Raw genomic sequence first — 230686 nt, forward strand, 5'->3', positions numbered from 1 at the left:
AAAAAACAGGTTAAATGGAAAGAGCCCGGTGGAATACCGAGCTCTCGTACAAAAAACTTAATTTTGAATCTGTCCAACTTTTTGGGGTCACACCAATTCTTTCTTTTCTATTTCACCAACACCGTTTTCGTGTTTGCAGCAATTCCAGCCTCTAAAGAGGTCATTTCTGTTTTCAGAGCAGCAAATTTCTCTGTATCCAGGATTGAGTTTCTATTTTTAACAATGATATGTTGATTTGCAGTACCCGCCAATTTCAAATCTGAATTGTCTTTGGTCACCGTATACAAGCTATTGATGGTACCTTTTACACTTGCAGTAGCATTATCCTGTAAGAACACCTGCAATACTTCCAGGTTAAAGTTCCCTACGGTGGCTACTCTCGCACCTTGAGAAGCATCGATTCTTTGTAAGTCAGTCACAAAAACAGTTACATACAATGTTTCTGAGGCGGTAGAGTTGATAAATAAGGTATACCCTTTTTGTTTAAAAGAAGTCTTGTTTTGATCAAATTCACTGTCTACAGTAATGTCTTGTTTTGATTTTTGAACCAGCGTCAGTTTTACATTTCCGGTAACTACAATTTTGTTAAATGCGGTTAGCGGGGCCAACATTCCTGAAGGATTCTTATCTGCTGCAACAGCAAGGCTGGTAAATGCAGAAGTAGATAAAACAATGGCTGTTAATGTTAGTGCGAGTAATGATTTGAATGAGGTTTTCATAATATTTTGTTTTTAAATGATTTCTTAAGGTTTTGTAGATAAGACGTGTCCATTTCAGAAACGTTTCACTCATTTTCAGCGTTTTAGACCACAATGTTTGAATACCCGACCAAACGGTGTTTTTTTTCGACGAACGGGCAGAAAAAAAATCGGTTAATTCTGCTATTTTATTTGAAAGAAGTTCAATTTGCTGTATGTTTAAAGATTTTTAAATGCTTACCCTCCCTTTGTTTTAACCTTTAGCTAATGTTACGAGTAGATAGTTCTAAACCCTGCAAAATTGTATACTCTTTATGTAAGCATGAGTTTTTCGGCTATTTGATAGAACCCCATATCGTTCAATTGAACCCACAGGGTGATTTTTCATTGACCTACCAGCGGATATTTTCACATACTGCAACTGAATTCGCGAGGCATCTGACCGAAAAAGACCTGAAGCTTATTAAGATCCTCGATGAAACCGAACAGGATTTCATCATTAAGAAGTTCCATAAAAAGCCCATCCGCCCTGTAGAGTTCTTTAGTAAGTTTTTCAATGAGAAGTTTTACGAAAGTGTACGTCCGAAAATTGAGAAGAAACTTTCTGAGGTATTAGAGCTGATCAAAGTTGATGGAGCGCTTTACCTGATGGATAGCGATGGCTGGCCTGCGGAGCGCAAAATTGAAATTGCTGCAGAACCGGCGACTGTTTTATTTCACTTCAGGCGAAATGCCATGGAAACCCGATACTTTCCAACGATAAAATATCAGGGAATGCGAATAGACTTCATGTTTAAGGAAGCCCAGGTGGTGAGCAACCAGCCGGCATGGCTCCTGTTAAATGACATGCTCTATTTCTTTGAACAGGATATCGAAGGTAAAAAGTTAATGCCTTTCCTGAATAAGCGATACATCACCATTCCTAAAGCAACTGAAGGTGCTTATTTTGAAAAATTTGTCGCTCCACTGATCGAAAAATACCATGTATACGCAGAAGGTTTTGAGATTAAGACAGAAAAACATGACCCCAGCCCGGTGATCAAGGTAATTTATGTGGATTCGGGTGTTTCACAACTCCAATTGTATTTCAAATATGACACCCATGCTTTTGCTATGGGGACTGAAAAAAAGATTACGGTCCATTTAGAGAAGGAAGAGGACAATTACATCTTCACCCGAATCAAAAGAGATACCGCATGGGAGAAACAAAAGTTTAATGTATTAACCAGTCTTGGCTTAAAGAAGGTTAGTCCGATATTCCATAATCTGGAAATTCCGCCAGTGCGGGATGAAGATCAGTCTTATGCCATCATCAATTGGGTTAATGAGCATATTGAGCAATTAAAAGAGAATGGTTTTGAGATTGAGCAGCATCAGGGCACTAAAAAATTCCTTTTTGCCAGCAATAAAATAGATTTTGAAATCAAAGAAGACAACGATTGGTTTGACATCAACGCCATCGTTTATTTTGGGTCACACCCCATTCCTTTTATCGCCCTAAAACAACATATCCTCCATAAAAGGAGAGAATTTACCTTACCTGATGGTTCTATTGCCATTATTCCTGAAAAATGGTTTACCCAATACGGCAGTTTATTTAGCCTCTCCGATGGCGGGAAGGCTTTAAAGTTAAAGAAACACCATATCGGACTGATCAATGAGCTTGCAGAAGACGGCATTGCCAATGTAACTTTAAGTCGTAAGCTGGAAAGGCTCAATGATTTTGAGAACATTGCCGATACCCAAATGCCAGTACACTTCAAAGGAGACCTGCGCAGCTACCAGAAAGCAGGTTACAATTGGTTCAGCTTTCTCAGAGAGTACAACTTTGGCGGATGTCTGGCGGACGACATGGGTTTGGGTAAAACCATTCAAACCCTGGCCATGCTTCAGAAAATCAAGGAAGAGGATGAGCAAAACGCCACAAAAAGCACTTCCCTGATTGTAATGCCAACCTCCTTAATCTATAACTGGTTAAATGAGGCCAGGAAATTTACCCCAAAACTGAAGATCCATGCGCATACCGGAAGCTCAAGAAATAAAGACATCAGTCAGTTTGCGAAATACGACATCATCATTACCACTTATGGCATTACCAGAGTAGATATTGACCTGCTTAAAGATTACTATTTCAATTACATCATTCTGGATGAGAGCCAGAATATTAAAAACCCTTCTTCCAAATCATTTAAGGCAGTAAGGGTGCTTAAATCCAGACATAAGCTCGTATTGAGCGGTACGCCTGTAGAAAATTCAGTAAGCGATCTATGGACACAGCTCACCTTCTTAAATCCGGGACTACTGGGCACACAGGCCTTTTTTAACGAAGAATATGTACAGGCCATAGAGAAACGGAAAGATGAAGAAAAAGCGCGTAAGCTGCAGGCCATCATCAAGCCTTTTGTATTACGGAGAACCAAGGAGCAGGTGGCTTCAGAACTCCCTGCAAAAACAGAACAGGTCTTTTACTGCGACATGAGTGAAGATCAGGCCGCCTATTACGAAAAAACAAAATCGGCCTACAGGAATGACCTGTTGAGCAGTATGGATGATGGAACCTATGCAAAAAAACAAGTCCAGCTTTTACAGGGATTAACGGCATTGAGACAACTCGCCAATCATCCGGTGATGATCGATGAACATTATACTTCTGATTCCGGAAAGTTTGAAAACGTGATCCATACCCTCGATAATGTATTAAAAGGCGGGCATAAGGTGCTGATATTCTCTCAGTTTGTGAAACACCTGAACATCTTTAAGCAGTATTTTGAACAGGAGTCCATTCCTTTCTCTTACTTAGACGGGGCGACAAAGAACCGGGGCGAGATTGTAGCAGAATTTCAGGAAAATACCGAACTGAAAGTCTTCCTGATTTCCATTAAAGCAGGTGGTGTTGGGTTGAACCTGACTCAGGCCGACTATGTATTTATACTTGATCCATGGTGGAATCCTGCAGTAGAACAGCAAGCTATTGACCGGACCCATAGAATCGGACAGGAAAAGAAAGTTTTCATCTATAAATTCATTGCAAAAGATACTGTAGAAGAGAAAATACTGGCCTTACAGAACCGCAAGAAAAGACTGGCCAGCTCGTTGATTACAACAGAGGAAAGCTTCTTTAAGTCGCTCAGCAAGGAAGATATCCGGGAGATCCTGAATTAGGTGGTCAGCATGGTATAATATTCATCACGACTGATCATCACTGCGCCCAGGCTCATCAAATGATCATTGGGCAGCTGACAGTCGATCAACTTAAATTCATTGGTCTGGCAAAGCCAGATCAATGCTGTTTTCGAAGCATTGCTGACCAGGCTGAACATGCTTTCCCCGCAAAAGACTTCATCAACCTGAACACCATATAGTCCGCCACACAATACGCCATCCTTCCAGACTTCTACGCTCTTGGCGTAACCATATTCATGTAAGGCGATATAGGCTTCCTGCATTTCTGAAGTGATCCAGGTTCCGGGCTGATCTTTCCTGCCCACCATTGCACAATTTCGGATGACCTCCGGAAAGGCCTGATTACAGGTGACTTCAAAAACCTGGTCTTTTAAAACCTTTGCCATACTCTTGCTGATTTTTATCTGATCAGGATAGATCACACAGCGTTCATGAGGAGAATACCAACAAATAGGATCGTCTTCACTAAACCAGGGAAAGATGCCGTGATGGTAGGCCAAAAGCAACCTATTGATACTTAAATCACCCCCTACAGCCAATAATCCATCTTCCTCAGCCAATGCCGGATCAGGAAAACTGATCTCCTTTTCGTCTAGTCTAAAAACCATATGCAATAATAAAACAATACCTTTAATGTAACTAATCCTTCTTTAGGTCATCTTAATTAAAAATACAATATGAATTTAATAGGCAACATTATCTGGATCGTTTTTGGGGGTATATTCATCTTTTTCGAATATATAATCGGAGGTCTGATTTTATGCTTAACGATCATCGGCATCCCTTTTGGGCTGCAATGTTTTAAATTTGCCATTGTTGGCCTCGCGCCATTTGGTGTAAAAATTACAGATACTTCCTCCAATACCGGATGCCTTTCTACGATCATGAACATCATCTGGATTGTTTTCGGTGGGTTCTGGATTGCATTAACCCATTTTTTCCTTGGCCTTCTTTTCTGTATTACCATTATTGGAATCCCTTTTGGCAGACAGCATTTTAAGCTGATGAACCTGGCCTTTACGCCTTTCGGGAAATCGATCAGTTAAAAACCAATCAATCCGATCTTCTTTGAATGCGCAATAGCTTCCTTGCTATGGTTAAACAGGCAGGTTTTGATTCCTTTGGCCTCAATTTTAGCCAGGATTTCCAAGGTGGCCGCCGTCTTTGATTTACGGATATTTCTGATATAAACGGCTTCGATATTCTGAGGGTATTTTTCCGCAATTGTGGCATAGATGAAGGGATCTTTCTGAGAATTATCTCCGAAAAAGACAAATTTCTGATTCGGAAAGACATCCAGAATCCTCCTTACCCGCAGCAGTTTTCCTTCATGTCCGGTTTTACCCGTCTTCAGCAGACCAGTCCAGCTTTTAATCTGGTTGAGCAGGAATGCGCCTTCGGGCAAACCATTAAAACGGAAGGTTTCTACCAGGTAATCGTACAGATTCCATTCACTACTGGAAACATAGAAAAAAGGATTGGGCTGTTCCGTATCGGTATGCGATAAGGCAAGTAAGCCATAATGTTTTTTTGTATCGAGAAAAGTTTTCCTTGTTCTTGGATTCTTAATGAAGAGCTCTCTGAGCCTTCTTCCGATCCTTGCAGAATGAGAGATCATCACGGTATCGTCGATGTCTGAGATGAAGGCATACTGGGTAATGTGAGGCACATAGACCTTTCCTTCTGCCACTGCAAGTACGGCATTATCTTCTCCTAAAGCCTCAACCCTTACCCCGTGCCATCCGGCAGGAACATTTTCTATTGCTTCCCATTCAAATTTAAAAAAACCATCATATGCTGTTTTTTGATGAACAACCTGTCCCTTAAAGTTCAGCCGGACGCTAACATAGGGTGCCGGCCTGACACGAAACAACCTTAACAGATGGACGATGTTGACGAATAGATTGTCGCTATAAACCTGCCTGGTCTTTGCCTTAAAATCAAATACATGTCCGTAAAGCACCAGATTGTGCGTATGCCCATAACCATGATATACCTTAACACTGGTGGATTTATTCATTGTTCTTTAAAACAGAGTTAGGGGAAAGTTGTTTGTGATATTAAAGATTATACATGGGAAAGCGCAGTGAAAGCCCGAAATTACTATTTATAGTAAATCCGGGTTCTGGAAATAACGAAATAGATTTTGCCGAAGCAATACGTACTTATTTTGAATCAAAAAATACAGACTTTGAGATTTATGAGCTGTTTAAAGGCTGCAGCTTAGCTAAATTAAGGTCGGTCATCATACAAGCAAAGGCCGATCGGGTGGTGGCTGTAGGAGGAGACGGAACCTTAAAACTGGTAGCGGAATGCCTGGAAGGGACAGATACCCCTATTGGCATTATTCCTGCAGGATCTGCCAACGGGATGGCCAAAGAACTCGGCATCCCATTGGAAGTAGATGCAGCCCTGGAACTTGTGGTCAATGGCCAGCCAAAAAAGATCCATGCGGTAAAAGTAAATGGAGAGCTTTGCATCCACCTCGCCGACATTGGTTTTAACGCTTATATTGTCAAGAAGTTCGATGACCTCCCCCAACGGGGCATGTGGGGTTATACTAAAGCAGCCTGGAAAGCCCTTTGGAATCACAGTAAAATGGACGTAGAGATCAAAATCAAGGATAAAACCATTCGCACCCAGGCTGCAATGGTGGTGATCGCCAATGCAACGATGTATGGTACAGGTGTAAAGATTAATCCTGATGGGAACCTGACTGACGACCTTTTTGAGGTGATTCTGGTGAAAGAATACTCGGTAATGGAAATCTTAAAAATCAGATTTACAGATCTGCCTTTTAATCCGGAGAAAATTGAGACCTTTTCTACCCGGGATTTAAAGATCAAAACAAAGCGCAAGGTTCATTTCCAGGTAGACGGAGAATATATGGGAAAGGTAAACCGTGTAGAAGCCAGTATTCTTCCTGCCGCAATCACCGTAATTATTTAGCGACAGTATTGAGCGATCAGCTCATCTGCCAGGCTTGAGCCCATGTTCTTTACAAACAGGAAGTCTTCACAGGCACCTTGCAGGTCTTTCTGTTTCAGCTTGCGTTTACCATCATTGATTCGCTCTTTTAAATAGGCCTCATCGTAACCCAGTTCGGCTTTTAAGCGCAAGATTCTCGCCTCTTCTTCCGGTTTGTATTTAACGGAATCTTTGTTTTTATAGAAATTCAGGACGGCATTCGTCATCCCTTCACTGGATTTATAATTGGCAATGGCAAGCTGAATATCTTCCTTACTTTTAAGGTCGCAACCATAACCGGAGAGGTTAAAAACCATCGGTGCAATCAGGACCAGCGTAGAATCGTGCCCTGCAGGAACATTCCATTTGCCACTGCTCAGACGGATCAGCCTCAATGCCTCATCGTCCAGGTCCGTTCCGATCCCTTTACGGACCACAGAATAGTAAACCTCTCCTTTTTTATTGAGCTTAAATCCGATGTTTACGACCCCCTCAATGCAATTCTGCAGGGAGTATGGAGGATACACCTTATTAGACGCAACAAATGCCTCCAACCCTCCTTTTAACTGAGGCTGTGCCTGTACGGTAAATCCGGCGAGAAGAAATAGTGCTAAAAGAAATCTGCCCATGCACTAATTTACGCATTTTTAAATCAATGCGGATTTAAAAGTATGTTTTAATATTGGGGCAGGATCAGGGGAATTGCCCAGAAAGGCTGCTTTTTTCGAGTACTGACATACTCCGGGATAATCGCCTTTAAAGGCATAGATATTAAAAATCAGTTGAAAATGCAGGTGTGGCGGCCAGAAACCGTTCTCTTCCGGAATGCCAAAACGGGCGAAAGCTTTGCCCATTGGGATGTGCTGGCCTTCCTCCAGTCCGGTCAGGGAATCCAGGCTCAGGTGTCCATATAAAGCATGGAAAATCTGTCCGTTGAGGTTATATTTCAGGATAATAGTTGCCCCATAGTCCCCATACTGGTCATTGAATTTAAAACTATGAACTACCGCATCATGAAAATTGTACACCGGCGTTCCTGCAGGACCCCAGATGTCGATCCCGAGGTGTAAACGACGTGGTTCTTCGGCAGTATCAAAATGATGACTCCGGGCATAGATTGTCCGGTGTTCATCATAACCACCTATCCCATAGCGGGCATGATGAGCATTAAGCTCATCTGCTACCCAGGTGCTAAAAGTAGTGGTATCTTCCAGGATTTCCGGGGTGATGGCGGTGTTATTCGCGGTCAGATCAAAGGTATAGAGCTGATCCGATTCCGGATCAAAGTCTACCACTTTTCCAATTGCTACGCCTTCCAGATTTAACTGTGTTTCCCTTTGTCCTGCTACCTGCATTGTATAAAAAGATTATTCCGCTTCTTCGTCTGTCTCTTTGCGTTCCTTAGAAATTTTGTCGAACAACTTATCCATGTGTTCTACATATTCATTGGTATCATCAAGGAAGAAGGTTAAGGTAGGTACTACCCTTGCCTGATGGCGGATTCTTGCACCTAGTTTATACCTGATCTCACTGGAATGAGAATTTACTTCTGCCACAGATAAAGTGGTATTGTTGGTGTTTAAAAAGCTTAAATAAACCTTTGCTACTGCCAAATCCGGAGAAACACGGACTTTGGTAATGGTGACAAGGGTATTTGGTAAATATGCTGCTCCTTCACGTTGAAATATAGCTGCTAATTCCTCTTGCAGGACTCCGGCAAATTTCTGCTGACGTTTACTTTCCATAATTATTCCAATCTTAAATATTAATATAACAGCTTATCATAAGGATAGCGCTCGGTATGTAAAGCGACAACTTTATCGTACAATAATTGCTTAAATTCTTCTAAATTCTCTTTGTGTATCGCAGAGATGAATAAGGCAGGCGCATTCTCATTGGCCATCCAGCTGCGTTGAAACTCTTCAAGTGTAAGCGTGGTCTTTTCTTCATCTTCTGAATCTACTTCCGGGCTCACATATGCATCGATCTTATTGAACACCATTACGATAGGCTTATCTCTGGCGCCAAGCTCTTTCAACGTTTCATTGACCACATTGATCTGATCTTCAAAATTGGCATGTGAAACGTCTACAACATGGAGCAGGATATCTGCTTCACGTACTTCATCAAGGGTAGATTTAAAGCATTCTACCAGGTGGTGAGGTAGTTTTCTAATAAACCCTACGGTATCTGATAAAAGAAAAGGCAGATTTTCGATTACGACTTTGCGTACTGTCGTATCTAATGTTGCGAAAAGTTTATTCTCTGCAAACACTTCAGATTTCGACAGCATGTTCATGATCGTCGACTTACCTACGTTGGTATAGCCCACCAAAGCCACGCGGATCAGTTCCGCCCGGTTTTTACGTTGTGTCTCGTTCTGCTTATCGATCAGTTTCAGGCGGCTCTTCAGCAAAGAGATTTTTTCGAGAATCATCCTTCTGTCACTCTCAATCTGAGTTTCCCCCGGACCTCTCATCCCGATACCACCTTTTTGGCGCTCCAGGTGGGTCCATAAACGGGTTAACCGCGGCAGCAGGTATTGTAGCTGAGCCAGCTCCACCTGCGTTTTCGCCTGTGCAGTTTGTGCCCTTCCGGCGAAAATATCAAGGATCAGGTTGCTCCTGTCCAGGACTTTTACCTGAAGTTCGCGTTCCACATTTCTAAGTTGTGATGGTGACAATTCATCATCAAAAACAACCATATCTATCTCTTCCGACTTTACGTAAGCCGCTATTTCTTCTAATTTCCCTGTACCTACGAAGGTAGCACGGTCTGGTTTCAGCATTTTCTGCGTAAACGAACGGTCTACCACACCACCGGCAGTATCTACCAGGAATGCCAGTTCATCCAAAAACTCTTTGGTTTCTTCCTGGGTTTCTCCTGGTCTAATTACGCCAACCAGAACAGCACGTTCGGGTTTAAGCGCGGTATCATAATATTTCTGTTTTCCCATGTAAAGTACAAAGATACAAAAGTTATACCGAGATCAGCTGACTGACAAAGTCGGTCATGGATGCGCCCGGGTTTTCGGTTTTCATAAAGTTCTCCCCGATCAGGAAACCATCAAATCCTGCAGCACGCAGCTCATTAATGGTCTGAGGATTGCTGATGGCACTTTCGGAGATCTTCAGGAAGTCGTCCGGAATCTCATCTACCAGGTCAAAAGAGGTTTGAATGTTCACAGAGAAATCGGCAAGGTTGCGGTTGTTCACCCCAATGGCATCCAGTTCAGGAATAACACTTCTTTGCAATTCTTCGAGGTTATGAACCTCCAATAACACGTTTAAACCAAGACTTTTAGCAAACACTGCCAGGTCTTCGATCTCATCAGGAGTCAGGATTGCTGCGATGAGCAAGATGATATCTGCACCTAATGCTTTGGCTTCCAGGATCTGGTATTCATCGATCATGAAATCTTTTCTTAAGATCGGAATCTGATTGGCTGCTCTTGCGGCCAGCAGGTCATTGGTATGTCCGCCGAAAAAATCCACATCCGTTAGCACCGATAAAGCAGAAGCACCTGCAGCTGCATATGCCGTAGTTACCTCTTCGACAGTCACTTTGTCATTAATGATGCCTTTTGAAGGAGAACGTCGTTTAAATTCGGCGATGATCCCGGTACGCTGATCGTCCAGTAAAAAGTCTTCAAAGGAGTAAGGAACGCGGTTGAAATGTAATGCTGCTTCCAATTGTTTGATAGAAACATTCGCTTTAGCGAAGTCCACTTCTTCTCTTTTGCGCAGTACGATTTTATCTAAAATATTCATAATTAATGTTCTAACCAGTTTTTCATCATTTGTTTACCATGTTCCGTAAGGACGCTTTCCGGGTGAAACTGAACACCTCTGACATTGAACTCGTTGTGTCTGAGGGCCATAATTTCGTTGTCTTTATCAATTGCAGTTACGGTAAGGCATTCCGGTAATCCTTCATTGCTGACTACCCAGGAATGGTAACGTCCTACATTAATCGTTTCCGGGCAATCTTTAAACATCACTTCTTCTTTATCCAGAACTGTAATGGGTGTTGCAATTCCATGCATCGGGCGACCTAAATTTAGTAAAGTTCCACCAAATGCTTCTGCAATTGCCTGTTGCCCTAAACAAACACCAAAGATACTTTTAGTGGGCGCATATTTTTTGATCACTTCCAATAGTAATCCCGCTTCTTCCGGAATTCCGGGGCCCGGAGAAAGGATGATCTGATCGTATTGATCTACATCTGCTAAGTCGAACTTATCGTTACGCCATACTTCCACATCTCTACCCAGTTCATTGATTAAATGCACTAAATTATAGGTGAATGAATCGTAATTGTCGATTACCAGTACTTTCTTCTGCATGTTCGTATGATTTGTCATGTTATATTCCTGTAGCCATTTCTATTGCCCGGCGAAGGGCTGCAATTTTATTATTTACTTCATTCATCTCATTTTCCGGGATGGAATCTGCCACGATACCAGCACCTGCCCTGTAATGCAGTTGGTTGTTTTTACTCATAAAGGTCCGGATCATGATGGCATGGTTAAATTTATCATCGAAGCCCATGTAACCAATGGCTCCGGCATAGAAGTTACGTCCTAATCCTTCGTACTCATCGATCAGTTGCATCGCCCTGTATTTCGGTGCGCCACTCAATGTTCCGGCAGGATAGGTATCTGCTACCACCTTAAAAGCAGAAGTATTCTTTTGAAGATTTCCGCTTACTTTGGAAACCAGGTGGATGAGGTGTGAATAGTATTGTACTTCTTTGAAGGACTTTACTTCTACCCCACTGCAATGTCTGCTCAGGTCATTTCTTGCCAGGTCTACCAGCATGACATGTTCTGCACTTTCTTTAGGATCCTGCTCTAATTTTCTGGCCAGTTCTGCATCTTCTTCGTCGTTTCCGGTTCTTTTGAAGGTTCCGGCAATCGGGAAAATATTGGCCACATTATCTTTGATGGTGATCTGTGCTTCCGGCGAGGAGCCGAACAACTTGAAGCTTCCATAATCGAAATAGAACAGGTATGGAGAAGGGTTGATGGAACGCAGGCAACGGTATACATTAAATTCGTCCCCTAAGAAACCTTGTTTAAATGCTCTGGATGGAACAATCTGAAAAACATCACCCCGCAGGATATGCGTTTTCATCTTGTCGACAATATCCATAAAGCCCTGATCTGTCAGGTTTGAATGTTCTTCCCCCGTGGTTTTAAAACTATATTCCGGGAAGTTTTTATTCTGAACCAGGTATTCCATTTTGGTCAGATCCTCGTCTTCATCTTCGTTAAAGGTGTTTTTGAAGAGGGTTATTTCATTTTTGAAGTGATCAATGGCAATGATGTACCGGTAAATATGGTATTGCATCACCGGAATTTCTTCGTCCTTTGGGCATTCCGCTTTGAAAGTAATGTCTTCAAATTTAGGGACGGCATTCCAGGTAAAATATCCGAACAGACCGTTGGAGATATAGCGGGTATCTTCTACTACTCCCGGCTGAAACTGCTCCTTGAAGGCATCAATTTCTTCGGTCAGCACAAAATTCTCTTTTTCACTTTTCTTTCCATCAGGAAAATAGGAAGACAAGATGCCATTGTTGAGCATAATTCCTGCAACAGGCTCTGCACAGACGTAGCTGACAGAGTTTTCCCGGCTGTGGTAGTCGGAACTTTCCAATAAAATGGTATTTGGGAACACATCTCTTAACCTCAGATAGATGCTCACCGGAGTAGTGGTATCGGCAAGGCGCTTCTTGTAAGTGGTATTAATTATATAGTTCTTCATCTTAATTCTTGGTTTTCATTTGCATTGCTTCCCATTTTTTCAGGAGCAATCAGTATATATTCATTTCTTCGTTCATTGTCAGGCTTTCTTTCTCAGCAAGCTTTTGGTTCATTTTCAGGCGCCAGGCCAGGTATGCTTTCGATTTTTCATCTGTCTCTATTTAATTTTCGGTGTTCACTACTTACGTTCAAAGGTCCTCAAGTGCTTTTAAATCCGGTTTAGCGGCTATGAAGCAGTCTTTTATCAAGTTTTTGTAAGCCCTATGCTTACGGTGGTTTCATTTCCTCTTCAAAAAAATTATACAACAAAAAACCCGACGTGTGGTTACGTCGGGTTAAAGTGTGGTTTGGTTTAGGTTGATAAACTATAAGGTACACGAAGCTACGACGAAACTCTTTTCAGAATTACTGCGCCATTGCCAAGTATGTATATTGTTAATCATGAGCAACAAAAATATAAATAAATCTTACAACACCAAATTAAATTGTGAAATTTTATGATACTCCCCAGAACGTCCTTGCCGGATCAGCCTTGATCATTGCGATAATTGCAGCAACAATCATGATTAATCCAAGACCAAAATAAAGGGCAATAGTGCGGTGTTTGCCTGCTGGCTCAACAATTCGCTTCGATCTTGCGTTTCCAACAGTGATTAAAATGGCTGCAAAAATCATCATTGAAATGTGCTCCATTTTCCAGTATCTGATTCCCGCTTCGACTAAAGGGCTCATGAAATATAATATCAAGCCAAATAAAATTTGGACATGGGTAAAGATCAATGTAAAAACATTCAATTTCCTGTTTCCTTCTGTATATGGCTTTTTACCCAACCATCCTGTCAATGCCTGAACGATTGCCAATACCAATAAAATTAAAACCAGGTAACGCCATCCTGAATGCGCACTTCTCAAAATCTGATAGAAATTCATAACTATGTTTTTCTTTCAAACTTAACTAATAAATTACTTGATTATAAAAAAGAGAAAATAGTAATGTTTATTTAAAACCATTCTAAATGGAGCTGAGCACCTTGTTTTCAGTAAAAAACATGTTATAAAGCCCTGTAGTTGTTTTTTTATGATAGATTTAGGGAACTAATCTAAATTTTTATGAAGAAAATTCTACTCTCGCTTGCGTTGGTCTTTTCTGGTACTTTTTTATTTGCACAGCAAACCTATCCTGTAAACGGCTCTTACGACATCAGGCAGGGAATGTATGCGTTCACCAATGCAAATATTGTAGTTAATGCCAACCAGACCATCTCCAACGGAACCTTACTAATTAAAGGACAGACCATCCAATCTGTAGGCACAGGAACAGCCATACCGAAGGGTTATGTGGTGATCGACCTGAAAGGCAAATACATTTATCCCTCGCTCGTGGATGCTTTTACGGCTTACGGGGTAGCAGAAGGCAGTCGCCAGGGAACAGGCGGACCACGCCAGTCGATTTTTATCTCTACCAAAAAAGGGGCTTATGGCTGGAATGAAGCCATTCGTCCGGAAACGCATGTCAACACCATATTTGCCATCGATGCTAAAAAAGCAGATGAATTGCGTAAAGCAGGTTTTGGCAGTGTGAATGTGGTCAACAGGGATGGCATCTCCCGGGGCACCTCTTCGGCGGTGACTTTAAGTGACGAACGGGAAAATGGCATTATGCTAAAACCGGAAGCTTCCGCCAATTATTCCTTCAATAAAGGGACTTCACAAAATGACTACCCGACCTCATTGATGGGATCCATCGCGCTCCTGCGTCAGACCTATTATGATGCGCAATGGTATGGCAAACAGAAAGAAGAGTACAACATCTCCCTGGAAGAGTTTAACAAGCAACAAAATCTACCTCAGATCTTTGAGGCGGATGGCTGGCAAAATATCCTGCGCGCCGATAAAATTGGGAAAGAGTTTGGCAAACAGTATATCATCAAATCAAATGGAGATGAATACCAGAGAATTGAGGCCGTAAAAGGTACCGGGGCCAGTCTGATTATTCCCATCAACTTTATAAAAGCCTACGATGTGGCTGATCCTGCAGATGCAAGAGATGTGACGCTTGCACAAATGAAAGGCTGGGAAATGGCTCCTGCCAATCCGGGAGTGCTGGAAAAAGCAGGGATCCGATTTTCTTTAACGGCACACGGCCTCGATAAACCAGCTGATTTCTGGACCAATATCCGTTCGGCAATAGACAATGGATTGAGTCAGAAGCAAGCTTTACTGGCCGTTACAGAGGTTCCTGCAGCAATGATCGGGATTTCCGACAAGGTGGGTACGATTGAAAAAGGCAAACTCGCCAACTTCATCATTACTTCCGACAGCTTATTTAAAAAGAGCAACCTTGTGCTGGAGAACTGGGTACAGGGAAAACGCTTTATCACTTATCAGAAAGACGAAAAAGATACGGCATCAAAGGCTCCTGCTAAAAAGGAAGAACCAGTACAAAAACTGGCAACAGGCACGCTGATTTATCCATTTACAGCTTTCGGCAATGCCAGTCCTTTAAAACAAGAGACCGTATTGTTGAAAAACGCGACTGTTTGGACCAATGAAAAAGAGGGCATTTTGCAGAATGCAGATGTTTTACTGGAAAACGGAAAGATCAAATCGGTAGGTAAAAACCTAAGTGCAGGCAATGCAAAGGTGATTGACGCGACGGGAAAACACATCACTCCCGGTCTGATCGATGAACATTCCCATATTGCCGGAACAGGCGGCATTAATGAAGGTGCCCAATCTTCCTCCGCAGAAGTACGGATTGCAGACATTATCAATTCTGAAGATGTTAATATCTACCGTCAGCTTGCAGGTGGGGTCACCACTTCACAGATCCTTCACGGCTCTGCAAACCCTGTAGGCGGACAGGCGCAACTGATCAAACTCCGCTGGGGGAAACTTCCGGAAGAGCTAAAGTTTGCCGGTTCTGATGGTTTTATCAAGTTTGCACTTGGTGAAAACGTAAAGCAAAGTAATTTTGGTTCCGGAGCACGCTTTCCGGTGACAAGGATGGGAGTAGAACAATCTTTTGTAGATCAGTTTACCCGTGCAAAAGAATACAAAGCGGCAATGGCTGTTAAAGGAAGCACCGTACGCCGTGATCTGGAACTGGATGCGATTGTAGAAATTCTGGACAACAAACGTTTCATCACCTGTCACTCTTATGTGCAGTCCGAGATCAATATGCTGATGAATGTGGCCGATAGTCTTGGCTTTAAGATCAACACTTTCACCCATATTCTGGAAGGTTACAAAGTGGCGGATAAAATGAAAGCACGTGGCATCAATGCTTCTACCTTCTCTGATTGGTGGGCTTATAAAATGGAGGTTGCAGAAGCCATTCCTTACAATGGAAAGATTATGCACAATGTTGGGATCACGACTGCTTTCAATTCAGATGATGCAGAAATGGCCCGCAGGTTAAACCAGGAAGCAGGAAAAGCCGTGTTATACGGTGGCGTTCCTGAAGAAGATGCCTTGAAATTCGTGACTTTAAACCCGGCAAAAATGCTGCACATCGACAATAAAGTAGGCAGTATCAAAGCAGGTAAAGATGCGGATGTGGTGATCTGGTCGGCACACCCATTGTCTATTTATGCCAAGGCAGAGCAAACATTTGTAGATGGCATCTCTTACTGGGACATCAGTCGTGATGAACAGGTAAGAAAAGCGCAAAACACAGAACGCGAAAGGCTCATCAAAAAAATGCAGGACAGCAAAAGTAAAGGCGGTAAAACACAACGCCCGGTTGCAGAAAGCCCTCGCATGTACCATTGCGAAACAGTAGAAGATTATTCTATGGAACTAAACGAATCAGAAAGGACACATACTCATGAATAAATATTTTTTAACCTTGTTCCTTACCGCCGCAACAGCCGTTTCCGGTTTTGCACAGGCCAACATCTCTCCTGCCCCCGCACAAAGTAAGCTGACCTATGTATTGGGCGCTAAATTACACCTGGGCAATGGTACCGTTATTGAAAATGGATATCTGATCTTTGATAAAGGCAAGATCACGGGCATTGGAGATGCAACGGTAGTCCGCCTGGATATGTCAAAAGGCGAATTGATCCAGGCCAATGGCAAACATGTTTATCCTGGCTTTATTGCTCCTGTAACGAATTTAGGTCTGGCGGAGTTTGAATCGGTAAAAGCATCGCTCGATTTTTCTGAGATCGGCAACCTGAACCCTCATATCCGCTCCATCATCGCTTACAATACGGATTCTAAGGTTCCGGCAACGTTGAGGAGTAATGGTGTGCTGATGGCACAGGTTACCCCACAGGGCGGGACCGTTTCGGGAAGCTCCTCAGTGGTACAGCTAGATGCCTGGAACTGGGAAGATGCGGCGATCAAAAAAGATGACGCCATGCACATGAGCTGGCCGGTAACGCCAAAGATCAGGCCTGGCTTTGGAAACCGTCCTCCTACACTTACTCCTGAATTGCTAAAAGAAAGAACACAAAACTCCATCAATGAGCTGGACCAGCTTTTCTCTGAAGCCAAAGCCTATGCGGAAACCGCTAAACCAGCAGTGACAAACGCCCGCCTTGCAGCCATGAAAAACCTGTTTAATGGCGGTCAGAAGTTGTTCATCAATGTAGATGGCCAGAAGGACATTATTGCGGCTGTCAATTTTGCAAAGAAATACCAGATTACCCCGGTAATCGTGGGTGGAGATGAGGCTTATCTGGCGATTGATTTTCTAAAACAAAACAATGTTTCTGTGGTAGTAAAACAGCCTCATGCACTTCCCAATGTGACAGATGACGATGTGAATATGCCTTACAAGAATGCCGCAGTATTGGTAAATGCCGGATTGAATGTAGTGATCAGTATTGATGGCTACTGGCAGCAAAGAAACCTTCCTTTTATGGCAGGAACAGTTGCTGCATGGGGCCTTGATCCTGAAAAAGCATTACAAACCATTACCCTGAATACCGCTAAAGTTCTGGGCATAGACAAGACTACAGGCAGCTTAGAAACAGGGAAGGATGCAACTTTCTTTATCTCCTCCGGAGATGCTTTAGACATGAGGTCTAATCATGTTGAAAAGGCATTTATTCAGGGAAGAGACATCAATCTGGACAATCTGCACAAACAACTGGACAAGAAATTCAGTGATAAATACAATGCACAGAAGCAATAGTTAATCATTTTATCTTTTCTGCCCCATAGCGGGATGGAGCAAACAGGCTGTCTTTTTTAAGATGGCCTGTTTTGTTTTTGCTAAAGTTTTGTTTCGCTAAATGTCTGTTTTACTTTTGCTAAATGCCTGTCTCCGTATCATTTCTTAATACAAGCATAGTTTTCTACTAACATCCCGGCTTTACTTTCGTCTCGGAAAATTTACCTAAAAACTTATTTAATGATGAGACATCTACTGTGCACCGTCCTGTTATTTTTCTGCTGTTCTTTATTTAAAAACGAATTAGCAGCCCAAACAACACTAGCCTCCATCTCCGGAGTCATTACGGACAACCAAAACAAACCCATTCCCGGCGTATCCGTTAAAGTAAGGAATGAGTCAACCGGTTTTACCACCAGTACTACCACTAACAACCAGGGTAATTATACTTTTAAGGAGCTTCCATTAGGATCACCTTATACCATCACCGCTGCTTATGTAGGATTTGGACAACAACAAAGAACCGGTTATTCCCTTAACCAGGGTGATGCCGTTAAATTGAATATCCTGATGACAGATGCCGCGGAGAATCTCTCGGTAGTAGAGATTGTGGGTTCAGGAATGAAAAATAAAACAGAGACTCTTGGCGCTGCAACCACGATTTCCGCAAGAGATATCACCAGACTTCCGGTTAACGGACGTAATTTCAACTCTCTATCAGACCTTTCTCCTTTAGCGGGAAGAGGTGGAAATATATCCGGACAACTGGGCTCCTCCACCAATTTCACCATTGATGGGATGACTGCAAAGAACCCTACTTCCGCAGGCGCAACAACCAGCAGAAGCGGAGCACCTTATTCGATCTCTATAGAGGCAGTCCGTGAATTTAAAGTAGTGACCAATCAATATGATGTTACTCAGGGCCGTAGTGGTGGTGGAACCATCAGTGCGGTAACAAAATCAGGTACCAATACCGTAAGCGGAAGTGCCTTTACTTATGGCCGCGCAGACTGGTTGGTTAGCCCGAATGAGATCAGTGGTAAAAAGCGGACTTCCGATTTCTCTACTTACCAATACGGATTCTCATTAGGTGGCCCGATCATCAAAGACAAACTGCATTTTTTTGTGGCCTGGGATCACCAGAAAGATTCGCGTCCGCTTAATATCGTCAACATTCAAACAAGTGCAGATGAAGACAACTGGGGTATTACCCAACCTACCCTGGATAAATATGTGGACATTGCACGCCGTGTATATGGTGTTGCGAATACCCCACAGTTTGGTGCTTTCAATAAAAAAAGAGGCTCAGATGCAGGATTTGCACGTTTAGACTGGCAGATCAATGAGAAAAACCTACTAACCATCAGAGACAACTACACCAATGACAGAAATCCATTGGGTTTAATGGACAATGTTAAAGTTACGCTATTTGAATCCTATGGCAATGACAAGAATGTGGACAACAGTTTCCTGGCCACCTTGCGTACTTCGATCAATCCGCGTCTGACCAATGAGCTGAAAGCACAGCATCTTTACACGTACCAGCTGAGCAGTCCGGGAGATCAGCTTCCTTCGTCAAATATCCCAAGAGCTGTGGTAGATAAAGTGGTTTCCGGCCCGTTGACCACCAGCGTTCAACTAGGCGGACATCGTTTCGCTCAGGAAGGTTTTACAAACAATGTCTTCCAACTCGTAGATAACATTTACTACAATACAGACAAAATAAAATACACCTTTGGGGCAGACCTGATGTACACCCGTGCGCATTCCGTTTACGGTAGTGAACTAAATGGCCGTTTTTGGTTTACAGAGGCTAACGGCGCTTCTTCTTTAAAGAACTTCGAGGATAAAAAGCCTTACCGTTATACCAGAGAAGTTCCACTCGTTGCAGATCCAAGTGTTACCCAGGGAATCTTTAGTGCTGCACTATACGCACAGGCACAGGCAAAACTGGCTCCCGGGCTGGATATGATTGCCGGGATCCGGGGAGATTATACTTCTTATCCGACAGTCGCTTTTAACCAACTGGTTTTCGATGAGCTTGGCATGCGTACCGATCATTCTTTATCTACTTTTCAAATCCAGCCACGTGTACAGTTTAACTGGGATGTAAACGAAAATCATAAAGATTTCATTCGTCTGGGAGCCGGTATTTTTGGTTCAGACATCAACAACTACATGACGATTAACAATGCCGTATTTGACGGAAATCACCTTGCTTCAATCGACGTAACGGGTGCAAATGTGCCTACTCCAGATTTCCCTGCTTATCGCGCAAATCCTTCCAGTGCTCCGGGAATGGACCTGTTGGCCAATCCGGCAAACAAGCTGTTGACGATCAACACCAATGCTCCTGATGCACGCGTACCGGTGGTTTACAAAGCCAATATTTCCTATAGCCACTTTATCACAGAGCGGTTAAAAGTAGGCATCTCCGGATACATGACTTTAGGTCGTCATAATTACATGTATACAGACAGAAATATGGTGAAAGATCCTTATTTCCGATTGGCCAATGAGGGGAACCGTGGTGTTTATGTCCCGCCAATGGGTTCGGATGCAACTCCAAACTGGTTAAATGGAAGAATCAGCAATAAACTTGGCCGTGTACTGGAACTAAACAGTAAAGGAAGGGTAAATCAATTTGCGATGGTAATTGATGCTTCTTACCGCTATTTAAAAGACGGAGAGATCTCCTTCAGCTATACACTTAATGATGCCAGAGACAACACTTCTTACAACGGTAATGTCGCCAATACCGCAACGCTATCTTTACCGGTTGTAGACGATCCAAGAGACCTGAGCAGAATGTCTTATTCGGACAACCAATTCCGTCATAAGATCGTTTTTTACGGCTCTCTACCTACCTTTGCGGGAATTAGCGTAGGTGTTCGTTATTCAGGAATCGGTGGTACCCGTTACAGCTTATTATCGGGCATCAATACAAACGGGGATTTTGTTCCAACGAATGATCTGGCCTTTGTATTTGACAGGAATAATCCTGATGTCCCTCAAAATGTCCGTACAGGTCTGCAGACTATTCTTGACAACCCCGCAATCAGTCAGAGTACAAAAGATTATATCTTAAAGTATGAAGGGAAAGTAGCAGAAAGAAACGGTGGGATCAATAAATTCTATGGTATTTTTGATTTGAGGATCACGAAGAAATTCAGGATTCACAAGAACCACAGTATAGAATTATCGGGAGACCTTTTCAATGTGGCCAATTTACTGAATAAAAAATGGGGTGTAAATGAGAGCATGGGCGTACAGAGTTTATACACCTCAGGAGCTACGAAATTCGATGTGGTAAAGAACCAGTATCTATATAATCCAAACCTTAAAACAGGTGCTGTTATTGCCAGTGGCAGTCCTTATCAGGGACAAATCGGACTTCGTTATGGATTCTAGTTCATTTGTAAGTTCAAACTAGTAACCATTAAACTATAATTTGAAAGCCGTTAATCTATTGATTAGCGGCTTTTGTTTTAGGTTGCAGAAAGGTTGTAAAGATTTTGTTTTTTAATACAAGAGGCGCTAAAAAGAGAGTGACCTCATCCAAGGTCACTCTTTTTTAACTAACTTATTATTCATAAAAAAACTGGCTGTTGGGGAAGGAGTCGAACCTTCAAGGGGTAGTTAGCTATAGTTCAAAAAATCAATTTGTGGTCAACCCATAAACTACGTTTATCCATTTATCCCCGCCACCGAGACAAGGAGGTGTGTCTGCCAATTTCACCACCCAACATTATGTGAAAGTACTACGTCTGAGTTTTAAGCTTTAAGTTGTTTATTTCTAAATGCACCTTAACTTAGAGCTGAAAAACTTATCACTCAAAAACTCATTGCTGTAGGGGAAGGAGTCGAACCTTCAAGGAGTAGTTAGCCCTTACGGGTTTTCCATATTCTCCACCACCGAGACAAGGAGGTGCGTCTGCCAATTTCACCACCCTACAGAGTATAAGCAAATTTTAAAGAACTATTTTTTGTTACTTGCTTGATACAAATGTAACAACAACCCCAATACGTTACAAATATTTTAATCATATTATTTTATTTTTATCATATTTATAATTATATTTGAATATCGTTAACAAATATCAAAATCATGCTTAAAAAAGAAAGCCAAAATTTAGAAATTGATAACCTGGATATTGACATTTTAAAACAGTTGATGCAGGATGCTACGAAACCCTATACAGAAATCGCTAAAGATCTGATCGTTTCGGGCGGAACGATCCACGTAAGAATGAAAAAACTTCAGGAAATGGGCATTATTAAAGGTTCCCATTTGATCATTGATGCGCAAAAAGCAGGTTATGACATCTGCGCCTTCTTAGGGATCTACCTCGAAAAAGGAATTCAGTATAAAGATGCCGTAGCGCAACTGAGTAAGATTAAAGAAGTAGTAGAACTTCATTATACCACTGGTTCCTATAGTATGTTTGCCAAAATCATCTGTAGAGATACCAATCATTTAAGACATGTCCTAAATGAAGAGATCCAGGCTGTTGAAGGCATTCAGCGCACGGAAACCCTGATCTCACTCGAAGAAAGCATCAGAAGACAGATTGAATTGTGATTCAATCTGTTTTTCTATAAAAATTTGCTTTTCATTTAAATTTAATGATACCTTTGCAGTAATTCCTTATTATTCATCGTTTTAAAACAAAGGAATCATGACTGAACATTTCCACATATCGCCCCTTTCGCACGCTGCCTGATTCAGGCGGACGTCATCACATTTACTTCTTAGTATCGTGTAATCAGCTGTCTGGCTATTTGGGTCAGTATTGCAATTTCGTCTGCCACATTTTCAAGGTCCTGCTGCGAGCTCAATAAGGGTATATCCCCCATCGGAGGATGAATTGATTCAATTCAACTACTATTATATTTTTTTGAGTACAGTCCAATGGACAATTATGAACAATCGTTCGATGTCTTGCAGTACAGATTAAAATCTGCAAGAAGGAAGAAACGATTACAAAAAAAGGATTTCGATAAGCAATTAATTCAGATCATTAAAAAGGAAAGACTTCTTTGGCAAAAGAGACGCGATTTACCGATGATTCCGCTTGAAAACCCCTATCAGAAAGGATGGAAACGTCACTTTGTGGTCCGGGAGGACATCAAAAGATCGTCTTCAGCCGGCTTTTTCACTACACTTTTAGAAAAGATCAATACGGTGCAACACCATCCGGATAAATCCTTCAAGGTAAAGAAGAGAAGAAGAGGTTCCCGCAAAAGAAGCAAAGGGCCTGAGGTTAAAAGACAGTTTTTGCAGGAATTTTCGGAATGGCACTGGAACCATCACAGCTTAAAGCTGACGGAACTGGAGAAAGTGCATTTTCATTTATACGAAAAGACAAGCAAGGATGGAAAACAGAAATGTTTTGTTTACCGCTTTAATGAGCCCTGGCGCTATGTACTACAAGTAAAGCCACATATCATCACTGAAGTAAAAATGGTGGATGGCCTCCTGGAACAAGAAATTCAACTGCTGGATAATTACATCACAAACCATTATTTGCAGTGCAGAATGAACAAGTTAATCGGAAGAGGGTACTCATATGGCTGGGGGCAAGAAGTAAAACCCCGCTATCGATTTCCAACGCAAAACCGCACATTATCCGCCCTTTTGGAGGAATGCGCCAATGATAAACAACAACAATATTAAACGCGATGAGCATTTTAAAAACAAAAGAACTAAGTAAAATAGGTTATATAAATGATAAAGCAAGAAGTTTAGTGATCAATACGATCTCTAAAAACTTCAAGCATCATACTAAAAACCAGGTTATAGAATTATTAATAAATATTAAAAACACCCCTGAAAATTATGTAGAAGACGAGCATCTCGGCAAAATTGCCGAAACATTTATGGATAAGGTAAAGGAAGTTAATTTCCAATCTTATCAGCTGTTACAGGAAAGCGGAATGCTAAAGACTTATGGCAGCAAGGAGATCGAGCATGGTGCAAAGAAACAAATGGAACTGGCGATGTCTCTTCCTGTTGTTACCCAAGGTGCTTTAATGCCAGATGCACATAGCGGTTACGGGTTACCCATTGGAGGTGTCCTGGCTACGGATAACGCGGTTATTCCTTATGCGGTTGGCGTAGATATTGGCTGCAGAATGGCCCTGAGCATTATAGATGAAGGTGATAGTTTTTTTAAACGTTATAGTCACCAGATGAAAGTGGCTTTAAAAGAACTCACTCATTTTGGAATGGAGGGCTCATTAGACATCCAGCCACAGCACGACATCCTTGACAGCCCTGTTTTTAAAGAAACAGAACTGCTGAAGAAACTTCATGGCAAAGCGTTCAGACAATTAGGCACCTCTGGCAGCGGTAATCACTTTGTTGAATTCGGCGAAATAGAGCTCTATGAGCACAATACGCTAGGCTTGCCGGCAAAGAAGTACATGGCCTTACTTACGCATTCAGGAAGCCGCAGTTTAGGGGCTAATGTAGCCATGCATTATACCAAAATTGCCATGGATACCTGCAGGTTGCCAAAAGAAGCGAAGAGTCTGGCCTGGCTGGATATGAATACAGAGGCCGGTCAGGAATATTGGTTAAGTATGAACCTTGCAGGTGATTATGCCAGGGCTTGTCATGATGTGATTCACTCCAGTCTGTTGAAATCTTTAGGCCTACAGGCTTTGGCAAAAGTGGAAAACCATCATAATTTCGCCTGGAAAGACAAGTTAGCTGATGGAAAGGAGGTCATTGTACATCGAAAAGGTGCTACTCCTGCACATCAGGGAGAGCTGGGAATTATTCCAGGAAGCATGGCAACCGCAGCCTATCTCGTAATGGGTAAAGGGGTTGAAAACTCGTTACATTCTGCAGCGCATGGTGCCGGAAGGGCCATGAGCAGGCAAAAAGCGAAGAACAATACGACAGCCTCCGCTTTGAAGAAAATGCTGGCCACTGCCGGCGTGACCTTAATTGGCGGAAGCGTGGAGGAGAATCCATTGGCCTATAAAGACATCGACAGGGTAATGCATGCCCAGAAAGACCTGATAGCTGTACATGGAAAGTTCTTTCCTAAGATCGTTCGGATGAACAGAGATTAATAAATACTTTAGACCGTATGCATGAAGCTGTATACGGTCTTCTTTTTAAGCCAGCGTGCTAAAACTAGTTTGATTTTCGCTGTTTTTAATTCTTGCAAGCATGGTTTTTGAATCTTCAAACATATATTTTTCGTTGTATTTATCCAATCCATCCATTAGCGCCAGATATTCATTAATGGCCTCCCCATCCTGTTTATAGACCGGATCCTTAGTTTCGGTCAGATAAGCGTATAAACGGTGCTCATATTCATTAGTTTCAGGTTCGGATAATTTGTGCTCCTGATGTATACCCGCCATATATTGTCTAAAACGATCATCAGAGTTGACCGAAAATAGCTTCTGGAACTCTTCCCATGCTTCCTCCATCGCTTTATCCACTTCTTCCGTCTTCTCCTTCATAAAACCCTGAAAACGATCATAACGCCTGCCCAGCTCTTCCGCAGATTCGTTCATTTGATTTGAAAAATCTCTTACGGCCTGCTCCATCTCTCCCTGAAGCTTTTTAAGTTTTCTGGTTGACATTCTTTCAAACCGTGCGATCGCTGTTTTTAAATCTTCGATGGACTTTCTTAATTTGTCAATATATCTTCGGATATCGGCTTTCAACTCCATATAACTCTCTATCACCTGTTCCTTTCTTTTCTCAAACTCATCAATAGCCCGGTTAATTGCATCAACAGTATCTTCTGTCCGCTTTTTGAAACCCGCTTCTTTGTTGAGGTCTTCAATTTTATGGACGTTAGTGTTTACCCACTGAAGGACTGTGGCATCCATCCAGGTACCTAAACCGGGATGAACCATGGCTTCTTTCATTTTAGCAATAAAATCATTTGCAGTGACCGGATTATTGAACCTTAATTTTTTCATGTTGTCTTTCTGCATACTCAACGCTTCAATAGCCAACGCAGCAGCCAAACTATGTAGTGGATGTCCCGGATCGTCTTTAGCTAATTGTGAGTGAGAAGGATTTGAACTCAGAATCTTATAACTCTGAATATTCTGACCAACGACTATTCCCTTCTCCATTACCTCCAAACAACTTACAATCACTTTCTTTATGACATTCATCAATGCATTATAAAGACTGTCGATAATTTTTTGGACGAACAGAATAACGAGCCCTAATAAAGGGCTCTTCTTTTTGATCTCTATTAGTATCGTAATTGCAATGCTTCGAACTTCTATAAACGTTTTATAATACTCCAGAATTTCTGTCTTTGCTTTGCCTGTTTCCGCACCCTGCTTATCCATTTCCTTTTGATTAAGCTTAATATCTGTCAGCCATGCAATGATTAGCATATCCACTAATGTCAATGCAGCCTTGGCATAATCGTTAAGCCCGCTCTCCATCATTAAATTCTTAAGACTGATCTCCTTTTGCTCAAAGAGTTTTTTTGCCGCATCAGCTAAACTATGGACCGTATCAGCACTTGAAAAGAAACCTGAAACAACCGGTAAAGCACTAATGTAAGCCTCTCCATTCAGCGTAAGCCCCAGGTCTGTGGCGACTCTGATCCCAATTGTAGTAGTATTACGAAAATAAGCGTTGTAGATCCGTTTTTGAGTCGGATACTTTTTATTAAACTCAGGATCTGTGCTGGTGCTTTTAAAAACAAACATTCCCCGATAGCTTACCCTCAGGTGCTCTAGCCGTACTAACTCGCCTTTTCCTGCAAAAAAATCTGCTACATCAGGCCAAATATCCGATTCAGTAGATTTTTTAGCCGGAAAGTCGCTGATAAAATTGCCAAGATCCTGACGTTTTTCAACTTTTTCGACTTTATATCCTTTTTGCCTAAAATTAGCCGGTTCTACCCAGGGATATACCGATATGCCTAGCTTAATCAGGCTGATTTCAGCAAAGTTTGTATGCGCAAAATAATCTTCGAGCACATGGAAAGCATTACCAATGTTAATTAAGCCTCTATTTTTTTCATATTCACTAGTTCCGGATTTATACTTAGCAACTCCCTTATTCAATTCCTTTTCTATATAGGAAAGGGCGGTAGGAACACCGACTCCTTTCTTCGCATATTTACCTGCTCCCAGAGAATTTGATATCGGGCAAAAATCTGTTTCCTGATCTCCCTCGGTATTTCTTATAATTCCCTGCAATCCCATTTGCTCTCCCAAAGGCACATCAACAGCCTCAGGATTTTGTCCTGGACTGGGACAACAGAAAATATCGTTATTAATTTCGTCAAAGGCACGCGCATACAATGGATTGTCTATATGCTGTTCAGGGGCATACACACCCAATTCTTCTTTAGTAAAACCACCAAAATTCTTAACAAACACGACATAATCAGCCGCCAATTGCGCCGCCTTTAGCCCCATGCTAACTGCTATTTTTTCCAGTTTTTCTGTAATCGGATTTTTTGCAGGCTTAGCAGGATCGGTTAAGCCCTGCCCGGGCCCTCCCATTGGCTCAGGCATTTCTCCTATGAATTCCTGAACCGTGTGATGGGCAGCAAGCACCTCGATGATCAATGTCCAGCTTTCTCTATTTGGCTTTACCGGGTCTAGAAACTTAAGGCCTCTAAAGTTTTCTATTTTGCTCAGAATATCGGGAGGGTACATTGCAGTTGAAGGAGTGATACATTGACTCATGTCACGCATATAATTTCCGAGATATAAGAAACTAAGCTGTTTTGCTGTCAAAATGCCCTGCTGTTTTTTATCTTCAGGTGAGAAAACTTGTTTTTCCAGATCAAAATGTCCGTACTCTTTCATTTCGGCATTTACCTTTCCAGCCTTAAAATACTCCCTTTCGTTGCTCTTATAATCTTTTTCAAAACGCCCCATCACCTTACTAATCTCTTCATTCAAATCTGAGAGATCAAGCTTCAAAGTTTCACTATCTCCATTCACTGTGGCTATAGCATATTCAATATCCTTGTCTTCAAGAATATTAAAATTGGTAAAATAATAGGCAAAAACCTGACCTTCATCATGAATTGCGTCCCCCTTTTGACTGGAATACTCATTGCGAAGAATATCATCCAAAAAATGGCCATATTCTTCAAGAAGCCCCTGCAATAAATAGGAATTTGCTGTTTTATCTCCTTTTTTTGCCTTGATTACTGTTGATTTGTTGATCTCTATAACCCGATCTTTCCAAACATATGCGGCGATAAATCCACTGGCATTTACGAGCCTCAATTTAGGATTGAGCTTATCTTTCTTCTTTTCACTAAAGTCCTTATAAAGCTGCTCATATGCTTTCAAGGGAATATCCTTGTCAAAAAAGACTTCTAATAACATACTAAATGTTGATTGAGCAACTTCTTCAGCTAATTTTTCTACCTGCTTATAGGCATAATCACTCTCAATGCTAATATCCTCAACCTCAACGACTTCCTCTGGTCTTTTTTTACTACTGCTACTCGGTTCCAAAATGCAAGCAGTAACACAGCCTGCACTTTGAATCATTGCACCTCCAGCAGTTTTTGCCTGCACAAAAGTAAGTGGCTTGTTGTTGAGTCGAACACCTGGTACAAATTCAGCAGGAGCATCCATTCCCCCTTGATTTTTAAGTATTTGAGAACCCATGGTAGCTATTGGCTTACCATTCAGGGTCGCTAAATTACAGGGTACTTTTACAATCAAGCCATCTGTAGTTGGGTCTGTTAAAATCGCGACTATCTTAGACATAATTTAAGGTTTTATTTCCGCATGATCATCTGTGTATTCATATACAATACTTGTCATAAATGATGGTTTCCTTTCACCAGAAGGCTCTCTTTGATATTTAATCTCAATATTTGTTAAGTTTTCCTGCTTCAACCGCGGATCTGGTTGACAAGCTTCCATTCGGGGATTACCAACTGAAGAGTATACTTTCGCATAGGCCCAGCTCCTTCTGGCATTAAACACCGGCTTATGGTTTTCCTTCATTAATTCATTAATTTCATCCGGCATCATGTCATCGCTTATGATGACTCCATTTATCCGAACATATTTCGCTCCGGGTATTGAAGATCCGTAAGAATCCGGAGCATCTTTCTTTTGCTCATGCTCTTCTTTTGAATCCTCTCCCATCATAATCTGTATGCTAATGGGAACAGTTGTAGAACTCGCATTTGTAGCTTCCGCTTCCGTAGCGCTTACTCCCCCTTTAAATCTTTTCGTAAGCATTACAAACACAGGTACATCCTGATAGAACAATCCCCCCATATTATCATCTTTATAGTTTCCCCCTATTATTCGTTTTAAATTAGAAATCGAATCATGTAGCAGAATCTGTTTTCCATTATAATACAACTTGCAATAATCAATTTCGAAGCGATGTTTTTCCTTCGCCCAAAGCTTTTGAAGTTCAGCCTGGGCTGGTCTTTTAGTTACCCCTTCCTTTTTACCTTTTTCCTCTTTTTTACTTTGCCCATTGCAGGCTGTAAAGCAAAAAACGAGTAAGCAAAAAGAGAATATCTTGACATTTTTCATTTTCAGCAGATTCATTTTTTATTTTCTAAGGTTTAATTTCATCATTCTATATAAGATCAAAAAATCCCGATCAAATACGTTTATTTGCTTTTAATCGATCTCATAACCTACGCTCAAAGCTTAAGCCAGAAAAACAATATTTATTTTTAATTCTATCCTTCATGTTTTCTGATAAAACACGGCTCTTAATCATAATTCAAGGTTTTACTTCTCCATGGTCATCAGTATATTCATATACGATGCTTGTCATAAATGATGGTTTCCTTTCACCGTCAGGCTCCCTTTGGTATTTGATCTCAATACTCGTTAGGTTTTCCTGTTTCAAACGCGGATCTGGTTGGCAAGCTTCCATTCGGGGATTACCGCCAGAAGAGTATACTTTTGCATAAGCCCAACTTCTTCTTGCATTAAATACGGGCTTGTGGTTTTCCCTCATTAGCTCGTTTATCTCGTCAGGCATCATATCACTGCTAATAATAACTCCATTTATCCGAACATACTTCGCTCCAGGTATTGAAAATCCGTAAGAATCCGGAGTATCTTTTTTTTGTTCATACTCATCTTTCGTCACATCTCCCATCATAATCTGTATACTCGTAGGGACAGTCGTATAGCTTGCATTTGTAGCTTCCGCCTCTGCAATGCTCACGCCTCCTTTATATCTTCTAACAGCTAATACAAAAACTGGCACATCCTGGTAATACAACCGCCCTTTACGTTCCTTATAATTAAGCCCTATTATTCGTTTTAAATTAGAAATCGAATCATGCAACAGAATCTGTTTTCCATTATAGTACAACTTGCAATAATCAATCTCCAGGCGATGTTTTTCCTTCATCCAAAGCTTTTGGAGCTCAGCCTGGTCTGGCACCTTAGCTATCCCCTCTTTTTTACTTTGTCCACTGCAGGCCATAAAACAAAAAAACAAGACCGCACAAAAGATCATTTTAATGCCAACCTGCCATCCTTGCCTCGTTCTCATATTGATACGCGATTGAAATTCATTTCTGATCATTAAGGCAATTGCAGTTTATTCTGACTTCCCTCTATTTCTGTCAGCGGGCTTTTAACCACAGCAGTTGATCCGGCAGTAGCACTGAATTCTACGTCAGCAGAAACGGATACATTCTTAGCATAAGACTCATATGCATTAGTAGCCACCTCTCTAATGTTTTCAGCCCTAAGCTCGATGTCTGTTTTAGCCGTCTGCTTGAAAAACCCTTCCTTAGCGTGATAGGTAATATTTGTACCCGCGGTGGCTGTAATGGTTTCGGAGGCCTCCATAACAATATTTTTACTCCTTAGCGTTATCGTTTCCGGAGCGGTAATCAGGATACTGCTTTCTTTGGTATCCAGCAAAATTGTATTCCCTGAGGGATCTTTAACGGTAAGGCTTGTTCCTCCATCCTGGTCGTTAAACTCTATATGGTGACCTGATTTTGTGAAAATACTTTTCAGGTGGTTATCTACTTGTGGATTACTATCCGCATTATTTTGATGGTAAACGCTTCCTATGACAATTGGTCTGGCCACATTTCCTTCTTCAAAAGCCACCAATACCTGATCCCCTTTTTCAGGAATAAACACAAAACCACGGTTTTTACTTACGGCATCACTACTTCCTGCGTCAGGCGTGACCACACGTAACCATTCTGTCGTATCATTAGTCAGGCATTTCCACTTGAATTTCACCTTGATTCTGCCTTGTCCCTGTGGATCCGCATTGTCCTGCACATCTGCCAGCTGCATATCAGGGCTTGGCTTTACATAATGTTTTACAGGCAGGCGTTCTGTAGTAGAAACCACCCCTTCAAAATTGTTTTTATAACGTCCGGTACCGTCAATGGTATGTACTACACGTGTGATTAAGAACTTACCAAGGCTATCCGTAACGAAGTCCAGCACTTCCCGTATGCTCATGGTAATTTCGGCAATTTTACCAATCCCAACTTCCGGATTATCTCCAGCGGCCGAAATGCGCAATAAATTGCTGATGCTGGCTTTTTCTTCGTTCTCCACATGATCTTTCAGCTCTGAGTTACTGTCTACACGAATTAAGCTAGGCTGGTTAAAGGTTTTGCTATAGACTGTATTGGAAGCGTTCACTGCATGAATTAAATCATCAGACCCCTGATCTGCAGCGCCTTTACTTTCACTCTGCAACATCTCGTTTTTGCGGGGGTTATAGGCAAATCTGTTGTTCTTTATCGGAGCGACTTCCATTGCATACTGTAAAGTATGAAGGTTACGTCCATAAAAGAGGGATATTTCTTCCTGTTCATCAGGTTTTCCAAAATTGAGATTTTCTCCATCATAGAAAAACCATTCATGGTATTCGGCAGACAAGCGGTTCAGAAATTCAAAATCGCTCTCTCTGTATTGGATCACATAATCGATTGGAGATTTTCGGGCTGCATTAACTACAATCTTCAAATCATTTGCAGGAGTATCTTTGGTAGCGAGGGTCACTATCGCATTTAGGTTTTTTCCGAGATAAGACCCTAAATCAGGTCCCCTGTCTATCAGAATTCCCGGACTATATCCACTAACCACCAGAATCCCGTGATAACCATGGGTCTGGGCAAGTTCTACTTTAGTTACGATACCAGTAAAAGTTTGTAGTTTATCGATAGCATAACCGAAAGAGGCAGAAAGGCTTTTGCCGATAAATTCCCTGCTTTTTTCCAGGGTCACCATTCCTGGTGCACCATTCTCGTCGTGATTGAACTTTAACTCGAAGTAATGGTGTGTATTGAATTGCTGTTCCAAAGTAAAAGAGGCAAAATGAGAGATCTGTTTATCCTCAATATTGATCTCCGTAATCAGTTTGTTTTCCATTAGGCAAGAAGGTTAATATTTGGCTTAGTTATTTATGTTGAAGATCAGGCGTTATCGTTCAACAATTACCCTAAACGGAATATACCCTATATTTTACAAATGGTATAAATTTTACCACAAAATAATTAATAAGACATAAAAAATATTTATTAACTAATAAAAATAACCTAAACCATAATGAACAGAATTGGAGTAGTTATATCGTTGTGTTGTATTGCTTTGCGGATTCTTCCAGCCTTCTGCTGATTCTGGATGCCAGGTTTCTCGGCCCCAGGACTTTCATACATTCTCCAAACCCTAATATCTCCCGTTCCAGCTCAAAGTTTAAGACCACATCGATCCGAATGACGATCCCCTCATGATCCTCTTTCAGTAAGACCTGACTGTGGTGCAGCGGCTTGGTCAGAATATAAGGCGCATGTTGTTTATTTATCCTTAGAATTACTTTATGTGCCCGGTCCTTCTCAGATTTGGTCACCCCGAGTAAGTCCTCAAAATAGCGATCAAAATCAACCCCTTTATATTCTATAAAGGGTTCTTTAGTTAATTCCTGAAATTCCAGGATCCGGTCGAGCGCCAGTGTAATCAGAATCCTTCCCTTCTTTGGTTTTACAATCAGAAACCATCGGTTCCGATATTCCTTTAACAAATAAGGAAAGTAAATCATCTGCTGCGCCTTCAATGCCTTAAAGGATTTGTATTCGATCAGTAAGGGTACCTTATTCAGAATGGCACTGTACAGGGGAGTGATGAACTTTAGGCCACGTAGTTGCTTATTACTTTCGAACTGGATACAGTTTCTACTTTGGTTGGTAGATTTATACAGGTTGTTTTCCAGCTTGGCGATCATATCACTCATTTCATCAAAATAACTAAAGCCGTTAAATTGCTTCAGCACACCAACGATTTCCTTCATCTTTTCAATATCGTTGTTATTGATCGGAGCTTTTGTAATGCTGTAATTAGGATCACTATAGGCATAATACTTTCGGTCGGTAACGACGATAGGTGCCTTATAGCCCAGCTTATCGCTCCTCATAATTTGAATATCCGACTGAACTGTCCTTTTGCTTACTCCCGAACTGATTCCTTCATATTCGAACAGCACCGCAGCAACCTTTTCAATCAGGTCGTCAAGGCTCCATTTCCGGAACCTGTTTTTTAAACATTCATCAATGGTTTTGTAACGTATGAGGGCTAGTTTATTGATCGACATCTGAAATTTCCTTTTTATAAAAGTAAGAAAAGCAATTGACTACGCAATAGAGCTGCGCATCTTAAAGTATCTCAGGATTATTTTGGCGCTAAAACAAAATTATCACTTTGATTACCAGCAAGATAAAACAAATGCATATTATAAAAAACAACTGCGCAATTGTGCTGCGTTATGTCCCATGCACCTTTGTAATGTCGATCACAACGACAAGTTCTTTGAATCATATCAGTACGTAAGTACTTAAAAATATTCCCGAAAGGGAATGGCAGTACTATATCATTAACGTCCGCAGTTGCGGGTTTCTGTATGGCCCCAAAGTATGAAACGATTGTGTTTTCATATCCTGGCGAATTAGGATAATAGATTGTCAATATCATGTATGTGACGTGGGTTCGAATCCCACTCCCGGTTTTCCGGGATAACTCAGGGGTCAGAGTAATACAAATTGCAGGTTCGAATCCTGCTTCCGACCAAAATTGGAATAGCAAAACGGTAATGCAATGGACTTAGGATCCGTGATGAAGAAGAGGAACTTCACAAATCCTCGTCATTAAGCATTGGAGAAAAACATTCCGCTTTATTCCTGATCATAAGGAGATCGGGACTAAGGCAATCCAAAAGAGACTTTGAAAGTCCGTAACGGTAAAGAAGAATGTTGATTGCCAAATATGCCAGCCCTTGCGAACCGCATCTGAAAAGGACGGTTTGAATTGCGCAGCGCATCTTTAAAGATCAAAATATTCCTGCCAAACGGAACTTCCGTATCATTTGGATGAATGTTTTTCAAAAATGCTTGTTAAAAAAGAATAGAAAAAGCTACCGGAAGAATGGTCAAAGAGCGCACCATTCTTCCTCATGTCAGGAATAAATAAATATTAAACCAACCAAAATTTAAAATATATGAAAAGAGTAACCATTAACACCAACTCTGTGGGGTTGGTTTACAAAAACAGAGAATTTAAAAGAATATTAACAGCAGGAAACTACTGGTTAGGATTTGGAGAAACCATAGAAGTTTACGATCAGTCTAAAACTTTTATCGCTTCTACAGAGCTGGACGTCCTGTTACAAAATAAAGATTTCGCGAATCTGGTTCACCTGGTAGAAGTGAAGGACAACACCTTGGTTTTAGTATACCAAAACGGGAACTTCAAACAGGTGTTGACTGCAGGAAGATATGCCTTTTGGATCGGATTAAACAAGTATACGTTCCTGAATGCAGACCTGAATAAATATGAAATCACGGAAAGCATTGATAAAAGCACTTTATTGAAGTCTTTGATGCAGCCTTATGTCAGATCGTTCAGAATTGAGAGCTACGAAGCCGCTTTGATGATGGTTGACGGAAAGTTTGAACGCGTATTGGAAGTAGGGAACTACATCTGGTGGAACAACAGTACGCTGATCCAGGTGTTAAAAACTGACCTGAGACAACTGAACATGGAAATCGCCGGACAGGAGATTTTAACCAAGGACAAAGCACAGTTGAGAATCAACTTCACTGTTCAATACAAAGTAACAGATGCGATTAAAGCTTTGTTGGAAAACAAAGAATTTGAGAAACAACTGTACGTATTGATCCAGTTGGCTCTGAGGGAATTCATTGGAAGGTTAACCTTTGATGAGCTCATGGAAAGCAAGGAAAAGATTGCGCAGCATGTATTAATCAGCTCCGCAGCAAATGCAGCGCTTCTGGGTGTTGAATTAATCAACTGTGGCCTGAAGGACATTATATTACCAGGTGATATCAAAGAAATCATGAATCAGGTGCTGATTGCTGAAAAAAGAGCACAGGCCAACCTGATCACAAGAAGAGAGGAAACCGCCTCGACCAGAAGCTTGCTAAATACGGCAAAACTGATGGAAGATAACGCCATGTTATATAAATTGAAAGAAATGGAATATGTAGAGAAGATTGCAGAAAAGATCAATACGATCAGCTTATCCGGAAGCGGACAAATGATCGATCAATTGAAGCAAATCTTCGTTAAATAATTAGAAAAATGAAACCATCACAGGCATACCATTTACAAATAAGAATAAATGATACGCTTATGATGGCTTCATGACTACTAAAAAAGTTATACCAATGAAAACAACAATCGTAAATAAACTAAGTGCAATAGAGAAAGCGCACGATATAAAAATACTCTTCTCTTGCGAATCAGGCAGTCGGGGATGGCAGTTCCCTTCGATGGACAGTGACTTTGATGTACGGTTTATCTATGTAAAACCTGTTCATTACTACCTGTCGATAACGGAAAGAGCAGATCACCTGAGCTTCCCTATAAACGACGAGCTGGACATCTATGGATGGGACCTGCGAAAAGTTTTGCAGCTGTTAAAAAAATCCAACACCACTCCTTTTGAGTGGCTTCAATCTCCGGTTGTTTATGGAGAAGACGGAAATTTCAAAGCCCTGTTATGGGATTTATGCCATGGTTATTTCAGTCAGCGGACAAATGCACACCATTACCTGGGCATCGCCAAAGGCGCAATGGATACCGTCGTGAATGAGGATGAGATAAAAATAAAGAAACTGTTTTATGTACTTCGCCCTCTGCTTTCTGCAAAATGGTGTTTAGAAAAGAATCAAATCGCTCCAATGGAAATAGGCCCTTTAATGGGTCTGCTTCCAAAACATTTACAAACATTGGTCAGCGAGCTGATCGTATTTAAGGCTACCGGAAAAGAAGCAACGATGATAAAAATACCTGCGCCGTTAAAGAATTTTATAGATGAGGAATTTATAAATTGTACCGAAGCGGCTAAAGACCTGCCTAAAAATCAATTTGATATAGCAGGACTGGACCAGTTCTTTATAAAAACAATAAACGGATATGACGATACAAGAGATAAAGGATAAAGGCTTATTGCTTTTTGAATGTGTTAGCGGAAGCCGGTCTTATGGATTAGACACGGTAACATCTGATACTGACCTTAAAGGCGTTTATTACCTTCCAAAATCCGAATTTTATGGATTGACTTACACTCCGCAGATCAGCAATGAAAGCAATGATGAAGTGTATTACGAGTTGGGCAGGTATGTAGAATTGTTGATAAAAAACAACCCTAATATGCTGGAAATGCTGGCCTCTCCGGAAGAAATGGTCTTGTACAAACATCCGGTAATGGACAACCTGAATACATCGATGTTTTTATCGAAACTATGCAAGGATACTTTTGCCGGTTATGCCATCACTCAGATCCGGAAAGCGAAAGGATTGAAGAAGAAAATCGTCAATCCGCTGCCCAAAGAAAGGGCAACGGTGTTAGACTTCTGCTTTATATTGGAAGGTTATCAGGCTCTTGCCCTCCGGGATTGGTTAAAAGCGAAAGGATACCGACAGGAACAATGCGGGCTGATCAATATCCCGCATTCCAGAGGTTTATTTGCTTTATTTTATGATCAGAAAGGAAAGCTGGGCTATAAAGGAATCGCAACAAATGTGTTGGCAAATGAGCTTTCTTTATCTTCCGTTCCTAAAGGAGAAAAAGAAGTGGCCTACCTCCAGTTTAACCAGGACAGCTATTCCAGCTATTGCAAAGAATACCGGGAATACTGGGATTGGGTAGATAAAAGGAATGAGGAGCGCTACCTCAACAATCTGGAACACGGCAAGGATTACGATGCAAAAAACATGATGCACACCATCCGTTTGCTTCAGGTAGCCGAGGAGCTCCTACGCACAGCAGAGCTTAGGATAAAGCGGCCTAACAGAGCGGAATTGCTCTCGATAAAGTCGGGTCATTATGCTTATGATGACCTGCAAAAGATGGCTGAGGAACTGATCGTACAGATAGACCTGGCTTACAAAAAAAGTGATTTGCCGGAATCTCCGGATGAGGAGGCGCTCGAAAGAGTGCTCATCGCCATGAGAACGGAATTATACCATTAGAAATTGAACAATGAACAATATATTGAATGGAGATGACCTGATTAAAAGAGGTTATGCTCCCGGAAAAATACTCGGCCTTGCATTAAGCCTGATAGAAAATAGATTTGAAGAATTAAGCAAAGAAGAACTAATCGATCTATTGGTTGAAGTGAAAGCGAAACCAGAACATTTTATGGACCACGATGTCCTGGAAGAACTGGCCACAGCTATCATTGAAGCGGCTTCTGCACCGGCAGATGACACGATCAACCTGTCAGAACAAGCGGCAGCTTACACGATATACGGAGCTGATCAAATAGAAGAAGGCGCAAGAAAACAAATGAACATTGCGATGAGGCTACCGGTGAGTGTTGCCGGAGCATTAATGCCCGATGCACATCAAGGATATGGTTTGCCGATAGGAGGCGTTTTAGCGACGCGTAATGCAATTATACCTTACGGGGTGGGTGTTGACATTGGTTGCAGAATGGCGCTATCTGTATTCGATATTTCAGAAAGCCATTTCCATGCGCATGAAGCTCAATTCAAAAGAGAACTGATTGCACATACCAAATTTGGGGCAGGGCATGGTTTTCATGGACGATATAAAGCAGACCATAAGGTTCTCGATCGGGCAGAATTTAACCTTACACCAATGATCAAAAACCTGCACGACAAAGCTTATTCCCAATTGGGAACCTCTGGTGGTGGAAATCACTTTGTGGAATGGGGAATTATCGAGTTTGAGAAAGACGACGAGGCCTTAACCATCCCTAAAGGAAAATATCTCGCTTTGCTGACGCATTCAGGTTCACGCGGATTTGGGGCAACGGTAGCCGGATATTATACCAAACTGGCTAAGGAATTGTGTAAACTTCCACAAGAAGCAGCAAACCTGGCTTACCTGGATATGAATTCTGAAGCCGGACAAGAATATTGGCTGGCGATGAACCTTGCCGGAGATTATGCTTCCGCCTGTCATGAGGTGATCCATAAAAAACTGACTAAGGCCATTGGCGCAGAAGTCCTGGCTACGGTAGAAAACCACCATAACTTTGCCTGGAAAGAGGTCTGGAACGGAGAAGAAGTGATTGTTCACCGTAAAGGAGCGACTCCTGCAGGTAAGGGCGTGATGGGAATTATTCCGGGCTCTATGACTGCTCCTGGTTTCCTGGTCAGAGGAAAAGGTGAAACTGCCGCTATTAACTCTGCCTCTCATGGTGCAGGAAGATTAATGAGCCGGACAAAAGCCATTAAAAACATCTCCAAAGATCAAATGAGGGCAATTTTAAAAGAACATGAAGTCACCTTAATCGGAGCTGGGTTAGATGAGGCTCCAATGGCTTATAAAGACATCAACCTTGTGATGGACGCACAAAGAGAGCTCGTGGATGTGGTGGCCAGGTTCAGTCCGAAGATCGTCCGCATGGCCGATGATGGAAGCCGCGAGGATTAAACAAAAAAGGTTCGAAATGTGAGTTTCGAACCTTTTTTGTTTATCGTGCGTTATTTAAACTTATTTTTCAATGCTGCCAGCTTCAGTTGCAAATCCCCTTCTGGTTGCGCTTTTTCTTTTCGCTCCGGTTTATGTATAGGTTTCGGTTTAGCTGCTGATGGTTTGCTGAACGTCTTTGGCTTTTCTACTGGTTTTCCCGTGTTTTTTGTCTTAGGCCTCGCTTCTCCTGTTTTCATGGATAAGGAAATGCGCTTGCGTGCCACATCTACTTCCATTACGGTTACTTCCACCTTTTGGTGCACTTTTACCACATCGTTAGGGTTGGCGATAAAACGATCAGACATCTGACTGGTATGTACCAGACCATCCTGATGAACACCTATATCCACAAAAGCGCCGAAATTGGTAATGTTAGTTACAATTCCAGGAAGTTTCATGCCGATCTTCAAATCTGAAACTTCATTCACCCCATCCGTGAAGCTAAATGCTTCGAATTGCTCACGGGGGTCTCTTCCTGGTTTCGCCAGTTCACTCATGATGTCATTTAGTGTCGGTAAACCGATCTCTTCACTCACATATTGCTGTAATTTGATCTGTTTTCTCAACTCTGTATCTTTCACCAGCTGAGCAACTGTACAATTTAAATCTCTGGCCATTTTATTCACCAATGCATAACGCTCCGGGTGAACACCACTTGCATCCAGCACATGCTCTGCATTTCTGATCCTAAGGAATCCCGCAGCTTGTTCAAATGCTTTATCACCTAAACGGGGAACCTTTTTCAAGCTTTCTCTGTTTTTAAACGCCCCATTTTCGTTTCTATAGGTCACGATGTTTTGCGCCAATTGAGGTCCAAGACCGGAAACATACGCCAATACTTGCTTCGAAGCGGTATTTAACTCCACTCCTACTGCATTTACGCAGCTCATTACGGTATCATCCAGAGATTGTTGTAATTTACTTTGGTCTACATCGTGCTGGTATTGTCCGACGCCAATAGATTTAGGATCGATCTTCACCAGTTCTGCCAATGGATCCATTAACCTTCTGCCGATGGAAACTGCGCCACGAACCGTAATATCCTGAGTTGGAAACTCTTCTCTTGCCACATCTGAAGCAGAATAGATAGAGGCTCCGTTTTCATTTACCATCACCACTGTGATTTCCGGAAGTTGAAGTCCGCGGATAAACACTTCTGTTTCTCTTCCTGCGGTACCATTACCGATGGCAATGGCTTCTACTTCATGCTTTTTACAAAGCTCAATAATTTTATCTGCGGCGTTCTTCACATTTCCTTGTCCGGTATGTGGATAGATCGCTGTATTCTCTAGTAACTTACCTTGCCTGTCCAAACATACCACTTTACATCCGGTACGGAATCCAGGGTCAATAGCCAGGACATTTTTTTGCCCCATCGGTGCGGCCAGCAAGAGTTGTCTGGCATTTTCAGCAAATACACGGATGGCTTCTTCATCTGCTTTATCTTTAGATAAAGAGCGGATTTCGGTTTCCATTGCCGGCCCTAACAATCTTTTATAACAATCCTGTATCGCAAGTTTCACCTGTTTGCTGCCTGGGGAATTCCCTTTCACAAACTGCTCTTCCAAAATTGTGATCGCACCTTCTTCTTCCGGCATGGTCTCCAGTTTTAAGATAGATTCGTTTTCTCCTCTTCTCATCGCAAGAACACGGTGTGATGGCGCTGCTTTCAGGGGTTCTTCCCATTCAAAATAGTCTTTATACTTGATTCCTTCTTCCTCTTTACCTTTCAGGACTGAAGATTTGAAAGATGCTTTCTGCTGGAAATACTTTCGCATTGAGGTTCTCACTTCCACACTCTCGTTCACAATCTCCGCGATGATGTCCCTTGCCCCGGCTAAGGCTTCTTCTGTAGAGTTTACCCCCAGCTCCGCATTCAGAAAAGCTTCGGCTGCGGAATCAGGATCGCCTTTCCCTTGTTCCAGGATCAGCAACGCCAAAGGCTCCAGACCTTTTTTTCTGGCTTCAGAAGCTCTGGTTTTACGCTTAGGCTTATAAGGAAGATAAATATCTTCGATTGTCGCGATGTTTGTAGCCTCATTGATCTGAGCCTCCAGTTCAGGCGTCAACTTATCCAGTGCCGCTAAAGCTTTCAGGATTGCCTCTCTGCGTTTGTCCAGCTCACGAAGCTGTTGAAACCTGTCGCGGACTGCCGCCACCTGCACTTCATCCAGGCTACCCGTCATTTCTTTACGATAACGCGAGATAAAAGGAACTGTTGCTCCTTCATCTAACAATTCAATAGTCGCAATAACCTGCTTTTCAGCCACCGCAAGTTCGGCAGCAATTATTTTAGAATGGTGACTCATTTAAAGATCTTTTGGTATTCTAACGTACAATTGGGGCCAAAATTAATTCTAACAATTGACATCCTCAAATAAATAAAATGTTAATGAATTGTTGCGCCCTGGTTAGGATAAATAAAAAAAAATCCCGCTGGTTTTTTGCCAACGGGATCATATAACAGGATATATTAAATAGCTTATTTTGCTACGTACATTACTTCTTTAACTGCTTTAATCACTTTTTCAGCATTAGGTAAGCTAGCTGCAATCAGTGTTGGTGCATATGGAAGTGGAACATCAGCACAAGTGATGCGCAATACCGGAGCATCTAAATAGTCAAAAGCATTCTTTTGAACATTAAATGCAATCTCAGAAGAGATAGAAGCCAATGGCCATGCCTCTTCAACGATCACCAAACGGTTTGTTTTCTTCACAGACTCAATGATGGTTGGATAATCGATAGGACGTACGGTACGTAAATCGATTACTTCTACACTGATTCCTTCTTTAGTCAACTCTTCTACAGCCGGGTTTACCACACGGGTTAACATTTTACCGAAAGTAACGATGGTTACATCAGTACCTTCTTTAACCACGTTAGCTTTACCGATCGGCAGGTAATATTCTTCTTCAGGAACTTCTCCTTTATCGCCATACATTACTTCCGATTCCATGAAAATTACCGGATCCGGATCAAGGATAGCTTGTTTTAACAGACCTTTAGCTTCATAAGGAGTAGATGGAACCACTACCTTTAAGCCCGGGCAGTTTGCATACCAGTTCTCAAAGTTCTGAGAGTGCTGAGCACCTAGCTGACCTGCATTTCCGGTTGGGCCACGAAATACGATCGGAATAGGGAACTGTCCGCCACTCATTGATAACATTTTGGCTGCGCCGTTAATAATCTGATCAATAGCAACCAACGAGAAATTGAAAGTCATAAATTCTATGACCGGAATCAATCCATTCATTGCTGCGCCAATACCAATACCGGTAAAGCCCAATTCGGCAATTGGAGTATCAATTACGCGTTTGTCACCAAACTCGTCTAACATACCCTGACTTACCTTATAAGCACCATTGTATTGCGCTACTTCTTCACCCATCAGAAATACGTTCTCATTTTTACGCATTTCTTCACTTAGGGCTTCACGTAACGCTTCTCTAAATTGAATTTCTCTCATTGTATATTCAAATATTAACTGTCGGCAAATATAACTATTGTAACTTAATTATAAAGTAGTGTTTTAATTACACTTTGTTTTCTATGGATTCCCCGAAATGAATGATGTTTCCGTTGTTGTCTAAAATCGAGAACTGACGCATTCCCCAGGGCATTTCTGCAAGCTTTCCATTAGGGTGAATCACGCCCAGAGGCTCATATAGTTGATATAATTGCTCAACTTTATTTACATTGATATAACAACCGGTGTGCTTTGGAATGTCCGGATCTGTTGTTGGCCAGAAGTGCAAAGCGATGTCATCTTTACTGAAAATCAGGTATCCATCCCATTCGGAATGAAAAGTAAAGTCCAGTTTTCCGGTGTAAAAGGCGATGGTTTCCGCTGAATTTACCGAGGCTAGAATAGGGACTGCAGAAACTAACATAGGCATCATTTTAATTATTTTCCACAAAGGGTCAGGTAAGGGCAATACATGCAATTATCGGCTACCGTCGTATGGGTAAAGGGAACATCAGGATTGAACAATTCTTCCAGTTTTTGCTGGAGCAGGGTTTTAAAACTCCCCTTCATTTCGTCCAGCTGTTCTGCCTGTAAAAGTACTCTTTTCCGGTTTTCCTTCAAATAGAACAAGGTTCCCTCCTCGCGCATTTTACGAATGATATAGAGGTTGGGCTCTACTCCGGTAATGCCTTTTGCCTGCTCATAAACGTAGGTATAAAACAAGGTCTGCACCAATGCTTTGTTCTGCTTATTACTCTCACTATCAAAGAGCTCTTCAATGGAGGAGAAGCCAATTTCATCCCTTCCGGTTTTATAGTCGACAATTCTGGTTACCCCATTGCGCTGATCAACGCGATCGATGATTCCAAACAAGGTTAATGACCGCTCCTCTCCCTGCACCTTAATTGGGAAAGGAATCACATAATCCTCATCATTTTCCAGTTCCACTAAGGTAAAAGGAGCTTGATTTTCATCGTGATCCAGGATAACATTCGCATATTCTGCAACAATAGCCAGCATGACCTGCTGCATTCCGTTGTGTTCAAGAATCTTTTCTTCCTCCTTAAACATCACAAAAGCGAAAGCGCGTTTACACAATTCGTCGAGATTTTTTCTATTCTCTACGATCCGTTCTTTAGTGATGTATGGGCTTTCGGCCTGGAGTTTCTGATAAAAGCGTTCCAGCACAAGGTGGAGGGTAGAACCAATACTATTGGCTTCGAGATTTTCTGCCAGCTCTTCCGGCTCTTCTATTTTAGCGATGTATTTGTAGAAAAACTGCACCGGGCAGTTCAGGTAGGTCGTGAGTCTGGTGGCGGAGAGTTTAGCAGAAGGGCCTTCCTGTCCATCCAGATAGAGGTTTAATCTTCGGAGGACTTCGCCTTCCTTTTTAATGTCGACGTTTACCTTAGATTCAATGGCAACGGATTGCGACTGGTCAAAATATTTAAAGGTATAACCACTTTCAAATTCCAGCTGACGGAGGAAACGGCTCGGTTCTCCGGTATTGTTATCATCCCCCTGTCCGTTGTAAACCAGGCTAACTTTCTTTGAACGCTGCAATAAACGGTAAAACATATAAGCAGAAATGGCATCCTGATTTTCAATTACCGGTAAGCCGTAAGCCCTTCGGATGCTATCGGGAATAAAGCTTGGTGAAACATTTACCTGTGGCAGGATTCCTTCGTTTACCCCGAGCACATATACATGTTCGAAATCCAGACTCCTGCTTTCCAGTAATCCCATCACCTGTACACCCTGTAAAGGCTCTCCACTTAAAGGCACTGCAATGCCCTGCACTGCTTTTTGCATGAGCGAAAGCACAAAAGAAAGGGGTAGCTGGGCCGCGTAATCTTCCAATGTATCATGTAACCGGTTTAACTCTTTTAAGGTGGCAGCAAACAAATCGGCTTCGGTTTGTTTTAAAGTTTTATCCTCCAATTGGCGCTCCAGGATCAATCTGAAGACCTTTTGCAGGTTATTTATCGCTGCTAAGCCTTTATGTACTTTTGTAAAAAACAAAGTAGACAGTTCATCATTATGCAAGCCGAGTACGGGAACCTCTATCAATTGTTCTTTTAAAATTTCCTGCTGTACCAGATCTCTCTGTTCGGCAGACACCCCTGTTAATGGATGCGATAGAAAAGCTTCTACCTCTCTATAATATACCGTATCCTTTTTACCTTCGATCAGTTGTGCCTGAATACTCAGCCAAAGATCCGCCAGGCCAAAAATGGAGGTCGCCAGCAAGGGATATCCCATCGTAACGTTGAGGTCAATGTTAGAAATGCCTTCTGCATGCTGATACTGGGTAGGGATAGTCTGTAACACTGGCAATAATAAACTTTCGTCAGCAAGGATCAGTGCAATTTTCCCCGCATTGTCTGCCGCCTCGAGTAAAGGATAGTCCTGCAGCAATTCCTGTTGAAGGATTTTTGCCTGTGCCGTTTGTCCCTGTGTTTTATAGACATTAATTTCTTTCTGATGACTCCTGATCAGGTCTTTACTGGCACCCAATGCATTTGGAAGACCTAACTTTTGAATATTTTTTCTCAGGAATAATCCGGCTTCCTGGGTTTCATCCTGGAGGTAATAATTGTCGGCATCAAAGTAGAATAAGGCTTTTTCATCTTTATTCCATCGCTTAAAGATGACGGCCTCGGCATTACTAAGGGCATTGAAACCGGCAAAAACCAGTTTTCCTTCACTGAAGTCGTTAATAAAGGTTGGCCGATCCGCATTTCCTTCCGCCAGCTGACGATAGATATAAGCCATTGTCGTATATCCCTTTTCCCTCAAAGCATGATGAAAACTCCGGTATAACTTTGGCATGCGTCGCCACATGCGAATAAACTGTTCCTGATGGTTCTGCTGTTTCCCCGAGGAGAAAGAAGACCAGAACTGCTCCAAAAACTGTTGTTGTTCGGGTGTGAGGTGCTGAAATTCCTTTTCGATTACAGCAATGTCTTCCAGTTCCTGAAATAACTGATCTGCATTGACAAGGTCGTTGTCAATTTGCGAAAAATCACTCAGAATGATTCTGGCAATGGGATAAAACACATCCGGATTCAGCGCCTTTCCTCCCTCCTCTGCCAGCAATTTATTGTATTGCTGCAGCAAGGTGAAAAACTGGGTGAATCCATCGGCTACCTGCAAATGAGTAGAAAGGGCAAAAAACTCCTGGATTGTGAAAAATGAGGGGCTCCAAAAAGGCTTTCCAATGGAATCTGCGAGATGATTCTGTAGGTAAGGAACGGGGCGTTTATTGTTAAAAACCACTGCTGCATGGTGCAAATCTCCGCCAAGGCGCGTGACCAAATCTTCTGCTACTTCTTTTAAAAATGCACTCATCTTTACACTAATTTTAGTTCCGCACTATGCGCATAAAACAGATAGGTCTGTACTTTCTGATAGCCCATGGCGAGCAACAAATCCCGATAACCATACACCTGTTTGATGTGGGCATCGCTTTCTTTATGGGTAAACTTATAGTCGATCACCACGACCTCTTTCCCTGAGATCAGGACTTTATCGGGGCGGTACATTTTCCCACGGATGTCGATAATACTTTTTTCGTTAATGGTTTCGTTGCTTGTTCCGAGTAAGGCCTGCAAATCTTTGTGTTCCAAAACATTCACTGCCTGCTTTCTCAATGCGGGAAGTTCTTCGGCTTTAAAAACACCTTCATTCAGCATCGTATTCAGCACTTCATCCACTTCTGCAGCATTCGCCGAAAGAGCCAAGACCTCATGTAAGATACTTCCCTCTCTTCCTGCATTGGTACCGGTCAGCATTTCCAGCTCCCTCCGCTTCAATTTATTATTGAAGACCTCACTGAGTCGCCCTGATGTGGGATATTCCAGCAGGTTGATCAACTCTGGACGCTCTTCTTTGGAAGCCGATGAAACTGTTTTTTTAACAACCGGTTCGTCGACGATAAAGTTTCCGTCCTCATTTAACTGCTCTTGTAAAGTCATGGCCATCAAATCGCCAATGGTGCTGATGGTATCTGTTTTTTTCCCAAGACAGGTAATGTACAGGTATTCTTTTGTTCTTGTCGTGGCGACATATAACATGTTTAGCGCATCCATATTGTTGTACAACAATTCCTCATAATAGGGAATCGCTACGGCCGACTGTCCCAGTTCCTTATTATATTTCAAAGGGATACTCTGCAACTGGTGGTAAGGTGTATTTTCTGTGGGCACCCAAAAAATGCTGTTGGGCTTGCCATTAATTTCCCAATTACAGAACGGCACCATGACCACTTTAAAGGCAAGTCCTTTAGATTTATGGATGGTAATCACCTGCACGGCATCTGTATTTTCTGAAGAAGGCAGCGTTTTCCTGCGCCCTTCTTCTTCCCAATAAGTAAGAAAAGAGGTAATTCCTTTTTCTCCCTGCCGGGCAAAGTTTCCGGCCAAATCTCTTAATGCAAATAAATAAGGCATATGAGCAGCATGGCTTGCCCGACTTAATCCATAAGCACGGATCAGCTTTTCCAATAATTCAGGTAATGGCTGCTGCATCCAGCTTTTCCAGTTTTCACAAAGCTCCGGTGGTAAAATATCAGACAGCTCTTCCAGTCCTTTAATTTTCAGGTTAAACAATTGCTCTGGCTGTACTTTTTGCACTTTTAGCTGTGCATACAGGCTAATGCAATTGGCTTTATATAGGGCTGTATTATTTGGAAGCCCTGCCATCACCATCAGGGTATTGATCAGAATTTTTACCGCAGTATTGTTTTCTATCAGTAAAGCCTCTCCTGAAATCACATTGATGTTGTTCTCCATCAATGCGTCCACTACAGCGATTGCTTCTGAGTTTGAACGCACCAATACACAGGCATCACCTGCTTTATACCGTTGCTCTTTTATGATGAGGCGGGTTAGCGTTGCCACCATTCTTCTCAACGCTTCCGACTTAAAACCGGTTCTTCCAAGACTTGCACCATCTGCATCGGTTTTTAAAACCGAAAAGTCGATACTTCCTCCGGAAGCCGTTTTTGGGGTGAGCTTTTGAGCAACTTCAGCATATACATCGGTGATGATGTGACCAAGCCCCCTTTCCGCCCACCAATCGGCGAGTTTTTGATTGGCAGATTGCTCTTCTATGGTATCATTCAGCTTTCCCTGCATCAATATCGGCAGTGCCTTAAAGAGCATGTTGTTAAACAGAATGATATTTTCGGTGCTTCTATAGTTTTCTTCGAGATTTGCAGAGGTCACATAACTTTCGCCAATGTCTCTTTTCGCCTGCTGGTGAAGGATATTCCAATCGCCATTACGCCAGCGATAGATGGATTGTTTTACATCGCCTACGATCAAATGATCAATCAGTTTACCATTGGCTTCTGCCATGGCATTCTTTAACAGGGGTTTAAAGTTCCCCCATTGATTAGAAGAGGTGTCCTGAAATTCGTCAAACAGAAAATGGCGGTACCTGCTTCCTGTTTTTTCCCAGATAAAGGCTGGATTATCATCATCCTCACCGGTAATTCCTTTCAGGAGATTCTGAGCATCACTAATCAACAGGTTGCCACTTTCCTGCCTGTAAGTTTTCAGTAAGACGGCCATTTCCTGCATCAAACGCAGGTAATATAAGTTTTTATTAAAAGCCTGGGCCAGGATATACTCCGGCAAACCGGAAATATAACGTTGATGTAGTTGATCCAGTAATGGGTTAAGGCTGGAATATAAAGAATCGTCTGATCCTGCTTTAAACCACTCTTCCGGCTCATTGATCAGCTTTGCTATGTTTTCAATTTTTGAAAAATCACCATCTGCAATCTTTGAAATGGAAAGCAAAGGAGAGCGTGATTTTCCCTTCAGCTGATCAGTGCTGATATTGGCTGATTCAAACAGGCTCATGGCACGTAAGGCTTTCTCTTTGAGGTCGCTTTCAAATAAAGTAATCTGCTGCCGGGTAGATTTACTGTACGCTCCAAACATGACATTTAAGTCATTGTGCTCGATGAGCTCCTGAATTGCATTGTCGAAAGGCTGGTAACGCTCTTTAAATATTTCTCCGGCCAGGTCGATCAGCTCATTCCTGTAATTCCAGCTGATGTTATTGCTGATCCTGTCCATGGCCAGGTCAATGATCCACTGAAGCAGGTTCGGGTTGCTGTCCATCTGTTCATCGAGCTTATCGGCAAGTTCGTTTTTTACCTTTTCAAAGTTCATTTCCAGTGCATAACCGGAATCCAAACCCAGTTCAAAGGCAAAACCTCTGATTACCTTTTGCACAAATCCGTCGATGGTGCTGACAGAAAAACGGCTGTAATCGTGTAATATTTTTTTATAAATCCTTTCTGATTTTTCCTGTAAGCCGGTTTTGTTTAAGTCAGGATGTGCCTTTAGGACTAAAGTTCTGTAATCTTCGACCTCTTCCTGCCCTAATGCAAAGCCTTTAAGCACTTCCATAATCCTGGTTTTCATCTCTTCAGTCGCCTTATTGGTGAAGGTTACCGCCAGAATTTCCCTGTACTTGGTTTCTCCAGACAATAGTAAGGTCAAATAATGTGCTGTAAGACTGAATGTTTTACCGGATCCTGCGGAGGCTTGTAATATTTTTAGAGGCTGTTGCGGCATTAGGTAAAGCTAAAATATTCTGCTGAGGTTTTCACAAAATAGTAGACGACTTAATTAGTAGACTAATTTTATAATCTGATTACATAAAGATCTGAATAGTTTCTTACTTTTGGTTTTAGCGATGTGATCTTGAGTTGCAGGGATTATGGTTTAGCTTTTCAGACGATAAAAAATCAATCCTAAAATACCTGAAGGCAGAGCTAGTAAATGATAAAACAAATGACAATGAAAAGAATAGCTTTAATACTTTTTGCTTTTGTAGCCATTTCGACGAGTGGCTTTGCTCAGGCGGCAAAAGAAGCCGTAAAGATTTACAACCCTTCTGCGAATGCACAGGCAGATATCGATGCCGCTGTGTCTAAGGCCAAAAAAGAAGGTAAACATGTATTTATACAAGTAGGCGGAAACTGGTGTTCCTGGTGTATTGCTTTCCATAATCTGGTAGATAGCACTCCAGAGCTTAAAACTGTCCTTAATGACAATTACGAAACAGTATTGGTTAACTACAGTAAAGAGAATAAAAATGAAGCAGTATTGGCGAAATTAAACTACCCGGGACGCTTTGGTTTTCCGGTATTCCTGATCCTTGATGGAAACGGAAAATTATTACACACGCAAAACTCAGCTTATCTTGAAGAAGGCAAAGGGCATAGTGTTAAAAAAGTAACTGAATTCCTTAAAAACTGGAATGCTGCAGCGCTAAAGCCTGAAAATAATAAATAGATCTTTTGAAAAACGATCCTGCTGATGTGATCAATAGGGTTACATCAGCAGGATTTTTTTATTCTCCGTCGCCGTATTTAAAAGCGGCATTTATGGTTACCGGCAATTTCCCGCTAGGAACGAATTGGTTTTTAATCACCGAAGATGCTGCACGCTGCATAAAATCTTCCTTCTGATAGGCTACAATCAGCCCCTTGCTATTTTCAAGTCCTGATAAGGCGCTAATGTTGTAAGGGTTGGCAAACAAAGCGAACACCGCATTTTTATCAGACATATCTTTAATGAACATTTTTAAATCTGCACTTAGTACCATTCCATTTCCTGGACGGTTTCTCATATCATGAATCCCCACAATCACCTGGTCGAAACCAGAGATCTCTCTTAACACTTTCGCAATCGAGTTTGCATTGGCATCTTTATCCAGGGTATAAAAGATTGAATTCTTATAATAAGTGCCCAGGTCCTTCTGAAAAGTCGTTACGTTAGCTGTACCAATGCTGATGATAATCGTTCTTTTTTCTGCAGACAATGTTTTCAGGTATTGTTTCCCCCTTAAAACAGTCATAGAAGCATCTGCCAATTGTTGTAACAAGGTTAAACTCTCCGCTCTGTTCACTTCGGCGAGAACGTTCTGCTCATTTATAGTATCCTTTACATTTAGTCCGGCCCAATACTTTGCAGTAAGGATCTTCTTTACACTTTCGTCTATTCGGTCCATGCTGATCCTTCCTGATCTTACTGCTTTACGGACCAGCTTAATGGCACGGGCACTATTTTCCGAAAGCTCCAGAATGTCATTCCCCGCAATGATGCCCATCACATCAGCTTCGCCATCTTTAAAGTATTTTACCACGCCTTTCATTCCCATCGCATCGGAAATCACAAGGCCTTTAAAGCCCAGTTCTTCTTTTAAAATTCCGGTCACAATTGGTTTAGATAAGGTAGAAGGCATATTGGGCGTATTGTCCAATGCCGGAATGTTCATATGTGCAATCATGACCCCAGCAGCTCCTTCTTTAATGAGCTCCCTAAAGGGATAGATCTCAAGGCTGTCCAAACGTGCTTTGGTAAAGGGCAATTTTGGAAGGTCATAATGTGAATCTACATCGGTATCTCCATGTCCTGGAAAATGCTTTAAACTCACCAAAAGACCACCGTCCTGCATTCCTTTCATATAAGCTGAAGCTTTGGTGGTTACGTTATATTTATTCTCACCAAATGACCTGAAATTGATCACTGGATTTTTTGGATTGTTGTTGACATCTACATCCGGGGCAAGATTCATGTGCATCCCTATTCGTTTGTAGTCTTTCGCGACTTCCAATCCCATCTTATAGATCAGTTCTTTATCCTGAACAGCCCCCAATGCCATCTGGTAAGGATAGGAAACCGTACTATCCAAACGCATCCCCAAACCCCATTCTCCATCGGAGGTGATGAGTAAAGGAACACGTGCGAGCGATTGATATTGATTGGTTAACACTGCCTGTCTGCCGGGACCACCCTGAAAGAAGACCAATCCACCAATTTTTTCCTTTTTGATCACTCTTCCTATAGAGTCTTCATAGGCTTTACCCATATCAGTATGTGCCCTTACAAAAAACATTTGCGCAATCTTCTGACGCTTATTTAGCTTGTTAAATACAGAGTCCACCCATTGGTTGGGGCCCGCCAGAGTTTCCAAGTATGTTTTTTTCTGTGCCTGAACTGAAGACAGTCCACTGAATAAAAGAAGAAAAAGGGCTGTTGAATGGTTAAATTTCATTGAGGTGTAGTCGGTTAAATCTCAAAGTTAAACAAAAAGCATTCAGATAAAAGGAGGTCTGATGTAACAAAAGCGGGGAGAAATAAGGTTAAAAAAAGAATCCCGGCCCTATTTAAAGGTACCGGGATCTGCTTTCCATAGGTAAATGGAATTAAAAAGTATAGCCTAATGACAAGGCAAAGCCTTTATTTTTCAGTTTATCCTGATTGATGTCGTCATTAAATGTTTTCTGGAAGTCCATTGTATATCTTCCGTTCACGTTGATGTTAGGGGTAATGGCGTAACCTAATCCCACGACACCACCAGCGATGGATTTTTTATAGTCTTTTTTATTGGTAAAGCTATCTCCTGCCTGTTCGCCATTCACTTTAAATGATGACTCCTGAGAAAGTAAAAATGATGCCTGAGGGCCAACAAAAACAGTTAGTTCGGGAGTGGGTCTGTATCCGACCAAAATTGGTACGTCCAGATATCCAACTTTGGAATCAAATTCAGAGGTCGTATTTCCAAAAGTTTCTTTCACTTTACCCCCTTTTTGGGAATAGATCACCTCCGGCAGGAAAGCAAAACCACCGCCTAAAGGTAGATCAGCATAAACACCTGCCTGAAATCCAACTTTAGAATCGGTGGAATAACTTTGATCCCCAATGGAGATCTTTCCCATGTTCATTAAATTTGCACCGGCCTTAATACCAAATCTCATTTGATCGTTTGCAGCAGATTGTGATGTTTGTGCTTTTGACTGGAAGGCCAGACTACTCATAGTCAGACCCAATCCTATAATGAATAATTTTTTCATAATTGTCGATTTTAATAAGTTTAAAATTCGGGGTGGGTATTGTAATAACCATGCCAAAAAAGGCTGTCAACCATGTATTCCACAAAGCAAGATGAAAACAAATACACTGACATACAGACAATTAAAGTCAAAAAGCAAATTCAGCTACGAGGAAAAAAGAGGTATTTTAAATTGTCCCAAATCCAACACATAATGTGCTGCGGATCAGGAAACCGGAAACTTGAAGAAGCAAAATTCTGTCTACAAAAAAAGAGGGCACCTGTTAAAGTACCCTCTTCGATATATTTTCCTCTAGGGTTAGAATTTCACACCTACACCTACAGAGAATACCTGGTTTTTGTATTCAGGAGTTTGTTTCGTTCCGTCTTCATTGTTTTTCTGGAAATCAAGGGCATAACGGCCATGAATATCAAATTTATCATTGAGGTCATATCTAAATCCAATTACCCCACCAACAAGGCTTTTTTTAAATTTATCCGAATCTTCATTGAACTCATTTTCTATAACAGTACCAAAACGGTTATCAAATTTATTCTTGGTAGAAGTTAAAAATGAAACCTGAGGCCCTACAACCAGATTCAATCCACTACCCCCTAGATTAATAGTTGCCAGAATTGGAATATCAATGAAGTGAGTAGTTTGGGTATATTCTCCCAAAGAAGTCTGCGCTTTATACCCTTTGGTCGAATACAATAGTTCCGGAGTAAATGCAAGTCCTTTGATCAGGTTGATGTCTAAAGTAACACCGGCATTAAAACCAGGATTTACTTTAGTGCTATAATTGTTGTTTCCATCTCCCTTAATGATGTTAGGAAGGTTCAAACCTGCTTTAACCCCTAACCTGATGGGGCTTTGTGCATTGGCTGCACCAGCAACGAATAGGCCTATAGCCAAAATAATGATCTTTTTCATGTTGTGTTGTTTTATCTCAGGGTGTTAGAAAGAAATGTGCCAAGATTTATATTTTCACTACTGCATATCATCATAATCTGGCTATAGATTCATTTAAAGCGAATTAGCATTCGGATATTTCCTATATTTCTTATCGATGGCTTCAACGCGTCTCCTCTAACTATTGTATCGAATTTGATACAAACCAGATTAAGATCTAGGGGATGCGGTCGGAAAACGGGGGAAATTAATAATTGACATTTTCGATTCCCCTTCTTTTAGTTTCAATAACGATTGTTTATACTTACGTATAATTACGATTAGTGTTATAAATCATTAAATTTTTTCAGATGTCGGAATTTTCAGCCGAAGTAATCGGTACCATGGTCATGATTCTTTTAGGAAACGGTGTAGTTGCCAATGTCGTTTTAACAGGAACAAAAGGGAATAACGGAGGCTGGATTGTCGTCACAACGGCATGGGCATTGGCCGTATTTGTAGGCGTAGTCATTGCCGGGCCATATAGTGGAGCTCACCTTAACCCGGCTGTTTCCATCAGCATGGCCCTTATCGAAAAACTAAGCTGGACAAAAGTACCCGTTTACATTCTGGCACAGTTTATTGGTGCTTTTTTAGGTTCCTTTCTCGTTTGGCTCACCTACAAAGACCACTATAAGCTGACCGAAGATCAAGGTGCCAAACGTGCTACATTCTGCACAGCTCCGGCCATTAGAAACACCTGGTCTAATCTCGTTAGTGAAATCATAGGAACTTTCATATTGATCTTTGTGATCTTTCATTTTACCGATGCCTCTATGGGCATTAGCAAAACGCCAGTAGGTTTAGGCTCTCTCGGAGCGCTACCGGTAGCCTTGCTCGTTTGGGTCATTGGCTTGTCGCTCGGAGGTACGACAGGATATGCCATTAATCCGGCAAGGGATCTGGGCCCAAGAATTATGCACGCCATTTTACCCATTCATGGGAAAGGAGATAACGACTGGGGCTACGCATGGATTCCCGTTGTTGGCCCGTTGACCGGCGCATTGCTCGCATTTACGTTAAACTTGTTAATAAAAATATAGATATTCAAACGGCCCGTTCAGCATATGTTATGAACGGGCCGTTTGAAGTATAACACTTATATAAATTTCTTTTAAGGAGTTTTTGCTAAAGGAGTAGCGAGAAGTTCTTCCAGTTTTTTATCCAGATCTTCTCCTCTCAGGTTTCTACCAATAATCACACCGTTAGGATCGATCAGTACGTTTGAAGGAATGGCCCTGACCCCGTACAACTTCGCGGCTGAACTATTCCAGAAAGCAAGGTCAGAAACATGTGTCCAGCTCAAGTTGTCGTCTTTAATTCCTCTCAACCAAGCTTCTTTATCCTTATCGAGAGATACCGCAAAGATCTCAAATCCTTTATCATGATATTTTTGATATGCTTTTACCAGGTTTGGATTTTCCCTTCTGCAAGGTCCACACCAGGATGCCCAGAAATCAAGCAATAAATATTTTCCAAAATGATCCGATAGTTTAGTTGATTTTTCTTCCGGTGTTAATCCTTCAAAATCAGGAGCCTTATTTCCAATGCCAACACTGGTTAATACATTTACCAGGTCTTTCAGGACCGCAACATAGGGCGTATTAGACAATTTAGGATCCAACAACTGTAAATTCTGTCTGATCTCTTCTGGAGTCAATCTATAAGAGAAATCCCGGTAAAAAACATAAGCTGCAACTAAAGAGCTTGGGTTTTCTTTAATAAATGCGTCTATTTTAACCTCTTTTTGCTTTTTGTAGCTGGCAAATAAATCATTAGAAGCAGATCCGGTCACCACTGAATTTCTATAATAACCTTCCGGATCCAGGGAAACATCTACTTTTCCTTTTTCTAAAAAAACATACAGTGGACTCTCTTCCTTATCTATAGTTAAACCATACAACTCCGGTAATTTAAGTGTCTTTTTAAATTTGAAAGTCCCATCCTTCAGCTCTGCAGAATCCAATGTAAAAAACATCTTGTTATCGAATTTCTGCAGATAGACCTTCCCTGAGTTCTGTCCTTTAACAGTTCCTGAAATTTCTACATTACTTTTCTCCTGTGCGTGAACCGCTGCGCTGCTCAAGAGCAACGATAGCGCAGCTATAGTTAGTGTTTTCATCCTATATCAGTTGATTTAATCCAGGCTTTTTATTTCCACAAGCCTTAAGGTAAAACAAAGATAAACAAATAAACTACTAATTCCATAGACATTAATCCAAAAACCAACCCTTCTTTCATAACTCTTTCATTTTACATTGATTTTCAAATACTTACCATTAATTAAAGCTACCTTACGTCAGGTAAGGGCGATGATGCCCGAAATCATGATGACCACTCCATTGGAACAAATTTTTAATAAACTCATTGACAGCTTCATAGAAAACAAGGTTGGCATAGCAGAACATTTTTTAAGCGAAGATCTTGCTGCTCATTTGAAAAACAACTTAACGCAACTCTACAAAGAAAACCTTCTTTTGTCTGCCGGAACAGGAAATGATGCACTGGTAGTTCATGATAAACTATTTAGAAGTGACCGGATATACTGGCTTGACCGGAAGCATAATAATCAACATGAAAATGATTTTTTCGATTTGATGGACCGCTTTGTAAGCCACCTGAACAGCACCTGCTATACAGGCATCACCGGCTACGAGTTTCACTATACACTATATGAAAAAGGAAGCTTTTATAAAAAGCACCTCGACCAGTTTCGCAGCAATGGAAGCAGACAATATTCAATGGTCATGTATCTAAACACAGATTGGAAAATAAATGACGGTGGCGAGCTCTGTATCCATCACCTGAACAATCTTCAAAACATCAGTCCATTGAATGGAAAAAGTGTATTCTTCAAAAGCAGTGAGCTGGCTCATGAAGTTTTACTCACAAACAAACCGAGATTGAGTATCACAGGCTGGCTAAAGGTCATGTAATGAGGGGAGTAAAGGCGTTTTATCAATCTTGATTTTAAAGGAGAATAAATTAACCTAACTTTAATTGAAATTCGCTCAATTTATGTTAAAAAGAAAGCTCTCTTTAATTGAAGGTACGATGTACGCCAACGGCTTCGGAGTCGTTAACGTTGTGTCTGGCATCAGAATCAAAGGAAACATTCCCGAAAAAGCCTTATACGATGCACTCTCAAAAGTTCAGAAAAGACATCCTTTGCTTAGGGTGACCGTTGCAAAAGAAGACAATGGCACTCCTTTTTTTGTGGAACAAAAAAACATCTCTGAAATACCTGTACGCGTGGTTAGGCGACAGAGTAATGAGGATTGGGAAAAAGAATCGATCGCAGAATGCCTCAGTCCTTTTGTCTTAAAGGATCAACCACTCGCAAGGCTGGTTTGGATAAAATCAGACGAGATATCAGATTTGATTTTCGTTTGCCACCATTGCATTTGTGATGGCAAATCTGTTTTGAACATGATGGACGAAACACTCCGTTTATTAGCGCAGCCAAACTTGGATATTGGCACTTATAACTCTTTCGCTTCTGTTGAAGACTTTATTCCTGATGCCATTAAACACAATAAAGCCAATATTATAAAAGTTCAAGTCTTTGCTAAATTGGTAAAACTCAGCTTAAATATTTTGTGTTTAAAAAAAGAAATTAAAAGAGATCAGCCCTATTTCTTGCACTGGAAAATAAGCAGAGAAGAATCAGCCATCATCTTGAACAGTTGTAAGGCGACACAGATTTCCATTCATTCCGCGCTATCTGTTGCCTTTTTAAAAGCCCATCAACAGATCAAACAGCTTAAATCATACTCCAGACTTTACTGTGCCGTAGACATGCGGAAATTTCTTCCCGAAGTCAAAGAAGACATGTTTTTCGCCTTTCCCGCAATGATAGGCTTAAGCTTAAAAGCCCATAAAACCAACGACCTTTGGGCTCAGGCAAGGACGTTTAAGGAAAAACTTCAGCAGGAGATCAACAAGATAGACGTCAATAAAATCTTCATGTATAGCAACCGACTCCTGCAGACCCTTCCCAAAATGACCAAATATGCAAAAGCAGAAAGGGGAGCCCATGATTTTACATTCTCCAATATGGGAAAAGTCAGCATCAAAGAAAATTACGGTATCCTTGAAGTAGAAGCCTTACACTCTCCTTCCACCATGTTCCCTTTTGGTAATCCGAGCACGCTATTTACCACGACATTCAGAGGAGAAATAGGTTTTATATTTACCTCAGATGAAGCCTTCATACCAAAAGAAGATGCCATGACACTCAAACAAAATGCCATGCAATTGTTAATAAGTTCGACTAAAGCGACTCCTTGTTAAAAAAACATCATTCTCCCTGTCGTAAATTCCCCTTCATTTTGTCGTTTCTCCCTATCGCATTTTCAGAAAAGCCCCGCTAATTTTACATCATTCAATTAAACAGAACCATTCAATTAAAATTAAGCAAAATGAATACAACAAATCAGGTCAATATTACAATAGAAGCTATTGTAAACGCAGCAGTAGAAACGGTTTGGAACGCATGGACTTCTCCGGAACATATTGTAAAATGGAACAACGCTTCTGAAGACTGGCATACCCCGAGAGTAGAAAACGATCTACGTACAGGCGGGAAATTCCTATCAAGGATGGAAGCTAAAGATGGTAGCTTCGGCTTTGACTTTGCCGGAGTTTACGATGAGGTAAAAACCAACGAGCTTATTGCTTATACCCTTGGAGATGATAGAAAAGTTAGTATAACTTTTACCGGAAATGGCAACACTACAAAAATAACCGAAACCTTTGAAGCTGAAAGCACAAATCCGATAGAAATGCAAAAAGGTGGCTGGCAAGCAATCTTAGACAACTTCAAAAAATATGCAGAATCATTGGCAGGCTAACCAAAAGTCTTTTCATTCATTGATAAAAAACAAGGCGGGCGTCTAATACATTTTAGACCCCGCTTTGTGCTGTATTTGATAATCATAGCTAGTGAAACTGAGCAGTTTCCGTACTATCTTTCATGGCCATGGTAGAAGCGGTTCCTTGCTGAACGGTACTCTGAACGCAATCAAAATATCCGGTTCCCACGAAAGTCTGATGTTTTACGGCTTTAAAACCATGTTCCTGCAATGCAAACTCCCTTTGCTGCAATTTAGAGAAACCAGCCATACCACTTTGTTTGTACGATTGAGACAATTCAAACATAGAGGTATTCAATGCATGAAAACCAGCCAGCGTAATGAACTGAAACTTATAACCCAAAGCCGCCAAATCTTCCCGGAATGTTTCCATCTCTCGTTCTGTCAGGTGTTTACTCCAATTGAAGGAAGGAGAGCAATTGTAAGCAAGAAGCTTCCCTGGATAAGCCGCATGAATCGCTTCGGCAAACGCTTTTGCTATTGCCAGATCGGGCTGCGAAGTCTCCATCCAGATCATATCCGCATAAGGAGCGTAAGACAAACCACGTGAAATACACTGTTCCAATCCATTCTTTACAGTGTAAAATCCTTCATTAGTTCGCTCACCAGTAATAAATTCCTGATCTCTTACATCGATATCCGAAGTAATCAAATTCGCAGCTTCTGCATCTGTCCGTGCAATAATGATCGTGGAAACATTCATCACATCAGCTGCCAGCCTTGCTGCAATTAATTTATTAACAGCTTCTTGCGTGGGAACCAATACTTTTCCGCCCAAATGCCCGCATTTTTTCGCAGAAGACAGCTGATCTTCAAAATGAACACCTGATGCTCCGCCTTCGATCATTGCTTTCATCAACTCAAATGCATTTAAATTGCCCCCAAAACCAGCCTCAGCATCCGCTACAATGGGCGCCATCCAATCTTTCGAGTTATCTCCATTTACGGAATCAATTTGTTCACAACGCAATAAAGCATTGTTAATCCTTTTCACCACATCAGGTACAGAATTCACTGGATACAGAGATTGATCAGGATACATCGTTCCTGAGGAATTGGCATCAGCAGCGACCTGCCATCCACTTAGGTAAATCGCATCTAATCCTGCGGCTACTTCCTGCACAGCCTGGTTTCCAGTCAGGGCACCCAAAGCGGCAACATACGTCTGCGCTTTCAGTTTTTCCCATAATTTCTCTGCCCCGTTTTTGGCCAAAGTATATTCAATTTCTACTTTACTACGCAATTTCAAAACTTCTTCTGCGCTATAAGGCCGATTGATCCCTTCCCATCTCGGGTTGGTTTGCCATTCGGCAAATAATCGGGTTGCTCTATGATCTGTTCCCATTGTGGTTCGTTTTTAGGTTAACATTTACATTATTTTTTTATATGGTTATCGTTTTTTCATCAGTCACCAAAAGAGAAGCCATACTTTCCGGCTCCAGGGCTTCTTCACAGACTTTCTTCTCATCATTAGAAAGGATGAGTTCATAGCCTGGCAGGGTAAGAAAGTCAACCCATTTATTCTGAACAATCAATTTATTGAAAATACAGATCGCCTGAACGTATTGACCTTCCTGGTAAGCTTTGCTCCCTACCGTGCTCCTGATTTGTTCAATCTCATCATCTCGCATATCTTCATACAGACTATGGTTAATGATTCTGCCATCTTCTAAACTGGCTTTATTGTGTAACCATTGCCAAACCTGTGTGCGGCAAATCTCTGCTGTAGCAGCATCTTCCATCAGGTTATAAATGGCTGCAGCACCATTTCCACGAAGCCAGTTTTCGAGATACAAAATCCCTACATTGATGTTCTGTCTTAGTCCTTCTTCAGTGATTGTTCCCTCGGGTAATTGTAACAATTCATCCGCTGTACAAATAAAATCTTCCCGTTTTACATGTAGCTGATTTGGTGTTTGCATACCGGCATCAAATATTTCCTTAGCAATGGCAACCAATCCCGGATGTGCAACCCAGGTACCATCATGTCCATCGGTTACTTCGCGCAATTTGTCTGCTTTTACTTTTTCCATAGCAGCCTCATTAGCGGCCTCATTGTTTTTGATCGGTATTTGCGCCGCCATCCCGCCGATGGCATGTGCGCCCCGGTTATGACAGGTTTTTATTACCAGTTGGGTGTATGCCCGCATAAAAGGAACAGTCATATTTACCTGAGAACGGTCTGGAAAAACATATCCGGGAATATTTCTGAACTTTTTAATGAAGGAGAAAATATAGTCCCAGCGTCCACAATTCATACCAGCAGAATGGTCTTTCAATTCGAACAATATTTCATTCAGTTGAAATGGAGCAAGAATGGTCTCTACCAGTACTGTTGCCTTAATGCTTCCATAAGCCACGCCGCAATATTCCTGTGCGAAAACAAATACATCATTCCAAAGTCTGGCTTCTCTATGACTTTCTAATTTTGGCAAATAGAAGTATGGACCCGTTCCTTTTTGCAAGAGTGTTTTGGCATTATGAAAAAAGTAAAGTCCAAAATCAAGCAAGCTCCCACTGATGGGTTCTCCATTAATTTCAATATGTTTTTCCTCCAGGTGCCAGCCTCTGGGACGAACAAATAAAGTAGCTGTCTGCTCATTTAACTTATATTCCTTACCGTTATCCAGATTGATAAAACTAATAGAACGGTTAACGGCATCCCGCAGGTTAACCTGACCGCCAATGATATTCTCCCAGTTTGGGGAGTTGCTGTCTTCAAGATCCGCCATAAAAACATTAGCGCCAGAGTTCATCGCATTGATGATCATTTTCCGGTCAACGGGCCCGGTAATCTCCACCCGACGGTCCTGAATATCTTCGGGTACCGGGGCGATCTGCCATTCGCTGCTCCGGATCTCTGCCGTTTCCGGAAGAAAACGAGGTTTCCATCCGGCATCAATTTTTTGCTGCACTACTTCTCTCTCCTTTAGTAAGGCTTTGCGGTGCACATTAAAATGGAGGTGCAATGCCTTAATAAACTGCAGTGCATCATCCCCAAGTATTTCCTGGTAAGCTTCCTGGAACGGAGCTTTAATGGTCATGCCCTCCGGGGCAGGATTCCATTTGCTGGGGTGGTTCATAATTGATGTCATGGTTGTAAGTTTCATGCAAGATACGGATTATTCTCAATTAGCGAAATATTCGCTAATATTTTTTTTTTCGTTAAATAGGTTCTTTTTCCTATTTTAGCCATATGATAACCGATAATGATAGCGTACGCCTGATTTTAGGCCTGAAAGTAAAAGCTTTACGCCAGGAAAAAGGACTCTCTTACCAACAACTTGCAGAGAAAACAGGCATGTCTCTCTCCTATGTTCACGACATTGAGACTGGAAAAAAGTTCCCAAAGGCAGATAAAATACTCTCGCTGGCAAAAATCTTAGGCGTTGATTATGATTATCTCGTGTCGTTAAGGGCCAGCAAAAAACTCCAGCCGATTATCGACCTGATCAATTCTGACTTTATCAATGCAGTGCCCTGGGAGCATTTCGGACTAACCCCTGCTTCTCTTTTAGATCTTTTTTCCAATACGCCTGATAAAGTAACGGCTTTCATCAGCACCCTGCTTAAAATCTCCAGAAGCTATCAGCTATCAAAAGAAAACTTCTATAACGCCGCCCTTCGTTCCTACCAGGACCTTCATGACAATTATTTTGAAGATCTTGAAGATGCCGTAAGGAACTTCAGAGTCGAATATCAATGGGAAGAAGACCTCAAAATAGAAATCCCCCTACTGGAAGCCATTTTAAATAAAATGGACATCCAGGTAAACCGCAAGCGGATGAACACCATGGATGCTTTACAGGGATTGCGCTCATTTTACGCTAAAGCCAGCAAAACATTTTACATCAACAAAGGCATGAGCCCTGCTCAGGAGAAATTTCTACTGGCCCGGGAAATCGCATTTCAATACCTAAACATCACTGAGAGACCTTATGAAACCATTATTCAGCACAGCGATTCCTTTGACATGATGCTTAACAACTTCAAGGCTTCCTATTTTGGGGTAGCATTGCTGATGCAGGAAGAAAAATTCGTGGAGGATGTAAAACACATCATGATGCAAACAAAATGGGATGATAAAGCATGGATTAACCTATGGATACAATATGATGTCACCCCCGAAATGCTGGTACAGCGACTGACCAATATTTTGCCAAAACATTTCAGCATCGATCAGCTTTTCTTTTTGCGCATATCAGGCGAGATAAAAAAAGATGAATTTGAAATCACCAAAGAATTACACCTTTCTCAGCTACACAATCCTCATGCGAATGCCACTCATGAGCACTATTGTCGCCGATGGGTTTCTATCAATTCCCTGAAACATACAGCGAACCTGGTTGCAGCCAAAAAGTACAAACACCCCATTGTTGAAGCACAAATATCCCAATACTGGCAGACACATAACCGTTATCTATGTATTTCCATTTCAAAACCGACAGGAAAAGGGAATGAAATGATCAGTGTGACGCTCGGATTATTGATAGATCAGAAGCTCCTTCAGGCGATGTCATTTGTAAATGATGCCGCTATTCCCGTAAAGACAGTACACACCACCTGCGAACGCTGCGGAATTATGGATTGCCTGGAAAGAGCAGCCCCACCAACTGAAATCCTGAGAGAACAAAAACAGGAAAAGATCAATAATGCATTAAAACAACTTCAATAATAAAGAATGAACCTTTATAAAACCATCTTGTTCTTCTTTCTGACCCTCGCTATAACTCCAGTCGTAAATGCCCAAAACAAGGTAATATTTAAAGAAAATTTCAGAAAAAATGACCTCCGGAAAAATTGGCTGAGCTTAAATGGGGACTGGAATGTTAAAGATTCAGGCATCCAGGGAAACAAAGATGCAAACTGGGCTATCCTACTCTGCAACAAGCCTCTTTCTGAAAATTACATCCTTACGTTCTCTTCGTTGGCGGAACCAGGAACCTATTTATTTGAAGTCATGCTCAATCTGAATCAAAATAAATTCCTGGGCATTTTGCTAAATCAGTTTGAGAACAGGGTCTCCATTGAGGATCGTGGCCTATTTGCCAATCTAGATATGACAGGAAGTTTCATTCACAGTGTTGGCCATATTGGCACCATGCCTAAAGTAGAAAGACCTAAAGAACACACCTGGCAGGACTGGAAAATACAAAGAGCCGGAAATGAATTCTTTATATGGATCAACAACCAAGCAATTACTTCATTTAGAGATGCTACGGGCTTTGTGAAGCCAAAAGGGCAATTTGGTTTTGCGATAAACGGCAAGGCTTCTATTAGACACGTAAAACTGATAAAAACAAAAGGAGAAAGCTCAGTCCCTCCTAAAGATTTCAAAGGAAAACCACGGATCAAGCCCTTCTTTGTTTTTGAATAGCATTCATTTTTATCGGCATCTTTGTGCCATAAGTGAGGCTTCTCCATAACCATTCTATCGGTCCGTAAAGAAACCTGTTCATCCAAAAGTTACTAAAGAATACCTGAAAAACATACAACCCAATGGCCAAAAAGAAACCGGCAACGGGGCTGATTTTGCCATAGAGCCCCAATCCAAAGCTATAAAAAAGCAGGACACAAATCACAGATTGCAGGATGTAATTCGTAGCCGCCATGCGTCCTACTGCAGCAAATGGCGCTAGAATTCGCTGTCCTGATGCTTTTTGCAACAACAAAAGTACCGCACAAACATAAAAGATTCCCAGCGCTGAACCTCCGATATAACTGCCTAAAAATTGCATGATGTTATAGACTGCACTATCGTGTGGCATTCCAAGACAAACCAATCCTGCAAGCGCTACAGGTAAGCCAATAGTCAGACTAACTAAAAATATGGTCCTGATTTTCGCCAAATGCTCCGGAAGTTGATTGAAAATCTCCTGCTAGCCGGCATAAGTTCCAAATAAAAACATCGCCATACCAAATGAAATAACTATGAACAAGACCGATCAGTAGCAGGATGAGCAAACGCCTGATAAACAATCGAACCGGCCGTTGTTCTTTCTTTTCTGCGCGGGCGATAAAAATCATAAATCCTAGTCCGAACAGAAAGGAAAACATGGAAATAAATTTCCCTTCGCCTACAAAATTAATCAGCATGACCATCAGCTGATCGGTCCAGTCTGGCCAGGCATCCATCGGATCCGTATACAGTGCAGGAAAAGAAAATAGCCCCATATTCACTATTAAAATACCGAATAAGGCGATTCCGCGTATGATATCCAGTTCAGCAATTCTCTTTGTTATTTGCATGAACCAAATGTAAAAAGAGCCTGAAAGTGGCCAATTGACATTTGTCAAAAAAGTAAGATTAACCCCGAATACGGCTTAAAGTTTCCTTTGTGATGCCCAGATAAGAAGCAATATAACCCAACTGAACCCTCTGAATGATGTAAGGATATTTTTTAATCAGCAAGGCATAACGCTCCTTCGCATCATTAAACTGCAGGCTATACAACCTTTCTTCGAGCCAGATGGCATAGGCCTCAACACTTAGCAACCACATTTTTTCAACCTCCGGAAATTGCTGACGAAGCTGAAAAAGATCATTAAAGCTGATCAGCTCCATCACCGCATCTTCTAATATTTCAAAAGTTTCATAAGCAGGAACACCACGCGTTGCACTTTCCAGAGAAAAAACGGGATCTCCATCGAAGCAGAAAGAAGTGGTCACCTCTTTTCCGTCCCTGAGGTAATACCCCCTGGCAATGCCGCTGATCATGAAATAACAATAACGACAAGCCGTTCCGGGCTCTCTGAGGTGCTCCCCTTTTTTAAAAGCTTTCTTTCTTGCGAAGGCTGAATACGCTCTTCTCAGCGCTGAATTTTTTAAGGATTTTAGGAGTAAGTCCCTAATTTGTTCTTCCTGATCCATATTCAAAATAAGTGGATTGTGTGCCAATTTAAGAGATGAAAAACAAAAAAGGCTTTAAACATAATGTTTAAAGCCTTTTTGTCGCGTTTTGCTTAAATCTGCGGAGAGAGAGGGATTCGAACCCTCGATACCCTTTTGAGGTATACACACTTTCCAGGCGTGCTCCTTCAACCACTCGGACACCTCTCCTTTTTGCGGATTGCAAAAGTAGAAAAAAAATTGAATGCTACAGCATTTTAATCAATAACTGTAATTTTTAACATATTGGTCTTTCCTTTTCTTTCCATTGGAATGGCCGCCGTGTTGATAATTACATCACCTTTCTTGATCATTTTATGCTTTTTAAGCAGATTATTCACGTCCTGAATGGTTTCATCAGTACTTTCAAATTTATCGTAATAGAAGCCCTGAACACCCCATAGTAAACTCACTGTGTTTAACAGTGCAAGGTTACTGGTGAAAATATAAGTCAGCGCCTTAGGCCTGTGGCTGGAGATCTCAAAAGCAGTATAACCACTTAAAGTCATCGACACAATACCCACTGCATTCGTTTGTTTTGACAAGAAGCAGGCAGTATCACAAATCGCATCACTCAGGAAGCTCTCAGACTTAGGTTTAAGGAACTTTTCCGGGTGGAATGGATAATTGTTTACCTCGATGTTCTGGATGATTTTCTGCATCGTTTCTATCACAATCAGTGGGAATTCACCTACTGAAGTTTCACCACTTAGCATCACTGCATCTGCTCCGTCAAGCACTGAATTGGCCACGTCATTCACCTCAGCACGTGTTGGCCTAGGCGTAGTGATCATACTTTCCAGCATTTGGGTTGCAATAATTACCGGTTTAGAAGCCGCCCGACATTTCTGAACGATCATTTTTTGCAACAATGGAACTTCTTCCATCGGCATTTCAACTCCAAGGTCACCACGGGCAACCATAATTCCGTCTGATACCGCAATGATTTCATCAATATTAGCAATTGCCTCAGGTTTTTCGATTTTAGCGATTACACGGGCAGTTTTACCTCTTTGTCTGATGATATCTTTCAGTTCTACAATGTCTTCAGCGTTACGAACAAAAGAAAGTCCGATCCATTCTACATCGTTTTCAAGAACAAACTCTAAATTTTTACGGTCTTCAACAGTAAGTGAAGGGATGGAAACCTTAGTATTTGGAAGGTTTACCCCTTTTCTTGAAGTCAGAATACCACCATGAACAATCTCACAAACCACTTCGTCAACAAGGTTAGTTTCGATCACGCGCATCTGCAGTTTACCATCATCCAAAAGGATAATTTCGCCTGCTTTTACGTCCTTAGGAAAGGTGTCATAAGTGATGTAAATACGCTCTTCATTACCGATACATTCTTTGGTCGTGATGACCGTCCTATTTCCGTTAACTAAATGAATACCACCATCTTTCACCATTCCAATCCTAATCTTAGGACCTTGTAAATCAGCAAGAATACCTACGTTATAATTGTGTTTTTTATTAAGACTGCGGATGGTATCCAGGACCTCCTGGTGATCTGCCTGAGAACCGTGTGAAAAATTTAATCTGCACACGTCCAGTCCGGCGTTAAACATACTAAATAAAACTTCTGGTTTAGCTGAAGCAGGACCGAGCGTCGCTACGATTTTTGTTCTAGAATGAAATGGTTTCATTTTGGTTATTTAAAATTTATATGTACCAACAAAATGAAGGTTTTGATGTCAAAAACCAATGTTGGCCTGGTTATTAATATTTTTTTTCTGATGTTGTAAAATCAAATATAGTGTATTTAATACACCTTCAATATAAAATTTACATTACCAAATTCTCACGGGACCTCAATTTACGCGGATCTATCTGCGCAGCAACCTGAATATCAGCCAGTTTATTCAATCCTGCAAGAATAAAATTAAGGTCTTCTTTGTCAATATACTGATGAATAATCATAAAAAAATCGACCTTATTCATTTCAGGAATTAAAAATCCTTCGGCATTTCTGTTGTTGATGATATAATATTCAATTTCACCTTGTTCAACAAAAAAATAATACTTGGAAAAAGCCAGCGGGTTCTCATCAATATTGAAGTAAACCTCGTGATCATCAATCTTTTCGAAATCAAAATTCAAGCTGGTATTGACCTTGTGACAAAGCACATAATCCTTCAAAGAGGCCGTAATAGCGATTAAAACGAAGTCAAGATCTAAGGATAGTTTTAAATAAGTTTTGTTCAAAACACGCTTTTTTAGGGAAATACAAAATTATAAAACTAATTTTACATTGATGTTCAAAATAAAAACATTAAAATTGGAAGAGAAATAAAAACATTTGAAATGTGTAAATATTTATTTTTCTTTGCACTGAATTATTTAACCATTAAATTATAAACATTATGTCTGATATTGCTTCAAGAGTTAAGGCTATTATCGTTGAAAAATTAGGTGTGGATGAAAACGAAGTTACACCAGAGGCTTCTTTCACTAACGACTTGGGTGCGGATTCTTTAGATACAGTAGAACTTATTATGGAGTTCGAAAAAGAATTCAATGTAGCGATTCCTGATGATCAGGCTGAAACTATTGGTACTGTTGGTCAAGCAATTGCTTACTTAGAGAAAAACGTTAAGTAAAAATACGGTCTCCGTATAATCCGTATAAATGGAATTAAAAAGAGTAGTAGTTACAGGGTTGGGTGCGCTCACTCCAATTGGCAATACGATCCCGGAGTTCTGGGATGGTTTGCTGAATGGCGTGAGCGGCGCTGGCCCTATTACAGGTTTTGACACATCAAAGTTCAAGACGAAGTTTGCATGTGAGCTTAAAAACTTCAATCCTGAAGATTTTTTGGACAAAAAAGAAGCCCGCAAGTTAGATCCATTTGTTCAATACGCTTTAGTAGCAACAGATGAAGCTGTAAAGGATGGTAATTTTGATTTTTCTCAACTTGACACCAACCGTATAGGCGTTATCTGGGGTTCTGGTATTGGCGGTTTTAAAACATTTCAGGATGAAATGAAGAACTTCTTTTTAGGCGATGGTACTCCTCGTATAAATCCGTTCTTTATTCCTAAAGTAATCATTGACATCGTCCCTGGCCATATCTCCATAAAATATGGTTTACGTGGACCCAATTTCGCTACCGTTTCTGCTTGTGCTTCTTCCACCAATGCCATGATTGACGCTTACAACTATATTCGCTTGAATATGTGTGATGTCATCATTAGCGGAGGTTCTGAAGCCATCATCAACGAAGCGGGAATCGGAGGATTTAATGCCATGCATGCCCTTTCGACCAGAAATGATGATCCAAAAACTGCCTCCAGGCCGTTTGACAAAGACAGAGATGGATTTGTTGCCGGTGAGGGTGCAGGAACGATTATCCTGGAAGAACTGGAACATGCGAAAAAACGTGGTGCTAAGATTTATGCCGAGTTAGTAGGCGGCGGAATGAGTGCAGATGCCAACCATATTACCGCGCCCCATCCGCAAGGACTAGGTGCAAAAATGGTGATGACAAATGCCTTGAATGATGCAGGTTTAACTACCGGAGACATTGACTACATCAACGTCCACGGTACTTCTACCCCACTTGGAGACATCTCTGAGAGCAGGGCAATTGTCGATTTGTTCGGCGAAGATGCCTACAAATTAAACATCAGTTCGACAAAATCAATGACAGGCCATTTACTTGGTGCTGCAGGTGCTATTGAAGCGATTGCTGCAATTCTTGCCGTAAAAAACGACATAGTGCCACCAACAATAAATCACTTTACTGATGACCCTGAATTTGATCCTAAATTGAACTTCACGTTCAACAAGGCGCAAAAAAGAACCATTCGTGCTGCTCAAAGCAACACTTTTGGCTTCGGCGGTCATAATGCATCTGTGATATTCAAAAAGTACGAAGAATAAGAATTAGTTTCTGTATAAGGAGACTAATTTGGTTAGTCTCCTATAATTTTTGTAACAATTAATGCCATTATTCGACCTGTATAAGCTTTATTTTTCAACAGATAAGGTCTTTATAAAAAAGCTAAAAAACATTTTAGGCTTTGTTCCTGGAAATACTGTTTTATACAAAATGGCATTCAGGCACAGATCTGTGGCAAAAGTTCTGAAGAACGGAAGCAGAAGCAGCAATGAACGTCTTGAATTCCTCGGGGATGCCATTCTGGGCTCTGTAATTGCCGAATTATTGTTTAAGAGTTATCCCTATAAAGAAGAAGGTTTTCTAACGGAAATGCGTTCCAAAATTGTAAACAGGGTAAATTTAAACCAGCTGGCCCGAAAGATGGGCTTCGACCAGTTGATGGTTTTTGACCAGAAAGCGGTAAACATCCAAACCAAACATCATTCGATGCTTGGCGATGCGTTTGAAGCATTAATAGGGGCAGTATATCTGGACAAAGGGTATAATTTCACCAAAGATTTCCTCCTTAAAAGAATCATTAAGCCTTATATCGATATCCATACACTGGAACTTACTGAAACCAATTTCAAAAGTAAGCTGATCGAATGGTGTCAGCGCCAGGGGAAAGACATTTCCTTTGACATGGTGCAAAATAGTGAAGGCGAAAGCGCTAAGCTATTCACGATCAGTGCTGTTGTGGAAGGAGAAAGCTATGGATTAGGCCGCGATTACAATAAAAAGAACGCGGAGAAACTTGCAGCTGAAAAAGCCTGTGAAGCGTTGTCCATTTAAACTTCTTATTTTTTTCCCAACGTATCCGTGTATTTCTTATAGGAATCTTTAATGTATTTTATGGCGTCGTACTCCGCCCAATTTCTGGATTTTTCATAATCAGGCCGGTAATCCAACATAAACTTTTCGAGATCTTTACCTTTCAGGTCTACTGTATTCTGAATCAGATATTCATTAAAAAAGCCATCTACCTGCGATTGCTTGATCTCATTGTCATAGTATCGGCCAAACCTTCTTGCATTTCCAGGCGTACGACCAAATAACTCGTAAAAAGCCGTTAATGGCTGGAAGAAATAGGCCAGTACCGGAGGTTTTCCCTGATAAAAGGAACCGCTTCTTTTAAAATCTCTTTTGACATCATTCAGTTCCTGCTTTTTTGTTTGCCCCTTAATATTAACCTCTCTCAACGTCGTCCCCCTCGATAAATACACCGATACATCTGCCGTGGTGAAAACACCCACTTCTTCATCAGAAAACTCGCTTCTTACCACTAAAAGACTATCTCCTACGACTGCTCTGATCTGAAATAACCCCAAATCGCTGGTAGACACGGTAAATCCATTTCGCTTATTGGTGACCTGAGCAAACTGTATCCGGTTATTTGTTCCGCGTTCTTTTACAACCCCTCTAAGTAAAAACTCCTTTTGGGAGAAGGCAGCGGGCGTAAAAGAGAAGAAAAACACACCGAATGCCAATGTGATGAGATGATGAGGCTTCATTATATATAGATTTTTTGTAAACTTAACCAATGTTTCCCAATCAAATAAGTTAAAAAAAGTTAAAACGACCAGGGGAACTGTGTTTTTTACAACAAAGTAAAACTGAAAAAGTTACTCCTTTTTTCTAATTCCCGGCTAAATGTGGCATTAAAAAAACAAAGCCGGCCACGTTCTGTACATCATTAAGCAACATAGGTTTAATCATTTTAACAATAAATTATATCTTTGCACATGATAAAATCAATGACAGGCTTTGGTCTGGCCTCTACTGATCATGAAAACATCAAGTTTGCAGTAGAGATTAAGTCTTTAAACAGCAAGTTTTTAGAACTCAATCTAAAACTTCCAAGGGCTTTCTCCGAAAAGGAGCTGTTATTACGCAACGTATGCAGCAAAGAAATCGAACGCGGTAAAGTCAGCGTTTCTATAAATATTGACCGCGGTGAGGAAAACCTCAAAGGAGCAACCATCAATGCCGCCTTATTGAGTAAATACTATAAGCAACTTGAAGCGATTAATGTTGATTTAGGTGCCAACTCTACGAACCTTTTGCAAGCCGTATTAACTTTTCCTGAGGTTATCAGCTACCAGGAAGAAGAGATCAATGAAAATGATTGGGATATTTTATACAGCACTTTCAATAAAGCATTGGAAAACTTCAACCAGTTCAGACATACAGAAGGAAATGTTTTAAAAACAGATCTGGAACTGAGAATTAAAAACATACTTCAGTTTTTTGCTCAGATAGAAGTACTGGAGCCCCTGAGGATCCCTCAGATCAGGACAAGACTAAATCAGTTTCTGGAAGAAAATGTAGGGAAAATAAATGTAGATCAAAACCGACTAGAGCAGGAATTGATCTATTACATTGATAAATTAGACATTACCGAAGAAAAAACACGTCTGAAAAGTCATTGTGATTATTTCACAGAAACTTTAAAGAGCAAAGATGCCAACGGTAAAAAACTCGGTTTCATCTCTCAGGAGATTGGCAGAGAAATCAATACTATGGGTGCTAAAGCAAATGATGCACAGATACAACAATTGGTAGTAGGGATGAAAGAAGAGCTGGAAAAAATTAAGGAACAACTATTAAACGTTTTATAAGTACGCATGACACAAGGTAAACTCATTATATTTTCTGCCCCTTCAGGAGCAGGTAAAACCACCATCGTGAAACATCTGCTTAAGAAATTTCCGACATTAAGCTTCTCCATTTCAGCCACCACCCGTGAATCTAGAGGTGATGAAGAACATGAGAAAGACTATTATTTTATTTCAAAAGAAGACTTTCTTCACAAAGTAGCCCATCAGGAATTTGTGGAATTTGAAGAAGTATACAACGGCACCTTTTATGGAACCTTAAGGTCTGAGATTGAAAGGATCTGGAATACAGGCAAACATGTTATTTTTGATATTGATGTAGAAGGCGGTTTACGTCTGAAACGTAAATATGAAGACGATGCACTGGCTATATTCGTTCAGCCACCCTCTTTAGAGGTCCTGAAGGAACGTTTAACCGGAAGGGGAACTGACAGCAACGAAAAACTTCAGGAACGCTTTATAAAGGCAGAAAAAGAGTTAAACTATGCAGAGAAGTTTGACGTGATCCTTAAAAATTTCGAATTGGAAACTGCCTGCAAAGAAGCAGAACAACTGGTTGGAGATTTTATCAATAACAAGTAAAATGAAAACAGGGTTATTCTTTGGTTCGTTCAACCCCATCCATATCGGCCACCTGGTGATTGCCAACTATATGGCTGGCTTTACCGGGCTTAAAGAAGTATGGCTGGTGGTTTCACCGCATAACCCACTGAAGAATAAAAACGGACTGACCAATATGTACGACAGGTTGGAAATGGCAAAACTGGCCACAGAAACCTCCGATCATATCAAAGTAAGTGATATAGAATTTGGCCTGCCTCAGCCCTCTTATACCGTAGATACTTTAGCTTTTCTGCAGGAAAAGTACCCTGGAAAGGAATTTGTTCTGATCATGGGCGCCGACAACCTGTCTTCATTGAAAAAATGGAAGAATTATGAGATTCTGCTCAAAAACTACCAGATCTACGTTTACCCCAGGCCAGGTGTTGACCTGAGCGAATGGGAAAATCATCCGGCAATCACTATTACAGAAACACCACAAATGGACATTTCTTCCACCTTTATCCGCAAAGCGTTAAAGGAAGGAAGAAATGTTCAATATTTTGTGCCGGATAAAGTCCTGGCTTTTATGGACAATAAAAACATGTACCGCTAAGAAGGCCTGTAAAGCAGGAATATAGCTGGTTTTTTATGCAGGTCAATCCGCTCTTTTCTCCAAAGCGCTACAGATTGTGTCTTGATATATTCTTCTTCTGCGTTGATATTACAAGCCACACAAAGCATAGCTTGAGGAGAACAATTCTTTAATACGTCTTCCAGTAAATGATTGTTTCTGAAAGGTGTTTCTATAAATAACTGTGTTTGTTTTTTTGCCAAAGATTGTTGCTCCAGTTCTTTGATACGCTTTCCACGCTCCACCTTGTCGATAGGTAAATAACCATGGAAAGTAAAACTCTGCCCATTGAATCCTGACGCCATTAATGCCAGTAAAATCGAACTTGGTCCAACCAATGGAACCACTTTGATCCCTCTTCTATGTGCTTCTGCCACTATTTCCGCACCAGGATCTGCTACTCCCGGACATCCGGCTTCGCTCATTAATCCCACATCTTTACCCGCATTCAGCTCTTTAAAATACGGAGCCAATGAAGCATTACGCTGATGTTTACCATAATCATGGATCAGCAGTTCGCTCTGCGGCAACTTCAGCCCGGCTTCTTTCAAAAACTTTCTGGCTGTTTTTTCATTCTCAACGATATAGGTATCTATTGCATTGATGGTGTCGCCTAAAAAGGGTGTAAAAGATTTCTGAGCAGCATTTTCTGCCAGAGGAACGGGAATAAGGAATAAAGTGCCTTTTTGCATAAATTTTGTTTTGTTTACAAAAGAAGAAAATAATTTCCTGGAAAGAGCAACTCAACACATTTAATATTCCATCAGAACCAGAATAAAACACTTAAACCAAAAAGTTTTAAATTATTTTTTCGTAAATTACCTATTCGCCAACAGATTAAATATCGGCATATACCGCTCTTAAACCAATATAATTATGCAAGATCGCATAATCGTAATGTAATATTCCTAAAGCAGTTTAAACTTTTCTCATTCTTTGGAACTCAAATTGTTATATAAAAAGCGTTAGGTAAATTAAACACACACAAATGAAAAATTTAATCAAATTACCGGCAATTGTGCTGGGGCTCATGCTCCTGATGACCGGAACTGCGCAGCGCGTTATGGCACAAGACGACGACGTTTCGCTCCAATCTTTTTATGACGAGCTTTCCCCTTATGGCACCTGGATTCAGGATCCTCAATACGGATACGTATGGAGACCAGATGTAGAACAGGACGATTTCAGACCTTATTATAGCAACGGACGATGGGCAATGACAGAATACGGCAATACCTGGGTATCCAATTACGATTGGGGATGGGCTCCTTTCCACTATGGAAGATGGGTCTATAACCGCTACAGACAATGGATATGGATTCCTGATACCGTTTGGGGACCTGCATGGGTAAGCTGGAGAAGTGGTGGTGGCTATTATGGATGGGCGCCAATGGGACCAAGTATCAACATAAATATCAATTTCGGAATTCCGGACAACTGGTGGGTGTTTATTCCTCAACGTAATATCTATTATGATAGTTTCCCAAGGTATTATTCCCGTAGAAATGTGACCATTATTCACAATACAACGATCATCAATAATACCTACGAAAGAAACAGACGTACTTATTATACAGGACCAAGAGTTGACGATGTAAGACGTGCAACCAGAAGCGATGTTCAGATTTACAATGTAAACAGAACCAGCAGATCCGGTAGAACAGAGCTCAGAGGTAATGACCTGAACATTTATAATCCAAGAAGCTCCAGGGCCGACAGGGGAAGTGTACAGGGACCAAGAGATGCGGTTCGTGGTGACGCGAATCTGACCAGGCCCAACGGCTCTGTAGCAGTAGACCGTAGTTCAAGATCAGACCGTGGCACGACTACAGGAACAGGTAGAAATACCTTCGGAGATCGTGGTGAAAGACCAGACCGCGGAACAACCGATCGTAGAAATCCAGCGAATAACAACCGTGCGGAAAGGACAAATAACCGTTCTGAAGGGATAGTTAACCCATCAAGGGATAACAATCCGTCAAGAGAGAACAATACAGGAAACAGAACTGAAGGAAGGGCAAGCAGAGAAAACAACAGATTTGGAAATCCGGCCGACAGGAATACAGAGGTAATGCCGGTAAGACCTGACCGAAGCAGCTCCAGAGAAAGTCGCCAGGAAAGAACGCAACCAACACCTCAGGCACAGCCAAGTCCTCAACCGATGCCAGCGCAACCACAGCAAAGGCCTCAACGTGAAGAGAGAAGAGCAGAACCTCAGTATAGACAAGAGCGTCCTCAACCTCAGCCACAACCTCAAAGGATGGAAAGACAAGAGCGCTCACAGCCTCAGCCTCAGGCCCAGCCACAGAGAATGGAAAGGCAGGAACGACAGAGCGCACCTCCGGCCCGTTCTGAAGGCAGAGGTAGCGGAGAAAGCAGAGGCAACGGATCCGAAAACGGAAGATCTTCAAGAGCAGGAAGAGGTTAATTCCCAGCTCAGTTATAAAAAACCGGCCATCTGATGGCCGGTTTTTCTTTTTAGCCCTCTTTTATATATTATAATTATCTTTGCAGCCTCATCAAGCACAACAGGCTTAATTCTTTATGATTCACCCAGAAATAGAAAAACGAAAAACATTCGCTATTATCAGTCACCCCGATGCAGGTAAAACTACACTTACAGAAAAGTTTTTACTCTTTGGAGGAGCAATAAATACGGCCGGAGCGGTTAAACGTAACAAGGCCAGCCAAAGCAATACTTCCGATTTTATGGAAATTGAGAAGCAGCGTGGAATCTCCGTAGCTACTTCTGTAATGGGCTTTGAATACAACGGCAAACGCATCAACATATTGGATACTCCTGGCCACAAGGATTTTGCTGAAGATACCTACCGTACTTTATCTGCAGTAGACAGCGTAATTCTGGTGGTCGACTGTGTGAAGGGAGTCGAAGAGCAGACCGAAAAATTAATGGCAGTCTGCAGAATGCGAAATACCCCGGTAATTATCTTTATCAATAAGATGGACAGGGAAGGAAAAGATGCTTTTGACCTGCTTGACGAGATCGAAAGCAAACTGAGCATCAGCCTTTGTCCGCTTTCCTGGCCAATAGGCCAGGGACATACTTTTAAAGGAGTATACAGCATTTACAACAAACATCTCAACCTTTTTGAGGCCGATAAAACAAAAATCAGCGCCCCTGTAATTGAGGTCAGTGATCTGAATGACCCGAATCTGAGCAATTTCTTAAAGCCAAAAGAACTCGATGGACTAAAATCTGACCTGGAACTGGTAGACGGTGTATATGGACAGATTGATAAAAGCATGTATATCGAAGGATTACTTGCTCCTGTATTTTTTGGAAGTGCCATCAATAACTTCGGGATTAAAGAACTGTTAGATACCTTCGTCCAAATCGCACCAAGCCCAAAAAGCAGAGAAGCAGAACAGCGCGAAGTATTGGTAAATGAGAAGAATTTTACCGGATTTGTATTTAAAATCCATGCCAACTTAGATCCTAAACACCGCGACCGCATCGCCTTTTTGAGAATCTGCTCCGGTAAATTTGAGCGTAATAAATTCTATTTCCATACCCGTCAGAATAAAAAACTGAAATTCTCCAATCCAATGGATTTCATGGCCAACGAAAAAAGTATCGTTGAAGAAGCCTGGCCTGGAGATGTGGTCGGATTATATGATAGTGGAAACTTTAAAATCGGCGATACACTTACAGAAGGAGAACAGTTGCAATTTAAAGGCATTCCGAGCTTCTCTCCTGAAATATTTAAAGAAGTAGAGAACAGAGATCCACTTCGCACGAAACAGCTGGAAAAAGGCATACAACAGCTCACAGAAGAAGGTGTTGCTCAATTGTTCACGGCCCAACCAGGTAACCGTAAAATTATTGGTGCAGTAGGTGAACTTCAATTTGAAGTAATTGCATTCCGCCTGGAGCATGAATACGGTGCAAAAGCACATTTCCGTACCTTAAGCTATGGCAGGTCTAACTGGGTAACCTCAACAGATAAAAAGAAATTAGAAGAGTTCCTGAAACGAAAACAACAACATATTGGGGAAGATAAAGATGGTAATCCGGTGTTCCTTGCCGATAACGACTTCATGATCAATATGACCATGCGTGATTATCCGGACATTCAGTTCCACAAAACTTCTGAATTTAAATAAAAAAAGGCTGCCAGATGATTTTATCTGGCAGCCTTTTTCATTACCTAAGTTTCTTTATTTCAATTTGCTCAATGCTGCTTTTATTCTTGGAATCATTTTCTGAATATCGCTCAGAGAACATCCGCCAACCGATGCACGGAACCAGGCAACAGATTCGTCTGTTCCAAAAGCAGAGAATGGAACCAGGGCTGTTTGTGCTTCTTTAATCAAGTAAAAATTAACATCTGCACTGTTCTTCAACAAATCTCCCGAAGGCGTAGTCTTACCGATATAATCGATCTTAAGCGTCAGGTAAATCGCTCCCATAGGAACCACTGCGTCTACTGCAAAGCCTTCCGCTTTTAATGCCTGAAAACCATTGTACAGCGTATCCAAACTTTCCTGAACCTGCATTTTAAAGGCATTCAAAAACTGATCTACCAGTTCATTATTTCCAAAATATTTGGCGACAGCCACCTGTTCGGCTTTAGGTGCCCAGGCTCCGATATGTCCCAATAAAGATTTCATCTTACCTACAACCTTTTCAGGTCCGAATGCCCATCCTACACGTACTCCTGTAGCAGATAAACATTTAGAAATCCCATCAATATAGATCACATAATCTTTCAGTTCCGGACGTAAACTTACCGGGTTAATGTGCTCTTTTCCAAATGTCAGTAAAGAGTAGATCTGATCATACATGATGTATAATGGTTTCTCATCCACTCCCCTGCATTCATTCTCTTCGATCACCAAATCACAGATTTCTTCCAGTTGCTCCTGGCTGAACATTGTTCCTGTAGGGTTCAAAGGAGAACACAAGGCCAATAACGTTGCCCCTTTCAAATAAGGCTTTAGCTGTGCTCCCGTTGGCATAAAATTATTCTCCACAGTCGTTTCTACCGCAATTCCTTTAGCAGAAGAAAGGTGACAATAGTGGTTGTTATTCCATGATGGTGCAGGGTAGATCACCTTATCTCCGGGATCTACCAGGGCCAGATACGTTGCATAGATTAGCGGACGTGAACCACCAGCTACCAAAATATCCTGTGTGGTATAAGAAAGCGCGTATCTGCTTTTCAAAACTTCTACCACCGTCTCACGTAAAGCTAAAATACCGTCTGCAGGAGGGTAATTGGTATGGTTATGATGATAAGCATCAATAATTTCATCCCTCAATTCTGCCGGAATAGGAAAAATTGAAGGATCAAAATCACCGATGGTCAGATTGGCAATCTCTGCACCCTTTCGCTTCAGTTCATTTACTTCGTTTCCAATTTTAATGATTTCCGAGCCGATAAGCGTGTTTGCTAATACTGATACATTCATTTTTTTGATTTTTATTTATTAATGGATTAAGCCAGCAATTTTTCAATTGCATCGGTAGTTTTCTCAAATTTAAACTGCGAAAGAATTTCTTGCATCATCCCTTCAATCTCCGGATTACATAGATTTCCAATACTGCCCTCATGCGTATGATTCACCTTAGTTGAAGGAGAAAAAGTACCGTTCTCTATCGTTTCACCAACAATTTTATAGGCCTCTCTAAAAGGAATCCCCTTTAAAGCAAGCTCATTCACTACTTCAACGCTAAACAAGTAAGCATATTTCTTATCTGCAAGAATATCATCTTTGATCCTGATGTGCTGCAACATATAAGTTGTCATTTCCAGGCATTCATTCAACGATGTGATCGCAGGGAAAAGGTTTTCTTTCAGCAACTGCAAGTCACGATGATAGCCGGAAGGTAAGTTAGTGGTCATCATCGCAATTTCATTCGGCAAAGCCTGAATTTTGTTGCACCTGGAACGGATGAGTTCAAAAACATCAGGATTCTTTTTATGCGGCATGATGCTCGAGCCGGTTGTCAGTTCATCCGGAAAGCTGATAAATCCAAAGTTCTGATTGATAAACAGGCAAACATCCATCGCCATTTTGGCTAAAGAAGCAGCAACCGAAGACATCGCCTGTCCAAGGATACGCTCTGTTTTACCCCTGCCCATCTGTGCATAAACTACATTATAATTTAAGTTTTCAAAACCCAGTAATTGAGTAGTCATCGTTCTGTTTAAAGGGAAAGAAGAGCCATAGCCAGCTGCCGAACCCAAAGGATTCTTATTACAAATCTTATAGGCGGCGAGCATCAGTTCCATATCATCCACAAGGCTCTCTGCATAAGCACCGAACCACAGTCCAAAAGAAGAAGGCATCGCAATCTGAAGGTGCGTATACCCCGGAAGTAATTTATCTTTATGTGTATTGCTCAGCTCGATCAGTTGTGTAAAAAGAGCCGTTGTATTTCCAACCATTTCTTCAATGCAACTTCTGAAATAAAGTTTCAGATCTACCAGAACCTGGTCATTACGGGAGCGTCCGCTATGGATTTTTTTACCGGCATCACCAATGCGCTGTGTCAATAACCATTCTACCTGTGAGTGTACGTCTTCTACCGTATCCTCAATAGTAAATTTTCCGGCTTCAATATCCGCATAAATATTTTTGAGTTCTTTTTGAATCGAAACCAGTTCTTCAGCGGTTAACAATCCAATACTTTCCAGCATTTCTACATGGGCTAAAGAGCCTAAAACATCAAAAGCTGCCATTTGCAAATCCAGCTCCCTGTCTTTGCCTACGGTAAAAGTTTCTATATCTTTATTTACGTCTACGTTTTTTTGCCAAATCTTCATTTATCAATCTATTGTTTAGGCCCTTTAAGGGTTAGAGGTATTTTGCAAAAATACAATAATTACGATAGAATGAAGGATAAACCAGCAAGAGCTTAAACGCAATTATGTTGCATAATATTCTTGTTATATTCAAAATATATTCAACTAAATCAATATTTTAGCAAAAAATCCACAAACTTATATATGAATAGCATCAGATATTCGCTCTTGCTCTTGCTTTTACCGCTTGTAGTAAGCGTTCATGCCCAGCAAAAACCAGCATTGAGCTGGAACGATGTTTCCAAATGGAACTTCATCAGAGGCAACACCTATGCCCTCTCGCCCAACGGGCAATGGCTGTCCTGGGCAAAAGGTCCTACCGAAGGTGATCTTCAAACGGTGATCCGCAAAGTCTCCGACACCACAAACTTTAGTTATCCAATCGGAGCAAACCCAAGTACAGTCGTCTATGCTAAAGATTCTAAATATCTGGCATTTAAAGTCTCGGCTAAAGAATCGGAAGTAAAAGCGGCAAAAAAAACCATGAAACCACTCTATGATCAATTGGTGCTGCTCTCTTTACCCGGAAATCAGAAAGTCACTTTTGAAAAAGTAAAAACATTCAGTTTCTCCGGCGAATCCTCAGAATGGCTGGCGATACAGTTTACGGCTTCGGAAAGTACCTCTAAAGACAAAGATGCGGCAAAAGGAACCGATCTTTTGTTATACCAGTTGAGCACTAAAAAAAGCTATAACCTGGGAAATGTAGCAGAATATGCCTTCAATAAGGCAGGAAACATTCTTGCATATACCATCGATGCAAACGGACAGAATGGGAACGGAATTTTTATCAGAGATATGAAAACCGGCCTGATTACCTCCCTTGAAAACGACAAAGCGAATTATAAAAGCATCAACTGGAATGAAAACGGAGACGCTTTTGCCTTGCTAAAATCCAATAAAAACGAGCAGTATAAAGAAGATGTCTTTACCGTAATCGGGATCAATAAGATTGCCGGAGAACAAAGCAATAAAGTTTCCTACACTGGTATTGGCCTGAAAAATTTCCCGAAAAACATGGGAATCAGTGGAAACGGAACCCCTTACTGGTCTGAAGACCAGAGTAGCCTGTTCTTTGGAATCAATATCCAGGAAAAGAAAGCCGACAGCACCTCAAAAGACAAAGGAAAACCTCAGGTAAAAACGGATAGCCTCGCAAAAGGAAAACCAGAAGGAAAACAAAAAGCGAAAGCAGACGCAAAACCTGCAGCTAAAGCCGATATAGAAAAACCGGATATGATCATCTGGAACTGGCAGGACAAACGCCTTCAATCTGCACAGCAAACTCAGGAAATGAGAGACAAAAACTATACTTTCCTAAGTTCTTATCGCATCGCAGATCAAAAATTCAGTCAGCTGGCCGACAGCAATTTAAAAAATGTCGTTGTCGCCCCACAAAATCTATATGCCATTGGTTACGACAATTCCAGCTATGAATTGATGGGTAACCTTGACGGGCAGAACTATACTGACATTTACCTGATCAACTTAAAAACAGGAACGAAGAAACGTATTTTCGAGAAATTTTACACCACAGGAAGAGGCTCACTCAGCTTTGCTCCAAACGGCAAATGGGCAAGTTTCAACAAAGATGGTGCATTTTATAGCATCAACCTGGAAACCTTACAACAATACAACCTGACAGAAAAAATTAAGGCTTCTTTTGTAGATGAGCAAGACGACCATAATACCATCAAGCCATCCACACCAAATTTTGGCTGGTCATCAGACTCTAAATACGCCCTCATTAAAGACAATTATGACCTTTGGCGCATCAGCGCAGACGGTAAAAATGTAACCGCCCTTTCCGACAATTGGAAAAGCAAAAAACAAGAGGTACAGTCAAAATTCTCCATTTACCCTAAGGATAAAGGAACAGATCTGAGCAAAGATCAATATTTCACCATCTTTAATTCCGGCACTAAAAAAGCAGGAATTGCGGTGTTGGAGGCAGGAAAAACAAGTATCAGGCCTTTATTTATGGACGACAATGCATATGGCGCCTTCCAGAAAGCAAGTGACGGTAATGTGTTCATTTATGCCAAACAGAACAATGAAAAATCACCGGAAATTTATGCCAGCACAACGACAAACCTGGCCAACCCTAAACAAATCACTAAAAACACCCCTGATCAGGAAAAATATGCCTGGTCTACAGGTGTAAAGCTGATCAACTATGTCAGCGCAAACGGAGATTCCCTTCAGGCAGCGTTATACCTTCCTGCAAATTATCAGGAAGGAAAAAGCTATCCTACGATCACCTATATCTATGAACGCCTGACCGATGAGCTGAATTTCTATTCCATGCCTGGGTTCCCTGGCGGAGGATTTAACAAATCTGTCTACACCAGCAATGGTTATGCGGTATTGATGCCTGATATTAAATACAAGCTGAATGATCCTGGAATGTCTGCTGTAGCCTGCGTTGTTCCTGCAGTAAAAGCAGCCATTGCGACAGGAATCGTAGACGAAAAACGTGTGGCCATTCACGGGCACTCCTGGGGAGGATATCAAACCTCTTTCCTGATCACGCAAACCAATATTTTTAAAGCCGCGGCAGCAGGTGCACCATTGACCAATATGATCAGTATGTACAGCCTGATCTACTGGAACAGCGGAGGCACCAATCAGGCCATCTTTGAATCCAGCCAGGGTAGGTTAACACCTGGTTACTGGGATAACTGGGACGCCTTTGCCCGTAACTCACCTGTCTACCATATCAAAAAAGTACAGACACCATTGTTGCTATTACACAATGATAAAGACGGTGCAGTGGATTATACACAGGGTATTGAATACTACAACGGCCTGAGAAGACTGAATAAACCAGTCGTAATGATCACTTACCGTGGAGAAAACCACGGGATTGCCAAATTACCCAACCGTAAGGACTATGCGGTCCGGATGATGGAATATTTCGATTACATGCTAAAAGATAAGCCCGCACCGGAATGGTGGTCAAAAGGAGTTAACCGTTTAGATATGGAAAAACACCTGGAAGCAAGAGCCTTTGAAAAAGCAGAAGAACAATAAAAAAAGCGGCTGATCCTAAATGCAATGCCCCCAAAAAGTTAGACACTTTCTGGGGGCATTTTTAGATTAAGATCTTATTTTCCGTTAATTACAGGCTTTAACATTTCGATATAGAGTTGAATTCCTTCTTCGATTTCATTTACAAAAACATATTCATCTGCCATATGAGATCGTGCAGAATCTCCAGGGCCTACTTTTAAAGATGGAATACTCAATAAAGCCTGATCTGAAGTCGTAGGAGAACCATAAGTAGTCCTGCCTAAAGCAATTCCTGACTGTACCAGCGCATGTGCTTTATCAATAGAAGAAGGCTTCAAACGGACAGAACGTGGCGTTACTTCGCAATCTACATTGGTCCGGATAATCTTTAAAACTTCCTCATTGGTATACGCGTCCGTTACCCGAACATCTACCGTAAAATTACAAGTGGCCGGAACTACATTATGCTGGGAACCCGCATTGATAATCGTCACCGACATTTTCAAAGGACCAAACATTTCCGAAACCTTAGAAAAACGATAATTGCGGAACCATTCTATATCTTTCAGCGCCTTATAAATCGCATTGTCCCCTTCTTCGCGTGCTGCATGACCTGCTTTTCCGGTAGAAACACAGTCTAAAACCAATAAACCGCGCTCTGCGATGGCCAGGTTCATTAAAGTTGGCTCTCCAACAATCGCAAATTCCAGTTCACCAAGATCAGGAAGCACACATTCCAGGCCGTTATTCCCAGAGATTTCCTCTTCTGCCGTAGTAGCCAGACAAATGTTATAACTTAATCCTTCCTGCTCATAGAAGTAAAGAAAGGTCGCTATAAGCGAAACGAGACATCCTCCCGCATCATTACTCCCCAATCCATACAATTTACCATCTTCAATAGTTGGCGCGTAAGGATCACGTGTATAGCCCGAATTTGGCTTTACCGTATCGTGATGCGAATTTAAAAGCATTGTTGGTTTTTTCGGATCAAAATGCGCGTTGTAAGCCCAGATGTTGTTGAGCTTACGATGGGTCTTTATATTACGTTGCTGCAAAAACTGTTCAATCACATCAGCGGTTTTGTCCTCTTCTTTACTAAAGGAAGAGATGCTAATCAGTTGTTTCAACAGTTCCAAACTATCTTTTTGCAGTTGTTCTATCATAATTTTTTTATTCTTTGGTATATAAAGCACCGGCTTTTGTTGCCGATAGCTTGATGCCTTTGATGAGGGAGGAACTGAATCCATTATGCTCCATCTCATTTAATCCGGCAATGGTACAGCCTTTCGGCGAAGTTACTTTATCTATTTCCTGTTCCGGATGGGATTGCATCTGCAACAACAGATCCGCGGCCCCTTTGGCGGTCTGAACGGCCATTTTTAAGGCTTCATCTGCATGAAAACCAATCTCTACCCCACCTTGTGAAGCCGCCCTGATGGCGCGTAAGAAAAAGGCAATTCCACAGGCACATAAAGCCGTTGCTGAAGTCATCAGGTCTTCGTTGATCTTCACTACTGATCCTACAGTTTCAAACATTCTCGTCACCTCTTCCATATATTCAGAAGAAGCATTATCTGTGGCAATACAGGTCATAGACTGGCCAATAGCTATCGCCGTATTGGGCATCGCCCTGATCACCTGTGCCTCTGCTCCCAGTTTATTTCTGATGTCTGCACAGCTGACACCGGAAGCAACAGAAATGAAAAGATGTTTGTTGAGGTCTACAACCGGACGAATCTGATCCAGCAACTGATTCAGCTGCTGTGGCAATACGGCAAGAACAACGATATCTGCAGCGGCAACAACCGCAGCATTATCATGACTCACACCAAAGCCTTGTTCAGCAAAGGGGCTCAAATTGGCAATATTTCTTCTGGTCAGACTAATCTGTCCGGGCAAAGCATAATTCGCTTTAACTAATCCCTTGGCTAAAGAAATGCCAATATTTCCGCTTCCTAAAATGGCGATGTTGCCTTTAAACTGTTTCATCTTCTATATGGTTTGGTTGTGATTGATCGGGTGGTATTCAAAGGTAATTAAATGATGAGTCTTGTTCCAAAACCCTGCTCATTAATTTGTGGCAGTTCATCTGCTTTACCAATATATACGGCAGAAACGCCGCTTTTTATCGCTTCAAAGGCATTGTGCAGTTTAGGGATCATGCCTCCGGAAACTACGCCTTCCTGCTTCAGTCCTTCAAATTCCGCCATCCGGATTTCAGGAACAAGAGAATTGTCATCTTCCACATCCCGCATCACTCCTCTTTTCTCAAAGCAATAGACCAGTACGGTCTCATATAATGAAGACATGGCCACTGCTACCGCTGAAGCAATGGTATCTGCATTGGTATTTAAAAGCTGACTGTCGCCATCGTGGGTAATCGCACACAAAACCGGTGTTAATCCCGCACGAAGCAGACTGTCCAACGTAACTGAAGAAACTGAAGCCTCATCCAGATCCCCTACAAAACCATAGTCAATCTCCTTTACAGGGCGTTTAACCGCTTTGATGATGTTCCCGTCGGCACCGGTTAAGCCAATCGCATTACAGCCTTTCGCCTGTAACTGAGCGACCATGTTTTTATTGATTAAACCGGCATAAACCATCGTGACGATTCTCAGCGTTTCAATATCAGTAATCCGGCGTCCATCCACCATTTTAGCTTCAACACCAAGAGAGACGCCCAGTTCTGTCGCAATCTTTCCACCGCCATGAATTAAAATCTTATCTCCCGGAAGGGCTGTAAAATCCAGTAAAAACTGGTGTAGCTTCTCCGAATTGTCAATTACATTGCCGCCGATCTTAATTACACTTAGTCTCTTCATTCTCTAAATTTCTTCAAAAAGTTCCTCAGGAACTTCGGATATAACAAAAAAGGATGCTGGCTTTAATCCGGCATCCTGTAATTTATAAATTCTCAAGTACATCTTTCAGCACTGCCTGCGCAGCCCATAACCGGTTTCCCGCTTCCTGTATCACCAGTGAGTTTGGTCCGTCGAGGACTTCTGATGACAACTCCAGGTCGCGCCTAACTGGCAGACAATGCATTACTTTCGCATCATTGGTTGCCTTTAGCCGTTCATTAGTCAGCATCCAGCCTTCGGGATAAGTGAGTACTTTTCCATACTCCTTATAGCTGGACCAGTTTTTCACATAGATATAATCCGCATCTTTCAATGCTTCGTCGATATTATGACTGATGTTTGCTCCCGGGGTAAAATCCTCGTTCAGTTCATAACCCTTAGGTTGTACAATGGTAAAATCAAGCATTCCTTCTGCCTGTGCCCTGCACATCCATTCGGAAAAGGAATTGGGTACTGCTTGCGGTAATGCTTTAATATGCGGTGCCCAGGCCAATACAACCTTAGGTTTTGCAGCTCCTTTCCAGGTTTCCTTAATCGTTACCAAGTCTGCCAGACTTTGCAAAGGGTGGCGTGTGGCACTTTCCAGACTTACAACAGGAACACCACAATACTGGATAAACTTATTAAAGAAATCTTCGTTATAATCCTCATCCCTGCTGAGCAGCTTGGGAAAAGAACGTAAGCCCAATACATCACAATATTGTCCCATCACAGCTGCAGCCTCTCGGATATGCTCCACAGTAGTGCCGTTCATGACCACACCGTCCTGAGTTTCCAATGCCCAGCCTTCTTTGTCCATGTTCATCACCATCACATTCATTCCCAAATTCAATGCTGCTTTTTGGGTGCTCAGGCGGGTGCGCAAACTTGGATTAAGAAAAACCAAACCCAGGGTTTTGTTCTTGCCCAGGTCCTGATGTGCATAAGGGCTTTCTTTTAAGGCCAATGCGGCGGCTACCAATTGGCTGATGTCTTCAACATCATTTACTGAAGTGAACTGTTTCATCTTTGATTTAGCGCAATTTTAAACTGATTTAAAAATTGATCTGCCTGATCTTTGGTTAAATTTAAAGCAGGCAAAAGTCTGATTACATTCGGCTTGGCCTCTCCTGTAAAGATATGGTGCTTAAACAGCAGGTCTTTTTTTACGTTCGACAAGCTTTCCGGAAGTTCAATTCCGATCATTAAGCCTCGTCCCCTCACTTCTGTTACCCCCTCAATTTTCTTCAACTCAGTGATCAGGTAAGTACCAATTTCTGCTGCATTTTTCATCAGCTGATCCTGGTCCATAATTTCCAATACCGCCAATGCTGCTGCACAAGCCAGGTGATTTCCACCAAAGGTGGTACCCAGCATGCCATGCCATGGTTTAAATTTAGGAGAGATCGAGATTCCTGCTACCGGAAAACCATTTCCCATTCCTTTTGCCATCGTATAAACATCTGCATCAACACCGGCTTCATCGTGAGAATAGAACTTACCAGTTCTTCCATAACCACACTGCACACTGTCGGCAATGTAAAGCGCATTGTACTGATCACAAAGCGAGCGGATTTTCTGAAGGAAAGGAACAGATGCTTCTTTAATTCCACCCACACCCTGAATTCCTTCAATAATTACTGCCGTAACTTCATTTCCGAAGGACGCAAAAGCCTGCTCCAATGCAGCCTCATCGTTATGAGGCAGAAACACGATGTTGTCGGTTTCATTAACCGGGGCAATAATTTTAGGGTTATCTGTTGCAGAAACGGCGAGGGAAGTCCTGCCATGAAAAGCGCCTTTGAAAGCGATTACTTTTTTTCTTCCATTATAGAAAGAAGCCAGTTTTAATGCATTTTCATTGGCCTCAGCGCCTGAATTGCACAGGAACAACTGATAATCCGGTTTGCCAGATACTTTACCCAATTTTTCTGCCAGTTCTACCTGCAAAGGAATCTTCACAGAGTTAGAATAGAAACCTACTTTATTCAATTGATCGGTTACACGTTTCACATAGTGAGGATGGGTATGGCCGATAGAGATCACTGCATGACCACCATACAGGTCTAAATATTCTTGTCCTTCGGCATCCCAAACGGTGCTGCCGGCGGCTTTAACGATTTCTATATTGTTTAACGGATATACGTCGAATAAGTTCATTTTTTTAGAGATTGAATTGTTGATTAAAAGGTTAAAAACGGTTTCCGAACAATTTCGGGACAGCAAATGGATTAAAATCCTGCTGCTTTAAGCGCCAGGCCTTGCCGCTCTTCCAGTCCAAAAATCAAATTCATGTTTTGTACCGCTTGTCCGCTTGCCCCTTTTAACAAATTATCAATGATGCTCACTACAAAAAGTTTATTGCCATGCTTCTCCACATGTACCAATCCTTTATTCGTGTTCACCACCTGTTTCAAATCTATATTCTTTTTACTCACATGAGTAAAAGGATGTGCTGCATAATAATCCTCGTATAAGGTCTGTGCTTCTTCAGCAGTCAGGTCGCTTTCCACATACATGGCAGCAAGAATTCCTCTCGTAAAGTCTCCTCGTTGCGGAATAAAGTTCAGGACCTCATCAAAGTTCGCATCCAGTTGCAGTAAGGTCTCTCCAATCTCATTCAGGTGCTGATGCTCAAAAGCCTTATATACCGAAAGGTTGTTGTTGCGCCAGCTAAAATGAGAAGTTGCGGCCAGACTCTGACCTGCTCCCGTAGAACCAGTCGTTGCATTGATGTGTACTTCATTTTTTAGCAAACCTTTTGCGGCCAGGGGCAACAACCCCAATTGGATGCAGGTTGCAAAACAACCCGGGTTGGCAATAAAATTCGCCGTTTTAATACGTTCACGGTTCAACTCAGGCAGACCATATACCCAGTCTTCCCCAGCTGCTGCCTTTAACCTGAAATCCTGGCTCAGGTCAATGATTTTTATGCCTGCTGCAATGGGATTGGCTGCTAAGAACTTCTTCGCATCACCATGCCCTACGCACAAGAACAAGACCTCAATGTCATCAGACAGTTCTCCGGTAAAACGCAGATCTGTATCTCCCAGAAGGTCCGTGTGAACATCAGAGATCAGGTTGCCCGTATTGCTGTTGCTATGTACAAAAGCAATATCTACCGAAGGATGGTTGATCAGCAATCGAAGCATTTCTCCACCGGTATATCCGGCACCGCCAATGATTCCTGCTTTAATCTTCATTGCCGTTCACTTTGTGCCAGATCATTACCTGGTTGCCAAAAATCTTAGAGAAGCCTTTCACATCTTCACCACTCCATGCATTGTTCATCTCGCCGTAACTGCCAAATTTATTGCTCATCAGGTCGTGTGCAGACTCGATACCAATGATCTGGAAACGGTAAGGCAACAATTCTACAAATACCTTTCCGCTAACGGTTTTCTGGGTATCCGCTAAAAATGACTCAATGTTGCGCATGATTGGATCATGAAACTGACCTTCATGCAGCCAGTTGCCATAAAAAGAAGCCAGTTGCTCTTTCCAGGAAAGCTGCCATTTGGTTAAAGTATGTTTTTCTAAAGTATGGTGTGCTTTGATGATCACCATCGGTGCCGCAGCTTCAAAGCCTACACGTCCTTTAATTCCGATAATGGTATCTCCAACATGGATGTCTCTTCCGATGCCATAAGGCTGTGCAATCGCCTGCAATTTCTGAATGGCCGCTACCGGAGCCAACGTCTCTCCGTCGATACCTGTCAGTTCACCTTTTTCAAAAGTCAGTTCCAGTTTGCGTGGCTCAGTTACAGACACCTGTGTTGGCCATGCTTCTTCCGGCAAGGTTTCATTAGAAGTTAAAGTTTCTTTTCCTCCTACTGAAGTACCCCATAAACCTTTATTAATCGAATATCTTGCTTTTTCAGCACTATATTCTACACCATGTGCAGCTAAATATTCTATTTCCGCTTCGCGGGATAATTTCAAATCTCTGATTGGCGTGATAATCTCTACATTAGGGATGATGATGTTAAAAATCATATCAAAACGTACCTGATCGTTTCCCGCACCGGTACTTCCATGTGCCACATAATCCGCACCAATATTCTTCACATAATTGGCAATCGCCGTAGCCTGGCTTACACGTTCTGCACTCACAGAAAGTGGGTAAGTTGCATTTTTCAATACATTACCAAACACCAGATATTTAATACAGCCATCATAATAATTGGCAGTTTCATCCACTACCGCATGAGAAGCTACTCCTAAGGCATAAGCACGTTTCTCGATCTCCTGAAGCTCTTCCTCAGAAAAACCACCGGTATTAACGATCACAGAATGTACTTCCAGTCCACGGTCCTGGGCCAAATAAATACAACAAAACGAAGTATCTAAACCTCCGCTAAAAGCTAAAACAACTTTTTTCTTCATCTTAAAATAACAGCTATTTAAATAAAAATGTAAACAATAATAACAGGGTTTTTAATCCCCCCTTACCCGAAGGCTTAGGCTTTAACACCAATCTTTGTTTGATGCGCATAAAACGCTCATACAACTTTGGTTTCTTCTCCAGTTCTTCTGCAAATTTCTTGGCGACATCGTGCTTCTGTGTTGCAGGATCATACAGCATTGCTGTACACATGCAATTTTTCCGCTCTTTCATCGTCAGGATTTCAAAGTTCACACAACTCTGACAGCCTTTCCAAAAATCTTCATCCTGGGTAAGTTCTGAATACGTAACCGGCTCATAGCCAAGATCAGAATTGATCTTCATCACCGCCAGACCAGTGGTCAGACCAAAGATTTTAGCCTTTGGGTATTTCTGTCTGGAAAGTTCGAAGATTTTTTCTTTGATGGCATGTGCCAGTCCCGCCTTTCGGAACTTCGGACTAACGATGAGGCCTGAGTTGGCCACAAACTGTCCATGACTCCAGGTTTCGATATAACAGAAACCTGCCCAGGTTCCATCCTTATGGAAAGCAATAACTGACTTTCCATCGGAAATTTTACCTGCAACATACTCCGGAGAGCGTTTAGCGATACCTGTACCACGTGCTTTCGCCGATTCGGCCATTTCTTCGCAGATTTCTTCTGCAAAGACACGATGTTCAGGAAGTGCAACCTGCACTATAAAATCGTTTATATTCATTAATAGGTTAACGAAAAAATAAATGTTCTGATTAATTGTTTTTTAAGAGGCAATCCTCTAAGGAAATGTGCTGAGTTGCTGCTCAGTGATTACTCAAATCCGTGGCGTGTAATTTTGCCGATTAGTGGTTACAAAAAATACGGGTCGCAAGCGTTCAATAAACAGACTTTCGGAAGCAATATTCTTTGCTTCTAAAATAGAAAGTTTATGTGTGATTTGCTTGATCATTTTCTGTAGCTAATAATTCTTTAAAATAGTTGAGCCGCAAAGGTTTAAATAAATATTGAGTTGTGCAATATGTTTTTTGTTTTTTTACATTATTTGGTGAAAAATTGTTCAAAAAAAAACCTGCTGTTTACACAGCAGGTTTTCCGGTTATTTCTTTTCCTCGACCTTGAGGTCGACTGCAACCCTGGTCTGGTCCATAAAGAGACTCAGTTTCTTCGGTTTAGCATTCGCGGGAACCTTAAAGGTCCACTCTGCCTCAGAGGTCGTTTCTGGTGCAGGATTCGAAGATCCGTTGCCATTTGTCGCCGCAACAGCAGTATTATTATCCAACTGTAACCTTGCGTCAGAGTAATTAATAGAGAAAAATGCCTCTTTACCTACTGTACTTTTATTCGTTACCGTCAGCTTTATGGTCACTTCCATTCCGTCGGCTTTTCCATCGGCATCCTGTAGTGCAACCGCTTTACTTTCCAGAATTTTAACCAGCGCTTCACTCTTTTTGCCTAAAAGCGCAGAATCCGGAACTGCAGTAATGATATAACTTAAAGGCTCATTTCCTACAGGAGCAGGTGTAGTCGCTGCAGGAGGTGCTGTGGTTTGAGTCACTGCAGTGCTATCGGTAGCTTCTCCTGTTTTTTTGTCTTTGTTCTTGCAAGAGGCAAAACTAAGCATGCCTAATGCTACAATTGATAATCTTAAAAATTGCTTGTTCATGGTTTGGATATTTTAATTCAAAAATAGGTTTCACCTTAAAAAATAACGGCACAAGATATTAAGTCTTCATTAATTTTTCACCTGAGAAAACACGTAAAAAAACCCAAAACATAATACTTTACACACTAAATTACAGCACATTACCGACCAAACCTGAAATAATGCGACAATAATCCGGGGCTACCCTTGATCATTTCCGGAATGATGTCCATTCCAATCACCGAAAAAGTAATTCCATTACCTCCAAATCCCAATACGAAGTAAGAATTTGGAAATTTCGGATGTGCCCCGATATAAGGAAGTCCGTCTTTTGTTTCGCCAAAAGTCCCACACCAGCAGAAATCCTCGATAAAACTGAGTTCAGGCAAAACCTTTTTAACGGTTTTTACCAGCTTATCCTTTTTACGCCCCAGCAACGCGTCCCTCCGCAAAGCATTTCTAAAGTTTTCATCTTCTCCTCCTACCAGCAATCTGCCATCGGCAGTCGTTCTCATGTAGAGATATGGGGCATCCGTATTCCAGAACAGCGTGCTTGAAATTGATGGAGATAAAGCGTTATTCTTCTCACTCACCATTGCATAAGTACTCTTCAGGGCGACAATCTTCTCCGGAAGCATCGCCTGAGTTTCATATCCTGTACAGTAGACTATTTTTCCGGCAGTGATCACTGCTCCTGTTGCCGTCTCCGCCAGGACTTTATCTTTCTCATACTTCACTTTTTTCAATTCCGTCTTATCAAAAACACGAAGCCCTTTTTTGGCATTATAATGAAGCAGGTCATGGGCCAGACAAAAAGCATCTACACTGCCCCCATCTGTAGACAAGATGCCTCCCTCAGTCAATAGCCCATATTTTGCTTTAATTTCTTTTTTTTCCAGCCACTGCACTTCAAATCCGGCGAGTTTCCGGGCCTCAAACTCATTTTTAAGCCATTTAACATCTTTCGATCTGCTGGCAAAATAAAGGGAATCCTTCTGCTCAAAACCGCAGGGAGAATCAATCTCCTTAACCAGTTGCTGCAACCGCTCAATCGAATCCCTACAGGCCTTATAGCTGGCAATAGCACCTTGTGTTCCGATCATCTCCATCAATTCATGCAAAGGCACATCGATCTCATACTGCAGCATCGAAGTCGTAGCAGAACTGCTTCCATGCGCGACTTCCCGTTTGTCAATCAGCACTGTATCGTAACCTTTCTCTATAAATGAATGGGCCATCAACGCCCCTGTTATTCCACTACCCACAATAAGGATATCACAGGTCAGATGGTCTCTAAGTGAAGGGTAAGTATGCAGCAATCCATTTTTAACCAGCCAGAACGGCTCATTTGAGCGAATATCCATAAAAGGGGTTTAAGTGTACAAGTACCTCCAATAACAACATTTTTACCCATCTGTTTTAATCATGAACAGATTTCAATTCTATATATTTACCATTTAACGAATCCTCCGGTGAGGAAAACATTTCCATTCCTATGAGAAAGTACTTCTTTATCTGTTTCATGGTCCTCAGCACACCCGTTTTATCACAGGACCTCCAAACGGCAAGGGCATTGCTGGATACGCTGACCTCAAAAGCAATGTGGGGCCGGGGATATACCAAAAATGGGATGAGCAAGGCCGCAGATTTTATCAGTACCTCATTTAAAGCTTACGGATTAACTCCGATGGATGGGGAAACGTTTAAACAACCCTTCTCCTATCCTGCCAATACCTTTCCCGGTAAGATGAACCTGCGCATCAATGGAAAGACTTTAGTTCCCGGAAAAGATTTCATCGTGATGCCAGAAAGCAAGGGACAGGAAGGGCAAGGTAAATTATTTCAAAAAGACAGCGTCACTTTTATCAACCCGGAAAAACGGATCATCCTCGTTCTGAAAGATAAGCTGACCTGGTCCGTGGCACCGGAGCAAGCGGATTACACCGGCATAGAAGTCCTCAAAACTGCGATATCAGACCAGCCCGAAACCATAGAACTAAGTATAGAAAATCAATTTAACCCCGAATTTCAGGCAGCTAATATCTGTGGAATGGTGAAAGGAACCTCAAAACCAGATTCTATCCTAGTACTCAGTGCCCATTACGACCACCTCGGTGGGATGGGCTCCGATGTTTACTTCCCCGGAGCCAACGACAATGCCAGCGGCATCTCCTTTTTAATGACTCTGGCTCAGCATTATGCCCGCCATCCTCAACCTTACAGCATTGCCTTTATTTGCTTTGCCGGAGAGGAGAACGGCCTTGCAGGATCAAAATACTTCGTCGAACATCCTCTCCTGGATCTCGGAAAGATCAAATTCCTGACCAATGTGGATATGGTAGGCACCGGAGAAACAGGCATAACCGTTGTTAACGCGAGCATCCACAGCAAAGAATTCGCATTACTCCAGCAACTCAACGATAAAAATAAATACCTTGTTAAAATAAATCCAAGAGGCAAAGCAGCCAACAGCGATCATTATTTTTTCACAGAAAAGGGAGTTCCGGCATTCTTTATTTATACCCAGGGGGGCATCAGTGCCTATCATGATGTGAATGATCTTGCTAAAACGCTGCCCTTCACCGAATATAAAGACCTTTTCAGCTTGTTTCTCGACTTTTATAAAGAGCTCATGAAATAAGGGAGAGGTTCAATACGAAAGTGCCGAGAAAAACCAGATAGAAAAAGATTTCGTAAGTCAAGGTAATTCCTAACTAAAACGCCTACCTATGAAAAATCTTGACTTACGGGGATACCGCTTGCCGAAACTTCTTTTGGTCCTCCTCCTCCTCAGCAGCACCATCGGCTCCTGCAAAAAAGACAGAAATAATAACCCAGACCCGGAAGACCCTTTATCTGGCCCCGATCAGGAGTTCTATGCTTTATCTAATAACAATCTTCTAAAATTTAACGCGAAGGATGTCAGTAAATCCATTTCTGCCGTCTCGATCTCCGGATTACCGGGAACTGAAAAAATACTAAGTATTGATTTTCGTCCTGCGACAGGAGAATTATATGGAGTCAGCAATGCCAGCAAACTATATGTTATCCGACTAAACGGTGCTGCAAGAGCAATTGGAACTGGATTCAATCCGGCACTTACCGGTACGATAGCCAGCATAGACTTTAACCCAACCGTAGACCGGATCAGGTTAATAACCAATACCGGACAAAATTTAAGAATACATCCCGAAACAGGTGCCGTAGCAGCAACTGATGGAAACATCAATGGAGTAAGTAATGCAATAATCTCTGGTGCCGCTTATACCAATAGTAAAGCTGGTGCATCATCAACAACCCTCTTCGATATTGACATCAGTACCAAAAAACTCTATAAACAAGACCCTCCAAACGATGGAAAACTAATCGCGGTTGGCAGCCTTGGTGTAGAAATCGGCAGCAGCAGTAGCTTCGACATCTCTCCGGATAACGGCAAAGCCCTTGCGGCAGGCACAATAAACGGCCTTTCCAGCATCTATACTATCAGTCTGGAAACAGGAAAAGCAACCCTGGCAGGAAAATTTCCAATGTCGACCCCAATCGAAGGAATTGCCATCCCTACAGATCCGGTAGCCTATGCCGTAGACAACGCCAACAACTTTTTAACCTTTAACCCAATGAGCCCCGCCACTGTAATCGCTAAACCAATTACTGGTCTCGCCGCATCAGAAAGCATAATAGGAATTGATTTCAGACCTGCAAACGGGCAAATCTACGCACTGGGAAGCCTAAGCCGTTTATATACGATCAATACTGCAACAGGAGCCCTGACACCAGTCGGCGCAGGAACTTTAACCACAGCCCTTCTTGGCAGTAGCTTTGGATTTGATTTCAACCCTACAGTAGACCGCATCCGTATCGTCAGCAATACCGGCCAGAACCTAAGACTGCATCCTGAAACAGGTGCTGTAGTATCTGTAGATGGAATTCTGAAACCAGGAAGCCCTGCGATAAGTGCAGCTGCCTACACGAATAATTTTATGGGCGCTACAGAAACAATTCTATTTGACATAGACCATGCAACAGATAAGCTTTACAAACAAACACCTCCAAATGATGGCACTTTAGTGGAAGTCGGAAGCCTCGGTATAAATGCCGAAAGCACAAATGGGTTCGACATTGGAAGTGCTTCAGGAACAGCCTACGCAATCCTTACAGTTGGCGGTGTCAATAAAATATATGCCATCAACCTAACCTCCGGGGTCGCCACTGCTATCGGCGACTTCTCCAAAACAGTCACCGCGATGACCGTTGGATTAGGGCTATAATACATTTTCACCTGCTTATGACCAAAGCCATAACCTGCAAAGGATATGGCTTTTTAGGTATAAATCTTTTAACAAGATTATTTCTTTAAACCAATTTGCCTTAATTTCGTTTATTCATATAACAAGTAACAAAGACAAATTATGTTCGATAAACTAATGGCCGCACAACAAAAGGCCGATGAAATAAAAAAAAGATTAGATACAGTATCGGTATTTGCTGAGGTAGAAGGTGGTGCAATCCGTATTACGGCTACTGCAAACAAAGCGATCACCGCTATCGAGATTGACGAAGAATTCTACAAACAAGCAGACAAAGAAGAAATAGAAGAGCTCCTGCTTACTGCCATCAACAAAGCCCTTGCTCAGGCAGACATCGTTTCTGCAACAGAAATGCAGGCTGCAACAAAAGACATGTTAGGTGGTCTTGGCGGAATGTTCGGTCAATAGTTTTTAACCTTAATTTTCATCATCATGAAGTATACCTATTATGGACAATCCTGCTTCCTCTTAGAAGCAGAAGGTAAAAAGTTTCTTTTCGATCCTTTTATCACTCCAAATACACTTGCCAAACATATCGATATCAGCACCATAGAGGCTGATTATATTCTGGTGAGCCATGGTCATGGTGATCATGTTGCCGATCTGATAACGATCGCAAAACAAACCAATGCATTGGTAATTGCCATGCCAGAGGTTACTCATTGGGCAGAAACACAAGGTGTAAAAAATCTGCACCCTATGAATTATGGTCCTCATAAGTTCGATTTTGGAAAACTAAGAATGGTATGGGCAGCCCATTCCAGCTCTATGCCTGATGGAAGCTATGGCGGAAACCCTGCCGGCTTCGTTCTCGAAACTGCTGGAAAGTCTGTTTACTTTGCAGGAGATACTTCATTAACGATCGAAATGAAACTCCTTGCAGAACTTTACAACCTGGACTATGCCATTCTTCCTATCGGTGGAAATTATACCATGGACATAGACGATGCCTTGATTGCTACCAAATATTTTGACTGCAATAAAGTAATCGGGGTACATTACAATACCTTCCCTGTCATAGAAATCGACACCAAAGAAGCTGTTGCCAAGTTCGAAAGAGAAAACAAAACCTTATTACTCCCTGCAATCGGAGAAACAATCGAATTATAAATAAAGAGCCTTAAAATAACTTGAAATAAAGCAAGTAACCCTGCCCTTTAGAAAACTTGCAAGGAGGAGCAGGATTTAAAAAAAAAGCATACATGCTAAGAGATTCCTAGGAAATTTTGCCCTCCTTCAGGGCAAAAGATTCCAGAATCGAGTAGTATGTATGCTTTTTTAAGTAAAAAGTAAAATAAGGAAGGAGGAAGGAAAAAAGATCCCGAAGCCTAGTGTGCTTCCAACCAATTAACGCCTTCACCAATCTCCACTTCTATAGGTACCGTCGTCTTGATCGCTGTTTTCATCCGATGTGAAATGATCTTTTTCATCGCCTCAACCTCCGTCTTTAACACATCGAACACAAGCTCATCATGCACCTGCATTGTCATTTTCGATTGCAGCCCCTGATCCTGAATATCCTTATGAATATTAATCATCGCCACCTTAATCATATCCGCAGCTGAACCTTGTATCGGCGCATTAATTGCATTTCGTTCTGCAAAACCACGTACCGTCTGATTCGCAGAATTAATATCCCTTAAATACCTTCTTCTTCCCAAAATTGTCTCTACAAAGCCGTTCTCACGGGCAAAGTTCATCGTATCAGACATATATCGTTTAATCCCCGGATATTGCGTAAAATACTGCTCTATAATCTCCGCAGCTTCTTTTCTTGGAATTCCCAGGTTCTGAGAAAGACCAAAAGCAGACTGACCATAAATGATCCCAAAGTTTACCGCTTTTGCATTCCTTCTTTGGTCAGACGTTACTTCTTCAATGGTAATTCCATAAACCCTGGCAGCGGTTGCAGTATGAATATCGATCCCTTTATTAAAAGCATCCAGCATATTCTCTTCCTTACTAATGTCAGCAATGATCCGAAGCTCTATCTGAGAATAATCCGCAGAAAGCAACACATGGTTTTCATCTCTTGGAATAAAGGCCTTACGCACCTCTCTCCCGCGATCGCTACGAATAGGAATGTTTTGCAGGTTCGGGTTATTAGAGCTCAACCGGCCAGTCGCTGCGACCGCCTGATTATAGCTGGTATGTACCCTTCCCGTCTTAGGGTTCACCAGTAAAGGAAGTGCATCCACATAGGTCGATTTCAGTTTCTGTAGCTGGCGGAAATCCAGGATATCCTGTACAATGTCACTTTTATGCGCCAATGCCAGCAAGACATCCTCTCCGGTCTGGTACTGCCCGGTCTTGGTTTTCTTTGCCTTGGGATCCAGTTGAAGTTTATCAAACAGCACTTCTCCCAATTGCTTTGGCGAAGCCAGGTTAAAAGTGACCCCACATTTATCATAAACGTTTTGTTCAAACTTTCTGATGTCTGTTTCCAGCTCTTTAGAATAGTTGATTAACGTCTCTACATCAATTTTAACACCTTCTTTTTCAATATCTGCGAGAACATAAACCAACGGATTTTCTACATCCCTTGCCAGTTCTTCGGCATTCAGCTCTTTTAGCATTGGCCTGAAAACATTTGCCAGCTGTAAGGTTACATCCGCATCTTCTGCGGCATAATCTACCACATGTTCTACCGGAACATCCCTCATATTTCCCTGGTTCTTTCCTTTTGGCCCGATCAGTTTGGTAATGGAAACCGGAGTATATCCCAAATAGTTTTCAGACAACACATCCATATTGTGTCTGGTATCAGGATCGATCAGGTAGTGCGCAAGCATGGTATCAAATAATTTCCCTTTCACAGAGATGCCATACCATTTCAGGATCAGGATGTCGTATTTGATATTCTGACCGATCTTGGCAATATTTTCATTCTCCAACACCGCCCTGAACTCTTCCAGAATTGGTTGTACTTCAGCGATGTCGGCCGACAAAGGAATATAATATCCTTCTCCAGGTTTTGTACTAAAAGACAATCCCACCAATTCGGCAAGGTTGGCATCAGTACCTGTCGTTTCTGTATCTACACAAATGCTCTCCTGCTGCGCTAAATGTGCAATGAGCGATTTACGAAGCTCAGCAGTATCCACCAGACGATAGTCATGTGTTGTGTTTTCCAATGTTTTGGAGGGTACAGACTCTTCAAAAGATGGAGGAGCCACAAACGTAGCTGTCTTTCCCACTGGCTCCGCTACGGCATTACCAAAAAGATCGATTTGCTGAGATCCTGTCCCTTTAGTTTCATTTACACTGAATCCTTCTCCAAAAACACGTTTACCAATCGTTCTGAATTCCAGTTCCGCAAATAATGGTTCCAGTAATTCCCTGCTTGGTTCTTCCAGGATCAGGGTATCCGGATTAAATTCTACCGGAACATCCAAAATGATTGTCGCCAGTTTTTTGGAGATCATTCCCTGTTCGGCAAAGTTTTCTACATTTTCTTTTTGTTTCCCTTTTAGTTCATGAGAATTGGCAATGATATTTTCCATCGAGCCATATTGCTTGATCAGTGACTTCGCCGTTTTTTCTCCGATTCCTGGAATTCCAGGAATATTGTCGACTGCATCTCCCCATAAACCAAGGATGTCAATCACCTGAAGTACATTTTCAATCTCCCATTTCGCAAGCACTTCTGCAACGCCCAGGATTTCCATTTCATTGCCCATCCTGGCAGGCTTATAAATAAAGATATTTTCCGATACCAACTGTGCAAAATCCTTATCAGGCGTCATACAATATACTTGAAAGCCTTGTTTTTCGCCCTCTTTGGCCAATGTTCCAATGATGTCATCAGCTTCAAATCCATCTTTAGTGATGACCGGAATATTAAAGCCCTCGATCAGCCTGAAGACATAAGGTAAGGCTGCGGAAAGGTCTTCCGGCATTGCCTGTCTGTGGGCTTTATAAGCTTCAAAATCAGTATGTCTTTCTGTCGGTGCTTCTGTATCAAAAACCACCGCAATGTGACTTGGTTTTTCTTTTTTAAGCACTTCCATTAAAGTGTTTGCAAAACCCATCACAGCCGATGTGTTGATGCCTGTGGAAGTAAATCTAGGGTTTTTACTTAATGCAAAATGCGCCCTGTAGATGAGCGCCATGCCGTCAAGAAGAAAAAGTTTTTTCATCGGTATATATTGTTTTTTGTGTTCTATTTTAAATTACCTCAGGGTACTGACGCGTCTTTCCTCAGATTCCCGCGGCGAACCAAGGGACTTAATGAAGATTTGAGGCCGCAACCAATGGCTTCGGATAAAGGTACTAATACTTAAATAATTGTTTGTCATTATCCATAACAACAACAAATAATTTCCGTTATTTGAGCATGATGAGTGCCATAAAAACATTTAAGCTGGTCCTGCTGCTGCTGATCGCCGCAATTGGGGTAAAAGCACAGGACATTGTGGTGATTTCGCCGGGAAATTTCCTTAGGGGAACCATACAGGCAACAGACTATGCCAGCGTAATCCTGACTAAAGATGATGAATCTGTTGTACAATATAAGGCAACCGATATTCAGGAATTTGTGTGGAATGGGGAGACGTATGTCAGCAAGCCTATCGTCATCAAAAAGAAAATGGAGCACCGCTTCTTTAAAATACTGGAACAGGGAGCTGTTAACTTATATGCTATTGGCGGGAGTACCGGCGTAGACATTCCGGAACCTAAAAGACGCCGTATTACGCCAAGTATTGGTATCGGAGCCGGAAGCGGCGGGTTTGGAGGAGTTGGTGTTGGTGGCGGAATCAGCATTGGCGGAGGTCGCAACCGTCAGGAAGCACCTGTCAGAAGGGTAATGCCTACTGCATTTTTCTTAGAGAAAGTCGGTACCGGACCCATGTCAGAACTCCCTGTAGAAGGCGGAAACTCAGAAGGAAAAAACCAGCATATCAAAGATATCCTGTTGCAAAAGCTAACGAATGATGAAGACCTTGCGGAAAGAATAAAGGCCACAGAAAGCTTCGATGGAAAACTAATCAGGGCCTTTGTTACCGCTTATAATGCCGTACATAAATAACACGGCTTTAAATTTATTTGCTGATACAACCTTCAATATGGTCATTCACCATGCCTGTGGCTTGCATATGCGCATAGCAGATGGTTGTTCCGAAAAACTTAAACCCTCGTTTTTTCATGTCTTTACTGATCGCATCTGAAATTTCCGTACGGGCAGGCACTTCTCCCAGAGAAGTCCGGGTATTTACGATTGGCTTCCTATCGGGAATAAAGCCCCAGATATAATCAGAAAAAGAGCCAAACTCCTTTTGTATCGCGATGAAAAGCCGGGCATTATTAATGGCAGCCTTCACTTTCAGGCGGTTTCTGATGATCCCCGTATCGTTCATTAAACGTTCTTCGTCAGCGGCTGTAAAAGCGGCTACTTTCTCTACGTCAAAATCAGCAAAAGCAGTTCTGTATCCCTCCCTTCTTCTGAGGATGGTAATCCAGCTGAGTCCGGCCTGGGCCCCCTCAAGAATCAGGAATTCAAATAAGATCTTGTCATCATAGACTGGCTTTCCCCATTCTTCATCATGGTATTTTATGTATTGCGGATCTGTGCCGCACCATCCGCATCTGATTACCTCTTCCATCACCTTAAAGACTAAGTTCGTCCCAATATTCTACTGCTCTTCTATAATGAGGAATCACAATCGAACCACCCACCAGGTTGGCGATCATAAAAACTTCATTGATCTCGGCATTGCTCACTCCTTCATGAAAACATTTTTCCAGGTGATACTTAATGCAATCGTCGCAACGCAAAACCATAGAGGCCACCAGTCCGAGCATTTCTTTGGTCTTCACATTCAGGGCACCCTCAGCATAAGTGGTGGTATCCAAAGCGAAGAAGCGCTTGATATTGGTATTCGAGGTCTCCATGATCCTATCGTTCATTTTGGTCCGATAGTCGTTAAATTCTTCTACTAATTTGCCCATATTAAAATTGTAAGTAAGTACTGTTTATGCAATTCGTCTGCTCCGCTTATAACTCCAGCAAAGGATCCCAGAGCAGCGTCCTAAAGTTCTGCACTTTATCATTTTTTACCGCAATTCCCTCGGCTTCCAGCAATTCCTGCATCAGCTCCGGTGTTTTGAAATGGAATTTCCCGGTGAGTAATCCGCTACTGTTTACTACCCTGTGGGCAGGAATAGGCGGATGTGCGGCTCCGGCATTGCTCATCGCATAGCCCACCATGCGGGCAGAGCCTCCGGCACCTAAACTTTTGGCAATGGCACCATAGGAAGAGACTCTTCCCTTAGGAATCAGCCTTACCAATTCAAAAACCTGGTCATAAAATGATTGTTCCATATGATGATCCTTTTGTAGGTTAATTATTCAAAAGAGAACTGAATATAATTGATGTTTTTGTCGTGTTTAAGGTAAATCCGCTCATAATGTGTTTTAATTTTTAAAACGTCATCATAGAATTCGGAAGTATACAGATGGTCCGTTTTTTTATGGCAGATTAAATTCAGTTCTGCTACTTTCTCTACTGTATAAGCGTATAAACCATCATTATCCGTTTTCAGGTTGACCTTTCCACCCGGCTTTAAAAAGGTTTTATACATATCCAGAAAGCGGTCGTAAGTCAGTCTTTTCTTTTCTCTGCTGTCCTGTGGCTGAGGATCCGGGAAAGTAATCCAGATTTCGTCGACTTCTTCTTTTCCAAAGTATTCTGCAATGTCTTCAATCTGAATTCTTAGAAAAGCCAGGTTGTTTATATTTTCATCTACTCCGGTTCTTGCTCCTCTCCAGATGCGGTTTCCTTTTAAATCGATCCCTATAAAGTTCTTTTCCGGAAAAAACTTAGCCATATTTACGGAGTATTCTCCTTTACCACAAGCCAGTTCCAATACGATTGGTGCCTCATTTTTAAAATGCTCAGAAGCCCATTTGCCTTGCAGAACCTTGCCTTCCTCCATCTGGTATACATTGGAAAAAGTATCTATCTCTGCAAATTTTCTTAATTTATCTTTACCCACTACTAAAATATTTTTATGCAAAAATACAATTAAATCAGTCTCTTAAAGATGATGCTAACTATTTCGTATTTTTGCAGGCATAATAGATTCTCTAAGTGGAAAAGAACGCAAAAATATATGTAGCCGGTCACCGAGGTATGGTAGGTTCGGCAATTTACCGGAAGCTGATTAAAGAAGGATACACCAATTTGCTAACCAGAGCATCTTCTGAGCTTGATTTACGCAATCAGCAGGCCGTAACGGATTTCTTTGAAGCCGAAAAGCCGGAATACGTGTTTTTAGCGGCGGCAAAGGTAGGAGGCATTGTCGCCAACAATACTTACCGGGCTGATTTTCTGTTTGAAAACCTTTCTATCCAAAACAATGTCATCCACCAGTCTTATAAAACCGGAGTCAAAAAACTGATGTTTTTAGGCTCCAGCTGTATTTATCCTAAGCTCGCTCCTCAGCCATTAAAAGAAGAATACCTGCTTACCGGATTGCTGGAAGAGACCAATGAGCCTTATGCCATTGCAAAAATTTCAGGAATTAAAATGTGTGATGCCTACAGGGCTCAATACAACTGCAATTTCATTTCGGTGATGCCGACCAATTTATACGGCTATAACGACAATTACCACCCGCAAAATTCACATGTTTTACCGGCACTGATCCGCAGGTTTCATGAAGCTAAAGAAAACGGATTGGCGGAGGTGAGCATCTGGGGTTCCGGATCTCCACTAAGGGAATTTCTTTTTGCAGATGACCTTGCAGAAGCCTGTTACTTCCTGATGCAAAACTTTAATGAAGGTGGCTTCCTGAATATCGGGACCGGGCATGACCTTAGCATAAAAGATCTGGCATTGTTGGTTAAAAAAATAGTTGGCTTTGAAGGCGCCCTGACTTTCGACAGCAGCAAGCCTGACGGCACACCAAGGAAGCTAATGGATGTTTCCAAGCTACATGATTTGGGCTGGAAGCACCAAATAGAACTGGAAGAAGGCATTCAGCTTGCCTATCAGGATTTCCTAAGTAAACAACAGGAAAATAGCCCTCTGTAGCGCAATGGTTATATAAAATAAAAAAAATCCCTTCAACATGTTTGAAGGGATTTTTTATTTTAAGTTGTTGTTCCTGGTTCAGGCCCACCACCGCCACCACCGGATCCGTCTCCATGTGCTGATAGATGCCATCTTCTCCAATAAACCCTCCGGGGCAATAATGTTTATACTGACCTTCAGGACAATCCCTTTCTGTTACTCCAGGATCTCCGCCCAATACCTTTTTCAGGTCCTTTCGGGATAACAATTGTTTTTCATTAAAATTTTCTTTTTTCATGGTTGCAATTTAGCTAGTTGATAATTAGTTGATTATCACACAATTGATCTTATTTTATAAACTAAAAAGATACAATCTTCTTTGGCACAGCATAATATTTTTGTGACATAAACCTTAAAACTATCATAGTTTAAATTGATACATTTGGAGAAGTAAATAAACTTTACCTATATGACCTTAGTTCAACTGGAATACATCGTCGCAGTAGATACCTACAGAAGCTTCGTTGGTGCCGCAGAAAAGTGTTTTGTAACCCAACCCACCTTAAGCATGCAGGTACAGAAACTGGAAGAAATGCTGAATGTAAAAATCTTTGACCGCAGCAAACAACCTGTAATTCCTACTGAGATTGGTGCCCAGGTTATTGAACAGGCCAGAATGGTCCTCCAGGAAAGTCAAAAAATAAAAGAGATCATCAGCAGTCAGCAACAGGATGTCGTAGGAGAACTAAAAGTAGGCATTATCCCTACCGTAGCTCCTTACCTCCTTCCAAGAGTCATCTCCGGAATGATGGAAAAATTTCCTGACCTCAAGTTACTGATCTGGGAATACACCACAGAAGACATTATCCATCACCTGAAAACAGGGGTTTTAGATTGCGGCATATTGGCCACCCCCCTTGCCGACAATAACATCACGGAGCTTCCCCTGTATTACGAGAATTTTGTGACCTATATCAGTAAAAACAGTAAGCTCTTTAAAAAGAAAACGATAGACGCCAACGACCTGGAAGATGAAAATATCTGGTTGTTAAATGAAGGACACTGTATGCGCTCACAGGTATTAAACATCTGCCGTTCCACAAAAGACAACCGTCTCCAGGGCCTTACTTATAACACAGGAAGTGTGGAAACGCTGATCCGGATGGTAGATGTAAACAATGGGGCTACACTTTTACCAGAATTGGCTTTGGCAGAACTGACCAACAAGCAACTGAGTAAAGTCCGTTATTTCAGATCCCCTGAGCCTGTTCGCGAAATCAGCCTGATCACCCATAAGAACTTTATTAAGAAAAGGATGCTCAATGCATTAAAAGAAGAGATCCTGGCCATTATTCCAAAGACGATGAAGCAGAAGAAGAGAAAAGATGTGGTAGGCCTTTAAACCATAGAAAAACCATTAAACAAATAAAGCCTGTGAGTTCATCACAGGCTTTATTTGTTTAATATTGCTTAGTTATGCTTTTTTGAAGCGTTCAGCAACAGCATCCCAGTTTACTACATTCCAGAAAGCTGAAATATAATCAGGGCGTCTGTTTTGATATTTTAAGTAGTAAGCATGTTCCCATACGTCCATACCCAATACCGGAGTACCTTTTACTTCAGCGATGTCCATTAATGGATTGTCTTGGTTTGGCGTAGAAGTAACCGCTAATTTATTATCAGCAGTAACGATTAACCAGGCCCATCCTGAACCAAAACGGGTTGCACCAGCTTCAGCAAATTTAGTTTTGAAGTCTGCAAAAGATCCAAAAGCAGCATTAATTGCTTCTGCTAATTCTCCTTTAGGCTCGCCACCTTTGTTTGGTGCAAGAACTTCCCAGAATAAAGAGTGATTATAGTGACCACCACCATTGTTTCTTACAGCTGCAGGAAACTTAGAGATGTTTTTAACAATTTCTTCGATGCTTTGGCTAGCTTCCGCTTTGCCTTCTAAAGCTTTATTTAAGTTGGTAACGTATGCCTGGTGATGTTTACCGTGGTGGATTTCCATGGTAAGTTTATCAATATGCGGTTCTAGTGCGTCTGTTGCGTAAGGTAACGCAGGTAATTCAAAAGCCATATTATTTTATTTTAAGGTTAAAACTTATTTCTAACACAAAGATAACATTCAAACGTTAATTTTTGTTCAATACTTTGTCAAGTTTAGCCTCTTTTATTCGCAAAAAAACGCGTCATCAGGGCTCCGCACTCTGTTGCCAATATCCCTCCGATCAGTTCGGTTTTTGGATGAAGCAACTGGCTGTTCTTCGAGGTAAAACCTCTTTTCGGTTCGGTGGCACCATATACCAACCGACCGATTTGTGTCCAGTAACTGGCTCCTGCACACATCACGCAGGGCTCGATGGTCACATACAAAGTGCAATCTTTTAAATATTTCCCGCCCAAAGTTTGAGAAGCTGCTGTAAAGGCCTGCATCTCGGCATGGGCAGTCACATCGTTCAATTGTTCTGTCAGGTTATGTCCGCGGCCAACGATCCGGCCTTTGCACACCACAATTGCCCCTATCGGAATCTCTTCCGAATCATAGGCTTTTTGTGCTTCCTGTAACGCCAGTCGCATGTAATGCTCGTCTTCCGCTACCGGACTATTTTCTTCTGAAAAATTATAATAACTCATCTAACACAATTTACTGCCGTTTGGCACAGTACCATTTAAAGCCGTTAATACAATATCTCCGTTTTCATCTGCAAAACCCGTCACCAGGAATTCAGACATGAATTTTCCAATTTGTTTTTTAGGAAAGTTGACCACACCCACAATCTGTTTTCCTACCAGTTCTTCTTTCGAATAGTGCTTTGTGATCTGAGCACTGCTCATTCTCACACCAAAATCACCGAAATCTACTTTCACTTTATAAGCGGGCTTTCTTGCTTCCGGAAAATCGAAGACCTCCAGGATCGTCCCTGCACGAAGCTCGACCTTCTCAAAATCATTCCAGTTAATTTCTTCCATGCGCTAAAAATACAACTTATCAGCAAAATTCCATGTTTTATCCAGGATCAGTTTATCCAAGGTCAGTCCTTAAATTAAAATCCACGCGATGGATCAATAACCTTTATCCTTCCGGGATGCTCCAGGCTTTTTAAGCTAAGAAATGAGTAGGAAAAACGAGTGTGTTTTAACTAAATTTGACCAGGCAGATTTTAAATGATGTGGTACGATAAATTAAATTTTTACAGCAGGGAAGCCGGATTGAATGTGATACCCGAAAGTGATTTCTTTTCCAGGTCACTTAGCGAAGAAGAGATCAGGCTCTTTCCACACCTCCTCGAACTGCATCCTGATTTTCAGGATCCGGCACAATTTCCTGTTCCTGCAGCACTTCATTTGCCCGCAGATTTGGCCCAACTCCTGACTTTTTCAAACGGAGGGGCAGTCCTCAACGGAGAAAGAGAATTTGGTTATTTTTCCCTGCAAGAGATCCGTTATTACTATTTTGCTTATGGATTTCCGAAGTATCTGCCCGATTTTTTACCCATTGCATTTAACGGTGGTGGAATATTTTATGCTTACGACTTTCGCAATGAAGGGACTTTACCCATTGTCGCAGTAGCCTCGGGCAACCTTTCTGAGGAAGATACTGTTGTACTTGGATTTTCCCTGGCCGAGGTCTTATCGAACCCGCATAATATTGAAGAGGATCTCGATCAGCTTTATCCAATTCGGAAGCTCAGTGACACAGAAAAAGCCCTTGTAAGACTTCGCCAGGAACTGAAAACACTGAATGAAGATAAAAACAACGGAAAAGTCGATCTTAAAACTTTCCTGCAGACCAAAAAGCGGATTGAAGCAGAAATGAAAGCACTTTAAGGTTTTCGCCTTACTGATTACCTATTCGGTTTCAGTGAATAATTTCATTACATCAGACTGGTGTTGCAAATTTTAGGGTTAAGCCATCATTGAAGATCTCCTGCAATTGGTCCTCTTCCTAAATCAATGCGGTTTATACCTGCTGTTTTTAATTATGCCAATTGGTCTTGAGAAATTCGGCTATGCCGAATGTATAACAAATTCAGGATCGGACAAACAAGGTAGAAACTGCCTTCTATAAATCAGTCCGATACTCCGCTCTATTCTGAATAATGATCCTCCCGCTGATAAAAATATTCCAGCAAAATTCTGATTTAAGTCGTACTCAGGAATTGGGAATCTCTTAATTTTCTCTATTTTTGATCATTGCCACTTTCTCCTGGAATAACCTACAGTTTAGTCCTTCTACAACCATTAATACCATGATGAAATGATCCCTCTTAAAGAAATCTCTTACTTTGCCCTGGCGGCGCTGGTACTGGTGATCAGTCCAGGTCCAAATATGATTTATTTGATCTCCCGTTCGATCACACAAGGTCGGAAATCAGGGTTAATCTCTCTCGCCGGGATCATGTGTGGTTTTCTTTTTCACATCATTCTTGTCTCTTTCGGGCTTACTGCCGTTCTTTTCGCGGTTCCTTTTGTTTATTCGACGATTAAGACTCTGGGTGTATTCTACCTGTTGTATCTCGCTTACCAGGCGGTTAAGCCCAATGGCAAGGGCCTGTTTGAAACCAGGACAGACCTCAGCAATGATAAACCGGGCAAATTATTCAAAATCGGCGTACTCACCACAGTACTGAATCCTAAGGTCGCGGTCTTCTATTTGTCTTTCTTTCCCTATTTCATCAAACCGGAATACGGATCTGTTTTTCTTCAAAGCTTGCAATTGGGGATTACGCAGGTAAGCATCAGCTTTACGGTCAACTTTCTGATTGTTTTAACCGCCGCTCAGGTTTCTTTATTTTTCGCTAAAAATCCGACCTGGGTAAAAATCCAGAAATGGTTTATGGCCAGTGTGCTGCTGATGCTGGCCTTAAAGATGGCAGTCAGCAAGGAAAAGTAAAAAGAACATTGTTTTTTCTAACTTTGCAGCATGATTGATGTAATACTTAAAAAAGGAAAAGAAAAGGCTGCAATGCTACACCATCCCTGGATCTTTTCAGGAGCAATTGATAAAATTAAGGGTAAGCCATTAAATGGTGAAATCGTTAAGGTTTGTTCAGCAAGTGCTGAATTTCTTGCCTACGGGTATTACAACGACCAATCAAGGGTCGCTTTGAGGTTAATGGAATGGGAGGAAAGCAAAACCATCGATAAGGAATGGTATCAGGAGAAACTCCGCAATGCCATTGCTTCGAGAAAACATCTGCTCAATGCAGACACCAACACCTGCAGACTCGTTTTTAGTGAGGCTGATTTTCTTCCCGGTCTGATTGTAGATCAATATGCTGACTTCCTTTCCCTGCAAATATTAAGTGCCGGAATAGAAAATGTAAAAGAAGAAATCATTGACCTCTTAAAAGAAGAATTAAACCCCAGAGGGATCTTCGATAAAAGTGATGCCGGAGCCCGCAAACATGAGAACCTGGAAGCAACACAAGGCTTGCTTTGGGGAGAAACACCTCCGGAATTTATTGAAGTAAGAGAAAACGGGATTGCGTACCACATCAACATCGCTGATGGTCAGAAATCGGGTTTTTACTGTGATCAACGTGATAACCGCGAGATCCTTGCCGCTTATTCCAAAGATAAAAACGTATTGGATTGCTTCTGTTACAGCGGTGGATTTACTTTAAACAGCCTGAAACATGGTGCAGCACATGTAACCAGTGTAGACAGCTCAGCGCTTGCCATAGAAACTTTAGCACATAACCTGGAACTGAACGGTTTTGATCCAACTCAGCAACTCAGCATCCAGTCTGACGTAAATAAACAATTGCGTGTATTTAAGGAAGAAGGAAAGAAATTTGATATCGTGGTCTTAGACCCACCTAAATATGCACCATCCCGTTCGGCTTTAGACAGGGCTGCAAGAGCTTATAAAGACCTGAACAGGCTTGGCATGCTTTTACTGGAAAAAGGCGGCATATTGGCTACCTACTCCTGCTCCGGTGCTGTAGATATGGAAACTTTCAAGCAAATCATTGCATGGGCTGCTTTAGATGCCGGCAAAGAAGTACAGATCATCAAACAATTCCATCAACCTGAAGATCATCCGGTAAGGCTTTCTTTCCCTGAGGGAGAATACCTTAAAGGTTTATTGTTAAGAGTCCTCTAGTCCTTAGGTTCTTCTGAACCCGAAGGCAATTGATCATATTCCCCTTTCAGCGCATAATAGCCGAAAATCACCAGGCCTGCGCTGATTGGGATAAAAATGAATAAAATGATCCCCCATTGCAAGGCCGTATTTGTCTTTTGTACCCCTTCAGCAGCCAGGCCCACTTTCTCGTAAGCCTGCAAAAACATAAAGATAACGGAGGCCGGTCCGAGTATCATCCAAAGTAGTCCTAATCCTTTTTTCAATCCGTTCATAGTTTTTCTTTATTTAGGCTTCTGTTTCGACTGGTTTTTTATTAGAAAGGTAAATTGCTCCGATCACAAAGCTCAGGCTGGCAATTCCAATGGGATACCACAACCCGGATAAAGGTGTTGATCCCGAGTAACTGGCGATCAATGTGGCAATAAAAGGAACGAGCCCGCCGAATACCCCATTTCCGACATGATAAGGCAAAGACATCGAAGTATACCTGATTTTTGTAGGGAATAACTCTACCAAAAATGCAGCTATTGGTCCATAGACCATCGTCACCAATAAGATCTGAAAGAAAACCAGGGCTACAAACTTCCAGAATACCGCCGTGGACAGTTGCTTATCTTTAAGCTGATCCGGCTGAACAGCGGCAGCCTTGCTCTTTTCTTTAAATTCAATATGGGATTGGATCTTTTGATAAGAAGCGCCCGATAACAGGGTCACCCTGGCACTGGTAGAGATTAAACTATCGGCAGTTCCTTCAATGAGTGTCCGTGTAACCACAGGGTCAGAAACAGACTGAATGTCCTGTTGCGTTACTTTAGTAAAGTCTGTATCGTCCAGAAAGACCTGATAAATTGGCCGGTAGAAAATAATCCCCAGCAGCATTCCGGTAAGCATAATCCATTTCCGCCCCACTTTATCACTCCAGGAACCAAAGACGACAAAAAATGGGGTGGCAAAGGCAATCCCCCAGAGCAGAATATACCTGGAATCATTAAAATCAACCTTACAGGTATTTTCTATAAAGGATTGCGCATAAAACTGACCGGTATACCAGATGACCCCCTGGCCCATTGTTGCACCAAAAAGCGCGAGCAGTACCATTTTAAAATTCGCTTTGTTATTGAAGCTTTCCTTTAAAGGGTTTTTCGACACCTTTCCTTCTGTTTTCAATTTCGTAAACATAGGAGATTCGTGCATTTTCAACCGGATATAAATGGAAACACCCACCAGCAAGATGGAGAGCAGGAAAGGAATTCTCCAGCCCCAATCTGCGAAGCCAGAAGCTCCGATCAGGTTTTTAGTCAATACAATGATTCCTAAAGAGAGAAATAGCCCCCCGGTGGCCGTTGTTTGAATCCAACTGGTGAAAAATCCCCTTTTATTTGCAGGGGCATGTTCCGCCACATAGGTTGCAGCTCCACCATACTCTCCTCCAAGGGCCAATCCCTGTACCAGACGCAAGATCAGCACCAGGATGGGCGCTGCATAACCAATACTGGAATAAGAAGGGATGAGGCCGATTAAAAAGGTAGAACCACCCATTAGGACCAGCGTCAGTAAGAAAGTGTATTTACGACCGATTAAATCGCCCAGGCGGCCAAATACCAATGCTCCAAAAGGCCTGACAATAAATCCTGCGGCGAAAATCGCTAAGGTGTTGATGAGTGCCGATGCTCCGGCATCTGCAGGAAAAAGCTGGGCCCCGATAATACTGGCCAGACTGCCAAAAATATAGAAATCATACCATTCAATCAGTGTCCCCAGAGAAGAGGCACCAATGACTTTGAAAATACTGTTTTTTTGTAGTTCCTGGCTCATACGTTAAAGGAATATTTGGCTTCAAAAATAAATCTACCATTTATTCCGAATTATCCCTCAGAACTTTATCAAAAAAAGAAAATAACCAGCAATCTTTCAGGAGAAAACAGGAAATTTAAAAGCATTATTTACAAAAAGAGGGCTTTCGTTCCTGAAAATGTATGCCCACATAGAGAAATAGAATAAAAAAGCCGGGAAAAGATATTTTTGGGGATTCAAACAATTAGTCCCTTTTGTTTGTAAATTGAAACAAAACATCAACCCAATTAACATGCTCATTGCACAACACATCAAACTCAGCAGAATCCTGATCAATACCTGGCAGGTCGATTTAATTATGATCGTTTCCTGCAGCATTACCTATTTTGCCAGAGAATTTTTAATTACCCATAACCTGGACATTCCGGCAATCATTCCAAGTGTCCTGGGCACTGCAATTGCATTTTTTATTGGTTTTAATAACAACCAGGCTTACGACAGATGGTGGGAAGCCCGCAAAATCTGGGGAATGCTCGTCAATGATTCCCGTTCCTGGGCCAGAAGCCTGATCAATTATGTAGATGAACATGAAGACTCGAAACCACTGATCAAAAAAATGATCTGCAGACATATCGCTTTTTTATATACACTGAAAGGCTCATTACGTAATTACGATGATAACATTTATAGCAAATACCTGACCGCAGAGGAGCTTCAGGAAATCCAGCAGCACAGCAATATGCACAACGCAATTCTGAATATCCAGTCGCGCGATTTGCAGATGCTGTCCAAAAAGGGATATATTGATGGCTTCCGCTTTATGGAACTCAATGAGTTACTGGTCAACTTTTCTAACCAGATGGGCATGTCAGAACGGATCAAGAACACCATATTCCCAACCACTTATACCTATCTTACCAAGGTCTTTATCTGGCTGTTTGTCGTATCCATTACGCTGGTGATCAGTTCATACGTAGAATATTGGTCGATTTTTATCGGCTGGTTGCTTGGATTTGTCTTTGTCTCCACGCAAATTAACGGAATGGGGTTGATTAATCCTTTTGAGAACAACTCTGCCTCCATTCCCTTAAACCAGATCACCAGGACCATAGAGATCAACCTGCTGGAAATGCTGGGAGAAACCAACATTCCCGAACCGGTAAAACCCATTAATGATGAGTATGTCCTGTAAAGGACTACTCCTCTTCTCTGAAGTATACTTTATAATAATTCATTGACTTATCATCATCGAACCCTTTTTCAATGAGTTCCTTATCACCATGAATATAGATGTGGAAATTTTTATCCAGTTTTAAAACGCTTTTATACACCTTTGCCTGCTTTTTTACCGCAGCACCGGAAATGTCAAAGGTATCCGCAATCGGGGTATCAAACTCTTCCTCAAAGTTCTTTTTATAACTTTTGAAAGACTCAATTCCTTCGGCATTGCCGATCACTTCATTTGAAAATTCTTCCAGATCGAAACTCTCCTTCTCCTTGAAGTACTTCATTGACTTGTTCAGCAAATCAATCTTATCTGCTTTAGAGATGTCAAATTCCTGATCCAGCTTTTCGGTCACAAAGTTTTTATATACCCCAAGCACGCTGCTGGTCTGGTTAAAGTTGTCATTTCGGATCTTTAGCTTCAAAAATTCATCTTTCCAATACACTGCTTCCGCACTTCTGTTGGTCTGATCAATAACTGCTACACGATAACCTTCTTCCTTATCGGTATTAAAGATCAAACATCCTTTGTCCAGTTTATTGATGTTGATGGCATCCTGTTCATAACCAAGTCCAAAACCACCTTCTTCAGGATATACCTTCAGGAAGGATTCTTTGGTTTCCGATTTAAAGATCCCGATAGCGTCATGAAGTTCCCCCTCAATCTGCACATTTTCAAAATAAGCAAGGTATAATTCTCCGGGTTTGATCTTTGGGTGTCCGGAAACATCATACAGGTATTTGGCCATTTCTATACTGTTTTCATGAAAGGTCATGCCATCTTCAAAAATCCTCGCGGCAAAATGATAAACTTCATTCAGGTTCAGGTCATTATTAGGATGAAAAAAGCGGTACACTTCATTCACTTTAGCATAGGGGCCCAGAAAATACTGCTGTAATAAATTACTCAGCATATTGTCCTTTATCGGAATAGATTTTTCAGACAATACATAGAATTCATCCTGAGATTTGTTCCCAATACGGTGTATAGATAGTTCGGCCAGAGAGGCCTCAAAAAAAGAAATCATACGGTATTTTTACTTGTTTTCGTGTGGAGTATTTCTAAGTTCAACATGTTTTTTGCCTTTTTTCATTTTCAGGTTCAGCATTTCTACCAATACCGAGAATGCCATTGCAAAATAGATATAGCCTTTAGGAATATGCTGGTCTAAACCTTCGGCCAACAGGGAAACTCCAATTAGTAATAAGAAAGATAAAGCCAACATTTTAACTGTTGGGTGCTTGTTTACAAAATCGCTGATTGCAGATGCCGCTACCAGCATAATTCCGACAGCGATGACTACCGCTGCAATCATGATCTCGATATGATCAGCCATTCCGACAGCGGTGATGACAGAGTCAAGAGAGAATACGATATCAAGGATCAGGATCTGGATGATAATTCCGATGAAAGAATGAACCTTCCCTTTTATACCAGCCTCTTCGTCGCCTTCCAGCTTCTGATGAATTTCATGTGTACTTTTATAGATCAGAAATAAACCACCAATAATCAGGATCAGGTCTCTTCCGGAGATGGCCAGTTTGTCCAGCCATTCCGCATTACTGATTCCGATCCAGTCGCCCACATTAAATAAGGGAGCGGTCAGTTTCATCACCCAGGTAAGCGATAACAGCAACAATACCCTGGTAATCATGGCCAGGCCTAATCCTACCTTCCGGGCTTTAGCCTGTTGTTCCAGGGGAAGTTTTCCTGCAAGGATTGATATAAAAACGATATTATCAATTCCTAAAACAATCTCTAATACCGTTAAGGTAAAGAGGGAGATCCAAGCTTCAGGGCTACTTAAAAGTTCCATTTTCTAAAAATAAATCAAGTCGCTAAGATATAAAAAAAGCTTGCTGAATTTATCAACAAGCTTTTTCCTAATGGTATTTTTATCAGAATAATTGGTTCTTTTAGTTAAAGGTTACCGAGCCGTAATCTGTTTTAATGTTGATCTTAGACGCTCCTCCATTTCCAATTTTACCACTATATTGTTTCTTATTGTCTTCGTCCTGGACAGTCCTGTATACTGCCGGTCCGGGCTTAAATTTACCATATTCCGTTTTCAGGTCAAAATCGGCATGATAGCCAGTCCCGAAGCCCAGGGCAACCCCTGCATAATCGGCATCAATACTCAGGTTCCTGCACCCTGCCCCTACATTATCGATGTTCAGTTTGTTATAGGAAAGTTTGAAACTTCCATCACCTTTCAGGCTTCCCAGCTTTACATTAGCATATTCCGCTTTTAGGTTTAGCTTATTCACCGAGGAAATAGAAATGTTGTTGTATTGCTGTTTAACGTTGGCATTTCCATTGATCGTTCCCAGGGTTACATTGGCATATTGCACATCCAGCTCCAGGTTATCGACAGAACCGATAGTCAAACCACTTCCATACTGTTGCTTAACGGTTGCATTTCCCCTGATTTTTTGAATGTTAACCCCGACATACTGGGCGTTAAGGTCCAGGGTACCTACTGTACCAATTGTTAGCCCTGAGCCATACTGTTGTTTAATGGTAGCGACATTAACTTCTTCGACATCTGCTTTGCCGTATTGAACTGAAATGTAATTGTTATTGCTGTTCAGGTTGCCGGCAGTGAAGTTTCCATATTGAACCTTCGCATATAGCGGTCCTGAGAAATTACCCATCGTCATATTTCCATATTGGGTACTCATGGATAAGCAATTTGATGTGGGCATATAAACCACATAATTCACTTTAACTTCTCTTTTCCAAACGATTTTTCCATTCCGGACACGGCTGCCATAATTGCCATCGCGGTTTCCCATATTGGTTTTAAAAGAAATCAGGTCTCCGGTTTTTCCAGCCTCAATCGTTGTCTCATCCAATAAACGCTGTGCTTCACCATTCTGACTGCTATAGGCTTTAATCTCTACATCAACCCGCACTTCTCTTTTATCCCATATTTTGATCAGCACATCTCCATATTTGTTGCTCAGGTTCAATTTATCACTGGCGCCCATAGCAAAGGATTTAGAGAAAGTCTTTGTCCTTACCGGATCGCTCTGATCATCCTGAACGCCTTCCTGAGCCCCATCCAAAGGAACCGGAAGTGGTTCCGGAGATATTGGTGCCGTTTGCAGATCTATCCTTAAAGGAGTCAGTATTGCAAGTTTAACTCCCTTGTTTCCTTCCCATCCGTTAGATTGTGCCTGAGCGAAATTTGTAGCCAGTACCAGGCTCATCACCCCCCAAATTAACTTTTTCATATCTGATTTTCCTCTTTGATTTGATTTACTTCATTGATGATAGACAGCTGCTGGTTAATCACCTGCAACTGAAGTTCCAGATTTTTGACCATTGCTTTAACCACGACTTTCTGATTTGGACTATTTTGCAACTCTTTTTTTAGCTGCTCGTAATCGCCGTCCAGCTTGTTTAGATCTGCACTAAAATTCGCATACAAAGCCGGGTTCTTTTTGGCATAGGCCTGCAAACTGTCTTTTTTCTCCTCAATCAGACTGGCAAATTTCAGCTCCTTCTTTCCGTATGCCGGGTTAATGTCTGCAATTTCCAGCTCTTTATTGTTCTGACTACGATAAGTATAGATAAAAGTAAGTCCCATGATCAGGATCAAGGACGCAGCTATACCTAACCACAATGGCATTACCGATTTTTTTTTTATTTTTTCTTTGTCTAATGCGGCGTCTATCCTGCCCCATAGCTGATCTGATGGTGTTTTAAAATCAAACTCCTTCTTGTGTTCTTTAATGTACTCTTCAATACCCTTATTGTTCATCTTTATACTCCTCTCGTTACTAATAAGCTATTTAATTTAATTTTTGCACGCATATACTGGGTGCGGGAAGTACTCTCTGAGATTTTCAAAATATGAGAAATCTCTTCATGATCGTACCCCTCAAAAAGATACAGCGTCAATACTACTCTATACCGGTCGGGAAGCTGTGTGATGGCTTCTCTGATCTCTTCCACTTTCCATTGCAGGTCCTCCTCGTCATTTTCCATTTCCTGCGCCACATCGACTTCTTCGATATTTACAAACTCCACTTTACGCTTGCGGAGGTAATTGATGGATTTATTGATCACAATCTGCTTTAACCAAAGGCCAAAGGTCGTATCCCCTCTAAAATTTTCTATCCGCGTAAATGCGTCCAGAAATGCTTCCTGTAAAACATCTTCTGCCTCATCATCAAAGTTGACAATCCTCAGCGCCACGTTATACATAGCCTTAGCATACAATTTGTAAATTTCAAATTGTGCTTTCCGGCTTCCCTGCCGGCACTCGTTTACGAGTGTGATGTGTTTATCGATGTATACAGTTTCCAATGTTTTCCAGTTCGCTATAAATGACAATTGATTTTCTGAAACGTTGCATCAGGAGCAAAAATTTTTTCAATATCTGCAGATAAATTCACAATACGTCCTTGATAACAATATAAAGGCCGTTTTTTCCTGAAGATTATGCGCCAATAGCATGCCCTCCCCGATTAGAGCTCCCTATCTGGGTTGTTGTTGGGTAACACAGTGGATCATCCCGCCATTGGCATATAAATTCCTGACGTCGATACCTACAACTTCCCTGTTTGGATATAGTTTCTGAATGATGGCATTGGCAACCGCGTCATTGGGATCTTTATAATTCGGTACCAGGACCACATTATTGGCGATGTAATAATTGACGTAGGAACCTGGATAGTCCAGCTTTTTACCGTAAGCAGTAGTCACATTTTCCTGAGTCAGGGGCAGTTTGACAAAATTGTATTTTTTCTTGTTTTTATTTGTCGACCTAAACAGCTTATTGATGTCGTTCTGAGCAACCTGCCACTCTAAAAGATCATCGGGGCTCATCGTCACAATTGTATTTTTATCGGCGAACCGGGCAAAACCATCAATGTGCATATCGGTAATCTCCAGGCCAGCCTTACCTTCCAGCCAGATAAAATTGGTTACGCCATAATATTTCGTGAAAATCTCCTCTGCTTTTGCCTGGCTCATTCCGGGATTTCGGTTCTTATTCAGGATGGCACTTTTGGTGGCCATCAGCGTTCCGTTTCCATCAACTTCTACTGCTCCTCCTTCGTTGATCATGACCTCATTTAAATCCACATACTTTCTATTTTGATCACTGGCAATTCGACCGGGTATCTCATCGCAGTTTTCAAATTCTGCTTTTTTACCCCATCCATTGAAGCCCCAATCCTCGATCACCAGATTTCCCTTAGCGTCTCTTGCATAAATCGGCCCGTTATCACGTACCCAGACATCATCCGTCTTATACACTTTGAAATCGATATTTTTCAGAGAGATCTTATCCTCTTCCAGCATTTCCCTCACCCGATCTTCTTCCTCTTCATCATAAACGATAATATGGACCTTTTCTCCTTCAGAAAGGGCATCTGTCATCGCAATCCAGGCATCATCCAGTCTGTCCCGGTAGGCTTCACCATACTGATACTGATGTGGCCATTGCAGCCAGGTTCCCTCGTGTGGCATGCCTTCTTCCGGCATGGTATATAATACCTGAGCAGACTTCCTGTCTGCAGCATGCTCCTTTGCTACAACCGCCCCGCCTTCTGCTCTTTTCGCTCCTGAATAACAAAAAGCAATAAAAAAAGGCAATACATATAATGATTTCATAACCTGGGAATTAAGTAAATTTCAGAAAAGCACAGAACGGAATTACTAAACCCGCCTTAGTAAAAATACTTAAAAATGATGAACAACAACATGCTGATATAAAAAGCATTACAGGTCACACCACCAGGAATTCCAAGGCCATTTTAAAACAAAAGCCGCCTGACCCACAAAAGCCATAAAGGCCAGGATGCCAGTTACATATTTTCAATATCCTCAGCTAAATTCACTACGGGTGAAAATATCCGGTTCAAAATCAATATTTTTGCTACTTAATACTTTTAATAATGTTAAGAACAACTACTTGCGGAGCTCTAACTATTGAGAATTTAGGCGAAAATGTAATCTTGTGCGGCTGGGTACAAAAATCCAGGGATTTAGGAGGAATGACTTTCATTGACATCCGCGACAGATACGGAATCACCCAATTGGTTTTCAATATGGACGACAACCGGGAATTATGCGAGGCAGCACGTAGCCTGGGCAGGGAATTTGTAATTAAAGCCAGCGGACTAGTCGTAGAACGCTCTAACAAAAACCTGAAAATGCCTACAGGTGAAGTAGAGCTCAAAATCACTGCATTGGAAATACTAAACGCAGCGAAATTACCTCCATTCATGATTGATGATGAAACTGATGGTGGTGATGATTTGCGGATGAAATACCGTTACCTGGATTTACGTAGAAATCCGGTGCGCAATAACATGGTTTTACGCCATAAAATGGCCCAGGCGGTTCGTCGTTATTTGGATAACCTGGACTTTATTGAAGTAGAAACCCCGGTACTGATCAAATCTACACCAGAAGGTGCAAGGGATTTTGTGGTACCAAGCAGAATGAACGAAGGACAGTTTTATGCCCTTCCTCAATCCCCGCAAACTTTTAAACAATTGTTGATGGTATCTGGCTTTGACCGTTATTTTCAGATTGTAAAATGTTTCAGAGATGAGGATTTACGTGCAGACAGACAGCCGGAATTCACGCAGATAGACTGTGAAATGTCTTTTATCGAACAGGAAGACATCTTAACTACATTTGAAGGCCTGATCCGTACGTTATTCAAGGACATCAAAGGTTTTGACCTTCCGGAAGTACCAAGAATGCAGTATTCAGATGCCATGCGCTTTTATGGCTCCGATAAACCGGATACCCGTTTCGACATGCGCTTTGTGGAGCTGACGGAACTGGTTAAAGGAAAAGATTTCCCTGTATTTGACAATGCGGAGCTGGTGATCGGCATCAATGCCACAGGATGTGCATCTTATACACGTAAGCAACTGGACGAACTGACAGACTTTATCAAACGCCCGCAAATCGGTGCAACAGGATTGATCTACATGAGACATAACGAAGATGGCTCATTAAAATCATCTGTAGATAAGTTCTATAATGAAGAAGAATTACAAAAATGGTCTGTAGCCCTGAATACCCAACCGGGAGATTTAGTGCTGATCATGGCTGGAATACAAGATAAAGTACGCAAACAATTAAGCGAACTGCGCCTGGAAATGGGTACACGCTTAGGTTTACGTGATAAAAATAAATACAGTGCACTTTGGGTACTTGACTTCCCGCTATTGGAATGGGATGAAGAATCAGCCCGTTACCATGCGATGCACCATCCATTTACTTCTCCAAAACCAGAGGACATCGCCTTATTGGATACCAAACCGGGTGAGGTAAGGGCAAATGCGTATGACATGGTGGTAAACGGTACAGAAATCGGTGGTGGTTCTATCCGGATCCATGACAGAACGTTACAGGCGCTGATGTTTAAACATTTAGGATTCTCGGCTGAAGAAGCGCAAAAACAATTTGGCTTCCTGATGGATGCCTTTGAATTTGGTGCACCTCCACATGGTGGAATTGCCTTCGGATTTGACAGGTTATGCTCTATTTTCGCAGGATTGGATAGTATCCGTGATGTGATTGCTTTCCCTAAAAACAACTCAGGAAGAGATGTTATGATTGATAGCCCTTCTACTATTGACGATAAGCAAATGAACGAACTAAAAATAAAATCAACGGTTTAATATCCTGTTGACACATTTATTAAAATGTTCATTTATAAAAAAAAGGAAGCTTTAAGGCTTCCTTTTTTTGTTAATAGGTCTCGCTATCCGGCGGAATGCCGTAATCCACGTATGCAGGATCTGTTTCTTTATTTTTCTTTGTCTTGCTGAACCAGGATTTTACAGAGTTGAATATCGCCGATAAATGCTCTGCATCCAGCGACTTTCCTACCTTACCTGAGGCCAAACCTACCAGTGCCTTAGTTACGAGTCCTGAGCCCTTAAAAAAGGTGCTGTTCATCACCAAAGGAAGGATCAGTGACATGACTTTACTGCTGATATTAAACTTATCGTCTATTTTAAGAAAGGCAGAAGGGGTGGCATATTTTTTAATAAATCCCCCTATGGTAAACTGATGAAGATATTTTTTAGAATCGCCAACCAGCGCATCTCCTTTAAAGCGATATTCCGCTTTAAGTAAACGCACCTGCTGATGAAGGTCTTCCAGGTTATTGATGTTATACTTTCTGCTCATCTTCCTCTTCCTTATCTGCTAATTTATTAAAATAGCGTCTGATTGTAAAGTTAATTATCGCCTTTTCGATATACTTTTCTTTCATAAAATAAACGATCATCGCCAAAAGGATATAGATCAAAGCAACACAGCCAAAGCCTCTCGTATAGCTACCCAGAACATCTGATAAAAACAGTGCTAAAGTAAAAGTACCAAACAAGAAAGCCAGCAGAAAACAAATGGCAACGGTGGCATTTGTCACCATGTCTGCAAACATCTTGGAACCTCGCTCTACCAGGTATAGCCGGGTGTATTCCAGCCGGGTATTGACATAACCTTTTGCGTCCTCTACCAGGTCCTCCAGATCTTTTTCTTTATTTTCCTGCATTATCTTTGGTTTTAGGGGTAATTTATGCGTGCTCTATATCATCAGCAAACTCTTCCTCTGTCTGATGAAGTTTACTTTTTACAGAAGTCACCACTTTATCTTTCAGGTTCGCCAGGTTATTGATTTCATCTGCCGCTTTGTCTTTAATTGCGTCACCAAGATCTTTTAACGACTGGCTCAACTTATCTCTTGTTTCACTTCCTTTTTCCGGAGCAAACAGTAATCCCAATGCCGCACCTGCAGCTAAACCGGCCAATAGCCCAATTAATACTTTTGAATTATCATTCATGACATTTAAATTTTGTGTTTAATATTTCCTTTATTGACTCTGGAATATACTGATTATAACGATTCCTGCTCAGAAATTGTTTTAATTCTTTCCAATCTTTCGGAGGCCATTGCGCTGGTTTCATATATTTTGATCAGCAATATGAAGTACGACAATAACAGCGGACCGAAGACCAGACCCAATATTCCGAATAAGGGTATACCAATAACTACGCCAATTACCGTAATAATGGGGTGAATATTGCCAACTTTTTTCGCAATCATAAAACGAAGAACGTTATCAATATTGATAATCACCACAAATCCGAAAATCAACATGGCCCATGCACCAAAGCTATTGCCATTGGCCATTTGAAGCAGCGCAGCCGGAACAAAGACAACCGGAGGGCCCAATACCGGCACAAAAGAGATAAAGGTGGTCATTACGCCCCAGAATAAAGGGTCAGAGTAACCAAGTACGTAGAATGACAAACTGACCAATGAACCCTGCACCACGCAGATCAATCCCTGTCCCAAAACATTTGCGTAAGTCGTATTTCGCATTTCTTCTGCAAAGCGGTAAGCATTTTGTTCGCGAAACGGGGCATATTTTAACAACGAACGCTCGAATGTTTCGTTTTCTATCAACATGAAATACAGCAGGAAATACATGATCAGCAGTCCTAAGACGATGTTAAATGCACCGGAGATCAAAGAAGGGAACAGTTCTGTAGCCCAGGTTCCTGCTTTCTTCAAACCATCTTCCACCAGGCTCTGGAAATCACTGCCCACCGGAACAAGGTGTTTTACTTTGAAAATCAGGTTCTTAAAATAGATATGATCGCTCTGCAGCTCCGCGATCTTTTCAATCACCATGGTGCTCACCGCATAAAAAGGAAGGATAATCACCAGTACCGAGACAAACAAAAGTAGAAGAGCGGAAAGACGTTTATTCCATTTCCGCTCTTCTACCAGGTATAGAAATGCCGGCCGCAGAATTGTATACAACACCAGGGTTCCAAGGATAGCGCTAAAGATCCCCTGTAAAGAATAAGCAATTAAACACCCCAGAACAATGATGATCAACAGGGTAATGTTATTCCTTTGTTTGTAGTTAAATAATGACATGGACGTTTAGGTTTCCAGATTGATCGCCCTCATTTTATTATACAGCGTCTTCCTGTCAATATTCAGGATTTTTGCCGCTTTGGTTTTATTAAAATTAACTTCTCTCAGGACTTTTAAGATGGCTTCATATTCAGCCTCTAAAGCTGCATTTTTCAAGTCTCTCGGCTTCTCTGTCCGCGAAATGGAGCTTTCCATCGCAGAAGCTTTTGCATAAGTAGAGATCTCTAAAGGAAGTGCCTTTAGTTGAATTTCCTGCGTTTCGGTAAGCAATGTTGCCCTTCTAACCACATTTTTTAATTCCCGAACGTTTCCCGGCCAGTTGTAGGTTAAGAAACACTCTTCCACTTCTTCAGAGAAACTCTGCACATTCCGGTTCAATTCCTGGTTTGCCACTTCTAAAAATGTATTGGCAAAGACCATAATGTCACGTCCACGCTGACTCAATGGCGGAAGGGCAATAGAAAACTCATTGAAGCGATGGTATAAATCTTCCCTAAACCTGCCTTTTTGAATGGCATTTGTCAGGTTTTCATTGGTTGCAACGATAATCCTTACATCCAGATCGATCTCTTTTGTACTTCCGATTCTTTTGATTTTACGTTCTTGTACGGTTCTGAGTAAGGCCGCCTGAATTTCATAAGAAAGGTTTCCTACTTCATCCAGAAAGAGGGTACCGCCATTTGCCATTTCAAAATGGCCGATTTTAGTATAAAGAGCTCCGGTAAAAGATCCTTTTTCATGTCCGAAAAATTCACTTCCTGCCAGTTCCTTGGTTAAAGAACCACAGTCCATCGCCACAAAAGGATTGTTTTTTCTTGGGCTGTTCAAGTGAATCGCCATGGCAACCGATTCTTTTCCTGTTCCGCTTTCGCCGGTCAGGATCACACTGTAGGCCGTTGGTGCAACCAGTTGAATCTGTTTCAACAACTCTTTAGAAGCGGCGCTTTGTCCGGCAACAAAATTATCCGTTTGGTTATAAATCTGCTTGCTCCCTTTTTGTTTTGGTGCTTCAGCAGGGGTTTCCACTCTATTTTCATTTAAGGCCGTTTGTGTATCAATCGCCTTATTGATGGTATTTAAGATTTCATCCGGATACAGCGGCTTGGTAATATAGTCGTATGCACCCAGTTTGATGAGTTCTACAGCCAGCTTAATATCAGAATACCCGGTGATGATAATCACGCCGGTGCTTGGATAACTTTCCTTAATCTTGATCAGCATCTCCTTCCCATCGGTATCTTCCAAACGATAGTCACACAACACGAGGTCGTAACTTTCCTTTGCCAGATATTCCATCGCGGAAACACCGCTTGTAGCTGTTGAGACACTAAATGAATTTCGGGTTAAAAACTTAGATAGTAATAAACCAATGTTTATTTCATCATCAACAATTAATATTTTTCTCATAGGGAAATAAAATAGTTTACTGCATAATAATAGATAAATATAAATACATTTTTTAGTATGGGAAATATTTTCTACACTTTTAAATCCACCGACCTATAAAAAGGTCAGTTTATCGACTATAGCAAAAGCCCATCGAAATGCGTCCAATGGGCTTTAAATACGTGATAGACAAGGTTTATTTACCTAAAAATGCGGGTTTCCTTTTTTCTAAAAAAGCAGTAGTACCTTCTATAAAATCATTTGTATCAAAACACTTACCAAATTCTTTGATTTCGGCTTCAAAACCGTCTTCATCAAAAAGAAGTGATGCGTTTACAGCGCGGATTGCACTTGCGACTGCCAACGGTGCGCGCAATTTTATCTTTGCCAGAATTTCTTCCACTTTAGACAAAAGTTCTGCTGCAGGAACTACATAATTGACCAGTCCGATTTTTTCTGCATGTGCTGCAGTGATCATATCCGCAGTGGTGATCATTTCAATCGCTCTTCCTTTTCCAACCAGCTGTGTCAGTCTTTGTGTACCGCCATAACCAGGTATCAGACCAAGGGAAACCTCAGGCAATCCGAGTCTGGCATTCTCTGATGCCACACGGATATGACAGGCCATAGCCAGCTCTAATCCTCCACCCAAAGCAAAACCATTGATCGCTGCAATCACTGGCTTCGGACAGTTCTCTATGGCATCAAACACCGTATGCTGTCCCTTTCTGGCCAGGTCTTCTCCCTGTTCGCTGCGATAAGCCGCAAACTCCGAGATATCTGCTCCGGCAACGAAGGCTTTCTCTCCCGCCCCGGTCAATAACACCGCGCGAACCTCTTCCGTCTGACCGGCAAAGGCAATCACCTCTGCCAATTCCGTTAATGTTTCTTTATTTAAAGCATTTAGCTTTTGCTCCCTGTTGATGGTTACATAAAGCACCTGCGCTCTTATTTCTGATAAGATATTCTGATATGCCATAATCTAAAAGTTTCTGTTTTCGACCACCCAGCCTTTGATATAATTTACGATCGTTTCCATGGTGGTTCCCGGCGCAAACAATTCCCCTACACCGATCTCTTTGAGTTTCTTCATGTCATTTTCCGGAATAATTCCACCACCGGTAAGCAATACATCTTTGACCTCTTTCTGCCTCATGATTTCCACTATTTTAGGAAAGACAGTCATGTGTGCTCCGGATAGGATCGAGACACCTATGGCATCAACATCTTCCTGTAAGGCTGTGTTTACCACCATCTCCGGGGTCTGACGTAATCCGGTATAGATCACTTCCATCCCGGCATCTCTCAGAGAGGTTGCAATTACTTTAGCCCCTCTGTCGTGCCCATCCAATCCAACTTTAGCCACTAAAACCCTAATGGGCCTGTTTAATGTCTTGCTCATAAAATATACGAATAGTAGGCTGTAAATGTAAGTAAATTAGCGCTTTTATGTTAACTTTGAAGACTAAATTTACAGTTTTTATGAGTGAGGAAAGATCATTGAACTTTATTGAGGAGATCATTGAGAACGATTTAAGCAGCGGAAAATATGAAACGTTAATTACCCGTTTCCCGCCTGAACCCAATGGATATTTGCACATCGGACATGCGAAGGCAATATGCCTGAACTTTGGTCTGACCAAGAAATATGGTGGCTATACAAACCTGAGGTTTGATGACACCAACCCGATAACGGAAAAAACCGAATATGTAGACAGTCAGCAGCAAGACATTAAATGGCTTGGGTTTGAATGGAAAAATGAGCTTTATACCTCAGATTACTTTGATACTTTATACGATTTCGCAGTAAAACTGATCGAAAAAGGCCTTGCTTATATAGACGACAGCAGTGCTGAAGAAATTGCAGCATTGAAAGGTACGCCTACGGAGGCAGGGACAGACAGTCCATACCGTTCCCGCAGCATTGCCGAAAACCTGGACCTTTTTGCCCGCATGAAAGCAGGCGAATTTGCAGATGGCGCCCGTATTTTAAGAGCAAAAGCGGATATGTCCAGTCCGAATATGATCATGCGTGATCCGATTATTTATCGCATCAAACATGCAGAACATCACCGTACAGGCAACAAATGGTGCATCTATCCGATGTATGATTTTGCACATGGACAAAGTGATAGCATTGAAACCATTACCCATTCCATCTGTACCCTGGAATATGTATCTCACCGGGAGTTGTACGACTGGTTTATAGAACACCTGGACATCTTCCCATCTAAACAATACGAATTTGCCCGTCTAAACCTTTCTTATACCGTAATGAGTAAAAGAAAATTACTGCAACTGGTAAATGAAGGTGTGGTTAGCGGCTGGGATGACCCACGCATGCCTACCATCAGCGGATTGAGAAGAAGAGGATATACTCCTGAAAGTATCCGTGAGTTCTGTGAAAGAATCGGGATTGCCAAAAGAGAAAATCTGATCGAGCTGAGTTTACTGGAATTCTGTGTTCGCGAACACCTGAACAAAACAGCAAACAGGGTAATGGCGGTATTAGACCCGATAAAGCTGGTGATTACCAATTATCCTGAAGGACAGGAAGAAGTACTTCATGGAGAAAACAATCCGGAAGCAGAAGATAAAGGCGGCATCAGGGAGATTCCTTTCAGCAATGAATTGTGGATTGAACGTGAGGATTTTATGGAAGAGCCTGCAAAAAAATGGTTCAGACTGGCTCCGGGAGCAACCGTAAGACTCAAACATGCTTATATTGTAAAATGTGAAGATTTCCGTAAGGATGCAGAAGGAAATGTAACTGAAGTACATTGTACTTACATCCCTGAATCTAAAAGCGGCGAAGATACCAGCGGTATTAACGTGAAAGGAACGATACATTGGGTAAGCACTAAACATGCAAAAAGCGCAGAAATCAGGACTTACGATCGTTTGTTTACCGTAGAATCTCCGGATTCTGAAGAAGGGGATTTTAAAGATTACCTGAACCCAAACAGTGTTGATGTCATTAAACAAGCTTATATAGAGCCTTATCTGGCAAATGCTGATATCGATTCAAGATATCAGTTTATTAGAAAAGGATACTATTGTGTAGATAAGGATTCAACTCCTGAACACCTGGTATTTAACCGTACCGTTGGCTTAAAAGATGCCTGGACTAAAGGAAATAAGTAATTTTATTCTATAAAGCCGGATATAAACGAAAAGCCGGATCAGCGTTATGTTGATCCGGCTTTTTATATTTTATTTCGCTTGCTTTTCTGTTTAAAATGTCTTATCCTTCAATTGATCAGCCATTGATCAGCAATAGGGGGTTGATTGATCCCTGACAGATCCTGCGGTCCTATAAATGGTCTTTTATAAATCAACCGCCGGTTCCAAAAACAGTAAGGCAATTCGCAGTCAACCGAAACGCAAGGTTACAGATATTTCGTATACAAATTATATAAGATCAGCTGATCTGTCGGCGTCAGTACCGGAGTAATATCCGTTTGTACAAAATGGATTTTAAAGGCAACAATTGCAGAAGTAGGATTACTTACATCGTAACCGATCACCCTTAATGCCAGCTCTGCATTAAAATCTACGGGTGGCATTTTCAGCACATCGTCATACCATAAACCAAAGCCCTTTTTGGCCAGAACTTTCCATGGGAAATTTAAAGGATCTATTTTTCGCCTTGGTGCAATGTCTGAATGGCCTATAAAATTGGCGGTAGGGATGTTGTATCGCTTTTTCAGCGCTCCAAGTAACTCTACCAAACTTCTCAGCTGGGCATCAGCAAAAGGTTCTTTTCCATTGTTATCCAGCTCAATCCCTATAGAAGAAGAATTCAGGTCGGCATCGTTGCCCCATTTCCCAACACCTGCATGGTTTGCCCTCAGGTAGTCGTTTACCATCTGAACCACCTTACCATCTCTTCCCACGACATAATGTGCACTCACTCCTGCCTTCTTGTTGATAAAAGTTTTTACCGTTTGATTCAAAGAATCCTGGGCCGTATGGTGAATAATGACAAAATTAGGACGGCGGATGCCAAAGTTGACCGAACCAATCCAGGATTGCTGTTCGGGGGTTAAGGTCGCGACAGTTTGATTGGCCGGAGGAGTGGCCTTTACCGTTTCTGCAAAGCCATTTGCCTGATCCTTATATATTTTATTCGTTGCGGCGTACTTATTCGAGGAACATGCGGCCAGCAGGAACATAGAGAAAATAAATAAGCTGTTCCGGATAAATTTATGCTGTTGTATCATAATAGAAGTATAGAAGCGGTGAAATTACTATTTTTTACTAATTTAGTTGCCATCTTATTAGGAGATCAACCAAAGGAGAGCGACGAAAATGCCTGCATTTGACGTAGCTTTGCATCGATAAAAAAACAAAAATTCAATATGAAAAACTTAAGCAAGTTAACGCTTATTATTGCCGGATGTGCCCTGGTTACAGGAATTTCTTCTTGTAGCAACCCCAATGGAAACACGAATACTACTGCTAAAGATACCAGTTCAGGTGAAGATAGTTTGCAACATTATGTAAATGACCGGATCGCGATTTACGAAAAGGTGAAACTGAGTACCAACCTGAATGAATTATCTGCCAATGAACGTAAGATTTTACCTTTATTGATCCAGGCCGCCCAAATTATGGATGAGCTTTTCTGGAAACAGGCATATCCACAGCGCGACAGCTTATTAAGTACCATAAAAGATGAAAAAACAAAAGCTTTTGTATGGATCAATTACGGACCATGGGATCGCTTAAACGGAGATAAACCATTTATATCGGGCATTGGTGCTAAACCGGATGCCGCCAGCTTCTACCCTGCCGGAATGACCAAAGCTGAATTGGAGAAATCAGATGTAAAAGATAAACTAGGTCAGTATTCCGTGGTGAAAAAAGACAGCACCGGAAAACTGAGCTCCGTTCCTTACCATATTTTGTATGCTTCAGAATTACAAAATGCATCAGCCTTGCTTAAACAGGCGGCATTACTTGCCGAAGATGCAGGATTCAAAAAATACCTGACCCTACGCGCAGACGCCCTGGTTTCTGATGATTATACGGCCAGTGACTATGCCTGGCTGGATATGAAAACCAATAACCTGGACATTATTATCGGCCCGATTGAGAATTATGAAGACAAATTGTTCAATGCCAGGGCTTCTTATGAGGCTTATGTATTGGTAAAGGATAAAGTATGGAGCAAACGCCTTGCAAAATATGTAAGCATGTTGCCTCAACTACAGGAAGGACTACCCGTAGATGCTAAATACAAAAAAGAAAAACCGGGAACAGACTCAGAGTTAAATGCCTACGATGTCGTTTATTATGCCGGAGATTGTAATGCAGGATCAAAAACCATCGCTGTAAACCTACCTAATGATGAGATCATTCAGCAAAAGAAAGGAACCAGACGCTCCCAGTTAAAAAATGCCATGAAGGCAAAGTTTGACAAGATTCTTGTTCCAATTGCAAAAGAACTGATCGATAAAGAGCAGCAACAATACATTAATTTCGACGCTTTCTTTTCCAACGTGATGTTCCATGAAGTTGCACACGGTTTAGGAATCAAAAAAACAATTACCGGAAAAGGCTTTGTAAAGGAAGCTTTGCAGGAGCAATATTCGTGGTTAGAAGAAGGTAAAGCAGATGTGTTGGGCTTATATATGGTTACCGGATTGCTTAAAAAAGGCGAACTGGAAGGTGATATCAAAACCTTTTACACCACTTACATGGCTGGAATCCTTCGTTCAGTAAGATTTGGTGCAGCGAGTGCACATGGGAAAGCAAATATGCAATGTTTCAACTTCTTTAAGGAGAACGGAGCATTCATCCGCAATGAAAATGGCACGTATAAAGTAGATTTCGCTAAATTTGAAACGGCAATGAACAAGTTAAGCAAACTGATCATTACGCTTCAGGGTAACGGTGATAAAGCCGCAGTAGAGAAAACACAAAAAGAGAAAGCAGTAATTACTGCAGAACTTCAAAAAGATTTAGACCGTCTGACTCAAAAGGGCATTCCTGTGGATGTCATCTTTGAACAGGGCGTAGATGTTCTTGGCGTGAAATAAACCCATTAAAATTCCTGAAAGAGGGCTTCAGTGTTGCGAATTACACTGAAGCCCTTTTCTTTTATCCGCCCTCTTCAACCAATTTATTTACAATAAAATCAATTAATTGTAACGTTTGAGTTTTGTTCCTGTCTTATCTATAGCAGCACCAGGAACCCTCTGATTTTCAGACAGCCCTAACTTTTCTTCATTAATATGGAGTGTGATTTTACGCTATAGGGATTTTCATGTGCTTTTTTTAAACAGACCAGAACTCATGAAAACATTTTACTTAAACCTATTTTTTCTTTTTATCGGCTCAGGAATAGCTTTAGCACAGGATACTGAGGTTCAGGCTACCGTTATAGGAGCAGTTACCGATGAACAAAAAAAACCGTTGGACTATGCCACAGTTGCCTTGTTTAACCAGGCAGATTCCTCCCTTGTGAAGTCAGCCATTACAGACGCTTCCGGAAAATTTCAGTTTCTGCAAATCAAACCTGGAAATTATTATGTAAAGTCATCCCTGATGGGTTATTCTACGTCAAAAAGCAACCTTTTTAAAATAGATGCCAAAAACCTTCATATCACGCTCCGGGACCTCCGTTTAAATTCAGGGAAGACCTCAGCGAGGTTAAAATCACCGCTACAAAGCCTTTATTTGAGCGAAAAACAGACAAACTGATCATGAATGTAGAGAACAGCAGCTTAATGACAGGAAGCAACGCTCTGGAAGTTCTCCAAAAGGCTCCGGGTGTCACTGTAGATCAGAATGACAACATCTCTATGCAAGGTAAACAGGGGATAATGATTCAGATCGATGGAAAGCAAACTTATATGAGCAACGCGGATGTCAGCAACCTGCTGAGAAGCATGCAAAGTTCGCAAATAGAAAGTATTGAACTGATTACCAACCCATCTGCAAAATATGAAGCTTCAGGAAATTCGGGCATCATCAATATTAAAACCAGGAAAAGTAAAAATGGGGGAACCAATGGAAGCCTTTCCGGAACCTTAGGCTATGGTCAAAATCTGAATGAAAATGCCAGTTTAAACTTAAACCACCGTTCGGAAAAGGTAAATCTTTTTGGAAACTATAATTTCGGAGGAACCAAAAGGAACCAGGATATGACCATCGACCGTATTTCCGGAAAGGAGGGTGCTCCAAAAACCTATTTTGCACAATCATCGACCGATCTGCGGAAGAATGACAGTCATAATTTTAAGGCTGGAATGGATATTTTCCTGAATAAAAACAATACACTGGGGGTTTTATTCAGTGGTTATGCCAATACCTCGGATGACCTGATGGACAATAATACCTGGATTGGGCGCTCTTTCAGTCAGCCTGATTCTGCGGTACTCGCCAAAAACGTCATTCACAGCAATTATCAGAATTATGCTTATAACCTGAATTACAAATCTGTCCTGGATACCTCCGGACAGGAAATTACTGCGGATCTGGATTATTCACGTTACCACTCCGGCGACGATGCCAATTATGTCAACCGATTTATATACGCCGATGGGGCAGAACTTAAGCCAACCAGTTTTCTGAGGAACCAAAGTCCTTCAAGGATTAACATTAAAGCGGTTAAAGTGGATTATACACTCCCCCTCAATAAGACCCTGAAACTGGAAACCGGAATTAAAAGCAGCTCGGTAGAAACGGACAATAATTTTATCGCGGAAGAGCTGAAAGGCAGTGAATGGAAAAATGATCCGCTCCGCAGCAATCAGTTCATCTATGACGAGAACGTGAATGCAGCCTATTTTAACCTGAGCAAACAATTTAAATCCACCAGTGTTCAATTGGGATTAAGAGCAGAACAGACCAATTCCAAAGGGAATTCCATTACAGAAAATAAGGTTACCAAAAGATCATATCTGGACTTTTTTCCCAGTATATTCGTCAATCAAACGCTGACTAAAGACCAGACAATCGGTATATCTTACAGCAGAAGAATAGACCGTCCAAGCTATGACGCCCTGAACCCATTTATCTATTACCTTGACCAGTATACTTATAACCAGGGAAATCCCTTCCTTAACCCTCAGTATACCCACAATTTTGAAGCAAATTACACGCTTAAACGTTATGCTCTTAGCCTGAATTATAGTGTAGTGAAAGATGTCATTACGGAAGTACTCTTGCCCAATGAAGAAAAAAAGGCGTTGTTCCAGACCAATGCCAACCTTGCCAGGAACATTGTTTACGGAGCGAATTTCAATATGCCCATTGGCCTGTTTAAATGGTGGCAAACCAATAACAACCTCAATCTGTTCCATTTGAAATTTAGTACTCCGGATCTGGCAGGGAAACCCTTAAATACCTCCAAAAGCTCTTTTGTCATTAAATCACAGCATACTTTTATCATCAATCCGGATCTGAATGCAGAACTGAGTGTGAGGTATGAATCTCCATTGGAATACGGAACCTTATCGATTGGAGAACGTCATGGCATTGACATTGGCATGAGCAAGTCATTGATGGATAAGAAAATCAATATTAAACTTGCTTTAAGTGATGTTTTTAATACCCAGGTTACGCGCTTAGGCAGTACCTATCCGGGACTCAGCTACAAGCTTCACCAGAAAAATGAAACCCGTGTGGCGAGAATCACCTTGTCCTACAAATTTGGCAAGAATGAGCTTAAACCCGCAAGGAAAAGGGCTACCGGAGTAGAAGAAGAAAAAGGTAGAATGAAGAATTAAAGGTTTCTAGATTCCCAGGTGTTTGTTGATGATGTTCTCCAGCTCCTGGATGTCAAATGGTTTCGATAAATAGCCATCAGCTCCCGCCTGTTCGGCCAATGACTTTACATCGTTGTTGGCCGTAAAATAAATCACAGGAATGCCTTTTAAAGTCGGATTTCCTTTCAGCTCCCTGGTGGCATCAATTCCTCCGACATCGGGCAACCAATTGTCCATAAAAATGATATCCGGCATATAGGCCATCACCTGATCTACAATCTGATTAGAAGTGGATGATGTTTTAATCTCAAATCCTGCATCTTCCAGGATAATCGTGCATAACTCTAATATGTCAGCGTTATCATCAAATACAAAAACCTTTTTTGAGTTCCCCATTTATTTTTTTATAATCTAGCGCAGTAAATTTATAAATTCTGCAACATCTTCTATGCGCAAAATGCGATCTATTTCAACGTGTTTCTTTGCCTGTTCAGGCATGTAAGCAACTTGTGCGGAGTCCGGATCCTGAATAACCGCCTTTCCAGCCCATGCTTTCACTGTTTTCAGCCCTTTTACACCATCGGCGTTTGAACCGGAAAGCAACAGGCAGACCAGTTTATTTTTATAGGCTTCCGCAGCAGTTTGAAAGGTAACGTCTATTGCCGGCCTGGAATAATTTACTTTTTCAGAGTAATCCAAAGAAAAGGTACGGTCCATTTCGATCAAAAGATGATAATCTGAAGGCGCAATATATATTGTTCCTGCAACAATTTTTTCCTTCTCATCTGCTTCTTTTACAATGAGCTTGGTCCGGGAAGACAGCAGATCAGGCAATAGCGAATCTGCACCATGCTTTCGGTGGATCACAATGATTATTGGAAAAGGAAGATCAGGACGAATCTCCGGAAGGACTTTTAACAGTACATCCAGGCTTCCCGCAGAACCTCCTATAATAAATGCGTCACAGGTGCTCATCAGCTAACTTTCCTCCATATTTTATGAGCAGGCAGTCGTTTATATTTCTTGTTGACCGGCGAAAAGTCTATCGTTTCCTTTGTTCCCAAGGCCAGATAGCCCAGATCTTCCAGACTTTCGTCGAATAATTCCAGTACATTGTTCTGAAGGTCCCGGTCAAAATAAATCAGAACGTTCCGGCAAAGGATCAGCTGAAATTCATTAAAGGAATGATCCGAAACCAGGTTGTGTGTAGAGAATATGATTTTGCGCCTCAGCTCATCGTCAAACTTTGCAAGGGAATAATTCGCACTGTAATACCCGGAGAAATCCATTGTTCCGCCGGCAGCAATATAGTTTTCGGAATATTGTTTCATCTGCCCCAATGCAAACATTCCCTGAGCAGCCTTTTCCAGGACTGAGGGATTTAAATCTGTCGCATAGATCAGTGATTTATGCAGGAGGTTCAGTTCCTTTAAAACGATGGAAATGGAATACGCTTCTTCCCCGGTCGAACAGCCCGCAAGCCAGATTCTGATAAAAGGATAAGTTCCAAGCTTCGGAAGAACGGTTTCTCTCAATGTTTTAAAGAACTGAGGATCGCGAAACATTTCGGTCACGTTTACCGTGATCTGTTCTACAAAACGCTTAAAATAGGCAGGATCGTTGTTCACCTTATATCGAAATTCGGCAAAACTAAGGGCCTTATCCAGGGAATAAAGCCTGATGATCCTTCTTTTTAATGATGCTCTGGAATATCCGGTAAAGTCGTAACCATATTGTTCCAGAAGATCGGAAAGCAGGATTTCGACTTGTTCATCATTCACAACAGGTAATTCCAAATTTCGTTAGATATACTGGGTGAGTAACCGGGTTAATTCCTCTACATTTATTGGCTTAGAGACATAGCCAACTGCACCTGCATTGATACAGCGCTCTCTATCGCCCACCATGGCCTGTGCCGTCACGGCGATCACCGGAATGTCTTTCAGTTCAGGATGGTCATTCATTTCTGCCATCGCCTGATATCCGTCCATTCCCGGCATCATCATGTCCATCAGCACCACTGCGATACCTTTCTCTTTTTTCAAAAGATCAAGGCCTTCTTCACCTCCGGTTGCAGAGACACATTTATATCCTTTTGACTTTAATACAGCTGACAGGGCAAAAATGTTCCTGTTATCGTCGTCTACTATTAGTATTTTATTATCGGCCATATATTTCAAAATACGGTGAATATTCTATTTAAATTTTATCGTAAAGCCAAACCCTGAGCAAAGAAATCAACTGGTCGATGTCTACGGGCTTAGAGATATAATCGGAGGCTCCTGCTACAATACATTTCTCCCGGTCTCCCATCATTGCTTTGGCTGTAACAGCTAAAACAGGCAAATGTTTGTAAGCACTGATCTTTCTGATTTCCCTTGTGCTCTCGTATCCGTCCATCTCCGGCATCATCATGTCCATGAGCACAATATCTACCAATGGGTTTTCTTTGAGGATCTGGAGGGCTTCTTTTCCATCTGTAGCGGCCAGCACTTTCATTTTATGTTGCTCGAGAGCTTTGGTGAGCGAAAAGATATTCCGGACATCATCATCGGCAATCAGTACTGTTTTATTGTTCAGCACTTCATACAGGCCGCCAAGCCGGTCGGATATTGGTTTTTTAGCCTTTCCTTCCGTCTGTTTTTCCTCTACCAGATGTAGAAAAAGCCCTGCTTCATCCAGAATTCTCTGATAAGAATGTGCGGTTTTTACGACAATAGAGTCGGCATATTGTTTGATTCTGATTTCTTCCCCTTTAGAAAGGTTTTTACCGGTAAAAATGATGATAGGCAGGTTTTCCAGTCCTTCGCTCTTTTTGATCGTTTCCAAAGTTTCATAAGCATTCTTATCCGGAATGCCCATGTCCAGAATGACACAGTCTACTTCCTTTTTATGGAGTGCGCCGATGCTTTGTCCGACATTATTGACCACTTCTGTCTGAATGTTATAATTGCTTAAAAAGTAACTCAATGCCTCCGCATGTTGTTTGTTTTCTTCCACAATCAGCACTTTTTTCGGGGAACGGCTCAAGGCGTCTTCCAGTTTCTGAAAGATATTCTTCATCTGCTCCAGTGCAACTGGCTTATTGATAAAATCAACCGCCCCTTTCAGGAGGCTTTCTTTCTTTACTTCCAGCGAAGACATGATGTGTACCGGAATAGGTTTCGTTGCCGGATTAGACTTTAATTCTTCCATCACCTGCCAACCGTCTTTAATGGGCAACTGAATGTCTAATAGTATGGCCAAAGGTTTGTATAAGTTGGCCAGCTCAATACCTGCATCCCCTCTTACGGCTACAATTCCTTTATAATTTCTTTTTCTGGTGAAACTTAAAAGCGTTTTGGCAAAATTGGTATCATCTTCAATGATCAGAATCACCTTATCTCCCGGTTGAATGTCATGCCTGTCGTCTTCAATTTCCTGAGGAATCTTATCGACAGTAAATCTTTCTTCCTTCGCTTCCACGACGGCTTCGATATAAGGTGCCGGGCTGACCAGCTCTTCCTCCAGGACATTTTTGATGGCATCCACCTGTTTTACAGGTAAAGTAAGGGTAAACTCACTTCCTACATGCTCCTTGCTGCTCAGTTCAATCTCACCGCCCAATAGCTTGGCCAGCTCCCTGCTGATAGACAAGCCCAGACCTGTACCACCAAAATTGCGACGGGTAGAGCCATCTGCCTGCTGGAAAGCCTCGAAGATTAACCCCTGTTTATCTGCAGGAATACCAATTCCGGTATCCGTAACCTTAAAGAGCATGAACTTACTGGAATCGTCTTTTTTAATGGTCAAACTTACCTTTCCCTGGCTGGTGAACTTAATCGCATTGGAAAGCAGATTTTTCAACACCTGCTCAAGGCGCATTTTATCGGTATGGATGTTTGGCAGGTTTTCTGCTATTTCCACCATCAACTGCAGCTTCTTATGCTCGGCCACTGGTGCAAAAAGCGACCGCATGTCGGTAGAAACTTCCCTCATACTAACTTCTGCAAACTCGAGTTTCATTTTACCAGCCTCTATCTTGGAAAGGTCAAGGATTTCATCGATCAATGCCAATAATCCCTGGCCGGAGCTCTGAATCACTTCCGCATATTCAATGTATTCTTCATCCAGATCTTTATTATCTGACATCAGCTTAGAAAGCAACAGGATCGAATTTAAAGGTGTTCTCAGCTCATGAGACATATTGGCCAAAAATTCGGATTTGTATTTTGTACTCTGTTGCAGCTGCTCAGCCTTATGCTGAATGTCCATATTTCTTTCCTGGATCAGCTGGTTCTTCTCTTCCAGCAGGCTGGTCCGTTCTTCCAGCTCCTGATTGCTTTGCAAGAGCTCTTCCTGCTGTACCCTTAATTCTTCTTCAGAAGTCTGAATCTTTTGAGTTTGCGCTTCCAGTTCTGCATTCAGTCCTTCCAGTTCCGTGTGTTGTGCCTGTAATTCCTCTGCCTGTGCCTGGGTTTCTTCCAGAAATTCCTGTAGTTTTTTCCGGTTTTGGGAAACATGGATAGCGATTCCGATATTGACAGAAATGTTGTGCAGAAATTCAAGTTGCAAAGGACTAAAGGTATTCAAAGAGCCTAACTCTATTACGCCGACCACTTGCTCATTGCGAAATACGGGTACGGCAACCACGTTCTTTGGCCTGGTATTCCCGGCGGCATAACTGATCGTCAGCTCTTCATCAGGAATGTCGTTGATCAGGATCTGTTTTGCAGATTTCCAGGCCTGTCCGGCGAGGCCTTCTCCCTCTTTCAGCAGTTTTTTCTTCTCCCGATTCAACAGCGCATAACCCGCAATCAGCTCCAGCCGGGTTTCCTCTTCCAACAAGTAGAAGGCAGCTACATGGCTTCGCGTATGCGCAACAATGCTTTCTAAAATATCATTTGCAAGTTCAGGAACACTCTTTTCACCCACCATCTGATCGTTCAGGCTTGCAATTCCTGATTGCAACCATTCTTTATCCTCCAGCAAAGCGAAAGAATATTGCAGAGATTCTGCCATGGAATTCAGCGAAACGGCTACTTTTCCAAGGTCATCTTTCTGATCCTGATCCAGTCTGACGTGGTAATCTCCTTTTGAAATCTGTGCGGCAAGATCACGGATCATCTTCACTCTCCGTTCAATTTCCTTATTGATCTCTTTCAGCTCATCTTCCAGTTTCAGTCTTTCATTGAAGTCGGTAGAAACCCTGCGGTAAAAGAAAATGGTAATCAGAATGGCCAATAGCGCAGCAATGGCAATGAGGATTGGGGTATAACCAGCCAGTTTATTCAAATCGGAAGTACGGTCTTCCAGCAGTCGCTTTTCTTCCGTTTCCATGCTTTTGATCACTGCACGGGCACTGTCCATATAGGTTTTACCATTAAGCAGTTCTGCTACGGTGACGTTTCCTCCCCGTTTTTTGATCGCAATGGTATTTTCCAGGATTTTCATGCGCTCATTAATGAGCGCATTTAGCCTCGTTATCTTTTTTTGCTGAACAGGATTATCCCGGGTCAGGCTGCCCACATTTTCCAGCAGCGACACGGAGCGTTCTGTGGCTCCGTTATAAGGGTCTAAAAAAACCTGATCACCTGTTAAGAGGAATCCGCGTTGCCCCGTTTCTGCATCTTTCAGCGTGGAAATCACCTCTTCTAAGCCATTGATGACTTCATTGCTATGCTGCACCATTTCTGAGCTCCTGATCAGACTTCTGATGCTATTGTAAGAAGCCAGCGAGCTGATAAACAGTAAGAGCAGCGACAGCCCTAATCCAACGCGCAGGTTTCCTTTTAAAGATTTTTGCTTATTTTGCATACTAAGGTTTTGTAGTTTTAATCCGTCTCGGAGGTAGACTGTAATGGAATACTAAAATAAAATTCTGATCCTTCCCCAGGGATACTCTGCACCCCTACTTCACCATTGTGTCTTCTGATAATTTCGGCGGAGATATAAAGTCCGATCCCCAATCCCTGGAAGTGGATGGCCGTTTCTTCTACCCTATAGAATTTTTCAAATACATTCTTTTGCTGATCGGCATTGATGCCAATTCCAAAATCTTTAACACCAACATAGATGTGCTCTCCACGTTCTTCCACTTTGATATGGATCTCACTTGTTCCCGGAGAATACTTGATCGCATTGGTTAAAAAATTAATAATTACCTGCTCGATTCGCATCTCATCAGCACAGATCTCCCTTTTGGCTGTTCCGGTTTTAATAATTTTAAATTCAGGGTTTGACTGATGAATGATGTCTGTGACACTATCCAGCAGAGCGTCCATCATAAATGGCTGTTTATTGAATTTCAGCTTGCCACTTTCGATCTTTGAGATATCGAGTAGATCTGTAATCAGCTCATTGAGCTTTTCCAGTTGTATCTGGGCTTTCAGCAAATGCTTTTTTAAGGTCGGAACATCGCCTTTATCAATACTTCTTTCGAGTAATTGGACATATCCTTTAACGCTGGTTAACGGGGTTTTCAGTTCATGACTGGCGATACTGATAAATTCGTCCTTTTTCCGCTCTGCCTGTTTCCGAAACTCAATCTCATCCAGCAATGCTTTCTGAATCTCAATCAGTTTCCGGCTTTGTTCATATATGCGATAAAAGGTTTTCACTTTTAAGAGCAGAATGTCCATATCAACGGGCTTGGTAATATAATCAAGTCCGCCGGAGGAATACCCTTTGGTAATAAATTTATTCTCCGTATTGGCGGCAGAAAGAAAGATGATGGCTGTTTCCCTGGCTTTACTATAGCCGGAAATGGCCTCAGCTACCTCAAATCCGTCCATACCTGGCATCTGTACATCAAGAATGATCAGTACATATTCATTTTTAAGAACTTTTTTTAAGGCCTCTTCTCCTGATGATGCGGTATCTACTTCAAAATTATTTTTCTCCAGAACCTTTTTTAATGAGATCAGGTTCTCGGGGGTATCATCTACAATTAGTATCATTATTAAAAATAAATAAGGCTGCTGAATCTCTCAGTTGCCAATGCATAATTGTGCAATAGTTTAATGCTAAAGTTATACAAGTTTGAAGAATAAAAGATGTTTAGACTTCCTTTATATCAAAAAACTTGCAAATAGCTTGCAGGTTCTCTTCAAATTAAACGCACAGGGAGGTATTATATGATGAGCGCCCCGTCCTCATGTCCGTTTTATTTGAAAACAGGAAATTAAAGCTGGCTTGAATTAAAAGTATCCCCTTGTTTGATGTCTCCGGTCTCAAAACCTTTCTTAAACCAGAACATTCTTTGAGCGGAGGTTCCATGCGTAAATGCATCGGGAACGACTTCACCTTGAGCTTGTTTCTGCAATTTATCGTCACCGATTGCATTTGCAGCAGTGAGTGCTTCATCGATATCACCTTCCTCAAGCCTAAAGTCCTTTAAATTCTGTGCATGATTTGCCCAAAGTCCGGCAAAGAAATCTGCCTGCAGCTCCAATTTAACTGATAAACGGTTGTATTCTTTTTCGCTGAGCTGAGCCCTCATGCGCTGCATTTTTTCTGAAATCCCCAGCAGGTTCTGGACATGGTGTCCAACCTCATGTGCAATGACATAGGCCTGTGCAAAATCTCCGGCAGCACCAAAGCGGTTTTGTAAATCCTGATAGAAGCTCAGGTCGATATATACTTTATGATCCCCGGGACAATAAAAAGGGCCTACTGCAGCACTTGCATTTCCACAGGCAGAAGAGACACTATTTGTAAAAAGCCTCATTACCGGCTTCTCATAGGTTTTGCCCATTTCAGCAAACTGCTGTTCCCAAACCAGGTTGGTGGATTCTAACACCCCATTTACGAACTTCCCTTCTTTATCTGTAGGGTCGCCCTTTTTTATTTCTGTTTGGCCGACATCGCCCAAAGGCAACTGACTCACCAAACCTGTTAAGTCCTGCCCGAAGAAAAGGCCAACGATTACCACAAGGATACCTATTCCTCCTCCTATTACCCCACCACTGGGCTTCCCTCTCCCATCTTCAATATTTCCACTTCCTTTACCGAACCACTGCATATAAATTTCGTTTAAATTGGTTTACAAAAATCTGGGACAATTGTTATACCAATTTAAACGAAAAACACCGGATTATTCAAAAGCGGTTACCGCATTTTTTATTCTCCGGATCGTTTCTTCTGCTCCAAGTGCGACTGCAATGTCAAATACACCAGGTCCGAATTTACCACCAACCAACATAATTCTAAAAGGCAGCATTAGCTCTCCAGCTTTAAAATTATGCGTTGCAGCCAGTTCCTTGAACTTTTCTTCCAACGCTGTAGCCGGTAGTCCATCTGAAATCAGGCTGGTATAAGCGTTGAAAAATTCCGCTTTTTCGGCCGTCCATTTTGGTTTTACAGCAGGCAAATCATATTCCTGAGGTGCAATAAAAAAATAAGCACTCTGTGGAATAAAGTCGGTTAACAGGTGACAACGATCTTTAATCAGGTCAATGACCTTCTCCAGATAGTCATCTTCGCTAATCTCCGTTCCCTGGGCAGCAAAAGCATCTTTTACAATTGGCAACAGCGTTTTTGCATCCGCATTTTTAATCCACTCATGGTTGTACCATTTGGCTTTCTCAAAGTCAAACTTAGCACCGGCTTTACTGATTCGTTCTACGGAGAACTTTTCTATCAGATCGGCCATAGAGAAAATCTCCTGATCCGTTCCATCATTCCAACCCAGCATGGCCAGTAAGTTCACGAAAGCTTCCGGCATAAAGCCCAGCTCTTTAAATCCTTTGGTCAGGTCGCCGGTTTTAGGATCAGTCCAGTTTTGCGCGTACACAGGGAAACCAAGACGGTCTCCGTCACGTTTACTTAACTTTCCATTTCCATCTGGTTTCAGGATTAAAGGTAAATGTACCCATTGAGGCATCACATCTTCCCAGCCCAGGTATCTCCAAAGCAAAATATGTATAGGTGCAGATGGCAACCATTCCTCACCTCTGAAGATGTGACTGATTTCCATTGCTTTATCATCGGCAACAACAGCAAGGTGGTAAGTAGGCATTCCATCCGCTTTTAATAAAACTTTATCGTCGACCAGGTTGGTGTCAAAACTAACATGTCCTCTGATCAGATCCGTAAAAGAAACCGTTTCGTTTGCAGGCATTTTTATGCGCACTACATGAGGTGTATTTTCTGCTAAAAGCGCAGTCACTTCTGCCTCCGTTAAAGTCAGCGAGTTTCTCATTTCCCCACGTGTAGACAATCCATAAGTGAAATTAGGAATCTCCTTACGTTTGACATCCAGTTCTTCCGGCGTATCGAAAGCATAATAAGCATAACCATCAGCAATCAGCTGGTCTGCATATTGTTTGTAAGTGGCCTTACGCTCGCTCTGGCGATATGGCTCAAAGGGGCCTCCTGTCTGCGGACTTTCATCCGGCGACATGCCACACCATTTCAGACAAGAAACAATATATTCTTCTGCACCTTCTACAAAGCGCGTCTGATCGGTATCTTCTACCCTAAGGATGAAGGTTCCATTGTGTTTCTTAGCAAACAAATAATTAAACAAAGCGGTACGTACACCACCCAAATGCAACCCGCCTGTTGGGCTGGGGGCAAATCTTACTCTTACTTTCTTTTCCATAATTACGATCTGCAAAGATATATTTTTTACCGCGTTACCTTTCTATTCATCAATTTTTGAATGCTATTTTGTAATTTGCCCGGATAACTTATGAATCCATACGAAAAAAAACGCCGCTGGAAATTCTTCTTATTGTTCTTTGCCATCGTAATTGGCACGGCATCTGTTTTGTATAGCGACTTTTTCGTAAAAAAGATGGAACGGGAAGAGCGGATGCAATTCCAGTTATATGTAAAGGTAACGGAGAAAACAATGGCCATGTACGATGATGAGAATACAACAGACCTCATCGACCTGATCCGAACCAATACTAAACTCCCGATCATGATTATTGGTGCCGAAGGAAATATTCTGACCTATCAGGGTCTGGATTCTACGAAAACCAATTATGGCCTTCAAAAAAAGGATGGCCTAACCTATGATCCCGCATATTTTGTCAGAGAGCTGAAGATTATGAAGGAGCAACATCCTCCTACACCAATTATTGGTCTTGACGGCAGCAGGTGGTATATTTATTATAAAGATTCGCCGACCTTAACTCAGCTTCGCTATTTTCCCTATATACAATTAGGCGTGATCGGGTTGTTCTTACTCACTGCTTATGTGGCTTTCAGCTCGGCAAGAAAAGCCGAACAGGACCAGGTATGGGTCGGGATGGCCAAAGAAACTGCCCATCAGCTGGGCACGCCAATTTCTTCGCTCATGGCCTGGGTGGAATTAATGAAATCACGCTTTAATGCAGAAGATGACCCCCTGATTGCCGAAATGGAGAACGACATCAAACGACTGGAGGTCATCACAGACCGCTTTTCTAAAATTGGCTCTAAACCCATGGTAGAGGATCATGTGGTGTACACCGTCATCTATAATTTTGTAGAATACTTTAAACTACGCACCTCGGATAAGATTATTTTTACCATCACCGGAGATGAGCAGGTACGGGCCTTGCTAAATGTTCCGCTTTTCGACTGGGTAATAGAAAATCTTTTGAAAAATGCAGCAAATGCAATTGAGAATGAAGGGTCGATCATCATCAATATCATTGAAAACCTAACCAAAGAAGAGGTTTTTATTGATGTGACAGACACCGGAAGAGGTATTGCCCGATCAAAGTTCGATGCCGTATTCCAGCCTGGATACACCACAAGAAAGCGCGGCTGGGGTTTAGGACTCTCGCTTACCAAAAGGATTATCGAAAACTATCATAACGGACAGATTTTTGTCAAAGATTCCGAGATGGAAAAAGGGACAACTTTCCGAATCATCTTAAAAAGCAGCATTACTTATGAACCGACCTCAAACACATGAGTATCCCGCATGGGCGGAAACTTACATTAGTAAAATTTCAGGAGATGATATCCTTGGAATATTGGAAAAGCAGGCCACAGAATTCCCTGACTTCCTCAATGACCTCGTCGAAAAAGCAGACTACGCTTATGCTCCTGGTAAATGGACTGTCAAAGAAATGGCAGGACATATTATTGATACAGAGCGGATTCTGGTTTACCGCTTAACTTGTTTCGCCCGAAGTGAACAGCATGCTTTACCTGGTTTTGAGGAAGATGATTATGTAGCCAATGCACATTTTTCTGACCGCAGCCTGCTGAGTTTCTCGGAAGAGTTTTCCTTGCTTAGGAAATCGAACATGTATCTTTTTAAGTCGCTAAATGAGCATGAACTGGACCGCAGCGGAACGGCCTCAGAGCGTCAGATTTCGGTAAGGGCTTTATTATTTGTAATTGCAGGTCACCTGATGCACCATACCCTGATTCTTAAAGAAAGGTATCTATAATGTGGTTTTCAACATTTACCGCGGCGCAACTAAACAACCGGCCAAAAAACCATCTTGGCGGTTTACTGGACATTCAATTTACAGAAGTTGGTGAAGATTTTTTAACGGCTACCATGCCCGTGGACGAACGGACCCACCAACCGGCAGGGATTCTTCATGGAGGGGCCTCTGTAGTCCTCGCAGAAACGCTGGGAAGCATCGCATCTTATATGTGTGTCGATCCTGAAAAATACATGGCTGTAGGCCTGGAGATTAACGCCAACCATTTGAGGCCTGTCAAAAGCGGCCTGGTTACCGGAATTTGTAAACCCCTGCATATCGGGGCAAAGACCCATGTTTGGGAAATTAAGATCTATAATGACAAGGGAAAAATGAATTGCATTAGCCGTTTAACGGTTGCTGTAATTCCAAAACCTCAGGGATAAGGCCGGAAATTTTCCGGCTTTTTCTTTTTTACGGTTATTTTTTTCTCCATCTACCTTTTTTATATTTTGGCCATAAAAGCCTCTTAACTGCTTGATTATCCCTATTTTTAATCTCCGATTCATATCTTTTGTGTTTTTTTTCAGGAAGGCTGTAACCTGATTGATTTTCATGTGGTCATAGCTTACAGAACATCAGTTCAAATAAACAGATCATTAACAATTAAATTGAAAATAAAATGGGACCAGAAGTAATCGTACCGGTAACAATGTTTGTATGTACTACTGCATTAGTGTTCGGCCTCAGGTACATGTCCAACAAAGAAAAGATGGCGATGATTGAACGTGGTTTAGAGCCAAACGCTGCCAGGATAAGTGCACCAAAACCTTTCGTCAGCTTAAAGTTCGGATTGCTACTTGTAGGGTTGGGATTAGGTTTGCTGATTGCACTCTTCACCGTAAGGGCAACAGGTTTAGATGAAGAAGAAGGAGTAGCGGTTTATTTCGGCTTCCTGAGTATCTGCGGAGGGTTAGGGTTGATCCTTTCCTATGTAGTAGAGAAAAACTGGTTGGATAAACAAAAAGACCTCAACTAATTACCTTTCTCCTAACCTACTAACCTCTCTAAAAAAAGACGCGCGTCTTAAAAAAATATATGCAGCACAAGCAATCGGATATCGATTTAATTACTGAAGTCCTGTCAGGCAATACCTCGGTGTACTCCGAACTGGTAAAACGTCATCAGCGCTTTGTATTTACATTGGCGATGCGTTTCTCCAAAAACAGAGAAGATGCGGAAGAGATTGCACAGGATTGTTTCATTAAAGCTTATCGCGCTCTTGGAACCTATAAACAAACTGCCAAATTTTCTACCTGGCTGTATACCATTACCTATACCACCTCCATGAGCTTTTTGCGTAAAAAGCGGGTGGATGTTCAATCTATTGATGAAGCCGACAGTATCATTCAACTGGAAAATCACATTTCTGATTTCAATGCAGACATCGTTGAAAAAAAATCAGGATATGTATATCTAAATCAGGCAATAGCCTTATTATCTGCCGATGATGCCAGTATCATTACCCTGTTTTATCAGGGGGAACAAAGTCTGGAAGAAATCGGCAAAGCATTAAAGATGGAAAGTAATACAGTGAAAGTAAAATTACACAGGGCCAGGATCAGGTTAAAAGAGAAATTACAATATTTGTTAAAAGATGAAGTAAAGGAGTTATTATGATAACGATGGAAGAAGAAATCTGGGATTATATAGACGGAAACAGCAGCCCTGAACAGGCCCTGTCCGTACAGGCTAAAATAGCCAGTGATCCTGCTTATGGTTCCTTATACGAGGAGCTTCTTGCAATTAACGGTCAAATGAACGAATTGGAGCTCGAAGAGCCTTCTATGTCTTTCAGCCGAAATGTGATGGAACAGGTAAAGCTGGAGATTGCGCCCGTATCGATGAAAACAAAGGTGGATACACGGATTATTTATAGCATTGCCGCATTTTTCATCTGCTTCATATTGGCTATACTAGGCTACATACTGAGCAATAGCACTTTCGATTTCACAGATATAAAATTCAATATGGGCTTCCAGATGGAGCATATTGACTTCGGAAAATATGTAACTCCTACCTCTATAAAAATATTCCTCTTTGTAGACCTTTTACTGGCTTTGGCATTCGTTGACAGTTACCTTAGGCGCAGAAGAGCATAAGCTGAAAAACCTTCAAATGAAAGAGGCCCGGTAGAAAATTACCGGGCCTCTTTTTATATTTTATTCGTTTCTATTTAACAGTTACAGGGAGCTCAACTATCGTTTTATCCCAGGCTATCACCAGATTAGCGCCTTCAGGCTGAGGCGTAAAAGTCATAGATAATGTTTCTACCGGTTGTGGTAAAGCTTTCACCGGAACCTCAACCCTCACTACGTCTTTTGCGTCATTATAGGTATAAGCGCCCCAACGATCGGTTTGTTTATTTACAATGATTACCCATTTGTCTTTTTCCGGAATGGCATATAAACTATAAGTTCCTGCCTTGATCTTCTTGCCTCCAATCAGTACATTTTTGAAGAATCTGATTTCAGTGCATTCATTAGCTCCTAAGCGCCAAACCTTTCCATATTGCTCCAGTACGCCAAAAATTTCACGCCCTTTTCTGCTGGGTCTGGAATAAACGACCTTAATCGAAGGACTGGAGTCATCTTTTACTTTTGTCGCATTTAAGGGATAGTAAACGATGTCGGCCGGACTTGAATCTAGTGCAGGAAGTTTCATATCCTGTGCCTGAGCAAAGGCAGAAAACAATACAAAAGCAGCGATAAGGCTTAATTTTCTCATCAGTATATAATTTGATTTTTTTCGATCGTTTTATGGATTTTCAATGGTTCTCAAGAGCTCGTAAACTCGGTTTATCGGTTATGAAGCTATCACAAGCAATGTATTTCTGTTTGTAAACAGTCTGCTTATGACGGTTTCATTGAAAAAGATTTATACGATAACCAGGAACTAGTACTCGCGACCTTTAACGATCGCATTCAAGAAAATAGCACCGAAAATAAATCCGATAATACCTCCTAAAACAGACCATAGAAAGCCACCTGATATTATTGCTGCAGTCAAAATGCCGAAAACCAGGCCTAAAACGTAATAAACCCAATCAAAACTGTTGTTATCTTCTTGTTTAGTCATCTTTTTAATACTTAGGCCTCAAAGATATTGATTTATTTCAAAATAGGAAGTACCTCTACCTTAACAAATCAGGAACAGTGACGAGCTGGTACCCTTTTGCCTTTAGATATCGGATCAATTGCTCCAGGCGGTGATAAAACTTATCTGTTCTTTTTACATCTGTCCCTACGTGGGTCAGTAAGATAAAACCGTTTAAGGAAGACTTCTGCTCACGATCAAGGATAGACTGATAAATTTCTTCGCTCCCCAGATAACGCAGCCCCATTTCCGGCCAGGTATAATCGGCATTGCTTCGAGTTCCCGGAGTATAATTGATCAATGTCAGCCCCATTTCCTTTGTCCAGTTGCTTATGGCCTGGTTGTGCCACTCGTATGGTGGTAAAAAGAATTTGGCCTGAGCCTTAGAAATGCCGAATTTGTCCATCGCGGCATAATTATCCTTCAGGTCCTCTTCAAATGTTGCCTGATCGATTAACAGATGGTTTCGATCTTTCCAGTCGCAATACAATAAATGTTCATTGGAATGAGGCCCAAGGTAATGCTGTCGTTGCCGCAGGCGTTTAATCCCTTGGCTAAACCTGGGGTTGTTATAGAAAATTCCGGTAAAAAAGAAGGACCCTTTTACTTTGTTTTTTTCTAAAACGGTAGTGATTTGTTCCAGACCATCTGCAAATTCATGTCCTGTAAACACCAGTGCCAATTGTTTTTTTGCGCGATCCCCTCTAATGATGGCACCTTGATCTCTTTCAAATTGAGGATGGGGAGGCTGTGTCCGCTGGTCGTAGGCAGCCAACAGATAAACCAGTGAAGCCGTACCGTCCATTGTCGGTTCATTGGTGCTGTAATCGCCAAAATCATCATGATAAACGACCAGATCCGACTGAAATCCGGCATATTCATCCGGTTGGTACAGCTTAATTCCGATCAGGTTTCTATAGATGCTTCCATAGACAGGTCCGTCAACCAATCCACCGTCAAGGGGATATCCCTTTAGATGGCTGAGGGCGGAATGCGGGTCTGCCGGGGTATCTCCCCAGCCTGGCAGGCCATACACCATGGATGTCCCCCATGGGTTACAGCCAAACAACCAATCAAAATTTGCCTGGGCAAGTTCCTCATAAGTTTCATCTCCAGTCAGGTTAAAATATAAATAACTCTGTATAGCAAAGGCGGTGGTCAGGTTGTTTGAACACCAGATAAAGGGAATTCCTCTATAAAAAGCATTATTCTTCGCTTTGTTCCAGACCCGCTCCAATCCTTCTTTATAATACCCGCTCAGTACATTTTTTTGTGCCGGACTTCCCTTTATCGTTTCATAATGTCCAAAATTATGAAAGGGATACCATTGGTAATGCCTTGCGGTATCTGCACCCATCCAGGGACTTACTTTTTCTTTTTCGGAATATTCAATCGCCTGCCTGCCGTATTGTTGTTCTGCCGTCTGCTGATAAAGGCTGGCTGCGGCAAGTTCCATATCATCCGCCCAATTGTCTTCTTCGTAAAAATAGGGCGCTCTGTTTGGCGCCGTCTGCTGTACTCCTGGCTTTTTTACACCTAAAAGGTAGGCAGATCTCGATTTATCGAGTAGCAACTTCGCATATTGCCGATCTTTCTGATGAAAAAGTTTGCTTCCCAGCGCAAATGCGCTACTGAATTTCCCTGCAACAGAGGCCAGTCCGTTAGATCGGTTTTTAAATTTCCCCAGTCCCTGGGGTGCTCCTGTTGCAAAATAGACCGGTCTTTCGTTTCCCTTCCCATAAGAGACTTCGTCTTTATTTGGTAAACGCAGTCCCTTGTGGTCCCTGTCGTCCGCAATTTGATGAAACAACCAATCTTTTTTAGGGTGCATTTTAAGTAACCAGTCCAGACCCCATTTTGCTTCATCCAATACATCAGCCTGTCCGTTTCTTCCATCCAAACCATTCGCCTGATGCCCGTCTTCGAAAACGGCAGGAAAATCACGGTATGCTGCCAGCAGGTGATAGGTCGCATTCGCGGAAGTGCTGGCGTACTGCAAATAGTCTGAGGCATCATGCCAGCCCCCACTTGCATCTATATGGGTACTGTCTGGCATAGGTCCATACATCGTATAACCATCAGTCGTATGACAACTGTCTTTCAGGTAAGGGTTAAAACCACTTCTTTGCTGACGCAGGTATCGTAAGGCAAAATCAGCAGTATGGCGATAAACTTGTTCGTTAATGATCACTTCCGGAGAATAAACATCGCCTATGCGAATGAGGTAATGACCCGCCTTTTTAAATTCGCTGAAATCCAGGCGACAGGAATTCTTAAACGGTCCGTAGCCCCCAAAGCATTTCAGCTTATTGGAAGTATAAACTATTTCCTTACGCTCTTTGTCTATAATTTGAAAACCTTCAGGAACTGCTGCTGTTTTACTAACCCATACCGCTACCTTTTTCGATTCCTGCTGATACCCTATAAGATTTATTCTGATCCATGTTTCATTTTCCTGCAGCACCTCAATTTTATGAGATGAAAGCAGAATAAGTGTAATAAAACAGCAAAAGAACCATAATAACACCTGATTTTTCATGAAGATTGTTTTTAATTTAATTGATTTAAAAATACATAATCTGTCAGCATTTGGTAAATAATTTAAGAATATTTCAGGGAACAAGCACAACTAATCAATCGATTGATTAATTTTATCGCGTCAAATTTAAGAATGGAAAAAATAGATAAAAAGGCAAATATTCTGGAAGCGGCTGAAAGGCTGTTTACGGAACTGGGTTACGAAGGGACTTCTACCCGTCAGATCGCAAAGGAATCAGGGGCAAACATGTCAATGATCAATTATTACTTTGGGTCGAAAGAAGGCGTTTTTATGGAAATCATGTCACAAAGAATCATTGATTTTACCAACCAACTTACCAGTATTAGTCAGGATAAGCTCTCGGGAATGGAGAAATTATTGAAAGTGATTGAGGGTTATGCCAAACGTATCCTATGCAACCATGGCCTTCATAAAATGATGCACCGGGAACTGTCCCTTTCTCAACGCCCTGAAATGTTTTTAAAAGTCAAAAATACGATGGCTAATAACCTTGTGGTTATTGAACAAATTATCAATGATGGTATTGAGGATGGCAGTTTCAGACCTGTAGATGTACGAATGCTGATTGCCACCCTGATGGGAACGATCAGCCATGTCGCCATTTCCCCATCAAAGATCACTTATGGAACCAGTCTGGACATCAATAATCCGGAAGACAGAGATCTCATCACGATTCGTCTGATCGCCCATTTGAACGACCTTCTTACGATGTATTTAACACCCCAAAAATGATAAGTAGAATTAAATTAAGTGCCATAGCATTGCTCCTGCCGGGAATGCTATACGCTCAAAGCACAAAAAACCTGAGCTTGGCCGAAGCCATACAGCTTGGCGTTGAGAACAGCAAGAACCTGAAGCGTTCGCAAAATAAGATCGACGAATCTGTTGCCAAGTTAAATATGGCTAAAGACAATGCGCTCCCAACGGCAGAAGCTTCGTTTCTTTACAACCATGCTGAGATTCCGACCAACCAGCTAAGTATCGGAGGCGCAGATCCAATACATCTCCCAAACCGTGCAGATGCATTTATAGGAACCCTTGGCGTTAAAGAATTGATCTATGGTGGCGGAAAATTAAGGTATGCGGAGGAATCTACCCGATTGCTTACTGAAGTTGCGCGTCTGGATGCAGATAAGGACAAAGAAGAGATCAGCTACGCGGTGATCAATACTTATTATTCCTTGTTTAAGGTTCTTCAAAGCAAAAAGGTGGTTGCACAAAACCTGGAATCTATTGCCAGTCAGTTGAAACAGGCAGAAAGGTTTTTCAGCCAGGGCATCGTGACAAAAAATGATGTATTGAGGTTCCAGCTACAGCAGGCTAACGTTTCCTTAACGGAAATGGAGATTGAAAACAACAGAAAGATCCTCAATTACAACCTGGATATTCTCTTAGGCATTAATGAAGATACTGAGGTCCTTCCTGCAGATCCTGCTGACAACCTTAAAACGGTGGGCACACTGACCAGCTATATGGACATTGCATTCGCCAATCGTCAGGAGATGAAACAGTTTGACATCAGAAATAAAGTTGCAGATGTAAACATCAAATCGGTAAAAGCGAATACTTTACCTACCGTAGGTCTGGGAGCTGATTTATATTACATCAACCCGAGCGGAAAATTTATCCCGCCAAGCAGTCAGTTTATTGTTCCAATGACGCTTTCGGCAAATGTTTCCTGGAATATCGGTACACTGTGGACCAATAAACATAAGATTACTGATGCAAGGATTCAACAAAAAGATGTTGAAATTCAAAAAGATATCTTTTCCGATCAGGTAAAGACAGAGATCAACAGAAATTATCAAAATTATCAGCTGGCAATCAATAAGATTAAGGTCCTCGAAACCTCTATTGCACAGGCAACGGAGAACGACAAATTACTGGCTTCCAAATACAAAAACAACGTGGCTTCGGCAATCGACAGGATCGATGCAGAGACCCTGTTATACCAGGCAAAGATCAATCTTGAGCTTGCAAAAGCGGATGCCGGACTTGCCTATTATACCCTATTAAAATCCACAGGAAAAATTTCCCAATAAAAACCTTAAGACAAACTCCAATGACAACTGAAAAGAAAAAAAAGAATATAGTAATCCCCATCATATTAGCGGTATTAATCGTAATCGGGGCAGTATTTGGCATCAAAGAATACATCTATTACAGCAAACACGTAGACACTGATGATGCGCAGATTGACGGAGACATCAGCCCTGTGGTAGCACGTGTTGGTGGATATGTTAAGGACATCAATTTTGAAGAAAACACCCTTGTAAATGCAGGAGACGTACTTGTTAAGCTGGACGACAGCGATTATAAAGTAAAATTAGAACAAGCTCAGGCAGGGCAATTGGGTGCAAGTGCCGGTGTTGGGGTTTCACAATCACAAATTGCCGCTACTGCAGCAAATACCAGTACCGCTAAAGCCAACATCGAGGCAGCAAGAGTAAAACTCTCACTGGCCCAAAAGGACTATGTGCGTTATGCCAACCTGGTAAAAGACGGATCGATTACACAACAACAATTCGATCAGGCAAAAGCGCAAAAAGAATCTGCTGAGGCTGCTTTCGCTGCCGCAAATGATCAATACACAGCCGCAGTGAAACAAGTTGGAACAACTCAATCTCAATTGGCAGTAAGCCATAATGGGGTTACTCAACGCCAGTCGGATGTAGATTTTGCCAAATTGCAATTGTCTTATACGGACATCAAAGCGCCTTCAACAGGAATTGTGTCTAAAAAGAATGTTCAAAAAGGCCAGCTTGTTCAGGCTGGTCAGTCGTTGTTTTCTATTGTTAACGACAACAGTATTTATGTCACGGCCAATTTTAAAGAAACTCAGCTAGAAGATATCAATCCGGGATTAAAAGTTAAAATAGAGATAGATGCCTATCCAAAAGCAGATGTTCAGGGTGAAGTCTACAATTTCGCTCCGATTACAGGCGCAAAAGGATCTCTTCTTCCTCCCGATAATGCTACAGGTAACTTTGTGAAAGTAGTTCAACGCGTTCCGGTAAAAATTAAGATCACCAATGCACCAAAAGATGTTCTGGCCAAGTTACGTCCGGGAATGAGTGTTAAGGTTTCCGTTTCTATAAAAGACTAAAAAAAATGGCCGAGAAAGGTTTAAAAAAATGGGTTATCACGTTTACGGTGATCACAGCCTCCTTATTGGAGCTGATTGATACCACCATTGTAAACGTTGCTATACCCCAAATACAAGGTAACTTAGGCGCAACCCTGGAGGATGTGGCCTGGTTATCTACCGGTTATGCGGTTGCCAACGTAATTATACTGCCCATGTCGGGCTGGCTGGGCAGTCGTTTCGGACGAAAAAATTATTTCCTTTTTTCCATCATTCTGTTTACTATAGCCTCATTTCTCTGTGGAAATGCGACAAACCTGGAAGAGCTGATCGCCTTCAGAATCCTGCAAGGACTCGCCGGAGGTGGATTAATCTCAACTGCACAGGCCATCTTAATCGAAACCTGGCCGCGTGAGGATGTGGGTATTGCTACCGCCTTATTTGGACTCGGTGCCGTTGTTGGTCCTACTGTTGGTCCAACGATTGGAGGTTATCTTCTGGAAATCAGTTCCTGGCCATGGATCTTTTACGTAAATATTCCGATAGGGATTCTCGCAGCCTACTGTACCTACGCCTTTGTCAGGGAAACGCCAAAAGATGGAAAAGGAATGCCGGTAGACTGGTGGGGTATCGTTTTGCTGGCCTTAGCAGTGGGCAGTTTACAAACGGTACTGGAAAAAGGAGAAAGTGAAGATTGGTTCTCCACACCATACATCACGGCACTTGCTGTGACTTCAGTGCTGGGGGTACTGCTGTTTATCTGGAGAGAACTGAGTACAGACCATCCCATTGTGAATTTTAAGATCATGCGCCACCGGAGTTTTTCTGTGGGGATGTTCACCTCCTTCATTCTGGGCTTCGGTTTATACGGATCGGTATTCGTATTCCCAATCTTTTGTCAGAATTTATTAGGTTTTTCTGCTCTTCAAACGGGAGAATTACTCTTCCCTGGAGGTCTGTGTACGATTGTAATGATGCCTTTTATCGGAATTATGCTGAAGAAAAATGTCCCGGCACAGTTTATGGCCACCATCGGGATGTTCCTCTTCTTCGTCTTCTGTTCTATGCTGAGTAAGTCGACCTTACAATCAGGAACCGGAGATTTCTTCCTGCCACTGGTGATCAGAGGAGTTGGTATGGCTTTACTGTTTGTACCATTAACAACCCTGGCTATCCAGGACCTTAAAGGTGCAGAGATCGGACAAGGATCGGGCCTGAACAACATGATGAGACAATTGGGAGGTTCCTTCGGTATCGCTGCTTTAACGACCCTTATCCATGTTCGTCAGGGCTTTCACCGCAGTAATTTGCTGGTTAATGTGAATGAATACAATCCGGCATTTACGGATAGGTTCAATGGCTTTATCCATAATTTCATGGCAAAAGGATACAATTACCTGGATGCTAAAGTTCTGGCCACCAAAGCCATCGAAGGTACGGTAACGAAACAAAGCTTATTATTGACTTATAGTGATGCTTACTGGGTAGCAGGATTGGTCCTGTTGTGTTCAATTCCGCTGCTATATTTACAGAAATTTAAGAAAAATGTCGCCATTCCGGCTGACGTACATTAATCAAAACGGGCGTTAAGATTAATCTTAACGCCCGTTTTACCCAAAAAAATAACAATTAATTTTACTTCATTTATGGCCCCTGGGGCCTTAAAATCCGCACATACTTTTAAAAGGATTTGTTTAACCTCTATGAATCTAAGTTACAGATTCCTGCGAAAAATATCAAATTAATTAATTGAGTCTTTTCGCAGTTTTTTGGATCATTTTTGGTACTTTAAGCGCGAAAAAATGATCTAAAAAAAATGATGCAGAAACAACGCGCAAAAGGTCAGAGAGAATCTGTTTTTAACAATGAAGTTGTATCCAGATTTGAACTTTATAACAGCCTTTTCCTTACCCTACCCTTCTACAAAGTAAAAGATACCGGAACCCTACTTCCACTCTTCATTAAATATTGTGAAGACGGTGTCAAGAACCACGAAACGCCAGCAGGAATCATCAATGCATTTTTTGAAAAGTACACTCAAAATAATTCTAAAAAAGACATTATAGACTTACTTTTCCGCTTCATTCAATATATAGAACGTCAGGTCGTATTGTTTGATGCTGTTGAAGATGCCTCCTTCAATAAACTAAATGCAGATGAAGAACACAGTGCTTTACTGGTTTATCTGAAGAAGGGGATCGACAACAAAGCCCTGAACGAAAAAATAGAAAAGCTGATCGACGAGTTTTCCTTACGGTTGGTCTTAACTGCTCACCCGACCCAGTTTTACCCGGGAAGTGTGCTGTCGATCATTACCGACCTGACCTCGGCGATTAAAACCAACGACATCTCTACCATCAATCAATTGCTGCAACAGCTGGGAAAAACGCCTTTTTTCAATAAAAAATCGCCAACCCCTGTGGATGAAGCATTGAGTCTGGCCTGGTATCTTGAGAATGTGTTTTATTTTGCCGCCGCAAACATTCAATCGGAAATCGACCAAAGCTTAAATGACTATAACCTGGAGTCCAAAAAGATCATAGAACTTGGCTTCTGGCCGGGTGGAGATCGCGACGGAAATCCAAATGTGCATACAGATTCGACCATTCAAGTGTCTAAAATGCTCCGTCAGATTCTCTTCAGGTGTTATTACAGGGATTTCAGAAATCTAAAACGCCGCATTACCTTCAGAGGAGTAGAAGACAATATTTCTCTTATTCATGATGTCCTGTACAAAAATGCCTTTGACCCCAACATTGAAACCGAAAATATTGCAGATTTCTTAATCGAAAATCTAAATAAAATAAAAACGACCCTTGTAGAAGACCATGATGGCCTGTTCTCCGACCTCGTTTCAGACCTGATCCGTAAAGTAGAGCTTTATGGCAGTCATTTCGCCTCTCTGGACATCAGACAAGACAGCAGGGTACTAAGAGATGTTCATGCTTATTGCAGGAATAACAAACCAATCAGCGCTTTATATCCTGAAAACTACGATACCCTTAGCGAAGAACAAAAGATCAAAGCTTTGATCTTTAAAAGCGCAAAGGTAAATTATACGGAACAACCGGATTCTTTAACACAGGATACCCTGGAAACCATTGCCGAGATCAAACAGATCCAGCAAAGCAACGGAGAAATGGCCTGCCACAGGTTCATTATCAGCAATTGTCAGCAGGCAAGCGATATCTTACAACTGATGGAGCTTTTTCTATGGAACGGCTGGACAGAAGATAATCTAACGGTAGATTTCGTGCCTCTTTTTGAAACAGTTCATGATCTTGCCGATGCTGCAGAAATTATGGAAACCTTATACAGCCATCCTTTCTATAAAAAGCACCTGGCCTATAGAGGAGGAAAACAGCACATCATGCTGGGTTTCTCTGACAGCACCAAAGATGGTGGTTATTTGATGGCCAACTGGTCGATTTTTAACGCCAAAGTAGCCCTTACCGCTACTGCAGATAAACACAACATCCAACTGGCATTTTTTGATGGCAGAGGAGGCCCTCCATCAAGAGGAGGAGGTAAAACTCATCGCTTCTATGCTTCTATGGGTAAAGAAATTGCCAATAAGAACATTCAGCTGACCATTCAGGGGCAAACCATCAGCTCTCAGTATGGTTCCATCGACAGTGCAGAATTCAATATAGAGCAATTAATCAATGCCGGGATCTCTGCGGGAATGAAAGAGAAACACAATGTTTTATTGGATTCCTTACATAAAAACTTATTGGATGAAATGGCTACCGACAGCTACGAATCTTATGTGTCTTTACGTAAACATCCTCTATTCCTGAGCTATCTGGAGAAATTCTCCCCTTTAACGCTGCTTTCAAAAATTACCATCAGTAGCAGACCGGTAAAAAGAAATTCAGGAGGGTCGTTAAAACTGGAAGACCTCAGGGCAATCAGCTTTGTGACTGCATGGAGTCAGTTAAAACAGAACATTCCGGGCTTCTATGGGATAGGTACGGCATTGAAAAATCAGGAAAACCAAGGAAACTGGGATAAAGTAGTTAAGACTTATCAGGAGTCAGGATATTTTAAAACCATTATCGACAACTGTATGATGTCTATGAGCAAGGCTGATTTCTCTATTACAGCCCATTTTGCGAATGACAAAGAATATGGTGCTTTCTGGAAAATGCTTTACGACGAGTTTGAGCTATCTAAGGCACTCTTATTAAAGCTGTCCGGACATGAGACCTTAATGGAAAATTACCCCGTTGAGAAGCGCTCTATTTCGGTTAGAGAGAAGATCGTCCTTCCATTGGTGCTCATCCAGCATTATGCATTAGAACAGCTTCAAAGTGAAATTACAGAAGAAGAACAACAATCTCTGGAAAAACTATCCATCAGAACGGTCTATGGCATCGTAAATGCGGGTAGGAATCTCGCTTAAACTTATAAAAAAATGGAACTACTCTTTTCATCCCCGAATCTTTGCTGAAGGGCAAATATTCGAATGTCTTCAAAGGGTAGTTCTTTTTTTATAAAAATCCTGCTCCATCGGTTGGGGTGCTAGATAAAGGCAAGGTGGCGATCTAAACCGTCGGGTTAGTTTGCACAATCCAGATATGAAGCTGATTTGCTTTTTGAGATGGTCATTATGTATCAAATCTTCCGGGTAAGCATCCTGCAGGGAACTTCATTTCATAAAAAAAGAAGCGTTCTATGAAAAGGCCTAGAAAATTTTGGGCTTCTTCAGCGCAAAAGGTTTCAGCCTTTGAATAGTAATGCTTCTTTTTTAAGTAAGACCTACATTATTCAGGTCCTAAAGCGGAATATTAGTAAATGACTTTACCTGCAGAAGTAACGATAGAGGCGATACGCACGGCATCAAATACTCTTTCTTCTGTTGCTCCCAGAGCAAGGATAGATTTCTCATGTGCATTTACACACATTTCGCAGCCGTTAACCGCTGAAACAGCAATACTCATCAACTCAAAGAACTCTTTCCCTGTTACAGGACTGCTCATGATTTGCATGCGTACACGGGCAGGGATTTGCGTATATTTCTCTTTTCCTGTAAAATGACGGAAACGATAAAACACATTGTTTAAGGCCAATAGTGAGGCACATCCTACTGCTTCAGCAACCTCTTCTGCGGTTGCTTCTTTCGTTACAGCCAGTTTCTCAAAGAAATCAGTAAGGACTTTATTGTTATTGTTTACAGCGATGCTTAAAGCGATCAGGGCACATTCTTTATCTGTCAGGTGTCCTGAAGTAAAAGTGCTGCTAAAATTTAGCTTTAAATCGCGTACATATCTTGAATTTCCCTTTTCTAAAAGGATCAGGCTTTCATTTCTATAATCAGCATCAAGGCCTACAACAGCTAGTAATTCCTGGATGGTTTCTGTCACTTCACTCATGATATTCAAATTTTTAGGGTAAAAGAAATCCCTGCAAAAATGCATTTTACAGGGATTCTCATTATTTGGAACAGTAAATTATACAGTTAAAGTCTCCTGACCTTTTTCCCAGTTACAAGGACAAAGTTCGTCAGTTTGCAAAGCATCAAGTACTCTGATTACTTCTTTAACGTTACGGCCAACGCTTAAATCATTTACACTAGCCCAACGAACGATACCTTGAGGATCGATGATGAAAGTAGCACGGTAAGCGATTTTTTCATTTGGCTCTAAAATATCTAAAGCTTCAGCTAAAGATTTAGAAGTATCTGCTAACATTGGGAATTTCAAACCACGTAAATCATCATGATTGTTTCTCCAGGCAGCGTGAACAAACTCAGAATCCGTAGATGCACCGATTAAGGTAGTATCACGGTCACGGAATTCGCCATAGTTGTTGTTAAATTCAGCAATTTCTGTAGGGCAAACGAAAGTAAAATCTTTTGGCCACCAGAACATACAAGTCCATTGGTTGTTATCGTTGATTAAAGAATCTGAAGTTAAAGTTTCGAATTCTTTACCTTTTTCTATGCTTACTACAGCTGTTTTCGAGAATGATGGAAATTGTTGACCTATATTTATCATAATATTTTTTTTTCGTTGCACAAAGGTAAGGCTATATCCCCTCAAATGCAACCAAATTTAAGAGATAACAGATACTTAATACTGATAGACATATAGATAAAAACTATAGTTATATCTTTGACATTTAGTTTCCCTCTATTTACTTTTTCAATGTCGTTTCAAACAGTTTAAAGATCCTTTTATACTCATCTGTCCAGCTCGATGGCTCAACAAAACCGTGGTCTTCAACTGGGTAAACGGCCAGCTCCCAGTTATTTTTCCCCAATTCTATCAGTCTTTGGGAAAGTCTTACGATATCCTGGAAGTGCACATTTACGTCTACCATGCCATGGCACATCAGTAAATCCCCCTTTAAACCATTAGCAAAATAGATCGGCGAACTGCGTTTATAAGCCAGCTCATCATTATAAGGTTCATTTAAAATATTTGAAGTATAGCCGTGGTTGTAATGTGCCCAGTCCGTAACCGACCTCAGCGCCCCTCCACTCGCAAAAACCTCCGGTTCGTTGAATAAGGCCATCAAGGTAATGAAACCGCCGTAGGAGCCGCCATATAAGCCCACATGCTTAGGATCTACATTGTACTTCTCTATCAACATTTTCACCCCATCGACCTGATCTGTCAGGTCTTTTCCTCCCATATGTCTGTAAATCCCTGTGCGGTGATCTCTTCCATATCCGGAACTTGCCGTATAATCGATGTCAATCACCGTGTATCCATTATCTGCCAGCAAGTTATTAAACATGTATTCCCTGGAATACTGACTCCACCAATAGTGCACATTTTGTAAATATCCGGCCCCATGTACAAATACAACTGCAGGGCGATTTGGATGCGGCTTTGATGTAGGGTAGACTCTGGCATAGACATCCGCGCCATACCGGTTCTTGAAAGAAACCAGATCTGGCTCCCTCCACTGATAAGAATTGAACTCCTTAGAAGAAGAATTTGTCACCTGCACAGCCTTTGCTCCTGGTTTATTGGCTTGCAGGTACAACTCCCAGGGCTTGTTCATATACGAATAGTTAATGGCCAGCCATTTTTCATCGGGTGAAAGCGTCACTTCGTTTCCACCTTTCAAACTCGTGAGCTGTATCAGATTCCCTCCGTTTACGTCAAGTTTGTAAAAATGGGTAATTCCAGGATGCGTTTTATTGCCACTGATATAAAATGTCTTTTTGTCTTTGGAAAGTTGTAGTTTTTGCACCTCCCATTTACCGGAAGTCAGCTGTTTCTTTTCTCCTGTTGTGATATTGGCCAGGTAAACGTGGCTATATCCGCTGGCTTCACTTTGAAAATAAAAGCGGTTTTGATCTACCCATCCGATATTTCTTGGTCCGATGCCAGGCCCGCCAATCCAGGCTTCATCTCTTTGGCGGTCTATGATGCTGAGGTTACCTGTTGCCGCATCCAGTTTAAGAATCCAAAGGTCCTTATTGTCCAGCGCATCGGCAACCAGGATTGCCGCACTTCCTGATTCATTCCAGAAAGGACCACTTAGGTTTACCTGTCGGTCTTCATTCTTTTTCTTACGTTCTTCCAGTTGTTTAGGATAGTCCTTTACGTAGTCCGGAAGGTCTTTTATTCCAGGAATTTGCTCCGTATGCACGCTATATACCGTATCCCGTTGCTGATCGTAAATAAAGCTTTCATAAGTCGGTATGGGTTCCCCGACTTTAGTCCGTCCGGCAATATCTTCCGTATATCCGGAGGAAGTTACATAATTGGGAACGATGGTATTTGTTCCACCTGAAGGGGGAGTGATCAATTTATAACTTACATACCTCGCATCCGGACTGATTACCAGTCCCGTCAAAAACTTTTCTCCAAGATATAGTGCCCTTAAAGGTTTCTCTTTTGGAGAATCGTTAACCTTATCAAAGATTCCTTTGGCTGGGTTATTTTCTTTATTTTTCTTTTTTATAATGTCAAACAGATTTGTCTGATCTTCTTTTAACCAGTTACCCTGTACCAAAAGTTTCTTTTTATCCGCAGCTGCGCCTGGTTTTCCTTTCACAAAATTCGTCACCTGACGAATTTCACTGCTGTTCAGGTCCAGTAGAAAGAGGTTTTCGCCACGTTGAAAAACCACATTCCCATTTTTAAGAAAACCGGCGTTGCTTTCTCTTTCCATCGTACGGGTTAGACGCTGCTCTTTCTTTGTTTTTAAGTTGTAGAGGTAGATGTCTCCTTCTTTTTCGGCAATTCCCCTGCTGCCATTGTCGGCATACATATAACTCATCCCAATTGAGGACTCTTTAAGTTTTTCGCTGGCCTTCTCTATTTTTCCTGAAGAGACATTTACCTGATATCCTTCATTTTTCTCTTTATTTTCAGGATTCCAGTCAAAGAATACTGTTTTGCTATCGGCAGCCCAACGAAAATTGGAAGGAGCTACCCCAAGCCACTTCTGATCCCGCATGATCTTTTCAACGGTAAGAGGGGCAACTTGCTGTGCCTGTGCAGCAGTGCCTAAAAGCAGAAATAATGCAATTGATTTTTTCATTTAGTTTGTTTTTGAGGCCAGGCCTCCTTTTTTACTGGACACGTTTACCGTAAATTTTGTTCCTCCTTTTACAATCCAGCGGACTGTGACATAGCCATTTCCGGGAATGTTATCGACTTTCACATTTGCGACATCTCTTTTTTGCTCTGTGCTGATATTCAAATCTCTGTTCTCTACGATCATACCTGCAACCACATTTCCTCCGGTTAAAGATACGACATCCGGGACTTCAATATTATTTTTGATATCCTGACTGGAATGGGTAGGAATCATCCGCTCATTGGCGACCACCGCAGTGACCTGCGAAAGACCTCCGCCAAGCTCCTTCACTTCCAACTCTGTGACCTTTAATTTTGGCGTATGGTAAGCATGATACACGCTGAATGCCATATTCCTGTGGGCATCACTTTCCAGTAAAAAGCCCGGATGTAACCGTGTGTAGGTCTTTTTGAAACCACCAATTTCGATATCTCCATATTGAGGGTGTTTGAAAGGATGCCAGTCTACAAAAGCATCCTTCATCAGCAGGTCTTTATCAAAGGTATATTGCTGTGCCTGAGCTTTGTCATAATCCCCTTCTGTTTTGTTGTAAAGCGAATAATTTGTCCAGAGTTCATTGGAGAAAGTATAAATCCCACGACCGCCATAAAACCAATCCAGCTCTCCTCCAAATACAGAATACATGTCCTTATACACAACCAGATAGCGATATCCCGGAAGCAATTCCTCTCCTTTCTTTCCGAGTGCATCATACACCCTGGCATCAAGCGCATTATAGGTATCTGCATCCTCTATTGCCCCTGGTCCTCTCAGGATCATTCCTCCGTTATTGTGATAGGATTGTGCGGCCGCTATATTAGGATGTTTCATGGCAAATTCTGCTACGGCACGGTTTTCAGGGATAGAAAAAGGGTATTTATAAGCACCCGACTGCACATAATTTGACTGCCAGTTCCAACCCCAGTCGCGATTTGGGTCATAAAACCCCTCTCCGTCCTCATTCACCAGTCCGTCGCCGTCGTTATCAGTTCCTTCCTGCCCCAGCAATTCGTATTCACCCTGTTCATCTGCCCCAACCAGGATCATCCTGCGGGGATCTGCAACATCAGCTCTAAACCGTCCGTTTACATTTTTTCTGCGCATCATCACAATGTGGCCATCGCCGTCGAGGTCATCAAATCCATCCTCATTTACCGAACCATCACGATCATTATCGATCGGCAACAATCCTGACCTTGGAGAATGGGCTGTATTTGCTTTATGAATAAAGCTATCCCTTGCATCCGGATTGATGGTTGGTGCAATATAAAAGGTCTTTTCTGTCAGCAAAGCCTTCACCGCGGGGTTTCCCTGCTGGAACATTTCCGCCAGATACCAGGCCGTATAAAGGGCAAATTCTGCCCCCTGAATCTCATTGGAATGAATGTTCCCATCAATATACATCGCCGGTTTTTGATCCGGGTTTCCGGATTTATGGTCTGTAATTGTCATCACCCATAGGTCTTTTCCTTCAAAGGACTTCCCCATTGAGCCCAGCTTTACCAGATCGGGATGCGCTTGCGCCAATTTTTTGCAGAGGTCTGTTAAAGCGGTATAATCGTAATATCTGTTCCAGCTAATCGGAACTTTAGGGTTCGACGGGCTACCTACCGCAGCAATAATATTTTCTGGTTTTTGAGCTTTTACCAAAGTGCTGCAAATCATTCCTGCAGCCATCAGCATTATATATTTCATCTTCATGACCTGCAAATTAGAGGGATACGTCAATCATCTTACTTCCCGAAGAAGGGCTTCCTGCTTCGATACTTATTTTACCGGAACCTTTAATGAGCCAGCTCAGTTCTGTAAACCCCTTGCCCGGAATAGCCTCCAGTAATTGGCTCTTCCTGCCAGACAGAACAACCTGACCGGTACCCGTATTTATTTTTAGTGCAATTTTTTTAAGGAAATAGCTCTTTTCCCCAATTTTGGTTAACGTAGGTAAAATGCCCGTATTGACCACTTTTACAGAAACGCGGCTTAATCCCCCCTCCATCTTCTCGGTTTTAAGGCCAATCAGATCAACCTGAGGTGCCATCGCCGCAAGAGACAGCAAAAAGTCTGTATGTTTCTTTACTATCCCTTCTACCAGCTGATAGGGAGGATTTGTCAAGACAAAAGGATCAAGCCCTCCTACTTCTACCGTTTGTCCGGGGAAATCAGGATGGTTTAGCACTTTCCATTCTGTAAACGTGTTGGTAATGCCCTTACTCTTTGCCCAGCGCAGGTATTCTGCCGTAGGATCGTCAATCGTAAATGCTTTTTGTTTCGCTGCGCTATCTGGTTTTGCTTTAGGCAACCACCATCCCGGAGTACTAAAACTCAACCTGCCATAATGAAAGTAAGCCCATTGGGAAAAATCACCACTTTCCGCAGCAGTTTTAGGCGCATCTTTAACCCCAATAATTTTATTGTATTTTTCAGAAACCAATGTATTTACTTTCGCATCAGATTCAGACCAACTGCTAATGATCCTTTTTGACAATCCTGCCGGATTAACCTGTACCGGCCATGAAAGGTTATTTTGAGGACCAAAAGTAACCACAGCATATACATTAAAGGCATCATAGAGGAAATCAAACAAAGCACGGTTTTCCAATTCGGAGACCGCAAATTCGCCTGCTCCCGGAATAAAATTCTTATAATTATAACTGGAATTTCTATTAAAATGTACACCCTCGCCTCCATCTTCATTAAAAGCCCCATCTTTATCATTATCCAGTCCTTCCTGCATTAAAAGGTATTGTCCGGTCTCCCCCTTTGCGGCATCCGCAGGAATCAGCGCACGTGGATCTTCAGGATTGAGCCGAAAAGTGCCTGTAGGATCTGCGATTCGCATCCAGCTGATCTTTCCGTCACCATTAAGGTCATCAAATCCATCTTCTCCGCTTTTACCATCCCGGTCTCTGTCTATCACCCTGGCATTTCCACTTCGTCCGTACTTTACTTTCGCAAAATATTGTTCCGTTGCGTCGGGGCTCATATTTGGGAAGACATAAAACGTCTGTTTATTCAAAAGATTTTTAACGCTATCTGTGCCCGAAGCAGCCAACAACTGTTCTGCAAAGCCTATTGCCAGCTCTACGCCCAGCAAATGAGTTCCCTCAACACCTCCAACCACCGCAATAGCGGGCTTCTGTTCTACTTTTCCGGTTCCAATGGTCATCATCCATACCTCTTTTCCCGAAATGGTCTTCGTTAGAGATCTGGATTTAACCAGCGCAGGATATGTTTTAGAAAGCGCTGTAATTCTTTGCGCCAGGCGGTCGTTACTGCTGTAATCTGCCTGCGCAAAAGCCATCTGCTGGCCGGCAAACAAGAGCAGAAACCCATTTAAAAGGTAAAGTTTCTTCATGCTGAGGTTTAGGTTATCCCCTGCAATTTATAGAAAAAAGAAATCACATAAACCAAAGCACAATAAGGTTTTATAAATGTTACAAGGCTTCCCTGATGCCCATAGCGCATTTACCTGACCACTCTCCCTTTTGAATCGACGTTTACATTAAAAGGATTCAGATATTCATAGACCAATACCGCAAATTCTCTTCGGGTAATGTTACGTGATGGCTCAAATTCTGTCTTAAATCCATACGTGGTCTTCCATTTCTTTTTCACCTCAGTCAGTGTATTTTCCGGGGACTTATTCCCGATTTTACTAACGAGATCCAAGGTGGAAGAGATCGTCATTTGTGATCCTTTATAATCTTCAAACCAGATCTGGGCTTTATAGAAGTATTCTTTTATTGGTTCTTTGATCTCCTCAGTACTCACCTCCCTGTTTGGCACAAATGTCAGCAGCCCTGAAGAAATGGCTCCTTTTAAAAAGCCTGATAAGCCAATAAACTGAACAGCCTTCCAGTTACTGTCTGCAGCCACCACATCTTCGAATGGCAGGATAGAAAGCCGATAACTGATCAATTCCCCCTGAATCTTTTTCAGGTTAGACTGCGAAGTCTTCAAGTCAAAAAAAGCCGCATACGCGGCCGTAGCGCCCGCCGATTGTCCCGCAGCAATACTTTGCTGATCAGGGTTTAACACGACCAGGTTTTCCTGCCCAGGAATCAGTAAATTATATAATGGAAGGACATTTGAGCTGGAATTGTCAACGGAAAATCCAGAAGAAATGCTTGTTCTGTACAAATTATCCTTATAGTCCAGCGCTTTCCATTGTTTTTCCTTCATTTTAGGCAACAAGAGCGCTTCGTTAACTTTCCCGGAAGCATCGGCATGAACCAGTACCGCTGCCCTGATCGTCCGTCCGTCACTCAACTGGATGCTCCAGCCACCTCCTGCTCTTTTCAGTTTTGACCACTCCCTGGCCCTGATAATCGTCAGGTTTTTGGTGCTGTCGGCCCAGGTTTTAATGACCGCATTGGCACTGGTCTGGTCAATGTAGACCTTACTCGTATCCTTGATTCCCTTCGCTTTTCTCATTCTTTTCAGAAATTCAGCTTCCAGGCCGGAGGAGAGGTTTTTATCCAGGGGATGAACTTCACTCATTTCAAAGTTTTGATTTTCCATCAACAAAATGGTCTTCACTCCTGATACCGCAGACTGAAAACCCGCACCTAAGGCATTATTCCCATTTCCAATCACCAAAACGCCCGTTTTAACCTTCTGTCCATATCCGAACTGCACCGTTAAAACAAGTATAAAAACAACAAACCATTCTTTTTTCATCCGTCTATTTCTATTTTTCAATCCCAAAAACAGCAGAAGTTTCTGAGGCTTTCATTAATCTATAATTTTTTAGATGCCGGGAAAGCTTTCTTATAGCATTAGATCGTTTCATTTTGTATCTTTAAATAAACCTAAAGCCTTTCTATGATACAAACGATCCATTCCGTTTTTAAAGCTCAGCAAGCGCATAAATATACACTTAGAAATAGTAATGCCACACAACGAATAAATAAATTAAGTGCATTAAAAAGCAGCATAGAGAAGCATGAAAAGGACATTTATACGGCCTTACAGAGCGACTTGCGCAAAAGTGAGTTTGAATCTGCAGTAACGGAAGTCATTTTTATCTATAGCGAGATTGACTTCGCCATAAAAAACCTAAGCAGCTGGATGAAGCCTCAGAAGGTGGGGAAAACCATTACAGGCTTAATGGCAACCAACAGAATTTATTACGAACCAAAGGGGCTTTGTCTGATTATTTCCCCATGGAATTACCCCTTTCAGCTCATGATGGCCCCCTTGATCTCTGCTATTGCAGCCGGGAACTGTGCCATTCTTAAACCTTCAGAATTAAGCTCAGAAACCAGTTCCATTATTTGCAGGATTATTGACGACTGTTTCAGCGAGGAGGAGATTTGTTGTTTTGAGGGCGATGCATCACTCTCTACGATTCTTTTGAGCCTCCCCTTTGACCATATCTTTTTTACCGGCAGCACCGCCATCGGCAAGGTTGTGATGGAAGCTGCAGCAAAAAATCTGAGCTCCGTTACCCTCGAACTGGGCGGAAAGTCGCCCACCATCATTGATGATACTGCTGATCTGGAACAGGCTGCCGCGAAGATCGCCTGGGGGAAGCTGACCAATGCAGGTCAAACCTGTATTGCGCCCGATTATATCTTAATTCCAGCAGCCAGACAGGATTCTTTCGTTGAACACTATAAAAATGCCGTTACCCGGATGTTTTTTCTCACAGATGGGGAACTTGATCTATCGAGTTATGCAAAGATCATCAATAAAAAACATTTTGAAAGGATTGAAGGCCTGATTCAGGATGCGTTAAGCAAAGGAGCCTCTATTCCTTTTGGCGGTAAGAAAAAAGCTTCCATTCAAACCATATACCCAGCAGTACTCACCGGACTTTCAGCCGATTCTGAGATCATGAAAGAAGAAATTTTCGGTCCCGTATTGCCCATCGTCACCTACCAGACAATAGAAGAAGCAATTGAACTGGTGAACAGGATGAGCAAGCCTTTAGCACTTTACATCTTCAGTAAGAACAAAAAGAATATCCATCAGATCATAAAAAACACGAGTGCCGGAGGAACCTGCGTAAACGATGTGCTCATCCACATCAGCAATCCAAAATTACCTTTTGGTGGCGTAAATGCAAGTGGAATGGGAAGCTGTCACGGGCAATTTGGATTCAAAACCTTTTCTCACGAAAGAGCCGTTGTGTTTCAATCCAGCCTGGACATGAGCAAGTTAATTTATCCCCCTTATGAGAAGAAAGGCTGGGTATTAAAATGGCTGAGAAAATTGATGTAAGCAATTGGTCTTCTTAACCAATTCTCACCGAAGTCATCGTTAATGATCCTCCTACCGCTTTATCGTTAAAAAGAGAAACGGCCTCCTGCTCCTTTTTTAGCCCCAATGTATACATCAGGGGCAGATAATGTTCCGGCGTTGGAATCGCCAGCATTGCTTCTTTTCCTAGAGTCTCGTAAGCCATTAAAGGCTGATGCAGGTTATTTAAGATCAGTGATTTAAATTTATCATTGATTTCCAATGCCCAGTCATAACCGCCCCCATTGATCATCTCCCAGCTCATCATCCTAAGATTATGGACCATATTTCCACTCCCAAGGATCAATACTCCTTTTCTTCTCAGGTCATAAAGCTCCTTTGCAAGGTCATAGTGATACCTCGCATCTTTTGTATAATCTATGCTCAGCTGAAGTACAGGAATATTGGCCTCAGGATACATATGCCTTACGACCGTCCATGCGCCATGATCCAGACCCCAATCGTGGTCTAAACCTACATCAGCACTATGGATTAGTTTTTTCGTTTCCAATGCCAATTCAACATTTCCGGGCGCCGGGTATTCCACATCAAATAAAGCTTTTGGAAAACCGCCGAAATCATGGATAGTTTTCGGAAAATCCATTGCCGTAATGTGTGTGCCCCTGGTAAACCAGTGTGCAGAGACCACAATAACTGCGGTAGGAACCGGAATATCTTTGGCCATTGCCGCCCATTGCGCACTGAATTCATTGTCTTCTATTCCATTCATAGGTGAACCATGACCAATAAATAAAACCGGCATCAAATGGTCCTGAAAGGGCAAATTCCGGCTAAATGTCCTGAATTGAGTTAAGTTTGACATGAGAATTGGCTGCATTAAAGTTAAGGTTTGGGTATTTCTAAACGCGACCGCTTAGCCCCGCCCAAACCTTATTTAAGATGGGAATTGATTATTTTGCCTGGGTAAATTCAAGATTCAAGGAAATTTTAATGTCTTTTCCTACACCCATACCTGTTGGATCAAATTTGATGTTATAGTCCAAACGGTTAATCGTTGTATTTGCAGAAAATCCGGCTTTGGTATTTCCCTGCTGATCTTTGGTCGTTCCACCAAAAACAACATTAAATTTCACCTCTTTAGTTACATCGCGAATGGTCAGCTTTCCGTTGAGCTCATAGTTATTTCCTTTCCCTTTTTTGAAAGAAGTGCTTTCAAAAGTCATTTTTGGATACTTTTCAGCATTGAAGAAATCGTCTGTTTTCAAATGGTTATCACGAGGTTCTACACGAGTATCGACACTGTTTACGTCAACTGTAAAATTAATTTTAGCATCTGTTAAGTCTGCTTTGGCCGCTTCTACAGCTCCATCAAATTTATTGAATGAACCGTCTACAAAAGAGATTCCCATGTGTCTTACGGAGAAATTCACGAAAGAGTGCATTGGATCAACCGTCCATTTGGTTTGTGCGAAAGACGCAACGCTGATTGAAATCGCAACCAGGAATAAAAATACCTTTTTCATAATTTTATTTGTTAATGATTTACAAATCTATAACGAATAAGACCGCCGATTGTTGATGTATGATAAGAAATATGCACCAACGCCTATTTCAATACATTGAAGAAGTTAAACTCAACTCTTGCCAGGTACATGTTCTTCGTATACCTGTTCGCCATGTTCCCTGCCACCTCAAAACGATACCCCAGGTCAATTCGGGTCCTGCTATTGAGCACCACCTGAACTGCTGGTGCAAGATCCAGGTACGAGTGTCCATTTTCAGGATTGGTTTTACCCAACACCTCGAAATACAGATTCAGATTTGGCTGGTTATAGTTCTTGTAAACAAAAGGCAACATCAGGTAGCCCGAAGACAGGCTGTAACCCAGCATCTGATCCGGTTTCGGCATCCCTGTCAGCTGTTTGCTATCGCGCTCAAAGGCCTTTGAATAGCTCAATGTTGCCGATAAAGCCAGTTTATGCAATAACTGAGTAAAGATCAGACCTCCCTGCAAACCACTGTTATCCCCTTCAAGATTGATGTCTTCGGTATAGGTTGGCCTGCTGCTACTGCTGATCCGGGCAAATGCTGCTGCCCTGAAATGACTTTTCACATCATCAACAGACAAAAAACGATATTTGCCATATAAACTTGCACCCTCGGCCTTATAGCTTCCATCCATATCTGAGAAAAAACCCTGCACGTGGATCATCAGGTTTTTATTGAAGCCGATCATCATCTCCGGGATAGTTCTTGTTGCAAATTTAGGGTTAAATACCCCTTCGTTTGTCAACCTGATTCCAATCGATTTTGCGGGCATATTGCTGGCCGGTTCTGAGAACACATAGAGCTCCTGCGACTGCGCAGTAGTCCCCATAGCGATGGCTATGGGGATCAATAATAATTTAAGCAACCTCATAAAAACCTTAAATGCTCAGGTGATAAATGCGGGTTTTCTTACCGTTTACCAGTCCTGAACCATCGGCATAAGAAGCAGATTTAACCTGTGCAGCCTTTTTCTTAAAGGAAGACCCGGAGATAAAGTTTTTGTCTACCACACTCGCTTTTACGGCACCGTTTAACGTCTGATTTTTCGCGTTTAAAAACTGGTAAACATTAGTTCCCGCTACTGCAAGGCCCTGATCGTCTACTTTAGTATTGTTAAAATTGAACACTGCAGTCAGATTCCCAATGGAAAATCCAGCATCTTCCACTTTCTTCCTGATCTGGTCGATATTTACGGCTTTATCTTTCTTAAACGTGATTGCAAATAGGTTTTTGTTTAAATCTGGTGTTATTGCGCCAATAAAGTCAAGGGTTTTTAAAGACTTTTCTGTGGCCTGCGAGCACATAGAACAAGTTAAACCTGTTACCTGAAGTTCTGCAGAAGATATTTGTTGTGCAGAGACTTTGCCTGCAAATAAAACAATGGATATGATGATTAAATTTTTGATCGTATTCATGAGGATATAATTTATGTTTTTGTTAGACATCCGACGCAATAATGCATGCGTCAAAACCATCACAGAAAATTCCTGCAACGGTAAATAAATTATTCCTGGTTTAATTTCTGAAAACGCAGTTAAAAGCGTGGAGGGAAAGCACCGATGAAAGCGGCGGCGCCTTATTTTCGGCCTTACTGAACAGGTTTGGTAAGATGATGTGAAGTGCCTCTGAAATCAGCGGTCCTAAAAATAGCTTCAGGCTAAAATCCTTAGGTACTGCAACTTTAAATCCCGCTTCATGGCTATCTTTAACTTTAGCCTCCACAGTGGTATTTTTACAGCAACTGCTGCTTTTCTTCATTTTTTCGGCCCCCTTACAAGCACCACATTTCGCGGTTTCCGTAAAACGGACAGAAGAAAGCTTCCCTCCACAAAAGTGCATATTCAGTGCAATCCCGATGATACTCATCAGGTAAAATGCACATAAGCCCAGTGTAAGTTTTTGTCGCAGTTTCATCTTTTCACAAAAATAAGCATAATTGTATGATAAAACGACTCGTCCTTTTAATAAAGCAGATTTACCTTAACTTAGCCCTAAATATCATTAAATAATGAAGAGATTTTATACCCTGATCCTTTGTTTATGCTTTAGTGTAACCTTTGCAGCAAAGCCAAAACATCAATATGTAAGGATAAAAACAGACCTGGGAGAGTGCATTGTGATGCTCTATAACGAGACCCCATTGCATCGGGACAACTTCCTGAAACTCACAAAAGAACGAATTTACAACGGGACCCTGTTTCACCGGGTGATCAAGGACTTCATGATCCAGGGAGGCGATCCTGATTCCAAAAATGCAAAACCTGGTACAGAGTTGGGAAACGGGACTGTAGGTTATACCGTTCCGGCAGAGTTTCGCGACAGTCTTTTTCATAAAAAGGGAGTCCTCGCAGCAGCCAGAGATAATAATCCTGAAAAAGCATCCAGTGGAAGTCAGTTCTACCTTGTTCAGGGGAAAAAATTCACAGACGAACAACTTGATAACGTAGAAACCAACCGGTTAAAATCTAAAATTCCGGCCTATCAGCGGGAGGTTTACAAAACCCTCGGCGGAACTCCTCACCTGGATAGAACGTATACCGTTTACGGAGAAGTTGTTCAGGGTATTGAGCTAATCGACAAGATTGCAGAACTGGCTAAAGATGCGAATGACCGTCCGCTTAACGACATCAGCATGACCGTTACCACCTTAAAACGCCGCGAAGCAAAAAGATTGGAGAAAGAACTCCGGAATGCCACGGCAAACACGAATCTTTTGGAAAACGCCATCAGCCAATAAATAAACACAAATGAAAATCATATCCTATAACGTCAATGGCATACGCTCTGCGACGACAAAAAATTTTATCGGTTGGTTGCAAGCTACCGATGCCGACCTGGTTTGCCTGCAGGAAGTTAAAGCCCTGCCTTCACAGATTCCAGAAATTATCGGCTTAATTGAACAACTTGGTTATCACCATTACTGGTTCCCTGCAGAGAAAAAGGGATATAGTGGCGTGGCTATTTTTAGCAAAATAAAACCCAATCATGTAGAATATGGTTGTGGCGAAGAATGGATCGACAAGGAAGGCCGGGTTTTAAGGGCTGATTTTGACACTTTCTCCTTAATGAGCTTATACATGCCATCCGGATCGAGTGGAGACGAGAGACAGGTTAAAAAGTATGAATGTATGCGTTTTTTTGACACCTACATCGCTGATCTTCGTACACAAATTCCCAACCTGATCATTTCCGGTGATTATAACATTTGCCATACGGCGATGGATATTCACAATCCAAAATCAAATGCCAATTCTTCAGGCTTTCTTCCTGAAGAAAGAGAATGGATGGAATTGTTCCTCAATAACGGTTTTATTGACACTTTCCGACACTTTAATAAAGACCCTCATCATTATACCTGGTGGAGTTTCAGGGCAAATTCAAGAGCAAAGAACCTGGGCTGGCGCATTGATTATCATTTGGCAAGTCAGCCGATGCTGGAACGCCTAAAAAATGTAAGCATTCTTGCTGATGCGGTCCATTCCGATCACTGTCCTATTTTATTAGAGCTAAATCCCTAAGTTATGTCCTCACTTTTAATCACCCATATCGGAACCCTTGCCGGGCTTCATCCAAAGGAAACGCTCCTGCTTAAAGGAAAAGAGATGGCCAACCTGCCTCAGCTTCAGAATGCCTGGATCTTGTGTAAAGACGGCCTGATTGAAGACTTTGGAACGATGGACCAATTGCCGGAACAGCTCCCAAATGAACTGGAAAGTATTTCTGCCAAAGGTGGTTTTGTATTCCCTTCCTGGTGTGATTCCCATAGTCATATTGTCTTTGCCGCTCCGCGGGAGGAAGAGTTTGTAATGAAAATTGCAGGTAAAAGCTATGAGGAGATTGCTGCTGCCGGTGGTGGGATCCTAAATTCTGCAGGGAAACTTCAAAAAGCCACAGAAGAAGAATTGTTTGAAAGTGCTGCTCTGCGGTTAAACGATATGATCAAACAGGGAACAGGTGCCCTGGAGATCAAAAGTGGATATGGCCTTTCCCTGGAAAGCGAATTAAAAATGTTGCGGGTAATCCGAAGATTAAGAGAAAGTTTCCCTATTCCTATTAAGGCTTCATTTTTAGCTGCACATGCTTTTCCATTAGCCTATAAAAATGATCATGCTGGTTACATCTCCCTCATTATCGACAAAATGCTGCCACAGATCGCAGCAGAGGGGCTGGCAGATTACATGGATGCCTTCTGTGAACAAGGTTTTTTCTCTGTAGAAGAGACCGATCAATTGCTGAGCGCCGCAGCAAAATACGGATTACGTCCTAAAATACATGCAAACCAGCTCTCAGTGTCTGGTGGAGTCCAGATTGGTGTAAAACATCAGGCAGTCTCTGTAGACCACCTGGAAGCAACAGATGAGGCTGCAATTGCAGCGCTAGCTGGCGGCCAAACCATAGCAACATTATTGCCATCCTGTTCTTTCTACCTGGGCATTCCTTTTGCAAATGCCAGGGCACTGATCCAATCCGACGTTCCTGTCGCCTTAGCCACGGATTACAACCCGGGCTCCACCCCTTCCGGAAATATGAATTTTGTAGTTTCCCTTGGCTGTATCAAATTAAAAATGTTACCCGAAGAAGCGATCAATGCCTGTACCTTAAATGGAGCGGCAGCAATGCAGTTAAGCGAACAAAGCGGAAGTATTGCAAAGGGGAAACTGGCAAACCTGTTTATTACCAGGTCAATGTCTTCTCTCGCCTACCTGCCTTACAGCTTCGGTCAATCACAAATTGAAACCATTATCTTAAACGGCAAAGTTCAATAATGGAAGGACTGAAAATATACGGAAAAGAGGACATCATGGCCCTGACAGGCCCACGTGAGGGAGAAACCAAGCTCGGTGAGCGGGTGCAGGTCATTTCTTCACTGGACCAGTTAAAGGCCTCCACAGCCCGCTTTGTATTACTGGGAATTCCCGAAGACATTGGCGTTAGGGCAAATCAGGGGATTGGAGGAGCTGCCACAGCCTGGATCCCAGCGCTTAGAGCTTTACTAAATACACAGAGCACCTCTTTTTTAGCCGGCCCGGAATTATTAATTCTCGGGCATTTCCATTTTCAGGAACCTCTGGAACCTGACATTAAAGCCCTGGAGGCTGCAGTTGTTCAAATCGATGAGCAGGTATACCCGGTCATACGAGAGATCATTGAGGCGGGTAAGGTTCCCATTATCATTGGAGGAGGGCATAACAATGCTTATCCCATCATCAAAGGTCTTTCACTTGCGCTTCAAAAGCCCATTGATGTGTTGAATATCGATGCACATGCTGATTTGAGACCTACAAATGGCAGACATAGTGGAAATGGGTTCAGTTATGCAATTAAAAATGGCTTTCTTAAGAAATATGCCATTTTTGGACTCCATCAAAATTACAACAACACTGGGATCCTTGAGCAAATCAGCGAAAATCCAAATATCGATGCCCTCTTTTTCGATGACTTGTTAAAAAATAATCAGCCGGTTGTAGAACAGCTTCAGCCACTGTTGAAAAACTTAGCAAACGAAATTGGATTAGAAATTGATCTTGACTGCATAGAAAACCTCTTATCCAGCGCATTTACGCCCTCAGGATTCAATATTAATGACATCCGCAGGATAATCCTCGGTACGGAGAAGAAACTCGCTTATATGCACATTTGTGAAGGTGCAGTCCTTCTTCATGACGGAAGACAGAGTATAGGAACTGCAAAGGCGATTGCCTACCTCGTTACCGATTTCATCAAGGCACAAAAGTAAAAAGGGGGCTGTCCCAGACAGGCCCCCTATTGCAAAACTCCCCATATTAATATTTTAAAACTTTAATTTCTGTTCTGCGGTTGGCCTCATGTTCTCCAGGGCTACATTTAATGCCATTCGCACACCGGTTCAGCAATTGTTTTTCTCCATATCCTTTAGCCACCAATCGACTGCGATCGATTCCTTTGGCAAGAAGGTAGTTTACAGCAGATGCCGCCCTTCTTTGAGAAAGCTTTTCATTGTAGTCGTCCTTTCCCCTGCTGTCTGTATGAGAAGATAGCTCGATCCTCAGGCTTGGATTTTTAGCCATAATGTTAACCAGATGATCAAGAATAGGCGCGGCATCTGGCCGGATATTGGATTTATCGAAATCGTAATGAATATTTTTAAGGACAAAGGTTGCTCCAACACTGATATCACTTAATCCGAGTTTCAGCACCACATACAGTGTTTTACTACGATCCAACCCTTTAGTAGATACCAGCTCCGTCTGAGAGAACTTTCCTGCTTCGGTGGCCACGACCGTATATTCAGATTCCTGCTCCAACTGGTAAGTAAACATAGCCTGCCCATCAGAGACCTGTCCCTGGCTTTCATTGCTAAAAGTATTGCTGAGGACCGTGCTGATTCCTGGGAGCTTGCTATTGTCATTTGACCTGATTGTCTCTCCAATAAGCGTAAACCGGAGGTCATTAAGAAAAATTTCCTTGTAGATCACAGCCGCATCGGTTTCAAAATCTGTTCGTTTTATCCCCACAGGATCAGCAACAACTCCATTCTTCTCTGCGGTAATCAAATAGCCCGATTTTATCGCTGATTTAACCCGTTCTGCCTCCCCGTTCACATTGCTATTGGAAACATATGCTTTCCCATTTCCCGAAATTTTCACCTTTACGCCACTTAATACCAGACCAGTCTGTTTATCTTTAACCACCACTTGGATGTCTTTTGAAATGGCCACAGGCACAACTATGACTGGCATTAACGGAAGTTTTTTGGGCTTCGCCCCGAGCTTTATTTTAATTCCTGCGGCAACATTCAATGCTTTTACATTGGTCTCACATGGACAGGGCCTGGACTCATAGAATTGATTGATATTGGTAATGATTCCATTCCTAACGATCAATACGTCTTTGGGGCCAAGAGGATTCGTTGGCTTATAATTCATCACCTGAAATTTGCTGGAATCTCCCCCAAACCGTTTTCCAAAAGTACTGAGATAATCTGTCTGTAAAAACAGTCCAATATGATCACTGAGCTGATAAGTAACCCTGAAACCACCCAGCCCCATCCAGGCCTTGGTCTTATTTTTTTCATTATTGGTATAATAGTCGTCGAACATTTTAACCGGGGCAGCGCCGGGAGCATCGACATAAATGGATTGCACATATTCAGGAAACTGTTGGAAGAGCAGGCCGGTTCTCAGAAAAGCTTCCAGCTCAACTTTCTTCCCCAGAGTCGCCTTATAAATTGGCCCTATGCTTATTCCAAAGTGCTTAAACACAGGTTCATTGAGGTAATTCGTGGCCAGATATCCGTTTGCAAAAGAAATCGATTCAAATTTCCGGCTTTCGTGTTTCAGAGAACGGACATCCAGGCCAATTCCCCATTGATTTCCATTGAAGAGCTGATCAATTGCCAGCCCATAAAAATAGCCATTTTTGGCCCGTCCGACATCATTTCTGTAGTCTTTTAACGGCGCGCTCAATCCGCCGAAGAGCGAAAATTGTAATTGTCCGGTGGAATTAATGAGAGAAGGGTCTGTAGGTACCTGTGCCAGAGAAAAGCTGGTAAAAAGTGCGGAGATGAGGGTAAGGATGATCTTTTTCATAGTCGTTAATTTAAATTTCAACTAAAGTCTGAAGATAAATCACCCATGCCCTAGGGCTTGCCAGCCTATGGTCTGCAAATTTGCTTTATGTTACAGGAAAGACATATGTTCTATTTGGTGTAATGCATTTGTCCAGCCTGACGTCATGTTCATTTATATCATCAATCACATTTAGTTCATCAAAAAAAGACAGGCCAATCTTCTGCGTGGATATCCCCTGCAGAAACCTGTCATAAAACCCCTTTCCATAACCGATACGGTATCCATTCTTATCAAATGCCAATAAGGGCACAATCACCATATCCACCTCCCCTGTATGAATTTTAGCCTTTTGGGGCTCCAAAATCTGGTAATCACTCATTTCAAGATCTTCCAGTCCGTCATAGTAATGGTGGGTCATTAACGCAGTATCAAAATCAGCTTTTGGAACGATGATCTTAACCTCTGGATGGTGTATTTTCAGCCAGTCGATCATTAGAAAAGTATCCGGTTCTTTCTTCTGTTTAATGGGTAGAAATATATGGACAATTTTCACGCTGGAAAGGTCCAGCAAGGCAAACTGTTCAACGAGTTTCACACTAAGTGTATGCACTTTTTCGGGCGACAATGACTGTCGTTGCTGCTGTGCTGATTTTCTGATTTCTGATTTGTTCATTGCTTTACACTTTATGTTCAGGCTGAAGAAATGATCCTAAGAGGAATGCGGAAGGGCGGTTGATGGCGCATAAATGTAGGCAATCCGGCGATCCTGATGATCAGGAGCCAAGGTAAAAAAAAGCGGGTAAAAAAAGATGGCTTCGGGAACCACTCCGAAGCCACAATCAACCTAAACCTAAAACTAAACTATGAAAATTCTTATTTTACTCTTTCTATATAGTCACCTGTACGGGTATCAACTTTAACCTTGTCGCCTTGGTTGATAAACATTGGGACTTTTATTTCCACTCCTGTTTCCACAGTAGCGTATTTTAATGCATTTGTAGAGGTATCGCCTTTTACAGCGGGCTCTGTATAAGTAATCTCCAGTTCTACATGTGAAGGTATCTGTGCCATAATCGGCTCTTCACTTTCGAATGCGATGATTACATTCATTCCTTCTTTTAAGAATTTAACACTTTCGCCGAACAATGTTCTTGGAATGTTAAACTGCTCGAAGGAACTGATGTCCATTACTACCAAAAAATCGCCATCTTCGTATAAATACTGGTAATCATTGGTCTCAACACGACAAATTGTTACTTCCTCATCAGTGCGAAACCTATATTCTACCAGTTTCCCGGTTTTAATGTTTCGCATTTTTGCCTGGTAAAAAGCTCTCAGGTTTCCAGGAGTCCGGTGTAGAAATTCTTCCACTTGAATTAATTCTCCGTTAAACCGAAGGATATTCCCACTTTTTACGTCCGATGCTTTTGCCATTTTATTTGAAATTGCGTCTAACCATTTTGACCCTTTTTCGTGCCGCAAAGGTAAAGACTATTTTTCGATTACACAATAGTAAATTAAAAAAATATTTTATTCCTTGAATTTCTTCGTTTAAACGGCATTCAAGGCCGATGACAAATATAAAAAATCGTTATTTATAATCCGTGATCTGGATCAAATGTTGACAAAACGAATACTCAACTTCCTGATTTGACCCTACGATGACTAATCTTTTATCCGTAAAATTGTCAATTAAGTCCAAATACCAGCGTACTCCCTGTTGATCGAGATTAGAAGTTGGTTCGTCTAATAATAGAATTGGGGTGTCTGCACAGAAAGCCAGTGCCAGTTTGGTACGCTGTTTCATTCCTGAAGAGAAGTATTTTAAAGCCTTATCCTGCGATTTCTCCAGTCCCAGCAACTCCAACACCGCAGCTTTGCTCATGTCCCTGTACAGGTTCTTAAATTTGAAATGGAAATCTATTGTCTCTTCCAGCGTAAATTCTTCTATCAAATCCAGGTAAGGAGCCGCAAAACTCAGGTGCTTGTAGATATCATCCACAGCGATGTTTTTTTCACCCTGGTAGCTTATTTCTCCTTCCGAAGGGGATAAACTACCAAGGATTAAACTCAATAAGGTCGATTTTCCGGAGCCATTGGGGCCCAGGATCGCATATTTACCAGGAGTATGGAATTCGTAATCAAAATTTCGAAAAATCCACTCCTGATTAAACCTTCTTCCGGCCTTATTTAAGTTGATCTTCATGAAATTCCAGGTTAACTTCCTGAACCGAAGCCTTTCATTACACCCCTGTTAGAATTTCTAATGAAATCAACAATTTCATCACGGATTTCTGTTGGTGCAAACTCTGCTTCAATCATATCCAGTGCTTTGGTTACATTGTTATGCTTCACAAACAAAACTCTGTAGATCTCCTGAATTTCATTAATCTTCTCAGAAGAGAAGCCTCTTCTTCTCAATCCAACTGAATTGATTCCCGCATAGGAAAGTGGTTCACGAGCCGCTTTTACATACGGAGGAACATCTTTTCTTACCAATGAACCACCGGTTACGAAGGCATGGGATCCAACTTTTACGAATTGATGAATGGCAACTAAACCCGCCAGAACCACATAATTTCCAATCGTAATGTGTCCAGCAAGGGTTGTACTATTGGAAAAAATGCAATAATCACCTACTTCACAATCATGTGCAATATGAGAATAAGCCTGGATCAGGCAGTTACTGCCAATCACTGTCTTCCATTTATCTTTAGTTCCTCTGTTGATCGTTACACACTCTCTGATCGTCGTGTTATCGCCGATCTCTGCAGTGGTTACTTCCCCTGCAAATTTCAAGTCCTGGGGAACGCCTGAGATCACTGATCCAGGGAAAACCCGGCAGTTTTTACCAATCCTGGCGCCATCCATGATGACCACATTTGACCCGATCCAGGTCCCTTCACCAATTTCTACATCCTTGTGTATCACTGCAAAAGGCTCAATTACTACATTATCGGCAATTTTTGCCTGCGGATGTATATACGCTAAGGGTTGTATCATGATACGGTTTCGCTTTCTTTAACTTTTACAATTTGGGCCATCATCTCTGCTTCCACAACAACTTTTCCTCCTACCATTCCCACACCTTTCATTTGTGCAATGCCTCTTCTGATTGGCTCCATCAAGTCACATCTGAAAACGATGGTGTCACCAGGTAATACCTGCGCTCTAAAGCGTACGTTATCTATTTTTAAGAATAAGGTCAGGTAATTTCTTGGATCAGAAACGGTACTTAAAACTAAGATTCCGCCGGTCTGGGCCATGGCTTCAATCTGAATCACTCCAGGAAAAACCGGGGCACCAGGGAAATGACCCTTGAAGAATTCCTCATTCATAGTTACATTTTTAACTCCTACAACATGCGTTTTAGACAGTTCTAAGATCTTATCAATGAACAGGAATGGTTGTCGGTGTGGCAGGATATCCATAATCTGTACCACATCATAAAGTGGCTTTACGGATGGGTCATAAACATGCTGCACCTTTTTATTTTTTTCTTTTTTTATCGCCGCTTTAATCTTTTTAGCAAAAGCAACGTTTGCGGCATGCCCTGGGCGGGCAGCCATAATATGTCCTTTTAAGTGAACCCCTACCAAGGCAAGGTCACCGATCATATCTAATAATTTATGTCTGGCAGGCTCATTCTGATACCGCAGCTCCATATTATTTAAAATTCCCTGAGGAGCAACCTCCATAGCCGTCCGGTTAAAGATCTTAGCCAGGTGGTCCAGTTCTTCCTTAGTTACCTCTTTATCAACGATTACGATGGCATTATTCAAATCACCACCTTTAATCAGGTTATTTTGAAGCTGATATTCCAGTTCATGAAGGAAACAGAAGGTTCTGCAGGAAGCAATTTCCTTTTTAAACTCTGCAATACTTGAAATTCCTGCATGCTGGCTTCCCAATACCGGTGAATTATAATCGATCATACAGGTAAACCTGTAATCATCTAAAGGCATAGCCACAATCTCCACCTTTCGGTCAGGCTCAGTATAGGTGATATTGTGAGGGATCTGAAAATATTCCCTGTCTACCTCCTGTGGCTGTACACCCACACTTTCCAGTGCTTCCAGAAACAACATGGCACTACCGTCCATAATTGGTGTTTCAGGCCCATCAAGCTTCATTAATACATTGTCCAGATCCATGCCCACCAATGAAGCCATTACGTGCTCCACAGTACTGATGCTGGCTCCGTTCTGAGAAATAGTTGTTCCTCTTGCAGTATCTGTAACATTGTCACAATCAGCGTCAACAATCGGACTTCCCGGCAAATCGGTTCTTTGAAATTTAAATCCGTGATTTTCTGGTGCCGGACAAAAAGTAAGCGTCACATTCGCCCCGGTATGAAGGCCTACACCCTGCACTGAGACTTCGCTTTTTATAGTTTTTTGCTTAACATTCATTATTTTGCTATTGTGCTGTTTTGTTCAATTATTGCTTTTAGTTCCGAGATCGTCTGCTCTAATGTTGCAATCCGTTTCTCAACAGTTGGTAATTGTTTAAATATCACTGAGGCACGCATCCAGTCTCTTAAAGGTTGAGCAGGGCTGCCATGCCATTGTTTATTTTCTATCGTTGTATTAAAGTTTATTCCTGCCTGCGCACCGATCTGCGTACCTTTTGCAAGGCTAAGGTGACCGGCAATACCAACCTGTCCACCCACTACAGAGTTTTCCCCAAGCCTCGTGCTTCCGGAAATTCCCGTCTGTGCAGCAACAACGGTGTGTGCGCCAACATCCACATTATGGGCGATCTGAATCAGATTATCCAGCTTAACGCCTTTTCTGATAAAGGTAGAACCCATTGTAGCCCTGTCTATTGTCGTATTCGCTCCAATTTCCACATCATCCTCAATCACTACATTTCCAATTTGTGCGATTTTCGAATAAGTACCATCTGGCTGTGGCGCAAAACCAAAGCCATCGCTGCCAATTACCGTATTGGAATGGACGTTTACATTGTCACCCATCACCGTTCTGTTGTAAATTTTTACACCAGGAAAAACAAGGCAATTGTTTCCAATCTCACTATCGGCGCCAATAAATACCTGCGACTGGATCTTAGTTCCGTCGCCAATTACCACATTTTCACAAATATAGCTAAAGGCACCTATAAATACATTTTTGCCGATTTTTGCCGAAGGATGGATAAAACTGGGTTGCTCAATTCCGGACTGAATGTTCATTTGATTCACTACCTCATTGTACTTTTCCAACAAAACAGAAAATGCACTGTACGGATCTGCAACTTTAATTAAGGTGCTTTCGACGGCTTGCGCGGGGAAAAAGTCGTTCCCGACAATAACGATTGAAGCTTTTGTTGAATATAAATAGCTTTCATATTTTCGATTAGACAGAAAACATAAAGACCCGGCAGTCCCGTTTTCTATCTTAGAAAGTTCTGTTACTTTAGCGTTTTCATCGCCTTCAATGGTGCCATCTATAAATTCGCTTATCTGCTTGGCAGTAAATTGCATCGTACAAAGTTAAGTGTTAAATTGATATGAACAAATAAACCTATTTAGGTTATCATCCAATCATTAGATCTATGTAGAATCTAAAAACGGGATTAAAAGTTAATTATTTTGTTAAAAAATGCTAAATTATTCGGGGATAGCATAGTATGTGCTTGGTTACGGTCTTATCTAAGGATTCTAAGTTAGATAAATCTGATGCTTTTGCAATATCAATAGTGGTATTGTTTTTTAGTAAAATATTAATATTCCCACTTCCAGCGTTGTATGCTCTATTTTCAATGACGTCGGTAAAAACAAAATAAGAGACCTCATGTTCATTAAGTTTCATCAAATCAGCGGTATTCTCCCTGATCCTTTGAAGCCTGTCCAAATCAGGTGCCTCTGAGCTGATCTCTACTTTATAAAGGTTTCTACGGATAAACATCTGACAAAGTTGCGCAAGTATGCGGTCAGAATGATCTGCCCAAACTTTAACCGAGGCAAAAATATCCTGGTCATCCAGCTTGGAAAACTGTGCCAAATGAATTTCGGAACTAAAGAACTCCTCCTCTTTGACTTCATTTCTCAGGAAATGCTGCAAGGCAGGAGTCGCAAAAAGGATTTCTCCATGCCCGGAAAGCTCTTTCGCACGCTCCAGAATTTTAACCAGCAGGTATTCTCCGGCAACAACCGTTTTATGCAGGTAAACCTGCCAGTACATCAACCTTCTGGCAATCAGAAAATTTTCAATGGAATAAATGCCCTTCTCTTCGATCACCAGCTGATCATCCAGAACATTAAACATTTTAATGATTCTGTCGAAACTGATCACTCCTTCGCTTACACCGGTAAAGAAACTATCGCGATTCAGGTAATCCATCCGGTCCAGGTCAAGTTGTCCTGAAACCAGTTGCGGAAGGAACTTTTTAGGATAATCGCCCTTAAAAATATTAATAGCTTCCGTTAGACGCCCGCCAAACTCGACATTTAGCTTCTGCATCATCAGCATAGAAATGTCCTCATGCTTGATCCCGTTAACCAGTGTATGCTCCAATGCATGTGAAAAAGGGCCATGTCCGATGTCATGTAAAAGAATGGCAATAGTGGCAGCCTCTTCTTCTTCTTTGCTAATCGGGTGACCTTTACTTCTAAGGACTTCAATGGCCAGACTCATTAAATGCATTGCACCCAGGGCATGATGAAACCTGGTGTGTAACGCGCCTGGATATACCAGATGAGTCATCCCCAATTGCTTTATATACCTTAGCCTCTGAAAATAAGGATGTGAGATCAGGTCAAATACTAATTCAGAGGGGATATTAATGAAGCCATATACCGGATCATTTATGATTTTCTTTTTGTTCAATCCTTAAAAATAAATTATACGGTACAAAAATTGCTATTTTTATCCATACTAAGAAAGGGAACTTTCTTTTTTGAAAGATTAATTTATTTTATACAAATAACATAATGCAGGAAACCAAAATTTTATGGGCCGACGATGAGATTAACTTATTAAAACCACATATATTACTACTGAACGAAAAAGGCTATCATGTGACCACCTTCACAAATGGTAATGATGCGCTGGAAGCCTTTGGTAAAGAGCATTTTGACCTGGTATTTCTGGATGAGAACATGCCTGGTCTAACCGGTCTGGAAACCCTTACTGCGATCAAAAATATCCGGAATGATGTCCCTGTAGTCCTGATCACTAAAAGTGAAGAAGAGAACTTAATGGAGGATGCTATTGGTTCTAAAATTGACGATTATCTGATTAAACCAGTGAACCCAAAACAGGTTTTACTGACCATTAAAAAGATCATTGATAATAAACGCTTAGTCAGCGAAAAGACATCTATGGCCTATCAGCAAGATTTTCGCCGTTTAGGGATGACCTTAAACGACAAACTAAGCTATGAGGAATGGGTGGAAGTCTATAAAAAACTTGTTTTCTGGGAGCTGGAGCTGGAGAAATTGGATGATCCGCAAATGCACGAAATCCTTACCATGCAGAAATCTGAAGCCAATACACAGTTTTCCAAATTCATTGAAGACAATTATCTCGGCTGGGTAAATGGAAAAGAAAAGGCACCTCTGCTTTCTAATGAACTCCTGAAGAAAAAAGCATTCCCGCTCATCAATGGCAACAATACTCCGGTATTTTTTATCCTGATCGATAATTTGCGGTATGACCAGTGGCGGATTATAAACCCGCTGATCACAGAACATTTCCGTCTGGACGAAGAAGACACTTATTCCAGTATCCTTCCTACAGCCACCCAATATGCAAGAAATGCCATATTTTCAGGTTTAATGCCTTTGGAAATGGAAAAACGCTTCCCGGGACTATGGCAGAATGATGACGATGAAGGTGGGAAAAACATGCATGAAGGGACGTTCCTCGCAGACCAGATTAAAAGAAGCCTGCGTAAAGATTGTAAATTCAGCTACAATAAGATCCTGACCTATGATGACGGAAAAGCGCTGAATGATCAAATTAACAACTTGCTCCAAAACGATTTTAACGCGATTGTATATAATTTTGTCGACATGCTTTCTCATGCCAGGACAGATATGCAAATGATTCGTGAGCTGGCCAATGACGACGCAGCTTACCGTTCCTTAACACTTTCCTGGTTTGAACACTCTCCGCTAATGGAGCTGCTGAAAAAGATTTCCCAGAAGAAAGTGAAACTCGTGATTACCACGGACCACGGAACCATCAGGGTAAAACATCCGAGCAAAGTGATTGGCGACAGGAATACCAATACCAATCTGCGCTACAAACAAGGCAGAAATCTAAATTATAATGCCAAAGAGGTATTTTTAATCAAAAACCCTCATGAAGCGCAATTGCCTAAGATCAATATCAGCTCGAACTATATCTTTGCAAAAGAAGACCGTTATTTTGTATATCAAAACAACTATAACCAGTTCGTGAATTATTATAATGAGACTTTCCAGCATGGAGGCATCTCCCTGGAAGAAATGATCATTCCTGTGGCGACCTATAGCTCCAGATAAATAAATGACATCAGATGGAACCCGGGTCTGCAGATGCTGGTTCCATCTTTTTTTAAACTATAAAATAACTATAACTCTCTGATGAAACTTGAGGTTAATCATTTAGCGGACCTGGATCAGGCTGCTATAGATGTGCTGGCATTTGCCCCGGACGAGCGCATCTTTATTTTTGAAGGCGAGATGGGCGCAGGGAAAACCACCTTCATTAAGGCACTCGGCAAGGCCCTTGGCGTAAAAGAAGTCGTGTCCAGTCCAACCTTTTCTATTGTAAATGAGTATGAAGGAAGGGAAAAGAACATTTATCATTTTGACTTTTACAGAATAAAAAATCTTCAGGAGGCTTATGATATTGGCTATGAAGAATACTTTTATTCGGACCATATCTGCCTGATCGAATGGCCGGAAAGAATCCAGGAACTCCTGCCGGATCATTACCTGAAAATAGAAATTACAGTCTCCGGAGAAAATGAAAGAGTACTGTCAATTTCTAAAATATAAATTCCAAATGTACTTATTTTCAGGTATTTTGCTTAATTTCAGTCCAAATATTGATAAATAAAATGGCTACAGGATTACGTGAAGGAATGGCCTCAATTGCTCAAAAAGGGCTGATACAGCCTAAAGAGACTTTGTCAGAAACCAATAAAAAAAACAACAGTCTTTACATTGGCATTCCGAAAGAGATTTCCTTTCAGGAGAATAGAATTGCATTGACACCTTTATCTGTGGCCTTGTTGATCAACAATGGCCACAGGGTGATTATTGAAAGTGGAGCCGGTGTTGGAGCGAATTTCTCCGACAATGACTACAGCGAACAGGGAGCAACAATTTCATTCCATAAAAAAGATGTTTTTGAAGCAGATATCCTTGTTAAGATTGCCCCTCCAACATTGGAGGAGATTGCGATGATGCACAAAGGGCAAACATTGATCTCTGCCCTTCAAATGGGAGGCCTCAAAGAAAATTACCTTAAAGCACTCCTGAATAAAAAAATTAATGCACTATGTTTTGAGAACCTTCGTGATGAAGGAGGAATTTTAAGCGTTGTCCGTGCGATGAGTGAAATTGTCGGCGCAACGTCAATTTTCATCGCCGCCGAATATTTAAGCACTGCTACCGGAGGGAAGGGACTGATGCTTGGCGGCTTCACCGGAGTACCTCCAACCGAAATTGTCATTTTAGGGGCCGGAACGGTCGGAGAATACGCCGCGCGTACGGCATTATCTCTGGGTGCGGAAGTAAAAGTGTTCGATAGCTCTATCTATCGCCTTAGAAGGCTTCAAAACAACTTAGGGAGCAGGGTGTTCACTTCGGTCATGCAACCTATCGTTTTAGGCAAGGCAATTACCACTTGCGACGTCGTGATCGGCGCAATTCGCGCAACTCATGGCAGAAGCCCATGTATTGTCATGGAAGAGACCGTCACCAGGATGAAACCCAACTCGGTGGTGATTGATGTCAGCATTGACCAGGGCGGATGCTTTGAAACTTCTGAAGTGACCAATCACAGTAACCCTGTTTTCAGAAAACATGAGGTGATCCATTACTGCGTACCAAACATTGCTTCGAGGGTTCCCCGAACAGCATCTTATGCATTGACCAATATTTTTGCGCCGATCCTGCTGGACATCGGAGATATGGGTGGGCTAATGGGCGTGGTCTGGAATAAGCCCGGAATCCGGGAAGCGTTATACATCTATCAGGGACACCTCACGAATAAAGATCTGGCCAACATGTTTAGTCTTCCTTACAAGGATATAGAGCTGCTGGTCGTTTCTAATCAATAAATAAGAATGATAAAATTCCTGTCCCTTATTTTTCTTGGTCTCTCTTTTTTTTCTCTTTCCGCACAGGATAAAAAAAAATCGCCGGCTCCGATCAAAGTAATCAGCAATTATGAAGCTTACCTGAATTCTTGTCAGGAGGATCCGAAGAACAGACTTGTGGAACTTAAAAAAGAGATTCCAGATCTTGTTTTAGACATTCGGTATGCAGGCACGAATAATTTCATGAAACTGGCGGTTTATAAACAAGCCAGGGCTTTTGCCAGAAAACCTGTCAGCGATCAGTTAAAGCGCATCCAAAAGGAACTTCGCAAAAAGGGCTATGGCTTAAAAATTTACGACAGCTACCGCCCTTATACCGCAACAAAAACCTTATACATTAAAGCTTCCAACAAGAATTTTGTGGCCAATCCCAAACAGGGATCCAGACACAACAGGGGCTGTGCAGTAGACCTTAGCCTCATTTACCTGAAGACAGGCAAAGATCTTCCCATGCCAACTCCATATGATAGTTTTTCCGAGAAAGCCGCTGCTGCTTACACCGATCTGCCCGAACCGGTTAAGAAAAACAGAGACCTGTTAATCCGGGTCATGGAAGCACATGGCTTTAAGGTACTTCACAATGAATGGTGGCACTTCGACTTCAGGACCTGGGAAAATTATGCTTTAATGGACATTCCGTTCGAAAAATTATAGCTTTCCGTAATGCTTATGTTTTAGCTTCGCGTGGCCTCCCTTAATTTCCAGGAGAAAAAGATGGCTATACTCCTGCTCGGTGATCTCTTTTATAGGCGATACTGCGCCGAACGCCGCGATAATGCCCAATATTCTATTGGAATGACTGCAAATCACCACATTTTGTCCCTTGTAGTTATTTAAAATCGTATCCACCAGGGCTGTATTCTCCTTTGAATTATAGAATTTTAAATCCAGATTCCTTTGTGTCGCCAGCGGTGTCAATGTTCCCCTGGTTCTTTTGTAATCCGTACTGAATAGTGCATCAATCTTCTTTCCTTTAAGGTATTTAACAAGTACTTCTGCCCGTTCTTTCCCTTCAGCACTTAGTTCCGGATCTTTTTCTTTCGGATCTGTGAGGTCCTTTTCTCCATGTCTTACAATCCAGATGCGGGTAGTCTCTTGTGCCTGAACACTTTGTATTGTGATTAAAATCAGGAAAATAAATAAAATGCGTTTCATAATGCTAAAATTAACTGGTTAATATTTTCTTCGGTATGCCAACTGCTTAAAACCACCCTATTGACGGGCTCACTCTTTGGATCCGGATAAGGAAAGGAAGAAATCAGGATACTATGTGCTAAAAGTCTTTCAAAGCTCTTTCCGTCGGGATGATAAAAAACCGGAAATCCAGGCACATACTGCCAGTCCGGGGTGATTTGGGAGGCAAATCTGGCGGATAATTCCAATAACTTTTCCAGTTCCTGGCGATAGAGATCTTCCGCCTGCATAAAAGCATATAATCCAGCGGCAGCAGGAGGTGAAGCACCTAAAAATTCATTACTGGTTTTTAGCTGCCTGATGACCTTCTCTGATCCTAGTATAATCCCTGCGTCCAGGCCAAGTGCCTTTGCCATCGATGCAACCACAATAACTTCCACCTCAGCTGTTTTCGGAATCTGATCAAAAATACCCTTTCCTCCATCTAAAATGCCTATCCCATGAGAATCATCTATGATTAAAATGACGCTTTTTCCCGGAAGAATCTCTTTAATAAAAGAAAAATCATAGTGCTCCGGAAAGAGGTTATTTAAGGAATTACTAATCAGCACCCAATCTTTCTGATCGCTGGTATTGATCTTTTCCAAGCTCTTTCTGGCCCATTCAGAGAAGTTCCCTTCAGTTGTCGGCTTTTGCCCGGCCCAAAGTGCCGGGTGCGTTTGTGGCGCATATAACAGCCCTTCTGATCGACAAAAGAATTTAACCGTCAACTGAGCAGCGAGGTACCCACTAGAGGCAATGAGTGCCGAGGCTGCTCCAAATTGCGCTGCGGCATAACATTCAGCTTCATCATATAAGCCCAGTTGAATATTGTTGTTTCTACTCGTTCCATTATTCAGCCCGAATTTAGTGATCCCATCGAGGTAAAACGCTAAAAACGAGGCATGTTGCGGGATCCCAAGATAAGCCGTTCCTCCAAAATACAAATATTGCCGTTCTTCCAGCGTGATACTGGAAGAGAAAGGCATTTTCAGGTTAAAATTTTTCATGTATCCCCGTTATAATCCTTCCTATTTCATTTCTAATTACACTTACAGGGAGCACAAAATTATTATTCATAAAAGAATAAATATATACTTTACCCTTCTTAGTCAGCACATATCCGCTTTGATTATGAACGTTAGACAGTGTGCCCGTCTTTCCGAAAACATAAGGCATTTCCGTTTTAGGATAGGCGTTCTTTAAAGTTCCTGATTTCCCACCAGCAGGCAACATCTTAAAAAGCAGATTCTGGTCATTTACTTCTTTGTAAATCAAATCTAAAACCATAACCATATCTCTGGGGGTAAACAAATTCATCCTCGATAGTCCGGAACCATCCACCCATATTGCTGAATCCGGCAAAGCCGACAGGTAAGTCTTCAATACATGTTTAATCGTCTTTTCTGTGCTGAGTTCATTGCCCAGCTCATTGGAACACACCAATAACAGCTGTTCTGCAATAAAGTTATCACTGGGTTGTAACATCTCTCTTAACAAAGCATCAGTACCCACGTTATAATAGGTTTTGGCGTCCTCTGGCATTGCCATCTGAACTACACCAACAGGTTTATGCAAGGTATCGGAGAGTAAAGCCAGGGTCGTTGCAATGCTTAACCGATAAGGAATCTCCTGTGAAAATCCTTCAGGAGGTTTTCCCATAGGATGAGTAAAGCGGTTCTCTATCAGGTTCCTTTGGATTTTAAAGGGTTGGCTTGAGCTGCTACTATCTGTGATTAAGCAATCCTTAAATCCTTTGGGCTGGATTTGCAGTGCTCCATTACGCATTTTAACACTCAGCAGATTGTCCATGATGGGAAATTCATTGATCTCTGCCTGATAATAATCGTTATAATCGTCCCATGACCATCCTTTACCGTAAAAAAGACCCGTATACCTTCCTGGAGCAAAGAAAATCTTCCGGGTTGTTGCCTTCAAAAAATCCAGTGCATGCCCGGACTTCAGCCTGCTTTGGAGAAAAGAAGGATCCCCCGTTCCCCAGAAGATCAAAGAATCATTCCTTTCCACATAACGAAGGGAAGGCACAGAATCTCCAAGCATTTTTAAGGCCGCATAAAAAGTAAAAAGCTTTGTGTTTGATGCCGGAACGAAGTATCCGTTTCCATCTTTTTCAAAGACCTGCTTACCATTAGCCGGATCATACAGGACAAAACCAACAGCATTTTCTTTCAGAATTTTCGACTGCTTAAAGTTGTGGTTGAGGCTGGAAGAAAGTCGTTTTTCAATAGAGCAGGCGCCCAATAAGAGGGTACTGACCAGTAAGGAAACAAGAACAGTCCCTTTATTAAAAATATAAATTTTGTTTTTATCCTTAACCATATCCATACTGAGCACTAATTTATTAAATTAGTTCAATGAAACCGCCGACAACCGCTATTAAATTGACCAGCTTAAAGACCTTTTTGGCCTTAATGGCTTTGATCTTTATGATGGAGGCCGGTTATGCCCAGGTTTTCGAGTTTAGCGGCAACCGTAAAAAAGATGTGGTTAACTTTTCATTGATCAAGAATCTGATCATTATTCCAGTATACATCAATGAAAAAGGCCCATTTAATTTCATTCTGGATACCGGAGTTGGCCCGATGATCATATCCGATCCGGGACTCGCAGACAGCCTGAAGATTAAAGACCTTCGGACGATAAAAATAGCCGGGCTGGGAAAGGGCAATGAAATTGAAGCTTTTGTTTCCAGGTCCATTTCCGCAAGAGTAGGTAAAGCTTTTATTGATCAGATCCCAACAGCCATCCTTAAGGAAGACCTGTTCAGGTTATCGAGCTATGTTGGCATGCCCATTCACGGTTTACTAGGATATCACTTTTTCAAAAGCTTCATTGTAGATGTAAAATACTCCTCCAAAAGACTTATTTTCTTTATCCCCGGACTGAACAGAAAGATCAAAGGCGAACGGGTTCCTTTAGAGCTCATCAATGACAAGCCTTATGCAATGATCAATATTGAGTCTTCAGAATTGGGAAGCCTCCCGATTAAGGTACTGATAGACAATGGCGCCAGTCATGCCATCTCCTTAGAAATGCTGAATGAAAAACCATTTCCTGTCCCTTCTGCCTCCATTCCGGCAAACCTGGGAATAGGGCTTGGCGGACCTATCAGCGGAAATATTGGGCGGATAGCCTCTCTAAAAATCGGAGAATTCAATCTGAAGAAAGTCCTCAGCTCTTTTCCGAAATATGATGAAGTAGCAGGAAAAATTCTCATGAAGGACCGGAATGGAAACCTTGGAGCAGATGTCCTGAGTCGCTTCGACATTGTTTTTGACTATGCCGACAACAGCATGTATTTAAAGCGCAACAGCAATTTTAGGCGCCCTTTTGAGCATGATATGGCTGGAATGGAAGTCTACGCAGACGGCCCTGGCATTGATCACTATTTCATCAGCAGAATTGAACCCGGCTCTCCGGCAGAAAACAGTGGTTTTGAGCCGGAAGATGAAATTGTTTATATCAATTTTGTCCCTGCAACCAGTTATACCCTTACTGAAATCAATAGAATTTTAAGGGCTGGAGATGGAAAAACGGTCATCATCACCGTATTGAGGCAGGAGAAACTCTACATTAAATTGTTAAAACTTAAACAAAGAATATAAACTCTTCCGATTCTTATAACTTTGTCTTCCAGTAACTAATCCGATACCATTATTTTTTTTGCATGTCTAAAAAGTTCATTTTTATCCTGGCAATTGCTTTCAGCTTTTGCCTCAGTTGTAATTCCGTATCCAGGGAAGAGCAACGAAAAAGTACCCGAACATTGTCTTTTGAACCGATTAAAGGCATAAAATATTATGAAGTAAAGCGTCGTTTCAGTACAGGCTTGTCTTTTAATGAAATGGGCTTTCAGCAGGAACCATCCTGGATTATCCAGTTTCATTCCAGTGATTCCATTCTGGCTTACAGTCCGCAAAAACTAAAAATGCAGGGCTTCCATCTCCACTACGACCATGGGGACGTTTATAATTTTGCCAAAGAGTGGTTTCGGATCAAAAAGATCAGCAAGGATAGCTTACTCATGCAACGCCTTCAGGTTACAAAAAAAGAAATTGCGAAAGACATCCGTTCAGATGTAAACATCACTTACTATTCAAAGGATTACATTGAAAAGACCCTTAAAACTACAGCACAGCAATTGCAAAAACCAACCCGCGCAGACAGCATTTATATCCGCCAGCTCTCTGAGCGGTCTAACCGGAACCCAGACAACCGGGACAGCGCTTTTGCAGGCCGGCAGCCGGTCTCTTTTACTTCGCTGAGCGATATGATCAGCGTAGAGAAACTAAATACCGTAGACAAGCTAAACGGAAAGACAGAGGCCTATGACTACCTCTTTCCGAGGTACAGCATCAATATCACAAAAGCTTATCAGGATTTTGGTTATGATTTTTCCGTGATCGTTGATGCGAGCGGAAAAATGTACCTGGGCACCTTCCGCTCTCCCCTTCCGGAAAACTACGAACCCCGCAAAAAAACACTCGAAGCCATCATAAATGTCTACCTCCAAAATCTTTTAAAAGTGAGCCCCGGAAAGACGCTTGGGATACCACATTCCAGCGAAATTAACCTCTCTGTTTCAGGCAGAAAGGCCACAAAATAACCGTTCACAAATTTATATTTACCAAAAAATGAAGCATTTGTATATTATTAAAAATATTCCGTATCTTGCACACTTAATTTATTAATAAATAATACAATGCAAGAAGGAACAGTAAAATTTTTTAATGTAACTAAAGGTTTCGGATTCATCATTCCAGCTAACGGAGATAGCGAAATTTTTGTACATTCAACAGGCCTTATCGATGAAATTCGTGAAAACGACAAAGTTGAATACGATGTTGAAAGCGGTAAAAAAGGGTTGAATGCGATTAATGTTAAAGTAATCTAGATTATTAAAAACATAATTGTACAGCATCGCGGACAACCGCGATGCTTTTTTTGTTTAAAAGGGCTTATTTTCTGGATTTAATGGTCTCGAACAACAACTCCGGTTCATTGGTCGTAATAAATTCCACCTGGTTGTCCAGGAGCCAGTTCATGTCTTCGACCGTATTCACCGTCCAGGCATTGAGTGTCAGGCCCATTTCTTTGGATTTAGCAAACCAATCCCCCTTCTTGTACACAGAAAAGTGGTAGTCTGCACCATAAAAACCGTCTTGTTTCATTTTTTCAAGAGAAGCATCCCCATTCAGGTAGGCCACATTGGCCTTTGGCTGTAATACGAGTACCTCTTTCAGGATGTCATAGCTGAAGCTGATATAATCGACCCAATGATCCGCTTTCAATGTTTTCACCAGTTCTACACTACGTTTTGTCATCTGCAAATCTCGTTCAACACTGATTTTAGAAGGCTTTAGCTCCAGGATCAATTTCGTGCGCTTTTGCTTCATACCTTCCCGTAAATAGGCCTCCAACGTAGGAATCTGCTCTCCGTTAGTCATCTTTTTTTCGAGTAACTGGCTATAAGTAGAGCCTGCGATGGACATTCCCAGAAAATCCGGATCATGGTTGATCACCAAAATGCTATCGGAAGTCATGTGGACATCAAATTCAGATCCGTAACAACCCAATCTTACCGCTTCTTTCAGTGAGGCAATCGAATTTTCAGGCAACCCTTTTTTCTTCCAGGCTCCCCGGTGTGCGATCACTTTATTTTTATTCCAGGTTTCCATAGTCTTATTTGTTAATTCGCTGGTAGAAAGTATGGCGATCATTGCAATGGCCAGAATGGAGTTTGTCATGATTGTAATTTTTAAGATTTCATACAAAAAACGCCATACCTGCGTTAATTTAATGCTATTATATCGTTATTTTTATCAAAACCCATATTCATTCTTTACCTTTAAGACTCTTTGGCTTTCTAATGAACAACAATTACGAGCTTTTAATTTCAAAAGTGAATGAATTTACGCAAAAGTTTTACCTCAATAAACTCTTGCGTGGTAGTATTTATGCGGCCGCTGTATTGCTGGCCTTATATCTATTTATTTTTCTGTTTGTTTATTATACTCATCCTGGGATCACCGTTAAAACGGTTCTTTTCTTTTCCTCTCTGGCCGCCTCCCTGTATATCGTTGGATGCTGGATTGTTGTTCCTGCGCTTTCCTATTTTAAGCTTGGAAAGAACCTCAGCATTGAACAGGCCGCTACCCTGATCGGGAATCATTTTTTCAATGTTAAGGATAAGCTGTTAAACACCCTTCAGCTGAAGGCGCTTGCAGACAAAAGCCCGGAAAGCAATATGCTCATCATGGCTGGAATAGACCAGAAGATCCAGGAATTAAAGCCAATTCCTTTTACCAGTGCCATCCGCCTGGATGAAAACAAAAAGTACCTGAAATATTTTCTGGCTCCTTTATCTGTGATCGTCCTTATCGCCATTATTGCCCCGGCGATTTTAAAGGAAGGAACCAATGGTTTTGTGCAGTACAACAAGGAAATCCTCCCTAAAGCCCCCTTCAATTTCGAACTGCAAAACGGGTCTTTACTTCGGTCCCAGGGAGATGACCTGACTTTAAAGCTAAAAATCACCGGAAATGAAATTCCTCAGGAGGTATATGTTTCCGATGGGCTGAATACCTATAAATTAGAAAAAGAAAACAGCAGCAGGTTTCAGTACACTTTTAAGAACCTTCAGAAAAACAAAGAAATCCGTTTTTCCGCGGGAGGATTTAGTTCTGTTCCCTATCTCATTGAAGTGAAACCGCGTCCTTCCGTCATCGGCATGAGCGCCAGTTTACATTATCCTGCCTATCTTGGAAAGAAGAATGAGCTGATTGCAAATGCAGGTGACCTCCTCATACCTGAAGGAACAGCGGTGACATGGTCCTTAAACACGGAAAACAGTGACCAACTCATCTTTATTTTAGGTCAGCAATCGCAGGTCCTCTCCTCCCAAAATAACACTTTTCAGTTTAGCAGTACGATCCATAAAAATACAGATTACAGCGTCAGCCCAAAAAACAAATTTATCAGCAGCAGAGACTCCCTGATTCATCAGATCGGTGTGATTGCAGACGAATATCCCAATATTTCCCTTACTGAAGCGGCCGACTCATTGAGCAGCAAAGCCCTTTATTTCTCGGGGAACATCTCAGATGACCATGGCTTTACTGCTTTAAAATTCACCTATACTGTTTCTGATAATGGAAAAGTCAAAAGTAGGGTCAGTAAATCCATTCCGGTAAAAAAAGCACAACAGGAGAATGCTTTTTTCTTCTTTTGGGACCTCAGTCAGGCTGGCGTAAAACCGGGTCAGCAATTGGAATATTACTTTGAAGTTTCTGATAATGACGGCGTAAATGGCCCAAAAACAACTAAATCCGCCATTAAAACCTATGAGCTTCCTTCTCCGCAACAAGTGGCTGAAAAGATCAATCAGGGTAGCCAGGCTTTAAAACAAAAAATGGAAAAGGCCATTAAACTGGCTGGCAACGTGGAAAAGGAAAGCAAAAAGCTTGGCGAGACCTTACTGGATAAAAAACAGCTGAATTTTGACGATAAGAAACAAATCCAACAGCTTCTCGACAAGCAGAAGCAGCTGGAAGATGCCGTTAAAGAGATCAAGCAGCTGAATGAAAAAAATAGCTTTGAGAAAGAGGAGAATAACACGCTCAAAGAGGAGCTGATGGAAAAGCAGAAAAAAATAGACGAACTGTTTAACAATGTTCTGGACGAAAAGACAAAGGCTTTGCTGGAAAAATTGCAAAACTTAATGGACCAGAACAACAAAGACCAGACACAGAATGAGCTTTCCAAGATGCAAATGGATAACAAATCGCTGAAAAATGAGCTCGACCGCATCCTTGAACTCTATAAACAACTGGAGTTTGAGCAAAACCTTCAAAACAATATAGATCGCTTAAATGAGCTGTCTAAAGCACAGAAAGAGCTTTCAAAACAAAGCAAGGATAAGAATAGTCCGGTAAATGAGTTGAAAAAACAACAGGAAGAGCAGCGTTCCGCATTTGAAGAGATCAGGAAAGAACTCGACAAAATAAAGGAAAAAAACGAGCAGCTGGAACGGCCTAATCCTTTCCAAAATCCGGAAAAGGAAGCTAAAGATGTCCAGCAACAGCAAAAGGACAGCAAAGAAAACCTGGAGAAAAACAATCGCCAGAAAGCTGCAGAAAATCAGCAAAAAGCTGCCGAGCAAATGGAGGAAATGGCAAAAAAGATGAGCGATATGCAACAGGAATCAGAGGAAATGGAAAATAACCTCAATGCTCAGGAACTACGTCAATTGCTCGAAAACCTTTTAAAAACCTCCTTTGATCAGGAAAAAGTAATGCTTGACCTGAAAAAGATCAGTAGCAATGACCCGCTTTATACTTACAATGTACAACAGCAAAGGAGCATAAAAGACAATATGAAAACCATTGCTGACAGCTTGTTCTCGCTCAGCAAAAGGGTGCCACAGATTGAAAGTACGGTAAGTGAAGAGGTTCAGAAAATCAATTTCAATATGGATAAAAGTCTGGAGAACCTTGGAGAAAGGAATACTTCGGCTGCCAATAAGAACCAGCAATACACCATGACTTCCATCAATAACCTGTCGCTGATGCTAAATGAAGCGTTGGAACAGCTGCAGAAGATGAAGAAAAATTCAAGCGGAAGCGGAAAAGGGAAGAAACAAAGCATGAAGCAATTGCAGCAAATGCAGCAGCAACTGAACAACAACATGCAAAAAGCCCGGGATCAAATGCAAAAAAACGGAAACAAGGGTACGGTGCCAAAAGGGCAAATGAGCGAGGAGTTTGCAAAAATGGCTCAACAGCAGCAAATGATCAGAGAGGCTTTACAAAAGATCAACCGGGAAGAGAATAAGGACGGAAAAGGTGGCCTGGGGAACCTCAATCAAATGATAAAAGACATGCAGTCGACAGAGACGGAATTGGTAAATAAGCGCCTGGAACAGGAGACCATGAACCGGCAAAAAGAGCTATTGACGAAATTACTGGACGCAGATCAGGCGCAAAGGGAGCAGGATCAGGATTCAAAAAGAGAAAGTAAAGCCGGAAAGGACCTAACCCCATCCTATCAGCAAATGCTGGATAAGTTCAAAAAACTCCAGCAAAATGAGACGGAATGGATCCAGAAATTACCGCCAAGCCTGAACTACTATTATAAAAATAAAATTGCGGAATATTTTAAATTGCTAAATTCGGCCCAATAATTCCAGAAACATGAGTAAACCAGCAATCCATTTTTTCACCGAAGACCTTAGTTATACCCTTAAAAAGAAGACCCTTCTTAAGGCCTGGATCAAGTCAGTGATTGAAGAAGAAGGATATGTTTTACAGGAGTTGAACTTTATCTTGTGCTCAGACGAATATTTACTGCGTATAAACCAACAATACCTCAATCATGACACTTACACCGACGTCATTACTTTTGATAACTCAGAAGCGCTTAAAATGATTGTTGGAGATATTTTCATCAGTCTGGAGCGGATTCAGGAAAATGCCAAAGAATTCAAGCATACTATTGCCGACGAACTGTGCCGCGTAATGGCACATGGCACCCTACACTTGCTGGGCTATAAAGACAAAGGCAAAGCGGCAAAAACGCTGATGACAGAGAAAGAAGATTATTACCTGGCTAAGTTAAAAAGCCTGCCGGAATAACTCCCCTGCACCTATTCGCTTTATTACACGGAACGTTTCATTTTTTTACCATGATCTGTTGATAGGACAATAGCGCCAGTTCGTCTAAGTTAAAAGCCTGATGGTCTAATGACTGGGATAATTTGAAACGTTTTTCTAAAAACGACGTCTTATAGTTAAATCTTTCATTCAAAACCGGATATCATGAAAACTGCAATAAAAAAAATTATGATTGTCGCTGTAGCGATAGTCATCCTTACAGGAACAAAATTCGGAAAAAAATCTGCCGAAAGAACAGCGACTGTGGTACATTCCGTTAGATAATATACATTGTATATCCCCTATTAATCAATTACGCTGCGCTTAATTCTTGGTTAGGCAGGCCGTAAAACTAAAAGCATAGTTTTCAACCCTGATGGCGTCTGTTTAACCTAAATAGCACAAGTTAGACCTCCCGACATCCAATTCAGCTCCTCTCCCGTTATAACAGTAAACAGGTTTCATCTCACTTAATTATTTGCGATGTCCTTCGGGTATATCAATGGTCGTGTTATGGTTGTTTCCTCAACAAAATACCTACATGTTCAATAGGCTCAACTATATACCAAAGAATTATTGCTTACTTTTGCAATAATTTCTTATCTAAAATATCGTTAAACACAGACTTTGAGCACACTAATTGCAGCCGAAAACTTAGGCCATGCTTACCATGACGAATGGCTATTTAAAAATTTAACCCTGGGGATCCAACCCGGACAACGCGTAGCGTTGGTTGGTATAAATGGTGCAGGAAAAAGCACCTTATTGAAATTACTTGCAGAAAGGTTTTCTCCATTAGAAGGCAAAATCGTAAAGAACAAATCTGTTAAAATTGGATTCCTGGATCAGGAGCCCTCATTTCCGGATGGTTATTCGATAAGCGATTTTATCTTTTCTCTTGAAAACAAGCAGCAACAGCTGATCAAAGAGTATGAGGAGCTGATTGAAGATCCTAATCCGGATGAGAAAACATTGAATCGTTTGTATGAAGAACTCAGCGAACACAATGCCTGGGAATATGAACACGAAATAAAAACGATTCTAAGCCGCATGGGGATCAATCATCTTCAGCAAAAGATCTCTACCCTATCCGGCGGACAGAAGAAGCGTCTGGCGCTTGCTAAACTGCTGATAGAGGACCCTGAAATCTATGTATTAGATGAGCCAACCAATCACCTGGACATCGATACCATCGAATGGCTGGAAAAGCTCCTTACTTCTGGCAATAAAACTATATTATTAGTTACACACGACCGGTACTTCCTGGACAATGTCTGCAATACCATCGTTGAGCTGGACAGAGGAAAGATCTACAACTATAATGGCAATTATGCATACTTCCTGGAGAAGAAATCTGAGCGGGAAGCAGCAGACGAAAGCACCTTTCAGAAGAATAAAAACCTCCTGAAAAAGGAATTGGAATGGATGAGAAGAATGCCTGCCGCCCGGACCACCAAATCCCAGTCTAGAATTGATGCCTTCTATGACTTAGAGAGCAAAACCAAGCAAAGATCTGACAATCAAAGCGTTACTTTAAATGTTAAAATGGCACGTCAGGGAAATAAAATATTAGAGCTGGATCATATCGGACAATCTTTTGATGATAAAAAGATCATTGATGACTTCTCTTATACTTTTAAACGTGCAGATAGAATAGGCCTGGCTGGTAAAAACGGAACAGGAAAATCTACTTTACTTAATATCATTACCGGTTTCTTAACTCCTGAAAAAGGAAAAGTAAGCACAGGTGAGACGACCGTATATGGTTATTATAAACAAGGTGGTCTGGCATTCAACGAGAAAGAAAGAGTAATTGATATTGTTAAGTCTGATGCCGAATATATTAAAATGGCAGATGGCCAAACCATTTCCGCATCTCAATTATTAACCTTATTCCTCTTCCCTCCCAAGAAGCAACATGGCATGGTAGAGAAATTAAGTGGAGGTGAAAAAAAGAGATTACATCTCATGAAAGTTTTGATGCAAAATCCTAATTTCTTAATTCTGGATGAGCCGACAAATGATCTTGATATTGATACCTTAAATGTTCTGGAAGAATTTCTGGAAAATTTCCCGGGCGTATTAATCCTGGTTTCTCACGATAGGTATTTACTGGACAAAATGAGTGAGCAATTATTTATTATGGAAGGAAATGGTGACGTTGCGATCTATAATGGAAACTATTCCGAGTACCGAATTAGTTTAGAAACTCAAAAAGAAAAAAGTGCTGTAAAAGCGAAAGAAGTTCCCGTTCAAAATACACAAAGCCCTGCTAAAAAATTAAGCTTTAAAGAGCAAAAAGAACTGGAAGATTCGGAAACAAAGATTTCGGAATTGGAATCAGAAATCCAGGATCTGTCTACTTCTTTGCTGACCATTGATAGCGCAAATTATTTAGGTATTCAGGAAGTATCGAAAAAGATTGAAGTACTAAATGAAGAGCTAGAAAGGGTAACCGAACGTTGGTTGGAATTATCTGAAAAATAGCACCGCGTTTTTGAAAGCTGCCAGAGATGATAAAGTCATAAAAATCACCTCCGCTCTGGCAGCTTTTAATAAAGTAGAATGAATATTCAAAACGCTAGTCCAGCCTCCGCTCTCAAAACTAAAAGCATCTCCCTCTCCTCTTTTCTAAAGTATAGAAAGTAAAATTAATATAGATGAAGGAATGAAACTTAAAAAAACCATCATTCCTCCGCTGATAAATTCAGAAGAACAAAAACATCTTTTTAATACAAGAAAGATGATGCTAAAATGTAAGAACAGTATAAAAGCTGATGTCATTTAAAATCCATTAGCCATCCTGTTCAAAAAACACTTAATCACAATTCGCTTTGATGTGTACCATTGGAGCACAAATTGCATAAGGATTAACCTGGATAAGCTATCAATCTATCTGGATTCATGAAAGTTCAATTATAGAGCGTTCTGAACAGGTTAGAAAAACTAAACACTCCTTTTTGCATTGTAGCGACAGCGGTTGATATTAGACCAGGGAAAAGAAAAAGATACAACGATGGTTCCAGGAATTTTGGCTCATCAAGATAATAGAATAACAGAACGGTTTTTTAAACGTTCAATTGAAATAAAACAACAAATTAAAAGGGGCTCAAATTAGCACTTCTCCCCTATTAATTGATTAAATTTGAATATTGTTCCACGTGAAACAATCGGATTTAACAGAGCCGATGTATTGCGTTCCACGTGGAACATAAATATAAGAGATATAAAAAACACAGGTAATGTTTAAAGAATATGATGTTATAGTTGTCGGTGCAGGCCATGCCGGATGTGAAGCTGCTGCTGCTGCTGCAAATCTGGGATCCTCGGTTTTGTTGATCACCATGAACATGGAAACCATTGCACAGATGAGTTGCAACCCTGCCATGGGTGGTGTAGCAAAAGGTCAGATTGTAAGAGAAATTGATGCGATGGGCGGATACTCCGGAATCATTAGCGACAAAACTACTTTACAATTCAGGATGCTCAACCTATCTAAGGGACCAGCAATGTGGAGCCCGAGAGCGCAAAACGACAGGAAAAGATTTGCAGAAGAATGGAGACTTGCATTGGAACGTACACCAAATGTCGACTTCTGGCAAGATATGGTAAGTAGCCTTGTGATCAAAAACAATACTGTGGTTGGCGTCAAAACCTCCCTGGGGATTGAGATCAAAAGCAAGTCTGTTGTCCTCACGAATGGTACGTTTCTGAATGGCTTAATCCATATCGGAGAGAAAAAATTTGGAGGAGGCAGAACAGCAGAAAGAGCTGCGACAGGAATTACAGAACAACTGACTGAACTCGGTTTCGAAGCGGGCAGAATGAAAACCGGTACCCCACCCCGCGTAGACGGAAGGTCCCTGAATTATTCCTTAATGGAAGAGCAATGGGGTGATGAAAATCCAGGACGTTTCTCTTATACCAATGTAGCTCGCCCAACAGAACAAAGATGTTGCTGGATTACCTATACCAATTCGGAAGTTCATGAAACGCTGAAAGAAGGATTTGAAAAATCTCCTATGTTCACCGGAAGGATTAAAGGACTGGGACCAAGATATTGTCCTTCTATCGAAGATAAGATCAACCGTTTTGCCGAACGCGAAAGGCACCAGATTTTCGTAGAACCTGAAGGATGGAATACCTGCGAGATCTATGTAAATGGTTTCTCGACCTCCCTTCCTGAAGATGTTCAGTACAGGGCATTAACTCAGATCCCGGGATTCGAGAATGCAAAAATGTTCCGCCCTGGATATGCCATAGAATACGATTATTTTCCACCTACCCAGCTTGGATTAACCCTGGAAACCAAATTAATCAGCAACCTGTTCTTTGCAGGCCAGATAAATGGAACAACGGGATACGAAGAGGCTGCTAGTCAGGGATTTATAGCTGGAATCAACGCCCATCAGAAGGTAAACGAACTCCATGAACTGATCATGAAACGTTCAGAATCTTATATTGGGGTATTAATAGACGACCTGGTAACCAAAGGAACTGAAGAACCTTATCGCATGTTCACTTCAAGAGCAGAACACAGATTATTGCTTCGTCAGGACAATGCAGATATCCGTCTCTCCCCTATCGGCCACGAGTTAGGTCTGATTAGTGATGAGCGATTGGACATTGTAAAACAAAAGGTAGCAAACTCTGATGCTATTGTGGCCTTTGCAAAAAAGCAGGGTATTGAAATGACAGAGGCGAACCAGAAGCTGGAAGAATTGGGTACAAGTACGCTGACTCAAAATGTAAAAATATTCAGCTTACTAAGTCGCCCTCAGGTCGGCATTGAAGACATCAGGGAAATCAGCCAAAGCTTCAGAACCTACCTTAGCCCTTATGATCAGGAAACAGTAGAACAGGCAGAGATCAAAATTAAATACGAAAGCTATTTCGAGAAAGAACAGGAGATTGTAAATAAAATGCAGAAGATGGAAGATAAAGACATCAATCCAAATTTTGATTATTCTCAATTGGTATCTTTATCAAAGGAAGCAAGAGAGAAGTTGCTGAAGATCAAGCCCAGAACTTTAGGTCAGGCATCCCGAATTTCAGGTGTTTCTCCTTCTGATATCTCCGTTTTAATGGTTCATATCAGCAAGTAAAATATAACACACTGAAAATGAGTCAGTTAAATTGATTTTTTAATCGCTTTAACCTGACTCATTTAAATGAGATATAAGAGAGTTTTAAAAATTTTTAATGCTATTCATTAAAAAGAGTAATAAATTAAACACAACGCATATAAATGGCCAAAAATAGCAATGTATCCAACTTCCGGCTTTTTGCATCCCTCCTACTGCTAACTTCGCTGATTTATAGCTGTGCAAGCATCCAGCAACCCCAGGGAGGACCTCGTGATACGACTCCACCAAAGGTTTTAAAAATGGAACCAAAAAATTTGACAACAAATTTTAAGGCTAAAAAAATCATTATAGAGTTCGACGAATATTTTAAGCTTCAGAACGAATTTAAAGAATTTTCGATTTCTCCGGAACTGAAAATTGCTCCAACGCTGAAACCAAAAAAGAAAACCCTGGAAATATCCTTCACAGACAGCCTGGAAAAAAATACAACTTACACGCTGAACTTTGGTAAAGCCATTGCCGATATCAACGAAAGCAATGAGCTTAAAAATTTTTCCTATGTGTTCTCAACCGGTCCGAAATTAGACTCCCTTAGCATCAAAGGTAAAATCACCAACTCCTCCACAGGAGAACCCGAAATTGAAGCTGTCGCATTTATTCTCCCTATAGAAAGAGATACGATCTTCGGAAAAGCCAAACCTTCTATTTATACGCTTACGGATAGCAGTGGCAATTACAGTCTCAACAATTTAAGAGAAGGCACCTACCGAATCTATGCTTTGAAAGAAAAAGGAGGCGACAAAATCTATCAGCAAAATACAGATGAAATCGGATTTGTAAAAGATTCCATCGTATTAAAGCACAATCTCGACACAGTAAATATGCGTGTTTTTAAGGAAGATGCCAAGGTCTTCAGAATCCTTGACCGCCGTATAAATGCCGATGGAAGCATTAGTTTTGCGCTCAATCAAAAGCTAAAAAAACCAGAAGTTACGATCGTTGAACCGGCGGCATTAGACGCTACAAAGTTTGCAAAATTCAGCAAAAACAATGACTCCCTGAAAATATGGCTAACGGATCTCTCTTTCGATTCCACTAAAGTGAGCCTCAAATCGGAGGGTAAATTACTCCAGTCATCGACACTTACCAGAGGAAAAAAGGAGACCTACAACAGGACATTATCTGCTTCCGACAATCTCGAAGACCGTACTTTAAATCCAAACAAATCACTGAAACTTACCTTCAATTTTCCGATCATCAGTGCTGATGCGAGCAAAATTACTTTACTGGAAGACTCTGTAGAAAGGACAAATTTTACACTGGTTAAAGACAGTTCAGACTTTTTATCTTACTATATAAAATATCCATGGCGTATAAAAAAGCCTTACCAAATGAAGTTTGGTGCCGGTGCATTTACAGCCATATTTAATACAAAAAACAAAGAGTTTCCAAAAGATTTTAAGCTCGGAAGTAAGGACGATTATGGCAGTCTGATTGTCAAAATCATTCCTCCGGAAAAGAACAAAAGCTATATTGTTGAAATTATCGACGGCAACAAAAATCCGGTAAATACCATGGTCATTACCAAAGATACAACCGCAAAGTTTGCCAATTATAAGGCTGGCAAATACTTTATAAGGATCACCTACGACAACAACAAAAATGGAAAATGGGATACCGGAAATGTGGCAGAAGGCCGTCAGCCGGAGAAAATTTGGAATGAACCAAAGGAACTCTCTATAAGAGCCCTTTGGGAAAGAAATGAAACAATTACTATTCCTAAAGAATAAGTCTTGTTATCTGAACCAGTCAGCATACATGATATAATTGTCTGGTAATTTATTTAATAAAGCCCGTTGCTCTTCAGTAATGGGCTTTATTTTTTTAGCAGGAGTTCCGGCATAAATATAGCCGCTTTCACACTGCGTATTCTCCAATACGACCGCACCTGCAGCGATGATACAATAAGATTCAACTACTGCATTATCCATAATAATAGCCCCCATTCCCACTAAAATATGGTCTTTAAGGATACAGCCATGAACGATGGCATTATGTCCTACAGAGACCCTATTTCCAATCACAGTGGCTGCTTTTAAATAGGTGGCATGAATCACTGCACCATCCTGAATATTGCTGTCGTCACCAATAGTAATGCTGTTTACATCACCCCTGATCACAGCATTAAACCAAACGGAGCAATTTTTTCCCATCACTACATCGCCAACGATAGTAGCATTTTGGGCAATAAAACAATTTTCATCCCAAATGGGATGTTTATCTTTAACTGGTAATATTACTGGCATAATCTAAAAAATTGTATCTGTTAACTGTTCTGAATGCTTAGGATAATCGGTAGTAAAATGCAATCCCCTACTCTCTTTTCTGGCCTTGGCCGACTTGATTACGATGTATGCAACCTGGATTACATTCCGCAATTCACAGAGTTTTACAGAAACTTTATTGGCTTTATAAAAATCTTCCGTCTCCTCATGTAGCAAAAATAAGCGTCTCATCGCCCGGTCTAATCTGAAATCAGAGCGTACAATTCCAACATAATCACTCATCAATTTCTGCGTTTCTCTCAGGTTATGCGTTACCAAAATATCCTCATCTGTCTGTGTTACTCCGTTAGCATCCCAGTCCGGAATGTGCTCAGGAATCACACTATTTTTAAAAGCAACTATCGCATCTTCATAAATACGGTGTGCAAAAACAGGCGCTTCAAGCAAAGAATTTGAAGCCAAACGATTGGCGCCATGTAAACCTGTTGAAGAACATTCTCCGCAAGCATATAGATTTTTTATGGAAGATCTTCCATATTCGTCTACCAAAATTCCGCCACACATATAATGAGCTGCAGGCGTAACCGGTATTAAATCCTTAGTCATGTCTATACCTATAGATAGACACTTGGCATAAATGTTCGGGAAATGAGCTAAAATATCACTCTTTTTACGATTGGTAATGTCCAGATAAACGAAGTCTTCTCCCGATTTTTTCATCTCAGAATCTATCGCTCTCGCTACAATATCCCGGGGTGCAAGCGAACCGCGCTTGTCATATTCGTACATAAATTCATCTCCGTTTTTCCTTCTCAGGACTCCTCCGAAACCTCTGACTGCTTCCGAAATCAGGAAGGCCGGATACTCCCCGGGGTTGTATAAAGCGGTCGGATGGAATTGAATAAATTCCATGTTCCTCACTTTTCCTTTAGCACGGTACACCATCGCCATTCCGTCGCCTGTAGCAATTACAGGGTTTGTTGTGCTGCTATACACATGTCCTGCGCCACCCGAGGCCATGATAGTCACATTAGCTAAGATCTTTTCCACATCGTTAAGCTCTGTGTTAAAGGCATATATACCGTAACAGTGGATATCTTCCGAACTCTTATCCACATGCTCCCCCAAATGATGCTGAGTAATCAACTCCAAACAGAAGTAATGTGTTAATATCTCTATGTTTTCATTCTCATGAATCTGTTTTAATAACACACTCTCAATCTCATAACCAGTGACATCTTTATAGTGTAAAACGCGGTGTTCTGAGTGCCCTCCTTCTTTCGCCAGGTCATAAACGCCGGTCTGATCTTTGTCAAAATTAATCCCGTAATCAATGATTTCCTGGATCCTTTGAGGCCCTTCTTTTACCACAATTTCTACTATCTCTCTGTCACACAGCCCATCTCCTGCAATTAATGTATCTTCGATATGTTTTTCAAACGAATCATCTTTATCCACAACGACAGCTACACCGCCTTGCGCATATTTTGTATTTGACTCATCCTCGTTTGATTTTGTAACAATTAATACCTTACCATGCTGAGCTGCTTTTAATGCAAAGCTTAAACCCGCTATACCCGACCCTATTACTAAAAAATCTACTTTTCTCATTGAATTAAAGCTATTTCCGTTACTTTGTTAACAACGTTGATATAATTGTTAATTTCTTGTCTAAACATTTAGAACAAATAATTTTGAATGTTTAAATCTAAGCTAAAAAGGCAATTTGCCACAATATTTTAAGTTATTTTTGAGCAACTTTGCATAGTTTATTAACTTTTTACACACACATTAAGAATAAACATATTGGTATGGATAAGTTTTGGACTGAAAAAATATCTAGCTGTAAATCAGCTGGTTTTTATCATAAAAAAGTCACCCAAATGTTAATAACTTATGAATAACTCAAATAATCGACTAAAAAAAAGTTTTTTACAAACGTTATTAACACACTAATAAACAATAGAAATCTATTTATATTAAATAATTATAATTTATTGAACTGTTGAAAATGGATACCTTAGAGGAATTAAATCGAAAAGGTTTTGTGGATGAAAAGATCGATCCGACACTTGATCTTTTCCTGGAAATCGAAAAATTAAAAAAGGAAAAAAACGCAATTATACTTGCGCACTACTACCAAGACCCTGATATTCAGGATATTGCAGATTATATTGGGGATAGTTTAGGACTGTCACAGGAAGCTGCAAGAACTGATGCTGAGGTGATTGTGTTTGCTGGAGTACATTTTATGGCAGAGACGGCGAAAATTCTTTCTCCTGACAAAAAAGTACTGCTTCCGGACCTGAAAGCTGGGTGTTCACTGGCCGATAGTTGTCCGCCACATTTGTTCAGGAAATTCAAAGAAAAATATCCTGATCATGTAGTGATCACCTATGTGAATTGTACTGCTGAACTGAAGGCTTTGAGCGACATAGTTTGTACCTCTACAAATGCGGTACAGATCGTAGAAAGTCTTCCAAAGGATACCAAGATTATTTTTGGTCCTGATAAAAATTTAGGCGCCTGGGTGGCTAAAAAAACGGGTAGAGATTTGGTACTTTGGAATGGCGCATGTATGGTTCATGAGATTTTTTCGAGAGAAAAGATTACAAAATTGAAAGAACGTCATCCAAATGCGAAGTTTATTGCTCATCCGGAATGTGAAGAGGCAGTGTTGCAAATGGCAGATTACATTGGATCGACGACTGGATTGTTGAAATATAGCACCAACAGCGATGCACAGGAATTCATTGTGGCTACTGAAAGTGGAATTATTCACCAGATGGAGAAGGCAAATCCAACGAAAACCTTTATTCCTGCACCACCTAATAATAGTTGTGCATGTAATGAATGTCCATATATGAAAAGAAATACACTGGAAAAACTGTATTTATGTTTGAAAAATGGATCTCCGGAAGTGACTGTTCCTGCTGATATTATTGTTCAGGCAAGAAAACCAATTGAAAGAATGCTGGAAATTTCAGCTGCACTAGGTTTATAATCTTTCCGTATGGATGCCAGCTCCTCCTGGCAGCTAAAATGAGAAGGAAAAATATAAAAGAATTAAAAGGTAACAAGAGAGAAGATTATGTTTGAGAATAAAGAGCGTACCGATATTGCGGAACTTGGAGAGTTTGGTCTGATAAAACATCTGACAGAAGGTTTCAAAATCAGGCACGAAAGTAGTATTAAAGGAGTTGGAGACGATGCTGCAGTCTTGAATTTTAAAGATAAAGAGGTGCTGATTTCTACAGATTTATTGTTGGAAGGCATCCATTTTGACCTGGCTTATGTGCCTTTAATGCATTTAGGCTTTAAGGCTGTCCAGGTAAATTTAAGTGACATCTATGCCATGAACGGTATTGCTACTCAGATCACCGTTTCTATAGGCATTTCAAGTAAATTTCCTCTCGAAGCTGTAGAAGAAATTTATAAAGGAATTGACCTGGCCTGCAATAAATTTAACATCGACCTGATTGGGGGAGATACTTCTACAAGTAAACAAGGATTGGTAATTAGTGTAACCAGTATTGGTTATGCAGAAAAGAAAGACGTTGTTTACAGAAATGGTGCGCAGGAAGGTGATCTTTTATGTGTTTCAGGTGATTTGGGAGGTGCATATGTCGGACTACAGATTTTAGAAAGAGAAAAACAGATATTTTTAGAAAACCCTAATATTCAGCCAGATCTGGAAGGAAAGGATTATATCATCGAGCGTCAGCTGAAGCCGGAAGGCAGAAGGGATATTGTTGATTTACTTGCTCAGATGGAAATTGTTCCGACTTCGATGATTGATGTTTCGGATGGTTTGGCTTCTGAAATTATGCACATTTGTCAGCAGTCTGAAAAAGGCTGTACGATTTATGAGGAGAAAATTCCAATCGATCCTATGACTTACGAGACCGCCCGTGAGCTGGGCTTAGATCCAACAGTTTGTGCTTTAAATGGTGGTGAAGATTATGAATTGCTATTTACCATCAAACAAGACGATTATACTAAATTGAAAAATGATGTGGATATTAGTATTATAGGTCACATTACAGATAAAAATTCCGGTTGTAAAATGATTTCCAAATCCAGTGTTGTTCATGAATTGAAAGCGCAGGGATGGAACGCTTTTAAACTATAGGCTGTCCTCTTCAGCCAGTAAAGGATCTAAAAATTTGGTGTCAATCTGCTTAGTTGCTTTGGCACCTAATTTTTTGATCTTTTCAGAAGTACTGGACAGGTTTCCGGTTCCGGTAGAAAGCTTATTTAAAGCTTTGTCATAGGCATCCTGGCTTTGCCTGATATTCCTTCCAATGCTTTCCATATCGGTTAAAAATCCGACAAACTTATCATACATACTTCCACTTAAACGTGCAATTTCCAGGACATTTCTGTTTTGTCTTTCCTGTTTCCAGATACTGGCAATGGTTCTTAAAGTAGCCAGTAAAGTAGACGGGCTCACAATAACTACTTTTCTATCCCAGGCATAATTGAAAAGTTCTGCATCCTGCTGAACAGCAATACCAAAAGAAGATTCGATAGGAATGAAAAGCAATACAAAATCCGGGGAATTGATTTCGTTCAGATCATGATAATTTTTCCCGGAAAGCCCCTGAATGTGGTTTTTGATAGATAGGATATGCTGTTTAATATAGGTATCTCTTTCTTCATCAGTCTCCGCAGCAACAAGTCTCTCATAAGCAACCAAAGAGACCTTAGCATCAACGATCACATGTTTATCATCCGGAAGGTCAATAATTACATCCGGCTGCATCCTGCCCCCCTCTGAAGAGCTTAGACTGGTTTGTATCCGGTATTCCCTGTCCTTAATTAAACCGGAGCGTTCCAGTACACGTTCGAGGATGACCTCCCCCCAGTTGCCTTGTTTTTTGGAATCTCCTTTAAGCGCCTTAGTCAGGTTATTTGCATCTTCCTGAATCTGTTTGCTTTGGTCCATCAATTGGGAAATTACGCCTTTCAGGATGTTGCGTTCGTCAGATTCAGACTTGTAAACTTTGTCTACCTTTTCTTCAAAAGCTTTGATGTTTTCTTTTAATGGATTTAAGATGATATCCAGATTGGTTTTGTTCTGCTCCGTAAATTTGGCTGTTTTGTCGTCCAGAACTTTATTTGCAATGTTTTCAAATTCCAGTTTAAAGCGCTGTTGCAGTTCCGCAATATATTTCTCCTGTTCTGCCTGTTTTTCTCTTTGAGCATTTAGGGTTTCTTCGGATTTGATAACTCTGCTGCGTTCAAAAAGGAAATTACTGCGAAGATCATTCAGCTCATCTTCCAGGCGTAATTTTTCTTCTTTCAGCCAGTTTAAAGATTTTTGATGTTCTGCTTCCTTTAAATCCAATAGCGCAATGTGGTTATCATTTGCTGCCGGCTTTTTTAAATACAAGACAACTAGTGTTACTAATATTATGATCAATAATATAATTATCGCTGCTTCCATACTAATATTTTTATCAAAAGTCTAAAAATAAAAATGATCTTGCAAGAAGAGATCGTAAATAATACAGATTTTATAGAAAGGGGAGGATGAGATTGGCCGCATCTTCGCCTGTTTGTGTGCCCATGGCGATACCCATACCATTGCATCTTACAGCACAAAAAATACCAGGACGGATGGATTTTACTATGGGATAGATGTCATGACCGAAAGCCATAATACCACTCCAGGTTTGTTCAATTTCAAAAGGGGTATCCGGTAAAATGACTTCTTTTAATAATGTTTTCAGTGCATTCTGGATCAGTTGTGTACTTCCAAAAACCGCAGTTTCTTCAGCTTTAATATCGAGGTTACGACCGCCGCCAAGCAGGATTCTCTGGTCTATATTTCTAAAATAATAGTAACCTTTATCGTAGTGGAAAGTCCCTTTTATTTTTAAATCCGGGATTGGTTGCGTCAGGATAACCTGACCGCGGCCGGGAACAACATCCAAATCGGGAACGAGAGTTTTTATAAAAGCATTGGTACTCAGGAGTACCTGTCTGGCTTTAAAATTTCCATGGTTACTGCGCAGTACCTGGTAGTTTTCTTCCTCCTGAAGTTCTTCTACCTCACAGTTGTTGTAGATCATTACACCCGCTGCGGTCGCCTTTAGAATCAAGGCTTTCATCATTTTGCCGGTATCTATTTGTGCTTCCAGTTCATTTTCAATCAATAACCCGGTGTCATGGAAACCAAAACCCTGAATTTTTCTACTTGCTGTTTTGAAAACATTTTCCTGGCCAACAATGTCTTTAATGAGTTCATTAAAGTGGCTGATTTTAGCTACACAAAGTTCGGCTAGCTGATAATCTGCCTTCCTAAATAATTCATATCCACCGTAATTATGATAAGAAATTGACTCATCTCCAAGTAATTTTCTAAGTTTTAAAAGCCCCTTCCAGCGTCTTTCTATCAATTGATAAAGTAAGGCTGTTCCCCCGCTTTTCTCCTGTTCCATCAATTCTGAGATGCTTCCAAAACAGGCAAAGCCTGCGTTCTTTGTACTGGCGCCAGAAGGGAGGAATCCCCTTTCAAGGATGGCTACACTTGATTTTGGATTTTTAGATTTTATTGCAATTGCCGCATTTAAACCAACAATTCCACTACCAACGATGATCACATCATAGGTAAAGAAATGCTGTTGTTCCCAATAAGATATAGCCATTTTCATAATTTAAATTTATCATTATTTTTTTTGGTCAGGCAAATTAGGCGCGCTTTTTGATTTGAATAGTTTGAAAAACATACACTACGGAAATGGGAACTTATTTATTTTTAATAGTCCCGATATTACTTATTAGCATGTTCGTGCAATGGAAGTTTAGAAATAAGTTTTCAAAGTATACTGAAATGCACTTGAGTTCGGGATTTTCAGGAAAAGAAGTGGCGGAAAAGATGCTGCACGACAACGGTATCTACGATGTGAGGGTGATGAGTACTGATGGTCAGCTCTCTGATCATTACAATCCGGAAGATAAAACTGTGAATTTAAGTACAGATGTTTACCATGGAAGAAGTGTTGCTGCAGCTGCTGTTGCCGCACATGAGTGTGGACATGCGGTTCAGCAGTCCAAATCTTACCATTGGTTGCAGCTGAGGACAAATATGGTACCTGTGGTTAGTATTTCCTCGACTTTATTACAATGGGTATTAATTATCGGGGTATTGCTGATTGGGTTTACAGGGAATCCTGCCGTATTGAGCATTGGCGTGGCCGGTCTCGCCTTACTTACCTTATTTAGTATAATTGCCTTGCCGGTTGAGTTTGATGCCAGCAGAAGGGCGCTGATCTGGTTAAGAAACAACAATGGAGTAATGCATACAGTAGAAGAAAACAAACAGGCCAAGGATGCACTATGGTGGGCGGCAATGACCTATGTAGTTGCTGCTTTAGGCTCGCTGGCCAATCTGATCTATTATGCTTCTATGTTATTCGGAAGAAATAAATACTAGTTGAGCCTGTAAGGCACAATCAGGTTAAATTCTGGAATATCTACTGTAAAATCGGTACTGTCTATCATACGGTGCATCAGGTAATTTCCACTCATTGCTCCCATATCTGTACTCAAATGACATCCGGAAACATAAGTATGGCTTCCGCCTGGTTCCATTACAGGTTGAAGACCTACTACTCCCTCTCCTTCTACTTCTCTCTCTGTACCGTTGGAATCAAAAATAAACCACTGACGTCTCATCAGTTGTATAGAATAATCTGATAAATTCTCAATAGTAATGCGGTAAGCAAACATAAAATGCTCATTAGCAGGATTAGAATATTCATCCTGATACATGGTTTCGACTGAAATTTTGATCCCTTGTGTGATTGCTGTTACCATTTTATAACTTTATTTAAGAAATGTTTTTCAAAAATCAAGCCATTTCCCCATCGGGATAAATATGCTGATATTTGTCTGCCACTTCGTCTAATATACTGTGAATAATTTCAATGTTATCTTCTTTTACCAATAACATTCTATAGTGTTTAAAATCAGGAAGGCCTTTAAAGTAATTTGCATAATGGCGTCTCATTTCAAATACACCTACTTTAGGTCCTTTCCAGGCAATTGATTTCTCAAAATGCGTCCGGCATACGGTAACACGTTCTTCTACGGTTGGTCCTGCCAGGATTTCACCGGTATTGAAAAAGTGTCTGATCTCTCTAAATATCCATGGATAGCCAATCGCAGCTCTTCCAATCATTATCCCATCTACTTCGTATTCTAAACGCCAATCTGCTGCTTTTTGAATACTATCTACATCCCCGTTGCCGAAAATAGGAATTTTTATTCTTGGATTTCTTTTGATTTCGCGAATTAAGGTCCAGTCTGCAGCCCCTTTATACAATTGGGCGCGGGTTCTGCCATGAATGGTCAATGCCTGAATTCCTATATCCTGTAAACGTTCGGCTACTTCTTCGACATTTTTAGTGGTATCGTCCCAACCCAACCGGGTTTTAACGGTAACCGGTAAATGCGTTGCTTTAACCACCGCTTCGGTCATCTTTACCATTTTGTCGATATCCTGTAACAGTGCTGAACCTGCACCTCTGCAAGCCACATTTTTAACCGGGCAGCCATAATTGATGTCCATCAGATCAGGACCAGCCATCGTAGCTATTTCTGTAGCTTCACGCATGTGGTCGATTTCACTCCCAAAGATCTGAATACCTATCGGACGTTCATATTCAAAAATATCCAGTTTAGCCCTGCTTTTTGCCGCATCCCGGATTAATCCTTCCGAAGAGATAAACTCGGTGTACATCATATCTACCCCACTTTGTTTACAAACAAAACGGAACGGGGGATCACTTACATCTTCCATCGGTGCAAGCAATAAAGGGAACGCTCCCAGATCAATATTTCCTATCTTTACAGACATTTTTCTATCTTCAAACCAAAATTCAAAGGACAAAGGTACAAATATTACAAATAATGAATTTGAGAGAAAACGAAAGCGCCGAAAAAAGTCCTTACTTACAATTACTTAGCCTGGTTATGTATGCGACTGCAGGAGTACTTATCAGTTTGATACTTACCGTTCTGGCTTTTTATGTTATGTATGGTGAATTTATGAATTACAGCTGGTTAGAGGCTGCTAATCCAAAGTTTGTAACTGTTAACCGGGTGGTGATTTCTTTACAGCAAATGGGATTATTCCTGGTTCCCGCTTTATTTTTGGCCCTGGGAGAAGGAAAAAAAATGAATGTTTTTTATGACTTCAAGACCACAAAAGCAACATTCTTATTGATAATTATTGCATTGATGGCGGTTTCTATGCCGTTAATGGAATTTAGCATGCAGCTTAACCAGAAAATGGTATTGCCTGGATTCCTTAAATCTATAGAAGAATGGATGAAAAGTAAGGAAGATGCGGCAATGGTGACTACTGAAGCGCTTCTAAAAATGGATCATATTGGGACCTATTTGCTCAATCTCATTTTGATTGGCATTTTACCTGCTGTTTGTGAAGAATTGATGTTCAGGGGAGCCATACAACGTACGTTGGGAAGGATATTTAGCAATCCTCACGTTGCCATCTGGCTTTCTGCATTTGTCTTTAGTGCCATACATCTTCAGTTTTATGGGTTTTTACCCCGCTTTTTATTGGGTGCAGGTTTTGGGTACATTTATTTCTGGACTAAGAGCCTTTGGTATACCATCTTTGCTCACTTTTTAAATAATGCTTATGCCGTAACCGCAGCATGGTATATGCAAAAAAACAATATACCTTTGTCGGAGTCAGATAAAACAGCCCATTTTCAATGGTATGGTTATGTCATTAGTGTGATTTTAACCGTTTTACTATTCAAATATTTTAAAGATAAAACATCAAAAGCCGATGGAGAGCAATTGGATAAAGGTATTTAGCACTGAAGATGCTTATACTGCAGAAATCCTGAAACAAGGATTAATTGAGAGTGATATAGCAGCGGTGGTAATGAACCAACGGGACTCTTCTTATCAAACTTTTGGAATAGTTCATATTTTAGTACATCCTGACAATTTAGATAAAGCGGAAGCTTATATCAGGGAAAATAATATTGCATAAAAACACCTTACTTCCATGAAGACCAGAGCAATTACCGCTTTCTTTTTTACTATTGTGATGTTAGGCTCCATGTTTCTGGGACCTTATGTCTTTTCTATATTTTACCTGTTGCTGAGTCTTGGTGCTTTGCTGGAGTTCTTTAAGTTAATTAAAACAGCCGGAATCCGGCCACACCGGAATATTGCATTGATTGCTGCAACATTGATCTTTCTAATGACGGCGGGATATCATTTTTTACAATTTGAAACTAAATTTCTATTGCTTTTAGTTCCGCTGATCTTTTCCGTATTTATCAGTGAATTGTATAAGAAGGAGACGATCCCATTTGCAAATATCTCTTATACTTTTGCAGGATTTATGTATGTAACGGTTCCTTTTTGTTTCTTTTATTCCCTTGGGTTTATCGGACATGCTGCCGAATATAGCTTTCATTTGCCGCTCTCCTTTATGCTGATGCTTTGGGCCAATGATACCGGAGCTTATCTTTTTGGTTCCAAGTTTGGAAAGACCCGCCTGTTTGAGCGTCATTCTCCTAAAAAATCATGGGAAGGCTTTTTTGGAGGGATGTTTACCAGCCTGATCGTTGCTTATGTGTTGTCTTTGTTTTTTACAGAACTGTCCGTATGGACATGGGGAGGAATGGCCATCCTGATTTCCAGTTTTGGTACATTAGGAGATCTGGTAGAATCGATGCTTAAACGGAGCCTGAATGCAAAAGATTCCGGAAATATTTTACCGGGACATGGAGGCTTTCTTGACCGCTTCGATGGCCTGTTAATCGCTGCGCCTGTAGTGTACGCTTATCTGTATCTGATTTTGTATTAGGGAATTGAGAAGAAAAATAATATAATTATTATCAGATTTCTGGTATAATTGCATTATGGATGGTGGGGATACTATCGCTTTATTGATAGAAGATAATTTTTTTAGGGAAAACAGGGAAAATAGCGTAACTGTATTTAGTCAGCTTTACCGCCATTATTTTAAAAGACTGTTTATGACCGCTTTAAAGGTCGTAAGAGATGAGTATCTCGCGGAGGAAGTGATTCAGGATGTTTTTTTAAGGCTATGGGAAAATGAAGATAAATTTCATTTAATCAGTGAATTTGAAAAATACCTGTACCGTTCTGTAGCGAATGAATCCCTGAATAAACTAAGAAATCAAAAGACACAGAGCAAACATTATGATCACCTGTCAAAGGCATCCAGGTCTGACTTCGTAGAAAATTTTCTGGAAGAAGAAGAACTGAAAATGAAGATTGCTAAGGCGGTTGAAACGCTGCCCTCACAATGTAAAACGGTATTTAAAATGAGCCGGTATCAGGGAATGAAGTACCGGAAAATTGCAGAGGAGCTGAATATTTCAGAAAAAACCGTGGAAGGGCATATGGTGAAAGCCCTTAAAATTCTAAGAAACCATCTTTTGGGATTAATTCTGCTGGTCAGTTACCTCAATTGGGTTTTCGGAAATTAGTAAATTTCTTATGAAACCTAAAAAATCTGTAACTTAAAGTCGTGTTGGTGCTCTAAAATTAAGCTATAATTTATGTTTTCAGATAAAAGAATACTCCTGGCAGCCATCTTGTCCAGCATTTACTTTGTCATTCTTTTTACCGGAGTGCCGGGGATGCTCAATTCTAATTTAGTTAATGGTGTATTGGAACTTTTTACTATTCCAATGATCGTTTTACAGGGAAGCATACTGGCTTCTGTCTGTTATCGTCTGATCAGGAAAAAAAGCATAAACTCCTTGCAGACCATTGTTTCAGGTGTGCTTTCCTTGGGTGTTATCCTTTCCTTTTTCTTTATTTCCTAGAATTAACCTGGAGGTTTATACCCTTGCTTCTGATAAATTTAAAAAAAGATTTATTTGAAGCAAGGGTATTTTATTTTAGCCGTGTCTATGTCTAAAAAAAGGCATGGAACATCAAGATCATTATTTTCTTATTACAAACGCTTTAAGTAACCCTGAAAATTTCTCTTTACAGGAAGAATTGAAAGACTGGAGAGCATTGGATGAGCGTAATGAAGAGGAATACCAGGGCATAAAAAAGATCTGGGAGCAGTCTTCAGGTATCGACGAGGCCTATAGTGGAAGAGCGATAGAAGATGCTGTATCAGCCTTTACTGCAAGGTTGGAAGCTAAAATATCAGAAGAGAAACCAAAGGTTAAAGTTTTTGGACTGTGGTGGAAATCTGCCGCAGCTGTACTGGCCTTTGCAATCCTCGGTTTGTGGACCTATAAATCTCTTCAGACAGAGGTTTACACCTTTAAGAGTACATTAGGGCAAAGAGACTCGCTCATGCTCGCAGATGGCTCTAAAGTCTATCTAAATAAAAACACTCAAATAAAATATTCCTCACAGTTTAGTAAAGATAACAGGGAATTTTTCCTGATGAAAGGAGAGGCTTTCTTCAATATTACTAAAGACGCCGCCCATCCTTTCAAGGTATTCGTCAATAAATCCAAAATCCAGGTATTGGGAACCACTTTTAATATCCAGAATATAGACAGCACAATTGCAGTTGAGGTTAAAACAGGAAAAGTGAGCTTTGAAAGCCGCGAGAATGCGAAAAGCCATATCCTGGAAAAAGATATGGGAATCCGGTATGATCAAAAAACAGGGGTGATAAAGAAATACATAGATCTGGACAGACAGACCAATTCCAACTGGCTATACAAAGAACTCAACTTTGTAGATGCAACTCTACCCGAAGTTTGTGCGCTTATAGAAACGCAATATGATGTTAAAATCACCATCAAAGGGAAAATATCCAATATCAGGAAGTTGAATGCAAATTTCAGAAATGACCCGCTGAAGGATGTGCTTGATGCTTTAAAAATAACCTACAAAATCAGCATAGAACACCACGACAATCAAATCATAATCAAGCAATAAAAGAATCAATTAACCAACCTAAATTTTAAATTATGACTAAAAACTTCTACAAAAGAAGAAGGGGATGGAATGGAATCAGCTGGCTGTTAGCCATGTTGATTTTACTCAATTCATCACCAGTTTTTGCCTTTATAGAGATGCAGTTGAAGATGGAAACATTGGAATTTCTGCTCAAAAGACTCGAAAAGCAATACAAAGTTAACTTTGTTTACGATGCCTCAGAAGTAAATAAAAATGTAAAAGTTGACGTAAATACCGAACATAAGTCAATCGACCAGGCATTGAAACAACTGGAGCCAAGTGGCATTGCTTATTATATTACAGGAAAGAAAGTAATTCTTAGTAAACTGGTGAAGGCAGCAGCCGTGATGCCAAAAATTCAGCAGGTTACGGTTAAAGGAACAGTAAAGCTAAAATTGGGAAACAGCAGTTCAGAAGCCGTAGCCGGAATCAATATTCAAGAGAAAGGCACTAAAAACGGGGTTTCTACAAATGGAAACGGTGAATTTAGCATCAATGTTAAAGAAGGTGCCGTTCTGGTCTTCTCTTACATTGGTTATAAAACTGAAGAAGCTCAGGTAAGTGCAGGGAAAAATTCATTTAACATTGTCCTGGAAGAAGACCAGAACAAGCTGAATGAAGTGGTCGTTACCGGTTATCAGACCATCAATAAAAAGCTATTTACAGGATCTGCGACCAGCATTAAAGGAACAGATGTAAAGCAGGATGGCGTAATCGATGTGACCAGAATGCTGGAAGGTAAAGTAGCCGGGGTTTCCGTGCAGAACGTATCGGGAACATTTGGTTCAGCACCAAAAATCAGGGTTCGTGGAGCAACGTCTATTTCCGGAGAAAATAAACCACTTTTCGTGGTGGATGGAGTGGTATTGGAGGATGTAGTCAATATTTCCAATGACCAGTTGTCTAGCGGAGATGCTTCTACGCTGATTGGTTCTTCTCTGGCCGGAATCAATGCCGATGATATAGAAACCTTCAATATCTTAAAAGATGCTTCTGCAACAGCTTTATATGGTGCAAGAGCGATGAACGGCGTAGTGGTGATCACGACTAAAAAAGGACGTGTCGGGAAAGCCGTAGTTTCTTATACCGGAAACTTCTCCACCTTTTTAAAGCCGACTTATGATACTTATAACATCATGAACTCCGCCGATCAGATGTCTGTGAACTCTGAGATTGCCCGTAAAGGCGGATTGGGAATCAGTAGTGCTAATAATGCAGATGGAGGCGTGTATACCAAAATGTGGAAGATGATCAAGGGTTATGATAAAACATCAGGCCAGTTTGGTTTACAGAATACGACAGAGGCCAGGGAAGCATATTTGCAGCAATTCGTTGGCGCGAATACAGATTGGTTTGATATTTTATTTAAAAATTCTCTTGTTCAGGAACACTCTGTCAGCATTTCTTCGGGAACGGAAAAGGCAAGAAACTACTTCTCTTCAGGGTTTTATAATGATAATGGCTGGTCGATTGCAGATAAAGTAAAGCGCTATACGATGAACTTGCGTAATGATTATGTCTTGTCTGACAAAGTCACTTTAGGCATCGTTGCAACCGGTTCACTCAGACAGCAAAATGCACCGGGAACGCTGGGAAGGACGAGCAATGTGGTAGAGGGAAAATATACGAGATCGTTTGATATTAACCCTTTCAGTTATGCTTTAAATACAAGCAGGGCATTAACTGCTTATGATGAGAATGGCGAACTTGACTTCTTTCCAAAGAACTTTGCCCCTTTTAACATCATTCAGGAACAGGATAACAATTCTATCCGGCTGGATCTGCTGGACATGAAACTGCAGGCCGAACTGGGATATAAAATTGCAAAAGATTTGAATTTTAAAACCCTGGGCGCTTTACGTTACGTGAAAACTACCCGCGAACACCGGGTTACCGAGTACTCAAATATGGCAAATGCTTATCGCTTTGCACCAACAAACACAATCAGAAACAGGAACGACTTTTTATATAAAGACCCGAGCCGTCCGGAAGACATCGACAAGCAGATTGTATTGCCTCAGGGAGGTTTCTATAACCGTAATGATGATAACCTGATTAATTTTTATGTCAGAAATCAGCTGGATTGGAAAAAGGAAATCAATAAAAAACACCTCATCAGTGCTTTAGCCGGACAGGAAATTAAGTTTACGGACCGTAAGAACAGTTTTAGCAACGGGTATGGTTATCAGTATGATAAAGGGGGAGTTCCATTTATTGATTACCGCATTATCAAACAAACACTGGAAGGAAACTTCAACTATTATGGAATGAATGAGTTGTACGACAGGTACGCTTCCTTTTTTGTCAACGGAACTTATTCTTACGATGGAAAATATGTTTTCAGTGCGACAGGACGTTATGACGGATCCAACAGACTGGGTGAATCTGCGGTGGCAAGGTGGCTGCCTACCTGGACAACAAGTGCGGCATGGAATGCAGATCAGGAAGAATTTATTAAGAAAATTCCACAGATTTCCTATTTGAAATTAAGAGGAGGTTATGGATTAACAGCAAGCATGGGAAGTGCGACAAACTCTTCTGTGGTATTACAGAACGGGTCTGCGCTACGCCCTGTATTGTCGGAAGTAGAGCCTAGAATCGTGATCAGTGATTTAGAAAATTCAGAGTTGACCTGGGAAAAGCAATACGAGGCGAATGTGGGCGTTGATCTGGGATTATTTGGAGATAGGATCAACCTGAGTGTGGATTATTATAACAGAAAAGGGTTTGATCTGATCAGTGCTATCCGTACCTCTGGAATTGGTGGTGAAACGACCAAATTAGCCAATTATGCAGATATGAATTCTCATGGGGTGGAGATCACTTTGGGAGGCCCTGTCTTGAAAAAAGGAGATTTCAACTGGAGAACGAACCTGACCTTTGGCTTCAATAAAAACAAAATCGTTAACCTGAAAAGTACTCCGCGAATTTACGATCTGATTGTTCCGGAAGGTGGACCTAAGCTTGGTGGCGCGGTAAGAGGCCTGTACTCCATTGATTTTAAGGCACTGGATGCGATAGGTGTACCTACATTTGTGAATGAGAACGGAGAGGTTAACAATAGCGTTTATGTACAAAGTGCAAACACGGATTACCTGAAGTATGAAGGCTCTGTGGATCCAACGATTACAGGTGGTATCATGAATAATTTCAGCTATAAAGGATTAACACTAAATGTATTCGTTTCTTATCAGGCAGGAAATAAAATCCGTCTGAACAATGCGTTTTCAAGTGGCTATTCAGACGATGATGCCTTGCCGAGAGAATTCCTGAACAGGTGGACACTTCCATTGGATCAGAACGCAACAAACGTGCCTTCTATTGCCGATTATCTGACAAGAAACGCACTGAATGGCAAATACCCTTATACGGCTTATAACTATTCGACAGACCGTGTAGTAGACGGTTCATTTGTCCGCTTAAAAACGGTTTCCTTAGCTTATAATCTTCCTTCGAAATGGATCAAATCTGTAGGAGGTAATAACTTGTCGCTATCCCTGGTAGGGAATAACCTCTGGCTGATTTATGCAGATAAGAAATTAAAAGGACAGGATCCGGAGTTCTTTACTTCAGGCGGAGTGGCAATGCCGGTTCCGAAACAAATCACGCTATCCTTAAAAGTTGGTATTTAACCCATATTAAATCGCATTACAATGAAAAAATATAATATATATCTTATTCTTTCTGTGATTTTCATTTTCACAGGATGTAAAAAATACCTGGAACATGTGCCAGATCAGCGTACCACATTAAATACGCCGGAGAAAGTTTCAGAGTTATTGGTTACGGCTTATCCAAGAGCAAACCTGTTCTTGCTGAGTGAATCTATGTCTGATAACCCAATAGACAACAGCATTTCAGGGGCCTCAAATAATATCAATATTGGCGGGTATTTCTGGACCGATCCGGAAGATATCTCTCAGGATTCTCCGAATTATTACTGGGGCGCATGTTATTCTGCAATTGCAGCAGCAAATCAAGCGCTTGATGCTTGTGATAAAGCTAAAAATCCGGAAGCTTATAGAACTCAAAGAGGAGAAGCACTGGTGGCGAGGGCTTATGCGCATTTTATGTTGGTGAGTTATTATTCAAAAGCATATGATCCGGCAACTTCGGGTTCAGATCCTGGAATTCCTTATGTTACGGAACCAGAAAAAGTAGTCTTGAAAAATTACGAACGTAAAACGGTTGCTTACGTTTATGAACAGATTGAGAAAGACCTTAAAGAAGGTTTGCCGATGATTTCTGATGCTTACACAGCTCCTGCTTATCACTTTACAAAAAGGGCTGCACATGCGTTTGCATCTAGGTTTTACCTGAATATGAGAGCGTATGATAAGGTCATCACTGAAGCCAATGAGGCCTTTCCTTCAAATGATTTTGCAACCAATGTAAGGCCATGGTTTTCGTATGCAAGTTTAGATGCTACTGAAACAAGGATTCAGTTTACTGCGGCCACGAATCCGGGAAATTTATTGATCGGAGAGACCGTTTCCAGGATTGCAAATAACTATTACAATACGCGTTATTCGATGTCTCAGGTAAAATTAAATAATGTAACTGCCCCTGTGGGCCTTTCTTTCTCTGCCTTGAGAAAGTATTCTACCAGCAGTACGTTTTACTTCGTGAATAAATTTTATGCGCATTTTGTCCGTACTACGATCAATGCAACGACGGGAACTTATTATGCAATGGTGCCTTTACTGACGACTGAGGAAGTATTGATGAACAGGGCTGAGGCATATGTCATGAAAGGGAATTATACTGCGGCTTTGGAAGACATGAATACGATGGTTAGCGTGCGTGTAAATGGCTATAGTCCTGGAACACATAACCTGACTGAAGCCAAAATAAAGAATTATTATCTGGCCAGTACAACCGATACACAGCAGGCGTATTTAAAAGCAGTACTGGATATCAAGCGTGCAGAATTTGTTCATGAGGGCATCCGTTGGCTGGATCTTAAACGATTAAACATTCCTGTAACACATATCGATCTTGATGGCACTGTAAGAGAGTTACCAGCAAGCGATCCAAGAAGGCTGTTCCAATTGCCGCCTGAAGTAACCTTGTCCGGTGTGGCTTTAAACCCACGTTAATCTATTAACTAATTTGTAATGAAGAAATTAAATATATTATTGACTGCCGGTATGATGTTAACCGCGTTGTCTTGTAAAAAATCTGAAAACCTGGACCGGAAAATTGTTGGCCTGGGGGGAGATAAATGGAAACAGGATGTCTTAGACAGCTGGCTTGCTGATACCTTTACGAAACCTTTTAATATTGAGGTAAAATACCGTTGGGATGGCTCTGAGCAAAGCGATATTTCTAAAACCTTAGTTCCACCCAGGGCAGAGAAAGTTCAGCCGACAATGGAAATTGTAAAGGCAGGATGGATTGATGTGTATACGGCTGAAGCAGGAATGGATTTTATCAAGCAGTTCGCGCCAAGACAGTATTTGCTGGTAGGAAGTTTGCAATATAATGCTGGTGGAACAGTTACACTTGGAGAAGCTGAAGGAGGAAACAAGGTGACTTTGTTTAACATCAACAACTTTGTGAAAACAGACCGTAACATCATTAAACCGGTATTAAAAACCATTCATCATGAGTTTACGCATATTTTAAACCAAACGGTGAGCTATGCAAAGGAATTTGAACGGATTACCCCTAGTGGTTATACTGCCGACTGGAACAATACCACACTGGCAAGTGCAAATGCAGCCGGGTTTATTACACAGTACTCGCAGGCTGCTCCGGGAGAAGATTATGCGGAAATGACTTCTGTGATGCTGACGGATGGAAAAGCAGCATACGATGCCAAAGTAAACAGTATTGTATTGCCTAAAATAGATTCCATTCCTGATCCTGCAAATCCGCCTTTTATCATTCAAAGGGAAATGCCTAATGCAACAGCGCAGGCGGCGATCCGTAAAAAGGAACAAAGTGTAATTACTTATTTTAAACAGGCTTTTTCAATTGACTTCGCGAGGTTGAGAAATCGTACAAATTATGCGCTTGCCGAAAATGCGCCAACAAACCTGGCAACGCTATTCGGTAACGCCAGACAATTTACATCGCTGAGTGTTGAACCAGATAAAGCCGATGGAGTTTCTGCCAGCTTTCAGACTACCTGGGCTACGGCAAAAGCTGGAGTTGCAGCGATATCAAGCACAAGCAGGGTATTGAACAGTTTTGTGCTTTTCTTTTATCCTAAGGCAGGAGAATTGGTGCTGAGGGTAAATTATACGAGTGGAACTACAGCAACATTAGCTCATTTTGTCTATAAAGTAGCCTATGATGCGAATCGCAACATGACCCTGACCTATGTGAGAAGAGATGCGAATGGAACAACGCTGGCCCCCGGAATCATCGCTTTAACAAATTATCTGACCACAGGTAGTTTCGGAGTCAGCTGGCGTTATGATGCTGATTTTCTGGAATATGGACAATTGACTAAAACTTCAGATGCCAATTCCTTCTTCTCCGGAAGCTTAGGAGTAACGAAATATTAATGGCTGATTAATAAAAAAAACAGATATGAAAAGATTCTTATTATACATAGTTCTATTGGCTGCGGGATTCATTTCCGGGTGTAAGAAGGACGAAAACCCGATTTTTGATGCCCCTGATACCAGACTGGCCGCTACACTTTCGGAGCATCAGGCAGAACTTGTCGCTGCAGAAAACGGTTGGAAAGCAACCATCTATCCTAAGTTAGGGAAAGGCTTTTCCTTTTACATTAAATTTGATGCAGATGGAAAGGTAAAAATGCTCTCGGATTTTAATGCTTCCACAGCGGTAACATTTCAGGAAAGTACTTACCGCTTAAAGGCATTACAATTTCCAACGCTGATGTTTGATACTTATAACTACATCCATCTGCCTTCAGATCCAAATGGCAGTGTAAACGGAGGAACCAATGGCAAAGGGCTGACCTCTGATTTTGAATTCGCTTTTATTGAAAAAGTTGGTGATACGCTTAAAATGTCGGGTATCGTAAATGCTAACCCAATGTTTATGGTGAAGGCTACCGCTGCAGAAGCAACAGCATTTAATGCTGGCGGAATTAAAACGATGATGGATGCAAATACCGCTTTTTTGTCGGTAAATAAATTCCCTTACCTGGTTTCCGGAGTAGATATGAAAGTTTCTGTGACCATGGATGTAGCATCAAAAAAGCTGACGTTAAGCTATATTGATGAAAAGGGCGCAAGCAAGGTATCGAGCGCAGCTTTCGCTTTTGCATTGAACGGGATTTCTTTAAGTGTGCCCTTAACTTATGGGACGACAACGATAAAAGACCTGTTTTGGGATACTGATGCCAAGCAGTATTATGTCAATGTGGGTGGAAAGCGGAGTAACGTGCTGAATGCAACTGTTCCTGTATTGCCTTTAGCTCCTTTGTTTGGTCCTTTAAAAGATTATTCTCAGATCGAATATAATGTGGCTACCGTAACAGCAGGCCTGTCTTCGGACTTTAATAACAAGTTGGTCGCGGCGAGAGCGGCAATGCCGGGAGGAAGAATTTTAGATAAAGCGACGTTAAAATTGAATATTGACAATACGATGTCCCTAACGTATACCTACCGCAACGCAGCAGGTTCAACACTTTTGAGCGTAATGACTTACAGCTTCACTAAAGATACAAACGGGGAGTATAGCTTTACTTATCTGACCACAGATGGGAACGGGGCAACGGTAGGACCGGCACTTACGCCAATAACCAATTACTTCAGTAGTAGTAAATTTAAACTGGACTGGGTGGCAAATCCAGCCTCAGGAGGAGCCTATGGTGGATTGTATAGCACAACGGACAATGCTTCCTTCTTCTACGGAAACCTGATTAAATAACCATCCGGTAAAGAAAAGAAGTCTTTTCAAATTGAAAAAAACAAAATAAAAAGACGGAGCTGTCCCATTTCGAGACAGCTCCGTCTTTTTATCGGATTTAACTTTAGGTTAACCCCGGTCCGGGATGAATCTGACCATCGCTTAAACTCAATCCATATGAACTACAGGCTAAGTCCATAGTGAGTCCACGTTTATGCGTAAAAACGTGGACTCATCGTGGACTCACTGTGGACTTAAAGTGGACTCAGTGTGAAGACATATCGGGTCAATACTACACTAAATATAGACGTTGTAATTTAGGTTTAGAAGGAAGAAAGATAAGGCTTAATTGAAGATTTATGCTTCATGAACCGCATATGTGCCGCAAATAAATATACGTATTTGGAATAATTTTTTCTAAAATCCGTCTTTATTTTCTTTTTAAAGGCTGTAGTAAATATTCCAGGCCATTTAATTTGATTTCATATAAAGTTGCGAGCATTTCTCCAAGCTTTCCAGGAGGAAAGCCCTTATTATGAAACCAGATCAGATAGGACTCGGGAAGGTCACAGATGATCCGGCCTTTATACTTGCCAAAAGGCATTTGCATGGTAACCAGATCATTTAGTATTTGAGGATTCATCATCGTTAGTTATTTACTTTGGCCACCATACCCAACATCTCTACTGCTTCGTCTACGGTATTCAGATTTTCAAAAGCAATGCGCAAAGAGTTCTTTACTTCTTTCAGGTTGCAGATCCGTGGGTGCATTTGTGCAAAGTGTAAAATTTGATTGAACATCGTAGAATCAAAAAATGCAGATTGCTTATCTGCAATAAAATAACCCCTTAATACCCCCTTCTTGAAGCTCAGTTTTTCGAAAGCTAATTTTCTCGCTACCCATTGTAAGCGCAATACATTGAGCATTGTTTTTACTGGCTTGGGAATTGGTCCGAAACGATCTTTTAACGCAGTTTCAAAGGCTTTCAATTGCGTTTCATTTTCCAGCTTGGACAGTTCTGTATAAAGATTATATCTTTCCGTAATGTTGGTGACGTAATCATCGGGGATGAAAAGTTCCAGATCGGTGTCTACCTGAGTGAAAGTAACAAAAGGCCGGGTAGGTTCATTTTTGAACAAATCCTTGAATTCGTCTTCTTTCAGCTCCTGAATGGCTTCGTCCAGAATTTTATGATACATCTCGAAACCTATTTCGGCAATGAAGCCACTTTGCTCGGCTCCTAAGAGGTTCCCACTCCCCCGGATGTCTAAATCCCTCATCGCGATGTTAAAGCCGCTCCCAAGGTCTGAAAACTCTTCTATCGCACTCAACCTTTTTCTGGCTTCAGAAGTAAGGGTGGATAGCGGAGGGCTTAGCAGATAACAGAAAGCCTTTTTATTGGATCGTCCTACCCTGCCACGCATTTGGTGCAGATCGCTCAGACCGAACATGTGGGCATGGTTGATGATGATCGTATTGGCATTTGGAATGTCCAGTCCTGCCTCAATAATCGTGGTAGCCACAAGGACATCTTTTTCCCCATTGATGAAGTTCAGCATGACATCTTCCAGCGCATCTCCGTCAAGTTGTCCATGAGCGATGCCGATGCGTGCTTTGGGAACCAATCTTTGTATTAATCCGCCCAGCTGAGGCAAATCATTTACGCGGTTATGGATAAAAAAGACCTGTCCGCCCCTGTCCAGCTCAAATTGCACCGCTTCCTGGATCAGTTTATCATTAAATACATGAAGTTCGGTATTTACAGCCTGTCTGTTTGGCGGCGGTGTACTCATGATGGAAAGATCCCTTGCGCCCATCAGCGAGAAGTGTAAAGTTCTCGGAATCGGGGTTGCTGTTAAGGTTAGTGTATCCACATTTGCCCTCAATACCCTCAGTTTCTCTTTAGAGGTGACGCCGAATTTTTGTTCCTCATCAATGATCATGATTCCCAGGTCCTTGAATTTAACATCTTTACTCAGGAGGCGATGTGTGCCAATAATGATGTCAACCTTCCCTTCAGCAAGTAAGGCAAGCGTATCTTTGATCTGTTTATTGGTCTTAAATCTGTTGATATAATCGACATTGCAGGGAAACTCTTTTAAACGTGCTGAAAAAGTTTTAAAGTGCTGTAAGGCAAGAATCGTGGTTGGCACGAGAATCGCCGCTTGCTTTCCATTCGCAACCGCTTTAAATGCGGCCCTGATGGCAATCTCTGTTTTTCCGAAGCCAACGTCTCCACAAACGAGCCTGTCCATCGGATGAGGGGCCTCCATGTCTCTTTTGACATCCATGGTTGCTTTTTCCTGATCCGGGGTGTCTTCATAAATGAAAGAGGCTTCGAGCTCTGTTTCCAGATAGCCATCAGGATCAAATGCGGTTCCTACCTGGGTTTTCCGTAAAGCATAAAGCTTAATCAGGTCCCGGGCGATGTCTTTAACTTTTTTTTTAGTAGTTTTCTTCAGCTTGTCCCAGGCTTCAGTCCCCAGTTTATTCATTTTTGGTGGGGTTCCCTCCTTTCCGCTATACTTTGCGATGCGGTTCAGAGAGTTAATATTTACGTATAAAAGGTCGTTATCTGCATAAACAAGACGGATCATTTCCTGAGTTTTGCCATTCACTTCTACCTTTTCCAGACCGGCATATTTTCCGATTCCATGATCAATATGGGTTACAAAATCTCCAGGCTTGAGGTCTCTTAGTTCCTTTAAAGTAATCGCCTGGCTTCGCTGGTACCCCCTTTTCAGTTTGTACTTATAAAAACGGTCGAAAATCTGATGATCCGTATAAAAAGCCACCTGTTGTTGTGCATCCAGAAAACCTTCTCTCAGCGGGATGTTGACCGGAGTAAATTTTGCTGTTTTATCGATATCCTCGAGAATGGCATACAATCGCTCGGTTTGTTTTGCTGAGGAACTGAAAATGTAATTGTGGATGCCCTGTTTCTCATTTTCTTTTAAGTTGTGAATGAGCAGGTTAAAATCTTTGTTAAATGAGGGCTGAGGCTTGGTTTCAAAAGAAAAGACATGATCCGTTTTGTAGAAAAACTGTTTTCCAAATTCTACAAGTACAAAGTCATGCACCATATCTGCCAGCATTTTTTCATCTGTAAAGGCAAATTTTGGGTCTATCCAATCCTGGTTTTCCTGTTTTTCTTTTGCCGGAAGTGCCCTCCAAAGTTCCAGGGCCTTTTTATAGCCGGCTTTGACGATGTCGAAACTGGATTCTACATCTTTAAACCAAAGCTGGGTATCCTTTTCGATATAATCCAACAGGTTGATATTGCTTTCTGTCAGGTATTTTGATTGTACATTAGGGATGATGGTCAGGTTTTTTACATCTTCAACAGAAAGCTGGCTTTCAATTTCGAAGGTGCGGATACTCTCTACAATATCCCCAAAAAATTCTATCCGGTATGGGAGGTCATGGGAGAAAGAGAAAATATCGACGATTCCGCCCCTGATAGAAAACTGACCGGGTTCGTACACAAATTCCGTACGTTCAAAGGCGTAATCGATCAGGAATTCATTGATGAAATCAATTCCGAGCTTTGCATTAAGACCAATTTCCAGGGTGTTCTTTTCCAAGACACTCCTGTTGATGACCTTCTCTGCCAGGGCCTCCGGATAGGTGACCACAATCTTTCCGTATTCTGAATTGTGATTCAGTTCATTCAGGACTTCTGCTCTTGCGAGAACATTGGCCGTGTCTACCTGTGTAAATTCAAAGGCTTTCCGGAAGGAAGAAGGGAAAAGTAAGACCTCTTTGTCGAGTATACTTTCCAGATCGGCCATAAAATAGGAAGCCTCTTCCCGATCCGGGAGAATAAATAATTGAGGTTTGTGTAACAGGAAATAAGTAGCTATGGCAATTGTTGCATCAGCAGAACCAACTAAACCTTTTAGCTGAAGTTTATTACCTTTGCCAGCGTTAAGGGCTTTTGCTAATGCGACAATGCGCTCATCTGTTTTGTAGTTGTTAATCAGGTCGCGGATGTTCACTATGCAAAGGTAAGATTTATGATGAGCATAAATGTAACAAAGTACCTATTAATCAATCTAAAATAAAAAAGGATATTGGAACCGGGGTGGTTCAGGATAGAACAAAGCCTATTAGATGAAAATGCTAAACCGTATACCTGTTGAATTGATCTTTTGGATCACAGCCCTGGTATTGCTGGCAGCTGCAGCGCCGGTAAAACATGGGCATATTCATCACTTTACGCTTTGTCCACTGGCAAATATGGGGTTTGACTGGTGTCCGGGATGCGGAATCGGAAGAGCAATCACACAACTGTTCCATGGAAACATCAGGGAAAGCCTGGAACAACATTGGTTCGGAATTCCGGCGCTGATGATCATTGGTCATCGAATAATAGAACTGGTTAACAGAATAATAATTAATAACAGAAAATTAAAATATAAGGAGAAAAGATATGTTTGATTCACCATTTATGTCATTGCCGGGTATCACACCCCAGGAATATTCGTACTTGCAGACTGCAACTACTGGATTTAGTGAACAACAGTTGAGGGGATTTTTAATGATTTATGGAAGTAAAAGAAGAAATCCGGATGATATGGTATTGTACTGTATACTAGGTTTTTTTGTTCCTGGATTGCCTCGTTTCCTTGTTAATCAAATTGGAATGGGTGTTTTGTATTTCTTTACCGTAGGTTTATGTTTTATAGGAACGATCATCGATTTGATCAACCACAAAACCCTGGCTTTCGAGTACAACCAGCGAATGGTTTTTGAGAGCCTGCAAATGGTAAAGA

The 230686-nt window shown here is 41.5% G+C and carries 201 protein-coding genes and 3 tRNA genes (1 of these 204 cut by a window edge); 89 read left to right on the top strand and 115 right to left on the bottom strand.

What is annotated here, in order from left to right; all coding sequences use genetic code 11:
- Positions 1-107: 107 nt before the first annotated feature.
- Positions 108-719 carry a GIN domain-containing protein gene (locus BLQ87_RS22860; RefSeq protein WP_074611257.1) on the bottom strand — a complete coding sequence of 204 codons (612 nt, stop codon included), beginning with the start codon at positions 717-719 and terminating at the stop codon, positions 108-110.
- A 246-nt stretch (positions 720-965) separates the two neighbouring features.
- Between BLQ87_RS22860 and BLQ87_RS22865 the strand changes: the two genes are divergently transcribed.
- On the top strand, positions 966-3860 hold the full coding sequence (locus BLQ87_RS22865; protein WP_074611258.1) for a DEAD/DEAH box helicase: 2895 nt from the start codon (positions 966-968) through the stop codon (positions 3858-3860).
- On the opposite strand, the gene aat is transcribed toward BLQ87_RS22865, so the two are convergent.
- On the bottom strand, positions 3857-4489 hold the full coding sequence (gene aat / locus BLQ87_RS22870; RefSeq protein ID WP_074611259.1) for a leucyl/phenylalanyl-tRNA--protein transferase: 633 nt from the start codon (positions 4487-4489) through the stop codon (positions 3857-3859). The two genes, BLQ87_RS22865 and aat, sit on opposite strands and share 4 nt — an antisense overlap.
- Before the next feature lie 69 nt (positions 4490-4558).
- Here aat and BLQ87_RS22875 point away from each other — a divergent pair, with 69 nt between their 5' ends.
- The gene (locus BLQ87_RS22875; protein WP_074611260.1) at positions 4559-4927 is read left to right on the top strand and encodes a YccF domain-containing protein; all 369 of its coding nucleotides are present in this window, start codon (positions 4559-4561) and stop codon (positions 4925-4927) included.
- Here the strand turns inward: BLQ87_RS22875 and BLQ87_RS22880 are convergent.
- Positions 4924-5901, bottom strand: coding sequence for an App1 family protein (locus BLQ87_RS22880; protein WP_074611261.1), 978 nt, complete (start codon positions 5899-5901; stop codon positions 4924-4926). The genes BLQ87_RS22875 and BLQ87_RS22880 overlap by 4 nt on opposite strands.
- Before the next feature lie 53 nt (positions 5902-5954).
- Here BLQ87_RS22880 and BLQ87_RS22885 point away from each other — a divergent pair, with 53 nt between their 5' ends.
- On the top strand, positions 5955-6830 hold the full coding sequence (locus tag BLQ87_RS22885) for a diacylglycerol/lipid kinase family protein (RefSeq protein WP_074611262.1): 876 nt from the start codon (positions 5955-5957) through the stop codon (positions 6828-6830).
- Here the strand turns inward: BLQ87_RS22885 and BLQ87_RS22890 are convergent.
- The 8 genes from BLQ87_RS22890 to BLQ87_RS22925 form a co-directional block, all read right to left on the bottom strand.
- Positions 6827-7477, bottom strand: a complete 651-nt coding sequence (locus BLQ87_RS22890; protein WP_074611263.1) for an energy transducer TonB — start codon at positions 7475-7477, stop codon at positions 6827-6829. The two genes, BLQ87_RS22885 and BLQ87_RS22890, sit on opposite strands and share 4 nt — an antisense overlap.
- 18 nt (positions 7478-7495) lie before the next feature.
- Positions 7496-8203 carry a peptidoglycan DD-metalloendopeptidase family protein gene (locus tag BLQ87_RS22895; protein WP_074611264.1) on the bottom strand — a complete coding sequence of 236 codons (708 nt, stop codon included), beginning with the start codon at positions 8201-8203 and terminating at the stop codon, positions 7496-7498.
- 12 nt (positions 8204-8215) lie between these two features.
- Positions 8216-8593 (bottom strand): 30S ribosome-binding factor RbfA, encoded by a 378-nt coding sequence (gene rbfA / locus BLQ87_RS22900; protein WP_073236796.1) that lies wholly within the window; start codon positions 8591-8593, stop codon positions 8216-8218.
- Between the two features lie 20 nt (positions 8594-8613).
- Complete coding sequence (gene hflX / locus BLQ87_RS22905) at positions 8614-9804, bottom strand: GTPase HflX (protein ID WP_074611265.1); 1191 nt, start codon at positions 9802-9804, stop codon at positions 8614-8616.
- A gap of 22 nt (positions 9805-9826) precedes the next feature.
- Positions 9827-10618 (bottom strand): indole-3-glycerol phosphate synthase TrpC, encoded by a 792-nt coding sequence (gene trpC, locus BLQ87_RS22910; protein ID WP_074611266.1) that lies wholly within the window; start codon positions 10616-10618, stop codon positions 9827-9829.
- A gap of 2 nt (positions 10619-10620) precedes the next feature.
- The gene (locus tag BLQ87_RS22915) at positions 10621-11193 is read right to left on the bottom strand and encodes an anthranilate synthase component II (RefSeq protein ID WP_074611528.1); all 573 of its coding nucleotides are present in this window, start codon (positions 11191-11193) and stop codon (positions 10621-10623) included.
- Positions 11194-11212: 19 nt separating this feature from the next.
- Positions 11213-12616: an anthranilate synthase component I family protein gene (locus BLQ87_RS22920; protein WP_074611267.1), complete on the bottom strand. Its 1404-nt coding sequence runs from the start codon at positions 12614-12616 to the stop codon at positions 11213-11215.
- A gap of 494 nt (positions 12617-13110) precedes the next feature.
- Positions 13111-13545 (bottom strand): cytochrome B, encoded by a 435-nt coding sequence (locus tag BLQ87_RS22925; RefSeq protein ID WP_074611268.1) that lies wholly within the window; start codon positions 13543-13545, stop codon positions 13111-13113.
- Between the two features lie 180 nt (positions 13546-13725).
- Between BLQ87_RS22925 and BLQ87_RS22930 the strand changes: the two genes are divergently transcribed.
- The 3 genes from BLQ87_RS22930 to BLQ87_RS22940 all read left to right on the top strand — a co-directional run bounded on the left by BLQ87_RS22930 (position 13726) and on the right by BLQ87_RS22940 (position 21151).
- The gene (locus BLQ87_RS22930; RefSeq protein ID WP_074611269.1) at positions 13726-16452 is read left to right on the top strand and encodes an amidohydrolase family protein; all 2727 of its coding nucleotides are present in this window, start codon (positions 13726-13728) and stop codon (positions 16450-16452) included.
- On the top strand, positions 16445-17761 hold the full coding sequence (locus BLQ87_RS22935; protein WP_074611270.1) for an amidohydrolase family protein: 1317 nt from the start codon (positions 16445-16447) through the stop codon (positions 17759-17761). Before BLQ87_RS22930 ends, BLQ87_RS22935 begins: the two co-directional genes overlap by 8 nt.
- Positions 17762-17980: 219 nt before the next feature.
- On the top strand, positions 17981-21151 hold the full coding sequence (locus BLQ87_RS22940; protein ID WP_172664947.1) for a TonB-dependent receptor: 3171 nt from the start codon (positions 17981-17983) through the stop codon (positions 21149-21151).
- Between the two features lie 191 nt (positions 21152-21342).
- Here the strand turns inward: BLQ87_RS22940 and BLQ87_RS33870 are convergent.
- Positions 21343-21488 (bottom strand) — tRNA-Asp (locus tag BLQ87_RS33870).
- Positions 21489-21588: 100 nt separating this feature from the next.
- Positions 21589-21696 (bottom strand) — tRNA-Asp (locus BLQ87_RS33875).
- A gap of 152 nt (positions 21697-21848) precedes the next feature.
- On the opposite strand from BLQ87_RS33875, the gene BLQ87_RS22945 reads away from it, so the two are divergent.
- The 3 genes from BLQ87_RS22945 (at position 21849) to BLQ87_RS22955 (ending at position 24823) form a co-directional block, all read left to right on the top strand.
- Positions 21849-22322: an Lrp/AsnC ligand binding domain-containing protein gene (locus BLQ87_RS22945; RefSeq protein WP_073236821.1), complete on the top strand. Its 474-nt coding sequence runs from the start codon at positions 21849-21851 to the stop codon at positions 22320-22322.
- 330 nt (positions 22323-22652) lie between these two features.
- The gene (locus tag BLQ87_RS22950) at positions 22653-23417 is read left to right on the top strand and encodes a hypothetical protein (protein ID WP_074611272.1); all 765 of its coding nucleotides are present in this window, start codon (positions 22653-22655) and stop codon (positions 23415-23417) included.
- Between the two features lie 5 nt (positions 23418-23422).
- Positions 23423-24823, top strand: a complete 1401-nt coding sequence (locus BLQ87_RS22955; protein ID WP_074611273.1) for an RtcB family protein — start codon at positions 23423-23425, stop codon at positions 24821-24823.
- 45 nt (positions 24824-24868) lie between these two features.
- Here the strand turns inward: BLQ87_RS22955 and BLQ87_RS22960 are convergent, their stop codons facing one another.
- The 5 genes from BLQ87_RS22960 to BLQ87_RS22980 form a co-directional block, all read right to left on the bottom strand.
- Positions 24869-28477: an HET-C-related protein gene (locus BLQ87_RS22960; protein ID WP_083362023.1), complete on the bottom strand. Its 3609-nt coding sequence runs from the start codon at positions 28475-28477 to the stop codon at positions 24869-24871.
- Between the two features lie 3 nt (positions 28478-28480).
- A complete protein-coding gene (locus BLQ87_RS22965; RefSeq protein WP_074611275.1) occupies positions 28481-29281 on the bottom strand; it encodes a hypothetical protein in 801 nt (266 codons plus the stop codon).
- Positions 29282-29462: 181 nt separating this feature from the next.
- A complete protein-coding gene (locus tag BLQ87_RS22970; protein WP_074611276.1) occupies positions 29463-30281 on the bottom strand; it encodes a hypothetical protein in 819 nt (272 codons plus the stop codon).
- Positions 30281-32104: a type VI secretion system Vgr family protein gene (locus BLQ87_RS22975; protein ID WP_074611277.1), complete on the bottom strand. Its 1824-nt coding sequence runs from the start codon at positions 32102-32104 to the stop codon at positions 30281-30283. Before BLQ87_RS22975 ends, BLQ87_RS22970 begins: the two co-directional genes overlap by 1 nt.
- 196 nt (positions 32105-32300) lie before the next feature.
- Positions 32301-33320 carry a helix-turn-helix transcriptional regulator gene (locus BLQ87_RS22980; RefSeq protein WP_074611278.1) on the bottom strand — a complete coding sequence of 340 codons (1020 nt, stop codon included), beginning with the start codon at positions 33318-33320 and terminating at the stop codon, positions 32301-32303.
- 900 nt (positions 33321-34220) lie between these two features.
- On the opposite strand from BLQ87_RS22980, the gene BLQ87_RS22995 reads away from it, so the two are divergent.
- The 4 genes from BLQ87_RS22995 to BLQ87_RS23010 all read left to right on the top strand — a co-directional run bounded on the left by BLQ87_RS22995 (position 34221) and on the right by BLQ87_RS23010 (position 38654).
- The gene (locus BLQ87_RS22995; RefSeq protein ID WP_074611281.1) at positions 34221-35315 is read left to right on the top strand and encodes a slipin family protein; all 1095 of its coding nucleotides are present in this window, start codon (positions 34221-34223) and stop codon (positions 35313-35315) included.
- Positions 35316-35409: 94 nt separating this feature from the next.
- On the top strand, positions 35410-36186 hold the full coding sequence (locus BLQ87_RS23000) for a nucleotidyltransferase domain-containing protein (RefSeq protein ID WP_074611529.1): 777 nt from the start codon (positions 35410-35412) through the stop codon (positions 36184-36186).
- Positions 36161-37219, top strand: coding sequence for a DNA polymerase beta superfamily protein (locus BLQ87_RS23005; RefSeq protein ID WP_074611282.1), 1059 nt, complete (start codon positions 36161-36163; stop codon positions 37217-37219). Before BLQ87_RS23000 ends, BLQ87_RS23005 begins: the two co-directional genes overlap by 26 nt.
- 10 nt (positions 37220-37229) lie before the next feature.
- Complete coding sequence (locus BLQ87_RS23010) at positions 37230-38654, top strand: RtcB family protein (RefSeq protein WP_074611283.1); 1425 nt, start codon at positions 37230-37232, stop codon at positions 38652-38654.
- Positions 38655-38704: 50 nt separating this feature from the next.
- Here BLQ87_RS23010 and BLQ87_RS23015 read toward each other — a convergent pair whose 3' ends face one another.
- From BLQ87_RS23015 to BLQ87_RS23035, 5 genes are all read right to left on the bottom strand, one after another.
- A complete protein-coding gene (locus tag BLQ87_RS23015) occupies positions 38705-41002 on the bottom strand; it encodes a Tex family protein (protein ID WP_074611284.1) in 2298 nt (765 codons plus the stop codon).
- A gap of 173 nt (positions 41003-41175) precedes the next feature.
- Positions 41176-42162, bottom strand: a complete 987-nt coding sequence (locus BLQ87_RS23020) for a pyruvate dehydrogenase complex E1 component subunit beta (RefSeq protein ID WP_074611285.1) — start codon at positions 42160-42162, stop codon at positions 41176-41178.
- Between the two features lie 67 nt (positions 42163-42229).
- On the bottom strand, positions 42230-42586 hold the full coding sequence (locus BLQ87_RS23025) for a bleomycin resistance protein (RefSeq protein ID WP_083362024.1): 357 nt from the start codon (positions 42584-42586) through the stop codon (positions 42230-42232).
- Between the two features lie 14 nt (positions 42587-42600).
- Positions 42601-45513 (bottom strand): PD-(D/E)XK nuclease family protein, encoded by a 2913-nt coding sequence (locus BLQ87_RS23030; RefSeq protein ID WP_074611286.1) that lies wholly within the window; start codon positions 45511-45513, stop codon positions 42601-42603.
- Positions 45514-45515: 2 nt separating this feature from the next.
- A complete protein-coding gene (locus BLQ87_RS23035) occupies positions 45516-48755 on the bottom strand; it encodes a UvrD-helicase domain-containing protein (protein ID WP_074611287.1) in 3240 nt (1079 codons plus the stop codon).
- A 225-nt stretch (positions 48756-48980) separates the two neighbouring features.
- Here BLQ87_RS23035 and BLQ87_RS23040 point away from each other — a divergent pair, with 225 nt between their 5' ends.
- Positions 48981-49478 carry a thioredoxin family protein gene (locus BLQ87_RS23040; protein WP_074611288.1) on the top strand — a complete coding sequence of 166 codons (498 nt, stop codon included), beginning with the start codon at positions 48981-48983 and terminating at the stop codon, positions 49476-49478.
- Between the two features lie 58 nt (positions 49479-49536).
- Here the strand turns inward: BLQ87_RS23040 and BLQ87_RS23045 are convergent, their stop codons facing one another.
- The 3 genes from BLQ87_RS23045 to BLQ87_RS23055 form a co-directional block, all read right to left on the bottom strand.
- The gene (locus tag BLQ87_RS23045; RefSeq protein ID WP_074611289.1) at positions 49537-51243 is read right to left on the bottom strand and encodes a glycoside hydrolase family 3 protein; all 1707 of its coding nucleotides are present in this window, start codon (positions 51241-51243) and stop codon (positions 49537-49539) included.
- A 151-nt stretch (positions 51244-51394) separates the two neighbouring features.
- The gene (locus BLQ87_RS23050; protein ID WP_074611290.1) at positions 51395-52042 is read right to left on the bottom strand and encodes a porin family protein; all 648 of its coding nucleotides are present in this window, start codon (positions 52040-52042) and stop codon (positions 51395-51397) included.
- Between the two features lie 297 nt (positions 52043-52339).
- Entirely contained in the window at positions 52340-52954 is a 615-nt protein-coding gene (locus BLQ87_RS23055; protein WP_074611291.1) for a porin family protein, read from the bottom strand.
- Between the two features lie 329 nt (positions 52955-53283).
- On the opposite strand from BLQ87_RS23055, the gene BLQ87_RS23060 reads away from it, so the two are divergent.
- On the top strand, positions 53284-54015 hold the full coding sequence (locus BLQ87_RS23060; RefSeq protein ID WP_074611292.1) for an MIP/aquaporin family protein: 732 nt from the start codon (positions 53284-53286) through the stop codon (positions 54013-54015).
- A 71-nt stretch (positions 54016-54086) separates the two neighbouring features.
- Here the strand turns inward: BLQ87_RS23060 and BLQ87_RS23065 are convergent, their stop codons facing one another.
- On the bottom strand, positions 54087-55094 hold the full coding sequence (locus BLQ87_RS23065) for a TlpA disulfide reductase family protein (RefSeq protein WP_074611293.1): 1008 nt from the start codon (positions 55092-55094) through the stop codon (positions 54087-54089).
- Between the two features lie 136 nt (positions 55095-55230).
- On the opposite strand from BLQ87_RS23065, the gene BLQ87_RS23070 reads away from it, so the two are divergent.
- The 3 genes from BLQ87_RS23070 to BLQ87_RS23080 all read left to right on the top strand — a co-directional run bounded on the left by BLQ87_RS23070 (position 55231) and on the right by BLQ87_RS23080 (position 57825).
- Positions 55231-55908 carry a 2OG-Fe(II) oxygenase gene (locus BLQ87_RS23070; protein WP_245723913.1) on the top strand — a complete coding sequence of 226 codons (678 nt, stop codon included), beginning with the start codon at positions 55231-55233 and terminating at the stop codon, positions 55906-55908.
- A gap of 82 nt (positions 55909-55990) precedes the next feature.
- Positions 55991-57265 (top strand): condensation domain-containing protein, encoded by a 1275-nt coding sequence (locus BLQ87_RS23075; protein ID WP_074611294.1) that lies wholly within the window; start codon positions 55991-55993, stop codon positions 57263-57265.
- A gap of 128 nt (positions 57266-57393) precedes the next feature.
- Complete coding sequence (locus BLQ87_RS23080; protein WP_074611295.1) at positions 57394-57825, top strand: SRPBCC family protein; 432 nt, start codon at positions 57394-57396, stop codon at positions 57823-57825.
- An 88-nt stretch (positions 57826-57913) separates the two neighbouring features.
- Here BLQ87_RS23080 and aceA read toward each other — a convergent pair whose 3' ends face one another.
- Both aceA and aceB read right to left on the bottom strand, forming a co-directional pair.
- Positions 57914-59191: an isocitrate lyase gene (gene aceA, locus BLQ87_RS23085; protein WP_074611296.1), complete on the bottom strand. Its 1278-nt coding sequence runs from the start codon at positions 59189-59191 to the stop codon at positions 57914-57916.
- Between the two features lie 37 nt (positions 59192-59228).
- On the bottom strand, positions 59229-60956 hold the full coding sequence (gene aceB, locus BLQ87_RS23090; RefSeq protein ID WP_074611297.1) for a malate synthase A: 1728 nt from the start codon (positions 60954-60956) through the stop codon (positions 59229-59231).
- Between the two features lie 86 nt (positions 60957-61042).
- Here aceB and BLQ87_RS23095 point away from each other — a divergent pair, with 86 nt between their 5' ends.
- Both BLQ87_RS23095 and BLQ87_RS23100 read left to right on the top strand, forming a co-directional pair.
- Positions 61043-62521: an XRE family transcriptional regulator gene (locus BLQ87_RS23095; protein ID WP_074611298.1), complete on the top strand. Its 1479-nt coding sequence runs from the start codon at positions 61043-61045 to the stop codon at positions 62519-62521.
- Positions 62522-62527: 6 nt separating this feature from the next.
- A complete protein-coding gene (locus tag BLQ87_RS23100; RefSeq protein ID WP_074611299.1) occupies positions 62528-63223 on the top strand; it encodes a hypothetical protein in 696 nt (231 codons plus the stop codon).
- On the opposite strand, the gene BLQ87_RS23105 is transcribed toward BLQ87_RS23100, so the two are convergent.
- The 6 genes from BLQ87_RS23105 to BLQ87_RS23130 all read right to left on the bottom strand — a co-directional run bounded on the left by BLQ87_RS23105 (position 63198) and on the right by BLQ87_RS23130 (position 66943).
- A complete protein-coding gene (locus BLQ87_RS23105; RefSeq protein WP_074611300.1) occupies positions 63198-63695 on the bottom strand; it encodes a DUF418 domain-containing protein in 498 nt (165 codons plus the stop codon). The two genes, BLQ87_RS23100 and BLQ87_RS23105, sit on opposite strands and share 26 nt — an antisense overlap.
- Entirely contained in the window at positions 63664-64095 is a 432-nt protein-coding gene (locus tag BLQ87_RS23110; protein ID WP_074611301.1) for a DUF418 domain-containing protein, read from the bottom strand. The genes BLQ87_RS23105 and BLQ87_RS23110 overlap by 32 nt, the downstream gene beginning before the upstream one ends.
- Before the next feature lie 58 nt (positions 64096-64153).
- Positions 64154-64717: a Crp/Fnr family transcriptional regulator gene (locus tag BLQ87_RS23115; protein WP_074611302.1), complete on the bottom strand. Its 564-nt coding sequence runs from the start codon at positions 64715-64717 to the stop codon at positions 64154-64156.
- 101 nt (positions 64718-64818) lie between these two features.
- Positions 64819-64906: transfer RNA gene (locus tag BLQ87_RS23120), tRNA-Ser, on the bottom strand.
- Between the two features lie 47 nt (positions 64907-64953).
- On the bottom strand, positions 64954-66384 hold the full coding sequence (gene pyk, locus BLQ87_RS23125) for a pyruvate kinase (protein ID WP_074611303.1): 1431 nt from the start codon (positions 66382-66384) through the stop codon (positions 64954-64956).
- 139 nt (positions 66385-66523) lie between these two features.
- A complete protein-coding gene (locus BLQ87_RS23130; protein ID WP_074611304.1) occupies positions 66524-66943 on the bottom strand; it encodes an IPExxxVDY family protein in 420 nt (139 codons plus the stop codon).
- Between the two features lie 158 nt (positions 66944-67101).
- Between BLQ87_RS23130 and BLQ87_RS23135 the strand changes: the two genes are divergently transcribed.
- The 3 genes from BLQ87_RS23135 to rnc all read left to right on the top strand — a co-directional run bounded on the left by BLQ87_RS23135 (position 67102) and on the right by rnc (position 69410).
- Positions 67102-67338, top strand: coding sequence for an acyl carrier protein (locus BLQ87_RS23135; RefSeq protein ID WP_008241990.1), 237 nt, complete (start codon positions 67102-67104; stop codon positions 67336-67338).
- 28 nt (positions 67339-67366) lie between these two features.
- Complete coding sequence (gene fabF, locus BLQ87_RS23140) at positions 67367-68620, top strand: beta-ketoacyl-ACP synthase II (protein ID WP_074611305.1); 1254 nt, start codon at positions 67367-67369, stop codon at positions 68618-68620.
- 61 nt (positions 68621-68681) lie between these two features.
- On the top strand, positions 68682-69410 hold the full coding sequence (gene rnc, locus BLQ87_RS23145; protein WP_172664948.1) for a ribonuclease III: 729 nt from the start codon (positions 68682-68684) through the stop codon (positions 69408-69410).
- 5 nt (positions 69411-69415) lie between these two features.
- Here rnc and BLQ87_RS23150 read toward each other — a convergent pair whose 3' ends face one another.
- Positions 69416-70129: a hypothetical protein gene (locus BLQ87_RS23150; RefSeq protein WP_074611306.1), complete on the bottom strand. Its 714-nt coding sequence runs from the start codon at positions 70127-70129 to the stop codon at positions 69416-69418.
- 243 nt (positions 70130-70372) lie between these two features.
- On the opposite strand from BLQ87_RS23150, the gene BLQ87_RS23155 reads away from it, so the two are divergent.
- Genes BLQ87_RS23155 through nadD form a run of 3 tightly spaced genes read left to right on the top strand, consistent with a single transcriptional unit; the run spans position 70373 to position 72389 of the window.
- A complete protein-coding gene (locus BLQ87_RS23155; RefSeq protein ID WP_074611307.1) occupies positions 70373-71236 on the top strand; it encodes a YicC/YloC family endoribonuclease in 864 nt (287 codons plus the stop codon).
- Positions 71237-71242: 6 nt separating this feature from the next.
- A complete protein-coding gene (gmk, locus tag BLQ87_RS23160) occupies positions 71243-71815 on the top strand; it encodes a guanylate kinase (protein ID WP_074611308.1) in 573 nt (190 codons plus the stop codon).
- 1 nt (position 71816) lies between these two features.
- Positions 71817-72389: a nicotinate (nicotinamide) nucleotide adenylyltransferase gene (nadD, locus tag BLQ87_RS23165; RefSeq protein ID WP_074611309.1), complete on the top strand. Its 573-nt coding sequence runs from the start codon at positions 71817-71819 to the stop codon at positions 72387-72389.
- Here the strand turns inward: nadD and BLQ87_RS23170 are convergent.
- Complete coding sequence (locus BLQ87_RS23170; RefSeq protein WP_074611310.1) at positions 72386-73099, bottom strand: SAM-dependent methyltransferase; 714 nt, start codon at positions 73097-73099, stop codon at positions 72386-72388. The genes nadD and BLQ87_RS23170 overlap by 4 nt on opposite strands.
- A gap of 296 nt (positions 73100-73395) precedes the next feature.
- On the opposite strand from BLQ87_RS23170, the gene BLQ87_RS23175 reads away from it, so the two are divergent.
- Complete coding sequence (locus BLQ87_RS23175; RefSeq protein WP_074611311.1) at positions 73396-74835, top strand: DUF6600 domain-containing protein; 1440 nt, start codon at positions 73396-73398, stop codon at positions 74833-74835.
- 116 nt (positions 74836-74951) lie between these two features.
- The gene (locus BLQ87_RS23180; protein ID WP_074611312.1) at positions 74952-76532 is read left to right on the top strand and encodes a peptide chain release factor 3; all 1581 of its coding nucleotides are present in this window, start codon (positions 74952-74954) and stop codon (positions 76530-76532) included.
- A 54-nt stretch (positions 76533-76586) separates the two neighbouring features.
- Here the strand turns inward: BLQ87_RS23180 and BLQ87_RS23185 are convergent, their stop codons facing one another.
- Together BLQ87_RS23185 and argH are read right to left on the bottom strand one after the other, a co-directional pair.
- Positions 76587-77840 (bottom strand): pyridoxal phosphate-dependent aminotransferase, encoded by a 1254-nt coding sequence (locus BLQ87_RS23185; RefSeq protein WP_074611313.1) that lies wholly within the window; start codon positions 77838-77840, stop codon positions 76587-76589.
- Between the two features lie 26 nt (positions 77841-77866).
- A complete protein-coding gene (gene argH, locus BLQ87_RS23190; RefSeq protein ID WP_074611314.1) occupies positions 77867-79198 on the bottom strand; it encodes an argininosuccinate lyase in 1332 nt (443 codons plus the stop codon).
- A 183-nt stretch (positions 79199-79381) separates the two neighbouring features.
- Here argH and BLQ87_RS23195 point away from each other — a divergent pair, with 183 nt between their 5' ends.
- The gene (locus tag BLQ87_RS23195; protein ID WP_074611315.1) at positions 79382-82270 is read left to right on the top strand and encodes a S9 family peptidase; all 2889 of its coding nucleotides are present in this window, start codon (positions 79382-79384) and stop codon (positions 82268-82270) included.
- Positions 82271-82344: 74 nt separating this feature from the next.
- Here BLQ87_RS23195 and BLQ87_RS23200 read toward each other — a convergent pair whose 3' ends face one another.
- From BLQ87_RS23200 to BLQ87_RS23245, 10 genes are all read right to left on the bottom strand, one after another.
- On the bottom strand, positions 82345-83412 hold the full coding sequence (locus BLQ87_RS23200) for a M20 family metallo-hydrolase (RefSeq protein ID WP_074611316.1): 1068 nt from the start codon (positions 83410-83412) through the stop codon (positions 82345-82347).
- Between the two features lie 7 nt (positions 83413-83419).
- On the bottom strand, positions 83420-84238 hold the full coding sequence (gene proC / locus BLQ87_RS23205) for a pyrroline-5-carboxylate reductase (protein ID WP_074611317.1): 819 nt from the start codon (positions 84236-84238) through the stop codon (positions 83420-83422).
- A gap of 47 nt (positions 84239-84285) precedes the next feature.
- A complete protein-coding gene (gene argB, locus BLQ87_RS23210) occupies positions 84286-85074 on the bottom strand; it encodes an acetylglutamate kinase (RefSeq protein WP_074611318.1) in 789 nt (262 codons plus the stop codon).
- An 82-nt stretch (positions 85075-85156) separates the two neighbouring features.
- Positions 85157-86119 carry a Rossmann-fold NAD(P)-binding domain-containing protein gene (locus BLQ87_RS23215; RefSeq protein ID WP_074611319.1) on the bottom strand — a complete coding sequence of 321 codons (963 nt, stop codon included), beginning with the start codon at positions 86117-86119 and terminating at the stop codon, positions 85157-85159.
- Entirely contained in the window at positions 86116-87252 is a 1137-nt protein-coding gene (locus BLQ87_RS23220) for an aspartate aminotransferase family protein (RefSeq protein ID WP_074611320.1), read from the bottom strand. The genes BLQ87_RS23215 and BLQ87_RS23220 overlap by 4 nt, the downstream gene beginning before the upstream one ends.
- Positions 87253-87323: 71 nt before the next feature.
- The gene (gene argC, locus BLQ87_RS23225; protein WP_074611321.1) at positions 87324-88295 is read right to left on the bottom strand and encodes an N-acetyl-gamma-glutamyl-phosphate reductase; all 972 of its coding nucleotides are present in this window, start codon (positions 88293-88295) and stop codon (positions 87324-87326) included.
- Entirely contained in the window at positions 88285-89478 is a 1194-nt protein-coding gene (locus tag BLQ87_RS23230; protein ID WP_074611322.1) for an argininosuccinate synthase, read from the bottom strand. Before BLQ87_RS23230 ends, argC begins: the two co-directional genes overlap by 11 nt.
- A gap of 13 nt (positions 89479-89491) precedes the next feature.
- The gene (locus BLQ87_RS23235) at positions 89492-90196 is read right to left on the bottom strand and encodes an N-acetyltransferase (RefSeq protein WP_074611323.1); all 705 of its coding nucleotides are present in this window, start codon (positions 90194-90196) and stop codon (positions 89492-89494) included.
- Between the two features lie 375 nt (positions 90197-90571).
- Complete coding sequence (locus tag BLQ87_RS23240) at positions 90572-91138, bottom strand: hypothetical protein (RefSeq protein WP_074611324.1); 567 nt, start codon at positions 91136-91138, stop codon at positions 90572-90574.
- Positions 91139-91278: 140 nt separating this feature from the next.
- Positions 91279-92481: an NAD(P)/FAD-dependent oxidoreductase gene (locus BLQ87_RS23245; protein WP_074611325.1), complete on the bottom strand. Its 1203-nt coding sequence runs from the start codon at positions 92479-92481 to the stop codon at positions 91279-91281.
- Between the two features lie 131 nt (positions 92482-92612).
- Here BLQ87_RS23245 and BLQ87_RS23250 point away from each other — a divergent pair, with 131 nt between their 5' ends.
- From BLQ87_RS23250 to BLQ87_RS23265, 4 genes are all read left to right on the top strand, one after another.
- A complete protein-coding gene (locus BLQ87_RS23250; RefSeq protein ID WP_074611326.1) occupies positions 92613-93758 on the top strand; it encodes a M28 family metallopeptidase in 1146 nt (381 codons plus the stop codon).
- A gap of 88 nt (positions 93759-93846) precedes the next feature.
- Positions 93847-95385, top strand: coding sequence for a DUF4394 domain-containing protein (locus BLQ87_RS23255; RefSeq protein WP_074611327.1), 1539 nt, complete (start codon positions 93847-93849; stop codon positions 95383-95385).
- A gap of 141 nt (positions 95386-95526) precedes the next feature.
- On the top strand, positions 95527-95832 hold the full coding sequence (locus BLQ87_RS23260; RefSeq protein WP_074611328.1) for a YbaB/EbfC family nucleoid-associated protein: 306 nt from the start codon (positions 95527-95529) through the stop codon (positions 95830-95832).
- A gap of 24 nt (positions 95833-95856) precedes the next feature.
- Positions 95857-96534 (top strand): metal-dependent hydrolase, encoded by a 678-nt coding sequence (locus BLQ87_RS23265; protein ID WP_074611329.1) that lies wholly within the window; start codon positions 95857-95859, stop codon positions 96532-96534.
- A gap of 218 nt (positions 96535-96752) precedes the next feature.
- Here the strand turns inward: BLQ87_RS23265 and polA are convergent, their stop codons facing one another.
- Positions 96753-99563, bottom strand: coding sequence for a DNA polymerase I (polA, locus tag BLQ87_RS23270; protein WP_074611330.1), 2811 nt, complete (start codon positions 99561-99563; stop codon positions 96753-96755).
- Positions 99564-99760: 197 nt separating this feature from the next.
- On the opposite strand from polA, the gene BLQ87_RS23275 reads away from it, so the two are divergent.
- Positions 99761-100453, top strand: coding sequence for a hypothetical protein (locus BLQ87_RS23275; RefSeq protein WP_245723914.1), 693 nt, complete (start codon positions 99761-99763; stop codon positions 100451-100453).
- 13 nt (positions 100454-100466) lie between these two features.
- Here the strand turns inward: BLQ87_RS23275 and BLQ87_RS23280 are convergent, their stop codons facing one another.
- From BLQ87_RS23280 to trmB, 4 genes are read right to left on the bottom strand one after another with little or no spacing between them, the layout of a single operon-like run.
- Positions 100467-101027, bottom strand: a complete 561-nt coding sequence (locus BLQ87_RS23280; protein WP_074611332.1) for a DNA-3-methyladenine glycosylase I — start codon at positions 101025-101027, stop codon at positions 100467-100469.
- A 4-nt stretch (positions 101028-101031) separates the two neighbouring features.
- Positions 101032-101373 (bottom strand): carboxymuconolactone decarboxylase family protein, encoded by a 342-nt coding sequence (locus BLQ87_RS23285; protein WP_074611333.1) that lies wholly within the window; start codon positions 101371-101373, stop codon positions 101032-101034.
- A gap of 46 nt (positions 101374-101419) precedes the next feature.
- The gene (locus tag BLQ87_RS23290; RefSeq protein WP_074611334.1) at positions 101420-101746 is read right to left on the bottom strand and encodes an MGMT family protein; all 327 of its coding nucleotides are present in this window, start codon (positions 101744-101746) and stop codon (positions 101420-101422) included.
- Positions 101747-101769: 23 nt separating this feature from the next.
- Positions 101770-102420: a tRNA (guanosine(46)-N7)-methyltransferase TrmB gene (gene trmB, locus BLQ87_RS23295; RefSeq protein WP_074611335.1), complete on the bottom strand. Its 651-nt coding sequence runs from the start codon at positions 102418-102420 to the stop codon at positions 101770-101772.
- 95 nt (positions 102421-102515) lie between these two features.
- On the opposite strand from trmB, the gene BLQ87_RS23300 reads away from it, so the two are divergent.
- From BLQ87_RS23300 to BLQ87_RS23305, 3 genes are all read left to right on the top strand, one after another.
- Complete coding sequence (locus BLQ87_RS23300) at positions 102516-103460, top strand: GDP-L-fucose synthase family protein (RefSeq protein ID WP_074611336.1); 945 nt, start codon at positions 102516-102518, stop codon at positions 103458-103460.
- 37 nt (positions 103461-103497) lie between these two features.
- Positions 103498-103704 (top strand): hypothetical protein, encoded by a 207-nt coding sequence (locus tag BLQ87_RS33590; protein ID WP_143010532.1) that lies wholly within the window; start codon positions 103498-103500, stop codon positions 103702-103704.
- Between the two features lie 204 nt (positions 103705-103908).
- Entirely contained in the window at positions 103909-104841 is a 933-nt protein-coding gene (locus BLQ87_RS23305) for a hydrogen peroxide-inducible genes activator (protein ID WP_074611337.1), read from the top strand.
- A 72-nt stretch (positions 104842-104913) separates the two neighbouring features.
- Here the strand turns inward: BLQ87_RS23305 and BLQ87_RS23310 are convergent, their stop codons facing one another.
- From BLQ87_RS23310 to BLQ87_RS23320, 3 genes are all read right to left on the bottom strand, one after another.
- The gene (locus BLQ87_RS23310; RefSeq protein ID WP_069378387.1) at positions 104914-105519 is read right to left on the bottom strand and encodes a superoxide dismutase; all 606 of its coding nucleotides are present in this window, start codon (positions 105517-105519) and stop codon (positions 104914-104916) included.
- Between the two features lie 83 nt (positions 105520-105602).
- Positions 105603-106076 carry a nucleoside deaminase gene (locus BLQ87_RS23315; protein ID WP_074611338.1) on the bottom strand — a complete coding sequence of 158 codons (474 nt, stop codon included), beginning with the start codon at positions 106074-106076 and terminating at the stop codon, positions 105603-105605.
- Positions 106077-106412, bottom strand: a complete 336-nt coding sequence (locus tag BLQ87_RS23320; RefSeq protein ID WP_074611339.1) for a tRNA-binding protein — start codon at positions 106410-106412, stop codon at positions 106077-106079. It abuts the gene before it with no gap.
- Between the two features lie 195 nt (positions 106413-106607).
- On the opposite strand from BLQ87_RS23320, the gene BLQ87_RS23325 reads away from it, so the two are divergent.
- The 3 genes from BLQ87_RS23325 to BLQ87_RS23335 all read left to right on the top strand — a co-directional run bounded on the left by BLQ87_RS23325 (position 106608) and on the right by BLQ87_RS23335 (position 109551).
- Entirely contained in the window at positions 106608-107270 is a 663-nt protein-coding gene (locus BLQ87_RS23325) for an SMI1/KNR4 family protein (RefSeq protein WP_216857851.1), read from the top strand.
- A gap of 430 nt (positions 107271-107700) precedes the next feature.
- Positions 107701-108336 (top strand): LysE family translocator, encoded by a 636-nt coding sequence (locus BLQ87_RS23330; protein WP_074611341.1) that lies wholly within the window; start codon positions 107701-107703, stop codon positions 108334-108336.
- Positions 108337-108366: 30 nt separating this feature from the next.
- Complete coding sequence (locus BLQ87_RS23335; RefSeq protein ID WP_074611342.1) at positions 108367-109551, top strand: class I SAM-dependent rRNA methyltransferase; 1185 nt, start codon at positions 108367-108369, stop codon at positions 109549-109551.
- On the opposite strand, the gene BLQ87_RS23340 is transcribed toward BLQ87_RS23335, so the two are convergent.
- Complete coding sequence (locus BLQ87_RS23340; protein WP_074611343.1) at positions 109548-109805, bottom strand: DUF6814 family protein; 258 nt, start codon at positions 109803-109805, stop codon at positions 109548-109550. The two genes, BLQ87_RS23335 and BLQ87_RS23340, sit on opposite strands and share 4 nt — an antisense overlap.
- A 13-nt stretch (positions 109806-109818) precedes the next feature.
- Entirely contained in the window at positions 109819-111348 is a 1530-nt protein-coding gene (locus tag BLQ87_RS23345) for an MFS transporter (protein WP_074611344.1), read from the bottom strand.
- A 271-nt stretch (positions 111349-111619) separates the two neighbouring features.
- Here BLQ87_RS23345 and BLQ87_RS23350 point away from each other — a divergent pair, with 271 nt between their 5' ends.
- On the top strand, positions 111620-112519 hold the full coding sequence (locus BLQ87_RS23350; protein ID WP_074611345.1) for a bestrophin family protein: 900 nt from the start codon (positions 111620-111622) through the stop codon (positions 112517-112519).
- A 4-nt stretch (positions 112520-112523) separates the two neighbouring features.
- Here the strand turns inward: BLQ87_RS23350 and BLQ87_RS23355 are convergent, their stop codons facing one another.
- The 6 genes from BLQ87_RS23355 to BLQ87_RS23380 form a co-directional block, all read right to left on the bottom strand.
- Positions 112524-113579: a nucleoid-associated protein gene (locus BLQ87_RS23355; protein WP_074611346.1), complete on the bottom strand. Its 1056-nt coding sequence runs from the start codon at positions 113577-113579 to the stop codon at positions 112524-112526.
- 9 nt (positions 113580-113588) lie between these two features.
- The gene (locus BLQ87_RS23360; RefSeq protein WP_074611347.1) at positions 113589-114368 is read right to left on the bottom strand and encodes a TerC family protein; all 780 of its coding nucleotides are present in this window, start codon (positions 114366-114368) and stop codon (positions 113589-113591) included.
- 100 nt (positions 114369-114468) lie between these two features.
- Positions 114469-115788 carry a hypothetical protein gene (locus tag BLQ87_RS23365; protein ID WP_074611348.1) on the bottom strand — a complete coding sequence of 440 codons (1320 nt, stop codon included), beginning with the start codon at positions 115786-115788 and terminating at the stop codon, positions 114469-114471.
- Positions 115785-116318 carry a hypothetical protein gene (locus BLQ87_RS23370; protein ID WP_074611349.1) on the bottom strand — a complete coding sequence of 178 codons (534 nt, stop codon included), beginning with the start codon at positions 116316-116318 and terminating at the stop codon, positions 115785-115787. The genes BLQ87_RS23365 and BLQ87_RS23370 overlap by 4 nt, the downstream gene beginning before the upstream one ends.
- Positions 116319-116320: 2 nt before the next feature.
- A complete protein-coding gene (locus BLQ87_RS23375) occupies positions 116321-116866 on the bottom strand; it encodes an RNA polymerase sigma factor (RefSeq protein ID WP_074611533.1) in 546 nt (181 codons plus the stop codon).
- A 171-nt stretch (positions 116867-117037) separates the two neighbouring features.
- A complete protein-coding gene (locus BLQ87_RS23380; protein ID WP_245723915.1) occupies positions 117038-118177 on the bottom strand; it encodes an agmatine deiminase family protein in 1140 nt (379 codons plus the stop codon).
- A 284-nt stretch (positions 118178-118461) separates the two neighbouring features.
- Between BLQ87_RS23380 and aspS the strand changes: the two genes are divergently transcribed.
- Entirely contained in the window at positions 118462-120207 is a 1746-nt protein-coding gene (aspS, locus tag BLQ87_RS23385; protein WP_074611350.1) for an aspartate--tRNA ligase, read from the top strand.
- Positions 120208-120277: 70 nt separating this feature from the next.
- Here aspS and BLQ87_RS23390 read toward each other — a convergent pair whose 3' ends face one another.
- From BLQ87_RS23390 to BLQ87_RS23420, 7 genes are all read right to left on the bottom strand, one after another.
- Positions 120278-120721 carry a hypothetical protein gene (locus BLQ87_RS23390; protein ID WP_074611351.1) on the bottom strand — a complete coding sequence of 148 codons (444 nt, stop codon included), beginning with the start codon at positions 120719-120721 and terminating at the stop codon, positions 120278-120280.
- The gene (locus tag BLQ87_RS23395) at positions 120705-121088 is read right to left on the bottom strand and encodes a phage holin family protein (RefSeq protein ID WP_074611352.1); all 384 of its coding nucleotides are present in this window, start codon (positions 121086-121088) and stop codon (positions 120705-120707) included. Before BLQ87_RS23395 ends, BLQ87_RS23390 begins: the two co-directional genes overlap by 17 nt.
- 22 nt (positions 121089-121110) lie before the next feature.
- Positions 121111-121377 carry a YtxH domain-containing protein gene (locus tag BLQ87_RS23400; RefSeq protein WP_074611353.1) on the bottom strand — a complete coding sequence of 89 codons (267 nt, stop codon included), beginning with the start codon at positions 121375-121377 and terminating at the stop codon, positions 121111-121113.
- A 53-nt stretch (positions 121378-121430) separates the two neighbouring features.
- Positions 121431-122483, bottom strand: a complete 1053-nt coding sequence (locus BLQ87_RS23405; RefSeq protein ID WP_074611354.1) for an AI-2E family transporter — start codon at positions 122481-122483, stop codon at positions 121431-121433.
- Positions 122484-122489: 6 nt separating this feature from the next.
- Positions 122490-123890 (bottom strand): sigma-54-dependent transcriptional regulator, encoded by a 1401-nt coding sequence (locus BLQ87_RS23410; protein ID WP_074611355.1) that lies wholly within the window; start codon positions 123888-123890, stop codon positions 122490-122492.
- A 175-nt stretch (positions 123891-124065) separates the two neighbouring features.
- Positions 124066-124848 carry an enoyl-CoA hydratase/isomerase family protein gene (locus BLQ87_RS23415; protein ID WP_074611356.1) on the bottom strand — a complete coding sequence of 261 codons (783 nt, stop codon included), beginning with the start codon at positions 124846-124848 and terminating at the stop codon, positions 124066-124068.
- 3 nt (positions 124849-124851) lie between these two features.
- Entirely contained in the window at positions 124852-125271 is a 420-nt protein-coding gene (locus tag BLQ87_RS23420) for a cobalamin B12-binding domain-containing protein (RefSeq protein ID WP_074611357.1), read from the bottom strand.
- Between the two features lie 80 nt (positions 125272-125351).
- On the opposite strand from BLQ87_RS23420, the gene BLQ87_RS23425 reads away from it, so the two are divergent.
- Positions 125352-127013: a glutamine--tRNA ligase/YqeY domain fusion protein gene (locus BLQ87_RS23425; RefSeq protein ID WP_074611358.1), complete on the top strand. Its 1662-nt coding sequence runs from the start codon at positions 125352-125354 to the stop codon at positions 127011-127013.
- 245 nt (positions 127014-127258) lie between these two features.
- Here the strand turns inward: BLQ87_RS23425 and BLQ87_RS23430 are convergent, their stop codons facing one another.
- Positions 127259-128092 (bottom strand): N-acetylmuramoyl-L-alanine amidase, encoded by an 834-nt coding sequence (locus tag BLQ87_RS23430; RefSeq protein WP_074611359.1) that lies wholly within the window; start codon positions 128090-128092, stop codon positions 127259-127261.
- A gap of 138 nt (positions 128093-128230) precedes the next feature.
- Here BLQ87_RS23430 and BLQ87_RS23435 point away from each other — a divergent pair, with 138 nt between their 5' ends.
- The 3 genes from BLQ87_RS23435 (at position 128231) to BLQ87_RS23445 (ending at position 132607) form a co-directional block, all read left to right on the top strand.
- On the top strand, positions 128231-129913 hold the full coding sequence (locus tag BLQ87_RS23435; RefSeq protein ID WP_074611360.1) for a dipeptidyl-peptidase 3 family protein: 1683 nt from the start codon (positions 128231-128233) through the stop codon (positions 129911-129913).
- A gap of 256 nt (positions 129914-130169) precedes the next feature.
- Positions 130170-130577, top strand: a complete 408-nt coding sequence (locus BLQ87_RS23440; RefSeq protein ID WP_074611361.1) for a carboxypeptidase-like regulatory domain-containing protein — start codon at positions 130170-130172, stop codon at positions 130575-130577.
- 2 nt (positions 130578-130579) lie between these two features.
- A complete protein-coding gene (locus BLQ87_RS23445; RefSeq protein ID WP_074611362.1) occupies positions 130580-132607 on the top strand; it encodes an outer membrane beta-barrel family protein in 2028 nt (675 codons plus the stop codon).
- 6 nt (positions 132608-132613) lie between these two features.
- Here the strand turns inward: BLQ87_RS23445 and BLQ87_RS23450 are convergent, their stop codons facing one another.
- The 8 genes from BLQ87_RS23450 to gltX all read right to left on the bottom strand — a co-directional run bounded on the left by BLQ87_RS23450 (position 132614) and on the right by gltX (position 142169).
- Positions 132614-132982, bottom strand: a complete 369-nt coding sequence (locus tag BLQ87_RS23450; protein WP_074611363.1) for a response regulator — start codon at positions 132980-132982, stop codon at positions 132614-132616.
- Positions 132983-132997: 15 nt separating this feature from the next.
- A complete protein-coding gene (locus BLQ87_RS23455; RefSeq protein ID WP_074611364.1) occupies positions 132998-133561 on the bottom strand; it encodes a chemotaxis protein CheB in 564 nt (187 codons plus the stop codon).
- Complete coding sequence (locus tag BLQ87_RS23460) at positions 133561-134382, bottom strand: CheR family methyltransferase (RefSeq protein WP_074611365.1); 822 nt, start codon at positions 134380-134382, stop codon at positions 133561-133563. Before BLQ87_RS23460 ends, BLQ87_RS23455 begins: the two co-directional genes overlap by 1 nt.
- A 6-nt stretch (positions 134383-134388) precedes the next feature.
- On the bottom strand, positions 134389-134757 hold the full coding sequence (locus tag BLQ87_RS23465) for a response regulator (protein ID WP_074611366.1): 369 nt from the start codon (positions 134755-134757) through the stop codon (positions 134389-134391).
- A 28-nt stretch (positions 134758-134785) separates the two neighbouring features.
- Positions 134786-138382: a response regulator gene (locus BLQ87_RS23470; RefSeq protein WP_074611367.1), complete on the bottom strand. Its 3597-nt coding sequence runs from the start codon at positions 138380-138382 to the stop codon at positions 134786-134788.
- Positions 138383-138399: 17 nt separating this feature from the next.
- Complete coding sequence (locus BLQ87_RS23475) at positions 138400-139524, bottom strand: hybrid sensor histidine kinase/response regulator (protein WP_074611368.1); 1125 nt, start codon at positions 139522-139524, stop codon at positions 138400-138402.
- 224 nt (positions 139525-139748) lie between these two features.
- Positions 139749-140588, bottom strand: a complete 840-nt coding sequence (ypfJ, locus tag BLQ87_RS23480; protein ID WP_074611369.1) for a KPN_02809 family neutral zinc metallopeptidase — start codon at positions 140586-140588, stop codon at positions 139749-139751.
- A gap of 72 nt (positions 140589-140660) precedes the next feature.
- Positions 140661-142169, bottom strand: a complete 1509-nt coding sequence (gltX, locus tag BLQ87_RS23485) for a glutamate--tRNA ligase (protein WP_074611370.1) — start codon at positions 142167-142169, stop codon at positions 140661-140663.
- Between the two features lie 90 nt (positions 142170-142259).
- Between gltX and BLQ87_RS23490 the strand changes: the two genes are divergently transcribed.
- From BLQ87_RS23490 to BLQ87_RS23520, 6 genes are all read left to right on the top strand, one after another.
- A complete protein-coding gene (locus tag BLQ87_RS23490; protein WP_074611371.1) occupies positions 142260-143477 on the top strand; it encodes a sensor histidine kinase in 1218 nt (405 codons plus the stop codon).
- Complete coding sequence (locus BLQ87_RS23495) at positions 143455-143961, top strand: DinB family protein (protein ID WP_074611372.1); 507 nt, start codon at positions 143455-143457, stop codon at positions 143959-143961. Before BLQ87_RS23490 ends, BLQ87_RS23495 begins: the two co-directional genes overlap by 23 nt.
- Entirely contained in the window at positions 143961-144386 is a 426-nt protein-coding gene (locus tag BLQ87_RS23500; RefSeq protein ID WP_074611373.1) for a hotdog fold thioesterase, read from the top strand. Before BLQ87_RS23495 ends, BLQ87_RS23500 begins: the two co-directional genes overlap by 1 nt.
- 236 nt (positions 144387-144622) lie before the next feature.
- A complete protein-coding gene (locus tag BLQ87_RS23510; RefSeq protein WP_245723916.1) occupies positions 144623-144979 on the top strand; it encodes a DUF6249 domain-containing protein in 357 nt (118 codons plus the stop codon).
- A gap of 59 nt (positions 144980-145038) precedes the next feature.
- The gene (locus BLQ87_RS23515; protein ID WP_074611376.1) at positions 145039-145620 is read left to right on the top strand and encodes an RNA polymerase sigma factor; all 582 of its coding nucleotides are present in this window, start codon (positions 145039-145041) and stop codon (positions 145618-145620) included.
- 5 nt (positions 145621-145625) lie between these two features.
- Positions 145626-146102 carry an anti-sigma factor family protein gene (locus BLQ87_RS23520; protein WP_172664949.1) on the top strand — a complete coding sequence of 159 codons (477 nt, stop codon included), beginning with the start codon at positions 145626-145628 and terminating at the stop codon, positions 146100-146102.
- Positions 146103-146172: 70 nt separating this feature from the next.
- Here the strand turns inward: BLQ87_RS23520 and BLQ87_RS23525 are convergent, their stop codons facing one another.
- From BLQ87_RS23525 to BLQ87_RS23535, 3 genes are all read right to left on the bottom strand, one after another.
- On the bottom strand, positions 146173-146727 hold the full coding sequence (locus BLQ87_RS23525; protein ID WP_074611378.1) for a DUF2911 domain-containing protein: 555 nt from the start codon (positions 146725-146727) through the stop codon (positions 146173-146175).
- Positions 146728-146895: 168 nt separating this feature from the next.
- Positions 146896-147078, bottom strand: a complete 183-nt coding sequence (locus BLQ87_RS23530) for a hypothetical protein (RefSeq protein ID WP_074611379.1) — start codon at positions 147076-147078, stop codon at positions 146896-146898.
- Between the two features lie 55 nt (positions 147079-147133).
- Positions 147134-149635 carry a bifunctional glycoside hydrolase family 9 protein/polysaccharide deacetylase gene (locus BLQ87_RS23535; protein WP_074611380.1) on the bottom strand — a complete coding sequence of 834 codons (2502 nt, stop codon included), beginning with the start codon at positions 149633-149635 and terminating at the stop codon, positions 147134-147136.
- Between the two features lie 132 nt (positions 149636-149767).
- On the opposite strand from BLQ87_RS23535, the gene BLQ87_RS23540 reads away from it, so the two are divergent.
- From BLQ87_RS23540 to BLQ87_RS23560, 5 genes are all read left to right on the top strand, one after another.
- The gene (locus BLQ87_RS23540) at positions 149768-150388 is read left to right on the top strand and encodes a TetR/AcrR family transcriptional regulator (protein WP_074611381.1); all 621 of its coding nucleotides are present in this window, start codon (positions 149768-149770) and stop codon (positions 150386-150388) included.
- A complete protein-coding gene (locus BLQ87_RS23545; RefSeq protein ID WP_074611382.1) occupies positions 150385-151698 on the top strand; it encodes a TolC family protein in 1314 nt (437 codons plus the stop codon). The genes BLQ87_RS23540 and BLQ87_RS23545 overlap by 4 nt, the downstream gene beginning before the upstream one ends.
- 20 nt (positions 151699-151718) lie before the next feature.
- Positions 151719-152762 (top strand): HlyD family secretion protein, encoded by a 1044-nt coding sequence (locus BLQ87_RS23550; protein ID WP_074611383.1) that lies wholly within the window; start codon positions 151719-151721, stop codon positions 152760-152762.
- Positions 152763-152767: 5 nt separating this feature from the next.
- A complete protein-coding gene (locus tag BLQ87_RS23555; protein WP_074611384.1) occupies positions 152768-154315 on the top strand; it encodes a DHA2 family efflux MFS transporter permease subunit in 1548 nt (515 codons plus the stop codon).
- Between the two features lie 242 nt (positions 154316-154557).
- The gene (locus tag BLQ87_RS23560) at positions 154558-157146 is read left to right on the top strand and encodes a phosphoenolpyruvate carboxylase (protein ID WP_074611385.1); all 2589 of its coding nucleotides are present in this window, start codon (positions 154558-154560) and stop codon (positions 157144-157146) included.
- A gap of 385 nt (positions 157147-157531) precedes the next feature.
- On the opposite strand, the gene BLQ87_RS23565 is transcribed toward BLQ87_RS23560, so the two are convergent.
- From BLQ87_RS23565 to BLQ87_RS23590, 6 genes are all read right to left on the bottom strand, one after another.
- Entirely contained in the window at positions 157532-158116 is a 585-nt protein-coding gene (locus BLQ87_RS23565; RefSeq protein ID WP_074611535.1) for a carboxymuconolactone decarboxylase family protein, read from the bottom strand.
- Between the two features lie 78 nt (positions 158117-158194).
- A complete protein-coding gene (locus BLQ87_RS23570; protein WP_069378343.1) occupies positions 158195-158740 on the bottom strand; it encodes a peroxiredoxin in 546 nt (181 codons plus the stop codon).
- A gap of 139 nt (positions 158741-158879) precedes the next feature.
- Positions 158880-161246, bottom strand: a complete 2367-nt coding sequence (locus tag BLQ87_RS23575) for a S9 family peptidase (RefSeq protein WP_074611386.1) — start codon at positions 161244-161246, stop codon at positions 158880-158882.
- Positions 161247-162980 (bottom strand): M14 family metallopeptidase, encoded by a 1734-nt coding sequence (locus BLQ87_RS23580; RefSeq protein ID WP_216857852.1) that lies wholly within the window; start codon positions 162978-162980, stop codon positions 161247-161249.
- A gap of 16 nt (positions 162981-162996) precedes the next feature.
- The gene (locus tag BLQ87_RS23585) at positions 162997-164640 is read right to left on the bottom strand and encodes a M14 family metallopeptidase (protein ID WP_074611388.1); all 1644 of its coding nucleotides are present in this window, start codon (positions 164638-164640) and stop codon (positions 162997-162999) included.
- A gap of 110 nt (positions 164641-164750) precedes the next feature.
- On the bottom strand, positions 164751-165965 hold the full coding sequence (locus BLQ87_RS23590) for an FAD-dependent oxidoreductase (protein WP_074611389.1): 1215 nt from the start codon (positions 165963-165965) through the stop codon (positions 164751-164753).
- Between the two features lie 144 nt (positions 165966-166109).
- Here BLQ87_RS23590 and BLQ87_RS23595 point away from each other — a divergent pair, with 144 nt between their 5' ends.
- Entirely contained in the window at positions 166110-167510 is a 1401-nt protein-coding gene (locus BLQ87_RS23595) for an aldehyde dehydrogenase family protein (RefSeq protein ID WP_074611390.1), read from the top strand.
- A 13-nt stretch (positions 167511-167523) separates the two neighbouring features.
- On the opposite strand, the gene ygiD is transcribed toward BLQ87_RS23595, so the two are convergent.
- From ygiD to BLQ87_RS23620, 5 genes are all read right to left on the bottom strand, one after another.
- Positions 167524-168351, bottom strand: coding sequence for a 4,5-DOPA-extradiol-dioxygenase (gene ygiD / locus BLQ87_RS23600; protein WP_074611391.1), 828 nt, complete (start codon positions 168349-168351; stop codon positions 167524-167526).
- Between the two features lie 88 nt (positions 168352-168439).
- Positions 168440-169012 (bottom strand): YceI family protein, encoded by a 573-nt coding sequence (locus BLQ87_RS23605; RefSeq protein WP_074611392.1) that lies wholly within the window; start codon positions 169010-169012, stop codon positions 168440-168442.
- 83 nt (positions 169013-169095) lie between these two features.
- Positions 169096-169908, bottom strand: coding sequence for a hypothetical protein (locus tag BLQ87_RS23610; protein ID WP_074611393.1), 813 nt, complete (start codon positions 169906-169908; stop codon positions 169096-169098).
- A gap of 7 nt (positions 169909-169915) precedes the next feature.
- The gene (locus BLQ87_RS23615) at positions 169916-170452 is read right to left on the bottom strand and encodes a heavy-metal-associated domain-containing protein (RefSeq protein ID WP_172664950.1); all 537 of its coding nucleotides are present in this window, start codon (positions 170450-170452) and stop codon (positions 169916-169918) included.
- 100 nt (positions 170453-170552) lie between these two features.
- Entirely contained in the window at positions 170553-170951 is a 399-nt protein-coding gene (locus tag BLQ87_RS23620; protein ID WP_074611395.1) for an HYC_CC_PP family protein, read from the bottom strand.
- 94 nt (positions 170952-171045) lie between these two features.
- Here BLQ87_RS23620 and BLQ87_RS23625 point away from each other — a divergent pair, with 94 nt between their 5' ends.
- From BLQ87_RS23625 to BLQ87_RS23640, 4 genes are read left to right on the top strand one after another with little or no spacing between them, the layout of a single operon-like run.
- On the top strand, positions 171046-171774 hold the full coding sequence (locus tag BLQ87_RS23625) for a peptidylprolyl isomerase (protein WP_074611396.1): 729 nt from the start codon (positions 171046-171048) through the stop codon (positions 171772-171774).
- A gap of 10 nt (positions 171775-171784) precedes the next feature.
- Positions 171785-172555: an exodeoxyribonuclease III gene (locus BLQ87_RS23630; protein WP_074611397.1), complete on the top strand. Its 771-nt coding sequence runs from the start codon at positions 171785-171787 to the stop codon at positions 172553-172555.
- A gap of 3 nt (positions 172556-172558) precedes the next feature.
- Positions 172559-173803, top strand: a complete 1245-nt coding sequence (hutI, locus tag BLQ87_RS23635; RefSeq protein WP_074611398.1) for an imidazolonepropionase — start codon at positions 172559-172561, stop codon at positions 173801-173803.
- Entirely contained in the window at positions 173803-174774 is a 972-nt protein-coding gene (locus BLQ87_RS23640) for a formimidoylglutamase (RefSeq protein ID WP_074611399.1), read from the top strand. The genes hutI and BLQ87_RS23640 overlap by 1 nt, the downstream gene beginning before the upstream one ends.
- A 46-nt stretch (positions 174775-174820) precedes the next feature.
- Here BLQ87_RS23640 and BLQ87_RS23645 read toward each other — a convergent pair whose 3' ends face one another.
- From BLQ87_RS23645 to BLQ87_RS23680, 8 genes are all read right to left on the bottom strand, one after another.
- Positions 174821-176605: an OmpA family protein gene (locus BLQ87_RS23645; RefSeq protein ID WP_074611400.1), complete on the bottom strand. Its 1785-nt coding sequence runs from the start codon at positions 176603-176605 to the stop codon at positions 174821-174823.
- 85 nt (positions 176606-176690) lie between these two features.
- Complete coding sequence (locus tag BLQ87_RS23650) at positions 176691-177260, bottom strand: 5-formyltetrahydrofolate cyclo-ligase (protein WP_074611401.1); 570 nt, start codon at positions 177258-177260, stop codon at positions 176691-176693.
- 200 nt (positions 177261-177460) lie between these two features.
- Positions 177461-178021 (bottom strand): elongation factor P, encoded by a 561-nt coding sequence (efp, locus tag BLQ87_RS23655; RefSeq protein WP_074611402.1) that lies wholly within the window; start codon positions 178019-178021, stop codon positions 177461-177463.
- Positions 178022-178178: 157 nt separating this feature from the next.
- A complete protein-coding gene (locus tag BLQ87_RS23660) occupies positions 178179-178793 on the bottom strand; it encodes an ABC transporter ATP-binding protein (protein ID WP_074611403.1) in 615 nt (204 codons plus the stop codon).
- An 11-nt stretch (positions 178794-178804) separates the two neighbouring features.
- The gene (gene lpxA, locus BLQ87_RS23665; RefSeq protein WP_074611404.1) at positions 178805-179590 is read right to left on the bottom strand and encodes an acyl-ACP--UDP-N-acetylglucosamine O-acyltransferase; all 786 of its coding nucleotides are present in this window, start codon (positions 179588-179590) and stop codon (positions 178805-178807) included.
- Positions 179587-180999, bottom strand: coding sequence for a bifunctional UDP-3-O-[3-hydroxymyristoyl] N-acetylglucosamine deacetylase/3-hydroxyacyl-ACP dehydratase (locus BLQ87_RS23670; RefSeq protein WP_074611405.1), 1413 nt, complete (start codon positions 180997-180999; stop codon positions 179587-179589). The genes lpxA and BLQ87_RS23670 overlap by 4 nt, the downstream gene beginning before the upstream one ends.
- Positions 180999-182072 carry a UDP-3-O-(3-hydroxymyristoyl)glucosamine N-acyltransferase gene (gene lpxD / locus BLQ87_RS23675; RefSeq protein WP_074611406.1) on the bottom strand — a complete coding sequence of 358 codons (1074 nt, stop codon included), beginning with the start codon at positions 182070-182072 and terminating at the stop codon, positions 180999-181001. The genes BLQ87_RS23670 and lpxD overlap by 1 nt, the downstream gene beginning before the upstream one ends.
- A gap of 121 nt (positions 182073-182193) precedes the next feature.
- Positions 182194-183417: an HD domain-containing protein gene (locus tag BLQ87_RS23680; RefSeq protein WP_074611407.1), complete on the bottom strand. Its 1224-nt coding sequence runs from the start codon at positions 183415-183417 to the stop codon at positions 182194-182196.
- 104 nt (positions 183418-183521) lie between these two features.
- Here BLQ87_RS23680 and porX point away from each other — a divergent pair, with 104 nt between their 5' ends.
- The 4 genes from porX (at position 183522) to BLQ87_RS23700 (ending at position 187558) form a co-directional block, all read left to right on the top strand.
- A complete protein-coding gene (porX, locus tag BLQ87_RS23685; RefSeq protein ID WP_074611408.1) occupies positions 183522-185078 on the top strand; it encodes a T9SS response regulator signal transducer PorX in 1557 nt (518 codons plus the stop codon).
- A gap of 81 nt (positions 185079-185159) precedes the next feature.
- On the top strand, positions 185160-185576 hold the full coding sequence (gene tsaE / locus BLQ87_RS23690; protein ID WP_074611409.1) for a tRNA (adenosine(37)-N6)-threonylcarbamoyltransferase complex ATPase subunit type 1 TsaE: 417 nt from the start codon (positions 185160-185162) through the stop codon (positions 185574-185576).
- A gap of 62 nt (positions 185577-185638) precedes the next feature.
- Positions 185639-186865, top strand: coding sequence for an alanine dehydrogenase (locus BLQ87_RS23695; protein ID WP_074611410.1), 1227 nt, complete (start codon positions 185639-185641; stop codon positions 186863-186865).
- 6 nt (positions 186866-186871) lie between these two features.
- Positions 186872-187558 carry a M15 family metallopeptidase gene (locus tag BLQ87_RS23700; protein ID WP_083362027.1) on the top strand — a complete coding sequence of 229 codons (687 nt, stop codon included), beginning with the start codon at positions 186872-186874 and terminating at the stop codon, positions 187556-187558.
- Here the strand turns inward: BLQ87_RS23700 and BLQ87_RS23705 are convergent.
- The 3 genes from BLQ87_RS23705 to BLQ87_RS23715 are packed head-to-tail and all read right to left on the bottom strand — an operon-like array spanning position 187553 to position 190423.
- A complete protein-coding gene (locus BLQ87_RS23705; RefSeq protein WP_074611411.1) occupies positions 187553-188059 on the bottom strand; it encodes a phosphoglycerate mutase family protein in 507 nt (168 codons plus the stop codon). The two genes, BLQ87_RS23700 and BLQ87_RS23705, sit on opposite strands and share 6 nt — an antisense overlap.
- Positions 188056-189087, bottom strand: a complete 1032-nt coding sequence (locus BLQ87_RS23710; RefSeq protein WP_074611412.1) for an aminotransferase class I/II-fold pyridoxal phosphate-dependent enzyme — start codon at positions 189085-189087, stop codon at positions 188056-188058. Before BLQ87_RS23710 ends, BLQ87_RS23705 begins: the two co-directional genes overlap by 4 nt.
- Positions 189074-190423 carry a D-alanyl-D-alanine carboxypeptidase/D-alanyl-D-alanine-endopeptidase gene (locus BLQ87_RS23715; protein WP_083362028.1) on the bottom strand — a complete coding sequence of 450 codons (1350 nt, stop codon included), beginning with the start codon at positions 190421-190423 and terminating at the stop codon, positions 189074-189076. The genes BLQ87_RS23710 and BLQ87_RS23715 overlap by 14 nt, the downstream gene beginning before the upstream one ends.
- Before the next feature lie 29 nt (positions 190424-190452).
- Here BLQ87_RS23715 and BLQ87_RS23720 point away from each other — a divergent pair, with 29 nt between their 5' ends.
- From BLQ87_RS23720 to BLQ87_RS23730, 3 genes are all read left to right on the top strand, one after another.
- Positions 190453-191703 carry an aspartyl protease family protein gene (locus BLQ87_RS23720; protein ID WP_074611413.1) on the top strand — a complete coding sequence of 417 codons (1251 nt, stop codon included), beginning with the start codon at positions 190453-190455 and terminating at the stop codon, positions 191701-191703.
- 62 nt (positions 191704-191765) lie between these two features.
- On the top strand, positions 191766-192704 hold the full coding sequence (locus BLQ87_RS23725) for a hypothetical protein (protein ID WP_074611414.1): 939 nt from the start codon (positions 191766-191768) through the stop codon (positions 192702-192704).
- Positions 192705-192800: 96 nt separating this feature from the next.
- A complete protein-coding gene (locus BLQ87_RS23730) occupies positions 192801-192992 on the top strand; it encodes a cold-shock protein (protein WP_008241764.1) in 192 nt (63 codons plus the stop codon).
- Positions 192993-193056: 64 nt separating this feature from the next.
- Here BLQ87_RS23730 and BLQ87_RS23735 read toward each other — a convergent pair whose 3' ends face one another.
- A complete protein-coding gene (locus BLQ87_RS23735) occupies positions 193057-193845 on the bottom strand; it encodes a glycerophosphodiester phosphodiesterase (protein WP_074611415.1) in 789 nt (262 codons plus the stop codon).
- A 122-nt stretch (positions 193846-193967) separates the two neighbouring features.
- Between BLQ87_RS23735 and BLQ87_RS23740 the strand changes: the two genes are divergently transcribed.
- The 5 genes from BLQ87_RS23740 (at position 193968) to BLQ87_RS23760 (ending at position 204625) form a co-directional block, all read left to right on the top strand.
- On the top strand, positions 193968-197279 hold the full coding sequence (locus BLQ87_RS23740; protein ID WP_074611416.1) for a DUF4175 family protein: 3312 nt from the start codon (positions 193968-193970) through the stop codon (positions 197277-197279).
- A 10-nt stretch (positions 197280-197289) separates the two neighbouring features.
- Positions 197290-197730 carry an rRNA maturation RNase YbeY gene (gene ybeY, locus BLQ87_RS23745; RefSeq protein ID WP_074611417.1) on the top strand — a complete coding sequence of 147 codons (441 nt, stop codon included), beginning with the start codon at positions 197290-197292 and terminating at the stop codon, positions 197728-197730.
- Between the two features lie 645 nt (positions 197731-198375).
- A complete protein-coding gene (locus BLQ87_RS23750; protein WP_074611418.1) occupies positions 198376-200235 on the top strand; it encodes an ABC-F family ATP-binding cassette domain-containing protein in 1860 nt (619 codons plus the stop codon).
- Positions 200236-200990: 755 nt separating this feature from the next.
- Complete coding sequence (mnmG, locus tag BLQ87_RS23755; RefSeq protein ID WP_074611419.1) at positions 200991-202853, top strand: tRNA uridine-5-carboxymethylaminomethyl(34) synthesis enzyme MnmG; 1863 nt, start codon at positions 200991-200993, stop codon at positions 202851-202853.
- A 143-nt stretch (positions 202854-202996) separates the two neighbouring features.
- Positions 202997-204625, top strand: coding sequence for an Ig-like domain-containing domain (locus tag BLQ87_RS23760; protein WP_074611420.1), 1629 nt, complete (start codon positions 202997-202999; stop codon positions 204623-204625).
- Between the two features lie 6 nt (positions 204626-204631).
- Here the strand turns inward: BLQ87_RS23760 and BLQ87_RS23765 are convergent, their stop codons facing one another.
- Positions 204632-205141 carry a gamma carbonic anhydrase family protein gene (locus BLQ87_RS23765; RefSeq protein ID WP_074611421.1) on the bottom strand — a complete coding sequence of 170 codons (510 nt, stop codon included), beginning with the start codon at positions 205139-205141 and terminating at the stop codon, positions 204632-204634.
- Positions 205142-205144: 3 nt separating this feature from the next.
- The gene (gene nadB, locus BLQ87_RS23770; RefSeq protein WP_074611422.1) at positions 205145-206731 is read right to left on the bottom strand and encodes an L-aspartate oxidase; all 1587 of its coding nucleotides are present in this window, start codon (positions 206729-206731) and stop codon (positions 205145-205147) included.
- Positions 206732-207131: 400 nt separating this feature from the next.
- Between nadB and nadA the strand changes: the two genes are divergently transcribed.
- Positions 207132-208124: a quinolinate synthase NadA gene (gene nadA / locus BLQ87_RS23775; RefSeq protein ID WP_074611423.1), complete on the top strand. Its 993-nt coding sequence runs from the start codon at positions 207132-207134 to the stop codon at positions 208122-208124.
- 87 nt (positions 208125-208211) lie between these two features.
- Positions 208212-209252: a thiamine-phosphate kinase gene (gene thiL, locus BLQ87_RS23780; RefSeq protein WP_074611424.1), complete on the top strand. Its 1041-nt coding sequence runs from the start codon at positions 208212-208214 to the stop codon at positions 209250-209252.
- Here thiL and BLQ87_RS23785 read toward each other — a convergent pair.
- A complete protein-coding gene (locus BLQ87_RS23785; RefSeq protein WP_074611425.1) occupies positions 209247-210569 on the bottom strand; it encodes a DNA recombination protein RmuC in 1323 nt (440 codons plus the stop codon). The two genes, thiL and BLQ87_RS23785, sit on opposite strands and share 6 nt — an antisense overlap.
- A gap of 70 nt (positions 210570-210639) precedes the next feature.
- A complete protein-coding gene (locus BLQ87_RS23790; protein ID WP_074611538.1) occupies positions 210640-211773 on the bottom strand; it encodes an NAD(P)/FAD-dependent oxidoreductase in 1134 nt (377 codons plus the stop codon).
- A 92-nt stretch (positions 211774-211865) separates the two neighbouring features.
- Between BLQ87_RS23790 and BLQ87_RS23795 the strand changes: the two genes are divergently transcribed.
- Positions 211866-212561, top strand: a complete 696-nt coding sequence (locus BLQ87_RS23795) for a zinc metallopeptidase (RefSeq protein ID WP_074611426.1) — start codon at positions 211866-211868, stop codon at positions 212559-212561.
- Here the strand turns inward: BLQ87_RS23795 and apaG are convergent.
- Complete coding sequence (apaG, locus tag BLQ87_RS23800; RefSeq protein WP_074611427.1) at positions 212558-212944, bottom strand: Co2+/Mg2+ efflux protein ApaG; 387 nt, start codon at positions 212942-212944, stop codon at positions 212558-212560. The genes BLQ87_RS23795 and apaG overlap by 4 nt on opposite strands.
- 34 nt (positions 212945-212978) lie before the next feature.
- A complete protein-coding gene (dusB, locus tag BLQ87_RS23805) occupies positions 212979-213986 on the bottom strand; it encodes a tRNA dihydrouridine synthase DusB (RefSeq protein ID WP_074611428.1) in 1008 nt (335 codons plus the stop codon).
- A 53-nt stretch (positions 213987-214039) separates the two neighbouring features.
- Here dusB and BLQ87_RS23810 point away from each other — a divergent pair, with 53 nt between their 5' ends.
- The 10 genes from BLQ87_RS23810 (at position 214040) to BLQ87_RS23855 (ending at position 225931) form a co-directional block, all read left to right on the top strand.
- Positions 214040-214975, top strand: a complete 936-nt coding sequence (locus tag BLQ87_RS23810) for a CPBP family intramembrane glutamic endopeptidase (RefSeq protein WP_074611429.1) — start codon at positions 214040-214042, stop codon at positions 214973-214975.
- Complete coding sequence (locus BLQ87_RS23815) at positions 214947-215156, top strand: putative signal transducing protein (RefSeq protein ID WP_074611430.1); 210 nt, start codon at positions 214947-214949, stop codon at positions 215154-215156. Before BLQ87_RS23810 ends, BLQ87_RS23815 begins: the two co-directional genes overlap by 29 nt.
- A gap of 15 nt (positions 215157-215171) precedes the next feature.
- Positions 215172-215981 carry a phosphatidate cytidylyltransferase gene (locus tag BLQ87_RS23820; RefSeq protein WP_074611431.1) on the top strand — a complete coding sequence of 270 codons (810 nt, stop codon included), beginning with the start codon at positions 215172-215174 and terminating at the stop codon, positions 215979-215981.
- A 55-nt stretch (positions 215982-216036) separates the two neighbouring features.
- Positions 216037-216630, top strand: a complete 594-nt coding sequence (locus tag BLQ87_RS23825; protein ID WP_083362029.1) for an RNA polymerase sigma-70 factor — start codon at positions 216037-216039, stop codon at positions 216628-216630.
- A gap of 72 nt (positions 216631-216702) precedes the next feature.
- Positions 216703-216972, top strand: coding sequence for a hypothetical protein (locus BLQ87_RS23830; RefSeq protein ID WP_074611432.1), 270 nt, complete (start codon positions 216703-216705; stop codon positions 216970-216972).
- Between the two features lie 103 nt (positions 216973-217075).
- Positions 217076-218056, top strand: coding sequence for a FecR family protein (locus BLQ87_RS23835; RefSeq protein ID WP_074611433.1), 981 nt, complete (start codon positions 217076-217078; stop codon positions 218054-218056).
- 32 nt (positions 218057-218088) lie between these two features.
- Positions 218089-221709, top strand: coding sequence for a SusC/RagA family TonB-linked outer membrane protein (locus BLQ87_RS23840; RefSeq protein WP_074611434.1), 3621 nt, complete (start codon positions 218089-218091; stop codon positions 221707-221709).
- Between the two features lie 21 nt (positions 221710-221730).
- Entirely contained in the window at positions 221731-223176 is a 1446-nt protein-coding gene (locus tag BLQ87_RS23845) for a RagB/SusD family nutrient uptake outer membrane protein (protein ID WP_074611435.1), read from the top strand.
- 18 nt (positions 223177-223194) lie between these two features.
- On the top strand, positions 223195-224592 hold the full coding sequence (locus BLQ87_RS23850; protein WP_074611436.1) for a zinc-binding metallopeptidase: 1398 nt from the start codon (positions 223195-223197) through the stop codon (positions 224590-224592).
- A gap of 25 nt (positions 224593-224617) precedes the next feature.
- On the top strand, positions 224618-225931 hold the full coding sequence (locus tag BLQ87_RS23855) for a DUF4302 domain-containing protein (RefSeq protein WP_074611437.1): 1314 nt from the start codon (positions 224618-224620) through the stop codon (positions 225929-225931).
- A gap of 409 nt (positions 225932-226340) precedes the next feature.
- On the opposite strand, the gene BLQ87_RS23860 is transcribed toward BLQ87_RS23855, so the two are convergent.
- Both BLQ87_RS23860 and mfd read right to left on the bottom strand, forming a co-directional pair.
- Positions 226341-226553, bottom strand: coding sequence for a DUF3820 family protein (locus BLQ87_RS23860; RefSeq protein ID WP_172664956.1), 213 nt, complete (start codon positions 226551-226553; stop codon positions 226341-226343).
- Positions 226554-226558: 5 nt separating this feature from the next.
- Positions 226559-229909 (bottom strand): transcription-repair coupling factor, encoded by a 3351-nt coding sequence (mfd, locus tag BLQ87_RS23865; protein WP_074611439.1) that lies wholly within the window; start codon positions 229907-229909, stop codon positions 226559-226561.
- A 115-nt stretch (positions 229910-230024) separates the two neighbouring features.
- Here mfd and BLQ87_RS23870 point away from each other — a divergent pair, with 115 nt between their 5' ends.
- Both BLQ87_RS23870 and BLQ87_RS23875 read left to right on the top strand, forming a co-directional pair.
- Positions 230025-230351: a DUF2752 domain-containing protein gene (locus BLQ87_RS23870; RefSeq protein ID WP_074611440.1), complete on the top strand. Its 327-nt coding sequence runs from the start codon at positions 230025-230027 to the stop codon at positions 230349-230351.
- A protein-coding gene (locus tag BLQ87_RS23875) for a TM2 domain-containing protein (protein WP_083362030.1) crosses the window boundary here: on the top strand, positions 230344-230686 show its 5' portion. 17 nt of this gene lie beyond the right edge of the window; 343 of the gene's 360 nt are visible here — the first part of the coding sequence; the start codon lies at positions 230344-230346; the stop codon falls past the right edge of the window. Before BLQ87_RS23870 ends, BLQ87_RS23875 begins: the two co-directional genes overlap by 8 nt.

It is taken from the genome of Pedobacter steynii (assembly GCF_900103665.1).
In the GTDB taxonomy this organism is placed as follows: Bacteria; Bacteroidota; Bacteroidia; order Sphingobacteriales; family Sphingobacteriaceae; genus Pedobacter; species Pedobacter steynii.

Bases quoted from the DNA above. Each gene is read 5' to 3' on its own strand.
- BLQ87_RS23785 (WP_074611425.1), bottom strand. From the start codon at position 210,569: ATGGAAGCAGCGATAATTATATTATTGATCATAATATTAGTAACACTA.
- BLQ87_RS23000 (WP_074611529.1), top strand. From the start codon at position 35,410: ATGAAAACAACAATCGTAAATAAACTAAGTGCAATAGAGAAAGCGCAC.
- BLQ87_RS23345 (WP_074611344.1), bottom strand. From the start codon at position 111,348: ATGAGCCAGGAACTACAAAAAAACAGTATTTTCAAAGTCATTGGTGCC.
- BLQ87_RS23720 (WP_074611413.1), top strand. From the start codon at position 190,453: ATGAAACCGCCGACAACCGCTATTAAATTGACCAGCTTAAAGACCTTT.
- BLQ87_RS23020 (WP_074611285.1), bottom strand. From the start codon at position 42,162: ATGAGAGAAATTCAATTTAGAGAAGCGTTACGTGAAGCCCTAAGTGAA.
- aceB (WP_074611297.1), bottom strand. From the start codon at position 60,956: ATGAAACTTACAACCATGACATCAATTATGAACCACCCCAGCAAATGG.
- polA (WP_074611330.1), bottom strand. From the start codon at position 99,563: ATGAAAAAACTTTTTCTTCTTGACGGCATGGCGCTCATCTACAGGGCG.
- rbfA (WP_073236796.1), bottom strand. From the start codon at position 8,593: ATGGAAAGTAAACGTCAGCAGAAATTTGCCGGAGTCCTGCAAGAGGAA.
- BLQ87_RS22945 (WP_073236821.1), top strand. From the start codon at position 21,849: ATGCTTAAAAAAGAAAGCCAAAATTTAGAAATTGATAACCTGGATATT.
- BLQ87_RS23245 (WP_074611325.1), bottom strand. From the start codon at position 92,481: ATGGATATTCGCTCAAATGAGCCGTTCTGGCTGGTTAAAAATGGATTG.
- BLQ87_RS23080 (WP_074611295.1), top strand. From the start codon at position 57,394: ATGAATACAACAAATCAGGTCAATATTACAATAGAAGCTATTGTAAAC.
- BLQ87_RS23215 (WP_074611319.1), bottom strand. From the start codon at position 86,119: ATGAAACAGTTCACTTCAGTAAATGATGTTGAAGACATCAGCCAATTG.
- BLQ87_RS23330 (WP_074611341.1), top strand. From the start codon at position 107,701: ATGATCCCTCTTAAAGAAATCTCTTACTTTGCCCTGGCGGCGCTGGTA.
- BLQ87_RS23180 (WP_074611312.1), top strand. From the start codon at position 74,952: ATGATTCACCCAGAAATAGAAAAACGAAAAACATTCGCTATTATCAGT.
- hflX (WP_074611265.1), bottom strand. From the start codon at position 9,804: ATGGGAAAACAGAAATATTATGATACCGCGCTTAAACCCGAACGTGCT.
- BLQ87_RS22860 (WP_074611257.1), bottom strand. From the start codon at position 719: ATGAAAACCTCATTCAAATCATTACTCGCACTAACATTAACAGCCATT.
- BLQ87_RS23855 (WP_074611437.1), top strand. From the start codon at position 224,618: ATGAAAAGATTCTTATTATACATAGTTCTATTGGCTGCGGGATTCATT.
- proC (WP_074611317.1), bottom strand. From the start codon at position 84,238: ATGAAACAGTTTAAAGGCAACATCGCCATTTTAGGAAGCGGAAATATT.
- argC (WP_074611321.1), bottom strand. From the start codon at position 88,295: ATGAAGATTAAAGCAGGAATCATTGGCGGTGCCGGATATACCGGTGGA.
- BLQ87_RS23630 (WP_074611397.1), top strand. From the start codon at position 171,785: ATGAAAATCATATCCTATAACGTCAATGGCATACGCTCTGCGACGACA.
- BLQ87_RS23650 (WP_074611401.1), bottom strand. From the start codon at position 177,260: ATGAACAAATCAGAAATCAGAAAATCAGCACAGCAGCAACGACAGTCA.
- BLQ87_RS23025 (WP_083362024.1), bottom strand. From the start codon at position 42,586: ATGTTAGTTTCTGCAGTCCCTATTCTAGCCTCGGTAAATTCAGCGGAA.
- BLQ87_RS23835 (WP_074611433.1), top strand. From the start codon at position 217,076: ATGGAACATCAAGATCATTATTTTCTTATTACAAACGCTTTAAGTAAC.
- BLQ87_RS23230 (WP_074611322.1), bottom strand. From the start codon at position 89,478: ATGAAGAAAAAAGTTGTTTTAGCTTTTAGCGGAGGTTTAGATACTTCG.
- BLQ87_RS23360 (WP_074611347.1), bottom strand. From the start codon at position 114,368: ATGGAACTTTTAAGTAGCCCTGAAGCTTGGATCTCCCTCTTTACCTTA.
- BLQ87_RS23550 (WP_074611383.1), top strand. From the start codon at position 151,719: ATGACAACTGAAAAGAAAAAAAAGAATATAGTAATCCCCATCATATTA.
- aspS (WP_074611350.1), top strand. From the start codon at position 118,462: ATGTTAAGAACAACTACTTGCGGAGCTCTAACTATTGAGAATTTAGGC.
- BLQ87_RS23660 (WP_074611403.1), bottom strand. From the start codon at position 178,793: ATGAAGATCAACTTAAATAAGGCCGGAAGAAGGTTTAATCAGGAGTGG.
- nadB (WP_074611422.1), bottom strand. From the start codon at position 206,731: ATGAGAAAAGTAGATTTTTTAGTAATAGGGTCGGGTATAGCGGGTTTA.
- BLQ87_RS23150 (WP_074611306.1), bottom strand. From the start codon at position 70,129: ATGAAGCCTCATCATCTCATCACATTGGCATTCGGTGTGTTTTTCTTC.
- BLQ87_RS23420 (WP_074611357.1), bottom strand. From the start codon at position 125,271: ATGAGCAAGACATTAAACAGGCCCATTAGGGTTTTAGTGGCTAAAGTT.
- BLQ87_RS23410 (WP_074611355.1), bottom strand. From the start codon at position 123,890: ATGAGAAAAATATTAATTGTTGATGATGAAATAAACATTGGTTTATTA.
- BLQ87_RS23860 (WP_172664956.1), bottom strand. From the start codon at position 226,553: ATGAATCCTCAAATACTAAATGATCTGGTTACCATGCAAATGCCTTTT.
- BLQ87_RS23010 (WP_074611283.1), top strand. From the start codon at position 37,230: ATGAACAATATATTGAATGGAGATGACCTGATTAAAAGAGGTTATGCT.
- BLQ87_RS23605 (WP_074611392.1), bottom strand. From the start codon at position 169,012: ATGAAAAAGGTATTTTTATTCCTGGTTGCGATTTCAATCAGCGTTGCG.
- BLQ87_RS23640 (WP_074611399.1), top strand. From the start codon at position 173,803: ATGGAAGGACTGAAAATATACGGAAAAGAGGACATCATGGCCCTGACA.
- BLQ87_RS23280 (WP_074611332.1), bottom strand. From the start codon at position 101,027: ATGGAAGAGGTAATCAGATGCGGATGGTGCGGCACAGATCCGCAATAC.
- apaG (WP_074611427.1), bottom strand. From the start codon at position 212,944: ATGGTAACAGCAATCACACAAGGGATCAAAATTTCAGTCGAAACCATG.
- BLQ87_RS23065 (WP_074611293.1), bottom strand. From the start codon at position 55,094: ATGAAAACACTAACTATAGCTGCGCTATCGTTGCTCTTGAGCAGCGCA.
- BLQ87_RS23155 (WP_074611307.1), top strand. From the start codon at position 70,373: ATGACAGGCTTTGGTCTGGCCTCTACTGATCATGAAAACATCAAGTTT.
- BLQ87_RS23430 (WP_074611359.1), bottom strand. From the start codon at position 128,092: ATGATACAACAGCATAAATTTATCCGGAACAGCTTATTTATTTTCTCT.
- BLQ87_RS23185 (WP_074611313.1), bottom strand. From the start codon at position 77,840: ATGAATGTATCAGTATTAGCAAACACGCTTATCGGCTCGGAAATCATT.
- BLQ87_RS23470 (WP_074611367.1), bottom strand. From the start codon at position 138,382: ATGCAAAATAAGCAAAAATCTTTAAAAGGAAACCTGCGCGTTGGATTA.
- BLQ87_RS23595 (WP_074611390.1), top strand. From the start codon at position 166,110: ATGATACAAACGATCCATTCCGTTTTTAAAGCTCAGCAAGCGCATAAA.
- BLQ87_RS23670 (WP_074611405.1), bottom strand. From the start codon at position 180,999: ATGAATGTTAAGCAAAAAACTATAAAAAGCGAAGTCTCAGTGCAGGGT.
- BLQ87_RS23450 (WP_074611363.1), bottom strand. From the start codon at position 132,982: ATGGGGAACTCAAAAAAGGTTTTTGTATTTGATGATAACGCTGACATA.
- BLQ87_RS23790 (WP_074611538.1), bottom strand. From the start codon at position 211,773: ATGGCTATATCTTATTGGGAACAACAGCATTTCTTTACCTATGATGTG.
- ygiD (WP_074611391.1), bottom strand. From the start codon at position 168,351: ATGTCAAACTTAACTCAATTCAGGACATTTAGCCGGAATTTGCCCTTT.
- BLQ87_RS23055 (WP_074611291.1), bottom strand. From the start codon at position 52,954: ATGAAAAAGATCATTATTTTGGCTATAGGCCTATTCGTTGCTGGTGCA.
- BLQ87_RS23715 (WP_083362028.1), bottom strand. From the start codon at position 190,423: ATGGATATGGTTAAGGATAAAAACAAAATTTATATTTTTAATAAAGGG.
- porX (WP_074611408.1), top strand. From the start codon at position 183,522: ATGCAGGAAACCAAAATTTTATGGGCCGACGATGAGATTAACTTATTA.
- BLQ87_RS23615 (WP_172664950.1), bottom strand. From the start codon at position 170,452: ATGAATACGATCAAAAATTTAATCATCATATCCATTGTTTTATTTGCA.
- BLQ87_RS22890 (WP_074611263.1), bottom strand. From the start codon at position 7,477: ATGGGCAGATTTCTTTTAGCACTATTTCTTCTCGCCGGATTTACCGTA.
- trpC (WP_074611266.1), bottom strand. From the start codon at position 10,618: ATGAATATTTTAGATAAAATCGTACTGCGCAAAAGAGAAGAAGTGGAC.
- gltX (WP_074611370.1), bottom strand. From the start codon at position 142,169: ATGGAAAAGAAAGTAAGAGTAAGATTTGCCCCCAGCCCAACAGGCGGG.
- BLQ87_RS23235 (WP_074611323.1), bottom strand. From the start codon at position 90,196: ATGAATATAAACGATTTTATAGTGCAGGTTGCACTTCCTGAACATCGT.
- BLQ87_RS22975 (WP_074611277.1), bottom strand. From the start codon at position 32,104: ATGGAAAACAAACTGATTACGGAGATCAATATTGAGGATAAACAGATC.
- BLQ87_RS23710 (WP_074611412.1), bottom strand. From the start codon at position 189,087: ATGAAAAATTTTAACCTGAAAATGCCTTTCTCTTCCAGTATCACGCTG.
- BLQ87_RS23340 (WP_074611343.1), bottom strand. From the start codon at position 109,805: ATGAACGGATTGAAAAAAGGATTAGGACTACTTTGGATGATACTCGGA.
- BLQ87_RS22950 (WP_074611272.1), top strand. From the start codon at position 22,653: ATGGACAATTATGAACAATCGTTCGATGTCTTGCAGTACAGATTAAAA.
- BLQ87_RS23370 (WP_074611349.1), bottom strand. From the start codon at position 116,318: ATGAACAATAAGGGTATTGAAGAGTACATTAAAGAACACAAGAAGGAG.
- BLQ87_RS22865 (WP_074611258.1), top strand. From the start codon at position 966: ATGTTACGAGTAGATAGTTCTAAACCCTGCAAAATTGTATACTCTTTA.
- BLQ87_RS23035 (WP_074611287.1), bottom strand. From the start codon at position 48,755: ATGCCGCAACAGCCTCTAAAAATATTACAAGCCTCCGCAGGATCCGGT.
- BLQ87_RS23580 (WP_216857852.1), bottom strand. From the start codon at position 162,980: ATGAAATATATAATGCTGATGGCTGCAGGAATGATTTGCAGCACTTTG.
- gmk (WP_074611308.1), top strand. From the start codon at position 71,243: ATGACACAAGGTAAACTCATTATATTTTCTGCCCCTTCAGGAGCAGGT.
- BLQ87_RS23350 (WP_074611345.1), top strand. From the start codon at position 111,620: ATGCTCATTGCACAACACATCAAACTCAGCAGAATCCTGATCAATACC.
- aat (WP_074611259.1), bottom strand. From the start codon at position 4,489: ATGGTTTTTAGACTAGACGAAAAGGAGATCAGTTTTCCTGATCCGGCA.
- BLQ87_RS23730 (WP_008241764.1), top strand. From the start codon at position 192,801: ATGCAAGAAGGAACAGTAAAATTTTTTAATGTAACTAAAGGTTTCGGA.
- BLQ87_RS23040 (WP_074611288.1), top strand. From the start codon at position 48,981: ATGAAAAGAATAGCTTTAATACTTTTTGCTTTTGTAGCCATTTCGACG.
- BLQ87_RS23095 (WP_074611298.1), top strand. From the start codon at position 61,043: ATGATAACCGATAATGATAGCGTACGCCTGATTTTAGGCCTGAAAGTA.
- BLQ87_RS23760 (WP_074611420.1), top strand. From the start codon at position 202,997: ATGGCCAAAAATAGCAATGTATCCAACTTCCGGCTTTTTGCATCCCTC.
- BLQ87_RS23290 (WP_074611334.1), bottom strand. From the start codon at position 101,746: ATGGAACAATCATTTTATGACCAGGTTTTTGAATTGGTAAGGCTGATT.
- BLQ87_RS22940 (WP_172664947.1), top strand. From the start codon at position 17,981: ATGATGAGACATCTACTGTGCACCGTCCTGTTATTTTTCTGCTGTTCT.
- nadD (WP_074611309.1), top strand. From the start codon at position 71,817: ATGAAAACAGGGTTATTCTTTGGTTCGTTCAACCCCATCCATATCGGC.
- BLQ87_RS23455 (WP_074611364.1), bottom strand. From the start codon at position 133,561: ATGAGCACCTGTGACGCATTTATTATAGGAGGTTCTGCGGGAAGCCTG.
- BLQ87_RS23520 (WP_172664949.1), top strand. From the start codon at position 145,626: ATGGAAGAAGAAATCTGGGATTATATAGACGGAAACAGCAGCCCTGAA.
- BLQ87_RS23110 (WP_074611301.1), bottom strand. From the start codon at position 64,095: ATGCAAATAACAAAGAGAATTGCTGAACTGGATATCATACGCGGAATC.
- efp (WP_074611402.1), bottom strand. From the start codon at position 178,021: ATGGCAAAAGCATCGGACGTAAAAAGTGGGAATATCCTTCGGTTTAAC.
- BLQ87_RS22965 (WP_074611275.1), bottom strand. From the start codon at position 29,281: ATGAATCTGCTGAAAATGAAAAATGTCAAGATATTCTCTTTTTGCTTA.
- aceA (WP_074611296.1), bottom strand. From the start codon at position 59,191: ATGGGAACAGATCATAGAGCAACCCGATTATTTGCCGAATGGCAAACC.
- BLQ87_RS23275 (WP_245723914.1), top strand. From the start codon at position 99,761: ATGATGAGTGCCATAAAAACATTTAAGCTGGTCCTGCTGCTGCTGATC.
- BLQ87_RS23610 (WP_074611393.1), bottom strand. From the start codon at position 169,908: ATGAGGTTGCTTAAATTATTATTGATCCCCATAGCCATCGCTATGGGG.
- fabF (WP_074611305.1), top strand. From the start codon at position 67,367: ATGGAATTAAAAAGAGTAGTAGTTACAGGGTTGGGTGCGCTCACTCCA.
- BLQ87_RS23175 (WP_074611311.1), top strand. From the start codon at position 73,396: ATGAAAAATTTAATCAAATTACCGGCAATTGTGCTGGGGCTCATGCTC.
- BLQ87_RS23465 (WP_074611366.1), bottom strand. From the start codon at position 134,757: ATGGCCGATAATAAAATACTAATAGTAGACGACGATAACAGGAACATT.
- argH (WP_074611314.1), bottom strand. From the start codon at position 79,198: ATGAAGATTTGGCAAAAAAACGTAGACGTAAATAAAGATATAGAAACT.
- BLQ87_RS23265 (WP_074611329.1), top strand. From the start codon at position 95,857: ATGAAGTATACCTATTATGGACAATCCTGCTTCCTCTTAGAAGCAGAA.
- BLQ87_RS23515 (WP_074611376.1), top strand. From the start codon at position 145,039: ATGCAGCACAAGCAATCGGATATCGATTTAATTACTGAAGTCCTGTCA.
- BLQ87_RS23355 (WP_074611346.1), bottom strand. From the start codon at position 113,579: ATGATTTCTTTTTTTGAGGCCTCTCTGGCCGAACTATCTATACACCGT.
- BLQ87_RS22970 (WP_074611276.1), bottom strand. From the start codon at position 30,281: ATGATCAGAAATGAATTTCAATCGCGTATCAATATGAGAACGAGGCAA.
- BLQ87_RS23870 (WP_074611440.1), top strand. From the start codon at position 230,025: ATGAAAATGCTAAACCGTATACCTGTTGAATTGATCTTTTGGATCACA.
- BLQ87_RS23810 (WP_074611429.1), top strand. From the start codon at position 214,040: ATGAATTTGAGAGAAAACGAAAGCGCCGAAAAAAGTCCTTACTTACAA.
- BLQ87_RS23395 (WP_074611352.1), bottom strand. From the start codon at position 121,088: ATGCAGGAAAATAAAGAAAAAGATCTGGAGGACCTGGTAGAGGACGCA.
- BLQ87_RS23365 (WP_074611348.1), bottom strand. From the start codon at position 115,788: ATGAAAAAGTTAATTTGGGGGGTGATGAGCCTGGTACTGGCTACAAAT.
- BLQ87_RS23240 (WP_074611324.1), bottom strand. From the start codon at position 91,138: ATGAACAAGCAATTTTTAAGATTATCAATTGTAGCATTAGGCATGCTT.
- BLQ87_RS23705 (WP_074611411.1), bottom strand. From the start codon at position 188,059: ATGAAACGCATTTTATTTATTTTCCTGATTTTAATCACAATACAAAGT.
- BLQ87_RS22915 (WP_074611528.1), bottom strand. From the start codon at position 11,193: ATGCAGAAGAAAGTACTGGTAATCGACAATTACGATTCATTCACCTAT.
- BLQ87_RS23565 (WP_074611535.1), bottom strand. From the start codon at position 158,116: ATGAGTGAAGTGACAGAAACCATCCAGGAATTACTAGCTGTTGTAGGC.
- BLQ87_RS23435 (WP_074611360.1), top strand. From the start codon at position 128,231: ATGAAAAACTTAAGCAAGTTAACGCTTATTATTGCCGGATGTGCCCTG.
- BLQ87_RS23735 (WP_074611415.1), bottom strand. From the start codon at position 193,845: ATGACAAACTCCATTCTGGCCATTGCAATGATCGCCATACTTTCTACC.
- BLQ87_RS23575 (WP_074611386.1), bottom strand. From the start codon at position 161,246: ATGAAAAAATCAATTGCATTATTTCTGCTTTTAGGCACTGCTGCACAG.
- BLQ87_RS23030 (WP_074611286.1), bottom strand. From the start codon at position 45,513: ATGAGTGCATTTTTAAAAGAAGTAGCAGAAGATTTGGTCACGCGCCTT.
- BLQ87_RS23100 (WP_074611299.1), top strand. From the start codon at position 62,528: ATGAACCTTTATAAAACCATCTTGTTCTTCTTTCTGACCCTCGCTATA.
- BLQ87_RS22930 (WP_074611269.1), top strand. From the start codon at position 13,726: ATGAAGAAAATTCTACTCTCGCTTGCGTTGGTCTTTTCTGGTACTTTT.
- BLQ87_RS23840 (WP_074611434.1), top strand. From the start codon at position 218,089: ATGACTAAAAACTTCTACAAAAGAAGAAGGGGATGGAATGGAATCAGC.
- hutI (WP_074611398.1), top strand. From the start codon at position 172,559: ATGTCCTCACTTTTAATCACCCATATCGGAACCCTTGCCGGGCTTCAT.
- BLQ87_RS23475 (WP_074611368.1), bottom strand. From the start codon at position 139,524: ATGATACTAATTGTAGATGATACCCCCGAGAACCTGATCTCATTAAAA.
- BLQ87_RS22995 (WP_074611281.1), top strand. From the start codon at position 34,221: ATGAAAAGAGTAACCATTAACACCAACTCTGTGGGGTTGGTTTACAAA.
- argB (WP_074611318.1), bottom strand. From the start codon at position 85,074: ATGAAGAGACTAAGTGTAATTAAGATCGGCGGCAATGTAATTGACAAT.
- BLQ87_RS23320 (WP_074611339.1), bottom strand. From the start codon at position 106,412: ATGGAAGAAATTAACTGGAATGATTTTGAGAAGGTCGAGCTTCGTGCA.
- BLQ87_RS23170 (WP_074611310.1), bottom strand. From the start codon at position 73,099: ATGCAAAAAGGCACTTTATTCCTTATTCCCGTTCCTCTGGCAGAAAAT.
- BLQ87_RS23200 (WP_074611316.1), bottom strand. From the start codon at position 83,412: ATGATAGAACAACTGCAAAAAGATAGTTTGGAACTGTTGAAACAACTG.
- BLQ87_RS23380 (WP_245723915.1), bottom strand. From the start codon at position 118,177: ATGAAATCATTATATGTATTGCCTTTTTTTATTGCTTTTTGTTATTCA.
- BLQ87_RS22880 (WP_074611261.1), bottom strand. From the start codon at position 5,901: ATGAATAAATCCACCAGTGTTAAGGTATATCATGGTTATGGGCATACG.
- BLQ87_RS23590 (WP_074611389.1), bottom strand. From the start codon at position 165,965: ATGAAAAAAGAATGGTTTGTTGTTTTTATACTTGTTTTAACGGTGCAG.
- BLQ87_RS23490 (WP_074611371.1), top strand. From the start codon at position 142,260: ATGAATCCATACGAAAAAAAACGCCGCTGGAAATTCTTCTTATTGTTC.
- BLQ87_RS22980 (WP_074611278.1), bottom strand. From the start codon at position 33,320: ATGTCGATCAATAAACTAGCCCTCATACGTTACAAAACCATTGATGAA.
- rnc (WP_172664948.1), top strand. From the start codon at position 68,682: ATGCCATTATTCGACCTGTATAAGCTTTATTTTTCAACAGATAAGGTC.
- BLQ87_RS23530 (WP_074611379.1), bottom strand. From the start codon at position 147,078: ATGACTAAACAAGAAGATAACAACAGTTTTGATTGGGTTTATTACGTT.
- BLQ87_RS23305 (WP_074611337.1), top strand. From the start codon at position 103,909: ATGACCTTAGTTCAACTGGAATACATCGTCGCAGTAGATACCTACAGA.
- dusB (WP_074611428.1), bottom strand. From the start codon at position 213,986: ATGTCTGTAAAGATAGGAAATATTGATCTGGGAGCGTTCCCTTTATTG.
- BLQ87_RS23625 (WP_074611396.1), top strand. From the start codon at position 171,046: ATGAAGAGATTTTATACCCTGATCCTTTGTTTATGCTTTAGTGTAACC.
- BLQ87_RS23620 (WP_074611395.1), bottom strand. From the start codon at position 170,951: ATGAAACTGCGACAAAAACTTACACTGGGCTTATGTGCATTTTACCTG.
- BLQ87_RS23725 (WP_074611414.1), top strand. From the start codon at position 191,766: ATGTCTAAAAAGTTCATTTTTATCCTGGCAATTGCTTTCAGCTTTTGC.
- BLQ87_RS23645 (WP_074611400.1), bottom strand. From the start codon at position 176,605: ATGAAAAAGATCATCCTTACCCTCATCTCCGCACTTTTTACCAGCTTT.
- BLQ87_RS23335 (WP_074611342.1), top strand. From the start codon at position 108,367: ATGATTGATGTAATACTTAAAAAAGGAAAAGAAAAGGCTGCAATGCTA.
- BLQ87_RS22935 (WP_074611270.1), top strand. From the start codon at position 16,445: ATGAATAAATATTTTTTAACCTTGTTCCTTACCGCCGCAACAGCCGTT.
- BLQ87_RS23525 (WP_074611378.1), bottom strand. From the start codon at position 146,727: ATGAGAAAATTAAGCCTTATCGCTGCTTTTGTATTGTTTTCTGCCTTT.
- BLQ87_RS23255 (WP_074611327.1), top strand. From the start codon at position 93,847: ATGAAAAATCTTGACTTACGGGGATACCGCTTGCCGAAACTTCTTTTG.
- BLQ87_RS23540 (WP_074611381.1), top strand. From the start codon at position 149,768: ATGGAAAAAATAGATAAAAAGGCAAATATTCTGGAAGCGGCTGAAAGG.
- BLQ87_RS23005 (WP_074611282.1), top strand. From the start codon at position 36,161: ATGACGATACAAGAGATAAAGGATAAAGGCTTATTGCTTTTTGAATGT.
- BLQ87_RS23050 (WP_074611290.1), bottom strand. From the start codon at position 52,042: ATGAAAAAATTATTCATTATAGGATTGGGTCTGACTATGAGTAGTCTG.
- BLQ87_RS23135 (WP_008241990.1), top strand. From the start codon at position 67,102: ATGTCTGATATTGCTTCAAGAGTTAAGGCTATTATCGTTGAAAAATTA.
- BLQ87_RS23545 (WP_074611382.1), top strand. From the start codon at position 150,385: ATGATAAGTAGAATTAAATTAAGTGCCATAGCATTGCTCCTGCCGGGA.
- BLQ87_RS23045 (WP_074611289.1), bottom strand. From the start codon at position 51,243: ATGAAATTTAACCATTCAACAGCCCTTTTTCTTCTTTTATTCAGTGGA.
- BLQ87_RS23555 (WP_074611384.1), top strand. From the start codon at position 152,768: ATGGCCGAGAAAGGTTTAAAAAAATGGGTTATCACGTTTACGGTGATC.
- BLQ87_RS23845 (WP_074611435.1), top strand. From the start codon at position 221,731: ATGAAAAAATATAATATATATCTTATTCTTTCTGTGATTTTCATTTTC.
- BLQ87_RS22960 (WP_083362023.1), bottom strand. From the start codon at position 28,477: ATGTCTAAGATAGTCGCGATTTTAACAGACCCAACTACAGATGGCTTG.
- BLQ87_RS23250 (WP_074611326.1), top strand. From the start codon at position 92,613: ATGAGAAAGTACTTCTTTATCTGTTTCATGGTCCTCAGCACACCCGTT.
- ypfJ (WP_074611369.1), bottom strand. From the start codon at position 140,588: ATGCAGTGGTTCGGTAAAGGAAGTGGAAATATTGAAGATGGGAGAGGG.
- BLQ87_RS23440 (WP_074611361.1), top strand. From the start codon at position 130,170: ATGAAAACATTTTACTTAAACCTATTTTTTCTTTTTATCGGCTCAGGA.
- BLQ87_RS22885 (WP_074611262.1), top strand. From the start codon at position 5,955: ATGGGAAAGCGCAGTGAAAGCCCGAAATTACTATTTATAGTAAATCCG.
- BLQ87_RS23585 (WP_074611388.1), bottom strand. From the start codon at position 164,640: ATGAAGAAACTTTACCTTTTAAATGGGTTTCTGCTCTTGTTTGCCGGC.
- pyk (WP_074611303.1), bottom strand. From the start codon at position 66,384: ATGAAACCATTTCATTCTAGAACAAAAATCGTAGCGACGCTCGGTCCT.
- BLQ87_RS23425 (WP_074611358.1), top strand. From the start codon at position 125,352: ATGAGTGAGGAAAGATCATTGAACTTTATTGAGGAGATCATTGAGAAC.
- BLQ87_RS23535 (WP_074611380.1), bottom strand. From the start codon at position 149,635: ATGAAAAATCAGGTGTTATTATGGTTCTTTTGCTGTTTTATTACACTT.
- BLQ87_RS22875 (WP_074611260.1), top strand. From the start codon at position 4,559: ATGAATTTAATAGGCAACATTATCTGGATCGTTTTTGGGGGTATATTC.
- BLQ87_RS23820 (WP_074611431.1), top strand. From the start codon at position 215,172: ATGAAGACCAGAGCAATTACCGCTTTCTTTTTTACTATTGTGATGTTA.
- BLQ87_RS23260 (WP_074611328.1), top strand. From the start codon at position 95,527: ATGTTCGATAAACTAATGGCCGCACAACAAAAGGCCGATGAAATAAAA.
- BLQ87_RS23830 (WP_074611432.1), top strand. From the start codon at position 216,703: ATGTTTTCAGATAAAAGAATACTCCTGGCAGCCATCTTGTCCAGCATT.
- BLQ87_RS23285 (WP_074611333.1), bottom strand. From the start codon at position 101,373: ATGGGCAAATTAGTAGAAGAATTTAACGACTATCGGACCAAAATGAAC.
- BLQ87_RS23495 (WP_074611372.1), top strand. From the start codon at position 143,455: ATGAACCGACCTCAAACACATGAGTATCCCGCATGGGCGGAAACTTAC.
- mnmG (WP_074611419.1), top strand. From the start codon at position 200,991: ATGTTTAAAGAATATGATGTTATAGTTGTCGGTGCAGGCCATGCCGGA.
- lpxD (WP_074611406.1), bottom strand. From the start codon at position 182,072: ATGCAATTTACTGCCAAGCAGATAAGCGAATTTATAGATGGCACCATT.
- BLQ87_RS23060 (WP_074611292.1), top strand. From the start codon at position 53,284: ATGTCGGAATTTTCAGCCGAAGTAATCGGTACCATGGTCATGATTCTT.
- BLQ87_RS23570 (WP_069378343.1), bottom strand. From the start codon at position 158,740: ATGATAAATATAGGTCAACAATTTCCATCATTCTCGAAAACAGCTGTA.
- BLQ87_RS23405 (WP_074611354.1), bottom strand. From the start codon at position 122,483: ATGTCATTATTTAACTACAAACAAAGGAATAACATTACCCTGTTGATC.
- BLQ87_RS23325 (WP_216857851.1), top strand. From the start codon at position 106,608: ATGATGTGGTACGATAAATTAAATTTTTACAGCAGGGAAGCCGGATTG.
- BLQ87_RS23695 (WP_074611410.1), top strand. From the start codon at position 185,639: ATGGCTACAGGATTACGTGAAGGAATGGCCTCAATTGCTCAAAAAGGG.
- BLQ87_RS23400 (WP_074611353.1), bottom strand. From the start codon at position 121,377: ATGAATGATAATTCAAAAGTATTAATTGGGCTATTGGCCGGTTTAGCT.
- BLQ87_RS23315 (WP_074611338.1), bottom strand. From the start codon at position 106,076: ATGAGTTATTATAATTTTTCAGAAGAAAATAGTCCGGTAGCGGAAGAC.
- BLQ87_RS22925 (WP_074611268.1), bottom strand. From the start codon at position 13,545: ATGAATTTCTATCAGATTTTGAGAAGTGCGCATTCAGGATGGCGTTAC.
- BLQ87_RS23740 (WP_074611416.1), top strand. From the start codon at position 193,968: ATGAACAACAATTACGAGCTTTTAATTTCAAAAGTGAATGAATTTACG.
- BLQ87_RS23500 (WP_074611373.1), top strand. From the start codon at position 143,961: ATGTGGTTTTCAACATTTACCGCGGCGCAACTAAACAACCGGCCAAAA.
- BLQ87_RS23195 (WP_074611315.1), top strand. From the start codon at position 79,382: ATGAATAGCATCAGATATTCGCTCTTGCTCTTGCTTTTACCGCTTGTA.
- BLQ87_RS23115 (WP_074611302.1), bottom strand. From the start codon at position 64,717: ATGGATCAGGAAGAACAAATTAGGGACTTACTCCTAAAATCCTTAAAA.
- BLQ87_RS23510 (WP_245723916.1), top strand. From the start codon at position 144,623: ATGGGACCAGAAGTAATCGTACCGGTAACAATGTTTGTATGTACTACT.
- BLQ87_RS23765 (WP_074611421.1), bottom strand. From the start codon at position 205,141: ATGCCAGTAATATTACCAGTTAAAGATAAACATCCCATTTGGGATGAA.
- BLQ87_RS23560 (WP_074611385.1), top strand. From the start codon at position 154,558: ATGATGCAGAAACAACGCGCAAAAGGTCAGAGAGAATCTGTTTTTAAC.
- BLQ87_RS22895 (WP_074611264.1), bottom strand. From the start codon at position 8,203: ATGCAGGTAGCAGGACAAAGGGAAACACAGTTAAATCTGGAAGGCGTA.
- lpxA (WP_074611404.1), bottom strand. From the start codon at position 179,590: ATGATACAACCCTTAGCGTATATACATCCGCAGGCAAAAATTGCCGAT.
- nadA (WP_074611423.1), top strand. From the start codon at position 207,132: ATGGATACCTTAGAGGAATTAAATCGAAAAGGTTTTGTGGATGAAAAG.
- tsaE (WP_074611409.1), top strand. From the start codon at position 185,160: ATGAAACTTGAGGTTAATCATTTAGCGGACCTGGATCAGGCTGCTATA.
- BLQ87_RS23220 (WP_074611320.1), bottom strand. From the start codon at position 87,252: ATGAACTTATTCGACGTATATCCGTTAAACAATATAGAAATCGTTAAA.
- BLQ87_RS23850 (WP_074611436.1), top strand. From the start codon at position 223,195: ATGAAGAAATTAAATATATTATTGACTGCCGGTATGATGTTAACCGCG.
- BLQ87_RS23445 (WP_074611362.1), top strand. From the start codon at position 130,580: ATGAATGTAGAGAACAGCAGCTTAATGACAGGAAGCAACGCTCTGGAA.
- BLQ87_RS23415 (WP_074611356.1), bottom strand. From the start codon at position 124,848: ATGGCATATCAGAATATCTTATCAGAAATAAGAGCGCAGGTGCTTTAT.
- BLQ87_RS23390 (WP_074611351.1), bottom strand. From the start codon at position 120,721: ATGAGCAGAAAGTATAACATCAATAACCTGGAAGACCTTCATCAGCAG.
- BLQ87_RS22955 (WP_074611273.1), top strand. From the start codon at position 23,423: ATGAGCATTTTAAAAACAAAAGAACTAAGTAAAATAGGTTATATAAAT.
- BLQ87_RS23015 (WP_074611284.1), bottom strand. From the start codon at position 41,002: ATGAGTCACCATTCTAAAATAATTGCTGCCGAACTTGCGGTGGCTGAA.
- BLQ87_RS22920 (WP_074611267.1), bottom strand. From the start codon at position 12,616: ATGAAGAACTATATAATTAATACCACTTACAAGAAGCGCCTTGCCGAT.
- BLQ87_RS23310 (WP_069378387.1), bottom strand. From the start codon at position 105,519: ATGGCTTTTGAATTACCTGCGTTACCTTACGCAACAGACGCACTAGAA.
- BLQ87_RS23795 (WP_074611426.1), top strand. From the start codon at position 211,866: ATGGGAACTTATTTATTTTTAATAGTCCCGATATTACTTATTAGCATG.
- BLQ87_RS23815 (WP_074611430.1), top strand. From the start codon at position 214,947: ATGGAGAGCAATTGGATAAAGGTATTTAGCACTGAAGATGCTTATACT.
- BLQ87_RS23825 (WP_083362029.1), top strand. From the start codon at position 216,037: ATGGATGGTGGGGATACTATCGCTTTATTGATAGAAGATAATTTTTTT.
- ybeY (WP_074611417.1), top strand. From the start codon at position 197,290: ATGAGTAAACCAGCAATCCATTTTTTCACCGAAGACCTTAGTTATACC.
- BLQ87_RS23700 (WP_083362027.1), top strand. From the start codon at position 186,872: ATGATAAAATTCCTGTCCCTTATTTTTCTTGGTCTCTCTTTTTTTTCT.
- thiL (WP_074611424.1), top strand. From the start codon at position 208,212: ATGTTTGAGAATAAAGAGCGTACCGATATTGCGGAACTTGGAGAGTTT.
- BLQ87_RS23075 (WP_074611294.1), top strand. From the start codon at position 55,991: ATGTTAAAAAGAAAGCTCTCTTTAATTGAAGGTACGATGTACGCCAAC.
- BLQ87_RS33590 (WP_143010532.1), top strand. From the start codon at position 103,498: ATGTTTGAAGGGATTTTTTATTTTAAGTTGTTGTTCCTGGTTCAGGCC.